The sequence below is a fragment of the Sphingomonas jejuensis genome (assembly GCF_011927695.1).
Classification (GTDB): Bacteria; Pseudomonadota; Alphaproteobacteria; order Sphingomonadales; family Sphingomonadaceae; genus Sphingomonas_K; species Sphingomonas_K jejuensis.
Genome location: NZ_JAATJE010000002.1, coordinates 604208 through 830364 on the forward strand (window position 1 = coordinate 604208; position 226157 = coordinate 830364).

210 protein-coding genes, 1 tRNA gene, 2 pseudogenes and 1 riboswitch (2 of these 214 running past the window's edge) are annotated in these 226157 nt (G+C 69.5%); of the genes and pseudogenes, 98 read left to right on the forward strand and 115 right to left on the reverse strand.

Annotation, left to right across the window (positions count from 1 at the left end; genetic code table 11):
* A protein-coding gene (gene mutS, locus GGR88_RS12585; RefSeq protein ID WP_245196915.1) for a DNA mismatch repair protein MutS crosses the window boundary here: on the reverse strand, positions 1-1402 show its 5' portion. It extends 1190 nt beyond the left edge of the window; only the first 1402 of its 2592 coding nucleotides appear in the window; the start codon lies at positions 1400-1402; its stop codon lies off the left edge, out of view.
* Between the two features lie 102 nt (positions 1403-1504).
* Between mutS and GGR88_RS12590 the strand changes: the two genes are divergently transcribed.
* From GGR88_RS12590 to ribA, 4 genes are all read left to right on the forward strand, one after another.
* Complete coding sequence (locus GGR88_RS12590) at positions 1505-3769, forward strand: phosphate acyltransferase (protein WP_167955525.1); 2265 nt, start codon at positions 1505-1507, stop codon at positions 3767-3769.
* Between the two features lie 115 nt (positions 3770-3884).
* Entirely contained in the window at positions 3885-4469 is a 585-nt protein-coding gene (locus GGR88_RS12595) for a LolA family protein (RefSeq protein WP_167956226.1), read from the forward strand.
* Positions 4470-4668: 199 nt separating this feature from the next.
* Entirely contained in the window at positions 4669-5457 is a 789-nt protein-coding gene (locus GGR88_RS12600) for an exodeoxyribonuclease III (protein WP_209023392.1), read from the forward strand.
* Positions 5454-6503, forward strand: coding sequence for a GTP cyclohydrolase II (gene ribA / locus GGR88_RS12605; protein WP_167955527.1), 1050 nt, complete (start codon positions 5454-5456; stop codon positions 6501-6503). The genes GGR88_RS12600 and ribA overlap by 4 nt, the downstream gene beginning before the upstream one ends.
* Here ribA and GGR88_RS12610 read toward each other — a convergent pair.
* Together GGR88_RS12610 and GGR88_RS12615 are read right to left on the reverse strand one after the other, a co-directional pair.
* Positions 6500-7192 (reverse strand): HAD family hydrolase, encoded by a 693-nt coding sequence (locus GGR88_RS12610; RefSeq protein ID WP_167955529.1) that lies wholly within the window; start codon positions 7190-7192, stop codon positions 6500-6502. The genes ribA and GGR88_RS12610 overlap by 4 nt on opposite strands.
* A complete protein-coding gene (locus tag GGR88_RS12615) occupies positions 7189-7857 on the reverse strand; it encodes a YggS family pyridoxal phosphate-dependent enzyme (RefSeq protein ID WP_167955531.1) in 669 nt (222 codons plus the stop codon). Before GGR88_RS12615 ends, GGR88_RS12610 begins: the two co-directional genes overlap by 4 nt.
* A 24-nt stretch (positions 7858-7881) precedes the next feature.
* On the opposite strand from GGR88_RS12615, the gene GGR88_RS12620 reads away from it, so the two are divergent.
* Positions 7882-8454, forward strand: coding sequence for a thiamine phosphate synthase (locus GGR88_RS12620; protein ID WP_167955533.1), 573 nt, complete (start codon positions 7882-7884; stop codon positions 8452-8454).
* Here GGR88_RS12620 and GGR88_RS12625 read toward each other — a convergent pair.
* The 3 genes and pseudogenes from GGR88_RS12625 to GGR88_RS15535 form a co-directional block, all read right to left on the reverse strand.
* Positions 8427-9143 (reverse strand): porin, encoded by a 717-nt coding sequence (locus GGR88_RS12625; RefSeq protein WP_167955535.1) that lies wholly within the window; start codon positions 9141-9143, stop codon positions 8427-8429. The two genes, GGR88_RS12620 and GGR88_RS12625, sit on opposite strands and share 28 nt — an antisense overlap.
* A 135-nt stretch (positions 9144-9278) precedes the next feature.
* Entirely contained in the window at positions 9279-9710 is a 432-nt protein-coding gene (locus GGR88_RS12630) for a TetR/AcrR family transcriptional regulator C-terminal domain-containing protein (protein WP_342449819.1), read from the reverse strand.
* Positions 9711-9722: 12 nt separating this feature from the next.
* Positions 9723-9806, reverse strand: a pseudogene (locus GGR88_RS15535) (TetR family transcriptional regulator); the annotation flags it as partial.
* A gap of 198 nt (positions 9807-10004) precedes the next feature.
* Between GGR88_RS15535 and GGR88_RS12635 the strand changes: the two are divergent.
* The 8 genes from GGR88_RS12635 (at position 10005) to GGR88_RS12670 (ending at position 21428) form a co-directional block, all read left to right on the forward strand.
* The gene (locus tag GGR88_RS12635; RefSeq protein ID WP_167955539.1) at positions 10005-11264 is read left to right on the forward strand and encodes an efflux RND transporter periplasmic adaptor subunit; all 1260 of its coding nucleotides are present in this window, start codon (positions 10005-10007) and stop codon (positions 11262-11264) included.
* Between the two features lie 6 nt (positions 11265-11270).
* On the forward strand, positions 11271-14459 hold the full coding sequence (locus GGR88_RS12640; protein WP_167955541.1) for an efflux RND transporter permease subunit: 3189 nt from the start codon (positions 11271-11273) through the stop codon (positions 14457-14459).
* On the forward strand, positions 14452-15933 hold the full coding sequence (locus tag GGR88_RS12645) for an efflux transporter outer membrane subunit (protein WP_167955543.1): 1482 nt from the start codon (positions 14452-14454) through the stop codon (positions 15931-15933). The genes GGR88_RS12640 and GGR88_RS12645 overlap by 8 nt, the downstream gene beginning before the upstream one ends.
* A 116-nt stretch (positions 15934-16049) precedes the next feature.
* Positions 16050-17102 (forward strand): type III polyketide synthase, encoded by a 1053-nt coding sequence (locus GGR88_RS12650; protein WP_167955545.1) that lies wholly within the window; start codon positions 16050-16052, stop codon positions 17100-17102.
* Complete coding sequence (locus GGR88_RS12655; RefSeq protein ID WP_167955547.1) at positions 17099-17782, forward strand: methyltransferase domain-containing protein; 684 nt, start codon at positions 17099-17101, stop codon at positions 17780-17782. The genes GGR88_RS12650 and GGR88_RS12655 overlap by 4 nt, the downstream gene beginning before the upstream one ends.
* On the forward strand, positions 17761-18825 hold the full coding sequence (locus GGR88_RS12660; RefSeq protein ID WP_167955549.1) for an NAD(P)/FAD-dependent oxidoreductase: 1065 nt from the start codon (positions 17761-17763) through the stop codon (positions 18823-18825). The genes GGR88_RS12655 and GGR88_RS12660 overlap by 22 nt, the downstream gene beginning before the upstream one ends.
* Before the next feature lie 31 nt (positions 18826-18856).
* Positions 18857-19252, forward strand: a complete 396-nt coding sequence (gene msrB / locus GGR88_RS12665; RefSeq protein ID WP_167955551.1) for a peptide-methionine (R)-S-oxide reductase MsrB — start codon at positions 18857-18859, stop codon at positions 19250-19252.
* Between the two features lie 49 nt (positions 19253-19301).
* A complete protein-coding gene (locus GGR88_RS12670) occupies positions 19302-21428 on the forward strand; it encodes a transglycosylase domain-containing protein (protein WP_167955553.1) in 2127 nt (708 codons plus the stop codon).
* Here the strand turns inward: GGR88_RS12670 and GGR88_RS12675 are convergent.
* The 3 genes from GGR88_RS12675 to GGR88_RS12685 are packed head-to-tail and all read right to left on the reverse strand — an operon-like array spanning position 21425 to position 23149.
* Entirely contained in the window at positions 21425-22144 is a 720-nt protein-coding gene (locus GGR88_RS12675) for a M48 family metallopeptidase (RefSeq protein WP_342449801.1), read from the reverse strand. The two genes, GGR88_RS12670 and GGR88_RS12675, sit on opposite strands and share 4 nt — an antisense overlap.
* Positions 22116-22535 (reverse strand): YcgN family cysteine cluster protein, encoded by a 420-nt coding sequence (locus tag GGR88_RS12680; RefSeq protein WP_167955555.1) that lies wholly within the window; start codon positions 22533-22535, stop codon positions 22116-22118. Before GGR88_RS12680 ends, GGR88_RS12675 begins: the two co-directional genes overlap by 29 nt.
* The gene (locus tag GGR88_RS12685; protein ID WP_245196916.1) at positions 22532-23149 is read right to left on the reverse strand and encodes an SCO family protein; all 618 of its coding nucleotides are present in this window, start codon (positions 23147-23149) and stop codon (positions 22532-22534) included. Before GGR88_RS12685 ends, GGR88_RS12680 begins: the two co-directional genes overlap by 4 nt.
* A gap of 104 nt (positions 23150-23253) precedes the next feature.
* On the opposite strand from GGR88_RS12685, the gene GGR88_RS12690 reads away from it, so the two are divergent.
* On the forward strand, positions 23254-23844 hold the full coding sequence (locus tag GGR88_RS12690) for an ankyrin repeat domain-containing protein (protein WP_342449802.1): 591 nt from the start codon (positions 23254-23256) through the stop codon (positions 23842-23844).
* Positions 23845-23846: 2 nt separating this feature from the next.
* Here the strand turns inward: GGR88_RS12690 and GGR88_RS12695 are convergent, their stop codons facing one another.
* From GGR88_RS12695 to GGR88_RS12735, 9 genes are all read right to left on the reverse strand, one after another.
* A complete protein-coding gene (locus GGR88_RS12695) occupies positions 23847-24218 on the reverse strand; it encodes a HesB/IscA family protein (protein WP_167955559.1) in 372 nt (123 codons plus the stop codon).
* Entirely contained in the window at positions 24218-24694 is a 477-nt protein-coding gene (locus GGR88_RS12700) for an SUF system Fe-S cluster assembly protein (protein WP_167955561.1), read from the reverse strand. The genes GGR88_RS12695 and GGR88_RS12700 overlap by 1 nt, the downstream gene beginning before the upstream one ends.
* Positions 24691-25905 carry a cysteine desulfurase gene (locus tag GGR88_RS12705; RefSeq protein ID WP_425338487.1) on the reverse strand — a complete coding sequence of 405 codons (1215 nt, stop codon included), beginning with the start codon at positions 25903-25905 and terminating at the stop codon, positions 24691-24693. Before GGR88_RS12705 ends, GGR88_RS12700 begins: the two co-directional genes overlap by 4 nt.
* A gap of 163 nt (positions 25906-26068) precedes the next feature.
* The gene (locus GGR88_RS12710; RefSeq protein ID WP_167955563.1) at positions 26069-27154 is read right to left on the reverse strand and encodes a SufD family Fe-S cluster assembly protein; all 1086 of its coding nucleotides are present in this window, start codon (positions 27152-27154) and stop codon (positions 26069-26071) included.
* Positions 27151-27909 (reverse strand): Fe-S cluster assembly ATPase SufC, encoded by a 759-nt coding sequence (gene sufC / locus GGR88_RS12715; RefSeq protein ID WP_167955565.1) that lies wholly within the window; start codon positions 27907-27909, stop codon positions 27151-27153. Before sufC ends, GGR88_RS12710 begins: the two co-directional genes overlap by 4 nt.
* Positions 27902-28084: a hypothetical protein gene (locus GGR88_RS12720; protein WP_167955567.1), complete on the reverse strand. Its 183-nt coding sequence runs from the start codon at positions 28082-28084 to the stop codon at positions 27902-27904. Before GGR88_RS12720 ends, sufC begins: the two co-directional genes overlap by 8 nt.
* Complete coding sequence (sufB, locus tag GGR88_RS12725; RefSeq protein ID WP_167955569.1) at positions 28081-29544, reverse strand: Fe-S cluster assembly protein SufB; 1464 nt, start codon at positions 29542-29544, stop codon at positions 28081-28083. Before sufB ends, GGR88_RS12720 begins: the two co-directional genes overlap by 4 nt.
* A complete protein-coding gene (locus GGR88_RS12730; protein WP_167955571.1) occupies positions 29544-29957 on the reverse strand; it encodes an RrF2 family transcriptional regulator in 414 nt (137 codons plus the stop codon). Before GGR88_RS12730 ends, sufB begins: the two co-directional genes overlap by 1 nt.
* Before the next feature lie 86 nt (positions 29958-30043).
* On the reverse strand, positions 30044-30850 hold the full coding sequence (locus GGR88_RS12735; RefSeq protein WP_167955573.1) for a helix-turn-helix domain-containing protein: 807 nt from the start codon (positions 30848-30850) through the stop codon (positions 30044-30046).
* 296 nt (positions 30851-31146) lie between these two features.
* Here GGR88_RS12735 and GGR88_RS12740 point away from each other — a divergent pair, with 296 nt between their 5' ends.
* Positions 31147-32205 carry a quinone-dependent dihydroorotate dehydrogenase gene (locus tag GGR88_RS12740; protein WP_167955575.1) on the forward strand — a complete coding sequence of 353 codons (1059 nt, stop codon included), beginning with the start codon at positions 31147-31149 and terminating at the stop codon, positions 32203-32205.
* Between the two features lie 38 nt (positions 32206-32243).
* Here the strand turns inward: GGR88_RS12740 and ggt are convergent.
* A pseudogene (ggt, locus tag GGR88_RS12745) lies at positions 32244-33845 on the reverse strand (gamma-glutamyltransferase); the annotation flags it as partial.
* A gap of 150 nt (positions 33846-33995) precedes the next feature.
* Here ggt and GGR88_RS12750 point away from each other — a divergent pair.
* On the forward strand, positions 33996-35774 hold the full coding sequence (locus GGR88_RS12750; RefSeq protein ID WP_167955577.1) for an AMP-dependent synthetase/ligase: 1779 nt from the start codon (positions 33996-33998) through the stop codon (positions 35772-35774).
* Here the strand turns inward: GGR88_RS12750 and GGR88_RS12755 are convergent.
* From GGR88_RS12755 to GGR88_RS12780, 6 genes are read right to left on the reverse strand one after another with little or no spacing between them, the layout of a single operon-like run.
* Positions 35771-36199 (reverse strand): hypothetical protein, encoded by a 429-nt coding sequence (locus GGR88_RS12755; RefSeq protein ID WP_167955579.1) that lies wholly within the window; start codon positions 36197-36199, stop codon positions 35771-35773. The genes GGR88_RS12750 and GGR88_RS12755 overlap by 4 nt on opposite strands.
* A 42-nt stretch (positions 36200-36241) precedes the next feature.
* A complete protein-coding gene (gene gloB / locus GGR88_RS12760; protein WP_167955581.1) occupies positions 36242-36973 on the reverse strand; it encodes a hydroxyacylglutathione hydrolase in 732 nt (243 codons plus the stop codon).
* 9 nt (positions 36974-36982) lie between these two features.
* A complete protein-coding gene (locus GGR88_RS12765) occupies positions 36983-37432 on the reverse strand; it encodes a VOC family protein (RefSeq protein ID WP_167955584.1) in 450 nt (149 codons plus the stop codon).
* Between the two features lie 42 nt (positions 37433-37474).
* The gene (locus tag GGR88_RS12770; protein WP_167955587.1) at positions 37475-38251 is read right to left on the reverse strand and encodes a tetratricopeptide repeat protein; all 777 of its coding nucleotides are present in this window, start codon (positions 38249-38251) and stop codon (positions 37475-37477) included.
* Positions 38248-38985 carry an alpha/beta hydrolase gene (locus tag GGR88_RS12775; protein ID WP_167955589.1) on the reverse strand — a complete coding sequence of 246 codons (738 nt, stop codon included), beginning with the start codon at positions 38983-38985 and terminating at the stop codon, positions 38248-38250. The genes GGR88_RS12770 and GGR88_RS12775 overlap by 4 nt, the downstream gene beginning before the upstream one ends.
* Positions 38973-39227 carry a DUF6356 family protein gene (locus GGR88_RS12780; RefSeq protein WP_167955591.1) on the reverse strand — a complete coding sequence of 85 codons (255 nt, stop codon included), beginning with the start codon at positions 39225-39227 and terminating at the stop codon, positions 38973-38975. Before GGR88_RS12780 ends, GGR88_RS12775 begins: the two co-directional genes overlap by 13 nt.
* A 124-nt stretch (positions 39228-39351) precedes the next feature.
* Between GGR88_RS12780 and thrS the strand changes: the two genes are divergently transcribed.
* The 5 genes from thrS (at position 39352) to GGR88_RS12805 (ending at position 46253) form a co-directional block, all read left to right on the forward strand.
* On the forward strand, positions 39352-41358 hold the full coding sequence (thrS, locus tag GGR88_RS12785; RefSeq protein ID WP_167955593.1) for a threonine--tRNA ligase: 2007 nt from the start codon (positions 39352-39354) through the stop codon (positions 41356-41358).
* Positions 41355-41681 (forward strand): YnfA family protein, encoded by a 327-nt coding sequence (locus GGR88_RS12790; protein ID WP_167955596.1) that lies wholly within the window; start codon positions 41355-41357, stop codon positions 41679-41681. Before thrS ends, GGR88_RS12790 begins: the two co-directional genes overlap by 4 nt.
* An 82-nt stretch (positions 41682-41763) precedes the next feature.
* Complete coding sequence (gene infC, locus GGR88_RS12795) at positions 41764-42303, forward strand: translation initiation factor IF-3 (protein ID WP_167955598.1); 540 nt, start codon at positions 41764-41766, stop codon at positions 42301-42303.
* A gap of 358 nt (positions 42304-42661) precedes the next feature.
* On the forward strand, positions 42662-45541 hold the full coding sequence (locus tag GGR88_RS12800; RefSeq protein ID WP_167955600.1) for a TonB-dependent receptor: 2880 nt from the start codon (positions 42662-42664) through the stop codon (positions 45539-45541).
* A gap of 7 nt (positions 45542-45548) precedes the next feature.
* Complete coding sequence (locus tag GGR88_RS12805; RefSeq protein ID WP_167955602.1) at positions 45549-46253, forward strand: hypothetical protein; 705 nt, start codon at positions 45549-45551, stop codon at positions 46251-46253.
* An 18-nt stretch (positions 46254-46271) separates the two neighbouring features.
* Here GGR88_RS12805 and GGR88_RS12810 read toward each other — a convergent pair whose 3' ends face one another.
* The 5 genes from GGR88_RS12810 to GGR88_RS12830 all read right to left on the reverse strand — a co-directional run bounded on the left by GGR88_RS12810 (position 46272) and on the right by GGR88_RS12830 (position 51742).
* The gene (locus tag GGR88_RS12810) at positions 46272-49025 is read right to left on the reverse strand and encodes a [protein-PII] uridylyltransferase (protein ID WP_167955604.1); all 2754 of its coding nucleotides are present in this window, start codon (positions 49023-49025) and stop codon (positions 46272-46274) included.
* A gap of 13 nt (positions 49026-49038) precedes the next feature.
* Positions 49039-49614: an LptA/OstA family protein gene (locus tag GGR88_RS12815; protein ID WP_425338488.1), complete on the reverse strand. Its 576-nt coding sequence runs from the start codon at positions 49612-49614 to the stop codon at positions 49039-49041.
* A complete protein-coding gene (gene lptC / locus GGR88_RS12820; RefSeq protein ID WP_167955606.1) occupies positions 49611-50249 on the reverse strand; it encodes an LPS export ABC transporter periplasmic protein LptC in 639 nt (212 codons plus the stop codon). Before lptC ends, GGR88_RS12815 begins: the two co-directional genes overlap by 4 nt.
* Complete coding sequence (locus GGR88_RS12825; protein WP_167955608.1) at positions 50242-50859, reverse strand: ribonuclease D; 618 nt, start codon at positions 50857-50859, stop codon at positions 50242-50244. The genes lptC and GGR88_RS12825 overlap by 8 nt, the downstream gene beginning before the upstream one ends.
* A gap of 61 nt (positions 50860-50920) precedes the next feature.
* Positions 50921-51742, reverse strand: a complete 822-nt coding sequence (locus tag GGR88_RS12830; protein WP_167955611.1) for a TerC family protein — start codon at positions 51740-51742, stop codon at positions 50921-50923.
* Between the two features lie 216 nt (positions 51743-51958).
* Here GGR88_RS12830 and GGR88_RS15540 point away from each other — a divergent pair, with 216 nt between their 5' ends.
* Both GGR88_RS15540 and GGR88_RS12840 read left to right on the forward strand, forming a co-directional pair.
* On the forward strand, positions 51959-52780 hold the full coding sequence (locus GGR88_RS15540; protein WP_167955622.1) for a cold-shock protein: 822 nt from the start codon (positions 51959-51961) through the stop codon (positions 52778-52780).
* Positions 52781-52796: 16 nt separating this feature from the next.
* The gene (locus GGR88_RS12840) at positions 52797-53726 is read left to right on the forward strand and encodes a glutaminyl-peptide cyclotransferase (protein ID WP_167955624.1); all 930 of its coding nucleotides are present in this window, start codon (positions 52797-52799) and stop codon (positions 53724-53726) included.
* A gap of 93 nt (positions 53727-53819) precedes the next feature.
* On the opposite strand, the gene GGR88_RS15420 is transcribed toward GGR88_RS12840, so the two are convergent.
* From GGR88_RS15420 to GGR88_RS12850, 3 genes are all read right to left on the reverse strand, one after another.
* Entirely contained in the window at positions 53820-54185 is a 366-nt protein-coding gene (locus GGR88_RS15420) for a hypothetical protein (RefSeq protein WP_245196931.1), read from the reverse strand.
* A 2-nt stretch (positions 54186-54187) separates the two neighbouring features.
* The gene (locus GGR88_RS15425; protein WP_245196933.1) at positions 54188-54571 is read right to left on the reverse strand and encodes a hypothetical protein; all 384 of its coding nucleotides are present in this window, start codon (positions 54569-54571) and stop codon (positions 54188-54190) included.
* 110 nt (positions 54572-54681) lie between these two features.
* Positions 54682-54870 carry a hypothetical protein gene (locus tag GGR88_RS12850; protein WP_167955626.1) on the reverse strand — a complete coding sequence of 63 codons (189 nt, stop codon included), beginning with the start codon at positions 54868-54870 and terminating at the stop codon, positions 54682-54684.
* A gap of 79 nt (positions 54871-54949) precedes the next feature.
* Between GGR88_RS12850 and GGR88_RS12855 the strand changes: the two genes are divergently transcribed.
* A complete protein-coding gene (locus GGR88_RS12855; RefSeq protein WP_167955628.1) occupies positions 54950-55189 on the forward strand; it encodes a hypothetical protein in 240 nt (79 codons plus the stop codon).
* Here GGR88_RS12855 and GGR88_RS12860 read toward each other — a convergent pair.
* On the reverse strand, positions 55158-55592 hold the full coding sequence (locus tag GGR88_RS12860) for a VOC family protein (protein WP_167955630.1): 435 nt from the start codon (positions 55590-55592) through the stop codon (positions 55158-55160). The genes GGR88_RS12855 and GGR88_RS12860 overlap by 32 nt on opposite strands.
* Before the next feature lie 73 nt (positions 55593-55665).
* Here GGR88_RS12860 and GGR88_RS12865 point away from each other — a divergent pair, with 73 nt between their 5' ends.
* Positions 55666-56103 (forward strand): hypothetical protein, encoded by a 438-nt coding sequence (locus GGR88_RS12865; protein ID WP_167955632.1) that lies wholly within the window; start codon positions 55666-55668, stop codon positions 56101-56103.
* Positions 56104-56274: 171 nt separating this feature from the next.
* A complete protein-coding gene (locus GGR88_RS12870; RefSeq protein ID WP_167955634.1) occupies positions 56275-56784 on the forward strand; it encodes a hypothetical protein in 510 nt (169 codons plus the stop codon).
* 25 nt (positions 56785-56809) lie between these two features.
* Here the strand turns inward: GGR88_RS12870 and thiC are convergent, their stop codons facing one another.
* On the reverse strand, positions 56810-58729 hold the full coding sequence (thiC, locus tag GGR88_RS12875) for a phosphomethylpyrimidine synthase ThiC (RefSeq protein ID WP_167955636.1): 1920 nt from the start codon (positions 58727-58729) through the stop codon (positions 56810-56812).
* A gap of 26 nt (positions 58730-58755) precedes the next feature.
* Positions 58756-58865, reverse strand: a riboswitch (TPP riboswitch).
* A gap of 49 nt (positions 58866-58914) precedes the next feature.
* On the opposite strand from thiC, the gene GGR88_RS12880 reads away from it, so the two are divergent.
* The gene (locus GGR88_RS12880; protein WP_245196942.1) at positions 58915-59787 is read left to right on the forward strand and encodes a PEP-CTERM sorting domain-containing protein; all 873 of its coding nucleotides are present in this window, start codon (positions 58915-58917) and stop codon (positions 59785-59787) included.
* On the opposite strand, the gene GGR88_RS12885 is transcribed toward GGR88_RS12880, so the two are convergent.
* From GGR88_RS12885 to GGR88_RS12925, 9 genes are all read right to left on the reverse strand, one after another.
* Positions 59784-60515 carry a methyl-accepting chemotaxis protein gene (locus GGR88_RS12885; protein WP_167955638.1) on the reverse strand — a complete coding sequence of 244 codons (732 nt, stop codon included), beginning with the start codon at positions 60513-60515 and terminating at the stop codon, positions 59784-59786. The genes GGR88_RS12880 and GGR88_RS12885 overlap by 4 nt on opposite strands.
* Complete coding sequence (locus GGR88_RS12890; RefSeq protein ID WP_209023393.1) at positions 60512-60934, reverse strand: globin family protein; 423 nt, start codon at positions 60932-60934, stop codon at positions 60512-60514. Before GGR88_RS12890 ends, GGR88_RS12885 begins: the two co-directional genes overlap by 4 nt.
* 44 nt (positions 60935-60978) lie before the next feature.
* Positions 60979-62088, reverse strand: coding sequence for a DNA polymerase IV (gene dinB, locus GGR88_RS12895; RefSeq protein WP_167955648.1), 1110 nt, complete (start codon positions 62086-62088; stop codon positions 60979-60981).
* Between the two features lie 46 nt (positions 62089-62134).
* Positions 62135-62398, reverse strand: coding sequence for a DksA/TraR family C4-type zinc finger protein (locus GGR88_RS12900; protein ID WP_167955650.1), 264 nt, complete (start codon positions 62396-62398; stop codon positions 62135-62137).
* Between the two features lie 43 nt (positions 62399-62441).
* Entirely contained in the window at positions 62442-63323 is an 882-nt protein-coding gene (locus GGR88_RS12905) for a MipA/OmpV family protein (RefSeq protein WP_245196943.1), read from the reverse strand.
* A 147-nt stretch (positions 63324-63470) separates the two neighbouring features.
* Entirely contained in the window at positions 63471-63869 is a 399-nt protein-coding gene (locus GGR88_RS12910) for a DUF2141 domain-containing protein (protein WP_342449804.1), read from the reverse strand.
* Entirely contained in the window at positions 63826-64620 is a 795-nt protein-coding gene (locus tag GGR88_RS12915; protein ID WP_167955652.1) for a sterol desaturase family protein, read from the reverse strand. Before GGR88_RS12915 ends, GGR88_RS12910 begins: the two co-directional genes overlap by 44 nt.
* A gap of 49 nt (positions 64621-64669) precedes the next feature.
* A complete protein-coding gene (locus GGR88_RS12920; RefSeq protein ID WP_167955654.1) occupies positions 64670-66199 on the reverse strand; it encodes a methyl-accepting chemotaxis protein in 1530 nt (509 codons plus the stop codon).
* Positions 66196-66492, reverse strand: a complete 297-nt coding sequence (locus GGR88_RS12925) for a hypothetical protein (protein ID WP_167955656.1) — start codon at positions 66490-66492, stop codon at positions 66196-66198. Before GGR88_RS12925 ends, GGR88_RS12920 begins: the two co-directional genes overlap by 4 nt.
* Positions 66493-66597: 105 nt before the next feature.
* On the opposite strand from GGR88_RS12925, the gene crtY reads away from it, so the two are divergent.
* The 10 genes from crtY (at position 66598) to GGR88_RS12975 (ending at position 76641) form a co-directional block, all read left to right on the forward strand.
* Positions 66598-67740 carry a lycopene beta-cyclase CrtY gene (crtY, locus tag GGR88_RS12930; protein ID WP_167955658.1) on the forward strand — a complete coding sequence of 381 codons (1143 nt, stop codon included), beginning with the start codon at positions 66598-66600 and terminating at the stop codon, positions 67738-67740.
* On the forward strand, positions 67737-69251 hold the full coding sequence (locus GGR88_RS12935; RefSeq protein ID WP_167955660.1) for a phytoene desaturase: 1515 nt from the start codon (positions 67737-67739) through the stop codon (positions 69249-69251). Before crtY ends, GGR88_RS12935 begins: the two co-directional genes overlap by 4 nt.
* Positions 69252-69279: 28 nt before the next feature.
* Entirely contained in the window at positions 69280-69861 is a 582-nt protein-coding gene (locus GGR88_RS12940) for a TIGR00730 family Rossman fold protein (protein WP_167955662.1), read from the forward strand.
* Positions 69858-70802 carry a squalene/phytoene synthase family protein gene (locus GGR88_RS12945; protein ID WP_167955664.1) on the forward strand — a complete coding sequence of 315 codons (945 nt, stop codon included), beginning with the start codon at positions 69858-69860 and terminating at the stop codon, positions 70800-70802. Before GGR88_RS12940 ends, GGR88_RS12945 begins: the two co-directional genes overlap by 4 nt.
* 75 nt (positions 70803-70877) lie before the next feature.
* A complete protein-coding gene (gene sucC, locus GGR88_RS12950) occupies positions 70878-72077 on the forward strand; it encodes an ADP-forming succinate--CoA ligase subunit beta (RefSeq protein ID WP_167955666.1) in 1200 nt (399 codons plus the stop codon).
* Between the two features lie 118 nt (positions 72078-72195).
* Positions 72196-72945: an electron transfer flavoprotein subunit beta/FixA family protein gene (locus tag GGR88_RS12955; RefSeq protein WP_167955668.1), complete on the forward strand. Its 750-nt coding sequence runs from the start codon at positions 72196-72198 to the stop codon at positions 72943-72945.
* Positions 72942-73874, forward strand: coding sequence for an electron transfer flavoprotein subunit alpha/FixB family protein (locus GGR88_RS12960; RefSeq protein WP_167955670.1), 933 nt, complete (start codon positions 72942-72944; stop codon positions 73872-73874). The genes GGR88_RS12955 and GGR88_RS12960 overlap by 4 nt, the downstream gene beginning before the upstream one ends.
* Positions 73871-74158, forward strand: coding sequence for an acylphosphatase (locus GGR88_RS12965; RefSeq protein WP_167955672.1), 288 nt, complete (start codon positions 73871-73873; stop codon positions 74156-74158). The genes GGR88_RS12960 and GGR88_RS12965 overlap by 4 nt, the downstream gene beginning before the upstream one ends.
* A 45-nt stretch (positions 74159-74203) precedes the next feature.
* Complete coding sequence (locus GGR88_RS12970) at positions 74204-75331, forward strand: hypothetical protein (protein ID WP_167955674.1); 1128 nt, start codon at positions 74204-74206, stop codon at positions 75329-75331.
* 149 nt (positions 75332-75480) lie between these two features.
* Positions 75481-76641 (forward strand): hypothetical protein, encoded by a 1161-nt coding sequence (locus GGR88_RS12975; RefSeq protein ID WP_167955676.1) that lies wholly within the window; start codon positions 75481-75483, stop codon positions 76639-76641.
* A 4-nt stretch (positions 76642-76645) separates the two neighbouring features.
* Here GGR88_RS12975 and GGR88_RS12980 read toward each other — a convergent pair whose 3' ends face one another.
* Positions 76646-77653 (reverse strand): arginase family protein, encoded by a 1008-nt coding sequence (locus GGR88_RS12980; RefSeq protein WP_167955678.1) that lies wholly within the window; start codon positions 77651-77653, stop codon positions 76646-76648.
* Entirely contained in the window at positions 77650-78846 is a 1197-nt protein-coding gene (gene nhaA, locus GGR88_RS12985) for a Na+/H+ antiporter NhaA (RefSeq protein WP_209023394.1), read from the reverse strand. The genes GGR88_RS12980 and nhaA overlap by 4 nt, the downstream gene beginning before the upstream one ends.
* A gap of 112 nt (positions 78847-78958) precedes the next feature.
* Between nhaA and GGR88_RS12990 the strand changes: the two genes are divergently transcribed.
* The 3 genes from GGR88_RS12990 (at position 78959) to GGR88_RS13000 (ending at position 81858) form a co-directional block, all read left to right on the forward strand.
* Positions 78959-80362, forward strand: a complete 1404-nt coding sequence (locus GGR88_RS12990; RefSeq protein WP_167955680.1) for a glycosyl transferase family protein — start codon at positions 78959-78961, stop codon at positions 80360-80362.
* Positions 80359-81390, forward strand: coding sequence for a hypothetical protein (locus GGR88_RS12995; protein WP_167955682.1), 1032 nt, complete (start codon positions 80359-80361; stop codon positions 81388-81390). The genes GGR88_RS12990 and GGR88_RS12995 overlap by 4 nt, the downstream gene beginning before the upstream one ends.
* Positions 81391-81456: 66 nt before the next feature.
* Complete coding sequence (locus tag GGR88_RS13000) at positions 81457-81858, forward strand: RidA family protein (RefSeq protein ID WP_209023395.1); 402 nt, start codon at positions 81457-81459, stop codon at positions 81856-81858.
* A gap of 9 nt (positions 81859-81867) precedes the next feature.
* Here GGR88_RS13000 and GGR88_RS13005 read toward each other — a convergent pair whose 3' ends face one another.
* The 3 genes from GGR88_RS13005 to GGR88_RS13015 form a co-directional block, all read right to left on the reverse strand.
* Complete coding sequence (locus tag GGR88_RS13005; protein WP_245196952.1) at positions 81868-83130, reverse strand: DUF445 domain-containing protein; 1263 nt, start codon at positions 83128-83130, stop codon at positions 81868-81870.
* A 76-nt stretch (positions 83131-83206) separates the two neighbouring features.
* Positions 83207-86368, reverse strand: coding sequence for an efflux RND transporter permease subunit (locus GGR88_RS13010; RefSeq protein ID WP_167955684.1), 3162 nt, complete (start codon positions 86366-86368; stop codon positions 83207-83209).
* Positions 86369-86384: 16 nt separating this feature from the next.
* Positions 86385-87584, reverse strand: a complete 1200-nt coding sequence (locus GGR88_RS13015; protein ID WP_167955686.1) for an efflux RND transporter periplasmic adaptor subunit — start codon at positions 87582-87584, stop codon at positions 86385-86387.
* A 141-nt stretch (positions 87585-87725) separates the two neighbouring features.
* Between GGR88_RS13015 and GGR88_RS13020 the strand changes: the two genes are divergently transcribed.
* A complete protein-coding gene (locus GGR88_RS13020) occupies positions 87726-88460 on the forward strand; it encodes an SIMPL domain-containing protein (RefSeq protein ID WP_167955688.1) in 735 nt (244 codons plus the stop codon).
* A 67-nt stretch (positions 88461-88527) separates the two neighbouring features.
* On the opposite strand, the gene GGR88_RS13025 is transcribed toward GGR88_RS13020, so the two are convergent.
* The 3 genes from GGR88_RS13025 to GGR88_RS13035 all read right to left on the reverse strand — a co-directional run bounded on the left by GGR88_RS13025 (position 88528) and on the right by GGR88_RS13035 (position 89622).
* The gene (locus tag GGR88_RS13025) at positions 88528-88785 is read right to left on the reverse strand and encodes a GlsB/YeaQ/YmgE family stress response membrane protein (RefSeq protein ID WP_167955690.1); all 258 of its coding nucleotides are present in this window, start codon (positions 88783-88785) and stop codon (positions 88528-88530) included.
* A gap of 166 nt (positions 88786-88951) precedes the next feature.
* Entirely contained in the window at positions 88952-89251 is a 300-nt protein-coding gene (gene sciP, locus GGR88_RS13030) for a CtrA inhibitor SciP (RefSeq protein WP_167955692.1), read from the reverse strand.
* Positions 89252-89364: 113 nt separating this feature from the next.
* On the reverse strand, positions 89365-89622 hold the full coding sequence (locus GGR88_RS13035) for a hypothetical protein (protein ID WP_167955695.1): 258 nt from the start codon (positions 89620-89622) through the stop codon (positions 89365-89367).
* Between the two features lie 104 nt (positions 89623-89726).
* On the opposite strand from GGR88_RS13035, the gene mnmA reads away from it, so the two are divergent.
* On the forward strand, positions 89727-90836 hold the full coding sequence (gene mnmA / locus GGR88_RS13040; protein ID WP_167955697.1) for a tRNA 2-thiouridine(34) synthase MnmA: 1110 nt from the start codon (positions 89727-89729) through the stop codon (positions 90834-90836).
* Positions 90837-90929: 93 nt separating this feature from the next.
* Positions 90930-91367: a hypothetical protein gene (locus tag GGR88_RS13045; protein ID WP_167955699.1), complete on the forward strand. Its 438-nt coding sequence runs from the start codon at positions 90930-90932 to the stop codon at positions 91365-91367.
* A gap of 6 nt (positions 91368-91373) precedes the next feature.
* On the opposite strand, the gene GGR88_RS13050 is transcribed toward GGR88_RS13045, so the two are convergent.
* From GGR88_RS13050 to pdxH, 3 genes are read right to left on the reverse strand one after another with little or no spacing between them, the layout of a single operon-like run.
* Positions 91374-92165: a PhzF family phenazine biosynthesis isomerase gene (locus GGR88_RS13050; RefSeq protein WP_167955701.1), complete on the reverse strand. Its 792-nt coding sequence runs from the start codon at positions 92163-92165 to the stop codon at positions 91374-91376.
* Complete coding sequence (locus GGR88_RS13055; protein ID WP_167955703.1) at positions 92162-93115, reverse strand: cation diffusion facilitator family transporter; 954 nt, start codon at positions 93113-93115, stop codon at positions 92162-92164. Before GGR88_RS13055 ends, GGR88_RS13050 begins: the two co-directional genes overlap by 4 nt.
* The gene (gene pdxH / locus GGR88_RS13060) at positions 93112-93693 is read right to left on the reverse strand and encodes a pyridoxamine 5'-phosphate oxidase (protein WP_167955705.1); all 582 of its coding nucleotides are present in this window, start codon (positions 93691-93693) and stop codon (positions 93112-93114) included. The genes GGR88_RS13055 and pdxH overlap by 4 nt, the downstream gene beginning before the upstream one ends.
* Before the next feature lie 104 nt (positions 93694-93797).
* Between pdxH and ku the strand changes: the two genes are divergently transcribed.
* From ku to GGR88_RS13100, 8 genes are all read left to right on the forward strand, one after another.
* Positions 93798-94727 carry a non-homologous end joining protein Ku gene (gene ku / locus GGR88_RS13065; RefSeq protein ID WP_167955707.1) on the forward strand — a complete coding sequence of 310 codons (930 nt, stop codon included), beginning with the start codon at positions 93798-93800 and terminating at the stop codon, positions 94725-94727.
* A 103-nt stretch (positions 94728-94830) separates the two neighbouring features.
* On the forward strand, positions 94831-97383 hold the full coding sequence (gene ligD, locus GGR88_RS13070) for a DNA ligase D (RefSeq protein ID WP_167955709.1): 2553 nt from the start codon (positions 94831-94833) through the stop codon (positions 97381-97383).
* 84 nt (positions 97384-97467) lie between these two features.
* Positions 97468-98403, forward strand: coding sequence for a DnaJ C-terminal domain-containing protein (locus tag GGR88_RS13075; RefSeq protein ID WP_167955711.1), 936 nt, complete (start codon positions 97468-97470; stop codon positions 98401-98403).
* Positions 98404-98435: 32 nt separating this feature from the next.
* On the forward strand, positions 98436-99431 hold the full coding sequence (locus GGR88_RS13080; RefSeq protein ID WP_167955713.1) for a YihY/virulence factor BrkB family protein: 996 nt from the start codon (positions 98436-98438) through the stop codon (positions 99429-99431).
* Positions 99428-100231 (forward strand): enoyl-ACP reductase FabI, encoded by an 804-nt coding sequence (gene fabI, locus GGR88_RS13085; protein ID WP_167955715.1) that lies wholly within the window; start codon positions 99428-99430, stop codon positions 100229-100231. The genes GGR88_RS13080 and fabI overlap by 4 nt, the downstream gene beginning before the upstream one ends.
* Positions 100228-100524, forward strand: coding sequence for a hypothetical protein (locus GGR88_RS13090; RefSeq protein WP_167955717.1), 297 nt, complete (start codon positions 100228-100230; stop codon positions 100522-100524). Before fabI ends, GGR88_RS13090 begins: the two co-directional genes overlap by 4 nt.
* On the forward strand, positions 100521-101585 hold the full coding sequence (aroC, locus tag GGR88_RS13095; RefSeq protein ID WP_167955726.1) for a chorismate synthase: 1065 nt from the start codon (positions 100521-100523) through the stop codon (positions 101583-101585). Before GGR88_RS13090 ends, aroC begins: the two co-directional genes overlap by 4 nt.
* A gap of 80 nt (positions 101586-101665) precedes the next feature.
* Positions 101666-102019: a hypothetical protein gene (locus tag GGR88_RS13100; protein WP_167955728.1), complete on the forward strand. Its 354-nt coding sequence runs from the start codon at positions 101666-101668 to the stop codon at positions 102017-102019.
* 62 nt (positions 102020-102081) lie between these two features.
* Here GGR88_RS13100 and GGR88_RS13105 read toward each other — a convergent pair whose 3' ends face one another.
* From GGR88_RS13105 to GGR88_RS13115, 3 genes are all read right to left on the reverse strand, one after another.
* A complete protein-coding gene (locus tag GGR88_RS13105; RefSeq protein ID WP_167955730.1) occupies positions 102082-102819 on the reverse strand; it encodes a class I SAM-dependent methyltransferase in 738 nt (245 codons plus the stop codon).
* Positions 102820-102893: 74 nt separating this feature from the next.
* A complete protein-coding gene (locus tag GGR88_RS13110) occupies positions 102894-103472 on the reverse strand; it encodes a carbohydrate binding domain-containing protein (protein WP_167955732.1) in 579 nt (192 codons plus the stop codon).
* A 66-nt stretch (positions 103473-103538) separates the two neighbouring features.
* Positions 103539-104828, reverse strand: coding sequence for an adenylosuccinate synthase (locus GGR88_RS13115; protein ID WP_167955735.1), 1290 nt, complete (start codon positions 104826-104828; stop codon positions 103539-103541).
* Between the two features lie 71 nt (positions 104829-104899).
* Here GGR88_RS13115 and GGR88_RS13120 point away from each other — a divergent pair, with 71 nt between their 5' ends.
* Positions 104900-105775: an alpha/beta hydrolase gene (locus tag GGR88_RS13120; RefSeq protein ID WP_167955737.1), complete on the forward strand. Its 876-nt coding sequence runs from the start codon at positions 104900-104902 to the stop codon at positions 105773-105775.
* Between the two features lie 86 nt (positions 105776-105861).
* On the opposite strand, the gene GGR88_RS13125 is transcribed toward GGR88_RS13120, so the two are convergent.
* From GGR88_RS13125 to GGR88_RS13135, 3 genes are all read right to left on the reverse strand, one after another.
* On the reverse strand, positions 105862-106971 hold the full coding sequence (locus GGR88_RS13125; RefSeq protein ID WP_167955739.1) for an ATP phosphoribosyltransferase regulatory subunit: 1110 nt from the start codon (positions 106969-106971) through the stop codon (positions 105862-105864).
* Positions 106972-107048: 77 nt separating this feature from the next.
* Positions 107049-108626: a phosphoglycerate dehydrogenase gene (gene serA / locus GGR88_RS13130; RefSeq protein WP_167955741.1), complete on the reverse strand. Its 1578-nt coding sequence runs from the start codon at positions 108624-108626 to the stop codon at positions 107049-107051.
* Between the two features lie 114 nt (positions 108627-108740).
* Positions 108741-109916, reverse strand: a complete 1176-nt coding sequence (locus tag GGR88_RS13135) for a phosphoserine transaminase (RefSeq protein ID WP_167955743.1) — start codon at positions 109914-109916, stop codon at positions 108741-108743.
* Positions 109917-110105: 189 nt separating this feature from the next.
* Here GGR88_RS13135 and GGR88_RS13140 point away from each other — a divergent pair, with 189 nt between their 5' ends.
* The 5 genes from GGR88_RS13140 (at position 110106) to GGR88_RS13160 (ending at position 113192) form a co-directional block, all read left to right on the forward strand.
* On the forward strand, positions 110106-110627 hold the full coding sequence (locus tag GGR88_RS13140; protein WP_167955745.1) for a DUF2975 domain-containing protein: 522 nt from the start codon (positions 110106-110108) through the stop codon (positions 110625-110627).
* Positions 110627-110833: a helix-turn-helix domain-containing protein gene (locus GGR88_RS13145; protein ID WP_167955747.1), complete on the forward strand. Its 207-nt coding sequence runs from the start codon at positions 110627-110629 to the stop codon at positions 110831-110833. The genes GGR88_RS13140 and GGR88_RS13145 overlap by 1 nt, the downstream gene beginning before the upstream one ends.
* Positions 110834-110967: 134 nt before the next feature.
* On the forward strand, positions 110968-111534 hold the full coding sequence (locus GGR88_RS15430) for a PEPxxWA-CTERM sorting domain-containing protein (protein WP_167955749.1): 567 nt from the start codon (positions 110968-110970) through the stop codon (positions 111532-111534).
* A gap of 134 nt (positions 111535-111668) precedes the next feature.
* Positions 111669-112292, forward strand: a complete 624-nt coding sequence (locus tag GGR88_RS13155; RefSeq protein WP_245196955.1) for an extensin family protein — start codon at positions 111669-111671, stop codon at positions 112290-112292.
* Positions 112293-112328: 36 nt separating this feature from the next.
* Positions 112329-113192 (forward strand): LOG family protein, encoded by an 864-nt coding sequence (locus GGR88_RS13160; RefSeq protein WP_167955753.1) that lies wholly within the window; start codon positions 112329-112331, stop codon positions 113190-113192.
* 21 nt (positions 113193-113213) lie between these two features.
* On the opposite strand, the gene kynU is transcribed toward GGR88_RS13160, so the two are convergent.
* The 3 genes from kynU to GGR88_RS13175 form a co-directional block, all read right to left on the reverse strand.
* Entirely contained in the window at positions 113214-114428 is a 1215-nt protein-coding gene (gene kynU / locus GGR88_RS13165) for a kynureninase (protein WP_167955755.1), read from the reverse strand.
* Positions 114425-115318: an alpha/beta hydrolase family protein gene (locus tag GGR88_RS13170; RefSeq protein ID WP_245196956.1), complete on the reverse strand. Its 894-nt coding sequence runs from the start codon at positions 115316-115318 to the stop codon at positions 114425-114427. Before GGR88_RS13170 ends, kynU begins: the two co-directional genes overlap by 4 nt.
* 155 nt (positions 115319-115473) lie before the next feature.
* Entirely contained in the window at positions 115474-116160 is a 687-nt protein-coding gene (locus GGR88_RS13175; RefSeq protein ID WP_167955757.1) for a c-type cytochrome, read from the reverse strand.
* 134 nt (positions 116161-116294) lie between these two features.
* On the opposite strand from GGR88_RS13175, the gene GGR88_RS13180 reads away from it, so the two are divergent.
* Positions 116295-117182, forward strand: coding sequence for a prephenate dehydratase (locus GGR88_RS13180; protein WP_167955759.1), 888 nt, complete (start codon positions 116295-116297; stop codon positions 117180-117182).
* Here GGR88_RS13180 and nudC read toward each other — a convergent pair.
* Positions 117176-118027, reverse strand: a complete 852-nt coding sequence (nudC, locus tag GGR88_RS13185) for an NAD(+) diphosphatase (RefSeq protein WP_167955761.1) — start codon at positions 118025-118027, stop codon at positions 117176-117178. The two genes, GGR88_RS13180 and nudC, sit on opposite strands and share 7 nt — an antisense overlap.
* Positions 118024-119049, reverse strand: coding sequence for an A/G-specific adenine glycosylase (locus GGR88_RS13190; protein ID WP_167955763.1), 1026 nt, complete (start codon positions 119047-119049; stop codon positions 118024-118026). The genes nudC and GGR88_RS13190 overlap by 4 nt, the downstream gene beginning before the upstream one ends.
* Positions 119050-119075: 26 nt before the next feature.
* On the opposite strand from GGR88_RS13190, the gene GGR88_RS13195 reads away from it, so the two are divergent.
* Genes GGR88_RS13195 through GGR88_RS13220 form a run of 6 tightly spaced genes read left to right on the forward strand, consistent with a single transcriptional unit; the run spans position 119076 to position 126404 of the window.
* Positions 119076-119594 (forward strand): DUF721 domain-containing protein, encoded by a 519-nt coding sequence (locus tag GGR88_RS13195; RefSeq protein WP_245196958.1) that lies wholly within the window; start codon positions 119076-119078, stop codon positions 119592-119594.
* Positions 119591-120268 (forward strand): thioredoxin domain-containing protein, encoded by a 678-nt coding sequence (locus GGR88_RS13200; RefSeq protein ID WP_167955768.1) that lies wholly within the window; start codon positions 119591-119593, stop codon positions 120266-120268. The genes GGR88_RS13195 and GGR88_RS13200 overlap by 4 nt, the downstream gene beginning before the upstream one ends.
* A 23-nt stretch (positions 120269-120291) precedes the next feature.
* Entirely contained in the window at positions 120292-121023 is a 732-nt protein-coding gene (locus GGR88_RS13205) for a thioredoxin domain-containing protein (protein WP_167955771.1), read from the forward strand.
* Between the two features lie 22 nt (positions 121024-121045).
* Positions 121046-124429: a chromosome segregation SMC family protein gene (locus tag GGR88_RS13210; RefSeq protein WP_167956253.1), complete on the forward strand. Its 3384-nt coding sequence runs from the start codon at positions 121046-121048 to the stop codon at positions 124427-124429.
* Positions 124426-124920: a PH domain-containing protein gene (locus GGR88_RS13215; protein ID WP_167955773.1), complete on the forward strand. Its 495-nt coding sequence runs from the start codon at positions 124426-124428 to the stop codon at positions 124918-124920. The genes GGR88_RS13210 and GGR88_RS13215 overlap by 4 nt, the downstream gene beginning before the upstream one ends.
* Complete coding sequence (locus GGR88_RS13220; protein WP_167955784.1) at positions 124917-126404, forward strand: PH domain-containing protein; 1488 nt, start codon at positions 124917-124919, stop codon at positions 126402-126404. The genes GGR88_RS13215 and GGR88_RS13220 overlap by 4 nt, the downstream gene beginning before the upstream one ends.
* Before the next feature lie 4 nt (positions 126405-126408).
* On the opposite strand, the gene GGR88_RS13225 is transcribed toward GGR88_RS13220, so the two are convergent.
* The 3 genes from GGR88_RS13225 to GGR88_RS13235 all read right to left on the reverse strand — a co-directional run bounded on the left by GGR88_RS13225 (position 126409) and on the right by GGR88_RS13235 (position 129616).
* Entirely contained in the window at positions 126409-127803 is a 1395-nt protein-coding gene (locus tag GGR88_RS13225; protein WP_167955795.1) for a UdgX family uracil-DNA binding protein, read from the reverse strand.
* 15 nt (positions 127804-127818) lie between these two features.
* Entirely contained in the window at positions 127819-128301 is a 483-nt protein-coding gene (locus GGR88_RS13230) for a hemerythrin domain-containing protein (RefSeq protein ID WP_167955797.1), read from the reverse strand.
* 64 nt (positions 128302-128365) lie between these two features.
* Complete coding sequence (locus GGR88_RS13235; RefSeq protein WP_167955799.1) at positions 128366-129616, reverse strand: putative DNA modification/repair radical SAM protein; 1251 nt, start codon at positions 129614-129616, stop codon at positions 128366-128368.
* Positions 129617-129761: 145 nt separating this feature from the next.
* Between GGR88_RS13235 and GGR88_RS13240 the strand changes: the two genes are divergently transcribed.
* The 3 genes from GGR88_RS13240 to GGR88_RS13250 all read left to right on the forward strand — a co-directional run bounded on the left by GGR88_RS13240 (position 129762) and on the right by GGR88_RS13250 (position 132355).
* Positions 129762-131522 (forward strand): DUF885 domain-containing protein, encoded by a 1761-nt coding sequence (locus tag GGR88_RS13240; RefSeq protein ID WP_167955801.1) that lies wholly within the window; start codon positions 129762-129764, stop codon positions 131520-131522.
* Positions 131523-131609: 87 nt separating this feature from the next.
* A complete protein-coding gene (locus GGR88_RS13245; protein ID WP_167955803.1) occupies positions 131610-132050 on the forward strand; it encodes a hypothetical protein in 441 nt (146 codons plus the stop codon).
* Positions 132047-132355, forward strand: coding sequence for a transcriptional regulator (locus GGR88_RS13250; protein ID WP_342449805.1), 309 nt, complete (start codon positions 132047-132049; stop codon positions 132353-132355). The genes GGR88_RS13245 and GGR88_RS13250 overlap by 4 nt, the downstream gene beginning before the upstream one ends.
* A gap of 1099 nt (positions 132356-133454) precedes the next feature.
* On the opposite strand, the gene GGR88_RS13255 is transcribed toward GGR88_RS13250, so the two are convergent.
* The 8 genes from GGR88_RS13255 to GGR88_RS13290 all read right to left on the reverse strand — a co-directional run bounded on the left by GGR88_RS13255 (position 133455) and on the right by GGR88_RS13290 (position 138946).
* Complete coding sequence (locus GGR88_RS13255) at positions 133455-133853, reverse strand: hypothetical protein (protein ID WP_245196960.1); 399 nt, start codon at positions 133851-133853, stop codon at positions 133455-133457.
* Positions 133854-133898: 45 nt separating this feature from the next.
* Positions 133899-134423 carry a demethoxyubiquinone hydroxylase family protein gene (locus GGR88_RS13260; RefSeq protein WP_167955805.1) on the reverse strand — a complete coding sequence of 175 codons (525 nt, stop codon included), beginning with the start codon at positions 134421-134423 and terminating at the stop codon, positions 133899-133901.
* The gene (locus GGR88_RS13265) at positions 134420-134917 is read right to left on the reverse strand and encodes a disulfide bond formation protein B (RefSeq protein ID WP_167955807.1); all 498 of its coding nucleotides are present in this window, start codon (positions 134915-134917) and stop codon (positions 134420-134422) included. Before GGR88_RS13265 ends, GGR88_RS13260 begins: the two co-directional genes overlap by 4 nt.
* 2 nt (positions 134918-134919) lie before the next feature.
* Entirely contained in the window at positions 134920-136272 is a 1353-nt protein-coding gene (locus GGR88_RS13270) for a S41 family peptidase (protein WP_167955809.1), read from the reverse strand.
* 90 nt (positions 136273-136362) lie between these two features.
* Positions 136363-137592: a murein hydrolase activator EnvC family protein gene (locus GGR88_RS13275; protein ID WP_167955811.1), complete on the reverse strand. Its 1230-nt coding sequence runs from the start codon at positions 137590-137592 to the stop codon at positions 136363-136365.
* The gene (locus GGR88_RS13280; protein ID WP_167955813.1) at positions 137486-137905 is read right to left on the reverse strand and encodes a 23S rRNA (pseudouridine(1915)-N(3))-methyltransferase RlmH; all 420 of its coding nucleotides are present in this window, start codon (positions 137903-137905) and stop codon (positions 137486-137488) included. Before GGR88_RS13280 ends, GGR88_RS13275 begins: the two co-directional genes overlap by 107 nt.
* A gap of 1 nt (position 137906) precedes the next feature.
* A complete protein-coding gene (rsfS, locus tag GGR88_RS13285) occupies positions 137907-138320 on the reverse strand; it encodes a ribosome silencing factor (RefSeq protein WP_167955822.1) in 414 nt (137 codons plus the stop codon).
* A 17-nt stretch (positions 138321-138337) separates the two neighbouring features.
* Positions 138338-138946, reverse strand: a complete 609-nt coding sequence (locus GGR88_RS13290) for a nicotinate-nucleotide adenylyltransferase (RefSeq protein WP_167955824.1) — start codon at positions 138944-138946, stop codon at positions 138338-138340.
* Between the two features lie 74 nt (positions 138947-139020).
* Here GGR88_RS13290 and GGR88_RS13295 point away from each other — a divergent pair, with 74 nt between their 5' ends.
* Positions 139021-140118 (forward strand): DUF3667 domain-containing protein, encoded by a 1098-nt coding sequence (locus GGR88_RS13295; protein ID WP_167955826.1) that lies wholly within the window; start codon positions 139021-139023, stop codon positions 140116-140118.
* A gap of 4 nt (positions 140119-140122) precedes the next feature.
* Here the strand turns inward: GGR88_RS13295 and yghU are convergent, their stop codons facing one another.
* The 12 genes from yghU to GGR88_RS13355 all read right to left on the reverse strand — a co-directional run bounded on the left by yghU (position 140123) and on the right by GGR88_RS13355 (position 157117).
* The gene (gene yghU / locus GGR88_RS13300; protein WP_167955828.1) at positions 140123-140965 is read right to left on the reverse strand and encodes a glutathione-dependent disulfide-bond oxidoreductase; all 843 of its coding nucleotides are present in this window, start codon (positions 140963-140965) and stop codon (positions 140123-140125) included.
* Positions 140966-141084: 119 nt separating this feature from the next.
* Positions 141085-143031: an ATP-dependent zinc metalloprotease FtsH gene (gene ftsH / locus GGR88_RS13305; protein WP_167955830.1), complete on the reverse strand. Its 1947-nt coding sequence runs from the start codon at positions 143029-143031 to the stop codon at positions 141085-141087.
* A gap of 42 nt (positions 143032-143073) precedes the next feature.
* Positions 143074-144036: a tRNA lysidine(34) synthetase TilS gene (tilS, locus tag GGR88_RS13310; RefSeq protein WP_167955839.1), complete on the reverse strand. Its 963-nt coding sequence runs from the start codon at positions 144034-144036 to the stop codon at positions 143074-143076.
* 89 nt (positions 144037-144125) lie between these two features.
* Positions 144126-145040, reverse strand: coding sequence for a tetratricopeptide repeat protein (locus tag GGR88_RS13315; RefSeq protein WP_167955841.1), 915 nt, complete (start codon positions 145038-145040; stop codon positions 144126-144128).
* A gap of 68 nt (positions 145041-145108) precedes the next feature.
* Complete coding sequence (locus GGR88_RS13320; RefSeq protein WP_167955843.1) at positions 145109-145900, reverse strand: helix-turn-helix domain-containing protein; 792 nt, start codon at positions 145898-145900, stop codon at positions 145109-145111.
* A 61-nt stretch (positions 145901-145961) separates the two neighbouring features.
* The gene (gene ptsP / locus GGR88_RS13325; protein ID WP_167955845.1) at positions 145962-148235 is read right to left on the reverse strand and encodes a phosphoenolpyruvate--protein phosphotransferase; all 2274 of its coding nucleotides are present in this window, start codon (positions 148233-148235) and stop codon (positions 145962-145964) included.
* A 101-nt stretch (positions 148236-148336) separates the two neighbouring features.
* The gene (locus GGR88_RS13330; protein WP_167955847.1) at positions 148337-148747 is read right to left on the reverse strand and encodes a response regulator; all 411 of its coding nucleotides are present in this window, start codon (positions 148745-148747) and stop codon (positions 148337-148339) included.
* Positions 148738-149118 (reverse strand): response regulator, encoded by a 381-nt coding sequence (locus GGR88_RS13335; protein WP_167955849.1) that lies wholly within the window; start codon positions 149116-149118, stop codon positions 148738-148740. The genes GGR88_RS13330 and GGR88_RS13335 overlap by 10 nt, the downstream gene beginning before the upstream one ends.
* Before the next feature lie 82 nt (positions 149119-149200).
* Complete coding sequence (locus GGR88_RS13340; RefSeq protein WP_167955851.1) at positions 149201-153115, reverse strand: PAS domain S-box protein; 3915 nt, start codon at positions 153113-153115, stop codon at positions 149201-149203.
* Positions 153116-153170: 55 nt separating this feature from the next.
* The gene (locus tag GGR88_RS13345) at positions 153171-155318 is read right to left on the reverse strand and encodes a malate synthase G (RefSeq protein ID WP_167955853.1); all 2148 of its coding nucleotides are present in this window, start codon (positions 155316-155318) and stop codon (positions 153171-153173) included.
* 11 nt (positions 155319-155329) lie between these two features.
* Positions 155330-155512 carry a hypothetical protein gene (locus GGR88_RS13350; protein WP_167955855.1) on the reverse strand — a complete coding sequence of 61 codons (183 nt, stop codon included), beginning with the start codon at positions 155510-155512 and terminating at the stop codon, positions 155330-155332.
* Positions 155513-155524: 12 nt separating this feature from the next.
* Entirely contained in the window at positions 155525-157117 is a 1593-nt protein-coding gene (locus GGR88_RS13355; protein ID WP_167955857.1) for an isocitrate lyase, read from the reverse strand.
* 125 nt (positions 157118-157242) lie between these two features.
* On the opposite strand from GGR88_RS13355, the gene GGR88_RS13360 reads away from it, so the two are divergent.
* The 9 genes from GGR88_RS13360 to GGR88_RS13400 all read left to right on the forward strand — a co-directional run bounded on the left by GGR88_RS13360 (position 157243) and on the right by GGR88_RS13400 (position 168606).
* A complete protein-coding gene (locus GGR88_RS13360; RefSeq protein WP_167955859.1) occupies positions 157243-158643 on the forward strand; it encodes a helix-turn-helix domain-containing protein in 1401 nt (466 codons plus the stop codon).
* Positions 158644-158806: 163 nt separating this feature from the next.
* On the forward strand, positions 158807-159661 hold the full coding sequence (locus GGR88_RS13365; RefSeq protein WP_167955862.1) for a TorF family putative porin: 855 nt from the start codon (positions 158807-158809) through the stop codon (positions 159659-159661).
* Between the two features lie 114 nt (positions 159662-159775).
* Positions 159776-159865, forward strand: coding sequence for a K(+)-transporting ATPase subunit F (gene kdpF, locus GGR88_RS13370; protein ID WP_037531783.1), 90 nt, complete (start codon positions 159776-159778; stop codon positions 159863-159865).
* Positions 159866-159878: 13 nt separating this feature from the next.
* Positions 159879-161582 (forward strand): potassium-transporting ATPase subunit KdpA, encoded by a 1704-nt coding sequence (gene kdpA / locus GGR88_RS13375; RefSeq protein WP_167955864.1) that lies wholly within the window; start codon positions 159879-159881, stop codon positions 161580-161582.
* Between the two features lie 14 nt (positions 161583-161596).
* The gene (kdpB, locus tag GGR88_RS13380) at positions 161597-163630 is read left to right on the forward strand and encodes a potassium-transporting ATPase subunit KdpB (RefSeq protein ID WP_167955866.1); all 2034 of its coding nucleotides are present in this window, start codon (positions 161597-161599) and stop codon (positions 163628-163630) included.
* 12 nt (positions 163631-163642) lie between these two features.
* Entirely contained in the window at positions 163643-164227 is a 585-nt protein-coding gene (gene kdpC / locus GGR88_RS13385) for a potassium-transporting ATPase subunit KdpC (protein ID WP_167955868.1), read from the forward strand.
* Positions 164227-166911: a sensor histidine kinase gene (locus GGR88_RS13390; RefSeq protein ID WP_167955870.1), complete on the forward strand. Its 2685-nt coding sequence runs from the start codon at positions 164227-164229 to the stop codon at positions 166909-166911. The genes kdpC and GGR88_RS13390 overlap by 1 nt, the downstream gene beginning before the upstream one ends.
* Before the next feature lies 1 nt (position 166912).
* On the forward strand, positions 166913-167596 hold the full coding sequence (locus GGR88_RS13395; RefSeq protein WP_167955872.1) for a response regulator transcription factor: 684 nt from the start codon (positions 166913-166915) through the stop codon (positions 167594-167596).
* 125 nt (positions 167597-167721) lie between these two features.
* The gene (locus tag GGR88_RS13400) at positions 167722-168606 is read left to right on the forward strand and encodes an ATP-binding protein (protein WP_167955874.1); all 885 of its coding nucleotides are present in this window, start codon (positions 167722-167724) and stop codon (positions 168604-168606) included.
* Between the two features lie 356 nt (positions 168607-168962).
* On the opposite strand, the gene GGR88_RS13405 is transcribed toward GGR88_RS13400, so the two are convergent.
* Positions 168963-169049: transfer RNA gene (locus tag GGR88_RS13405), tRNA-Leu, on the reverse strand.
* Between the two features lie 114 nt (positions 169050-169163).
* On the opposite strand from GGR88_RS13405, the gene GGR88_RS13410 reads away from it, so the two are divergent.
* The 6 genes from GGR88_RS13410 (at position 169164) to gltB (ending at position 178596) form a co-directional block, all read left to right on the forward strand.
* On the forward strand, positions 169164-170099 hold the full coding sequence (locus GGR88_RS13410; protein WP_167955877.1) for a complex I NDUFA9 subunit family protein: 936 nt from the start codon (positions 169164-169166) through the stop codon (positions 170097-170099).
* Positions 170100-170114: 15 nt separating this feature from the next.
* Positions 170115-170912 (forward strand): undecaprenyl-diphosphate phosphatase, encoded by a 798-nt coding sequence (locus tag GGR88_RS13415; protein WP_167955879.1) that lies wholly within the window; start codon positions 170115-170117, stop codon positions 170910-170912.
* A gap of 143 nt (positions 170913-171055) precedes the next feature.
* On the forward strand, positions 171056-172483 hold the full coding sequence (locus GGR88_RS13420; RefSeq protein ID WP_167955881.1) for an NAD(P)-dependent oxidoreductase: 1428 nt from the start codon (positions 171056-171058) through the stop codon (positions 172481-172483).
* Positions 172480-173292: a hypothetical protein gene (locus tag GGR88_RS13425; RefSeq protein ID WP_167955883.1), complete on the forward strand. Its 813-nt coding sequence runs from the start codon at positions 172480-172482 to the stop codon at positions 173290-173292. Before GGR88_RS13420 ends, GGR88_RS13425 begins: the two co-directional genes overlap by 4 nt.
* A 43-nt stretch (positions 173293-173335) precedes the next feature.
* Complete coding sequence (locus GGR88_RS13430) at positions 173336-174073, forward strand: DUF2059 domain-containing protein (protein WP_167955885.1); 738 nt, start codon at positions 173336-173338, stop codon at positions 174071-174073.
* Complete coding sequence (gene gltB / locus GGR88_RS13435) at positions 174070-178596, forward strand: glutamate synthase large subunit (protein WP_209023397.1); 4527 nt, start codon at positions 174070-174072, stop codon at positions 178594-178596. The genes GGR88_RS13430 and gltB overlap by 4 nt, the downstream gene beginning before the upstream one ends.
* Before the next feature lie 6 nt (positions 178597-178602).
* On the opposite strand, the gene GGR88_RS13440 is transcribed toward gltB, so the two are convergent.
* Complete coding sequence (locus tag GGR88_RS13440) at positions 178603-179127, reverse strand: hypothetical protein (protein ID WP_167955887.1); 525 nt, start codon at positions 179125-179127, stop codon at positions 178603-178605.
* A gap of 57 nt (positions 179128-179184) precedes the next feature.
* Between GGR88_RS13440 and GGR88_RS13445 the strand changes: the two genes are divergently transcribed.
* Positions 179185-179856 carry a glutathione S-transferase family protein gene (locus tag GGR88_RS13445; protein ID WP_167955889.1) on the forward strand — a complete coding sequence of 224 codons (672 nt, stop codon included), beginning with the start codon at positions 179185-179187 and terminating at the stop codon, positions 179854-179856.
* A gap of 34 nt (positions 179857-179890) precedes the next feature.
* Here GGR88_RS13445 and GGR88_RS13450 read toward each other — a convergent pair whose 3' ends face one another.
* Both GGR88_RS13450 and ubiG read right to left on the reverse strand, forming a co-directional pair.
* Positions 179891-180202: a hypothetical protein gene (locus GGR88_RS13450; protein ID WP_167955891.1), complete on the reverse strand. Its 312-nt coding sequence runs from the start codon at positions 180200-180202 to the stop codon at positions 179891-179893.
* The gene (gene ubiG, locus GGR88_RS13455; RefSeq protein ID WP_167956262.1) at positions 180199-180966 is read right to left on the reverse strand and encodes a bifunctional 2-polyprenyl-6-hydroxyphenol methylase/3-demethylubiquinol 3-O-methyltransferase UbiG; all 768 of its coding nucleotides are present in this window, start codon (positions 180964-180966) and stop codon (positions 180199-180201) included. The genes GGR88_RS13450 and ubiG overlap by 4 nt, the downstream gene beginning before the upstream one ends.
* Positions 180967-181047: 81 nt before the next feature.
* On the opposite strand from ubiG, the gene GGR88_RS13460 reads away from it, so the two are divergent.
* The 6 genes from GGR88_RS13460 (at position 181048) to GGR88_RS13485 (ending at position 190188) form a co-directional block, all read left to right on the forward strand.
* Positions 181048-182298 (forward strand): aspartate kinase, encoded by a 1251-nt coding sequence (locus tag GGR88_RS13460; protein ID WP_167955893.1) that lies wholly within the window; start codon positions 181048-181050, stop codon positions 182296-182298.
* 90 nt (positions 182299-182388) lie between these two features.
* On the forward strand, positions 182389-184089 hold the full coding sequence (locus GGR88_RS13465; protein WP_342449806.1) for a DUF1800 domain-containing protein: 1701 nt from the start codon (positions 182389-182391) through the stop codon (positions 184087-184089).
* Positions 184090-184091: 2 nt separating this feature from the next.
* On the forward strand, positions 184092-185480 hold the full coding sequence (locus GGR88_RS13470; protein ID WP_167955895.1) for a DUF1501 domain-containing protein: 1389 nt from the start codon (positions 184092-184094) through the stop codon (positions 185478-185480).
* Between the two features lie 123 nt (positions 185481-185603).
* Complete coding sequence (locus GGR88_RS13475; protein ID WP_245197166.1) at positions 185604-186605, forward strand: NAD(P)H-dependent flavin oxidoreductase; 1002 nt, start codon at positions 185604-185606, stop codon at positions 186603-186605.
* A gap of 128 nt (positions 186606-186733) precedes the next feature.
* Entirely contained in the window at positions 186734-187468 is a 735-nt protein-coding gene (locus tag GGR88_RS13480) for a PEPxxWA-CTERM sorting domain-containing protein (protein ID WP_245196971.1), read from the forward strand.
* 227 nt (positions 187469-187695) lie between these two features.
* On the forward strand, positions 187696-190188 hold the full coding sequence (locus tag GGR88_RS13485) for a PhoX family protein (protein ID WP_167955899.1): 2493 nt from the start codon (positions 187696-187698) through the stop codon (positions 190186-190188).
* Positions 190189-190227: 39 nt separating this feature from the next.
* On the opposite strand, the gene GGR88_RS13490 is transcribed toward GGR88_RS13485, so the two are convergent.
* The 5 genes from GGR88_RS13490 to GGR88_RS13510 form a co-directional block, all read right to left on the reverse strand.
* Positions 190228-191100, reverse strand: a complete 873-nt coding sequence (locus tag GGR88_RS13490) for a LysR family transcriptional regulator (RefSeq protein WP_167955901.1) — start codon at positions 191098-191100, stop codon at positions 190228-190230.
* A 30-nt stretch (positions 191101-191130) separates the two neighbouring features.
* Positions 191131-193698, reverse strand: coding sequence for a TonB-dependent receptor (locus GGR88_RS13495; protein ID WP_167955903.1), 2568 nt, complete (start codon positions 193696-193698; stop codon positions 191131-191133).
* A 198-nt stretch (positions 193699-193896) separates the two neighbouring features.
* Positions 193897-194952, reverse strand: a complete 1056-nt coding sequence (locus GGR88_RS13500) for a ribonucleotide-diphosphate reductase subunit beta (protein ID WP_167955905.1) — start codon at positions 194950-194952, stop codon at positions 193897-193899.
* A 5-nt stretch (positions 194953-194957) separates the two neighbouring features.
* Positions 194958-195224, reverse strand: a complete 267-nt coding sequence (locus GGR88_RS13505; RefSeq protein WP_167955907.1) for a hypothetical protein — start codon at positions 195222-195224, stop codon at positions 194958-194960.
* A gap of 13 nt (positions 195225-195237) precedes the next feature.
* Positions 195238-195417: a hypothetical protein gene (locus GGR88_RS13510; RefSeq protein ID WP_167955909.1), complete on the reverse strand. Its 180-nt coding sequence runs from the start codon at positions 195415-195417 to the stop codon at positions 195238-195240.
* 55 nt (positions 195418-195472) lie between these two features.
* Here GGR88_RS13510 and GGR88_RS13515 point away from each other — a divergent pair, with 55 nt between their 5' ends.
* Positions 195473-195721: a DUF2171 domain-containing protein gene (locus GGR88_RS13515; protein WP_167955912.1), complete on the forward strand. Its 249-nt coding sequence runs from the start codon at positions 195473-195475 to the stop codon at positions 195719-195721.
* Positions 195722-195803: 82 nt separating this feature from the next.
* Here GGR88_RS13515 and GGR88_RS13520 read toward each other — a convergent pair whose 3' ends face one another.
* Entirely contained in the window at positions 195804-197699 is a 1896-nt protein-coding gene (locus tag GGR88_RS13520; protein WP_167955914.1) for a ribonucleoside-diphosphate reductase subunit alpha, read from the reverse strand.
* Between the two features lie 346 nt (positions 197700-198045).
* On the opposite strand from GGR88_RS13520, the gene GGR88_RS13525 reads away from it, so the two are divergent.
* Positions 198046-198423, forward strand: a complete 378-nt coding sequence (locus GGR88_RS13525) for a hypothetical protein (protein WP_167955916.1) — start codon at positions 198046-198048, stop codon at positions 198421-198423.
* A gap of 92 nt (positions 198424-198515) precedes the next feature.
* A complete protein-coding gene (locus GGR88_RS13530; RefSeq protein ID WP_209023398.1) occupies positions 198516-199706 on the forward strand; it encodes an MBL fold metallo-hydrolase in 1191 nt (396 codons plus the stop codon).
* A gap of 4 nt (positions 199707-199710) precedes the next feature.
* Here GGR88_RS13530 and GGR88_RS13535 read toward each other — a convergent pair whose 3' ends face one another.
* Complete coding sequence (locus GGR88_RS13535; protein ID WP_167955918.1) at positions 199711-200526, reverse strand: ferredoxin--NADP reductase; 816 nt, start codon at positions 200524-200526, stop codon at positions 199711-199713.
* 179 nt (positions 200527-200705) lie between these two features.
* Between GGR88_RS13535 and uvrB the strand changes: the two genes are divergently transcribed.
* On the forward strand, positions 200706-202898 hold the full coding sequence (uvrB, locus tag GGR88_RS13540) for an excinuclease ABC subunit UvrB (protein ID WP_167955920.1): 2193 nt from the start codon (positions 200706-200708) through the stop codon (positions 202896-202898).
* Between the two features lie 33 nt (positions 202899-202931).
* Here uvrB and GGR88_RS13545 read toward each other — a convergent pair whose 3' ends face one another.
* Positions 202932-203309 (reverse strand): PRC-barrel domain-containing protein, encoded by a 378-nt coding sequence (locus GGR88_RS13545; RefSeq protein WP_167955922.1) that lies wholly within the window; start codon positions 203307-203309, stop codon positions 202932-202934.
* A gap of 53 nt (positions 203310-203362) precedes the next feature.
* Positions 203363-204025, reverse strand: a complete 663-nt coding sequence (locus tag GGR88_RS15435; RefSeq protein WP_167955924.1) for a PEPxxWA-CTERM sorting domain-containing protein — start codon at positions 204023-204025, stop codon at positions 203363-203365.
* A gap of 233 nt (positions 204026-204258) precedes the next feature.
* On the opposite strand from GGR88_RS15435, the gene GGR88_RS13555 reads away from it, so the two are divergent.
* Entirely contained in the window at positions 204259-204732 is a 474-nt protein-coding gene (locus tag GGR88_RS13555) for a hypothetical protein (protein ID WP_167955926.1), read from the forward strand.
* A 21-nt stretch (positions 204733-204753) separates the two neighbouring features.
* On the opposite strand, the gene GGR88_RS13560 is transcribed toward GGR88_RS13555, so the two are convergent.
* The 8 genes from GGR88_RS13560 to GGR88_RS13595 form a co-directional block, all read right to left on the reverse strand.
* Positions 204754-206925, reverse strand: a complete 2172-nt coding sequence (locus GGR88_RS13560; protein ID WP_167955928.1) for a sodium-translocating pyrophosphatase — start codon at positions 206923-206925, stop codon at positions 204754-204756.
* A gap of 235 nt (positions 206926-207160) precedes the next feature.
* Complete coding sequence (gene thiL, locus GGR88_RS13565) at positions 207161-208042, reverse strand: thiamine-phosphate kinase (RefSeq protein ID WP_167955930.1); 882 nt, start codon at positions 208040-208042, stop codon at positions 207161-207163.
* A gap of 51 nt (positions 208043-208093) precedes the next feature.
* Entirely contained in the window at positions 208094-210385 is a 2292-nt protein-coding gene (locus tag GGR88_RS13570) for a DUF305 domain-containing protein (protein WP_167955932.1), read from the reverse strand.
* 81 nt (positions 210386-210466) lie between these two features.
* A complete protein-coding gene (locus GGR88_RS13575) occupies positions 210467-212983 on the reverse strand; it encodes an ABC transporter permease (RefSeq protein WP_167955934.1) in 2517 nt (838 codons plus the stop codon).
* A gap of 9 nt (positions 212984-212992) precedes the next feature.
* Positions 212993-215470 (reverse strand): ABC transporter permease, encoded by a 2478-nt coding sequence (locus GGR88_RS13580; RefSeq protein WP_167955936.1) that lies wholly within the window; start codon positions 215468-215470, stop codon positions 212993-212995.
* Positions 215471-215487: 17 nt separating this feature from the next.
* Positions 215488-216168, reverse strand: a complete 681-nt coding sequence (locus tag GGR88_RS13585; RefSeq protein WP_167955938.1) for an ABC transporter ATP-binding protein — start codon at positions 216166-216168, stop codon at positions 215488-215490.
* 11 nt (positions 216169-216179) lie between these two features.
* Entirely contained in the window at positions 216180-217490 is a 1311-nt protein-coding gene (locus GGR88_RS13590; RefSeq protein WP_342449807.1) for an efflux RND transporter periplasmic adaptor subunit, read from the reverse strand.
* An 8-nt stretch (positions 217491-217498) separates the two neighbouring features.
* A complete protein-coding gene (locus GGR88_RS13595) occupies positions 217499-217648 on the reverse strand; it encodes a hypothetical protein (protein WP_167955940.1) in 150 nt (49 codons plus the stop codon).
* Between the two features lie 169 nt (positions 217649-217817).
* Here GGR88_RS13595 and GGR88_RS13600 point away from each other — a divergent pair, with 169 nt between their 5' ends.
* Positions 217818-219206 (forward strand): sigma-54-dependent transcriptional regulator, encoded by a 1389-nt coding sequence (locus GGR88_RS13600; RefSeq protein ID WP_167955942.1) that lies wholly within the window; start codon positions 217818-217820, stop codon positions 219204-219206.
* Positions 219196-220524: a sensor histidine kinase gene (locus GGR88_RS13605; protein ID WP_167955944.1), complete on the forward strand. Its 1329-nt coding sequence runs from the start codon at positions 219196-219198 to the stop codon at positions 220522-220524. Before GGR88_RS13600 ends, GGR88_RS13605 begins: the two co-directional genes overlap by 11 nt.
* Before the next feature lie 21 nt (positions 220525-220545).
* Here GGR88_RS13605 and GGR88_RS13610 read toward each other — a convergent pair whose 3' ends face one another.
* The 5 genes from GGR88_RS13610 to paoA all read right to left on the reverse strand — a co-directional run bounded on the left by GGR88_RS13610 (position 220546) and on the right by paoA (position 225441).
* Positions 220546-221217 (reverse strand): spermine/spermidine synthase domain-containing protein, encoded by a 672-nt coding sequence (locus GGR88_RS13610; RefSeq protein WP_167955946.1) that lies wholly within the window; start codon positions 221215-221217, stop codon positions 220546-220548.
* Positions 221214-221549, reverse strand: coding sequence for a DUF6481 family protein (locus tag GGR88_RS13615; RefSeq protein ID WP_167955948.1), 336 nt, complete (start codon positions 221547-221549; stop codon positions 221214-221216). Before GGR88_RS13615 ends, GGR88_RS13610 begins: the two co-directional genes overlap by 4 nt.
* Positions 221550-221631: 82 nt before the next feature.
* Positions 221632-223854 (reverse strand): aldehyde oxidoreductase molybdenum-binding subunit PaoC, encoded by a 2223-nt coding sequence (gene paoC / locus GGR88_RS13620; RefSeq protein ID WP_167955950.1) that lies wholly within the window; start codon positions 223852-223854, stop codon positions 221632-221634.
* 1 nt (position 223855) lies between these two features.
* Positions 223856-224806 carry an FAD binding domain-containing protein gene (locus tag GGR88_RS13625; protein WP_167955952.1) on the reverse strand — a complete coding sequence of 317 codons (951 nt, stop codon included), beginning with the start codon at positions 224804-224806 and terminating at the stop codon, positions 223856-223858.
* Positions 224803-225441 carry an aldehyde dehydrogenase iron-sulfur subunit PaoA gene (gene paoA, locus GGR88_RS13630; protein WP_167955954.1) on the reverse strand — a complete coding sequence of 213 codons (639 nt, stop codon included), beginning with the start codon at positions 225439-225441 and terminating at the stop codon, positions 224803-224805. The genes GGR88_RS13625 and paoA overlap by 4 nt, the downstream gene beginning before the upstream one ends.
* Before the next feature lie 154 nt (positions 225442-225595).
* On the opposite strand from paoA, the gene GGR88_RS13635 reads away from it, so the two are divergent.
* On the forward strand, positions 225596-226157 hold the 5' portion of the coding sequence (locus tag GGR88_RS13635; RefSeq protein ID WP_167955956.1) for an 8-amino-7-oxononanoate synthase. 593 nt of this gene lie beyond the right edge of the window; 562 of the gene's 1155 nt are visible here — the first part of the coding sequence; it begins with the start codon at positions 225596-225598; its stop codon lies off the right edge, out of view.

Genomic DNA, 226157 nt, shown 5'->3' on the forward strand with positions numbered 1-226157 from the left:
CGAGCACATTGTTGTGACGGATCTTGAGCGCGGCGACCCCCGTGTCCGCACGGTACCTCGCTTCGAGAGCGGCGATCGCGCGCCGCCCCTCGCCACCGCTCGCCCGCAGCGCATCCAGCGCGGCGTCGTAGCCTTGCGCGATGAAGCCGCCCGCCGCAGCGTCGCCGGGCGGCTCCGGGACCAGCGCGCGCGACAGGTGATCGGTCAGGGCGGCATGTCCGTCCAGCCGCGGCAGCAGCTCGACCAGGAGCGGCGGGGTGCCGTCGGCCGGCAACAGCGCCGCGAGCCGCCGCGCGCCGATCAGCCCGTCGCGAAGATGTCCAAGGTCGCGCGGACTGCCGCGACCGGCAGCGACGCGGCCGAGCGCGCGGCCGATGTCGGGAAGCGCGCGCAGCGCCGTCCGCACGCTCTGCCGGTCCGGGCCATCGGCCGCAAAGCGCGCCACGAGCGCCAGTCGCGCCTCGGCATCCGCCCGGACGGTCAGCGGCGCCGCCAGGTCCGCCGCCAGCAGCCGGGCGCCCGCGCCCGTGACCGTGCGGTCAACGGCATCCAGCAGGCTTCCGGACCGCGACCCTTGCGCGCTGCGGCAGATCTCCAGGCTGTCCCGCGTCGCCGGGTCGATCGTCATCCGCTCCGTGCCGACCGGCACCGGCGGCTGCAGGAAGGGCAGGCGCCCGCGCCCGACATGGTCGAGATAGTCGACCAGCCCCGCCAGCGCCGCCAGGCCGGCATCTCCAGAGTTCGCGATCCCGTCGAGCGGCCCTTCACCAAACAGGGCGCCGAGGCGCGGGCGTGCGGCCTTTGCCGCGAAGGTCGCGCGGGGCCGCAGGACCGCATCGGCCGGCGCCCCTGCCATCCCGTCCGGCACGATCAGCTCGGCCGCGCCATAACGCGCCACCAGCCCGTCCAAGGTGTCGCCCGCGCCCACCTCCAGCCGGCCGGTTGAGATGTCCACCGCGGCCACGGCGACGCCGCCGCGTGGGCCCGATGCCGCCGCAAGCAGCCAGTTGGCGCTGCGCGAATCGAGCAGCGCATCCTCCGTCAGGGTGCCGGCCGTCACCACGCGGACGATGGCGCGTCCGACCAGCGTCTTGCCGCCGCGCTTCTTGGCCTCTGCAGGGCTTTCCGTCTGTTCTGCCACCGCCACGCGGAAGCCGGCGCGGATCAGCCGCGCCAGATAGCTGTCGGCGGAATGCACCGGCACCCCGCACATCGGCACCGGTGCGCCGCCATGTTCCCCCCGGTGCGTGAGCGCGATGTCGAGAGCGGCGGCGGCGGCACGCGCATCATCGAAGAACAACTCGAAGAAGTCGCCCATGCGGAAGAACAGCAGGGCGTCCGCGGCTTCGGCCTTGAGCGCCAGATACTGCGCCATCATGGGCGTGGGGGCGGGATCGGCCATGCCGCCGCTTAGCCGACCGGCGCGGCCGCATGGAAGCGTCGCGCGCCTTGCCGCCGACGCATCCGGTGGTCAAAGAGGGAGGCGGCATCGGGAGAGTGGCAAGTGAGCGAGGGATCGAACGTCCAGTTCTCCGAACGGGAGGCCCTGAACTTCCATGCCGAGGGACGCCCCGGCAAGATCGAGATCATCGCATCGAAGCCGATGGCGACACAGCGCGACCTGTCGCTGGCCTATTCGCCGGGCGTCGCCGTGCCGGTGCGCGCGATCGCTGCAAACCCGGCATGTGCCTATGATTACACGGCAAAGGGGAACCTTGTTGCCGTAATCTCGAATGGTACCGCTATCTTGGGACTCGGGAACCTCGGCGCGCTGGCATCCAAGCCGGTGATGGAAGGCAAGGCGGTGCTGTTCAAGCGCTTCGCCGACGTCGACTCGATCGATCTGGAGCTGGCGACAGAGGACGTCGATCGCTTCATCGATGCCGTGGCGCTGCTGGAGCCGAGCTTTGGCGGCATCAACCTTGAGGACATCAAGGCGCCCGAATGCTTCATCATCGAGCAGACCCTGCGCGAACGGATGAACATCCCGGTCTTCCATGACGACCAGCACGGCACCGCCATCATCACGGCAGCCGGCCTGATCAACGCCTGCCTGCTCACCGGACGCGATCTCGGCGACATCAACGTGGTGGTGAACGGCGCCGGCGCAGCCGCGCTCGCCTGCACCGACCTCATCAAGGCGATGGGCGTGCCATCCGACCGGGTGCTGATCTGCGACCGGCAGGGCGTCATCTATCGCGGCCGCACCGACCAGATGGATCAGTTCAAGTCGGCGCATGCGGTGGAGACGGACCGCCGCACGTTGACGGAGGCGCTGGAGGGCGCCGATGTCTTCCTGGGCCTGTCGGCGGCCGGCGCGCTGAAGCCCGAGATGGTCCGCCACATGGCGCCGCGCCCGATCATCTTCGCGATGGCGAACCCCGATCCGGAGATCACGCCGCCGGAGGCCAAGGCCGCGCGCCCGGACGCGATCATCGCCACCGGCCGTTCCGATTATCCCAACCAGGTCAACAACGTCCTTGGCTTTCCCTTTATCTTTCGCGGCGCGCTCGACGTGCGCGCGACCGGCATCAACGACGAGATGAAGATCGCCGCCGCCAACGCCATCGCGGCGCTTGCGCGGCAGCGCGTGCCGGAGGAGGTCGCCGCCGCCTATGGCGGTCGTGTTCACAGCTTCGGCCCCGAATACATCATCCCCGCGCCGTTCGATCCGCGGTTGATGGAGGTGGTGCCAGCCGCCGTCGCGCAGGCGGCGATGGATTCGGGCGTCGCCACCCGCGCGATCGAGGACATGGCGGCCTATCGCCTGCAGCTGCGGTCGCGCCTCAACCCCACGACCGCCGTGCTGACCCTCGCCTATGAGGCGGCGCGCGCCGCGCCCAAGCGGGTGGTGTTCGCCGAGGGCGAGGAAGAGGTGGTGCTGCGTGCCGCCATTCAGTTCAAGGACGGTGGCCTCGGCACGCCCGTTCTGGTCGGGCGCGACGACGTCCATGACCGGCTGCGCAAGCTCGGCGTCGACCGGCCGGAGGACTATGAGGTCCACAACAGCCGCGTCTCGCCGCTCGTCCCGCAGATGGTCGATCGCCTCTACGCGCGGCTGCAGCGAAAGGGCTATCTGCGGCGCGAGTGCGAGCGGATGGTCAACCGGGATCGCAACATCTTCGCCGCGCTGATGCTGGAGCTCGGCGAGGCCGATGCGATGATCACGGGCACCACGCGCACCTTTGCGCAGTCGCTTCGCGAGGTCAGCCGGGTGATCGGGCACAAGCCCGGGCGGATCGCGTTCGGCATCCACATGGTGGTGCGCCAGTCGCAAACCGTGTTCATCGCCGACACCACCGTCAACGAGCGGCCGAGCGCGGCCGAACTGGCCGACATCGCGGAGGAGACCGCCGCCGTCGCGCGCCGCATGGGGCAGGAGCCCCGCGTTGCCTTCATGAGCTATTCCAACTTCGGCAATCCACCGGGGCGCTGGCTCGACAACATCCGCGAGGCCGTGTCGCTTCTCGATACGCGCGACACCGGGTTCGAATATGAAGGCGAAATGGCGCCCGACGCCGCGCTCAACCCGGAGGTGATGAAGAACTATCCCTTCAGCCGGCTGTCGGGCCCGGCCAACATTCTGGTCATGCCCGGACTCCAGTCGGCCAACATCTCGGCCAAGCTGCTGCGCGAGCTTGGCGGCGGCACGATGATCGGCCCCATGCTCGTCGGCATGGACAAGCCCGTGCAGATCGCGACCATGTCGTCGACGGCATCCGACCTGCTGACGCTTGCCGTGCTGGCCGCCGCCGGGATCGCGCGGTGAGCAGGCGGTGAACCAAGGGGTTCAGTGCGGGTTCAAGGCGCCGGTGCCAGTGCCGCACCGATCTTACCGGAGCCTGCCCTTGAACATCCGCATCCTGTCCGCCCTTGCCGCCCCCATGGCGATCGTCGCCGCTCAGCCGGCGACCGCCCAGACCACGGACATCGCCCGCGTTCAGCAGCACCTTCGTGCGCTCGATTCGATGGTGGCGGATTTCAGCCAGACCGACCGGCAGGGCCGCGTGCTGACCGGCACCATGACGCTGAAGCGGCCGGGCCGCATCCGCTTTCAATATGAAGAAGGCGTGCCGCTGCTGATCGTCAGCGACGGGCGTGCGCTCACCCTGATCGACTATCAGGTCAAGCAGGTGCAGCGCTGGCCGATCGGCAATTCGCCCCTGTCCGTGCTCCTCGACCCATCGCGCGACATCACGCGCTATGCCCGGCTGCGCCCGACCGGCGACCCGCGCATCCTGTCGGTGGAAGCGCGCGATCCGCGCCGGCCGGAATATGGCGTGATCACGCTTGCCTTCCTGCGTGATGCCTCGGCGCCCGCCGGTCTGCGGCTGCAGGGATGGGTGGCGCTCGATTCGCAGGGCAACCGCACCACCATCCGGCTCAGCAACCAGCGCTTCAACGTTCCCGTCGCCGACAGTGCGTTTCGCTGGACCGATCCGCGGCGGACCGGCGCCAATCAGCGCTGAAGCACGATTTCCGGGGCATTGTTCAGCAAGTCGAAAGGCGTCGTCGGCTAAACGCAGGGTATCGGTTGCCGATCAGGTTTCCCTGTTTCCCTGGGTCGGAGTCGATCAAGACGGATGCCCATTCCATCCGCCGGGCCCTCGTCCCCCGTTCGGGACGGGGGCCTTTTCTTTTCCCCGGCCAAGGCGCTAGGCGCTCGGCATGCCGATCAGCATCGCTTCCTGGAACATCAATTCGGTGCGCGCACGCATCGGGATCGTTGAGGATTTCCTCGACCACGCAAAGCCCGATATCCTGTGCCTGCAGGAGACCAAGGCGCGCGACGACGTGTTCCCTTTCGACGCCTTCCGGTCGCGCGGGTACGACCACATCGTGGTGCACGGCCAACCGATGCATCACGGCGTCGCGATCGTCAGCCGGGTGCCCCTGAAAGAGGACGACCGGCTCGACTGGCAGGCGAACGGCGAGGCGCGCCATGTCGGCGTGCGGCTGGAAAACGGCTTGCGGCTGGAGAATGTCTATGTGCCCGCCGGCGGCGACGTTCCGGATCGGACCGTAAACCCGAAGTTCGGGCAGAAGCTCGATTTCCTCGAGCGCATGATCGCCTGGTCCGCCGCGCTCGATGTGCCGACGCTGCTGGTAGGCGACTTCAACGTGGCGCCCCTCGAAAGCGACGTCTGGAGCCACAAGCAGCTGCTCGACGTCGTCAGCCACACGCCGATCGAGGTCGAGACGCTTGCCCGCTTGCAGGCCGCACATGACTGGGTTGATCTCGGCCGGCGCTTCGTGCCCCCGCCGGAGCGGCTCTACACCTGGTGGAGCTACCGCGCGAAGGACTGGGCGGCGTCCGACCGCGGCCGACGGCTGGACCATATGTGGGCGAGCGCGGCGGTGGCCGCGGCGGCCACCGCGCACCGGGTGCACGAGGAGTGCCGCGCCTGGCTGAAGCCATCCGACCACGTCCCCATCGTCACCGAGTTCGATCTTTGAGCGACGCGCGTGCCGCTGCCCGCGCCGTGGATGCGCTTCGCCGCGGCTGGCCGATCCGGGTCGGCGACGGCGGCGCGGGGCTGACGGTGCTGGCGGTCGAAAGCGCCGATGACGTGCGGCTCGCGTCTTTCGCCCCCCACTCGCTGCTGCTGTCCGGCGGGCGGGCCGCGACGCTGAAGCTCGCCAACCAGCGCGACGCAGGCCATGGCGACGCGCCGGTCCTGATCGCCCGCGCACCATGGATCGACCTGGCCGGTGCGGTCGCGATTTCCGACCCCACGCTTGATCTCGCCACGCCGTTGAAGGGACCGTTCGAGGCACTGCCGCTCGTCAACCGGGAGGCCGCCACGGCGGCGCTGGAGCTTGCCCGCATCGCCGGGCTGCTACCGGCCTTCTTCGTCGGCGAGGCGGAGCCCGCGGCCATCGTCACGCCCGCCGATGTGTCGGCGCACGAGGCGGTGGAAAGCCTGGCGATCGTCACCCGCGCGCGCCTGCCGGTCGCGGCTGCCGAGATCTCGGAGATCGTCGCCTTCCGCCGGCCGCACGATGCGGCAGAGCATGTCGCGCTGATCGTCGGTCGGCCGGACGGCACGCCGCCGCTCGTCCGCCTGCACAGCGAATGCCTCACCGGGGACGTGCTCGGCTCGCTTCGTTGCGACTGCGGTCCGCAATTGTCCGGTGCGCTTCGCGCGATCGGCGGGGCGGGGTGGGGAATCCTCCTCTACCTGCGGCAGGAAGGGCGCGGGATCGGGCTGGTGAACAAGCTCAGAGCCTATCGGCTGCAGGACCAGGGCTTCGACACCTATGATGCCAACGTGCGACTGGGCTTTGCCATGGACGCGCGCGACTTCCGCGTTGCGGCACGGATGCTGACGCTGTTGGGGCAGAGCCGCATCCGCTTGCTCACCAACAACCCGGCGAAGGTCGATGCGCTTCGTGCCGCCGGCATTGCCGTGCAGGAGCGGGTGCCGCTCGCCATCCCCGCCAATCCGCACAACCACGCTTATCTTGACGCAAAGCGTGACCGCACCGGGCACCAGCTCTAGCGGGCTGCGACCCCCTCCCCCACGTCGATCTGCAGCAGCGTGGCCACCTCGACGAAGCTGGCGGCAACGACGTCCGCGCCCTCGTCCCGCAGCCGCTGCGCATGCCCGACGGCGCAGTGCCGCCCTGCGCACAGGCCGACAACAAAGCCGCCCGACTTGGCCGCCCCGCGAACCCCGATCGGAGAATCCTCGATGATCGCGCAATCCTCGATCCGCACGCCCAGTTGGCGCGCGGCATGGAGGTAGAGGTCTGGCGCAGGCTTGCCATGCTCCACATGCTCCTGCCCGCTGTAGAGGTGCGGACCGAACCGGCCGGCGAGCCCGATATGCTCCAGGTGCCGCTCAAGCCAGCGCGTCCGGCTGGACGAGGCGACGGCGACCGGAAGCGCCGGGGGCAGCGCGCGCACGAACGCGATGGCGCCGTCCACCGGGTCAAGCCCGGCGGCCAGCACCCGCTCGTTCTCCGCGCGCCGCACCTCGAAGAAGTCTTCGGGCAGCGCGCGGCCGATCCGGGCCTCCACCGCGTCGGTGAACCAGTGACCCGACAGCCCCATGAAGTGCCGCATCGTCTCCTCGACGTCGATCGGATGACCGATGCCGGTCAGATAGTCTGCAAGGTGGCGGTTTCCTTCATATTCGCTTTCGATCAGCACGCCGTCGAAATCGAACAGGATGGCCTTGGGCGTCATGCCCGCTCTCCGAACAGGGCGGTGCCGATGCGCACATGCGTGGCGCCGATGGTCACCGCGGTTTCAAAGTCGCCCGACATGCCCATGCTGAGCCGTGGCAGGCCGGCATCGTGGCCGAGCTTGGCGAGCAGCGCGAAATAGGGTGCCGGCTCGACATCGGCGGGGGGCAGGCACATTAATCCGCCGATCGTCAGTCCGCGATCGCTGGCACGGTCCAGAAGGCTCGGCAGGTCACGCGGGGCGACACCGCCCTTCTGCGGCTCCTCGCCGACATTGACCTGCACGAACAGCTCGGGCGCGGTGCCGGCATCGGCCACCGCCTTGCCAAGCGCATCCACAAGGCTTGGACGATCGACCGAGTGGATGGCGTCAAACAGCCGCACAGCATCGGCCGCCTTGTTGGATTGCAGCGATCCGATCAGGTGGAGACGGATGTCAGGGGCGGCGGCACGCAGCGCCGGCCATTTGCCCTCCGCCTCCTGCACACGATTTTCACCGAACGCGCGGTGGCCCGCGTCGATCAGCGGCCGGATCTCGTCGGCCGTGCGCGTTTTCGATACGGCGATCAGCGTCACGGATGCGGGGTCGCGGCGCGCTGTCCGCGCGGCACGGCTGATCGCGTGCTGGATCTCGGCCAGGCGGCGGGCGGGCTCTTCATGCTGCATTGCGGGGCGCTATAGGACGATGAGATGCCCGCCCGCCACCCCATGCCGCTCCCCCGGCTCTGGCTGTTCACGGATGAGCGGCAGGGCGATGCGTTGTTCCCGGCGGTCGAGCGCCTGCCGCGGGGCGCGGGGATGATCTTTCGTCATTATTCGCTCGGCGAAGCAGATCGCGCGGCGCTGTTCGCGCGGCTGCGGAGGCTGACCCGTCTGCGGGGCGTGGTGATCCTTTGGGCGGGCCGCGTTGAGGATGCTCTCCGCCACGGGGCCGACGGGGTTCATGGCTGGAGCAGGTCGCGCACGCATCGACCACTGCTGCGCACCGCGCCGGTGCACGACCGGCGGCAACTGATCCGCGCGCAGCGGATGGGGGTGGACGCCGTCTTCCTGTCGCCAGTCTTCGCCACCAGGTCGCACCCCGGGGCGCGGCCGCTCGGCCGCAGCCGCTTCGGCCTTGTGGCAGAAGGGGCAACGATACCGGTGGTCGCCTTAGGCGGCGTCAGGCGCGACCCGCATTTGCCTGGATCATGGGGCTATGCGGCAATCGACGGGCTGACACCCGGCGTTGGAGGTCAGAAGCGGAACGCGGTACCGAGATAGACGGCCTGGCTGTCCGGTCGCTCATCGGCGCGGGCCTGCAGCCGGTCACGTTCTGCGCTGTAGCGGACGCCCGCCGTCAGATCGATGTTGCGGGTGAGCCTGTAGGATCCGCCCACGTCCACCGAATAGCTGCCGCCTTCAGACACCAGCCGCGACGTGCCGCGCGGCTCGTCGCGCTGTGCCTGGATGCGGGCGGTCCACCGCGGCGCATTGTAGCTGACGCCAACGTCCACCCGCTCCCGGCTGCCCGGAAGCGGCCCGGTGTCGACATGCCGCACGTCGCCGTCCAGCGAGAAGCGGCGCCAGCCGACAGAGGCGCCGAGATTGTAGGCGACAGGCGCGATCCCGACGCCGGCGGCTTCCTGGCTCTGGGCAGCGACTCGCTCGGCGACGCTTGCCGGTCGGTTGCTCGACGACCGCACCGCGACGGTCATGGCCCGCGCGGTGCCGCGCACGGCCGATGATGGCGTGAAGCGAAGATTGCCCCCCAAAGCACCGGCACGCAGCAGGCTGGCGGCGAGTCGCGGATCGGCGGCTGCGGGGGTGAAGGTGCCGATCGAGCGAGTCGGCGCCGGACGCGCAACCCGCCGATCAACCGTGCTCGGCGCGCCAACCGCAGGCACGACAGCGAGGGCGGACGCAATCAACGCGCCTCCCGCAACCGCCAGCCAAGCGCGCCCGACCTTCATCACGTCCCCTGATACGACTTCGGCATTCCGCTTACAGGAATTACGATCGAACCGACAATCACGCTCCCGCGCCGCCGGTCGAATCCTCCACCCTGTTGCAAATGGCCCACAACAGGACCTCTACGCGCGACATGGTTAACGGATGCCGAACCCCTTACAAAAATGCTCAACCCGCCAGATCAGGCGAGCATGCTCGGCTTCGCGGCACGGCCTGCCTTCGGCGGGCACCATCGCGTTGATCTGCGTGTCGCTGAGCGTGGTCGCCATGAACAGGGCCGCCGCCTCCCCCGCATCGTCGATCGCTGCGCGCCCGGAGTACGCCCAGCGTTGGAACAGCGCGGCCACCTCCGCCGTCACCTCGTCGCGCCCACGGCAATAGAACTGGCGCGCGAACACCGGGTCGCGAAGGCTTTCCGCGATCATGATCCGCATCATCGCGACGGCGCTGGGTGCGTTCAGGAAGTCGTGGAAGCGCAGAGCCAGCGTCTTCAGCGCCTCGCAGCAGGTGTCCGCGCCGTCCACCGCCTCCATCAGCCCGGCAAGCTTCATCTCGCGGCTGCGCTCCATCACCGCCTTCAGAAGGCCCTGCTTGTTCTCGAAATGGCTGTAGAGCGTCGCCAGCGATCCGCCCGACCGCTCCACAACAGCCGCCAGGCTTGTGCGCTCGAACCCGCGCTACATGAACAAGGCCTCCGCCGCGTCCAGCATCGCCTGCCGGCGGTCGTCACGGCGCGTGGCGCCGGCGGGCTGGCACGGAGGGATCAACAGCGGCTCCTTTTTCCATTTGACGTGTAATCATCATTACAATATTGCGCCGCACAATCAACTGTTCAGATCCTGCCCTCAACGGAGAAACGGTCCATGCGACCCCTTCGGCCCATCCTTTCGGCAAGCCTTCTTCTGGTTCTTGCCGGCTGCGGCGGCGGTGCCGATCAGCAGCAGGGCGGTGCCCCGCCGCCGCCGGAGGTGAGCGTGATGACGGTCAGGTCGCAGCCCGTCACCAACGTCGTCGAGCTGCCAGGACGCGTGCAGGCGTTCCGGATCGCCGAGGTTCGCAGCCGGGTCGACGGCATCGTCCAGGCGCGCGTGTTCGACGAAGGCAGTGATGTGCGGGCCGGTGCCGTGCTGTTCCGCATCGATCCGCGTGAGTTCCGGGCGACGCTGAGCGGCGCGCGCGCATCGCTGGCCCGCGCCCGCGCCACGCTCGCCAACGCACAGGCGGTCGTGCGCCGGTATCAGCCGTTGCTGGCTGACGGCGCGGTCAGCCGCCAGGAATATGACGCGGCGGTGGCCGCTGTCCGGACGGCGGAAGCGGACGTGCAGCAGAACGCCGCGCAGGTGGAAACCGCGCAGCTCGGCCTCGGCTATTCAACCGTGACGGCGCCGATTTCCGGCCGCGTCGGGCGGGCGGCGGTGACCGAGGGCGCCTATGTCACCGCGAACCAGGCCGAGCCGCTCACCCGGATCGAACAGATCGACCGTGTCTATGTGAATTTCGGCCAGTCGAGTTCCGACCTCCTCAATCTGCGGCAGGAGATCAGCTCGGGCCGACTCAACCTCGGCAACGTCAATCGTATCCCGGTCAACCTGATCCTTGAGGACGGCACCGTCTACGGCAACGCCGGCTTCATCGACTTCTTCGACCTGTCGATCGACGAGGCGACGGGCACCGCGGCGCTGCGCGCCGAGTTCACCAACCCGGGTCGCATGCTGATCCCCGGACAGTTCGTGCGGGCGCGCATCCAGGCCGGAACGCGACCCGGAGGCATCGTCGTGCCGCAGCGTGCGGTGCAGATGTCGACGCAGGGCGGATCCGTGATGGTGGTCGGCCGCAACAACGTGGCCGAGGCTCGTCCCGTGCGGGTCGGCGACCTGCAGGGTGGCTCCTGGGTCGTCCTGTCCGGGTTGCGCGAGGGCGACCGGGTGATCGTCGATGGCGCGCAGAAGGTTCAGCCGGGTCAACCCGTCCGCATCGCCGCGCCCGGCGGACCGCCGCCGTCGGCCGGTGGGCGTGCACCCACCCGTCCGGCCGGGCAGGCCGCGCCCGGGACCCAGGCGCCCGGTGCGAACGCACCGGGCGGCACAGCACCGCAGGGCACGTCCTCCGCGCAAGGGAACTGATCGCCCATGTCGCCCCGTTTCTTCATCGACCGCCCGATCTTCGCCTGGGTGATCGCGCTCGGCATCCTCCTGTCGGGCTTCATCGCGCTGCGCGCGCTGCCGATCGAGCAATACCCAAGCGTCGCGCCGCCCTCGCTCACCATCACCTTCACCTATCCGGGCGCCGACGCCCAGGTGCTGGAGACCAACGTCACCCAGGTGATCGAGCAGGAGCTGAACGGGGTCGAGGGCTTCCTCTACATGGCCTCGTCCAGCCAGTCGAACGGCACGGCGACGGTCACCATCACGTTCGAGGCGGGCACCGACATCGACACCGCGCAGGTCGATGTGCAGAACCGCCTGCGCCGCGTGGAGCAGCGCCTGCCGGAAGAAGTCCGGCGCCAGGGCGTCCAGGTGGAGGAGGCCAATACCGGCTTCCTGATGATCATCGCGATCACCTCCAAGTCGGGCAACACGCCGACCCTGGAGCTTGGCAATTATGCCTCCAGCCGCATCGTCGACGAGCTCCGCCGCATCGAAGGCGTGGGCAACATCCAGTCCTTCTCGCCGCCCTACGCCATGCGCATCTGGCTCGATCCGGAAAAGGTCGCGAGCTACGGCCTGTCCTCGGCCGACGTGCTGGCTGCCGTGCGCGAACAGAACAGCCAGACCCCGGGCGGGCAGATCGGCGACCAGCCGACGGCCGAAGGGGCCGAGATCAATGCCACGGTGGTGACGCAGGGGCGCCTCCAGACGCCCGAAGAGTTCCAGCAGATCATCCTGCGCGCCAACCCCGACGGGTCTGCGGTTCGCCTAGCCGATGTGGGGCGGGTGGAGCTTGGCGCGGAATCCTATCTCTTTTCCACGGAGCTGAACGGGCGCACGATGGCGGGCATCGCCGTGCAGCAGACGCCGGGCGCGAACGCGCTTGCAACCGCAGAGGCGGTGAAGGTGCGGCTGGAGGAGCTGTCCGCAGGCTTCCCGCAGGATATAGGCTACGCCATCCCGTTCGATACCACGCCCTTCATCGAGGTGTCGGTGGAAGAGGTGGTCAAGACGCTGGTCGAGGCGATGGTGCTTGTCTTCCTCGTCATGTTCCTGTTCCTGCAGAACTGGCGCGCGACCCTGATCCCCACCATCGTCGTTCCGATCGCGCTGGCCGGTGCGGCCTTGGGGCTGTGGCTGTTCGGCTTTTCGATCAACGTCCTGACGCTGTTCGGCATGGTGCTGGCCATCGGCATTCTCGTCGATGACGCCATCGTCGTGATCGAGAATGTGGAGCGCATCATGCGCGACGAGGGCCTGTCGCCGTACAAGGCGACGGTGAAGGCGATGGGGCAGATCACCACCGCCATCATCGGCATCACGCTGGTGCTCATCTCTGTGTTCATTCCGATGGCGTTCTTCCCCGGATCGACGGGCGGCATCTACCGCCAGTTCTCCGTGACGCTCGCCATCTCGATCGGCTTCTCGGCACTGCTCGCGCTGACGCTTACCCCGGCGCTTTGCGCCACCTTCCTGAAGCCGCATGCCGAGGAATCGGCGCCGCGCCAGGGCCGCATCGGCCAGGCCACCGACCGCTTCTTCAACGGCTTCAACAACTGGTTCGGGCGGACCACCGACCGGTATCAGCACGGTGTCGGCCGAATCCTGAGCGCGCCACTGCGCTTCCTGGCCGTGTTCGTTCTGCTCGTCGGGCTCGCCGCCTTCCTGTTCTTCCGACTGCCGGGCGCGTTCCTGCCGCAGGAGGATCAGGGCTATCTGATCACGGTCATCCAGGCGCCGCCGGGAGCCACCACGCAGCGCACGGACATCGCCGGCAACGTGGTGAAGGCCTTCTATCAGCAGCAGCCGCAGGTCGCGAACACGGTTTATGTGCGCGGCTTCTCCTTCTTCGGGCAGGGTCAGGCGAATGCCATCGCCTTCACCTCGCTTCATCCCTGGGAGGAACGCGAAGGCGTCGAGAACAGCGCGTCCACGCTTGCCGGCAAGGCCATGGGCGCCTTCATGAGCATCAAGGAAGCGATGGTCTTTTCGCTGTCGCCGCCGTCGATCCAGGAACTCGGCACCGCAAGCGGCTTCACCTTCAAGCTCGAGGACCGCGCCAACGCCGGCTATCCCGCGCTGCTCGCCGCGCGAAACCAGCTGCTCGGCCTCGCCATGCAGAGCCCCGTGCTGGTCGGCGTCCGGCCGGAAGGGCAGGAGGACGCGCCTCAGCTGCGCGTGAACATCGATCGTGTGCAGGCGCGCGCGCTCGGGCTGTCGATCGGCGAGGTCAATGCCGCGCTCGGCCTCGCCTTCGGCTCCGCCTACGCCAACGACTTCACCCGCGACGGCCGCATCCTGCGCGTGCTGCTGCAGGCCGACGCGCCGCAGCGGATGACGCCTGACGACCTGCTGAACCTTCCCGTGCGCAACGCGGCGGGCGGCATCGTGCCGTTCGGGTCCTTCGCCGATGTCGAATGGACTGCGGGCCCCCCGCAGCTGCAGCGCTACAACGGCTATGCAGCGATGACGATTTCCGGACAGGCCGCGCCCGGCCGCTCGACCGGCGAGGCGATGGCCGAGATGGCGCGCCTGGCCGAGCAGCTGCCCGACGGATTCGACTTCGAATGGACCGGCATCTCCTATGAGGAACAGCAGTCGGCGGGTCAGATCGGCCTTCTGCTGGCATTGTCGATGGTGGTCGTGTTCCTGGTGCTGGCGGCACTTTACGAAAGCTGGGTGGTACCGATCGCGGTGCTTCTGGTGGTGCCGCTCGGCGTGCTCGGATCGGTGATCTTCTCGATGCTCCGCGGTCTGTCGGCGGACGTGTACTTCAACGTCGGCCTCATCACGATCATCGGCCTGTCCGCCAAGAACGCCATCCTGATCGTGGAGTTCGCGATCGAGGCGGAGGCGGAGGGCAAGAACGCCTTCGATGCCACGATGGAGGCGGTGAAGCTGCGCCTGCGCCCGATCATCATGACCTCGCTCGCCTTCATCCTCGGCATGGTGCCGCTGGTGATCGCCAGCGGTGCCGGCGCCGCCAGCCGCATCGCGGTCGGCACGGGCGTGATGGGCGGGATGATCGCAGCGACCCTGCTCGGCATCTTCTTCATCCCGCTCTTCTACCTTGCGGTCCGCAAATACCTGTCCAAGCGCCGCCCACCCGCGCCGGGTGAGAAGCGCGGCCCGGATGGCGAGATCCTGGAGGCCCGGCCCCACCATGCGTAAGCCGTTCGTCGTCACTGCCGCGCTGCTGCTCGCCGGCTGCAACCTCGCGCCGCCGCACACGCTGCCGACCGCACCCACGCCGGCCGACTATGTCGATCCGTCGGGCGTGGTGCCGGGTGTGCGAGCGACCGAGATCGGCTGGCGCGACTTCTTCGCCGATCCGCGGCTGGAGGCGCTGGTGGCAGAGGCGTTGCGCCGCAATCGCGACCTCGCGGTCGCCGTCGGCCGCATCGAGGAGGCGCGCGCCACCTACCGCATCCAGGATGCCGATCGCTTACCCACCATCGGCGGCAATCTTGGCGCGTCGCGGACGCGCACCGGCACGGCGGGACTGGGGCAGTTCGGCGGGCTTGCGGGCGGCGCCGTCATTCCGCCGGTCGATGGCGAGGACGGCGAGGGCGACGGGACTGCCGACACGCCCAGCGGGTTCACCTTCAACCAGTTCACGGCCAACGTCGGCGTGTCCGCGTTCGAGCTCGATTTCTGGGGCCGGGTCCGCAACCTGTCGCAGGCCGCGCGCGACCAGTATCTGGCGACGGTGGAGGCGGAGCGTGCCTTCCGCCTGACCCTGATCCGCGACGTCGCCTCCGCCTATCTGTCCGCGCGAGAGGCGGACGAGCGCATCGTGCTGGCGCAGCGGACAGTGGAGAGCCGCCAGCGTGGCCTGGCGCTCGCCCGGCGCCGCTTCGAGGCGGGCGTCACGTCCTCGCTCGACTTCCGCCAGGCCGAGGCGCTGCTGACCCAGGCGGAGACGGAGCTGGGAGCCGTGCGGCTGCAGCGCGCGCAGGCCGACAATCTGCTGATGGTTCTGGTCGGCGGGCCGACCACCGCTTCGCTGCCCACGCCGCTCACATTGGCGCAGCAGGTCACCCCCACCGTTGCGGCGGGACTGCCGTCCGAGCTGCTGGTTGCACGTCCCGACGTGCTGCAGGCGGAGCTTCAGCTGCGAGCCTCGCGTGCGAACATCGGCGCGGCGCGAGCTGCCTTCTTCCCGTCGATCTCGCTCACCGGTACCCTCGGCTTTGCATCCAACGAGCTTGGCGATCTCTTCACCGATCGCGGCTTCACCTATTCGGTCGGGCCCGCGCTTTCGCTGCCGATCTTCGACTGGGGCCGGCGCGAGGCACAGCTGGATGTCGCCCGTGCGCGGGAGAACATCGCGGTCGCCACCTATGAACGCACCGTCCAAGGCGCGTTCCAGGAGGTGTCGGATGCTCTCGCCGGCCGCCGCTACCTGTCGGATCAGGTCGCCGCGGCCACCCGCGCGGTCGAGGCGCAGGAGCGGATCGTCGGCGTCGCGCGCGCGCGCTACCGCGAAGGCGTCTCCACCTTCCTCGAGGTGCTGGATGCGGAGCGCGAGCTTTTCACCGCGCAGTCCGCGCTCCTCCAGCTGCGCCGACAGGAAGCACTCAACCGCGTCTCGCTCTATGTCGCGCTGGGCGGTGGACTGGTGGAAGGCGCGCCCGCCAGCTGACGCGACCATCGATGGACGAAGGTGGCGCGGGCGCCGCAAAGGGCTAAACCGTCGGGGCGTTTCCGGGTCCGATCCTGCGGGCGCTGCGTTACCCGTTCGTCCCTTGAAAGCACCGCGTGTCCCTGCCTGTCTTCATCAACCGCATCGCAACCGCGGTTCCCTCCCACGACATCCACCACGCCTTTGTGGATTGGGCGACCGGTCGTCTTGCCGATGCGCGGGAGCGCAAGCTGTTTGCGCGCATGGCGGCCCGAGCCGCCATCGGCGCACGCTGGTCCGTCCTTCCGCCGACCGATACCGGCGGCTCGCCGGTCGCGGCCGACGGCTTCTATGCCGCAGGCGACATGCCGCCGACGTCCCGGCGCATGGCCATCTACGCGGCAGAGGCGCCGGCATTGGCGGAGCGGGCAGTCCGCGCGCTTGACGTGTCACTCGGTCCGGTCACGCACCTGGTGGTGGCCAGTTGCACCGGCTTCGTCGCGCCCGGCATCGATCAGATCCTGGCCGAACGGCTCGGCCTGCCGGCGAGCACCGAGCGCCTGCTGGTGGGCTTCATGGGATGCTATGCGGCGGTCGCGGCGCTTCGCTCGGCTCGTCACATCGTCCGGTCCGATCCGGCGGCCCGCGTGCTCGTCGTCACGGTGGAGCTGTCGACGCTTCACCTTCAGCCCGCCGTCGCGCTCGAGCCGTTGCTCGCCATGCTTCAGTTCGGCGATGGTGCTGCCGCCGCGATCCTGTCCGCGGACCCGGCCGGGCTGGAGATCACCGATCCGTTCGCGGCCGCACTTCCCGACAGTGCCGACCTGATCCGCTGGGACATCGGCGACACGGGCTTTGCCATGCATCTGTCGGGTGAGGTCCCGGGCCGGATCGCCACCGCCCTTGCTGCCGGCCCCGTGCGCGATCTCCTTGTCGACGGCAGCGAGCCGGATGCCTGGGCGGTGCATGCGGGCGGTCGCTCGATCCTCGATGCCGTGGCGGGCGCGCTAAACCTGCCGCCGGCCGCGCTCGACGACTCGCGTGCGGTGCTGTCCGCCAACGGCAACATGTCGTCGGCGACGCTGATGTTCGTGCTCGCGCGCATGATGGATCGCCCTGTGTCGCGCGGGATCGCGCTCGCCTTCGGTCCCGGCCTTGCCGCCGAAGGCTTCCGGTTCCACAGCGCATGAGCCTCAGCCAGCGCGCAATCGCCGAAGAGGCGATGGATGCAGCCGACCTCGATCCACGCGTCTACGCAGCCGTTCTGCACGATCTTGCGCGGGTCAACGCGGTCACGCTCGCCGCCCGTCCGACCCTGGCGTTTCTCGATCGCGCGGCACGGGCATCGCGTCAGCTCCGCATTCTGGACGTTGGTTTCGGCGCCGGCGACATGCTCCGCACAATCGCGCGGTGGGCTGATCGTCGCGACGTGACGGTCGACCTGGTCGGGATCGACCTCAATCCCAACAGTGCGGCGGTTGCCGCCGGATATGGTCCTGCAGGAGCCATCCGCTACCTGACAGGCGACTACCGCGACCTTGCCGGGCAGGGCTGGGACGTCGTTCTCAGCAGCCTCGTCGCGCACCACATGACGCCGGGCGAGCTCACCGGATTCCTACGCTTCATGGACCGGGAGGCGCGCGTCGGCTGGTTCGTCAACGACCTTCATCGCCACCGCGCCGCGCATCTCGGTTACCCGGTGCTCGCCCGGCTGATGCGCGCGCACCCGATCGTCCGGTCCGACGGTCAGCTGTCGATCGCGCGGGCGTTCCGCTCGTCCGACTGGCACGCGATCCTGGCGGAAGCCGGCGTGTCCGCGCAGGTCCGCCGCCGCTTCCCCTTCCGGCTATGCGTCGAACGGCTGCGCTGATCGTCGGCGGCGGACCGGCCGGCAGCGCGGCCGCCATCACGCTCGCCCGCGCCGGTCATCGGCCGCTGCTGGTGGAACGGAGCCGGGAGCCTGCCGATGCGCTGTGTGGCGGCTTCCTGTCTTGGCGCAGCGTGGAGCGGCTGGCGACGCTCGGCATCGATCCGCCCGGCCACCGCGTTACCCGACTGCGGATTGTCGCGGGACGCCATCGCGCCGAGGCAGACCTGCCCGCGCCCGCGATCGGCATTTCACGTCGTTGGCTCGACGCTGCGCTCCTCGACCGGGCCGCGGTCAGCGGGGCAGGCGTCGAGCGCGGCATCCATGTTCGCGAAGTTGCCGACGGCGCGGTTCGGCTCGGGAACGGGGCAACTCTGTCGGCTGAGGCGCTGTTCCTTGCGGTCGGCAAGCATGACGTTCGCGGCGCGCCGCGGGGGCGGACTGGCGCCGATCCGACGCTCGGCCTGCGCGTGCGGGCCGAGGCCACCCCCGGCCTCAGCGGCGTGATCGAACTTCACCTGTTTCGCGGCGGCTATGCCGGTATCGTGCTGCAGGAGGACGGCCGCGCCAACATCTGCCTGGCAATCGCCAAGTCCCGCCTGACGGAGGCGAGCGGTGATCCCAGGCGGCTGCTGATGCGACTGGCAGCGGAATCACCCGCCTTTGCCGATCGGCTGCAGGGTTCCGAAGGCGTTCCGATCGATGCGATCGCTGGCGTCCCTTATGGCTGGCGCGCAAACGCGGCGCTGCCGGGCTGCTTCCGGATCGGCGATCAGGCCGCCGTCATCCCGTCGCTTGCGGGAGAGGGCATGGGCATCGCGCTCATGTCCGGGATGTCCGCGGCGCGCGCATTCGATCGGGACGGGGTCGCGGCCGCGCCTCCCTGGCAACGGGCAACCGCGCGTCGGGTGCGTGCGCCGATGGCGGTCGCAGGCGTCATCCGCCACCTGGGCGAGGGTCGGCTGCGCACATTGGCTCCGGCGCTCGCCGCGGGAGTGCCCGGCCTCGTGAGCCTCGTTGCTCGCACGACCCGGGTGCCCGATTGAACAACGCCAGCGCGGTGCCCACATCCATCGCATGGACAAGCTGACCCTCACCGACGCCGAGTGGCGCGACCGCCTGACGCCTGAGCAGTATCACATCCTGCGCCAGGCCGGCACGGAGCGGGCCTTCACCGGCGCGCTCAATGCCAACAAGGACACCGGTCTTTATCATTGCGCGGCGTGCAACGCGCCCTTGTTCCGGTCCGACGAGAAATATGACAGCGGCTCCGGCTGGCCCAGCTTCACCGCTCCCGTATCTGCCGATGCGGTCGAGCTGCTCGAGGATGTCAGCCACGGCATGCGCCGGATCGAGGTTCGTTGCGCCCGCTGCGAAAGTCACCTCGGCCATGTGTTTCCTGATGGCCCTGGGCCCGAAGGGCTGCGCTACTGCATGAACAGCGCCGCGCTCGACTTCGAGAAGCAGCCGTAGGCCTACTTGTGAGTGCGACCGCCTGTCGATAGACAGGCGGCCAAGATCAATGGCAACGACGCCCCCTCGCACTCGCAAGCGCCGCCCGGGCGTCATTCGAAGGCTGATCCAGATCGGGTTGGTCATCGGTGCCGTGCTGCTCATCGGCCTGCTGACCGCCGTCGGCCTCCAGGCTGCGTCGCTTCCGAGCTTCGATGCGCTGCGGTCGAGCCCCAATGGGCAGATGATCCGCGTTCGCGCGGCCGACGGCAGCGTGCTGATCTCGCTGGGGCCAAGCTATGGCGAGTGGCTGGCCTATCGCGACATTCCCCCTGTCATGGCGGGGGCGATCGTCGCCGTTGAGGATCGGCGCTTCCGCAGCCATCCGGGCGTCGATCCGATCGGCATCGCCCGGGGCATCAAGGTCAGCTTCGAGAGCGACAACCGCGTGCGCGGCGTGTCCACGATCAGCCAGCAGCTTGCCCGCAATATCTTCCTGACGAACGACCGCAGCTATGGCCGCAAGATCAAGGAAGGCATCCTTGCGCTCGCCCTCGAATGGAAATTCTCCAAGAACGAGATCCTCGAGCTTTACCTGAACAAGGTCTATTTTGGCGGCGGCGCCTATGGCATCGACGCCGCATCCCGGCGCTTCTTCGGCCATCCCGCGACCGAGCTGAGCACCGGCGAAGCCGCGATCATCGCAGGCTTGGTGAAGGCACCGTCCAATTACTCGCCGACCGCCGATGCCGATGCGGCGGTCGCACGCGCGCAGGTGGTGCTGCGTCTGATGCGGCGCGAAGGCGTGGTGTCCGCGGCCGAAGCAAGCAACGTCGACTTCGGCGAGGTTCGGCCGGCCCCGGAGGAGAACCAGACCAGCGTCCGGTACTTCACGGACTGGGCACTGCCGCAGCTCGACACGCTGATCGACGAGACCAGCGAACCGATCGACGTGTGGACCACCATCGATCCGCGCATGCAGGCCGCGGCGGAGCGTTCGATCCGCGCCAACACGCCGTCCGGGGTTCAGGGCGCGCTGGTGTCGCTTGATCGGGATGGCGCCGTGCGCGCGATGATCGGCGGCAAGGATTACGTATCGTCCAACTACAACCGCGCGACCCAGGCGACGCGCCAGCCGGGATCGGCGTTCAAGCTGTTCGTCTACCTGGCGGCGCTGGAAGCCGGGTATACGCCCGAAGACACAGTCGTCGACGAGCCGATCAACATCAACGGCTGGAGTCCGCGCAACAGCAGCCGGCGCTTTTCCGGCGCGATGACGCTGCGGTCCGCCTTTGCCTACTCGATCAACACGATCGCGGCCAAGCTTGGCCAGGATGTCGGCTTCGGCACGGTGGCGGACATGGCACGCCGGTTCGGCATCACGTCGCCGTTGAGCGTCGACCCGTCGATCACGCTCGGCACGTCCGATGTGCGGCTGATCGACATGACGCGTGCCTACGCCTCGGTAGGGCAGCGCGGCGTGGCAGTCACGCCCTACGGCATCACCCGTGTCGCAACGGCAGACGGGCGCCTCCTCTACGAGCACGAGGTGGACACCTCGCGCGTGCTGGTGACCCCTTGGGTTGCAGCCGAGATGGTTGACCTGATGCAGTCTGCCGTCACCACCGGCAGCGCACGTGCCGCCGATATCGGACGCCCGGTAGCGGGCAAGACCGGCACCACCAGCAGCAACAAGGACGGATGGTTCCTGGGCTTTTCCAGCGGGCTGACCACAGGCGTTTGGATGGGCCGCGACGACGCGCGGGCGGTGGGCGGGCTGCAGGGCGGCACGGCGCCTGCCCGCGCCTTTGCCGACTTCATGCGCACGGCGGTAGCCAGACGGCCGGTGGAAGCCTTCGCAACCGAGGTGACGCTGCCCGAGTGGCAGATGGAGCCCGACGAGGAAGCCTATTTCGGCGATCCCGACAATGGGATCGATCCTTCGGCGGCAGCGCCGGGTGACCAGCGCTTCGTGGACGAGAACGGCAATCCGGTCGGCGGGCGCGACCCGCGCTTCGATGGACCCGCCGCCGCGCCCGAGCAGGAGCAGGAGCCCGATCAGGACTGGATCGACGAGGTGCTCGGCCGCGGCACCCGATCGCGAGAGGATCAGCCACGCGAGCCCGCCGAACCGCGCTCCACCCCGCCGGCCCGCCCCGTTCAACCGCAACGAGGCGAGCCGGACGGCATCTACTAGGCGGTTCGTCCGAACCAGTGCAGGGCCGCACCGTGGGCCGCCAGCCAATCACGCGCCGGCACATGGCTTCCACCCAGCAACCGATCCGCGAATGCGTGGAACGACGGGCCATGGTGATGTTCGCGCAGATGGGCGACCTCGTGCGCGACGACGCTGTGCCGAACGAAGGCGGGCGCCATGATCAGGCGCCAGCTGTAGCGAATGTGCCCGTCCGCCGCGCAGCTGCCCCAGCGGCGACGCGGATCGCCAACGGACACCTGCGTCAGATCGAGACCATTGGCGTCCGCAAGCGCCCGGCTCTCCCGGGTCAAGGTCGCAAGTGCCTCGACGCGGAGGTGGCGGAGCACGCGGGCCGGCAGCAGCTCACGCGGCCCACCCACCACCAGCCGGTCGCCCCGGCGCGCCGGGGTGCGGGGATGCTCGATCGACCAGTCGAGGACAAGCGGATCCCCGCCGATGCAGAGCGTCATGCCAGGGGCGATGGGCCGCGCCACGGGCAGCGATGCAAGCTGCGCCTCCACCCATCCACGCCGGGTTTCGACCCAGGCGAGGGCGGGGGCGAGCGGCTGGCGCCAGGGCAGGCCGAGCCGCACCGTGCCGCTCGCGGGATCCACGCTCAGCTTCAGCGATCGGGCGCGGCGATTGCGCGCCACCACGATCGTGCGGTCGCCGAACCGCGGCAGCCGGTCAGTCGAGGATGTGGTTTTCCAGATCACCCACGTCGTCCTCCGACACGGTCCAGCCACGCACCGAAATGCCTGCGCGATGCACCGACTCCGGGTCGCCGCTGACCAGCGGATGCCAGCCGGGCAGGGGCTTTCCTTCCTCCAGCAGCCGATAGGCGCAGGTGGCGGGCAACCAGTCGAGCGTGCGCAGCTTTGCCGGTGTCAGCCGGACGCATTCGGGCACATGGGCGCGGCGGTTCCGGTAGTCGGAGCAGCGCCCGCTGTGGCGATCGAGCAGCCGGCACGCGACGTTCGTGGGCAGGATCTCGCCCGTCTCGTCGTCTTCCAGCTTGTGCACGCAGCACCGGCCGCAGCCGTCGCACAGCGCTTCCCATTCGCCCCGGTCCATCGCGGCGAGCGGCTTTGTTTCCCAATAGGTCATCGCATCCAGCGCTGCAGCTCGGCGACGATCTCGTCCGGTGTGCCGTCCTGCGGGATCAGCGCGACGGGCGATCCGTCCGGTGCCATCAGATAGGCCTGCCGGCCATGGTCAACCAGGTAGCTTCCCGGGGTCGCGCCCTCCCGCTTGGCGTAGGGGATCAGATAGGCATCGGCGACACGCGCGATTGCTTCCGGGCTGCCGGTCAGACCGACGAAGCGCGGATCGAAAGCTGCGGTAAACTGCTTCACCACGGCGGGCGTGTCGCGTTGGGGATCGACAGTCACGAAGATTGGCTGCAGCCGCGCGGCGCGCGCCGGATCCTCCTTCGCGAGCTTGCGATACCCCGCGGCCAGGCGCTGCATGTCGACGGGGCAGACGTCGGGGCAGAAGGTGTAGCCGAAGTACATCAGCCGGTATTTGCCGGCGAAGTCGCGATCGGTCACCGTCTGCCCGTCCCCGTTGACGAGGGTGAAGGGTCCGCCGATCTTCGTGCCGGCGAGCGGCGCGACCTCGGGCGCGGCATCGGCGCCGCCGGCGGTGCAGGCGGGAAGCCCGGCGCCGATGAGGGCGCTTGCGACAAGGATGCGGAGGGCGTTCATTCTGGGCACAGCCATGCGGGTCCAGATGGGGACTTGCAAGCCGGGTCGGAAGGCGGCCACAGAGCGCGCAGGCAAATTCGAGAGACGTTTCAATGGCTCACTCCTCCTTTCGCAGCGCCGTGGCGGCGGTCCTGATCGGCGCGGCGGCGATGCCGGCCGCGGCGCAGACCTTCTCCGACAGCTACACCTTCCTGAAGGCGGTGCGGGAGAATGACGGCAACAAGGTCAACGACCTTCTGGACGGCGCCAGCGGACCGACGCTGGTCGACACGCGGGACCGTTCGACCGGTGACACCGCGCTCCACATCGTTGCCCGCCAGCGCAACAGCACCTGGCTGAACTTCCTGCTCGGCAAGGGCGCCAATGCGAACGCGCGCAATGAAGCGGGCGACACGCCGCTGATCGTTGCCGCGCGCATCGGCTTCACCGAGGGCGTGCAGGCGCTGATCGCGCGTCGCGCCACCGTGGACCTTGCCAACCAGTCGGGCGAGACGCCGCTGATCCTGGCGACGCAGAACCGCGACGCATCCACCGCCCGGCTGCTGCTGGCGGCGGGGGCCGATCCCGACCGGACCGATTCCACCGCCGGCATGTCGGCCCGCGATTATGCCCGCCGCGATGGTCGATCGGCCGTGATCCTGCGGCTGATGGACACCGCGCGCGAGACGGCCACGCCGCGCGACAACCGACCGGTGGCCGGCCCCAACTGATCCTAGACGGTGAAGCTTTCGCCGCAGCCGCACGCGCCCTTGGCGTTGGGGTTCTGGAACACGAAGCCGGCGGTGAAGTCGTCCTCCACCCAGTCCATGGTCGACCCGATCAAGTAAAGCAGCGAGCCGCCGTCGACGAAGAAGGTGCCGCCGGGCGTGTCGATGCGCTCGTCCATCGGGTTGGCGGCGGTGACATAGTCGACCGAATAGGCGAGGCCGGAACATCCGCGCCGCGGCGTCGACAGCTTCACGCCCACCGCACCCTCCGGCGCGCGTGCCATCAGGTCGGCGATCCGCCGCTCGGCAGAGGGCGTGAGGATGAGCGCGGCGGGGCGCGCACGGGTCCGTGCGGGAGCGGTGGCGGCGTCGGCCATCAGAGCATCCCCAGTTCGAGGCGCGCTTCGTCCGACATCTTGGCGGGATCCCAGGGCGGATCCCAGACCAGCTCCACATCGGCATCGCGGATGCCCGGCACGGCCGACACGCGCATCTCCACCTCGCCCGGCATCGATTCCGCGACAGGGCAGTGCGGCGTGGTGAGCGTCATCTTTACCTTGGCCGAGCCGTTGCCGTCGATCTCGACGCCGTAGATCAGCCCCAGGTCGTAGATGTTGACCGGGATTTCGGGATCAAAGATGTCCTTCAGCGCGTGGACGACGGCTTCGTAGAGGTCGCCCCCCGGCTCCCCGGCCGGCAGTTCCGCCGGGGTCTGCGCAAGGAAGCCGGCCAGATAGTCGCGCTTGCGCTCCGCCGGAGCGGCGGGGGCGGCAGCAGCATCGTCGACCCGCGCACGCGGCGGCGGCGCGACGGCGTCCACTTCCTCCACCTCGATCTGGCGATGCTCGTTCATCCGAAAATCCTCGTTACCCGTTCAATGCCCGCCACCAGCGCGTCGACATCGGCGGCGCTGTTGTAGACGCCGAAGCTGGCCCTGGCGGTCGCCGGAACGCCCAGCGCCTCCATCAGCGGCTGCGCGCAGTGATGGCCCGCCCGGATCGCCACCTTCGCTTCGTCCAATATGGTGCCGACATCGTGCGGATGCACCCCGTCGACGGCAAAGGAGACGATGCCGGCGGAGTCGGCCGGCCCGAACAGCCGCACGCTGTTGATCGCGCCGAGACGATCCCGCGCAGCCGCGACCAGCGCGGCTTCATGCGCGTGGATGGCGTCCAGGCCGATCCCGTCAACATAGTCGATCGCGGCATGCAGCCCGAGCGCACCGACGATGTGCGGCGTCCCGGCCTCGAACCGCGCGGGCGGCGGAGCATAGGTGGAGCCGGCAAAAGACACGCGGTCGATCATCGCGCCGCCGCCCTGCCAGGGCGGCATGGCCGACAGCAGGTCGCCGCGCGCCCAGAGCACGCCGATCCCGGTAGGGCCATAAAGCTTGTGCGCCGAAAACACATAGAAGTCGCAGTCGAGCGCCGTCACGTCGACCGCGATCCGTGGCACGGACTGGCACCCGTCCAGCAGCAGCTTGGCGCCCACCGCATGCGCCAGGTCGGCGGCGCGGCGCGCGTCGAGGATCGACCCCAGCACGTTTGACACATGCGCGAACGCCACCAGCTTGTGCGCCGGCGTCAGCATCCGTTCGGCCGCGTCCAGGTCGATGCGGCCGTCTTCCGTCAGCGGGCAGACATCGATCAAAGCGCCCGCGCGCTCGGCCGCCATCTGCCACGGGACGATGTTGGAGTGATGCTCAAGCATCGACAGCAGGATGCGGTCGCCCGGGCGCAGGGTGGTGGCTGCCCAGGTCTGCGCGACCAGGTTGATGCCTTCGGTCGCGCCGCGAACGAAGACGATCTCCTCCGGCGCGGCTGCCCCGATGAAACCGGCCACGCGCGTGCGGGCGGCCTCATAGGCGACGGTCATGTCGGCCGATCGCGCATAAACGCCGCGGTGCACGGTGGCGTAGGTCTCGCCATAGGCGCGCGCGATGGCGTCGATCACCGGCTGGGGCTTCTGCGCGGTGGCGGCGGTGTCGAGATAGGCCCAGCCGTCCGGGATCGCCGGAAAGTCGGACACCCGATCGAGCGGGCGGGAGGCGCGGTCGAGCATCATGGCCGGAAGTTGACGAAATTGACGACACGTCGGCGTAAACTTCGCCCCTCCGCCGCTTCCCGCACGATCCCGGGAAGGCAAGCGAACAAGTTGAGGCCGCGCATCGCCGACCGTCCTGCCACGGATGGGGGGCTGTAGGACAGCGCCGGATGTGCGTGCGCCGTCATGCGTCCAGCCAGCGGTCTGCATCGGCCACGAACGCATCGCGCACCGCCTCCTCGCCGATCCGGTCGAGCGCGTCGGCCACGAACGCGCGGGTGAGGATCGCGCGGGCACGCGCCGGGTCGACGCCGCGGCTGGCGAGATAGAAGAGCGATTGCCGGTCGAGCTCCCCCACCGTGGCGCCGTGCGCGCATTTCACGTCGTCGGCGAAGATCTCCAGCTCCGGCTTGATGTTCACCGTCGCCGTGCGCTTGAGCAGCAGGCCCTTCAGCGACTGGATGCCGTCGGTCTTCTGCGCATGGCGCGCCACCTCGACACGCGCCGCCAGGCTGGCGACCGCACGATCGTCGGCGACCGCGCGCCAGCTCTGGTGCGACTGGCCGTGGGGTGCGGCGTGGCGGACGACGGCGGCGGCCTCGTGGCGCTGCTCGCCGCGCGCCAGCATCGCGCCGCCATATTCGGCAAAGGCCTGCTCGCCCGCGATGGTGACGAGCGCATCGACCCGGCTGGAGCCTTCGCCGGCGCCGAGAACGGTGGCGACAAGGCTGGCGCCTTCCCCCAGCAGCGCTTCGTCGCGGAGCGACTGGAAGCCCGAGGCATGGAGCAGCCGGACCGCGCGCATCAGCCGGGCGCCCTTGCCAAGCTCCGCGCGGAAGAAGCGATTGGTCCACCCGTCGCCCACGAAGGTCTCGGTGACGCTGGCCACCGCATCGGGCGCCAGGATGACATGGGCGGGTACATGGGATGCGGCGCCGGTCGCGACATGCACGACCTCGACATTGGCGATCTGGCCGGGCGCCAGGTCCAGCGTCCAGCCGTCGGCGGTGGCGTGCCGGCCGAGCGCATGATCGGTGCGCGCATCAACCGCCGACAGGCGGACGCGACCGGGCGTGCTGGACGAGTGCAGCACGCCGTCAACGAACAACAGGCGCGTGTCCGTCCGCTCCGACGCGATCGCCGCCGGCATCGCCGCCAGCGCCAGCGCGTCGCGCCCGGCATCAGGCACAGCGGCGACGATGGCGGGCAGGCCGGACAGGTCGGTCCAGCGCCATGCTTCCTCGCGCGCGGAGGGGAGCGTCAGGGTCAAGACCGGGCATCCTCCAGGCCGAGCGCGGCATAGCCCTCACGCTCCAGCGCGTGGGCAAGCTCCGGCCCGCCCGAGCGGACGATGCGGCCGGCCGACAGGATGTGCACCTGATCGGGCCGGACATGGTCCAGCAGCCGCTGATAATGGGTGATGAGGATGACGGCGCGGTCGGGCTTGCGCATGATCCGCTCGATCCCGTCGCCGACGATGCGCAGCGCGTCGATGTCGAGGCCGGAGTCCGTTTCGTCGAGGATCGCGAGCTTCGGGTCGAGGATGCCCATCTGCACCATCTCGGCGCGCTTCTTCTCGCCGCCCGAAAAGCCGACGTTCACCGGCCGCTTCATCATGTCCATCGACATGGACAGGCCCTCGGCCTGCGCCTTGGCGAGGCGGAGGAAGTCCGCGCCCGACAGCGCCGGCTCCCCGCGCGCGGCGCGCTGTGCATTGGCCGCCTCACGCAGGAACTGCACGTTGGACACGCCGGGGATCTCGACGGGATATTGGAAGCCGAGGAACAGGCCGGCGGCGGCCCGCTCGTGCGGCTCCATCTCCAGGAGGTCGGCTCCGTCCAGCGTCACCGAGCCGCCGGTCACGTCGTAGCCGGGCCGCCCGCCCAGCACATAGGCGAGCGTCGACTTGCCCGCGCCGTTCGGCCCCATGATCGCATGCACCTCGCCCGCGTTCACGGACAGGGAGAGGCCGTTCAGGATCGGCTTGCCGTCGACTTCGGCGTGGAGGTTGTTGATTTCAAGCATAATGCGCGCGGCATCCTTCTGGTCGCCCAACAGCTAAAATCATCACGTCTTCTTTGACGCCGCTAAAAGCTACCCGACCAAAGCCAGCGTCATCGTCAAAGCTTAGGTTCAACTGACAACTAGAGGCCAAAGCCTGAAGCTGGCTGGCGAATGCCTCTTCCACAAAGATTGTCACCCGACACTCCCCTCAAGGCTGATCCCCAACAGCTTCTGCGCCTCCACCGCGAACTCCATCGGGAGCTGCTGCAGCACCTCGCGCGCGAAGCCGTTGACGATCAGCGCCACCGCCGCCTCCTGGTCGAGGCCGCGCTGCGTGGCGTAGAACATCTGGTCGTCCGAAATCTTCGACGTCGTCGCCTCATGCTCGATCGTCGCGGTCGGGTTCCTGACCTCAATATAGGGCACGGTGTGCGCGCCGCACTGGTCGCCCAGCAGCAGCGAATCGCACTGGGTGAAGTTGCGGACGCTCTCTGCCGTAGGCGCGACGCGGACCAGGCCGCGATAGGTGTTGTCGCTGCGCCCCGCGCTGATCCCCTTCGACACGATGGTCGACCGGGTGTTCTTGCCAAGATGGATCATCTTGGTGCCGGTGTCGGCCTGCTGCAGGTTGTTGGTGACGGCGACCGAGTAGAACTCGCCCACCGACCCGTCGCCCGCCAGCACGCAGGACGGATATTTCCAGGTGACGGCGCTGCCGGTCTCGACCTGCGTCCAGCTGACCTTAGAATTCCGCCCCTGGCACAGCGCACGCTTCGTGACGAAGTTGTAGATGCCGCCAAGGCCGTTCTCGTCGCCCGGGTACCAGTTCTGGACGGTCGAATATTTGATCTCGGCATCGTCCAGCGCGACCAGCTCGACCACGGCGGCGTGCAGCTGGTTCTCGTCGCGCATCGGCGCGGTGCAGCCCTCCAGGTAGCTGACATAGCTGCCCTTGTCGGCGACGATCAGCGTGCGTTCGAACTGGCCCGTGTTCTCCGCATTGATGCGGAAATAGGTCGACAGCTCCATCGGGCAGCGGACGCCCTCGGGAATGTAGACGAAGGTGCCGTCGGAGAAGACCGCGCTGTTGAGCGTGGCGAAATAATTGTCGCGCTGCGGCACGACCTTGCCCAGCCAGCGGCGGACAAGATCGGGATATTCGCGGATCGCCTCCGAGATCGAGCGGAAGATGACGCCGGCGGCCTCCAGCTCCTTCCTGAAGGTGGTGGCGACGGAGACGCTGTCGAAGACGGCATCCACCGCCACCTTGCGAGCGCCCTCGACACCGGCGAGCACCTTCTGCTCCTCGATCGGGATGCCCAGCTTCTCGTAGGTGCGGCGGATCTCGGGATCGAGCTCGTCCAGGGAGGCGAGCGTCGGCTTCACCTTGGGCTCGGCGTAGTAGTAGGCGTCCTGATAATCGATCGGCGGCACGTTGAGCTTGGCCCAGTCCGGCGCCTCCAGCTCAAGCCACATGCGGTAGGCCTTCAGCCGCCAGTCGAGCATCCATTCGGGCTCGCCCTTCTTGGCGGAGATATAACGGACGGTGTCCTCGCTCAGCCCCTTGGGCGCGAAGTCCTGTTCGATGTCGGTGGCGAAACCCCACTCGTACTTCTTGTTGGCCGCGGCGATCGCCTCGGCATTCTTCGTGGCCATCAGTGAACTCCGGACAGGCTGGCGAGCGTCACGCCGGACAGCGCGCCGCGAACGGCCCCATTGACCGCGTCCATCTGCGGACGGACGCGGCAGTCGTCGTGGATCTGGCAGGGGCCCTTGCCGCCGCCCTCCACGCAGGATGTCAGTGCGATCGGGCCCTCCACCGCCTCGACGATGTCGGCCAGGCTGATCTCGGCCGCGGTGCGCGCGAGGGTGAAGCCGCCGCCGGTGCCCCGCCCGGAGCGGAACAGCCCGGCTGCGGCCAGCCGGCCCATCAGCTTCTGCGCGGTTGGCAGCGGCACGCCCGTTTCCTCCGCCAGCAGCGTCGCGGTCAGCCGCCCGCCGCCGACATCCAGCCGGACGGCCGCGGACATCAGCACCACGGCATAGTCGCTGAGGGAAGACAGGCGCATGAGGGTTGAAGCAATCCGATCAATTTCGTCGGATTGCATGTGGCGACGGGTCCGGGCCGCGTCAACCCGACTGCGCGGTCAAAGCGTCAGAAGCGCGTGCCCAGGAACTGGCCGCGCGACACGCTTCCGAGCCGGCGGGGCGTGAGGCCGGTGAAGTGCTTCAGCTCCCGGATCAGGTGGGACTGATCGTAGAAGCCCTGGCCGATCACCTCGTCGACATTGGTTTCGCGCAGCAGCAGCTCGGCCGCGCGCAGTGCGCGGTGGCGGCGCGCGAGCATGCGCGGCGGCACGCCGTAGAGCAGCTTGCACAGCCGCTCCACCTGCCGGCGGGACAGGTGCGACATGCCGACCAGCGTCTCGATGCGGGGCCGCTCGCTGGAGGCGAGCCACTGATCCACCACCGTCGCGAAGCTGGCGTTGAACGCGTTCATGGGCGCGGCATCGCGCAGCCCGCGCGCATAAGCGCTGGCGATGGCGACGCGGGTCTCGAAGTCCGGCGCATCGCTCAGCACCGGCGCCAGCGCGTTGACGCCGTGGCCGAGCAGCGCGCTGGCCGGAAAGGCGCGATCGATCAGCCGGGCACATCCGCCGTTGCACAGGTCGCCCCATGCCGGCGGTTTCAGCACCACGCCGAAGATATGCACGGGCCCGTCCATCCGGACCAGCGACACGCGTGTCGACGGCCCGATGATGGTGGGGCTGCACATCCGCTGGCGGCGGCCATCGGGAAAGGAGAATTCGACGTTACCCGACAAGGCCAGGCCAATGCGCGCGTGATCGGCGCAATGGCTCAGCTCCACCGCCCCGGCCTCGAAGCGGCGCTCGAAGAATTCTTCTATGTCTCCCGCGAGCGATGGCTCCGGCGGAATTGCGTTATAGACGTCGCGACCCATCCAAAGGGTTGTTCCCCACTTTATACAGGGCCTCCCCAAGCCCCGCCGCGTTTCCCGAAAAATGACCCGGCCGCCGAGGCGGCCGGGTCAAGGTGAAAGATCCTGGAGACAGGTCTCCGAGATCTTCGGGTCGCGCCGCCGCTCTAGTGTGAGCGAATGTTTCTGTATTGGATGGACCCGACACCCCATTCCGGTTGCAGCATTGTTACAACGGAAGACTAACCCAAGGCAAGATCCTGTCGGAGGCAGGGACGGCGTTTTGACGTCAAACCAACATGTTGCCATAGCCGCGCGCCATGTACCGGACGCTCCAGCCGCTTCTCTTCTCGCTTGATCCCGAACGCGCGCACCAGCTCGCCATCCGCGGCCTGCGGCTCGCGCCCGCCCAACCCAAGCCGGCCGACCCGCGACTCGGCTCGACCGTCGCCGGACTCGCCTTTCCCAACCCGGTCGGGCTGGCCGCCGGGTTCGACAAGGACGCGCTGGTGCCGGACGCGCTGCTCGCCCGCGGCTTTGGCTTCGTGGAGGTCGGCACGCTCACGCCGCTGCCGCAGGCCGGCAACCCACGGCCGCGCCTCTTCCGCCTGGTCGAGGACGGGGCGGTGATCAACCGGATGGGCTTCAACAATGGCGGCCAGGCCGCGGCCCACGTCCGGCTGTCCCGCCGCCGGCGCGGCACCGACATCGTGGGCGTCAACATCGGCGCCAACAAGGACAGCGCGGACCGGATCGGGGACTATGCCGCCGGGATCGCCCGCATGGCGGACGTGGCGGATTACCTGACGGTCAACATCAGCTCCCCGAACACGCCCGGCCTGCGCGCGTTGCAGGACCCGGCCGCGCTGGCCGAGCTGCTGTCCGCGGTCGCCGGCGCGCGGCGCGCGGGCGGGCCGCCCGTTTTCCTGAAGGTGGCGCCCGACCTCGACCCCAGCGACGTCGAGGTGATCGTCGAAGCCGCGATCACCGGCGGCATGGACGCGCTGATCGTCGCCAACACCACTGTGTCGCGCCCGCCGCTCCGCTCCGCGCAGGCGGGGGAGACCGGCGGTCTGTCCGGCCGGCCGCTGGCGCCACTGGCGCTGGCGATGCTGCGCCGCTTCGCCGCGGCCGCCGCCGGACGCATCCCGCTGATCTCGGCAGGCGGGATCGCCACGGCCGACGACGCGTGGGACCGGCTGGCGGCCGGTGCCAGCCTCGTCCAGCTTTATTCCGCGCTGGTGTACGAAGGTCCCGGGCTCGCCCGCCGCATCGCCGCCGGGCTTGCCGCGCGGATGGAGCGGGAGGGCGTGGCGCGGATCGCGGACCTGGTCGGCGCCGGCGCGACCAGCACCCGGCCTTCCCGCCTGGGATCGTAGCCGCCGTCGATCCGTCCGTCCCGGACGATCACGCCGTGGACGCCGCTGTCTTCCCCCTGCCCGGGCCGGAGCATGATCCCCCGCTGGGCGAGCGCCGCGACCACCGCCGGTGGAAAGCGGTCAACCTCGCCCTGGAAGGCGGCGCCGCGCGCCACGAGGTTCGGCAGTGCGAGCGCCTGCTGCATGGGCAGGTCCCAGTCGACCGCCGCGACAAGGCTTTTCGCGACATAGGCCAGAATCGCGTTTCCGCCCGCCGAGCCGATCGCGCCGGCAAAGCGGCGATCGCCGTCGAGCATCACGAGCGGCGTCATCGATGAGCGCGGCCGCTTGCCGGCGGCCACGGCGTTCGGCCCGCCGGGGGTGAACGAGAAATCGGTCATCTGGTTGTTCAGGAAGAAGCCGTCGACCATCCGGCCGCTGCCGAAGATCGATTCAACGGTTGTCGTCATCGACACGACGTTGCCGGCCGCATCGCCCACGATGAAGTGGGTGGTGCCGGCGGGCTCCAGCGTCCGGTCGGCGGCCGGGGTCGGCGCGCCCGGGGGAGTGCCGGCGGTCGGTGGCGGGCCGGCGCGGCTGCCGATCAGCCGCGCACGGCCGGCGACATAGGCCGGGTCGATCAGCCCGGCGACCGGCACCGTCACAAAGGCGGGATCGCCGACATAGCGGTCGCGATCGGCGTACATCAGCCGGCTGGCTTCGGCGAACAGGAACCAGGCCTGCGGGTCGGCCGGGCCGCGATCGGCGATGTCGGTGCGTTCCAGCAGCATGAGCAGCTGGATGAGCGCAACGCCGCTCGACGGCGGCGGCGGCGCGCAGACGAGAAAGGCCCGGTACGGCCCGCACACGGGTTCGCGTTCGATCGGCCGGTATCCGGCGAGATCGGCCAGCGTCATCGCGCTTCCGCCCGGCCCGGCACGCACCCGGTCCACGATGCGGCGCGCGGTCTCGCCGCGGTAGAGCGCATCCGGCCCCTGGCTCGCCAGCCGGCGCAGGAAGCCGGCATAGGCGGGGTTGGCCAAGCGGTCGCCCGCGCGCAGCAGCCCGCCGCCCGGCCGTGCGAAATATTCGCGCACATCGGGCGCCTGCAGCTGGGGAAAGTCGCCGGACAGGAAGCGGGCGAGGCGAGGCGTCACGACGAAGCCGTCCCGGGCAACCCGCTCCGCATCGTCGAACAGCGACGACCAGGGAAGCGCGCCGCGCCGGGCATGGACGTGCGCCAGCATGGCCACCGCGCCCGGCACGCCCGTTGCCCGTCCGCTCAGCACCGCCTGGCCGAACGGCAGCGGGCGGCCGCCGTCATCCAGGAACATGTCGGGCGTGGCCCCGGCGGGGGCGGTTTCGCGGCCGTCATAGACGGTGACCTGCCGGGTCGCACCGTCATACCAGGTGAGAAAGGCGCCACCGCCGACGCCGGAGCTTTGCGGCTCCACCAGCGACAGCATGGCCTGCACCGCGACGGCGGCATCGGCCGCGCTGCCGCCGCGCCGCAGCACCGCCATGCCGGCTTCGGCCGCGAGCGGGTTTGCGGCGACCACGAAGACCTCGCGCGCCGGCGCCTCCGGGCGGGTCGCCACGGTGGCGCATGATCCGGTCGCGAATGCGAAAAGCAGCATCAGGACGACGCGAAGATGGTGCATGGTCTGCTTCTTTCGGTGGCGACGCGAAGGCCTGTCGTTAGTCGGCTCGGCCAGCCCCGTCCACGGCCGGGCGCATGCTGGCGATTTGTCGACAGCGCCCTTATGGCTGACGCAACGTCAATCGGCAGCAAGCCGGAAGCGGGGATGTGGATGAGGCAGCCGGTTGAGGATTTCCAGAACCTGGTGGCGCTGTTCTTCGCGCGCGCGGTGGAGGGTGGCGACAAGCCGTTCCTGTGGCGCAAGCGCGACGGCGCGTGGACGCCGATCAGCTGGCGCGAGGCCGCCGAACAGGTGGCCAGCCTGGCGCGCGGGCTGCAGCGGATCGGGCTTTCCCCGGGCGACCGGGTGATGCTGGTCAGCGAGAACCGGCCGGAGTGGTGCATCGCTGACCTGGCGATCATGGCCGCCGGCTGCGTCACCGTCCCGACCTACACCACCAACACGGAGCGCGACCACCTGCACATCCTGGAGAACAGCGATGCGCGCGCGGTGATCGTGTCGACCGACAAGCTTGCCCGCACGCTGATGCCGGCGGTGATGCGGTCGTCCACGGCCGACCTGCTGATCGGCATCGACCCGCTTCGCTTCGGCCAGAGCGGCGCGGTCGGCTTCCATCAATATGCCGATCTGGTCGCCGACGGGGCGGATGTTGCCGCGCTGGCCGCAGAGGCGACCGCGGACCGCGATGCGCTGGCCTGCATCATCTACACCAGCGGCACCGGCGGGTCGCCGCGGGGCGTGATGCAGCACCACGGCGCGATCCTTCACAATGTGGAGGGATGCCGCGACGTCATCCGCGAGGATTTCGGCGAGGGCGACGAGGTGTTCCTGTCGTTCCTGCCGCTCAGCCACGCCTATGAGCACAGCGGCGGCCAGTTCTTCCCGATCGGCGTCGGCGGGCAGATCTACTATGCGGAGGGGCTGGAAAAGCTCGCCTCCAACATCGAGGAGGTCCGGCCGACCATCATGGTCGTGGTGCCGCGGTTGTTCGAGGTGCTGCGCCAGCGGATCAGCAAGGCCATCGAGAAGCAGGGCGGACTGGCGCCCAAGCTGATGGCCCGCGCCGTGGCGCTGGGCGCGCGCGAGCTGGACGGCGGGCTGCGGCTGGTGGACCGCCCGCTCGACTGGCTGCTGGACGCGACCGTCCGGCGCAAGGTGCAGGCCAAGTTCGGCGGGCGCATCAAGGCGCTGGTGTCGGGCGGTGCGCCGTTGAACCCGGAAGTGGGCGCGTTCTTCCACGGCCTCGGCCTCACGCTTCTCCAGGGCTACGGCCAGACGGAGGCGGCGCCGGTCATCTCGTGCAATCGGCCGAAAGCCGGCATCAAGATGGACACGGTCGGCCCGCCGCTGAAGAACACCACCGTCCGCATCGCCGACGATGGCGAGATCCTGGTGCAGGGCCCGCTGGTGATGAAGGGATATTGGCGCAACGACGCGGAAACCGCGCGCGTGCTGAAGGACGGATGGCTGCACACCGGCGACATCGGCCATATCGACGGTTCAGGACGCATCGTCATCACCGATCGCAAGAAGGACCTGATCGTCAACGACAAGGGCGAGAATGTCGCCCCGCAACGGATCGAGGGCATGCTGACGCTGCAGCCGGAGATCTTCCAGGCGATGGTGTCCGGCGACAAGCGGCCCTACCTGGTCGGGCTGGTCGTGCCCGACCCAGAATGGGCGACGGAGTGGGCGCGGCAGACCGGCGGGCGCGCCGACGCCGACGATCCGGCGTTCCGCGCGGCCGTCTCCGCAGCGGTCGACCGGGTGAATCGCGACCTGTCCGTCACCGAAAAGGTGCGGCGCGTGACGATCACCGACCAGCCCTTCACCATCGACAACGAGATGCTGACCCCGTCGATGAAGATCAGGCGCCACGTGATTCGCGCCGCCTTCGGCGACCGGCTGGAGGCGCTCTACCGGAGCTAGTCGGCGGCGTCGCGGCGGTAGGGGACGAAATCGCCGAGCCCGCACCCGCCCGCCTTGATGCCCGCGACCAGGTCCGCCACACGGACGATGTCGCCGCGGCACAGCTGCGTGCCGGGCGTCCGGGTGATGATGGTCATGCCGCGCCGCAGCCCCGGACAGCCGTTGGGCGGATCGTTGCGGTAGATGAGGTTCTGATTGACCCGGTAGAGGATCGTGCGATCGCCGATGAAGGTGGTGCTGCGGCTCTGGTTAATGGGGATGCAGGCCTGCGGCTGGCCGGGGGTGAGGCCCGCCAGCGCGTCGCGCTCATCCTCGTCCAGCCGCGCATCGCGTTCGGCACGGGCGGCTTGCTGGGCATCGGTGAGCGGCTGTTTGGCGCAACCGCTCGCCAAGGCCAGAGCAGCAATCGCGATCAACGGGCGCATGACGGTTTCTCCTTTGATCGTAACAACTTCCCGACCGGCGATTCAGTTTCTGAAGTCATCCTTCGCGGCGCGGTGCCGGGCGAGCGTTTCGGCGTCCGGTGCGCGCATGAAGGGGTTCGTCGCCCGCTCCAAGCCGATCGTGGTGGGGAGCGTCGGCACACCGGCCTCGCGAAGCGCCTCGACCTCCTCCATCCGGTTGCGGATGGCGGCATTGTCCGGCTCCGCCACGCGGGCGTAGCGGCCGTTGGAGGCCGTGTATTCATGCCCGGCATAGACGCAGGTTCGGTCGCCAAGCGCCTCCAGCGTGCGCATCGCCGCGAACATGTCGGCGGCGGTGCCTTCGAACAGGCGGCCGCAGCCCATCGCGAACAGCGTGTCGCCCACAAAGACGAGATCGTCGTCGGGAAAGTGGAAGGAGACATGACCGGCGGTATGCGCCGGGGTTGCGAGCACGACGGCCTCGTGTGCCCCCAGGCGAAGGCGGTCCCCCGGCGCGACCTGCCGATCGAGTGTCGGGATCCGCGCCGCCTCCGCCGCCGGGCCGGTCACGACCGCGCCGGTGACGGACCGCACCTCCGCATTCCCGCCGACATGGTCGGGATGCCAGTGCGTGTTCCATATCTGCCCGATCGTCCAGCCGCGCGCGTCGGCGGCGGCCAGCACCGGCGCCGCTTCACCAGGATCGACCGCCAGCGTCTCGCCGCTGTCAGTGTCGTGCACCAGCCAGACATAGTTGTCCGACAGAACGGGCACAGGGATGACCTCGAGCGGCACGGGCGCTTCCTACCAGCTGCCGGTGTTGGGCATCGATGCCCATGGCTCCTGCGGCGGCAGCGTGCCTTCCTGCAGCAGTTCGATGGAGATGCCGTCCGGCGTCTTCACGAACGCCATGTGGCCATCGCGCGGCGGGCGGTGGACGATGTGGCCGGCATCCATGATCCGCTGGCAAGTGTCGTAGATATTCTCCACCCGGTACGCCAGGTGGCCGAAATTGCGGCCGCCGGTGTAGCTTTCGGGCGCCTCGCCGTCCTTCGGCCAGTTGTAGGTCAGCTCCACCTCCGCATTGGCGCGCTCGCCGGGCGCGTTCATGTCGTCCGGCGTTGCCAGGAAGATGAGGGTGAAGCGGCCTTGCTCGTTTTCGAGCCGGCGGACCTCCTTCAGCCCCAGAAGCTCGAAGAAGGCGATCGTCTTGTCCGGGTCGGCGACGCGGATCATGGTGTGGAGGTAGCGCATGGCGTTTTATCTAGGAGCCGCCGCCGCCGCCGCAACCCGGCGTCAGCGACCCGGTTCAATCGCGGGCGCGGCCGGCACCGCCGTCCCGTCAAGCTGCGCCAGCAGGCTGCGGGCCTGTGCGGCGGCGGGGCTGCCCGGCTGAACGGCGATCGCGCCGTTCCAGGCCGCGCGCGCGGCGGCGTCGTTGCCCTGGTTGGCCGCAATCAATCCGGCCTCCAGCGCGACGGACGCATCGTCGGGCGCGCGCGTCGCAGCCTCACCGATGTCGGCCTGTGCGCGCGCAAGATCGCCCTGTCGCCGGGCAAGCGTGGCCGAGAGCAGCCAAGCGAGCGGATCGCGTGGTGCAAGGCGCGTCGCCGCATCCAGATCGACGCGCGCATCGCTCAACCGATCGAGCGCCACCAGCGCGCGGGCGCGGTCCAGATGCACCTCGCCCAGCAGTTCACCTTCGGTGGCACCCTGCGCCAAGGCGGCGTCCAGCGCCGTCACCGCCTGCGCCGGCGCGCCGCCCGCCAGCCAGGCGTTGCCGGCCTGCGCCCACAACCGGGCGGCGCGGCCGTCGCGCGCGACCTCCGCCGCGCGTGCCGCGCCTTCAAAGCTGGTGGCGGCGGCGGGCCACCGTGTGGCCGCCGCATGGGCGAGCCCCAGGCATTGCCGCGCGAGCACGCCGCCACCGGCTGCCTGCCAGCGTTCCGCCTCCGCCACGCCCTCGTCCGGCGCGCGCGCGACGGCCGCGATGCAGGCATCGAAGCGGGCTTCGTCGGGCAGCGTCGGGCCGGTGGCGGCGGCCTGCACCAGCAGGAAGAAGGGCAGGATCATGCGGACTCCAGCATCGCCTCGATCGTGCCGAGGAGGAGACCAATGTCCTCCGGCCGCGACAGGCGATGGTCACCGTCCTTGATCAGGATCGTCTGGACGTCGGCTGAACGGAGCGCGTCGGACAGCCGGGGGCTCAGCTGCCACGGCACGTCCGGGTCGGCGGTGCCGTGCAGCAGGCGCACCGGACAGTCGATCGCGACCTGCCCATGGAGGAGCCGGTTGGCCTCACCCGACTCCCAGAAGGCGCGGGTGGTCACCGTCGGCTCCGGTCCATAGGGGTTGGGCTCCTCAACGAAGCCACGGGCGCGGATCTCGTCCTTTTGCGCGGGCGTGAAGCCCCAGTCGGTGAAATCCGGTGCCGCGGCGATGCCGATCAGCCCACAGACCCGGTCCGGCCGGGCCAGCGCCGCCAGCAGCATGATCCAGCCGCCCATCGACGATCCGACAATGAGCACCGGCCCGTCGATCCAGTCGATCAGCGCCAAAACCTCGTCGCGCCAGTGGGCGAGGGTCGCGCGCGACACGTCGCCGCCGCTTTCCCCGCAGCCGGAATAGTCGAAGCGAACACAGGCGCGGCCGCGCTCTGCGCACCAGCGGTCCACCGCCACCGCCTTTGATCCGGCCATGTCCGACAGGTAACCGGGCAAGAAGAGCAGCGTGGGGCCGATACCGGCACGGTGCCTGACCGCGATCGACGTGCCTGGCCGGACGTCCAGCCGGATCAGATCACCCATTCGACCGACTTCATCTCCACATTGGCGTCGCGCGTGCGCCCGCGGGCGCCGTTCATTTCGGCATGGAGGCGCTTGACCGTGCGGCTCCCGGTCGTCTGGAACAGTGCCGGCACGATGCCATGCACGATCGCGCCGAGCCCACCGGCAATCATGAGAAGGCCGAAGCGCGTCGCGGTGCGGAAATGCGCCGCATAGCTTTCGTTCACGTCGGCCGGATGGTCGAGGAACAGGCGGCGGAACATGGCGAACCTCCCTTGGTGGAGCCGCGAAGGGTAGCAGGACGGCCGGTCCTGCGCCACATGCCTTGCCCTCCACGAAGCCGCGCGGGCATAAGCGCCGCCGACGACCCTGCCCAGAAAGCCACCCATGTCCGAGATGCTGACGATCACGCTGCCCGACGGTTCCGCACGCCACGTCGCGCGCGGCACCACCCCGGCCGAGATCGCCGCCGCGATCGGGCCCGGCCTCGCCAAGGCGGCGATCGCGGCGAAGGTGGACGGCGAGGTGCGCGACCTGTCACGCCCGCTGGAGGCCGACGCGCAGCTGTCGCTCGTCACCATGCGCGACGAGGCGGACGCGCTGGAGCTTGCGCGCCACGACTTCGCGCATGTCATGGCGGAGGCGGTGCAGCACCTGTTTCCGGGCACGCAGATCACCTTCGGACCGGCGACGGCCGACGGCTTCTATTATGACTTCGCTCCGTCGGCGGCACGTGGCCCCTTCACGGAGGAAGACCTGCCCGCGATCGAGGCAGAGATGCGCGCGATCATCGCGCGCAACGAGCCCTTCACGCGGGAAGTCTGGAGCCGCGAGCAGCTGATCGAGACCTGGAACAAGCAGGGCGAGACCTTCAAGGCCGAGTGGGCGGCCGAGCTTCCCGACGGCGAGGAGCTGACCATCTATCGTCAGGGCCAGTGGCTCGACATGTGCCGCGGCCCGCACATGCCCTCCACCGGGCGCCTCGATCCGCAGGCCTTCAAGCTCACGCGCGTGTCCGGCGCCTATTGGCGCGGCGACCAGAACAACGCGATGCTGTCGCGCATCTACGGCACCGGCTGGCTCAACAAGAAGCAGCTCGACGCGCACCTCACCATGCTGGAGGAAGCCGCCAAGCGCGACCATCGCCGGATCGGGCAGGACATGGACCTGTTCCACCTGCAGTCGGAGGCTCAAGGGTCCGTCTTCTGGCATCCCAAGGGGTTCATCCTGTGGCGCCAGCTGGAGGCCTATATGCGCCGCCGGCTCGACGCGGCCGACTATGCGGAGGTGAAGACGCCGCAGCTGATGGACGCCCGCCAGTGGGAACAGTCCGGCCACTGGGGCAAGTACCGCGAGAACATGTTCGTGGTGCCCGACGAGGTGCCGAACACGGAGGACGAGGGCGCCGTGCTGTCGGGCGAGGGCGACCTGATGGCGCTGAAGCCCATGAACTGCCCGGCGCACGTCCTGATCTTCAAGCAGGGGATCAAGTCCTATCGCGACCTGCCGATCCGCATGGCGGAGTTCGGCTGCTGCCACCGGAACGAGCCGCACGGCGCGCTCCACGGCATCATGCGGGTCCGCCAGTTCACGCAGGACGACGCACATATCTTCGTGGGCGAGGACCGGCTGGTCGATGAGGTCAAGGCATTCTGCGAGCTGCTCGATTCGGTCTACAAGGACCTGGGCTTCGACAGCTATGCGGTGAAGCTGGCGCTGCGGCCGGAAAAGCGGTTTGGCGACGATGCCATGTGGGACAAGGCGGAAGACGAGCTGCGCCGCGCCGTGCTCGCCGCCGACATCGCGCCGGAGATCCGCGACGGGTTCGAGGAGCTGGAGGGCGAGGGCGCCTTTTACGCGCCGAAGCTCGAATTCCACCTGACGGACGCGATCGGGCGGACATGGCAGGTCGGCACCATCCAGTCGGACCGCGTGCTGCCGGAGCGGCTGGATGCCAGCTATGTCGGCGAGGATGGCGAGCGGCACCGCCCGGTGATGCTGCACCGCGCGATCCTGGGTACGTTTGAACGCTTCATCGGCATCCTGATCGAACATCATGCCGGCCGCTTCCCGCTGTGGCTCGCGCCCGTGCAGGCGGTGGTGGCGACGATCGTGTCGGATGCGGACGGCTATGCCGCGGAGGTGCAGGCGGCGCTGGCCCGGGCCGGGCTGCGCGCGGAAACCGACGCCCGCAACGAAAAGATCAACTACAAGGTGCGCGAGCACTCCCTGGCAAAGGTGCCGGTGATGCTGGTGGTGGGCAAGCGGGAGGCCGACGAGCGCACCGTGGCCGTTCGCCGGCTGGGCAGCCAGGCGCAGGAGGTCGTCCCCCTCGACGAGATCGTCGCCCGGCTTGCCATGGAGGCGATGGCGCCGGACCTGGCGCGGCGATGACGCCGGGCGCCGCCGCGATCCTCGTCGCCGCTGCGCTTGCCGAGATCGGTGGCTGTTACGCCTTCTGGGCCTGGGCGCGGGACGGCCGGTCGCCCTTGTGGCTGGTTCCGGGCATCGCGGCATTGCTGTTGTTTGCCTGGCTGCTGACCTTGAGCCCCGCCGATGCCGCGGGGCGCGCCTTTGCGGCCTATGGAGGCATCTACATCACGGCCGCGCTCGCCTGGCTGCTGGTGGTGGAAGGCGGCACGTTGCGCGCGACCGATCTGGCCGGTGGCGGGCTGGCGCTGGCGGGATGTGCGGTGATCCTGTGGGGCGCGCGCTGACGGCGTCTTTTCATTCCGGCCCGGAATCACTATTTTAGCGGTTCACCGAACAGGCAACAGGAGAAGCCCTATACGTCCGCCCATGATGCGCCGTCCGCTCGGCCAGCCGCCGATGCCGTTGAACGGCCCCCGTTACAACGAGTTCATCCAAAGTCCCAAGGTCCGGGTGATCGACGACGAGGGAGAGAATCTGGGCGTGATGTTCACGCGCGAGGCGATGGAGCAGGCCGCCGCCGTCGGGCTCGACCTGGTGGAGGTTTCGCCCAACGCCGACCCGCCCGTTGCCAAGTTCCTGGATATCGGCAAGTTCAAGTACGAGAACCAGAAGAAGGCCAATCTCGCCCGCAAGTCGCAGAAGACGCAGGAGATCAAGGAGATCAAGATGCGTCCGAACATCGACGATCATGATTATGAGACGAAGATGAAGAAGATCGCCGAGTTTATCGGCGAAGGCGACAAGGTGAAGGTCACGCTGCGGTTCCGCGGGCGCGAGCTGTCCCATGGCCAGCTCGGCATGCAGCTGCTCCAGCGCGTCCAGGCCGATACGGCCGAGGCCGCCAAGGTGGAGATGCACCCGCGCATGGAAGGCCGGCAGATGCTGATGGTGCTCTCGCCGCGCTGATCCGATGAACGGTTGTGGTCGCCATGGGGGCGGCGCCACCGCGTTCTCCGGGCCGATCGAAGCCTCGAACAGACGGCACGCTCATGTCGGGCGTGCCGTTTTTTCTTGCTTGGCCAACCTCCGAAATCTGTCCGATTCCGCTTCGGATGAGGTGCCGGAAGTATCGGTGGGCTGGAAAATCCGCTCGGAGAGCAAGCTTGACGTAGCGTCATTCCCGCATGTTGCAGTCGGGTGACGCTTGTCCCGGAATCGCCCGGAAATCCGCCGAATTTTGATTGAGACGGCGAAAGGATCGCCGCTATGCTCAGCCCCAAGTCGTACCGCACAAGCGGGCGACACCCGGAGGGGAGAGAAGAGCATGCCGAAGACCAGGTGGCTTGCGTCCGCAGCCTTGTTCGCATTCGCGGTTCCCGCCCAGGCGCAGGTGGCGCCATCGACGCCGGCGACCAACGCGCCCAGCAGCGACGAGGCCGGCGCCCAGACCGACACGGCGGCCGAGATCGGCGGCGACATCATCATCACGGCGACCCGGCGCGCGCAGGCGCTGTCGGACGTTCCGATCGCGGTGTCGGCGGTGACCGCGGAGTCGCTGCAGAACTCCGGCGCCAGCGACATCCGCCAACTCAACCAGCTCGCGCCGTCGCTGCTCGTGTCGTCGACCGGATCGGAGGCGAACGCCTCCGCCCGAATCCGCGGCATCGGCACGGTCGGCGACAATCCCGGCCTGGAAAGCTCGGTCGCAGTGTTCATCGACGGCGTGTATCGGTCGCGCACCGGCTCCGGCCTCAACGAGCTGGGCGAGATCGACCGGGTCGAGGTGCTGCGCGGCCCGCAGGGCACGCTGTTCGGCCGCAACGCGTCGGCCGGCCTCATCAACATCATCTCGCGCGCGCCGTCGTTCGACTTCGGCGGCACGGTGGAAGCGACCTACGGCAATTACGACAACATCCGGCTGGGCGGCAGCCTGACCGGACCGATCACCGATACGGTCGCGTTCCGCGTCGACGGCATCTACAACACCCGCGACGGCTTCTACCGCGACGTCATCGACGGCGGCCGAGTCAACGACCGCAACCGCTATTTCGTGCGTGGGCAGCTGCTGTTCGAGCCGAGCGATGCGCTCACCGTCCGTCTGATCGGCGACTATACCCGCCGCGACGAGGCGTGCTGCGCGGCCGTGTTCAAGTCGACGGCCGAGACCTTCGACCCGACCGCGAACACAACCACGCCGGGCTTCAACACCGACGGCGCCGTGTCGCTGTCGCCCACGAACCGCTTCGTGGACGTGCTGCGCAGCCTGGGCGGCGTGTTCCCGGGCGATGCGTTCCCGAACCGCATGGACCCGTACAACCGCCGCGTCGCGGTGACGTCGGGCCGGACGTTCCGCAACGAGACCAAGGATTACGGCATTTCCGGGCAGGTCGACTATGACTTCGGCCCGGCGACGCTGACGTCGATCACCGCCTATCGCGAATACAAGGCGGGCGGCGCCGGCGACTATGACTACGGCAATGTCGACCTTCTGTATCGCGCGGACGACGGCAACAGCTTCCGCGAGTTCCACACCTTCAGCCAGGAACTGCGGCTGAACGGATCGGCGTTCGACGGCGTACTCGACTGGCTGGTCGGCGGCTACTACGCCAAGGAAGACCTTGTCGTCGTCGACAACCTGAAGTTCGGCAGCCAGTACGGCGCCTTCGCAGCCTGCCGCCTGGTCGCGACCGCCAACCCGCTGTCGCTGCTGCGCAATCCCAACGCATCCGGCTGCCTTGGCACCACGCCGTCGGCGGCGTTCGGCGGTGCGACAGCGCGGCAGGCGTTCGGCGCCAGCTTCGGTGCGCTCGCCACCCCGATCCTCGCCGGCCTCGATCGGCTTTCCGGAACGGTGGTGAACGGGGTGCGGACGGGCGGCGTCAACAATGTCGGCGACAACCGCGCCGACTATCGCCAGGACAGCGAGAATTTCGCGGCCTTCACGCACAACATCATCAACATCACCGACCAGCTCAGCCTGACGCTCGGACTGCGCTACACCAACGAGCGCAAGGATTTCTCCGCGACGTTCGACAACAACAACACCGTGTGCGGCACGCAGCGCGCCAACCTGCTGCCGGTGCTGCAGGCGATCGCCAATCCGGCGACGCCCGGCCTGACTGCGGCACAGCGCCAGCAGCTCTCGACCTTTGTGGGCGGCATCATCACGCTCACCTGCCAGGGCAACAGTTCGTCCTTGCTGAACGGCTTCGCGCTGGAGGACGAGCGGCGCGAGGACGAGTTCACCGGTACCGGCGTGCTGTCCTACAAGCCGACCGACGACCTGCTGCTCTATGCAAGCTACTCCCGCGGCTACAAGGCGGGTGGCTTCAACCTCGACCGGTCCGCACTGGGCTCGCGCCCGGTCGCAACCCCGGCGCTTGCCGGCGGCATCACGCCGGCCGACGTGTCCGACCTGCAGTTCGCGGCAGAGAAGGTGAACGCCTACGAAGTCGGCCTGAAGTTCACCAGCCGCCAGTTCAACGTCAACGTTGCCGCCTTCCGGCAGGACTTCAGCAACTTCCAGCTCAACACCTTCAACGGCAGCGTCTTCATCGTCCAGAACATCGGATCGTGCGATGACGATCTGGGCGGCGCGGACCAGGATTCGAGCGGTGCGACCGGACTGTGCACCGGTGACGAGCAGGCCGGCGTCCGCTCGCAGGGCGTGGAAATCGAGGCATCGATGTTCCCGTCGTCGGACACCGCCTTCACGCTCGGCTACACCTATGCCGACACGCGGTACCGCGACAACCTGATCGGTGCCGGCGAGCAGCTCGACCCCGCGCTGTTCCTGCTTCCGGGGTCGCGCGTCTCCAACGCGCCGGAGCATGTCGTGACCTCGTCCTTCGCCTGGACGCCGGACATCGGAACGACGGGGCTGAGCGGGCTGTTCTACGTCGATGGACGTCTGTCGAGCGACTACAACACCGGTTCCGACCTGTTCCCGGAGAAGGAGCAGGACGGGTTCTTCGTGATGAACGCGCGCGTCGGCCTGCGTGGTCCCGACCAGCACTGGGCGCTCGAGCTCTGGGCGCAGAACCTGCTCGACACCGACTATCAGCAGGTCGCCTTCAACGCCCCGTTCCAGGGCGCCGGCAGCCGCGCACAGACCGCCGCGTTTGGCACCACCGCCAACCAGATCTTCTCGAGCTATCTGGCGGAGCCGCGCACATACGGCGTGACGCTGCGCGGGCGGTTCTGACCGCGCAATGACAAGGGGGCGAGAGGATCCGTCGCGACGGCGGCGGATCTTCGACCTTCTGACCGGTGGCCGCTGGGGCCGGCGATTGCTGCCGGCCCTTCTGCTGTTCGCCGTCGTCGTGCTGCATGGGCCGGCCGCGCTCGCCTTCCCCTATCGACAGGATTTCGGCAGCACGTCGGTGCTGTCGATGGAGCCGCTGACACCCGCCATCGCACCGGTGCTCGCCCGGGCCGATGCGCTGCTTGCGACCAGCCCCATCAATCGCCCGGGGATCAGGCGTCAGATCGTCCTGACCGACGGCGGCTGGCGATGGCGCCTCTTGGCCCTGCACATGCATGGGACAATCGCCTTCCGGCGTCCCTTCTCGAACGTGCTCGTTTTCAACCAAAGCGACATCGCCGCCGACCGTGTCACCAGCGCTGCTGCGGCCGGCAGGACACGCACATTGTCCGGAACGATCGCGCACGAAACCGTGCACCTGCTCGTCGCCCAACACATTGGTGAGATCCGCTCGATCCGCCTGCCCGCTTGGAAGCGGGAGGGCTATGCGGATCATGTGGCCGGCGAGACGAGCATCGATCCGGCAGACGAGGCGCGCATTCGTGCAGCAAACCCCACCTCACCTGTCCTCGTCTATTATGACGGGCGTCGCCGGGTGGAGAGAATCCTGCGCGAGAATGGCGGCGACGTCGACGCCTTGCTGGCACCCTGATCACAGCGATCGGCCCTCTCAGGCCGCTTCGCGCCTGTCGACCTTGCCGCTCGCCGCCTCCAGCAGCCGCTTTTCCAGCGCCTTCATCCTGGCGGGTGCGGTGATCTTCTGCCCGATGAGGTCGGTAACGTAGAAGGTGTCGACGGCCCGCTCGCCATAGGTCGCGACATGGGCGCTGTGGAGCGTCACGCGCGACTGGAACAGCCCGTGCGCGAGGCCGGACAGCAGCGCCGCCCGGTCGCGCGCGTTCACCTCCACCACGGTATAGCGGTTCGACGCCTTGTTATCGATCAGCACCGCCGGCTGGACCTGGAAGGCATCGGCACGGACACGCGGCGCCGGGCGGGTCACCAGCCGCTCGTCCGGTCGGGCCCGGCTGGCGAGCGTTTCCTTGATCGTCCGGCACAACCGGTCGAGCTGCGCGGCGTCGGCAAAGGTGCCGCCGACCGGGTCCTGCACCAGGAAATTGTCGAGCGCCATGCCGTCGCGGGTCGTGTGGATGCGCGCGTCGATGACATTGGCGCCGGCCAGGTGGATCGCCCCCGCGATGCGGTAGAAGAGCCCGGGATGATCGGCGGCGTAGACCGTGACGAGGGTCGCGCCGCGCTCGCTGTCGGCATGCGCCTCCGTCACCACGGGGGCGTCGCTCGCACCGTCGACCAGCCGGGCATTGCGCTCCAGCACGTCGGCGGGCTCGGCGATCCAGTAGCTTTCGGGCAGTCGCGCGCGGTGCCGCTCGAACCGGTCCGGCGCCCAGCCGAGCGCGGTGGCCAGCGCCGCCTGCTTGGCGGCGACCCGCTCCTCCCGCCCGACATGCTTGTGCCCGAGCCTCAGCCGTTCCTCGGCGGACAGGTAGAGCTCGGTCAGCAGCTGCCGCTTCCAGCCGTTCCAGACGCCCGGGCCGACGGCCCGGATGTCGACCACCGTCAGCAGCAGCAGCATGCGGAGCCGCTCCGCGCTCTGCACCCGGTCGGCGAAGTCGAGGATCGTCTTGTAGTCGGACAGGTCCCGCTTGAACGCGGTGGCCGACATCAGCAGGTGCCAGCGCACCAGCCAGGCGACCGTCTCCGTCTCGGCCGCGGTCAGCCCCAGTCGCGGACAGAGGCGTTTGGCCACTTCCTCGCCAAGCACGCTGTGATCGCCAGCCCGCCCCTTGGCGATGTCGTGAAGGAGGACCGCCACGGGCAGGATGCGGCGGGATACGAGACCATGGCCGATCTCGGTCGCAAGCGGATGATCCCCGGCCAGATCGCCCTTCAGGATGCGAGCGAGCAGCCCGACCGCGCGGATGGTGTGCTCGTCGACGGTGTAATGATGGTACATGTCGAACTGCATCTTCGCGACGACCCGACCGAAGTCGGGCACGAAGCGGCCGAACACGCCGGCCTCGTTCATCCACCGCAGCACCGTTTCCGGGTCGCGCGGCGAGGTCAGCACGTCCATGAACAGCGCATTGGCGCGCGGATCCCGCCGGATCGTTCCGGTGATCAGCACCGCGTCGCGCCCGGCGGCGCGCATGGTGAGCGGATGAATCTCTAGCCCGTGCCGGTCGGCGAGCGCGAACAGCTGCAGCAGGCGTACGGGATCGGCGCGGAAGAAGTCGTCCTCCGGGATCGCCAGCCGCCCGCGCACGATCGTGAAACCGTCCAGCCGCCGCGGGCGCCGCCCGAGCTGCGGCAGCACGAACCGGCGCCCGCGCGCCGCCATCGCCTCGTCCAGATGCGCCAGGAAAAGGCCCGTCAGGTCGCCCACCGTCCGCGCGTTCAGGAAATAATGCTGCATGAAGCGCTCGACGGGCGCCCGGCCTGGACGCTCGGCATAGCGCATGCGGCGCGCGATCTCGGCCTGCATGTCGAAGGTCAGCCGCTCCTCGTGCCGCCCTGCGGCAAGATGCAGGTGACATCGCACGGCCCACAGGAAATCCTCGGCCTTCTGGAAACGGCGAAGCTCGACGGGGGTCAGCAGCCCCGCCTCCACCAGATCGGTCACCCGGCCGACCTGGTGGACGTACTTCCCGATCCAGAACAGCGTGTGAAGGTCGCGCAGTCCGCCCTTGCCTTCCTTCACATTGGGCTCGACGACATAGCGGCTGTCGCCCATCCGGACATGCCGGCGGTCGCGCTCCTCCAGCTTGTCGGCAACGAAGGCGCGGGCATTGCCCGACATGACCTCACGCGCCAGGCGGCCGGAGACCTCTTCCCAGAGCGGCGCGTCGCCCCAGACGAACCGGCTTTCCAAGAGCGCGGTGCGGATGGTCCCGTCCTGCCGCGCGAGCCGCAGCGTGTCGTCGACCGAGCGGCTGGAATAACCGATCCGCAGCTGCAGGTCCCAGAGCGTGTAAAGGATGGTCTCGATGACCTGTTCGGCCCACCCGCTTCGCTTCCAGGGCGTCACGAAGCCGATGTCGACATCGCTGTGAGGGGCGAGTTCGCCGCGGCCGTAGCCGCCGACCGCAACCAGGACGAGGCGCTCCGCCGCCGTCGGATTGGCGAGGGGGTAGAGCCGCGTGGTCGTGAAGTCGAACAATAGCCGCAATAACTGATCAACCAGGAAGGCGCCGGCGTTGGCGGCCGGAAGGCCGCGGGCTGGGGCTTCGTCCAGGCGCCGGGCGATCTCGGCGCGGCCGTCGTCCAGCGCGCGCCGGATGATCGCGACCATGGCCGTGCGCATGGCGCCCGACGTACCATCGGGAATCGCGGCCAGCGCGTCGGCAACAGCCTTCCGGTCGATGATGGCCCGCCGGTTCGGCAGGCTTTCGAAGCGGCTCAGCACCGGGCTGAGCCCGTCAGTTCCCGCCGCGCTGCGGCACCTGGAACCGGCCGGTCACGCGGCCGCCCGACGACCCGATCGATCCCGGCGCGGTGCTGCCGCTCGTGCCGCCGACCGCGCTGCCGTCGATCACCGACCGTCCCGTGGTGAGGTCGATGACGAGCCGACCGCCGTTCAGCCGGTTGGGACCCTGCTGCAGCGTGACGCCGCCAACCATGGTGATCTGCCGGCGGTTGAGATCGTACACGGCGAAGTTGCCGCGCGCCGTTTCCGTCGCGCTGCGGACGGTGACACCGCCAGAGGCGTCCAGCCGCTGGATCGTCACCCCGGACGACGGTCCGCCCTGGTAGGCGATGGTCAGGCGCTGCGCATCAAGGTTGAGCCCGCCCTGGCGCACGCGGACGTTGCCCGAGAATACCGCGCGGTCCTGCCGGTCCTGAACCTCGAACCGGTCAGCATCGACATCCACCGGCGCATTGCTGTTGTGGTTGGCGAGCGCCTGTGCCGGCGCCGGCGTCGCCGGGCCGAGCAGCAGCAGGCCCGGCAGCATCAGCGCGGGCGCGAGGAGAACACGTGCGGTCACGACGCTCATCTGATGGCTCCCTGCACGACGCGCAAGCGGGCACGACCTTCCAATGTCACGGTTCGCGCGCCCAGGTCGGCACGCATGCGGTCGCCGCTGAACGTGCCGAGCGGCATGCGCCCCTGCACCCTTCCCTGGCTTTCCAGCGTACGGGCCGGCAGGTCGACACGGACGTCACTCGTCTGCAGCTGGTAACCATCGGCGGCCTGGAACAATATGGGGCCATCCACCGCCACCTGTTCGGACTGTATATCGTACCGGCCGCGCCCGGCGCGCAGCGTCGCCGGGCCTTCAGGCAGCGCGATGCGCGCGGACAGGTCTTGCAGCCGGACGATCGGATCGGCGGTAGACACCTGCACGGCGGATCCGGCGGACAGCGCAAAGGCCTGCCCCTTGTTGTCCGCGCCGCGATAGACCGCCTCGCTCACCCGCATGCGGTCACGCGTGATCGCGACCTTGTCCTTGGCAAGCACGAAGCTGATCTCGTTGTCACCCAGGATCGGCGCCAAGGCCAGGATGGCGGTCAACGCACCCACCGCCGCCGGAAGGATCAGCCGTGCCCCGCGCACCACACGGTCGTGGCTGCTGCCGGGTCGCGCCCAGCGGCGCCGCGACTGACGCGACCGGTCGGCGATCTCAGACATGCGCGAAGATGTCGATTTCCGGCCAGCCCGCCAGGTCCAGCTCGGCGCGGTGCGGCAGGAAGTCGAAACAGGCCTGCGCAAGCCCGGTGCGGCCTTCGCGTGCCAGCCGCACGTCCAGCGCTTCCTTCATGCGGTGGAGGAAGCGCACGTCGGACGCGGCATAATCCTTCTGAGCGTCCGACAGTTCGGGCGCGCCCCAGTCGGAGGACTGCTGCTGCTTCGACACCTCCTGCCCGCACAGTTCGCGCACCAGCTCCTTCAGCCCGTGACGGTCGGTGTAGGTGCGCACCAGCCGGGAGGCGGTCTTTGTGCAATAGACGGGGGCCGCCATCACGCCGATGTAGGCGCGGATCGCGGCGAGATCGAAGCGCGCGAAGTGGTAGAGCTTCAGCCGGTCGGGATCGGACAGCACCGCCCGCAGCTCGGGCGCGGCATAGTCGCTGCCGGGCGAGAAGCGGACGAGGTGCTCGTCACCGCCACCGTCGCTGATCTGCACCAGGCACAGCCGGTCGCGGCCGGGCATCAGCCCCATTGTCTCGGTATCAACGGCGACCGGCCCTGGGCCGAGCGCGCCCGCCGGAAGGTCTTCTTCGTGGAAATAAACGGCCATAGGCCCGCATAGGCGGGCGCGCCCCGCCGCTCAATGGCGAAGGCGCACGCCGTCGCCTGTGCTATTCGGCCAGGGGCGCCTCTCCGCCGGCGGCGGCCGCGGCCGCCTCCTTCCGCGCCTTGGACCGGCGCGACACGATGTTCAGGATCTCCACGCCCGCGGAGAACGCCATGGCCGTGTAGATATAGCCCTTGGGCACATGCGCGCCGAAGCCTTCTGCGATCAGCACCATGCCGATCATCAGGAGAAAGCCCAGCGCGAGCATAACCACCGTCGGGTTCTTGTTGATGAAGTTGGCAAGCGGATCCGCCGCCACCAGCATCACCGTCACCGCGACGATCACGGCGACGTACATGACCTCGACATATTCGGTCATGCCGACCGCCGTCAGGATCGAATCGATCGAGAACACGATGTCGAGCAGCAGGATCTGCACGATGGCCGAGCCGAAGCTGATCGCTGCCGCGCTCTTCTTGTCGAGGACCTCGCCCGTCGGCGTGCTGTCGACACTGTGATGGATTTCCTTGGTCGCCTTCCACACCAGGAACAGGCCACCGGCGATCAGGATCAGGTCGCGCCAGGAAAAGGCGGTCTCGAACGTCGGCGCGCCATAACGGTCCAGCGGGCCGCGGATGCCGAGGTCGAACACCGGCGCGGTCAGCGCAACGATCCAGGCGATCGCCGTCAACAGCAGCAGCCGCATGACGAGCGCCAGCGAGATGCCGATCCGCCGCGCTTTCTGCCGCTGCGCCTCGGGCAGCTTGTTCGACAGGATCGAGATGAAGATGAGGTTGTCGATGCCAAGCACCACCTCCATCACGATCAGGGTGACAAGCGCCGCCCAAACGGCGGGATCGGCGGCGAGCGCGGCGATGTTTTCCATGCCGCTTCATTGCCGCCACGCCCGCGTTGCCGCAAGCGCGGACACGGCTGAACGCAGCCGGCCGTTCAGCTTGGCGAAATTGTTCGCGGCGACCGCGCATTTGGTCTATGGCGATTCACTCGCGCGGGGCAGGTGGCCGCGCGACCAGGCATCCATGCGTCGGCCGGCGCTGTTGCCCGGCGAATTTTTGGACGGCGACAGAGAGATACGGACGGCATGGGTTTCGACAGAGGGCGTCGCGGCGGACGGGGCCGGGACAAGCGTGACAGCTTCGGCGACGACAATTACGGCGGCTACAACGAGAGCTCCGGCGGCGGCTTTGGTGGCGGCGGTTACGGCGGCGGTTACGGCGGCGGTGGTGGCGGTCGCGGCGGCTTCGGCGGCGGCGGCGGTTATGGCGGCGGTGGTGGCGGCGGCTTCGGCGGCGGTGGCGGCGGCCGTGGCTTCGGCGGCGGTGGCGGCGGCTTCGGCGGCGGCGGCGGCGGTCGCGGCGGCATGCCCGCCCAGGTCATCGGCGAGGGCAAGGGCGTCGTTAAGTTCTTCAACGGGCAGAAGGGCTTCGGCTTCATCGTCCGTGACGACGGCGGCGAGGACGTGTTTGTCCACATCTCGGCTGTGGAGCAAGCGGGCCTGACCGGCCTGGCCGAGGGCCAGCCGCTGGAGTTCACGCTCGTCGATCGTGGCGGTCGCGTGTCGGCCACCGATCTGAAGATCGAGGGCGAGCCGCTTCCGGTGACCGGATCCAGCGCCGCGCAGCCGCGCGACGCCGCCGGTGGCATGGGCGGCGGCCCGCGCGCCGGTGGCCCGCAGCGCCAGCTGACGGGTGAAAAGGCGAGCGGAACGGTGAAGTTCTTCAACGCGATGAAGGGCTTCGGCTTCATCCAGCGCGACGACGGGCAGCCGGACGCATTCGTCCACATCTCCGCCGTTGAGCGTGCGGGCATGACCAACCTGAACGAAGGCGACCGGCTCGAGTTCGAGCTGGAGGTCGACCGTCGCGGCAAGTACGCCGCGGTGAACCTTTCGCCCGTCCAGTAAGCAGGACGCGAACGGCATGACGGGGCGGCGCGACCGGACAACGGGTCGCGCCGCCCTGTTGCTTTTTGCGGTGGGTGCGGGCGTCGGCGGAACCGTGCTCGCCCGCCAGCCGGCGGCACCGGCGCCTGCCGTTAGCGCAACGCCTGCCGTCGGCGCGGCGCCTGCCGTTGGCGCGGCGCCTGCCGTCACAAGGCCGTCCGTCGGGGCGCCCGTGGCCGCGCCGACGCCTGCGCCTGCACCGCGCCGGGCGTTCGGGTTGCCGGTTGCCGAGGCGGTGGTGGTCCGGCGCTTTCCGCACGATCCGCGCGCCTTCACCCAGGGGCTGCTGTGGCACCGCGGGCGGCTGTACGAGAGCCTGGGCCAGCCCGGCGAATCGGAAGTGCGGCGCGTTCGGCTGGAGACCGGGGCGGTCGAGGCGCGCAGCGCGATCCCGGCTGATCAGTTCGGCGAGGGGCTGGCCCGCGTCGGCCAGCAGCTGATCAGCCTGACGTGGCAGGACGGCATCGCCTATCGCTGGGACCTGCGGACGCTGCGCCAGCGGGGGGAGGCACGCTACCCGGGCGAAGGGTGGGGCCTCACCGAGCATGACGGCCGGCTGATCCTGTCGGACGGCACGGCCACGCTGCGCATCATCGACCCGACGAGCTTTGCGGAGTCGGCGCGCGTGCCGGTCACGGCGGGCGGCCGGCCGCTCAGCCAGCTCAACGAGCTCGAGATGGTCGAGGGCGAGCTGTGGGCGAACATCTGGCGAACCGACTATATCGCGCGGATCGACCCGGCGACCGGGCAGGTGCGCGGCTTCGTCGACCTGCGCCCGCTGGCGGCGGAGATCACCTCCGCCGATCCCGACGCCGTGCTGAACGGCATCGCGTACGACCCGGCCAGCCGGCGGCTGTTCGTGACCGGAAAGCGCTGGCCCACGCTGTTCGAGATCCGGCTGCGCTGAGCGCCGGGCGGCGGGCCGGCGCGCGGCGGCCGGCCTGTCTGCCACCCGCGGCATGACGGCGCGGAAGTTGACGAAGTTGACGACACGTCCCCGTCAACTTCCGCCCCACGCATCGTCGTCGAACCCCGGACCGTCATCCAGGCTGCGCGCGGCCTCGCCCGCGATCCGGTCGCGCCAGAAGCGGTCGGCATAGTCGCGCTCCCGCGCCTCGGCCGCCATCCATTCGCCGACCGCCAGCGCGGGATCGAGCGGCGTGGCGATGTCCTCAAGCAGCGAGGTGGTGAGCGGCGGGCGATCGCGCGGGGGGCGGCCGGCCTGCGCGTCCACCCCGTCCTCCGCCACGCGCCGGATCGCCTCGTGCAGGCGGAGCGCCGGGGCATCGGGATGCGGTTCGCGCGCGATGAGGTTGTCGAGCGCGGCGCCATAGCGCTGCGGCTGACGCGTGCGCAGCAGGAACATGGTCAACCGTTCGTTGTAGGTGCGGCGCTCGCCGACCTGTTCGCCCTGGAAGAAGACGGGGTGGCGACGCCGTGGATGGCGCGCGACAGCGCGTTTTCGGCCAGCCGGCTGACGCCGAAATCGAGTGCCACGTCCCATGCGGCGCGAAAGCTTTCCGCGTCGGCGCGGTGGCGCAGCACATAGGCGGATTGCGGGGTCATCCCGACATGGCGGCAGGCATCGGCGACGCAGGCGGTTTCCGCCAGCGCGTGGAGAAAGGCGACCTGGCGCGCATGCGTCCACCCGTCGCGCCGGGCGCGGAGCGAGACGGGCACGAAATCGTCGGTGACGGGAGCCGGATCGGCGGCCTTGGCGGCGGCGGCGGTGGTGCGGGTGCGCTTGGTCATTGCACGACCAGAACAGAAAAGGAACGAGTAGGACAGCGGCGGGGCGGGCTGTTGGATGTTTTGCCGGCGCGGTGTGGCGGGGGTGCATCCGTCAGGATGGCGCGGGAGGCCTAGTCCGCGGTTCTCCGCGCGTCGCCGGCGGCGCGGATGATCGGCGGCACCGACAAGAGGATCGCGGCGACCAGTCCGCCGATGGCGACGAGGCCGACCGGCGTGACAGACACCCGCGCGCGGAAGCGGACCCGACCGGCGCGCAGGGTGGTGGTGGCGGTTTGCGGAGTGGTGAGGGGGTTCGGCATGGAGGATTAACACGCCAGTTCGGACGGGGATCAGTCGAAGGGCAAGCGTTGGTGGTGAAAACTGTGCTACTATTTCGCGATGAGCCGCAGCCGGAAATCGACACCAGTGATCGGCTGGACAACCGCACCCACTGATAAGCCGTGGAAGCAGCAGCATGCGCGCCGCCTGCGTCGCGCCGTGCATCAACTGCTGGATCAGACGGCGGAGGCCGATGCGGTTCCGGCAAGCCGCTATGCCAAAGGCCATTGCGGTTGGGAGGGCATGAAGGACGGCAAGCAGTGGCTGGCTACGCCGACGTCGAAGGACCTGCGCAAGTAGGTCCAATCAGGTCCCAAAGATTGCCGTAGAGATCGCGGAACACAGCAGCGCGGCCATAAGGCTGGTCGGTGGTCGGGCGGACCCACTCGACGCCGACGGCGGTGTAGCGGGCATGGTCGCGCACGAAGTCGTCTGTGTGGAGGAAGAAGGCGACGCGGCCGCCGGTCTGGTCGCCGATGCGGGTTTGCTGGTCGTCTGTCGCGGCGCGGGCGAGGAGGATGGTGGTGGCGTGCGGGCCGGCGCCGGGCGGGCGGATGATAACCCAGCGCTTGTCCTGCTCGGGCTGGTAGCTGTCCTCGACCAGGTCGAAGCCGAGCTTGCCGACGTAGAAGGCGAGTGCCTCGTCATAGTCGTGGACGACGAGGGTGATGCGGGCGAGGTGGGGCACGGAACCTTTCTCCATACGTCATGAACATACGCGATCTGTAATTCATGAAAGGTTGATCGCGTATGGCGTATGCTGTAATGCTTTCACCATGTCTGATGTCATGGCACTACTAAAAGACCGTCTAGCGAAAGCTGAAGCCAAGCTGACGCGTGCTATTAAAGCACTGGAATCGGCCAAAAAAGAGCTCGCGGATCTTCAGGCTGCAGAACGTGTCATGGCTGAAATCACCGGCGAATCAGCTGAAGACAAAGGCGTCCCGACCTCTATCTCTGACCGTGACAAAGATATGGCGAAGTTGCTGGAGACAGGCTCTGACGCGGCGATCAGCCCGATTGATCTCTACCCTCGCTATCTCGAGGCGACAGGAGATACGATCAATTTGGATGCTTTTCGTACAGCGCTTTGGAGACTTCAAAAAAAGGTCATACAAGGCGAAGAGCGGACCTGGATCGTCCGGTCAGATAACGGTAAATATTGGCGGGAGCCAGCGTCTCCTGCTGACGATTTTGACGAGCTGTTGGGATGACAAGCTCGAGACGTCACATACGAATTAGGGCCGCTGTTGGCGCAGCAGCCCTAACCGGAGGTAGGCATACCACCTCGTGCTCTCAGCAAGCGCGCGAGAACCTAGTGGGCCTCCGTCCTATCGTCAACCGACCCCACTCGGGTGCCTTGGTCGGCTCACAGGATGTGAACAATGGGTGCTGGCCATAATTTTCAGAAATTTGTCACAGCAATTTTAGACCTCAGCAATTCCAAAGAGTGGCTCGAAGCAAAGCCAGAGTGGGAATTACACGCAGTTTACCATGATGCTTCGCTGAGAGCTTGTGAATGTGGGCATGAGCCCATCAACCAAATTTGCATCATTAAGAATCGAGACAACGGCAATGAAGCCGAGGTGGGTAATGTTTGCGTACACAACTTTATGCAGCTTGCCTCCAGAAGGATATTTGCTGTTCTCAAGCGAGTCAGGGCAGAGATTACAAAGTCACTCAATCCCCGATCTTTGGAATTATTTGCACGCCGAGGCGCGATTAGCGAGTCGGAGATGGCTGAATATCTCGCTTACTGGCAAAAGAGGTCAAACATGACTGACGAGCAACGATCTCAAAAGCTCGAAATCAATCGACGTGTTTTAGAATTCTGGGACCAAGAAAGCGCACGGCTAGCTGCCGCTTTCAGGACCAACGGCTTGAAACCGCGTTAGCGCGAGTGCGGGCGGACAGGAGTAACTAATCGTGCTCCCGCCCGCCCGCGCCCATGTACAGCTCACGCCCGCTCTCATTGTAGAGCTTGCTCATCCCGGCCATCCCCGCCTCGGCCTCTTCCGCCGCGACGAACGTCTCCACCGGCGCATTCTGCTTAGCCGCGAAATCCCGCACTTCCTGCGTGATCTTCATCGAGCAGAACTTCGGCCCACACATCGAGCAGAAGTGCGCGGTCTTGGCGCCTTCCGCCGGCAGCGTCTGATCGTGATACTGCTCGGCCGTGTCGGGATCGAGCGACAGGTTGAACTGGTCGCGCCAGCGGAACTCGAACCGGGCGCGGCTGAGCGCGTCGTCGCGCAGCTTTGCGGCCGGGTGGCCCTTGGCGAGATCGGCGGCGTGGGCGGCGAGCTTGTAGGTGACGACGCCCGTCTTCACGTCGTCGCGGTCGGGCAGGCCCAGATGCTCCTTGGGCGTGACGTAGCAGAGCATGGCCGTGCCGAACCAGCCGATCATCGCCGCGCCGATGCCCGAGGTGATATGGTCGTATCCTGGCGCGATGTCGGTGGTGAGCGGCCCGAGCGTGTAGAAGGGCGCCTCCCCACAGACCTGGAGCTGCTTGTCCATGTTCTCCTTGATCTTGTGCATCGGCACATGGCCGGGCCCTTCGATCATCACCTGCACGTCTTCCTTCCACGCGCGGTGGGTGAGTTCGCCCAGCGTATAGAGCTCGGCAAACTGCGCCTCGTCATTGGCGTCGGCGATCGAGCCGGGGCGCAGGCCATCGCCCAGCGAATAGGCGATGTCATAGGCCTTCATGATCTCGGTGATCTCGTCGAAGCGCTCGTACAGGAAGCTCTCCTTGTGGTGCGCCAGGCACCATTTCGCCATGATCGATCCGCCGCGCGACACGATGCCGGTGACGCGCTTCGCCGTCATCGGGATGTAGGGCAGGCGCACGCCCGCATGGATGGTGAAATAGTCGACGCCCTGTTCCGCCTGCTCGATCAACGTGTCGCGGAAGATGTCCCAGGTGAGGTCCTCGGCAATGCCGCCGACCTTTTCCAGCGCCTGGTAGATGGGCACGGTGCCGATCGGCACGGGGCTGTTGCGGATGATCCATTCGCGCGTGTCGTGGATGTTGCGGCCGGTGGACAGGTCCATCACCGTGTCCGCGCCCCAGCGGATCGCCCAGACGAGCTTGTCCACTTCGCTCGCGACGTTGGAGGCGACGGCGGAATTGCCGATGTTGGCGTTGATCTTCACCAGGAAATTGCGGCCGATCGCCATCGGCTCGGATTCCGGGTGGTTGACGTTGTTGGGGATGATCGCGCGGCCGCGGGCGACCTCGTCCCGCACGAATTCGGGCGTGACATAGTCGGGGATGGCGGCGCCGAAGCTTTCGCCGTCGCGGGTGTATTCACGGAGCATCTCGCGGCCGAGATTCTCGCGCGTGGCGACATATTCCATCTCGGGCGTGATGATGCCGCGGCGGGCATAGTGCATCTGGCTGACGTTCGCGCCGGCGCGGGCGCGCAGCACGGTGCGGCGGACGTTGGGGAAGGGCTGCACGCCGCCGTTCCTGTTGCCGCTCCGCGCTGCCGCGCTCGCGGAGCGGTCGGGGCCGAGCTGGCCGTTGTCCTCCGGCCGGACCTCGCGCTGGGCGACCTCCTCCACGTCACCGCGGGCACGGATCCAGTCCCGCCGCAGCTCGGGCAGGCCGGACATGATGTCGATGCGCGCGGTGGGATCGGTGTAGGGGCCGGACGTGTCGTAGACGTTCAAGGGCGGCTCGCCCGACGACGGCTCCAGGTCGATCGCGCGCATGGCGACCTTCAGCGGGCCGACATGGATCTTGCGACTGCCGCGGATGGGGCCGGTGGTGACGCCGGGCGTGCTGCCCGACGCAGGGGTGCCACGGGCGATCTGGGGGTCGATGTCGGCCATGCTTGTCCTCTCCATGGTGGAGGGGGAGCGGTGGCGCCCTCCCTCCCTACGCCGGTGTCAGCCGGATCAGGTTCGACGGGTCGGGGGCTTCGGCGCCCCCCTCTCAACCGCATCAGCGGTCCCCCGGGGATGGGAAGGACTGTAGCAGCTTGAGCGGGGAGGGGAAGCGCGACATGCTGGCCGGCATGATCCGTCTGATCGCGCTGCTCCTCGCCCTCGTCGCCCAGCCGCTGTCTGCGCGCACAATCCTGTTCGTCGGCAACAGCTTCACGCAAGGGGTGGGGTCGGCGGTGCTGCGATACCGGGCAGACAGCGTGGAGGACCTGAACGGCGACCGGCTGGGCGGGGTGCCGGCGCTGTTCAAGCGCTTTGCCGACCAGCGCGGACTCGACTGGCAGGTGGCGCTGGAGACGGCGGGCGGGCGGTCGCTCGGCTGGCACTTGGGCGAGCGGCGGGCGCTGATCGACCGGCCGTGGGACGCGGTGGTGCTGCAGGAATACAGCACGCTGAATGCCGAGGCGCATGGCGACCCGGCGGCGACGATCGCGGGCGCGCGCGGGCTGGCGGCACTGTTCCGCGCGCGCAACGACCGGGTGGCCGTGTGGATGAACGCGACTTGGGCACGGCCGGACATCGCGCTGCGCCCAGGCGGCAGCCGCTGGTCGGCGCGGGGACTGCGGCCGATGACCGCCGACGTGCGCGCGGGCCATGACGCCGCGGCGGCGGCGGCGGGCGCGGCGGGCGTGGTGCCGACGGGGCAGGCGTTCCTGTGCGCGATCGCGGCCGGGGTGGCGGATGCCGACCCCTATGACGGCATCGCGTTCGGGCGCGTGCCGCTGTGGACGCACGACCAGTATCACGGGTCGGCGGAGGGCTATTACCTGGAAGCGCTGGTGGTGTTCGCGAGCGTCACCGGCGAGGACCCCCGCAGCCTCGGCCGCGACGAGGCGGCGGCCGGCGACCTCGGCCTGTCGCCGGACCAGGCGGCGGCGTTGCAGGCGGTGGCGTGGGATGCGGTGCGCACGCGCGGGGGATGCGCAGAGGCGGTCGCGCGCTAGCGCGCGAGGCGGCCGATCTGCCGGGCCAGCAGGCGCACGGCGACGGCATTGGCGCCGACGCGCCCCACCGCGGCTGCCGCGCGATCGATCGTGGCGGCGGTGTCGGCGGTGATCGAGGCGAGCGTGGCGGCCGCCTCCCGCTGCCGTGCGGCGCTTTCGAGCGCGCTTTCGACGATGTCGTTCTGGCTGCTGACGATCGCGTCGTGCGACGACATGATGGCGCTGGCGGCATCCACGTTGCGCGCGATCACCGATGCGCGCTCCGCGATGTCGTCGGTGGCGAGCCGCGTGCGGTCGGACATCGTCGACATCTCCATCGCCACGGCCGAAAAGCCGCGTCCGGCATCGCCGCCGCGGCTCGCCTCGATGCGGGCATTGAGGCTGAGGATACGGCTTTCCCGCGCGATCCGGCCGATGGCGGCGGCGATGGCCGACACGTTTTCGACTGATCCGGCCAGGGCATCAAGCGCGGGGCGATTGGTGGAGAGCGCCGTTGCCGCCGCCCCCAGCGCCTCGCCCTGCTGGCGGACGTTGGACTCGATCTCGTCGGCGGCGGTGACGAGCCCGGCGCTGAGCTCGGCCACGTCATGAGCCTGCGTAGTCATCATCCGCACCAGCTGAACCGCGGCTTCCGCTTCGGTGGCGACGGCATCGGCCACGTCCGTCAGGCGCGCGGCGATCTCTGCCAGCTGGTCGGGGAGGCTTGCCGCCTCTCCGGCCGCCTTCATGCGGCTCGTCGCGCGCGCGCCGCTTCCACCATGGTGTCGGCGAGGATCGTATAAGCCGCGCCCCAGGCCGCCTCGGTTTCCGCATCGAAACGCGGTCCCAGGCCCATGCGCAGCGTCTCGATCAGCGCTGCGCCGACCACGTCATAGTGCCGGTCGGCGACGCCGTAGCCGACGTGGCGGATTGCCAGTTCGCGCGCGACGGGAACCACCTCGTCAAGCCGGTCAAGCGCATCGACCACAGTGGCGAGCGTCAGGAACAGCTTGCGCCCCTGTTCGGCCATGTCGTTCTTGAACAATGGGCGGGTGTCTGGCGCGGACTCGAACAGCCGGCGGTAGAACTCGGCCGCGGCATCCGCCGACACGGGGATGACGAGCGCGAAGCTGTCCTGGACGAGGTCGATCTGGCGAGCGGTGATCATGGGCGCCACCATAAGACGGCAATTGCCTCCGAACGGTTAAGGGTTCATCGATCATCCTCCAGCGGCAGGGGCAGCTCCAGTGCCGCCGGTGCCTTGTCGGTGCACCGCCCAAGCCCCGACAGCGTCAGGCCGAGCAGCCGCACCGGCTTTTCGACCGGCAGCACGCCGGCCAGCAGTGCACGGCCGACGGCGACGAACTCCGCCTCGCCGGAGACCGCGTGGTCGAGCGAGCGGGCGCGGGTGATCTGGCGGAAGTCGCGATACTTGACCTTCAGCGTCACCGTCCGGCCCTCGACGCCGCCCTTCGCCTCGATGCGGCGCCAGACGGTGGCGCCGATGCGGGCGAGCTCGGCCGCCAGCGCGTCGGGATCGGACAGGTCCTCCATGAAGGTGTCCTCCGCGCCGATCGACTTGCGTTCGCGGTTGGCGCGGACCTGGCGGTGGCAGATGCCGCGCGCGAGATCGTGATAGTAGCCCGCGCTCGACCCGAAATTGCGCCCGAGCAGCTCCAGCGACTGGGCGCGCAGGTCGGCGCCGGTGTGGATGCCCAACCGCGCCATGCGCTCGGCCGTCTTGGGACCGACGCCGTGGAAGCGTTTGACCGGCAAGGAGGCGACGAAGTCGAGCGCGCGGTCGGGCGTGATGACGCACAGGCCGTCGGGCTTGTTCTGGTCGGAGGCGAGCTTTGCCAGGAACTTGTTGAACGACACGCCGGCCGAGGCGGTGAGGCCCGTTTCCGCCCTGATGCGCGCGCGGATCTCCTTCGCGATCGGCGTGGCGAGGCCGATGCCCTTCAGATCCTCCGTCACGTCCAGATAGGCCTCGTCGAGGCTGAGCGGCTCCACATGCGGGGTGTAGTCGAGGAAGATCGCGCGGATCTGATCGCTGACGGCGCGGTAGGCATCGAAACGCGGCTTCACGAACAGCAGCTCCGGACATAATCGCCGCGCGGTGACGGACGGCATGGCGGAGCGCACGCCGAACACCCGCGCCTCGTAGCTGGCCGCAGCCACCACGCCGCGCGTGCCGCCGCCGACGGCGAGCGGACGTCCACGAAGCGCGGGATCGTCGCGCTGTTCGACCGACGCGAAGAACGCGTCCATGTCGACATGGATGATCTTGCGGACGGCCGTGTCGTTCACGCCCTGTTCCATAGCAGCGCCGGCTGCGGCGATCCACCGCTGCTGTACCTGGACGGCGTCAGCGCAGCTGGCTGTCCTTGCTGCCGCGGCGGTTGATGCCGGTCGCGCGCCGCGCCGCATCGCGCGTGCCCTGGCAGGCGACGCAGGTCCGCGCGGAGGGCAGCGCCCGGCGACGCGCCTCGGCGATCGGCTCGCCGCAGTCCTCGCACTCCTCCAGCCCGGCGGGGCCGGCGAGGCCCAGGCGCGCCGCCTTCACCGCATCGGCGACAGTGTCGTCGATCTGATCCTGCACCGCGCCGTCGCGCGTCCAACCGCCGGCCATGTCCTTGCCTCCTATCCGAAAAGATAGGGACGGGCAGGGTCGATCAGAAGGTGTAGCCGATGCCGATCGCGCCGACCCACTGGTTGGGGCTGCCGTCCACGGTGACGATCGGCGAATCGGCAAAGTCGCCGAGCAGCCGCGTGTAGCTGACCGCGCCGAACAGCGCGAAGCCGGAGCGGATGTCGCCTTCGAGAGACTGCGCGCCCAGGATCGACAGCGAGTAGCTCTTCAACCCGCCATCGAGATCGTAGGGGGCGAGGCCGCTCGCCGTGCTCGCGCCGGGGGTGATGCCGAAATATTGCTGTGCCCAGCCGTCGCCAACGAACTGCATGGAGGCCGAGATGCCGACCAAGTTGCGCGTCGACAGGGGCGTCAGATAGTCGATCGACGGCGTGATCACATAGCTGTCGTGGCTGCCGGCGACATCGCGCTGATAGGCAACGCGGGCAGACAGCACGTCATAGGCCGAGGTGACGACGCCGGTCTTCGAGATGCCGGCAAAGCCGCCGACCTCAATCGCGGTGTCGAGCTGCGGGAGCGCGCGGATGGCGGGATCGTCGATCACGCGGCGGTTGGTGCGCGACAGGTTGGCGGCGACGAGCGGGCCGAGCGCGAAATCGACCGTCTCGCCCTGCGCCTGCGGGATGAGATCGACGTAAAGAGACGCGCCGCGCGTAAAGAAGCTGATGCCCGACACCTGTCCGCGGCCCTGCACGGCCGGGATGAAACGATAATCGTCGGAGCCTTCATAATCGGGCAGAACGGCGACGCCGGCGCCGACCGTGAAGCTGTCGCGCTGCGTGTCGAACGCGGGATCGGGCGTGGCCGGAACCGGGGCGGCGGGTTCCGCGGGATTGGACTGCGCCGATGCGGGCACGGCGGCCATGATGCCTGCCAGGGCGAAAACGAGACGCAAGCCGTTCATGTGGAGAAACCCCTTAACCGTCGGCGCGGATCTGCGTCATCGGTGCCGCGCGTGAACGGCCGGTCTGCAAGAAGGTTGCAGGAGCGTGACGATCCTGCCGCGGTGCGTCCCCGCTGCAACGGCGCCGGGGCACAACACGCTCAGCCGTCAGAGGAAATAGCGCAGGCGGATGTCCTGGGCGGTGGGCGATCCCGACACGGTGAATTCCGCCGACCGGAAGCGCGGCGGGCCGAAGCTGATCCGGGGGTTGCGGGAAAAGCCGACGCCTTCGCGCGGGATGCCGGCAAAGGTATCCAGCCGGCCGTTGCCGTTTTCGTCGTGGATCACCGCCAGCGCCCAGTTGCCGGCCGGGATGGCGGCAAGCACCAGATCGGGCCGGTTGGCGGGGACGTTGCGCGTGATGGCGGCGCGATCGTCGGTGCAGTTGGGATAGTTGGCCGGGTCGCGCGTCAGGCAGATCCGCAGCATGCCGCGTTCGGAGCGCAGCTGCTGGAACGAGACGTCAACGCCCCCCGTCGGCACCGCCCCCGGCAGCGAGGCCAGCACCAGCGCCGCTGCGCCCAGCCGCCCGGCGATGCGCCCGCGCGAAATCGCCGATCCCTTCGTCCGTGCCGCAGAGCCGGTCCCAGAAGCGGAAATAAAGTCCATAGTTGCAGCCGTATCTCTCATGATGACGCTGGTGATGACTGGCGGTGATCAGCCACCGCCCCAATGGACCCTCGACGATGAACCGGGGAAAAACCTCCCACCCCATGTGGTTGGTTACCCCCATAACCGTCATGGTGAGGAGAACAAAGCCGAGCGCGCCGACGTGGATCGGAATCAGGAACACCAGTGTCGGAATGACCACAGCGCCGGACAGCGCCTCCCACGGGTGAAAGCTCATCGCCGCCCAGGCCGTCGGCGGCCGGCTGGCATGGTGCACGGCATGGACGACACGAAAGGGCTTTGGCCGGTGCATCCAGCGATGCGTCCAGTAGAACCAGGCGTCGTGCGCGACCAGGAAGGACAGCACGGACACGGGCAGCATCCACAAGGGCCAGTCCGACACGTCCGTGTAGATCCGCGTCCAGCCGAGATTCTGCCACAGCCAGGCGACCACGCCGGCGGGAATGCCGTAGATCGCCGCCGACGCCAGCGACCAGGCGATCTCGCGCCGGATCTGCGGGTTGAGCCCGGCATAAAGGCCGGGGTGGCGCGCGCGCGTGGCGAGCGCGAAGCCACCGGAGGTGAGAAGATAGCGCACGCCCACGATCAGCGTCATGGCAAGCGCAGACAGGAGGATGGGCACCAGCATCGTCAGTGCCTTACCCCGTCCGTCGCGCCCGCAACAGCGCGGAGTTGGCTCACGCGGCCTTCAGCTGGCCGACGAACAGCCGGGCGGCGGCCTGCAGGTTGCGCGCGCTGTCGCTGAGGCCGGTGGCCGCGCTCGCGACGCGGCCGGACAGATGCTCCGTGCCGTGCGCCACGTCGCGCACCTCCGACATGTCGCCGACCACCTTGGTGGCGCTGGCGGCGGTGGCCTCTGCCGTGCGGGCGATGGCGGCGGCGGCGTCGCGCTGGCGGCCAAGCTCCGCGCGGATCTCGGCGGCGGCGGCGGCCAGATCGGCGGTGGCGCCGGCGATCTCGTCCAGCATGGTGCGGGCAGACGCGGCGCCGTGCTCCACCGATCCGGCAAGCGTGCGGATCTCGTCGGTGGCGTGGGCGGCCTGCCCGGCGAGCGACTTCACCTCGCCCGCCACCACGGCAAAGCCGCGGCCGGCATCGCCCGCGCGTGCCGCCTCGATCCCGGCGTTCAATGCCAGGAGGTTGGTGCGCTGCGCGATCTGGTGGATCGACCCGGCGAAGTGACCGATGGAGGCGGCGCGTTCGGCCAGCGAGCGGACGGCCAGGTTGCTGCCGTCGGAGGCCGCGGCCGCGTCGCCGGTCAGCGCCGCCTGACGCTCCACGGCATCGGCGATGGCGGTGACGGAGCGGCTGAGCTCCCCGATCTGTTCGGCCAGGCGCAGCGCATCATGGGAGGATTGCTGCGCCAGCAGGGTGGTGGCGCCGGTTTCGGCCGCGGTGCGCCGCGCCAGCCCGTCGAGCGCGGCGGAGGACTGTTCGAGCTCGGCCGCGGCTGCGCCCACGGTGGCAACCACGTCGGCGACCGAAGCCTGGAAGCCTTCGGCGAGCAGCAGCATTTCCTGCCGCCGCCGGGCCGCCGCCGCTTCCTCCAGCGCCAGCCGGTGCGCGCGCTCGGCCGCGGCATCGGCCTCGGCCTGCAGCTGCGCCGCCATGGCGACCTCCGCCGCGCGGCGACCTTCTTCGGCCTGGGCGGTCAGCCGCTCGCTTTCGATGCGCGCCGCCTCGATCCGACGGAGCAGCCCGCTCATGGAGGTGGTCAGGAGCACGAGCACCCCGCACTGCAGGATGACGGCGCCGGCGTGGAACAGCACCCGGCCGAAGCTGTCGTCGAGATTGGAAAAGACCTCCACCGGCAGCAGCAGCTGAAAGGCCAGGTGGTGCACCGCGATCAGGCCGGACGCGAGCACGATCGGCCGCCAGTCGCACATCGGGGCGAGCATCGCGAGCGCGACAAAGAAATACATGTGCGCATCCATCTGCCACGGATGGCCGGAGAGGAGCGACACCAGCAGCGCCGGCTGCACGGCGGCAAGCGTGCCGACCACCATGCGCGCGGTGCCGTCATGGCGGCCGCGGAGCGCCATTGCCGTCGGCACGGCATTGGTGATGCCGGCGAGCGTCAGGATGAGCGCAAGCTTGTCGCTGCCCATCCACAGCCCCACGACCAGCAGCACCGCGGTCGACAGCCAGGCGGCGATCACGGCGGCGGCAAGCCCGCGCCGTTGCAGCATGGCGAGATCGGCGATCATCGGGCGGTCTCCGCCGCGCAGCCGCGCCGCGTCGTCGCCACCGCCACGATGCCGGCACGCAGCGCGGGCGCGGCGAGGTCGGCGCGCGACCCTTCCACGACGAGCGATCCTGTGATCGGCCCGGCGGCGACGATGCTGCCGCGATGTTCCACCAGCAGGGGGACGAGCCGCCGCGCCGCCGCATCGGTCACCGGCACCAGCAGCATGCGCCCGCGCGCCGGCGGGGACGCCACGACCGCGGCCAGCGCGATCCCGACGGCGGCCAGCTGGGCAAGGATCGAACCGCCCTTCATGCTCGTGCCCCATGTCTCATCACTGTCGGACTAATGCAGGATGGTTGCCGATCCCTTAAGGCTGGGGCGTAGCCAAGGGCCCGGTCCTTGCTGTACCGCGCGGCCATGGCGACGGCCCTTTCATGCGACCTGGCGATCGTGGGTGGCGGCCTTGCCGGCGGCCTGGCGGCGCTTGCGCTCCGGGCGCGGCGGCCCGACCTGGACGTGCGGCTGGTGGAGCCGGGCACGATCGGCGGCAATCACGTCTGGTCCTTTTTCGATGCCGACCTGAGCGCGGCGGGCCGCGCGCTGATCGAAGGCGCGGTGACGTGGCGCTGGCCGGGATACGACATCGCCTTTCCCGATCTGCGGCGGCGCCTGGACCAAGGCTATAACAGCGTGTCGTCCGACCGCTTCGCCGCACTGGTGGACCGCACCCTGCCGCGCGGCGCGGTGGTGCACGCCGCGGCCACCCGGCTGAGCGCGACCGGCGTCGACCTGGCGGACGGCGGCCGGATCGAGGCGGCGGGGGTGGTGGATGCGCGCGGCGCGGGCGACCTGTCGATGCTGAAGTGCGGCTGGCAGAAGTTCGTCGGCCGCGAATTGCGGCTGCGCCATCCGCACGGGCTCGACCGGCCGGTGGTGATGGACGCCACCGTGCCGCAGATCGACGGCTTCCGCTTCGTCTATCTGCTGCCGTTCGCGGCCGACCGCATCTTCGTGGAGGACACCTATTACAGCCGCTCCCCCGCGCTCGACCCGCAGGCGCTGAGCGCGCGGATCGACGACTATGCCGCCGCCCGCGGGTGGGAGGTGGTGGAAAGCACCCGGTATGAATCCGGGGTGCTGGCCGTGGTTTCCGGCGGATCCTTCGATGCGCTGTGGGGATCCGACGGCGTCGCCAAGATCGGCGTGCGGGCCGGGTCCTTCCACCCGACCACCGGTTATTCGCTGCCCGACGCGGTGCGCACGGCGTGCTGGCTGGCCGCGCAGCCCGATCTGCGCGGCGCGGCGCTGCACGATGCCGCGCGGGCACGGGCGCGCGCATCCTGGAAGGCGGCCGCGCGTTACCGTCTGCTCGACCGCATGTTGTTTGATGCCGCGCCCGACCTGCAGCGCTATCGCGTGCTGCAGCACTTTTATGGCAAGGACCCGTCCGTGATCTCCCGATTCTACGCCGGCCAGTCGACGGCCTTTGATTTCGCCCGCATCCTCACCGGGCGCCCGCCCGTGCCCGTCGGCGCGGCCATCCGGGCGCTGGTGCGATGAAGAGCGCGATCGTCGTCGGGGCTGGCTTTGGCGGCCTGGCCCTCGCCATCCGGCTGCAGTCCGCCGGCATCGCCACCACCGTTCTTGAAGCGCGCGACCGTCCTGGCGGGCGCGCCTATGTCTGGGAACGCGACGGCTTCACCTTCGATGCCGGGCCGACCGTCATCACCGATCCCGACTGCCTGAAGGAGCTGTGGGCGCTGAGCGGGCACCGCATCGAGGAGGATGTCGACCTCGTTCCCGTGCAGCCCTTCTACCGCCTCAACTGGCCGGACGGCGTCAACTTCGACTACACCAACGACGACGCCGTGCTGCGCGCGGAGATCGCCAAGCTCGATCCGGAAGACATCAAGGGGTACGAGCGGTTCCTCGATTATTCGGCCGGCGTCTTCCGCGAAGGCTATGAGAAGCTGGGCCATGTGCCCTTTCTCGACTTCAAGTCGATGCTGTCGGCAGCGCCCGCGCTCGCCAAGTACCAGGCCTGGCGCTCGGTCTACTCCATCGTTTCCAGCTACATCCGCAACGAGAAGCTGCGCGAAGCGCTGTCGTTCCACACGCTGCTGGTCGGCGGCAATCCGATGACCACCAGCAGCATCTATGCGCTGATCCACAAGCTGGAGCGCGACGGCGGCGTCTGGTTCGCCAAGGGCGGCACCAACCGGCTGGTCGCGGGCATGGTGCGGCACCTGGAGCGGATCGGCGGCACTGTGCGGCTGAACGACCCGGTGACCGCGATCGAGACGCGCGGCGACCGGGTGACGGGCGTGACGACCAAGAGCGGCTGGCAGGCGCAGGCCGACGCGGTCGCATCGAACGCGGACATCGTCCACAGCTACAAGCAGCTGCTCGCCGACAGCCGCCATGCGCGGCGGGTGGTCCCGAAGCTGGAGCGCAAGCGGTTCAGCCCGTCCTTGTTCGTGCTGCATTTCGGCCTGCGCGGCACGTTCCCCCACATCCCGCACCACATGATCCTGTTCGGCCCGCGCTATGACGGGCTGCTGAAGGACATCTACAACAACGGCGTGCTGGCGAAGGACTTCTCGCTCTACCTCCACCATCCGACCGCGACCGACCCGTCGATGTCGCCGGAGGGCTGTTCGACCTTCTATGTGCTGGCCCCGGTGCCGCACCTGGGCAAGCTGCCCGTCGACTGGGAGAGCGTGGGGGCGGAGCTGGAGCGCCGGATCCTGGACGAGCTCGCCCGGCGGCTGGACATCCCGGACATCCACGAGCGGATCGTGACCAGCTTCCGCTACACGCCGACCGATTTCGCGCACGACCTGAACGCGCACCAGGGCAGCGCCTTCAGCCTGGAGCCCGTGCTGTGGCAATCCGCCTGGTTCCGCGTCCACAACCGCGACGATGCGATCCCCAACATGTATTTCGTCGGGGCGGGCACGCATCCGGGCGCCGGCATCCCCGGCGTGGTCGGATCGGCCAAGGCAACGGCGGGCCTGATGATCGACGATCTCGCCAAGGGCTGGACTTCGCCGGCGCCGGGCCGGTTCTGATGCTGGCTGTCGGGCGGGAGCGGGCGGCGTGAAGCGTCTTGCGGTTTATTGCGGGTCGGCGACGCCCGAGGATCCGGTCTACATCGCGTGCGCCCGCACCGTCGGCCGGACGCTGGCCGAACGCGGCATCGGCGTCGTTTATGGCGGCGGGCGGCTGGGACTGATGGGTGCGGTCGCCGACAGCGCGCTGGCGGCGGGCGGCGAGGTGATCGGCGTCATCCCGGAGGCGCTGTGCGGGCCGGAAGTGGCGCATCAGGGCCTGAGCGAACTCCACACGGTCGCCGGCATGCATCAACGCAAGCAGATGTTCACCGACCTGTCGGACGGGTTCCTGACCATCCCCGGCGGCACCGGCACAATGGACGAGCTGTGGGAGGCGATGAGCTGGGCGCAGCTCGGCTACCATGCCAAGCCCGTGGGGCTCTGGAACGTCGCCGGCTTCTACGACGGGCTGATCGACTTCGTCGGCACGATGGGCGCGGTCGGGTTCCTGCGGCCGGTGCACCAGGGCATCCTGCTCCATGACGACGATCTCGATCGGCTGCTCGGCCGGATGGAGGCCTATCGCCCGCACAAGCCGATCTTCCAGATGAGCCGCGAGGAGCTGTGACGCGGGCGGAGCTGGTCGCCCAGGCCGGCGCCACCATCTCGCGGGGGTCGAAGTCGTTCCGCTTCGCCAGCCGCCTGTTCGACCGCACCACGCGGGAGCGCGCCTGGCTGCTTTATGCCTGGTGCCGTACCTGCGACGACATCGCGGACGCGCAGGAACTTGGCGGCATGCTCGGCCAGCGCAGCGATCCCAAGGAGGCGCAGGCGCGGCTGGAGGCGCTCACCGCGCGCGCGCTCGCCGGCGAGACCACGGGCGAGCCGGCGTTCGACGGGCTGGGGCAGCTGTCGCGCGAGATCGACCTGCCGCGCCGCTTCGTCGACGATCATCTCGCCGGCTTCGCGCTGGATGCGGAGGACTGGCGGCCGCGCACGGAGGCGGACATGATCCGCTACTGCTACCATGTCGCGGGCGCCGTCGGCGGGCTGATGGCGGCGGTGATGGGCGTGCCCGCCGACGACGAAAACACGCTGGCGCGCGCGGTCGACCTGGGCCTTGCCTTTCAGCTGTCCAACATCGCGCGCGACCTGATGGAGGATGCGGCGGCCGACCGCATCTACCTGCCGGTCGACTGGCTGGTGGAAATGGACATGCCGCCGGGCGAGCTGGCCAAGCCGTTCGTGCGGCCGCGGCTGGCGGCGCTGGCGCGGCGGCTGAACGACCTGTCGGAAGGCTATACGGCCAGCGCCAAGCAGGGCGCGACGCGGCTGCCGTTCCGCGCGCGCTGGGCGGTGCTGGCGGCGGCCGGCATCTATGGCGAGATCGGGCGCGAGGTGGTCAGGCGCGGCGACCATGCCTGGGACAGCCGCGTGGTGGTGCCGCGCGGGCGAAAGCTGGTGCTGGTGTGGCAGGCGCTGATGGAGGCGCGCGCGATGGGATCCGGCAGCATCCGGCCCTGGGCGCTTGCCGCGCGCCGCGCGCGCCGCTGGCTGCCCGAGCGGTAGCGGCGGGGTGGATTCACCTCGGTTGATATGCTTTAGCCGACGGCAAAGACCGTCTCAGCCAAGGACCCCGCGCGCATGAACATCCACGAATATCAGGCCAAGGAACTGCTGGCCAAGTTCGGCGTCGCCGTGCCCGCCGGCGTCGCCGCGATGAGCGTGGACGAAGCGGTCGCCGCGACCGAGACGCTTCCCGGACCGCTGTACGTCGTCAAGGCGCAGATCCATGCCGGCGGCCGCGGCAAGGGCAAGTTCAAGGAGCTCGCCCCCGACGCCAAGGGCGGCGTCCGGCTTGCCAAGTCCGCCGAGGAGGTGCGCGCGGCCGCGACCGACATGCTCGGCAACACGCTGGTGACGATCCAGACGGGCGAGGCCGGCAAGCAGGTCAACCGCCTTTACGTCACCGACGGCGTGGACATCGACCGCGAGTTCTACCTGGCGCTGCTCGTCAACCGTGCGACCGGCCGCATCTCCATGGTCGCCTCGACCGAGGGCGGCATGGACATCGAGGAGGTCGCCCATTCGACGCCGGAGAAGATCCACACGATCGACATCGATCCGGCGACCGGGTTCCAGCCGCATCACGGCCGCGCCGTCGCCGCCGCGCTGGGCCTGACCGGCGACCTGTCGAAGCAGGCGGCCAAGATCGCCTCGCAGCTCTATGACGCCTTTCTGGGCACGGACGCCGCGCAGATCGAGATCAATCCGCTTGCCGTTACCGGCGACGGCAAGCTGATGGTGCTGGACGCCAAGGTCGGCTTCGATTCGAATGCCATGTTCCGCCACAAGGATCTGGCCGCGCTGCGCGACGAGACGGAGGAGGATCCGGCCGAGATCGAGGCGTCCAAGTACGACCTCGCCTATATCAAGCTGGACGGCGACATCGGTTGCATGGTGAACGGCGCGGGCCTGGCCATGGCGACCATGGACATCATCAAGCTGAACGGCATGTTCCCGGCCAACTTCCTCGACGTCGGCGGCGGCGCATCGAAGGAGAAGGTGACCGCGGCGTTCAAGATCATCCTGTCCGATCCGGCGGTGAAGGGCATCCTGGTCAACATCTTCGGCGGCATCATGAAGTGCGACATCATCGCCGACGGCATCGTCGCGGCGGCCAAGGAAGTCGACCTGAAGGTGCCGTTGGTCGTCCGGCTGGAGGGCACCAACGTCGACCAGGGCAAGGCCATCCTGAACGGATCGGGCCTCGCCATCGTGGCGGCCGACGATCTGGGCGATGCGGCCAAGAAGATCGTCGCCGAGGTGAAGCAGGCCGCGTGACGCAAAAACGGGCGGGCGCCGAAACGCCCGCCCTCGCCCCGGCGTTGATGCCGGGAGGCGAGACGATGATCGTGAGCCGGCCGTCAGGTGCCGGCCGCGGCGGAGATGGAGGACGCGAATGAAGCTCTTGGTGCCGGTCAAGCGGGTGCTCGACTACAACGTCAAGCCGCGCGTGAAGGCAGACGGAACCGGGGTCGACCTGGCCAACGTCAAGATGTCGATGAACCCGTTCGACGAGATCGCCGTCGAGGAAGCCATCCGCCTGAAGGAAAAGGGCGCGGCGACCGAGATCGTGGTCGTGTCCGTCGGCCCTGCGAAGGCGCAGGAGACGCTGCGCACCGCGCTCGCCATGGGTGCGGACCGCGCGATCCTGGTCCAGACCGACGACGAGGTGGAGCCGCTGGGCGTCGCCAAGATCCTGAAGGCGATCGCGGACGAGGAGCAGCCGGGGCTGGTGATCCTGGGCAAGCAGGCGATCGACGATGATTCGAACCAGACCGGCCAGATGCTGGCCGCACTGACCGGCTGGGGTCAGGGCACGTTTGCGTCCAAGGTGGAGATCGACGGCGACACGGCGACCGTGACGCGCGAGGTCGATGGCGGCGCGGAGACGGTGGCGCTGACGCTGCCCGCGATCGTCACCACCGACCTGCGCCTCAACGAGCCGCGCTATGCCAGCCTGCCCAACATCATGAAGGCCAAGTCCAAGCCGCTGGCCAACAAGACGCCGGGAGACCTGGGCGTGGACGTGACGCCGCGGCTGAAGACGCTGAAGGTCGTGGAGCCGTCCAAGCGGCAGGCGGGCGTGAAGGTGGCCGATGTCGACGAACTGGTCGGCAAGCTCAAGACACTGGGAGTGGTGGCATGACGGCACTGGTACTGGTCGAGCATGACGGCGGCGCGCTGAAGGATGCGACGCTGCCGGCGGTGACCGCGGCGACGAAGCTGGGCGGCGACGTCCACCTGCTGGTCGCGGGCGAGGGCGTCGGGGCCGTCGCCGAGGCGGCGGCGAAGATCGCGGGCGTGGCCAAGGTCCTTGTCGCCGATGGCGCGCCCTATGTGCACCAGCTGCCCGAGGCGGTTGCGCCGCTGGTGGTGGGGCTGATGGGCGATTTCGACGCGTTCGTCGCACCGGCGACCTCGCGCGGCAAGAACGTCGCGCCGCGGGTCGCCGCGTTGCTCGACGTGATGCAGCTGTCGGAGATCCTGTCGGTCGAAGGGCCGGACAGCTTCACGCGCCCGATCTACGCCGGCAACGCGATCGCGACTGTGCAGTCCACGGACGCCAAGAAGGTGATCACCGTGCGTGGCACCGCGTTCGAGAAGGCCGCGACCGAGGGCGGCTCCGCCGAGATCGCCGCCGTCGCGGCGGGCGAAGAAGCCGCCACCGCGCGCTTCGTGTCGGCAGAGGTGTCGAAGTCGGAACGGCCGGAGCTGACCGGCGCCAAGATCGTGGTGTCGGGCGGCCGCGCGCTCCAGAACGGCGAGAATTTCTCGTCGCTGATCGAGCCGCTCGCCGACAAGCTGGGCGCCGCGGTCGGCGCCAGCCGCGCGGCGGTGGACGCCGGTTATGTCCCCAACGACTATCAGGTCGGCCAGACCGGCAAGATCGTCGCGCCGGAAGTCTATATCGCGATCGGCATTTCCGGCGCGATCCAGCATCTGGCGGGCATGAAGGACTCCAAGGTCATCGTCGCCATCAACAAGGACGAGGACGCGCCGATCTTCCAGGTGGCCGACGTCGGCCTGGTGGGCGACCTGTTCAAGGTGGTGCCGGAGCTGACCGAAAAGCTGTGATCCGCCGCCGGCTCCGCATCACGGGGCGGGTGCAGGGCGTCTTCTATCGCGCCTGGATTGTGGAGCAGGCGACCGCGCTCGGCCTAGCCGGCTGGGTCCGCAACCGCGCCGACGGCAGCGTCGAGGCGGTTGCGGAAGGCCCGGCGGCGGCGGTCGAGGCGCTCATCGCCCGCGCGCGCACCGGGCCGCCGGCGGCGCGGGTCGACGCCGTAGAGGTTGAGGAAGTCGAGGAGCTTTCGGAGGCCAAGCCGCTGATCGGGTTCGCCAAACGTCCGACCCGGTGAGGCTTTGCCCTTGCCAAGCGGCCGGAATCAGCGTTCCTTGGGCCCATGGCAATCGCGCTCTCCGTGCTGCTGCTGCTCCAGGCCGCCCCGGCAACCGACCGGGAGCCGCCGACCATCGTCATCCAGGCCCGCCGCGCTGAAGAGGATCTCGCCGCCTGCCTGGCGCGCAACTGCCCGCCGGACGAGGAGATCGAGGCGGCGCTGGATGCGGCCGTGCAGCAATTTGCCGACGGCCGTTACGTTGATGCGAAGCGTGTTCTGGGGCGTACCGTTGCGCGACATCGCGGTCATGCCACCGAGAACCCGCGGCTATTTGCAAGCCTGCTTGCCACCTCGGCCACCGTCGCAGAGCATGAGGGCGACGACGACCTGTTCCGTCAGCGTGTCTACGAGCGAACCAACTTGCTGAGGACGGAACTCGGTCCCGAAAGTCTCGAAGCGATCATGGCCGATCTCGATACGGGCAATATGCTGATGAAGCTCGGCAGCCCGATCACGGCCGAAGCGTCCTACAGGCGGGCTGAGGAAGCGGCGCTTGCTGCAGGCCGCCCGAGGCTCGCTGCTGCCGCCATGTTCCGACAGGCTTGGCTGGAGCTTTCACGAGGGCGCTATAACCGAGCAGAGAGCCTCGCTAGCCGGGCCGGGGAGGTCGCAGGCGCCGACAATGTGCTAGTTGCCGAGCTCGGCCGTATTCTTGCTGTTCGCATCGCCTACGCCAAAGGCGATGAAGCGGAATCCTCTCGCTTGCTCGCTGCTCTGCCGGGAAGGACGCGGCCGGCACCTCTCCTGATCACCGCGCCTCCCATTCCGCCGCTGAACTCGCCTTCCCAGTGGGTCCGTCCTGCAGAAGGAATGAATGCTTTCGTCGATGTGGGCTTTTGGGTCCGACCCGACGGGCGCGTCGAGGAGGTGGAGGTTCTTCGCGATAATGGTCGGCGCGCATGGTTCAATCCCGTAGTTAATCGGGTCGCGGACCGCCGCTATGCTCCCTTCCCCTCGGGCGAGGGCGATCCGGGCATCTACCAGATCGAACGCTATACACTGCGGCCGTCCTACGAGGTTCCGTACTTCAGCCGCATTTCCCGACGGATCGGAAGTTATCATCTCAAGGTCGCCAGCCTGACCCATATGGCCGAAGAAACGGGTGAAAGCGTGGACAGCGCGCTTCAATAGGCCTTTCCGGCCGCCGGATTTGCAAGCTGCTGATCTCATTGGACCGCGTCACATGTCTTTTGTGCCGCCCTGATTACTTTCCCAGCCGTAATCCTCCTGACTGAGTTTGCAGTCTTGTCGGACACATCGGTTTGTGTTCTTCTTCTTCCATGTCGATGATAATCGCCTTGCTGTTGCTTCAAACCGAAGCAACGATTCCGCAGGACAACCAAACCATCATCGTGACGGCACGGCGATCGCAGGAAATCCTCGCCGAGTGCCTTGCGCGAGCATGCCCGCCCGCTGAGGAAATCGAGGCGGCGCTTGATGCGGGCGTGGACCATTTCCGAGCAGGAAATTACCGGCAGGCGAAGGCCGTGCTTGCGCGCGCGGTGACACGCAACCGACGTCATGCGGCGAGCTTGCCGGAGCCGGTCTCGACCCTGCTGGCGACCTATGCCGATGTCGCGCGTCAGGATGGCGACGTGCGGATCTTCCGACACGCAACCCGGGAAAGCGTGACGATCCTGCGCGAGCATCGAGGTGAGAACAGCCTGACTGCACTGCACGCAGGCCGCCGTATCGGCGACTCTCTCGTCGTCCTCGGCCAGCTGCGCTCGGCCGACGACGCGTACACTTCACTTCAGGCCCGCGCGCTCGCGGCCGGCTACCCCATGATCGCAGCCGACATTGCGTTCCAGCGCGCGCAGCTTGCAATAAACATGAACCGCTTCGATCAGGCCTTGCGGCTGACGAATGAGGGGCAGGCCCTTGCGGGTGTCGAGAATCGCTCCGCCCGCGCCCGAGCAGATGTTCTGAGAACTCGAGTCGCAACCGGGCGCGGAGATACCGCCGCCGTCGACCGCTTGCTTGCCACGTTGCGTGCCGCGCCCGGCACCCGCCCGATCCTCGTCTTCGCCCCGCCATTCCCGGATCTTGGCGAAGGGGGTCCCGAGACCCGGCCACAGGGAGTCGACAGCAGCACCTTGCTCAGCCTGACCGGCCCGCTGAACAATCCGCTTTCCCTCAACAATTCAGTCGACTGGGTCGATATCGGCTTCTGGATCCGCCCGGACGGGAGCGCGGCCGATGCCGCGATCCTCCGCGGCAGCACACGCGGAGAGTGGGCCAGACCCCTGCTTCGTCAGATCGCCCAGCGCCGCTACAGCCGCACCGAAGATCAGGCCGATGGTTCCGGCTTCTACCGGGTAGAACGCTATAGTCTGCGGGCGCCCATCACCTTGGATCGATCGGGCTCTCGCATCGCCGGCAGGGCAGGGCCGCGGACACTTGAGGTCGTGGACCTCTCCTCGTTCGAGGATGGAAGCTAGCGCTTCAGCCGCCCATCCCCTCCAGGAACGCCGCGACATTGGCGCCGAGCGCGTCGACGGCGTAGCCGCCTTCCATCACCACCAGCATCGGCATCCCGGCCGCTGCGATCTGCCGGGCCATCGCTCTGTAGTCCGCCGTTTCGATGCGGAACTGGCTGATCGGATCGCCGGCGAAGGTGTCCGCGCCGAAGCTCACCACCATCAGGTCCGCGCCAAAAGCGCGGATGGCGGAGAGCGCCCGGTCGAGCGCGGGACGGTACTGCGTCCAGTCGGTTCCCTGCGGCAGCGGCAGGTTGAGGGTCGCGCCGGCGCCCGCCCGCTCGCCGACCTCGTCCGCATGGCCCCAGAAGAAGGGATAGTCGGTCCGCGGGTCGGCGTGGATGGAGGCGAAGAACACGTCGCCCCGATCCCAGAAAATGTCCTGCGTTCCGTTGCCGTGGTGGTAGTCCACGTCCAGGATCGCGACCCGCCGCCCTGCCGCCGTCGCCGCTTCCGCCGCGATCGCGGCGTTGTTGAGGAAGCAGTAGCCGCCGAGATAGTCGCGGCCCGCATGGTGCCCGGGCGGCCGGCACAGCGCGAAGGCGGCCGGATCGCCGCCCAGCACTGCGCCCAGCGCGCCCAGTGCGGACTGCGCCCCCCAATAGGCGCTGGTCCAGCTGCCGGGTGCGATCGGCGTGGACGCATCCATCGAAAAGCGCCCCAGCCGCGCATCGATCCGGTCGAGCGACAGCGCGCGCCGGCGCACCACCGGCCAGGCATAGCCGTGCGCGTCGCCGTGGCGCCCCGCCGCCAGCCAGTCCCGATGCGCGACCTGCAGAAAGGCGAGATAGTCGCCGTCATGCACCGCCGCGATCGGCGCCATCCCGGCGTCGCGCGGCAGCACCGGATCGCCGACCGCCGCCAGGATCGCCGCGGCGCGCGCGGGCACCTCGGCGAAGGGCACGAAGCCGCCGTTGTGCAGTTCCTGGACCGGAGCATGCAGCAGCTGATCGGGATGAAAGAAGGTCTTCACGTGCGCCGCTCCTCCCCCCGGGCGACGCGCAGCAGCAGCCACCCGACCAGCCCCGACAGGATCGATCCCGCCAGCACGCCGATCTTGACCTCGTCCGCCAGCAGCGGATCGTCGAAGGCAAGCCCGCCGATGAACAGGCTCATGGTGAAGCCGATGCCGCACAGCACGGACACGCCCCAGATCTGGAACCAGGTGGCGCCCGCGGGCTTGTTGCCCAGCCGCATGGCAACGGCGATGCGGACCGACAGGAACACGCCGATCTGCTTGCCGAGGAACAGCCCCGCCCCGATGGCGAGCGGCAGCGGCGCCACCAGCACGTCCGGCCCGGGGCCGGTGAGCGCGACGCCCGCATTCGCCAGGCCGAACAGGGGCACGATCACGAAGGCGACGGCGGGCTGCAGGGCGTGCTCCAGCCGGGCGAGCGGGGAGCCTTCGCGCGGGTGCGCGCGCGGATTCTGCCCGGGTGCGGGGCGGAGCGGGATGGTCAGCGCGGCCAGCACGCCCGCCACCGTGGCGTGCACGCCCGACAGCAGCACCGCCAGCCACAGCAGGGCGGCGAGCACCAGATAGGTCGGGAGGCGCCGGTGCCCGTGCAGGTTGAGCGCCACCATCAGCACGAGGATGCCGGCCGCGAGCGCCAGCGCGGCGACATCCAGCCCCGTCGAGTAGAACAGCGCGATGATGATCACCGCGCCCATGTCGTCGACGATGGCGATGGTCACGAGCAGGAGCTTCAGCGAATCGGGTGCCCGCCGCCCGAGCAGGGCCAGCACACCGACGGCAAAGGCGATGTCGGTCGCCGCCGGGATCGCCCAGCCGCGATGGAGCTGAGGATCGCCGCCGGCGACCCAGAGATAGACAAGGGCGGGCAGGGCCATGCCGCCCGTCGCCGCGATCGCCGGCAGCCAGCGGGCGCGGGCGGAGGCGAGGTGCCCGTCGATCAGCGCGCGCTTGATCTCCAGCCCGACGAGCAGGAAAAACAGCGCCATCAGCCCGTCGTTGATCGATTGGTGGACCGTCAGCGGGCCGAGATAGCTGTGCAGCACCGCCTCGTAGGCATGGGCGGTCGGCAGGTTGGCGAGCAGCATCGCCACTGCGGCCGCGGCCATGAGGACGATGCCGCCCGCGGCCTCGCTGTCCAGAAAGGCGCGCATGGCACGCGGCATGCGGGTCGGGGTCGCCGGATCGGCCATCGGGGCCGGATGGCGGGTTTCGGCCCGTGCATCAACCGTGCACCGTCGTCATTTCCCTTGATCGCGCCGCCGAAGGCTATTTGATCCGTTCTGGACCGAATCGAGGGGGGCGATGGTCGCAGGGGAGCTGATCTGGCGGGGGCTGGACCTCGTCGCGCGGGAACTGGCGCTGTTCGCGGCCGCCGGCATCCTCGTCGGCGGGATCGGTGACCTGTGCGTCGACCTCCTGTGGATCGCGCGGGCCGGCTGGAAAAGGCTGTTCATCTATTCGCGGCACCGGCGAGCGACCGCCGCCGGCTTTCCCGCGGCCGACCGGCCCGGCCGCATCGCCGTGTTCGTGCCTGCCTGGCACGAAAGCGAGGTGATCGGCGCCATGCTGCGCACCGCCTGCGACCACTGGGCGGGCGCGGACATCCGGCTGTATGTCGGGCTCTACCCGAACGATCCGGACACGATCGCGGCGGTGGCGGCGGTGGGTGATCCGCGGGTGCGTGCGGCGATCAACCCGCGCCCCGGCCCAACAACAAAGGGCGACAACCTCAACGCCATGTGGGCGGCGCTGCTGGCGGACGAGGCGGCGCAGGGCTGGCAGGCCAAGGCCATCGTGCTGCACGACGCCGAGGATGTGGTGCACCCGGCCGAGATCCGCATCTACGACCGGCTGATCGAACGCTTCGACCTGGTGCAGCTGCCGGTGGTGGCGCTGGTGGACCCGGCGACGCCGCTGTTCGGCCGCATGATCGGCGCGCATTATGCCGACGAGTTCGCCGAGGCGCATGGCCGCACGCTGGTGGTGCGCGAGGCGATCGGCGCGGCCGTGCCGTCCGCCGGGGTCGGCTGCGCCTTTTCGCGCGCGCGACTGGCGGCGGTCGCGGACGTGCGGGGCGGACAGCCGTTCGACGCCGACAGCCTGACGGAGGATTACGAGCTTGGCCTGCGCATCGGCGAGGCGGGTGGGCGCGGCGTGTTCGTGCGGGTGGATGACGGGGTGGGCGGCATTGTGTCCGTCCGCGCGCATTTCCCGGTGTCGCTGTCGGCGGCGGTGCGGCAGAAGGCGCGCTGGATGACGGGGATCGCGCTCAACGGGTGGGACCGGCTCGGCTGGCGGGGATCGCCGGCCGAACGCTGGATGCGCTTTCGTGACCGGCAGGCGGTGCTCGCCGCGGTGGTGCTGGTGGCTGCCTATGGCGCGCTTGCCTGCTGGGGGGTGCTCGCGCTGGCTGAGCTTGCCGGCGGTTACCGCCCCCTGGTGCTGGAGCCGTGGGAGCGCGCGCTCCTGATCGTCAATGTCGGCCTGCTCGCCTGGCGGCTGGCGATGCGCGCGCTGTTCGTCGGGCGGACACATGGCTGGCGACAGGGCCTTGCGTCCGTGCCGCGCGTGATCGTGGCCAACATCGTCGCCATGATGGCGGCGCGCCGCGCGCTTGCCCATTACCTCCACATCCTGCGCGGCGGGCGCGCGATCTGGGAGAAGACGACGCACATCTTCCCCGCCGACGTGAAGGCTGCGCGGTGAAGGGCGGGCCGATCCGCTTCCTGGGTGCGGTGACGCTGCTGTGGATGGGCGCGCGCGCGATCGCGCTGTGGCCGGACGCGCTGCGGCTGCCGGACCTCAGCTTCGCGACCCCGCTGCCGGAAGCGCGCGCGGCCGCGATCCCGCTGCGCCCGGTGTTCCGTGTCGCGTTGCCGCCGGTCGTGCGGTCGCAGCTGCTGGTCGCGCTGCCGCCGCCGCAGCCGGTCCACGCCAGCGTCGGGCGCCCGCCCAGCCGCACGGCCGCGGCGCTGATGACGGCCGCCGGCTATGGCGGGGCGCCCGCGCTCGCCAACCTGCGCTACCCGCGCATCACGCCGGGCGGGGCGGGGCCGGTGTGGCGCGGAACGCCCGCCATGCGTCCGCAGACGTTCAGCCGGCTGACGGTGACCGGGTGGATGATCGCCCGGCCCGGTGGCGGATCCGGATCGCTCGTCGGCGGGGGCCAGCTGGGCGGCAGCCAGGCGGGCGTCCGCGCCAGCTATGCCATCAACGCCAGCCGCACCCTGTCGATCGCGGGCCGGCTGTCGTCGCCGCTCGGCACCGCCGGCGGGCGGGAGGCGGCGTTCGGCATCGACTGGCAGCCGTCCATCGCCGTTCCAATCAAGCTGATGCTGGAACAGCGGGTCGCGCTGGATCGGGGGGCGCGCACGGCACCAGCCCTGGGCCTGGCCGGCGGGCTTGGCGGGGTGCCGTTGCCGGCGGACTTCCGGCTGGATGCCTACGCGCAGGCGGGCGTCGTCGGCCTAAGCCGGCGGCAGGGTTATGTCGACGGGGCGGTGCGCATGGAGCGGCCGGTGTGGCGGTCGGGCGGCTTGGGGCTCAGCCTGGGCCTTGGCGCGTGGGGCGCCGCGCAACCGGGCGTGTCGCGCCTCGACGTGGGGCCGCAGGCGGTGGTGCGGCTGCCGACGGGTGGCTCCACGCTGCGCCTGGGCGTGGAATGGCGGCAGCGGATCGCGGGCAACGCCCGGCCGGGATCCGGCCCCGCGCTGTCGCTGGGCGCCGACTTCTAGGACGACCCGCCCTGGCGCGGCGCCGCCGCCAGCCCCACCTGACGCTCACATCAAGGTAGGAGCAGCATGGTGGCGACACGGGACGCGATCTTTCCGGCCGGGCGGCAGGCGCTTTACGACATCAACCGCTATTCGGCGGCGATCCGGTCGGGCGATCTGCTGTTCGTCTCCGGCCAGGTGGGCAGCCGGGAGGACGGCTCTCCCGAGCCCGACTTCGCGGCGCAGGTCGACCGGGCGTTCGCCAACCTGGCGGCCGTGCTGGCGGCGGCGGGGTGCGGCCTTGACGATGTGATCGACGTGACGACCTTCCACACCGATCCGGAGGCGCAGTTCGAGACGATCATGGCGGCAAAGGACCGGGTGTTCGCGTCTGTGCCCTACCCCAACTGGACGGCCGTCGGCGTCACCTGGCTGGCCGGGTTCGACTTCGAGATCAAGGTCATCGCCCGCATCCCGGCAGGGAACTGATCCCGCCTGTCAGTTCGGAAAGACGGTGACCGACAGCAGGTGGAGCGTCACGCCGACGAGCCCGCCGACCAGCGTGCCGTTCACGCGGATATACTGGAGGTCGCGGCCGACCGCGCCTTCCAGCCGGCGGGTGATCGTTCCGGCATCCCACCCGCGCACCGTATCGGACACCAGCCGCACGATGGCGGTGCCGTATCGCGCAGACACGCCCACCGCCGCCCGGCGCGCGGCGCGGTTGAAGGTCGCGCGGGCGCGGGGATCCTCCTCCAGCATGCGGCCGAGCTGGCGCACGGCCTCCCCCATCTGCCCGGTCATGGCCGATCCGGGATCGCGCGCGGCCCGGAGCATGCCGGCGCGGGCCCGTTCCCACATGCCGTCCAGCCAGCGGCGGAGCGCCGGGTTGCCGATCAGCTCGTCACGGATGCGCGCGACCTGCGCCGCCATTGCGGGATCCGTCTGCAGCCGGTGGGCAAGGTCGTGCAGCGCGTGCTCCGCCTTCAGCCGCAGCGGATGCTCCTGATCGTCGGCAAGCTCGTCGGCCATCCGCAGCAGCCCGTCCATGATGCGGTTGGCGAGCGCGGCGTCCAGTCCGGTCCAGCGCAACACCGATCCCGACCGTTCCTCCACCATGCGGCGGATCAGCAGCTCGTTGGCGACCAGCGTGCGCCCGGCCCAGTCGATGGCGGCGTCCATCACCGGCCGGTGGCGGCCACGGTCCAGCGCGGCGGAGAGCGCGGCGCCGAGCGGCGGGGCGAAATCCACCGCGCCCAGCCGCTTCAGCAGCGCCGCCTTGACGAGCCCGCCCAGCCGTTCGGGATCGAGCGCCTCCATCGTCTCGGCCAGCGCGCGGGTCGCGCCGCCGCGCCCGGCGCCGGCCGGGGCCGACAGGAAGCGGCCGATGGCGCCTGCCACGTCCACCCGCTGCATGCGCCGGGCAACCACCGACGGCACCAGGAAATTGTCCTTCAGGAACGCGGCCAGCGTGGTGCCGATGCGGTCCTTGTTGCGCGGGATGATCGCCGTGTGCGGGATCGGAAGGCCGAGCGGGTGGCGGAACAGCGCGGTGACCGCGAACCAGTCAGCCAGCCCGCCCACCATCGCGGCCTCGGCAAACGCCCGGACGAAGCCGATGGCCGGATGCGCCGCCTCGTGCATGCGGGCGGCGACATAGACCGCCGCCATCAGCACCAGCAGCCCCGTGGCGACGCGCCGCATCCGGCGATATCCGGGGTTCAATCCCTGGTTTGCCCCGTCCGTCGTGATCCCGCCCATCCGGCGACAATGAACCGCGCGGCGCTTGGTTCAAAGCGACATCAGGCGGGCGACGCGCTGCCGCCGACGAAGCGCCTTATTCGGCCGGCTGCGGCACGCCCGCGGGCGCCCCCGCGCCCCCGGTCGTGAGCCGGCGGGCAAGCTTCGGCCCCAGCCGCCGCTCGACACCGACCGCAAGGCTGAAGCTGGCAGGGACGATCAGAAGCGTGAGGATGGTGGACAGCAGCAGCCCGCCGATCACCACCGTGCCCATCGGCGCGCGCCAGGCACCGTCGCCCGACAGCGAGAGGGCGGTCGGGATCATGCCGGCGATCATGGCGACGGTGGTCATCACGATCGGCTGCGCGCGCTTGTGCCCGGCATCCAGCACCGCGTCGTAGACGGGCACGCCCTTGCCGATCTCCTCCAGCGCGAAATCCACGAGGAGGATGGAGTTCTTGGCGACGATCCCCAGGAGCATCAGATAGCCGATGTAGACCGGCAGCGAGATCGGGATGCCGGCGATCATGCACGCCACGGTGCCGCCCAGCGGCGCCAGCAGCAGCGATCCCATGTTCACGAACGGCGGCATTACGCGCTTGTAGAGCAGCACCAGGACGGCGAAGACCATCAGGATGCCGCTGACCACGGCGATGATGAAGTTCTGGATGAGCTCGGCCTGCCACTTGTTCATGCCCAGCGTGATCTTGTTCACGCCCAGCGGCAGGTTCTGCATCGTCGGCAGCGCGTCGATCTGCTTCTGGATCTCGCCCGAGACATAGGGCTTGCCCGTCGCCGGGTTGACGCCCAGGTCCGCGCCCACGGTGGCGCGGCGCTGCTGGTTGCTGCGCTCGATGCGGGTCGGGCCGGCGCCGAAGCCGATGTCGGCGACCACCGACAGCGGCACCGATCCGCCGGTCGCGGTCGGCACGGGCAGGTTCTGGATGGTCGACAGCCGCTGGCGCGCATCCTCGGCAAGGGCGACGCGGATCGGCACCTGCCGGTCGTTGAGCGAGAAGCGTGCGCTTGCCTGGTCGATCTCGCCGATCGTCGCGACGCGGATGGCGTTGGACAGCGCCGTGGTGGTCACGCCCAGATCTGCGGCGAGGTCGAAGCGCGGACGGATGGTGATTTCCGGCCGCTGCAGGTCGCCGTTGACGCGCGGGGCGACGAGGCCGGGGATCGTCGCCATTTCGGCGGCGAGCCTGTTGGCGGTTTCCTGAAGCTTCACCGGATCCTCGGACCCCAGCGTCACCACCATGTCGCGACCGCCGCCGTTGAACTGCGACCGGAACGTCACGCGCGCGTCGGGGATCGCGGCGAGCCGCGGCGCCATCTCACGCTCGAACTCGATGGAGCTGCGCTCGCGGTCTTCCTTGTCGGCGAGCCTGGCGACCAGCGTCGCGCCGCCCACCCTGACGCGGGTGAACACGGACGTGACGATGGGATCGCGCTTCAGGATCTCCTCCGTCTGACGCGCGACCCGCCCGGTTTCCGCCAGCGTGGTGCCCGGCACCATTTCGATGTTGACGATGCTGTCATCGGAATCGGTGGTCGGCTGGAAGGTCTGCGGCACCATGGTGAAGGTCACCACTGTCAGCACCAGCGACAGGGCGCCAAGCCCCATGATCCAGGTGCGATGGTCGGCAAACCGCGCCAGCCAGCGCCGCACGCCGCCGGCCGCGCGCATCCGGTCGGCCTTGCGCGTGTCGAGCGACCAGCGCAGCACCGCCATGTAGGCGTCCATGAAGCGGCCTTCGCCGTGGCTGGCATGCCCCTTCGCCTTCAGGAAATAGGCCGCGATCATCGGCGTGATCAGGCGCGCGACGGCCAGCGACATCAGCACCGCAACCACCACGGTGAAGCCGAAATTCTTGAAGAACTGGCCGGAGATGCCGGGCATCAGGCCGACGGGCAGGAACACCGCCACGATCGACATGGTGGTGGCGAGCACGGCCAGCCCGATCTCGTCGGCGGCGTCGATGGATGCCTGCCAGGCCGATTTGCCCATGCGCATGTGGCGCACGATGTTCTCGATCTCCACGATGGCGTCGTCGACCAGCACGCCGGCGACCAGCGACAGCGCGAGCAGCGTCAGCCCGTTCAGCGTGAAGCCCATCAGCTCCATGAACCAGAAGGTGGGGATCGCCGACAGCGGAATGGCGAGCGCGGAGATGAGCGTCGCGCGCCAGTCGCGCAGGAAGAAGAACACCACGATCACGGCGAGCAGCGCGCCCTCCCACAGCATGTGCATGGAGGAGGAGAACTGTTCCTTGGCGTAGCGGGCCTGGTTGAAGCGCTCGACGAACTTCACGCCGGGCGTGCGGGCTTCCAGCTCCTTCAGCTTTTCAACCGCGCCGTCATAGACGGTGACGTCCGATTCGCCGCGCGCGCGCTGGAATGAGAAGCTGAGCACCTGCTGCCCGTCGCTGGTCGCGTAGCTACGCTGTTCGGCATAAAGGTCGCGCACGTCGGCGATGTCGGCCAGCTTCACCGTGCGCCCGCCGCCCACCGCGATCTGCGTCTGGCCGAGCGTGTAGGCGGAATCGGCATTGCCGATCACGCGGACCGACTGTTCGGCGCCGGCGATCTCGGCGCGGCCACCGGCGGCGTTGATGTTGACGGCGCGCAGCTGCTGGTTGACCTGGCTTGCGGTCAGCCCCTGCGCCTGCAGCTTGACGGGATCGAGCAGCACGCGGATCTCGCGGCTCACGCCGCCCGACCGCTCCACCGTCGCCATGCCGGGCACGGACAACAGCGCATTGGCGACCGTGTTGTCGACATACCAGCTGAGCTGTTCCAGCGTCATGTCGGTCGACAAGACGGCAAAGCTGCCGAGGTCGTTGCCCGTGTTGCTGACCCGCCCGATCTGCGGCTCCAGGATGCCGTCGGGCAGTTCGCCGCGGATCTGGCTGATGGCGTCGCGCATGTCGTTGACCGCGCGGTCGATGTCGGCGCCGATCGCCAGCTGCACCATCGTCTGGCTGCTGCCCTCCTGGATGGTGGAGTTGATCTCGTCGACGCCCTCAATGGAGCGCAGCGCGGCTTCCACGCGCTGCGTCACCTGCGTTTCCAGCTCGCTGGGCGCGGCGCCCGGCTGGCTGATCGCGACCCACGCGATCGGCAGGTCGACGTCCGGATCGTTCTGCACCTCCATCCGGTTGAAGCTGACGATGCCCGCCAGCGTCAAAGCCACGAACAGCACGATCGACGGAACCGGGTTCCGGATCGACCAGGCGGAGATGTTGCGGAAGCTCATGGCTGGATCCTTGGGCTCAGCGGGCGGCGGCGCGGACCGGGTTCACGGTCTGCCCGGGCGTCAGGAAGGGGCCGGCCGACTGCACGACCCGCTCCTGCCCGTTCAGGCCGGAGGTGATGGTGATGCCGCGGTCGCTGACCCCGCCGATGGTGACGGCGCGGCGCTGCGCCTTGTTGTCGCCGTCGATGATGTAGACATAGTTGCCCTCCGTATCGCTCAGCACCGCCGATTCCGGCAGGAGCGGAGCGGTCACGCCGCCACCCTGGATGATCGCGGAAGCAAAGCCGCCGGGACGGAGCGCCGGATCGTAGGACAAGGCGATCCGCGCGATGCCCTGGCGCGACGTCGGATCGATCACCGGCGCCAGCTGCCAGATCTGCCCTTCGAACGACTCGGACCGGCCGACCGGCGTCACCGTCGCGCTCTGCCCGACGGACAGGCCGGCTAGGTCGCCTTCGGCAAGCTGCGCGCGCAGCTCCATCTCGCCGCCCCGCGCGATGCGGAACAGCACGCCCGACCCCGCGCCGATCACCTGGCCCGGCTCCACGCCGCGGGTCAGCACGAGGCCCGCGGCGGGCGCGCGGATGTCGAGGCGGCCGATGCGCGCCCGGTTCTCGCGCGCCTGCGCCTCCGCCACGCGGACGCGGGCATTGGCGGCATCGCGCGTGGCGGTGCGCCGGTCCACGTCGGCCTGCGAAATGAACCCGCGCCCGACCAGCTGCTGGGACCGGTCGAGCTCCTGCTGCGCCAGCCGCGCGTCGGCCCGCGCCACGCCCACCTGCGCGTCGAGCGCGTCGGACTGCTGCGCCTGCACCTGGCGGTCGACCGATGCCAGCACCTGGCCCTGGCGCACCCAGTCGCCGGCTTCCACAAACACGCGGGTCACGACACCGCCTTCGCCGACCACGCCGACCGGCAGTTCGCGCCGCGCCGCCAATGTGCCGGTGGAGGAAATCTGCCGCGCGACGGACTGGCGGCCCGGCACGATCACGGTGACGCGGGGCTGCGCGCCCGGCCGCCCGCCCTCCTTGGGCGCCGCGCCCGGCGCGGTCGCGGTGGCGGGCGTCGCTTCCTCGCCACCGCCGCGGCCGAAGAGAACAAACGCCAGCAGGGCCAGCGCCGCGACCACGGCGGCGATGATGAACGCACGGCGGCGCGACGGACGCTCCACCGTCAGCACATCATCGTTTCGCGTTACCGTCGTCTCGTAGTTCATTGTGGCCGTCCACCCCCGCCCGGAAATAACGCGCTGTATTACCTTGCTACGTCACCCACCAGCAACCCCCGCGTTCGTTCAGCGACTGTTACGGTCGACGAGCGTCATGAAGGCCGCTGATCACAGGGAGGATTGACCCAGATGAGACGTTTGATGCCGTTGTTCGTCGCCGGCGGCGCGATGATCGCCAGCATGCCGGCGGCCGCGCAGCTTGCCCCGGTCGCGCCCGCGCCGCAGCCGGTGGCGGGCACCGTCCTGGATGTGAGCGCGGAGGGCGCGGTGACGCGCGTGCCCGACATCGCCATTGTGCGGGCGGGCGTGGTCAGCCAGGCCGCGACGGCCGCGGCGGCGGCCGAGGACAATGCCGGGCGGATGGCGGCGGTGGTCGCGGCGCTGCGCCGGGCCGGTATTGCCGCCCGCGACATCCAGACCGCGCAGCTGTCGCTGGAGCCGCGCTACCAATATGGCGAGAACCAGCCGCCGGTGATCACCGGGTACCAGGCGTCGAACAGCGTGCAGATCCGCTTTCGCCACATCGCGCGCGCCGGCACGGTTGTGGACACGCTGGTGCGCGAAGGCGCAAACCAGATCGACGGCCCCACGCTGACGCTCGATGCGCCGGAGACGGCGCTGGACGAGGCGCGGACGGATGCCATCCGCGTCGCGCGGGCACGGGCGGAGCTCTACGCGCGCGCGGCCGGGCTGCGGGTGGCGCGCATCGTGGCGATCGCGGAAAGCGGGTCGGGCCTGCCGCCGATGCCGGTGCCCGAGATGCGGATGATGGCGCGCAGCGAGGCGGCGTCGGCGGACACGCCGATCGTGCCGGGCGAACAGCGCCTGACCGTGACCGTGCAGGTCCGCTTCGAACTGCAGTGACGCGGACGTGAAAAGGGCCGGGCATTGCTGCCCGGCCCCATCAATCGTCCGTGTGTGACGCGGCGCGTTAGCGCACGCGGCCGCGGCGAACGAGGTTCACGATCGCAAGCAGGATCACGGCGCCCAGCAGCGACACCAGGAACGAGGTGAGCGTCAGCGGAGCGTTGTTGATCGAGCCGCCCGAGATGACCAGGCCGCCGATGAAGGCGCCCACGATGCCGACGACGATGTTCAGCAGGATGCCCTGCTGCGCGTCGGTGCGCATGATGATGCTGGCCAGCCAGCCGATGACACCGCCGACGATCAACCAGAGAATGATACCCATAACTTCCCTCCTGTAACACGCCGTCAGCCACGGCACGCTCCAGTCAAGACGCATGGAAGCGCTTGGCTGTTCCGTTGAAGAGCCAAGATTGTTTCGGGTGCGTGAGATTCCTGTCCGGCGGCAGGACGGTCCGGATCGTCGACGAACCGTTCTGCCGCGGGCTCGGTCAGTAGCGCTGCTGCCGCTCGTACAGCGACTTGTAGTGCTGGATGCGGGTGACGCGCAGGCCGGGCATGCCCACGCGATCCACCGCGCGCTGCCAGCCGGCGAACTCCTCCACGCTCAGGCGGTACCGGGCGCAGACCTCGTCCACAGACAAGAGCCCGCCGTTGACCGCGGCGACCACCTCCGCCTTGCGGCGCACCACCCAGCGGGTGGTGTCCGGCGGCGGCAGTGACTCCAGGGTCAGCGGCTCGCCAAGCGGCCCGATGACCTGAGCGGGGCGGATCTTCTGGTTCTCGATCATTCCTTGCCTCGATACTGCGATGGCCTGCCCGCGGGCCGGCCATCCCTTTTCACGCACCCGGATCTAAACGACCGGTTTGAAAATCCCTTGAAGCGCTTCGGTAAACGTCGCGCTCATGCTCCTTCGTCGTTGATCAGCCCTGCGGCTTCCGGGGCGAAGCTGCCCCGCACGCCGCCGCGCGCCGATGCCGAGAACAGCGCCACGCGCGACGGCGTGGCCGCCGGCCGCGGCGCTGCCGTTGCGCCCAGCCGCGCCTGCGCCATCGACGTCGCGCTCGACGCCTGCTTCGCCGCGGCCAGCGCGAGCAGCATGGCGGTGGTGGTGGGCAGGTCCGCGGGACAGCGCGGCAGCCCCTTCCGATCCATGTCCATGCCCCCGCAACGCCCCCCTTACTCGACGGCACCGGCTGTAGCGCGGGAAGGCTGAAGGCCGAGTAAAGGGTGCGGCCGGATCGGCGATCGATTATGGAGGCGCGATGAGTCCGGACTTTCAGCTTGCCGCGCCGCTTGCCGCCCGCCGCATCGTCGTCGCCATGTCGGGCGGCGTCGACAGCTCGGTGGTGGCCGCGCTCGCCGTGGAGACGGGGGCCGAGGTGATCGGCGTCACGCTCCAACTCTACGATCATGGCGAGGCGACCGGCCGCAAGGGCGCCTGCTGCGCGGGCCGCGACATCCGCGACGCGCGCGCCGTGTGCGACCGGCTGGGCATCGCGCATTATGTGTTCGACCACGCCAGCCGCTTTTCGACCGGCGTGATCGACCAGTTCGCCGACGATTATGTCGCGGGGCGCACGCCCATCCCCTGCGTCCGGTGCAACATGGGGGTGAAGTTCACCGACCTGTTCGGCCTCGCCAAGGGGCTGGGCGCCGATTGCCTGGCGACCGGCCATTATGTCCGCCGTGTCGACGGCGCCGCCGGGCCAGAGCTTCACCGCGGCGCCGATCCGGCCCGCGACCAGAGCTATTTCCTGTTCGCGACAACCGCGGCGCAGCTCGATTACCTGCGGTTTCCGCTGGGCGGCATGGCCAAGGGCCGGGTGCGCGAGATCGCGGCCGAACTCGGCCTGGGCGTCGCCGCCAAGCCGGACAGCCAGGACATCTGCTTCGTGCCCGACGGTGACCATGCTTCCCTGGTGAAGCGGCTGCGGCCGGAGGCGGGCACGCCGGGCGACATCGTCGACGAGGCCGGGCGCGTGCTCGGCCGGCATCGCGGGCTGGTCCACTTCACCGTCGGCCAGCGCCGCGGGCTGGAGATCGGCGGGACGCCCGATCCGCTCTACGTGCTGCGGCTGGATGCGGGGCGGGGCGCGGTGGTGGTCGGTCCGCGGTCCGCGCTGGCGGTGGACGGCGCCCGGCTGTCGGGCATCAACCGGCTGGGTCCGCTGGACGCACCGCTCACCGCCAAGGTGCGGTCGATGGCCAAGCCCGTTCCCGCGCGCCTTGATGGCGACTGGCTGCGCTTCGACGCGCCCGAATATGGCGTGGCGCCGGGGCAGGCGGCGGTACTGTATGCAGGCGACCGCGTGTTGGGTGGTGGCTGGATCGAGGAAACGGTGCGCGCCTTTTCGCTCTCGAACGCAGCCTGAGCCGGAACCACATGTCCTCGCCTTTTTGACGATGGTTATCGCAGGTTACGGAACCCCTCATCGGGCCATGCTACGCCTCGATCAGGAGGACAGATGGGCGATGAGTTTACGGCCGGTATCGGCGGGCAGGCGCATGGTCATTCGCACGCTGCGGGGCAGATGCGCGCGGCGGCGGTCGCCTCCTTGCTTGCCAAGCTGAAGCACGACCGTCGCTTCTATCTCGACCACTTCATGGACGGAGACGGTCCTTACGCGATGACGGTTGGCCTGTTCAGCGACGAGGCCAGCGGCATCAGGACCAGCTTTGAAGGGCTCGTGGAGTGGAGCGACGAGTCTGTGGAAGCGACATGGCTGTTCGTCCGCGAACTCATGGAACGCGACGTGATCCAGGTTTGGAACGATGCCGGCGGCGGCACCGTCTACCGGCTCACTCCGGTGTTCAGCCTTCGGTTCTCAAGCTATCTGCAGGATCAGTTCCGGCATGTGCGGGATGCCTGTGCCGATGTGTTCGGGCGCGACATTCCGGAATAGATCGGCTCAGAGTCGCATCTGGCCCTCGATCACCGTCACGCAGCCGCCCGTCAGCACCACACGGTCGCCGCGGACCTCGCACCGCATTCGGCCTTCGCGCCGGCTCGCCTGCACCGCCGTCATGTCGAGCCGGGCGAGCCGCTGCGCCCAGAACGGCGCCAGCGCGGCATGGGCGGACCCGGTCACCGGATCCTCGTCGACGCCCCAGGCGGGCACGAAAACGCGGCTTGCCATGTCGGCATCGTCGCCGGGCGCGGTGACGATCGCCATCACCGGAATGTCGCGCAAGCGCGCCATGTCGGGCGCGCAGGCGCGCACCGCCGCCTCGTCCGCGACCAGGATCACGGCGACGTCCTCCGCCCCGCCGGTCGAGCGGAAGCTCTGGCCGTCCACGCCGAGCGCCGCGAGCAGGGCAGGGTCCTCGCGCGGGGCGGTCGGTGTCGCCGGCAGGTCGAGCGTGTAACCGCCGTCCCGCCCGCGCCCGACCGTCAGCACGCCCGACCGGCGCGTGCGGAAGCGGACGGCCTCCCGCGCGCCGATCAGGACATGGCCGGACGCCAGCGTGGCATGGCCGCACAGCGCCACCTCCGTCGTCGGCGTGAACCAGCGCAGTTCATAGTCGGCATCGCCGTCGGTCGGCACGGTGAAGGCGGTTTCGCTGAGGTTGTTCTCCTCCGCGATCCGCTGGAGCACGTCGTCGGGCAGCCAGGCGTCCAGCGGCACCACCGCCGCCGGATTGCCGCCGAACGGCCGGTCGGCGAAGGCGTCGACCTGGGTGAAGGGCAGGCGGGCGGTCACAGATAGGTCCGCTTGCCGAACCAGTGCGGCGTCACATCGGCCTCCACCAGCGGGTTGTCGGTGTCGACATGGCCTTCGGGATCGAGGTGGATCAGCACCTCCACGCGCGGAAAGGCGGCGCGCAGCTTGTCCTCCACCGCCTCCACCACGTCGTGCGCTTCGGCCACCGTCATGTCGCGCGCGACGTTCATGTGGAACTGCGCGAACCGCAGCGATCCCGACCGGCGGGTGCGGAAGTCGTGGATGCCGCGGATGTCCGGGTTGCGCGCCGCCACGTCCAAGAAGCGGGTGCGCTCCTCCTCCGGCCATTCCTTGTCCATCAGCTGGTCGATGGCATGGCTCGACGCGCGAAACGCGCCCCAGGCCAGCCACAGCGCGATGGCGACGCCGAAGAAGGCGTCCGCGCCTTCCAGGCCCACCATCTGGTCGAGCACGAGCGCGACGATGACGGCGACGTTCAGCAACAGGTCGGACTGGTAATGGACGCTGTCGGCCATCACCGCGACAGAGCCCGTGCGGCGGATGATCGTGCGCTGATAGGCGAGCAGGCCGAAGGTGACGAGGATCGCGACCACCGACACGCCGATGCCGAATTCGGCGGCATCCACGCTCGACGGCTGACCGAAGCTCACCACCGCGCGCCAGCCGATGCCGATCGCCGATGCGGTGATCAGCGCGACCTGGAACAGCGCCGCCAGTGCTTCCGCCTTGCCATGGCCGAAGCGGTGGTCATGGTCGGCGGGCGTGGCCGCCAGCCGGACGCCGTAAAGCGTGACGAGCGAGGCGAGCAGATCCAGCCCCGTGTCGGCAACCGACCCCAGCATCGCCACCGATCCCGTGGACCAGGCGGCATAGCTTTTCAGCGCAAGCAGGAAGCCGGCAACGGCGACCGATGCGACGGCGGCCCGCGCGGCATCGGGCAGCAGGCGGCGGCGTTCCTCGTTCGTCATGGGTAAAGCAACGTCTCTGACCAGCCGTCCGCGCCATCCCGCACGAACAGCCGGCGCTCGTGCAGCCGGTATTCGCGGTCCTGCCACAGCTCGATCCGCTCCGGCGCGACGCGCCAGCCGCCCCAGTGCGCCGGCCGCGGCACGTCCGCCCCGGCAAAGCGCGCCTCCGCGTCGGCCACCCGCCGCTCGAACGTCTCGCGGCTGTCGAGCGGGCGCGACTGGTCGGACGCCCAGGCGCCCAGCTGCGATGGGCGGCTGCGCGTCGCCCAATAGGCATCGGCGAGGTCGGCCGACACCTCCTCCACCCTGCCCTCGATCCGCACCTGCCGCCTGAGCGTCTTCCAGTGGAACAGCAGCGCCGCCCGCCCTGTCGCCCGCAGCGCGTCGGCCTTCCGGCTTTCGCCATTGGTGTAGAACACGAAGCCTTCGGGCCCATGCCCCTTCAGCAGCACCATGCGGACGGACGGATTGCCGTCCGCGTCGACGGTGGCGAGCGCCACCGCATTGGGGTCGTTGGGCTCGCTCGCTTCTGCTTCGGACAGCCAGGCGGTGAACAGGGACACGGGATTGTCGACCATGGCCGCGCCCTACGCCTGTCGTTCGGTCAAGTCGAGTTGCCGCGCGGGGAACGACTCCCCCGCTGGCGGATTGAATCGCTTCCGCAACGAGGGAGCACGTCGTCATGGCCGCACGCGCCTACTGGCAGGGGCAGATCCGCCTCGCCCTCGTGTCGATCCCCGTCGAGATCTACTCGGCGACCAAGAGCGGCGCGGCGATCAGCTTTCGCCAGATCCACGAGCCGTCGGGCAAGCCGATCAAATATGAAAAGGTCGTGCCCGGCATCGGCCCGGTCGATGCCGACGAGATCCTGAAGGGATATGAGATCGAGAAGGGCAATTACGTCCTCCTGGAGCCCGACGAGATCGACGCGGTGAAGCTCGAATCGAAGAAGACGCTGGAGCTCACCCAGTTTGTCGACGCGCACGAGATCGACGTGCTGTATTACGAGAAGCCCTATTTCGTGGTGCCCGCGGACGACCTGGCGGAAGAAGCCTTCGTGGTGCTGCGCGAAGCGCTGAAGCGGACAAAGAAGGTCGGGCTGGGCCAGCTGGCGCTCCGCGGCCGCGAATATGTGGTGAGCCTGAAGCCGTGCGGGCGCGGCATGGTGCTGGAGACGCTCCGCTACGCCGACGAGGTGCACAAGGCGCAGGGTTATTTCCGGGAGATCGGCGAGACCGAGCCGGACGAGGACCTGCTGGATCTCGCCGAATCGCTCATCACCAAGAAGAGCGCGCCGTTCCGCCCGCAGGAATTCCACGATCGTTATGTCGATGCGCTGAAGGACCTGGTGGAGCGCAAGCGCAAGGCCAAGGGCGGCAAGGTGGTCGACACCGATGACGACGATGCGGCGCCCGCGCGCAAGGGATCGAACGTGGTCGACCTGATGGCCGCGCTCAAGAAGTCGCTGGAAAAGCCGGGCGCGCAGACGGCCAAGCCGGCGGCGGCGGCCAAGAAGCCGGCACCCAAGCGCGCGCCGGCGAAGAAGCCGGAGGAGGCGGAGGACAAGCCCGCCGCCAAGAAGCGCGCGCCGGCCCGGCGCAAGGCGGCGTGAAGAGGTGCCCCGATGCGCTCCGGCGAAGGCCGGAGCCTGAGGGACGTCGAGCGCCATATGCGGCCACCCTGGCCTCCGGCCCCCGCCGGAGCACTGAGGCACCATGACCAAGGCCGCCGCCGATCCGCTCGCCGCCTACAACGCCAAGCGCGATTTCGGAAAGACGCGCGAGCCGAAGGGTGAGCTGGCGGCCGAACCCGGCCACCTGTTCATGGTGCAGAAGCACGATGCCACCCGCCTCCACTGGGACCTGCGGCTGGAAAAGGACGGCGTCCTGAAAAGCTGGGCAGTGACGCGCGGCCCCTCGCTCGATCCCGCCGACAAGCGGCTTGCGGTCCGGACGGAGGATCACCCGCTGTCCTATGCGACCTTTGAGGGCACCATCCCGAAGAAGGAATATGGCGGCGGCACCGTGATGCTGTGGGATCGCGGCACTTGGGCGCCGATCGCCGGCAAGACCGCGGACACGCTGGAGGATGGGCACCTCCATTTCACGCTCGAGGGCGAGCGGATGAAGGGCGAGTGGCTGCTTGTGCGCATCAAGGGCAAGCCCGGCGAGAAGCGCGAGAACTGGCTGCTGAGGAAGATCGACGACGATCATGCCGGCGGCAGCGACGATCTGGTCGCCCACGCGCTGACCAGCGTCGCGACGGGCCGGACCATGGACGAGATCGCGCGCGGCGTGGCGGTGAAGGGCGCGAGGCCGGGAGGCAAGACGCCTTCTGCCGGCCCGGTTGGGTCGAGCGACGTCGAGCGTGACTCCCCGGCCGGTGCGGGCGTTTCCCGGCCTCGCTCGAAACCGACCGGGAAGGGGCAAGGGAAAGCGAAGAAGGCCTCGCTCAAGGCCCCTGCCTTTCAGCCGCCGCAGCTCGCCACGCTGGTGGACGCGGTGCCCGCGGGCAGCGGCTGGATGCACGAGGTGAAATATGACGGCTACCGCGCGCTGACCGCCGTCGGCGGCGGCACCGCCACCGTGTACACGCGCAGCGGGCTCGACTGGACGGACAGGTTCACCGGCATCGCCGACGCCGCCGCGGCGCTGCCCGGGGCCGCGCTGATCGATGGGGAGATCGTGAAGCTCGATGCCGACGGCCGGCCGAGCTTTTCCGCGCTGCAGTCGGTGCTGAAGGATGGCGGCGACGGCCTGATCCTGTTCGCGTTCGACCTCCTGGAGCAGGACGGCGAGGATCTCCGCCGCCTGCCCAATGTCGCGCGCAAGGAGCGGCTGCGCGCGCTCATCGCAGACCTCGATCCCGACGGGCCGGTGCAGCTTGCCGAGCATGTGCTGGGCGAGGGCGAGGCGCTGTTCGAGACGATGTGCCGCGAAGGATATGAGGGCATCGTCGCCAAGCGCGCAGACGCCCCCTACGCCAACCGCCGCAGCCAGGCCTGGCTGAAGGTGAAATGCACGCGCCGGCAGGAGTTCCTGATCGTCGGCTGGACCAAGAGCAGCGCGCGGGGGCGGCCCTTCTCCTCGCTGCTGCTGGGCCTCAGGGACGATGACGGCGCGCTGCGATACGCGGGAAAGGTCGGCACCGGCTTCGACACGGCGCTGCTGGCCGACCTGGCGCGGCGCATGAAGCCGCTTGCGCGCAAGACGCCGCCTGTCGAGGTGCCGCGCGCGGCCGCCCGCGGCGCCAGCTGGATCCGGCCGGAGCTTGTGGCGGAAGTCGCCTATGCCGAGTTCACGGCGGAGAACGTGGTCCGCCACGCCAGCTTCGTGGGGCTGCGCGAGGACAAGCCCGCGCGTGAGGTCCGCGCCGAGAAGGCCGCGCCGGCGCCCAAGCCCAAGGCCCCTGCGATCAAGGTCAGCAATCCCGACCGCGTGATCTTTCCCGACAGCGGCATCACCAAGGGGGAGCTCGCCGCCTATTATGCGGAGATCGCGCCGGCCATGCTCCCCGACAGCGCGGACCGGCCAATCAGCCTGGTGCGCTGCCCGCAGGGGCGGGCCAAGCACTGCTTCTTCCAGAAGCATGACGCCGGCAGCTTCGGCGACAAGGTGGGCCAGGTCGACATCCGCGAGAAGGACGGCAGCACGGAGGCCTATCTGTTCGTCGACGGGACGGACGGGCTCGTCGCCTGCGTGCAGATGGGGACCATCGAATTCCATGGCTGGGGATCGCGTGTCGCCGATGTGGAAAAACCCGACCGCATGGTCTTCGACCTCGACCCGGACGAGGGGCTGGGTTTCGACGAGGTGAAGCGCGCGGCCGCCGACCTGCGCGATCATCTCGCCGACATCGGCCTCTCCAGCTTTCCGCTGCTGTCGGGGGGCAAGGGCGTGCATGTGGTGGTGCCGCTGAGCCCGGCGGCGGAATGGCCGGCGGTGAAGGATTTCGCCCAGCGCTTCTCCATCGCGCTCGCGACCGCGGAGCCCGACCGTTTCGTCGCCACCATGTCCAAGGCCAAGCGCAAGGGCCGCATCTTCATCGACTGGCTGCGCAACCAGCGCGGCGCCACCGCGATCATGCCTTTTTCCGCCCGCGCGCGGCCCGGCGCACCGGTCGCCGCGCCGGTCACCTGGGACGAGCTGAAGGGGCTGGAGGGCGCCAACCGCTGGAGCGTGCGCGACGCCGCCGAGCTGCTGGAGCGTGCCGCCGCGCCCGCGCTTCGCGGCTGGGGGCGGGCGGATCAGGTGCTGCCGGACCTGTAGCGTTTCGCGCGCGCGCGCTCTGCCCTTGAACGATGCGCCCAAAAGCGCGATTTCGCAGGCGGCACGATCGGAAGCGGGAGCGACATGGCAGATCCTTATGCAACGCTGGGCGTCGCGCGCGGCGCGAGCGAGGCGGACATCAAGAAGGCCTATCGCAAGCTCGCCAAGGAGCTTCATCCGGATCGCAACAAGGACAATCCCGCCGCCGCCGAGCGCTTCTCGCAGACCACGGCGGCCTATGACCTCCTGTCTGACGCCGACAAGCGCGCGCGCTATGATCGCGGAGAGATAGACGGCGACGGCAATCCGACATCGCCGTTCGGCTATGGCGCGGGCGGCGGGGCGCGGCCGGGCGGCGGCGGCGGCTTTGCCCGCGGCGGTCCCGGCGGGTTTGAGTTCGGCGGCGGCGACGGCGCGGATTTCGGCGACATCTTCGAAGGGCTGTTCGGGCGCGGCGGCGGCGGCTTTCGCGGCGCGCGCCAGGCACCGCTGCCCAGGGGCGCCAACATCGGCTATCGCCTGGCCGTGCCGTTCGAGGCGGCGGCCGCGCTCAGCCCGCAGCGGGTGACGCTCGGCGACGGCTCCACCGTCGACCTGAAGCTTCCAGCCGGCGTCGAGACCGGCACCCAGATGCGCCTTGCGGGCAAGGGCCAGCCGGGCCCCGGCGGCGCGGGCGACGCCATCGTCACGATCGAAGTCGAGCCGCACCGCTTCTTCCGGCAGAGCGGCGACGACGTCCTCCTGGACCTGCCGGTCGCGCTGCACGAGGCGGTGCTGGGCGCGCGGGTGCGGGTGCCGACGGTCGAGGGCGCGGTGATGCTGAGCATCCCGCCCGGCTCCTCGTCCGGGCGGGTGCTGCGCCTGAAGGATCGCGGCTTTCACAAGAAGGGCGGCGGGCGCGGCGCGCAGCTCGTCACCCTGATGATCGAGATCCCCGCCAACGATCCCGAGCTCGTCGTCGCGGCTGAGGCGCTGCGCGACCGCGACCGGTCGGACCCTCGCGCGGCACTGGGCGTTTGAACCCGGACACGGCGCAATCCGGGAAGGGGCAGATGGCGGCGAACGAGACGAAATCGCTCACGCCCGAGGCGCGCCGGCACCGGCTGGAGCATGCGCGCGGGCGGATCGGTGACCAGCTTGACCGGGTGAAGCCGGGGACGCGCCCGTTTGAGGTCGCCAAGCGCGTCTTCAACGGGACGTTCGAGGAAGGCTTCATGCATGCCGGCAACCTCGCCTTCCTGTCGCTCCTGACGATCTTTCCGTCGGTGATCCTGCTTGCGTCCATTGCCGGCTTCTTCGGGCGCACGGCCGATGGCCAGCACGCGATCGCCATCTTCCTTGACACGGTGCCGCGCGGCGTCTCCGAACTGCTCGAAAAGCCGATCTACGACGTCATCACGTCGCGCGCGGGCCCGCTGCTGTGGCTGGCCGGGTTGTTCGCGTTGTGGTCGGTGTCCGGGTTCGTGGAGACGATCCGGGAAATCCTGCGCCGCGCCTATGGCACCACCCACAGCCACCCTTTCTACACCTACCGGCTTTATTCGGTTGGCATCATCCTGGGGTCGGTCGCCTTGGCGCTGGTCGCGTTCGCGCTGCAGATCGTGCTGACGGGCGCACAGTCGGTCCTGGAGACGCTGTTCCCCGGCTGGGACGTCAACCAGCTCGTCGCGCTCGGGCGGCTGGTGCCGGTCGCGGGACTGTTCGCGGCGATGTACATCATGTTCTACACGCTCACGCCCGCGCGGTACCGCGCGCGCCGCTATCCCAAATGGCCGGGCGCGCTGCTGACCACGCTGTGGTGGATGTCCACCACCGCGCTGACGCCGCTGATCTTCTATCAACTGTCCAACTACGACCTGACCTATGGCAGCCTGGCGAGCGTCATGATCGCCCTGATGTTCTTCTTCATCATCGGTCTTGGGGTGGTCGTGGGAGCGCAGCTCAACGCGGCACTGGCGGAACTGCCCAAGTCGGCGGTAGAGCGGGAGGAGGACGCCGCGCGCGACGCGGAGGAAAAGAAGCTGGCAGAGGCTGGGGACAGCGCGTGACGGAATTGATGACGGGGAAACGCGGGCTCATCATGGGGCTCGCCAATGATCGCTCCCTTGCCTGGGGAATCGCCAAGAAGCTGCACGAGGCCGGGGCCGAGCTCGCCTTCTCCTACCAGGGCGAGGCGCTGGCCAAGCGCGTGCGCCCGCTGGCGGCGGAGGTCGGGTCCGACCTGCTGATCGATTGCGACGTGGCCGACATGGGCAAGCTCGACGAGGCGTTCGATGCGCTCGCCGCGACCTGGCCGACCATCGATTTCGTGGTCCACGCGATCGGCTATTCGGACAAGAACGAGCTGCGCGGCAAATATGTCGACACCAGCCTCGACAACTTCCTGATGACGATGAACATCTCGGCCTATTCGATGGTGGCGGTGGCCAAGCGCGCCCGCGCGATGATGCCGGAGGGCGGCAGCCTGCTGACGCTCAGCTACTACGGCGCCGAAAAGGTCGTGCCGCATTACAACGTCATGGGCGTCGCCAAGGCGGCGCTGGAGACCAGCGTGCGCTATCTGGCGAACGACCTGGGGCCGGAGGGCATCCGCGTGAACGCGATCTCCGCCGGGCCGATCAAGACGCTGGCGGCATCGGGCATCGGCGACTTCCGCTACATCATGAAATGGAACGAGCTGAACTCCCCGCTTCGCCGCAACGTGACGATCGAGGATGTCGGCGGCGCCGGGCTCTACCTCCTGTCCGACCTGTCGTCGGGCGTGACCGGCGAGGTCCACCATGTCGACGCGGGCTACCACACCGTCGGCATGAAGCAGGAAGACGCCCCCGACATCGCGTTGAGTTGATGCCGGGCGAGAACCACAATCTGCCGGAAGACGAGGAGGAGCGTCAGGCGCTCAAGGATCCCGTCCGCAATCTTCGGGTGGTCGCCGCCTCGATCGTCAATGGCTGGGCGGTAGGCGTCGCGGCGGTACTTGTATTGACTGTTGTGACGGTCGGAGCCGGCCTTGGTGATTACCTGCTCCTCGTCTGGTTGGGCTGCATCGGCATGGTGGCTGTGTGGGAACGTGCCCATGTCGCCCGTCGCCGACGCGTGAGACGTGCGACCAACCGGCTGCTGGGCCTTGACCGTCAGTGAGCCACAACAGCTTCGGCCATCTGTTCCGCGTCACCACCTGGGGTGAGAGCCACGGCCCCGCGATCGGCTGTGTCGTGGACGGCTGCCCGCCGGGGCTGGCCTTGTCGGAAGCCGACATCCAGCCCTGGCTCGACCGGCGGCGCCCGGGCCAGTCCCGCTTCACCACGCAGCGGCAGGAGCCCGATGCCGTGCGCATCCTGTCCGGCGTGTTCGAGGGGCAGACGACGGGCACGCCGATCAGCCTGCTGATCGACAATGTCGACCAGCGGTCGAAGGATTACACGGAGGTCGCGCGCGCCTACCGGCCTGGCCATGCCGACTATGCCTATGACGCCAAATACGGGCTGCGCGACCCGCGCGGGGGCGGACGATCATCCGCGCGCGAGACGGCGATGCGGGTTGCGGCAGGCGCGGTGGCGCGCGCGGTGCTGCCGGAGGTGCGCATCCGCGCCTGGGTGGAGGCGATCGGCGGCGACGTCGCCACCGGGTTCGATCCCGACGAGATCGACCGCAATCCGTTCTGGGCGGCGGACGCGGCGGCGGCGGCCCGGTGGGAGGATCTGCTCGACAGTGCGCGCAAGGCAGGATCGTCGCTCGGCGCCGTGGTCGCGGCGGAGGCGACGGGCGTGCCCGCCGGCTGGGGCGCGCCGCTTTATGCCAAGCTCGACGCCGATCTTGCCCATGCGATGATGGGCATCAATGCGGTAAAGGGCGTGGAGATCGGCGACGGTTTTGCCGCCGCGGCGCTTCGCGGCGAGGAGAACGCCGATCCGATGCGCCCGGGCGCGGACGGTGCGCCCACGTTTCTGGCCAACCATGCCGGCGGCATCGCGGGGGGCATTTCGACGGGTCAGCCGATCCGGCTGCGCGTCGCCTTCAAGCCGACCAGCTCCATCCTGACGCCCGTCGCGACGGTGGCGCGGGACGGCACCGCGACCGACATCGCCACGCGCGGCCGCCACGATCCATGCGTCGGGATCCGCGGCGTGCCGGTGGTGGAAGCAATGCTCGCCCTGGTCCTTGCCGACCATAAGTTGCGCCACCGCGGCCAGCGCGGCTGACGGAGCCGCCCGTGCGGCGGACGGAGCGACCTTTTGCCTGCCAAGCCGTTGATAGCGGGCAAGAAACAAGGAGAGTTCCGATGCGCAGCGTGATCATCGCCGCCGCACTTCTGACCGGCGCCACCGGCGTCGCCACCGCCCAGACGACCAGCCCGGGCGTCGGCACCCAGCCGGGAACAACCACGGCGCCACCGCCGGCCACCACGCCGGAGACGACGCCGCCGCCCGACGGTGTTGAGCCGCCGGTTGACGCGGCACCGGGCACGACGACGGAGGATACGACGACCCTGCCGGATACCTCCACCAGCCCGGATGGGACGACGCCGGTGCCGGACGCGACGGATACCGATCCGGCCGCGCCCACCACACCGCTTCCGGGCGATCCGGGTGCGTCCACGACGACCGGTGACGGCAGCACGCCTCCGGGCGCCTGAGCAAAAGCGGCCTCAAGCCGATCGACGCCGCCTCCGCTCTCAGCGGGGGCGGCGTTCGCGTGTCAGGAGCGGCGCGTGCCGACCAGCGTGCCCTTGGTCCCGTCGGGCATCAGCGTGAATTCGAAGTTCGGCCAGGCCTGACGCCACCGTGCGGCGATCATCCGTTCGCCGGGCCGCGCGGCATCGTCCAGCAGCACGGTGCCGCCGACCCGGATGCGCGAAAACAGCGTTTCCGCCGCACCGCGCACCATCGGGTGCAGCGTCCAGGGCGGCCCGTCGATCACCAGCAGGTCAATCACGTCGGGCAGCGCGCGCGGCGCATACCACTGCGCGAACCAGCCGGCCGGGGCGGGCGCCAGCGGCGCATGGCTCATGTCGGCCGACAGCCCGTAATCGGCAAGCCAGTCGCGCGTCGCATCGACGAAGTCGGCATGCTGGTCGACGCTCACCAGACGGCCGCCGCCGTTGCGGCGCAGCGCAGCCGCCGCCACCAGGCTGGTCGCGCCGGCGCCGAGTTCCATCACCACGGCCGGGCGGTCCCGCTCGATCACGTCGACGATCCGGTGGAGCAGGGCGGTGTCGGCCTTCCAGCTGCCGAGCGAGGGCAGCGCATCAGCCGGCAGGTCGAGCCGCTCCATCAAGGCGCGCTTCGATGCCTTGCTGCCGCCGCGCAGGCTGCGCAGCAGCCAGGGCCACTGGATCAGCGCAAACGCCATCACCGTCATGCGGTCGCTCAGCCGCGCCGCCAGCGCTTCGGCGGAGCTGCGCGGCAGGAAGCCTGTGGCGTGGCGCGTGGTCATGATCGCGCGATGCCGTGCAAGCCCCGGGAATGCAAGCAAGCCCGGCGCGATCCTGCCACGCACTCCCGCAGCGGTCAGGCCGGCGGCGCGGGCGGCTGACCGCAGGGCAGGGTGGACGGCGCGTTGGCATCCGCCGCCGCGGCACGGGTGATCAGGAACGGCCCCAGGTCGATCACGTGCCGCTCGCCAGCCAGGTTCAGCACCGCCTGCGCGTTGCCGGCGGCAAGCGCGGTGCTCGCCGGGCCGGTGACGCAGTGGAAGGTCCAGTCGCCGGTCAGCGTGGCCGTGCCGTCAAGCGCACCGGCAAAGGGTGCCGTCCGCTGCTGCACGCGCACCGGCAGCGTGATCGTGGAGCCGCCCGGATCGGGCGACTGCGCGCGGGCGTAGAAGCCGACGGTGATCCGGTCGCCCGGCTCGATCGCGCCCAGGATGTCGCCGATCGCCTGGATGTCCCACGGGTTGGCGCCCTTGCGCCGCACGTCCAGCCGGATCGCCTGCCCGCCCGGCAGCGTCGCCGCCTCCACCGCGCGCGGCCGGATCTCGCCATTGAAGGCCCAGCTTGCGCTGGCGGGGTCGCTCACCACCGCCTCTCGCGCGATCGCCGCCGTTGTCCCCGCGACCGCCAGCCCGAACAGGATCACCGCCCTTTTCATGCCATCCCCTCCTCGTTTTGACGGGAGGATAGCCGGACGGAACGGCGGTGCAAGCCGGTGCGCGCGTCAGTCTGCGAAGGGATCCTTGACCAGGATGGTGCTTTCCCGCTCCGGCGCGGTCGACACCAGCGCGACCGGGCAGCCGATCAGCTCCTCGATCCGGCGGACATATTTGATCGCCTGCGCGGGCAGCTGCGCCCAGCTCTGCGCGCCCGCCGTGCTCTCGCTCCACCCGGCGAAGTCTTCCCAGACCGGCTCCACCCGGGCCTGATCGGCGGCGTGGGCGGGGAAGTGGTTCAGCATGCGGTCGCCCAGCCGGTAGCCGGTGCAGATGCGGATCGTCTCGAACCCGTCCAGCACGTCAAGCTTGGTGAGCGCGATGCCGGTGATGCCGCCGACCGCGACGGCCTGCTTCACCAGCACGGCGTCGAACCAGCCGCAGCGCCGCTTGCGCCCGGTGACGGTGCCGAATTCATGCCCGCGCTGGCCCAGCCGCTCGCCCGTCTCGTCGTCGAGCTCGGTCGGGAAGGGGCCGGACCCGACGCGCGTGGTGTAGGCCTTGGCGATGCCCAGCACATAGCCGACCGCCGACGGGCCGAGGCCGGAGCCCGACGCCGCCGACCCCGACACGGTGTTGGACGAGGTGACGAAGGGATAGGTGCCGTGGTCGACGTCCAGCAGCACGCCCTGCGCGCCTTCGAACAGGATGCGGCGGCCTTCGCTGCGCGCCTGATTGAGGTCCAGCCAGACGGGCTTGGCGAACGGCAGCGCGAACTCCGCGATCTCGGCAAGCTCGCGCACCAGCGCATCCCGGTCGATCGACGGCTTGCCGAACCCTGCGCGCAGCGCATCGTGATGCGCCAGCAGCCGGTCGAGCTGCGGCCCGAGCGTGTCGAGATGCGCCAGGTCGCACAGCCGGATCGCGCGGCGCCCGGCCTTGTCCTCATAGGCCGGGCCGATCCCGCGGCGGGTGGTGCCGATCTTGCCGGCGCCGCTCGCATCCTCGCGCAGCGCATCGAGGTCGCGGTGAAAGGGCAGGATCAGCGCGCAGGTCTCCGCGATCGACAAGGTGCCCGGCGTGATCGACAGGCCCTGGCGCCGCAGCGTCTCGATCTCCGACGCCAGGTGCCATGGGTCCAGCACCACGCCGTTGCCGATCACCGACGGCGTGCCGCGCACGATGCCCGACGGCAGCAACGACAGCTTGTAGGTCTGGCCATCCACCACCAGCGTGTGGCCGGCATTGTGCCCGCCCTGGAAGCGGACAACCATGTCCGCCTTTTCCGCCAGCCAGTCGACGATCTTGCCCTTGCCTTCGTCGCCCCACTGGGCGCCGATCACCGCCACGTTCGCCACCGGTCGTCCTTTTGCTGATCCCGCACGGTCCACTATTGAAGGGGGAGGGCGTCGTCGATCACATATTGGCCATGCGCCGCTGGTCCCTCCTTCTTCTCGCCGCCGTCGCGCTGGTGGTGGCGGCCGGCATCCTGCTGCGGCGCTCCTGGCAGGGCCCGAGCCCGGCCGTCTCCGTCGCCTACGGACTCGACCCGCGCCAGCAGGTCGATGGATTTGTCGCGGCCCAGCCCGGCGAGCGCCGGCCCGCCATCCTCTATGTCCATGGCGGCGGCTGGGACGCCGGCGACCGGGTGAGCGGCGGGGGCGACAAGCCTCCTCGGTTCGAGGCGGCGGGCTGGCGCTGGCTGTCGGCGGGCTACCGGCTGGTGCCGGGCGCCACGCTCCCCGATCAGCTCCGCGACCTTGTGGGGGCGATCGCCGCCGTCCGGCGCGATGCCGGACCGCTCGGCGTCGATCCCGACCGGATCGTGCTGGCCGGCCATTCGTCGGGCGCGCATCTGGTCGCCATGCTGGGGGCGCAGCCGCGCTGGCTGGCGGAGGCGGGCATCCCCGCCCGCGCCATCGCGGGGGTCGTCATGCTCGATTCCGCCGTGCTCGACGTGCCGCCGCTGATGCGCAGCGCTCTTCCCGGCATGATGCCGCACCATGACAGCGCGTTCGGCGAAGACCCGGCCTTTCAGCGCGCGATGTCGCCGATGACGCACGCCGGCGACGGCGACGATGTCGGGCGCTGGCTGCTGGTCGTCGACGCAGGCACCCCGTCCGGCGTGGCGCAGGCCGAACGCTTCGCCGCTCTCCTGCGCCGCGGCGGGGCGGATGTGACGATCGACCGGGTCGCGAACTCCAGCCACGGCCGCATCGAGGCGGAGTTCGGCCTGCCCGCCGATCCCCTCGCGACCGACACGCTGCGCTGGCTCGGCCCCGCGCGGCGCGAGCCTGTGCGTTAACGACGGCCGAACTGCGTCAGCGGCGAAGCGCGGCCGCCAAACATCCGAAAGCCTGAAAGGTCATGCCGGCGGCGGGTGCGGCGCGATCAGCCGAGCAGTTGCGGCCCGTCCTCGGCGAGGCGGTGGGTGCAGTCCAGCAGCGCGGGGTCGCAGTCGTCGTCGATCGCCGCAACCGTGATCCAGCCGTCGGCCCGCGCCGCCGCCGCCGCCGCCGGCCGGTGGCCGATCGGCAGGAACAGGCGCCCGCGCGTTCCCGTCGCCGGGGCCGCGAACAGCGGATCGGGGTAGAGCGACACGCCCACCGCCGGCTCCTCGCGCCCGTCGCCGTGCAGCACGGTGTAGCTGCCGCCCCGGCCAAGCTCCGCCCCATGCCCGTCGGCGAACAGCGAGAAGCCGAACCAGCTCTGATACTCAAAGCCATGCCGCTCGGTCGGGTCCAGCGTCAGGCGCACCTCGTCGCCCAACGGTGCCACGATCGCCTCCAGCCCCGCAAGCCGCGTTTCGAACAGCGTGCCGAAGTTCAGCGACCGCAGCCGCGCGACGGCGTCGGCGAACGGCCCCGTCGCCTCCAGAAGCGGCAGGTACCCGCCCGCGCCGGCCGCCACCAGCGCGCCGGCATCCTTTGCGTCCAGGATGGCGCGCACCCGTTCGCGTTTTTCGGGGCCGAGCGGCAGCGGCCCGGCCGCCAGCAGGTCGACCAGGTCCGGCAGCGTCAGGTCGATCGACAGCCCGGTGGCGCCGGCCGCCTGCAGCGCGTCCACTGCCACGGCCACGATCTCGGCGGCGGCCGCCACCGTGTCGCGCCCGATCAGCTCGGCGCCCAGCTGGGTCAGCTCGCGCGCGGGGTTGAGCTGCCCGCCCGCCAGCCGCACCACGGTGCCGGCATAGCAGAGGCGCAGCGGCCGGGGCGCGCCGGCCAGCCGCGTGCCGGCAATCCGCCCGACCTGCGGCGTGATGTCGGGCCGCAGCGCCAGCATCCGGCGCGACGCCGGATCCAGCACGCGCAACAGGTCGCGCGCGCCGGCCGATTTCAGCCGCCCGACCAGCGCTTCCTCATATTCGGCGAGCGGCGGGGCCACCCGGCGGTAGCCGCGCGCGCCGATCGCGGACAGCGCCGCCGTCATCGCCTGTGCCGCCGCTTCCGCCTCCGGCGGCATGCGGTCGCGAAATCCTTGGGGCAGCAGGCTCGATGTCATGCGCGCTCCATACAGGCTGGACGCGCCGCATCCAGCCTGCACGTCGCCTTGGCCGCCCCCAACGGCCGCCGCCGGCGTCAGAACCTGAGTGCGCGCGCGGTCTTCACGCCCGGCAGCGCGCGGACCCGCGCCAGCAGCGTCTCGTCCACCGGATCGTCGACCGACAGCAGCAGCACCGCCTCGCCGCCCGCCTCGCGCCGGCCCAGGTGGAAGGTGCCGATGTTGACGCCCGCCTCGCCAAGCGTGGAGCCTAGCCGCCCGATGAAGCCCGGCGCATCGACGTTGACGACGTAGAGCATGTGGCCGTCCAGATCGGCCTCCACCTTCACGCCGAAGATCTCGGTCAGCCGCGGCGCGGCGGACCCGAACAGCGTGCCCGCGACCGACCGTTCGCCTGCGCGGGTCGTCACCGACACGCGGATCAGCGTGTGGTAATTGCCTTCGCGGTCATGGCGCACCTCGCGCACGTCCAGCCCGCGTTCCTTCGCCAGATAGGGCGCGTTGACCATGTTCACCGTTGCCGAATGGACGCGCATCATGCCCGCCAGCACCGCGCCGGAGATCGGCTTGGGGTTGAGGTCGGCGGCGGCGCCTTCCAGCTCGATCGACACGGCGGTCGGCGCGTCCTCCGACAGCTGGCCGACCAGCGTCCCCAGCTTTTCGGCCAGCGCCATGTAGGGCTTCACCTTGGGCGCTTCCTCGGCGGTCAGGGATGGCACGTTGAGCGCGTTGGACACCGCGCCCGTCGTCAGGAAATCGGCCATCTGCTCGGCGACCTGGATGGCGACGTTGACCTGCGCTTCCGTCGTCGCCGCGCCCAGGTGCGGCGTCGCGATGAAGTTCTCGGTCCCGAACAGCACCGACTCCTTGGCCGGCTCCGTCTCGAACACGTCGAGGGCGGCGCCCGCGACCTGGCCGCTGTCGAGCGCGGCCTTCAGCGCCGCCTCGTCGATCAGGCCGCCGCGCGCGCAGTTGATGATGCGGACGCCCTTCTTGGTCTTGGCGATCGCCTCCGCCGACAGGATGCCGCGCGTCTGCTCGGTCAGCGGCGTGTGCAGCGTGATGAAGTCGGCGCGGGCGAGCAGCTCGTCCAGCGTCACCTTCTCCACGCCGATCTCCAGCGCGCGTTCCGGCGTCAGGAAGGGATCAAACGCGATCACCTTCATCTTCAGGCCGTGCGCGCGGTCGGCGACGATCGACCCGATGTTGCCGGCGCCGATCAGGCCCAGCACCTTGGACGTCAGCTCCACGCCCATGAAGCGGTTCTTCTCCCACTTGCCGGCCTGGGTGGAGGTGTCGGCGGCGGGCAGCTGGCGCGCGAGCGCGAACATCATGGCGATGGCATGCTCGGCCGTGGTGATCGAGTTGCCGAACGGCGTGTTCATCACGACGACGCCGCGCGCGGAGGCGGCCGGCACGTCGATGTTGTCGACGCCGATGCCGGCGCGGCCGACAACCTTCAGGTTGGGCGCGGCATCCAGGATGTCGGTCGTGATCCGGCTCGACGACCGGATTGCGATGCCGTCATAGTCGCCGGCGATCGCGCGCAGGTCGTCCTGGCTGAGGCCGGTCCGCTCGTCCACCTCGACACCCGCCGCCCGGAAGATCTCGGCGGCCTTGGGGTTCATCTTGTCGGCAATGAGGACCTTGGGCATCTTCATGTCCTTTGAACAGATCTGAATGTGCTCCGGCGAAGGCCGGAGTCTCAAGGGATCGGGCACCGCAATCGGTCACCCTGCGCTCCGGCCTGCGCTGGAGCCGACGCTGCGCTATCCCGCCCGTGCGTGCGCCCAGGCCCAGTCGAGCCAGGGACCCAGCGCCTCGATGTCGGACGGCTCCACCGTCGCCCCGCACCAGATGCGGATGCCCGGCGGCGCGTCGCGATATCCGGCCAGGTCGAATGCGGCCTCCTCCTTTTCCAGGAGCGCGGCCATGCGCTTGACGATGGCGGCCGCCTCGTCGCGGTCGATGCTGCTGTCGGCGAAACGCAGGCAGACGCTGGTGGTCGACCGGATCGCCGGATCGGTCACCAGATGGTCCAGCCAGTCACGCTCTGCCACGACCCGGTCGAGCGCGGCGGCATTGGCGTCGACCCTGGCGATCAGCGCCGGCAGGCCGCCGATCGACTTCGCCCATTCGAGCGAGAAGATGTAATCCTCCAGCGCCAGCATGGACGGGGTGTTGATCGTCTCGCCGCGGAAGATGCCTTCGATCAGCTTGCCGCCCTTGGTCATGCGGAAGATCTTCGGCAGCGGACGGTCGGGGGTGTAGCTTTCCAGCCGCTCCACCGCGCGCGGCCCCAGGATCAGCATGCCGTGGCCGCCTTCGGATCCCAGCACCTTCTGCCAGCTGTAGGTGCCGACATCGATCTTGTCCCACGGCAGCGGCATGGCGAACGCCGCGCTGGTCGAATCGGCAAAGGTCAGGCCCTGCCGATCGTCGCGGATCCAGTCGCCGTTCGGCACGCGCGCGCCCGACGTTGTGCCGTTCCAGGTGAAGATGACGTCGCCGTCCTGATCGATCGCCGACAGGTCGACGATCTCGCCATAATCGGCGCGCATCACGGTCGGATCGATCTTCAGCTGCTTCACCGCGTCGGTGACCCAACCCTCGCCGAAGCTTTCCCAGGCGGCGACGGTGACGGGGCGGGCGCCCAGCATCGACCACATCGCCATCTCCACCGCGCCCGTGTCGGACGCGGGCACGATGCCGATGCGGTGGGTGTCGGGCAGCTCCAGCACCTCGCGGCTGAGCTCGATGGCATATTCGAGCCGGCTCTTGCCGATCTTGGAGCGGTGCGAGCGGCCGAGCGATCCGGTGGCGAGCCGGTCGAGCGACCAGCCCGGCGGCTTCGGGCACGGCCCGGACGAGAAGGACGGATTGCGGGGCTTGATCGCGGGGCGATCGGGCAGGGCTGCGCCGGGGGCGCGAAGGGTGTCGGTCAACTCAGTCTCTCCTTGCAGAGAGCACGCGCCGCGTTGGGACGGCGTGGCCCGTCGACCGCGTTACTGCCTGCCGCCGATCCTGGCAAGCGCCGCGCATCGGCACCGACACATCGAGAAACGATAAAGTTGTTGACGGCCATGGCAGCCTAGAACATATCGATAAACAGAAACAACGTAGCGAGGATCGATATGTCACGGTTCGGAACGGGATTGAGCAGGGCCCTCTACGTGGCCATGCTGGCGATCATGGGGCTGATGCTGCTTGCGGCGCTGTTCGGGGCCATCATCACGGTGGTCGCGCTGGTGGATCCGTCCGCGATCGAGGGGCTGCGCGCCCGCATCAACGGGCAGGACGTCTACATGCGCCAGCCCGAACTCGCGCTCACCGTCGGCCTCATCATGGCGATCGCATGTACCTTCTTCGTCGCGGTGCTGTGGCAGCTCGTCGGCCTCCTCAAGAGCGCGGCCTCCGGCCAGCCATTCACGGCGGACAATGTGCGCCGCCTCAGGATCCTCGCCGCCCTGTTCGTGACCATGATGCTGGTGCAGTTGGCGACGCTCATCATGCCCGTGATCGCGCAGGATCTGCTCAACGCGCGCGCGCTCCGGCTGGACCTCGGCACGCTGTTCGCGGCCCTCCTGTCGCTGGTGCTGGCGGAGGTGTTCCGCGCGGGCGTTGCGCTGCGCGAGGATGTCGAGGGGACGATCTGATGCCGATCCGCGTCAATCTCGACCGCATGCTGCTCGACCGCCGCATGTCGTTGACCGAGCTCGCCGGCCGGATCGACCTGACCCTTGCCAACCTGTCCATCCTGAAGACCGGCAAGGCGCGCGCGATCCGCTTTTCCACGCTGGAGGCGATCTGCCAGGCCCTCCAGTGCCAGCCGGGCGACATCCTGGAGCATGTCGAGGATTAGCCCCGGTTGACGATTGCCTTGGTTGAATTCGGGACAGGTGTTTTTGCGAAAGTTGCGGACTCCGGCACGCAAAAAGCGTATGACCTTCTCGTGCTGCATTGGGGAATGCAGAAGCATTCGGGGGGAATGTTCACATGAAATCAGCGATCCTGTTCGCTGGGCTGGGCCTTTCGACCGGCCTGCTGTCGACGCCGGCCGTGGCCGCACCCGTGCTGTGCAGCACGGGATCGGGCATCAACCTTGTATCGACGGGCTGCTACGCCAGCGGGAACGACAGCGAATCCGCGGTCGAGGCCGCGATCCGCGCCGCCACCGGCATCACCACCGACATCACGCTCTACGGAAAGAGCGACGACAATGCGGGGCTGTTCGCGTTCAATCCCGTCAACCCAGCAAACACCCAGTCGGGCACGTGGGACGTGCTCAACAACAGCGTTCTGATCAGCTTCGTATCCGTCAAGGCGGCCAACAATTTTGCGGTGTACCAGCTCGGCGGGTCGGGTGCGAATTCGGGCAGCTACAGCTCCAGCGGCCTCCTGACCAACAACGGCCGCAACCAGGCGGACGTGTCGCACCTGAGCTTCTGGACCGCGCGCGTGGCGGCCGTGCCGGAGCCTGCAACCTGGGCCATGATGATCGCTGGCTTCGGGCTGGTCGGCGGCGCGATGCGTCGGCGCATCGGAGCGGCCGTCACCGCCTGATCGCGGTTCGGACCGGGCGAACGGAACGGGTACTGCGACAAGCCGCGGTGGCAAGCGGGGCGGACCAGGCTATGGTCCGGCCCGTCCTCCTGTCCGGCTGACCTCGCCCGTTGCGTCTTCTCTCCCTTCTCCTCTTGATCCTGCTGGCCGCGTGCAGCGGCGGTGAGCGCAGCGCACCGCGGCCGCGGCGCGACGGGCTGCCGCCCGCGTCGCGCCCCGCGCCGCCGCCGGCGGAGACCGCCGCCTGCCTTGCCGACCTGCAGGGCCTCGGCGTCCGCTTCAATCCGCTGCCCGACCGCCGCTTCGCCGGGCAATGCACCGCGCTGGGCGCCGTGCAGCTGCTCGACATCGGGCTGCCCGTCACCAACCTGGGCGCGATGACCTGCCCGGTCGCCCGCACCTTCACCCAGTGGGTCAAGAACGGCATCCAGCCCGCCGCGCGCGAGATCCTGGGCACGGAGATCGTCCGGCTGGAAAGCATGGGCACCTACAGCTGCCGCACCATCGCCGGCTCGGCTCGCCTGTCGGAACATGCGCTGGCCAACGCGGTCGACATCGCGGTGTTCGTGATGGCGGACGGCCGGCGGGTGAGCGTGCTGAACGGCTGGGCCGGCGCGTCGGCGGAGGAGCGCGAGTTCTTGGCGGTCGTCCACCGCTCCGCCTGCCGCCGGTTCCGGACCGTGCTCGGCCCCGACTACAACGCCGCGCACCGCGACCACCTGCACATGGACATGGGGCGCGGTCCCTTCTGCCGGTAACTGGACCGTCGCATCAAAGCCGCTAGAAGCGCGGCCATGACCAGAACCAGAGTTCCCGCGCGGGTCTACCCCAGCGCCGCCGAAGCCGCAGGCGAAGCCAAGCAGCAGATCACCCACACGCCGCAGACCGAGCATCCGGCCTACAAGCTCGCCTTCCAGGACAACGACTTCCTGCTGCGCGACGACCTTCGCCCCGTCCGCTTCCAGCTCGAGCTGCTGAAGCCCGAACTGCTGCTCGACGAGGCGCAGATCGGCTCCACCTTCGTGTTCTACGGCTCCGCGCGCATTCCGGAGCCGGACAAGGCGCAGGCGCTGCTCGACCTCGCCACCGACGACGATGGCCGCCGCATCGCCGAAAGCCTTGTCGCCAAGTCGCGCTATTACGACGTCGCCCGCCGGCTGGCGCAGATGGCGTCGGGCATGGAGCGCGATACGGAGGGCAAGCGCCACTTCGTCGTATGCTCGGGCGGCGGCCCGTCGATCATGGAGGCGGCCAACCGCGGCGCGCAGGACGTCGGCGCCGAGTCGATCGGCCTCAACATCCTGCTGCCGCACGAACAGGCGCCCAACCTCTACGTCACGCCGTCGCTCTCCTTCCAGTTCCACTATTTCGCGCTTCGCAAGATGCACTTCCTGCTGCGCGCCCGCGCCGTGGCGGTGTTCCCGGGCGGGTTCGGCACGTTCGACGAAATGTTCGAGCTCCTGACGCTTATCCAGACGGGCAAGGTCGCGCCCATCCCGATCCTGCTGTTCGGGCGGGAGTTCTGGGAGCGGGTCGTCAATTTCGATGCGCTCGCCGACGAAGGCGTGGTGTCGCGCCGCGACCTCGGCCTGTTCCGCTATGTGGACACGCCGGAGGAAGCCTGGGCGCATGTGCAGGACTGGTACGCAGAGGATTGAGGGCGGCGGCGGGCGCCGCCGTCAGGTCACGCGCGCCTTTTCGGCATAGCGGGCCGCACGCCAGCGCCCGTCGGCCATGATCGCGCCCAGCGTCTCGGTCGCCCGCCACACATCCTCGAAGCCGGTGTAGAGCGGCGTCAGGCCGAACCGCAGCACGTCCGGCGTCCGGAAGTCGCCGATCACCCCGGCCTCGATCAGCGCGCTGTTGATCGGCCAGGCCTCGGGGTGGCGAAAGCTGATGTGCGATCCGCGCCCGGCGGGATCGACGGGCGTGATGCAGTGGAGCCCCGCCGCCTCGCCGCGGGCGCGGAACAGATCGAACAGCGCGGCCGATTTCGCCTCCAGCGCCGCCATCGTCACGCCGTCAAAGGTCGCGATGCCGGCCTCCAGCGCCATCAGGCCCAGCACCGGCGGGGTTCCGCACAGCCAGCGGTCGATGCCGTCGGCCGGGCGGTAATCGTCGGTGAAGGCGAACGGCTCGGCATGGCCGAACCAGCCTGACAGGGGATTGGCGAGCCGCGCCTGGTGCCGCTCTGCCACGAACAGGAAGGCCGGCGCGCCCGGCCCGCCGTTCAGATATTTGTACCCGCAGCCGACGGCCAGGTCCGCGCCCGCGCCGTTAAGGTCCACCGCCACCGCCCCCACCGAATGGCTGAGGTCCCACAGCACGGTTGCGCCCATGTCGTGCGCGGCCGCCGTCACCGCCGCCATGTCGAACCGCCGGCCGGAGGTATAATGCACGTGCGTAAGGAGAAGGAGCGCGGTGTCCGCGTCCAGCGCGTCCGCGATGTCGTCGCGCGCCACCACCCGCAGCCGCGCGCCCGGCACGGCGGCGACCGCGCCCTCCGCGACATGCAGGTCGGTCGGGAAATTGCCCGCCTCGCTCAGCACGGTGGTGCGCCCGCCCGCCGCCCGCAGCGCGGCCACGATCAGCTTGTAAAGGTTGGCGCTGGTCGAATCGCATGCGATCACCTCGCCCGGCGCGGCGCCGATCAACGGCGCGATGCGATCACCGATGCGGCGCGGCGCCTCGACCCAGCCCTCGTTCCAGCTGCGGATCAGTCGATTTCCCCAGGCGGTCTCCACCCCCGCCGCCATCGCGCCCGGCGTGGTCGCGGGCAGCGCGCCCAGCGAATTGCCGTCCAGGTAGATGACGTCCGGTGGCAGCCGGAACCGCGCGCGGACGCCGCCCAGCGGATCGCGCGCATCCGCGGCCCGGGCCTCGTCGCGGGTCATGGCCGCGCCGTCCGCCCGGTCGCCCGCTCGATCGCCGCCACCGTGCGCGCCCAGGCGGCCGTGGTCGGCGCGACCAGCTCGACATGACCTGTGCCAGGCACGATCTCCACCGCCACCCGGTCGCCCGCCGCGCGCATGTCGCGCTGGTATCCGGTTGCGAAATCGGTCGGGATGATGCGGTCGGCATCGCCGTTGACCAGCGTCTGCGGCACGCCCAGCGGCGCCAGCCGCGGGATGGAGATGTCGGCGAGCGGATCGGCCCGACCCGTGCTGATCAGGGCTCGGACCGGCTCGGGGCCGCAGCCCTGCGTCTCCGCTGTGGCCCGCGCCAGATCGGGCAGACCGCCCAGGCTGACGACATGCGCGATCGGCAGCGGGTCGGCGGTCCTCAGCGCGCTTCCAGCCGGCAGGCGAGGTCGTCCGGCCAGCCACAGCGCCAGGTGCCCGCCCGCGCTGTGCCCCACCGCCACGATCCGGCCCGTGTCGAGCCCCAGCCGCGGCCCGTCCGTTCTGAGGCGGTCCGCCGCGGCGGCCACGTCCTGGAAGGTGCCGGGATAGCCGCCGCCCGGCCGATCGACGCCGCGATAATCGATGTTCCACACGGCAAAGCCGCGGGCACGCAGGTCGGCGGCGATCGGGTTCATGATGCTGCGGTCGGCGATCGCGGTGGTCCAGCATCCGCCGTGCACCATCAGGACGGTCGGGTGCGGACCGGGCCCGGCGGGACGCCAGAGGTCGATCCGCTGCATCTCGTCGGTGCCATAGGAGATCGTCTGGTCGGGCGCACCCTGCGGCATCGCGGCCAGATCGTCCCAGGTCATCGGCGTCGGCGCCGCCGTCATCGCGGCGCAGCCGGGCAGCAGCAGGATGGGGAGGAGAGTGAGGCGCATCGTCCCGACTGTCCGCACGAAGGCATGCGGGTCAAGGCCGATGGGCCGATCGATGGCCGATCAGCTCCACCACGCGACCCGGACGGACCCGGCGACGGGCAGGGCCGCGCCAGCCATGCGGGCCGAGACGACCCGATGCCGGCGCGCGGCGGTCGTTACTTGGTCAGGCCCTGGTCGGCCGCGCGCTCCTGCGCGGCGTCGTCCTGGCTGGGGGCGCCGGGGGCGGGTGTCGCCTCAGACGAGTTGACGTCCGCCGCCTTCTGGCCGCCGGTCGGCGCTGCCTCGGCGCCTTCGGCCGCGGAGTCGGCCGCCGGCACCGCCGCCGGCAGCGGCGCGGGCGCGTCGCTCTGCTGGTTCAGATAGGCGATGATGTTGGCGCGGTCCTGCGGATCGCTGAGGCCGGCGAAGGTCATCTTGGTGCCTTCGGCGTAACGGCGCGGCGAGGTCAGCCACTCGTCCATCGCTTCCCAGGTCCAGGTGCCCGGAACCGCCTTCAGCGCTTCGGAATAGGCAAAGCCGGGAACATGGCCGTGCGGCTTGAACATCGCGCCCCACAGGTTGGGCCCGATGCCGTTCGGCCCGCCCTTGGTGGCGTTGTGGCAGGCGGCGCACTTGGCGAACACCTGCTCGCCCTTGGCGACGTCCGCATTGGCCAGGCGATTGGCGATCGGCTCAACCGCGGCGGCACCGCCCGCGCCCTCTTCGACCACGCCCTCGATCGGGTAGCCCATCGTCTCCGGACGTTCGGAATGGAACGCTTCGGAGGCCACGATGCCGGATCCGAGCGCGACGATCCCGGCGGCAAGAACCCATCCCGCGATCGTGTTGGTGCGATTGTCCATGACGCGCTTTGAAACCCTTGCCGCGAGAAGAGGATGTAATGCCTGAGAGGGAGGCGCGGTTTCCATAGAAGCGGCGCTTTCGCTCCGCAAGCCGGGCTTGCGCGCGGCGGCACCCGCTGCCTTAAGGCGGGTCGATGGAGAGCTACGCCCCGCCTGCCCGCATCCTGGTCGACGCGCTGACGGCGGCGGCGGCCGCCGATCCCGCCCGCGCCATTGCCTTTCAGGGCGCGCCGGGCGCCAATTCGCACCTTGCCGTGCGCGAACACGATGCCGCGGCGCTGCCGCTTCCCTGCTTCTCGTTCGAGGATGCGGTCGATGCGGTGCGCGACGGGCGGGCGGAGCGCGCCATGCTGCCCATCGAGAATTCGCTGCACGGCCGGGTCGCCGACCTCCACTTCCTGCTGCCCGAATCGGGGCTGTCGATCGTGGCCGAACATTTCCTGCGCATCCGCCACTGCCTGATCGGCCATGCCGGGGGCGACGTGCGCGAGGTTTTGAGCCACCCGCAGGCGCTCGGCCAGTGCCGGCACTGGCTGCGCGCGCGGGGCATCCGGCCGGTGCCGCATGCCGACACCGCCGGCGCCGCGGCGGCGGTGGCGGCGTCGGGCGACCGACATGTCGCCGCCATCGCCCCTGCGCTCGCGGCCGAGCTCTACGGGCTCGATCTGCTGGCCGAGGGGATCGAGGATGCCGCGCACAACACCACGCGCTTCCTGGTGCTCGCCCGCGACGCGGCGGCGGCCGTCGACGGTCCCGCGATGACCAGCCTGATGTTCGCCGTGCGCAACGTGCCCGCCGCGCTGTTCAAGGCGCTGGGCGGCTTTGCCACCAACGGCGTCAACATGACCAAGCTGGAAAGCTACCAGCGCGAAGGCAGCTTCGCGCCGTCCGAATTCTACGCCGACATCGAAGGTCGCCCGGGCGACCCCGGCGTCGACCGCGCGCTGGAGGAGCTGGCCTTCCACAGCAAGTGGGTGCGCCTGCTCGGCAGCTATCCGCAGGCGCGCGCCCGCACCTACTGACCGGCCAGCCAGGCCGCCATCAGGCTGTGCGCGATCGCATAAGGCGGCGGCACGCCGAACGCGGCGTCGGGCGCGCCCGCCATCGCGGCGGCCAGCGCCGCGCGGCTGAACCAGCGCGCATCCTCCAGCTCCGTCCGGTCCACGGTGATGTGCCGGTCGGCGACGGTCGCGATGCAGCCGATCATCAGCGATGACGGAAAGGGCCAGGGCTGGCTGGCGACATAGCGCACATGGGTGGCGACCACGCCCGCTTCCTCCTTCAGCTCGCGCGCGACCGCTTCCTCGATCGCTTCGCCCGGCTCCAGGAACCCGGCGAGCGCGGAATAGCGGCCGGGAGGGAAGGCCGGCTGCCTGCCCAGCAGCACGTCGCCGCCATGCTCCGCCAGCATGATCACGACCGAATCGGTGCGCGGGAAATGCTCGGCCCCGCATGCGGCGCAGGCCCGCGCCCAGCCGGCGCGGATCGGGTGCGTTTTGCCGCCGCAGGTGGCGCAAAAGCCGTGCCGCGCGTGCCAGTCCACCAGGCTGCGGGCGAGCGCATAGGTCGCCGCCTCGTCAGGCGGCATGCGATCGAGGAGCGCCGACAGCCCCGACGTACGCCGCGCCGCGCCGCGCTCCCCGGACAGCAGGGCGAAGCGGGCTATGCCGTTGATAAAGCCCAGAAACGCCAGCGGCTCGCCCTCCGGCTCGACCCAGGCAAGGCGCCCGTCCTCGTCCAGAACGGGGTCCAGCAGCGTCAACTTGGCCATCAACGACCCCGGCGCGCGCGCCAGCGCCGCCACTCGCTCGGGATCTGCCCGGAGGTGATCCGCCCGGTCGAGCGGCGACCCGGTGAAGCCGATCATGCCGCCACCGCCTTTCTGAACAATGTCGGCAACCCCGCCTCCGCGATCCGGTCGATCGGCCACCAGGTGCCTCCCTCGAATGCCGGCGGCGGCGCCGCCTCCATGACCTGCAACGACAACTCGAAATGCGTGAACACGTGCCGCACCGCTGCACCGCGGCCCTGCCAGTCTGCCGCGAAGGGCGCGCCCGCGTCGCCGGGCGGCGCGTCGGCGAAGGGGCCGGTAGGCAGCGCCATCATTCCGGCGAGCAACCCGCGATCGGGACGGCGCACCAGCAGGATCGATCCCGCGCGCTCGACCCGGAAGGCGCTGGCGAAGCGCCTCGGCTTAGCGATCTTCGCCGCCTTCACCGGAAAGCGTTCCGGCGCGCCGCTCGCCCGTCCCGCGCAGAGCAGGTGCAGCGGGCAGATCATGCATTTGGGGGAGCGCGGCGTGCAGATGGTCGCGCCGAGGTCCATCATTGCCTGCGCGTAATCGCCGGGCCGGCGGTCCGGCGTCAGCGTCGCGGCGAGCGTGCGGAGCCGCGCCTTTGCACCCGGCAGCGGATCGGCGACGGCGAACAGCCGCGACACGACCCGTTCGATGTTGCCGTCGACCACGGTCGCCGGCCGGTCAAAGGCGATCGCCGCGACGGCGGCCGCGGTGTAGTCACCGATCCCGGGGAGGTCGCGCAGCGCCGCCTCCGTGTCCGGGAAGCCGGCACCGCCTTGCGTCACGGCGCGCGCGCAGGCCAGGAGGTTGCGGGCGCGGGCATAGTAGCCGAGGCCCGCCCAGGCGGCCATGACGTCGTCGTCGCGCGCGGCGGCCAGCGCCTCCACCGTCGGCCAGCGTTCCAGGAAGCGCCTGAAAAATGGCGCCGCGGCGACGGTGGTGGTCTGCTGCAGCATCACCTCCGACAGCCACACGGCATAAGGGTCCGGCGGCGGGGCGCCCGGCGGGCTGCGCCAGGCAAGGGCGCGCGCGTGACGATCATACCAGGCAAGCAGCTGCGGGGCGACCGCGTCGGGCGTGTCGACGAGCATGGGTCGGCTATGGCATGGAGCAGGAAATGACGAAACGCTCCCCGACACGACCGACCGAGCCCGAGCGCCGCAACCATGCCGTTCGCGTCGCCGACATCGTGCCGGCCGTCGGCGACAAGGCGTTTCGGCGGTTCGGCTTCATCCAGTCGTCGGTGGTGAGCCGCTGGGCGGAGATCGTCGGCGCCCGCTATGCCGCGGTGTCGGCACCCGAATCGATCCGGTTTCCGGCCGGCAAGCGCGCCGACGGCGTGCTCAGGCTGACGGTCGAAGGCGCGCATGGACCGATGATGCAGCATGTCGCGCCGACCATTGTGGAGCGGGTGAACCGCTTTTTCGGATACACGGCCGTGTCGCGCGTCTCGATCCGGACTGGCTCGCCGCTGCGCCGTCCAGCTGTCGCAAGGCCCACGGCACCGGACCAGGCGCAGGTGCCCGTCGAGATGGGTGACAGCCTGCGTGCCGTTTCCGATCCGGAGCTGCGCGCCGTGCTCGAATCGCTTGCGGCCGGCGTGGCGCGCTCCAGCGGCCTGCCGAGGGTCGGATGAAGCGGCGCGAGTTCATCGCCGGCGCTGCGGTGGCCCTAGCGTCGCCCGCCTTTGCGCAGCGCCGTGGCGCCGGACCGGCCGTGTCGGTCACCCCGGCGGGAACGGCGCTGCTCGGCAATCCGGCGGCGCCGCGCCGGCTGACCGAATATCTCAGCTACACTTGCCCGCACTGCGCGCATTTCTCCGGCGAGGCGTCCGGGCCGCTCGCGACCGAGTTCGTCTCCCGCGGATCGCTGGCGGTGGAGCTGTTCCCGGCCGTGCGCGATGCGCTGGACCTTGCCGCCGCGCTGCTGGCGCGGACGGGCGGTCCGTCGCGCGTGTTCGCGAACAGCGCCGTGCTGTTCGCCGCGCAGCCGCAATGGCTGGAGACAGGCGGCGCGTTCCTGCAGGCCGAGTCGGCCCGTCTCGCGACGCTTCCGCCGCCGCTGGCGCTGGTCGAGGTGGCGCGCGGTGCAGGCCTGATCGCGCTGATGGAGCGCAATCGTCACAGCGCCAGCCAGATCGACGCGGCGCTCGCCGACGTCGGCTACCGGTCGACGCTCACCCGCCTGTCGCAGCAGGCGTGGCGTACGGAAGCCATTCCGGGCACCCCTTATTTCAAGCTCAACGGCCGCCCGCTGGCGACCGCCCACGACTGGCCGAGCCTGCGGGCGCAGCTGCTCGCCACCCGCTGACCCCCTTTGAAACGGAGCCGATGATGCCGCGCTTTCTCCTTCTTTCCGTCGCTGTTCTGGCGCTTGGCGCCTGCGGCGGCACGTCGACCGAAAACGGCACCGCCGCCAACACGGCGGCCCCGACCAACGCGTCGGCATCCGCCGGCAACTGGGCCGAAACCGTCACCAAGACCGCCGATGGCGGCTTTCTGGTCGGCAATCCGAATGCGCCGGTGAAGCTGGTCGAATATGCCTCGCTGACTTGCCATGTCTGCAAGGATTTCGCGGAAGCCGGGTACCGCCCGCTGATCGACAACTACGTCTCCAAGGGCACGGTGAGCCTGGAGCTGCGCAACTATGTCCGCGATCCGATCGACCTGGCGGCGTCGCTGCTGACCCGGTGCCAGGGTGCCGGACCCTATCTGCAGCTGACCGAGCAGACCTATGACAACCAGCCTGCGTTGCTGGAGCAGGCGCAGAACCTGAGCACCGAGACGCTGACGCGGATCGGCAACCTTCCCCAGGCGCAGCAATATGCCGCCATCGCCAATGAGCTGGGCCTGAAGGACTTCTATGCGCAGCGCGGACTTGGCAGCCAGCGCGCCGACGCCTGCCTGGCCGACGAGCAGGCGGTGAGCGAGCTGGTCGCCATGCAGCGCCGGGCAAACGAGGAGTATCAGATCCCCGGCACGCCGGCATTCCTGATCAACGGCGAGCTCCAGCAGGTCACCAACTGGCAGGCGCTCGAGCCGCTGATCCGCGCCGCCGGCGGCTGATTTCGACGGTCGCATGGGGGGCATGCGGTTCGAACGGCTGAGGCTTCAAGGCTTCAAGAGCTTCGTCGATCCGACGGAGCTTCTGATCGGTCCCGGGCTGACCGGGATCGTCGGGCCGAATGGCTGCGGCAAGTCGAACCTGCTGGAAGCCCTCCGCTGGGTGATGGGTGAAGGGTCGGCCCGATCGCTTCGCGGCACCGGAATGGACGACGTGATCTTCGCCGGCACCGCCACCCGCCCGCAGCGCGGTGCGGCGGAGGTGGGGCTGCACGGCTGGCGTGCGGACGGCGAGGAGATGGAGGTCGTCCGGCGGATCGAGCGGGGAGCCGGCTCGGCCTATCGGATCGACGGCCGGGACGCGCGTGCCCGCGACGTCGCCCTGCTGTTCGCCGACGCGTCGACGGGCGCGCACTCCCCCGCGCTCGTCAGCCAGGGGCGGATCAGCGCGATCATCGCGGCGCGCCCGGCAGAGCGGCGCGCCATGCTGGAGGAGGCCGCGGGGATCGTCGGCCTGCACGTGCGGCGGCGCGATGCCGAGGCCCGGCTGCGCGCGACGGAGGCCAATCTGGACCAGGTGGGGGAGGCCGTGGTCCAGATGGAAGCGCGCGCGCAGGTGCTGGTGCGACAGGCGCGGGCGGCGGAGCGCTATCGCGCGATCGGGCAGCGGATCCGGATCGCGGAGGCGCGGCTCCTGCATTCGCGCTGGCGGGATGCGAGCGCCGTGGAGGCGGCTGCCCGCGCCGAGGCCCAATCCGCCGAGCACGAGGTGCAACGGCTTGGTACCGCGCATGCGGCTGCAACTATCCGTCTCAGGGAGGCGGTTGCCGCGCTGACGGCGGCGCGATCGGCGGCAGAAGCCGCACGCGGAGAGGCGACGGCCTTGTCGCATCAGGCGGCCGCCGTCGCCGCGCGTCGTGGCGAGGCGGAGCGCCGACTGAGCGAACTCGGCCGCGCCCGCTCCGCGCTCGACCATGATCGCACGCGCGAGGAGCGGCTCGCGGCGGATGCCGTCGATGCCATGTCGCGGCTGGCGATGGAGGCGGCCGACCTGAAGGCGCAGCTGGCCGCGACCGAAGAACGGCGCGCTGAAGCGGCGCGCAGCCAGGATGAGGCGGACCGAGCCGCGGCCGCCGCGGATGCTGCGCTGGCCGCGGCGCAGGCCGCAAAGGCCGCGCAGGACGCCGACGTCCGCATCGCCGAGGGCATCCTGCTCACCGCCAGGCGCCGCGCCGATGCCGCGCGCATCGAACTGGACCGGGTCGAGTCCGCTTCCGCCTCGCTGGTGAATCCCGACCTGCTGGGCGACGCGCTGGCCGTTTCGCAGGCGCAGGAGAGCAGCGCGGCGGCCGCCGTCGAGATGGCGCAGCGGGAGATCGTCGCGATCGAGGAGGAGCATGCGCGGCTCGTCGCCGCGCGTGCGCAAGCCGATGCCCTGTTGTCGTCAACCCTTGCCGAGGTGAAGGCGATGCGGACCGAAGCCGCGGCGCTGGAGACGGCGAGGCGATCCGCGCTGACGCAGGATCGGCTTGCGAACGAGATCGATGCGCCCGCGGGGCTCGAACTGGCGGTTGCCGCCGCGCTTGGTGCCGACGTCGATTTTCCGGTGGCCGCATGGAGCGGAACGCCGCCGACCGCCCTCGAGACGGATGGGGAGGACACCCTGGACGCGGTGGTGACGGCGCCGCCCGCGCTCCGGCCGCGATTGCGGTCGATCCGCCTGGTGTCGGAAGATGACGGGGCGCCGCTGGCCATCGGCCGGAGCGTGGTCACGCCGGCGGGACGCGTTCGGCGGTGGGACGGGTTGGTGACGGAGGGCACCAATGCCGACACGGCAGCGGTCCTGCTGCGCGAGAACCGCCGTCGAGAGCTGGAGCAAAGCCTGCCGGCGCGGGAACGACAGGCTCTTGTTGCGCGAACCGAGGCGGAGGCGGTGGCCGCAGCGCTCACCGACGCTGGCCGGCGCGCGGCATCAACCCGCGCGGCGATGCTGGAGGCGGAAGATCGGGGGAGAGCCGCGCGGCGCGAGGCCGATCGCCTGGCAGGCCTGATCGAGCGCGCCGTGGCGCAGGCCGCCGACATGGAGGCGCGTCGTCGGCGCGCCCAAGCGGAGCGGGACAGCGCGGGGACGGACGTTGCCGCGGCGGAGCAAGCGCTGGCGGCGCTGGCCACGCAGGGCGACAGCCATGCCGCACTCGCTCCGCTGGCGGCGGTCGCACACCGGACGCGGAGCGAGGCCGCCCGCCTGCGTGCGGAGGACGGCGCATCCCGGCAGGCGCTGGCCGCGATCGAACACCGGCAGGCCGCCGTCAAACGCGACCTGCATGGCTGGACGGATCGCTCCGCCGAGGCGGCGCGCCGCCTGAACGAGATCTCGACGCGAGGCGCGGCGATCGGGGAGGAAACGGCGGCGCTGAGCGACGTGCCGGCCCGCCTCGACGCGGAAGCCTCGCTGATCGCGGAGCGGCATCGCCAGGCCGCCGAGATGGCGTCCGAAGCGGCGGAACGGCTGCATGTTGCGGAAGCGGACCGGGCCCGGCTCGATGGAGAGGCGGCTGCGATCAGCGAGGCGCTGGCCAGCGCGCGCGAAGCCAGGGCAGGTGCCTCTGCCCGCGAGGAAGGGGCAATCGCGCGGCGTGTGGAGACGGGTCGCATCTCGGGCGAGCGGTTCTCGTGTCCCGCGGCTGCCCTGCCCGCCGTCGCAGGGTTCGATCCTGCCGATGTCGGGACCCCGGCGGCCGAATCCGACGGGCATGACCGGTTGCTTGCCGAGCGAGAGCGGATGGGGCCGGTCAATCTGGTCGCCGAGGCGGAGCTGGCGGAGCTGCGCGAGGCGGTGAGCGCCCGGTCGGCGGAGCGGGACGATCTGGTTGCCGCCATCGCCGCGCTGCGCGCGTCCATCGGCGCCCTGAACCGCGAGGGGCGTCAACGGCTGCTTGCCGCCTTCGAGACGGTCGATGGTCATTTCCGCCGCTTGTTCTCGACCCTGTTCCAGGGCGGCGAGGCTCACCTGGCGCTGATCGACGCCGACGATCCCCTGGAGGCGGGGCTGGAGATCATGGCGCAGCCGCCCGGCAAGCGGCTGCAATCGCTGTCGCTGCTTTCAGGCGGCGAGCAGGCGCTGACCGCCGTCGCGCTGATCTTTGCGCTGTTCCTGACCGCTCCCGCCCCCGTCTGCGTGCTCGACGAGGTGGATGCGCCCCTGGACGACGCCAATATCGAGCGCTTCTGCGATCTTCTCGACCTTATGGCGCTGGACACGGAGACACGATACCTCGTGGTCACGCACAACGCGGTGACGATGTCGCGGATGCACAGGTTGTTCGGGGTGACGATGGTGGAACGGGGGGTCAGCCGCTTGGTCTCAGTCGATCTTGGCGGCGCCGAGGCGCTGATGGCAGCCGAATGAGCGCCGCGGAGACGCTGGCGGGAGAGGCGCTGGACCCGCTCGACCCGCGCTATCGCACGGTGCTGCGGCTTGGCTCGCTCGTCGCGGCGCTGCCGCTGCTGGTCGCGGCCGTCGTTGCCGACGCGGTGCTCAGCAGCAGGTTCGATTTCGCGTTCGGCGCGATCGCGAGCGGCATAGCGCTGCTGCTGATCAGCTGGGTCCTGGTGAGCCCGGCGCGCCGCTTCAACGCATGGGGATATCGGCTGGACGGCGACGAGCTGAACGTCGCGCGGGGCGTGCTGACGCGCACCCACAGCATTGTTCCGCTTCAGCGCGTGCAGCATATCGACGTCGGCCAGGGCGCGATCGCCCGGCGCTTCGGCCTGGCCGAGCTGGTCGTCCACACGGCCGGCACACATGGTGCCGCCGTGACCATCCCGGGCCTCGCGCTGCCCGAGGCGGAGCGGCTGCGCGACGAAATCCGGCTCCACATCCGCCGGGAGGCGGAGTGAGCGCGGAGGGCGGGCGGCGGCTTCATCCCGCCTCGCTCATCACCGGCATCCTGGACAGCATCCGGAGCTCCATCCTGGCGCTGCTGCCCATTTTCGGCAGCATCGCCTTTGCGGAGCGGCCGTTCGTGTCCGTGCCGATCGCCTTCCTGATCCTTGCCGGGCTGATCCTGGTTCCCACGATCAAGTGGATGCGGTTCCGCTACACGATTGGCGACGACGCGCTGGTGATCGAACAGGGCGTGATCAGCCGCCAGCGCCGGGTCATTCCGTTCGAGCGCGTGCAGGACATCGATGTCGAGCGCGGGCCGATCGCTCGCGCGACGGGCACGGCGCTGGTCAAGGTGGAGACCGGCGGCGGCGGCAAGGACGAGGGCACGCTGGATGTCGTGACGCTTGCCGAGGTGGAGCGTCTGCGCGCGGCGATCCGCGGCTGGCGCGGCGCGGCGCCCGCGACCGATGCCGCCGCCACGGAGGTGGCGGCGTCGCCGCCCGATCAGCTGATCTACGCGATGCCGATCAGCCGCGTGGTGCTGTCGGGCGTGCTGGGCTTTTCACTGGTGTCGATCGCGGTGATCTTCGGCGCGCTGCAATATGTGGAGCCGCTGGTCGAAGGGACGCGGTACGACGTCTACGACTTCATCCGCGAGCAGGTGGGCAGCCGGCGCATCGATCCGCGCGAAGCCGCAACCGGCGCCCGCATGCTGGCGACGGCAGCCTTTGTGGCGAGCCTGGTGGGCGCGGCCCTGGTGCTGGGGTTCGTCACGGGCATCGTGCTGGCGCTGTTGCGCGATTTCGGGTTCCGGCTGAGCTGGTCCGGCGCGGCGTTCCGCGTGCGCCGCGGGCTGCTCACCATCCGCGAGGTGCAGGTGCCGCGCGGCCGGGTGCAGCGCGTGATCCTGAAGGCGCCGCTCCTGCTGCGGCTGATGAAATACCGGCGGGTGGAACTGGGGACGATCGGCGGGGCGAGCGAGATGGGCGGGAGCCATGTCGTCGCGCCGCTTGCCCGGAGTGAGGAGATCAACCGCATCACCGACCTCCTTCACCTCGACGCCGCGCCGGCGGGGTGGCGACGGGGGCACGGGCTGATGGTGCTGCAGCGGTCTGGACGGCTGTTGACGGCCATGTTGACGCCGATGGTGGTGCTCGGCGTGCTTGTGCCCTGGACGTTGCCGCTGGTGCCGGTGGTGCTGATTCCTATTCTGGCGGTCGGCTGGCTCGCGTGGCGGGGGGAGCGTCATGCGATCGAGCAGGGCGCACTGCACGTCAGGAACGGCATCCTGGGCATCCGCCACGTCATTGTGCCGATGCGGCGCATCCAGTCGGTGACGATCCGGCGCGGCTGGATCGAACGGGCGATCGGCCTGTCGAGCGTGATCGTCGACGTGGCGGGCGCATCGACCTACACGGTGCCGGTGGTGTCGGGGCTGGTGCCGGACGACGCGCGCCGGCTGGCGGCGGCGCTCCTGATCGGGCGGCGCGGCTGACCGGTCAGCCGGCGGCGGCCATCGCCGCCTGCGCCGCGCGCAGTTCCTCCACGAAGCGGGCATATTCGTCGTCGGCCGCCGCCTTGTCCTGCAGGCGCAGCAGATAGCTGGGATGGATGGTGACATAGCCGGCGCTGCCGCCCGGAAGCTCGATCACCCGGCCGCGTTCCCGCCCGATGGTGACGACCCGGCCGAGCAGCGAGCGCGCGGCGGTCGCGCCGAGCGCCACCGTCATCTTCGGGCGGATCAGGTCGCGTTCCTGATCGATCCACCAGCGGCAGGCGTCGATCTCCCCGGCGCCGGGCTTTGAATGGATGCGCCGCTTGCCGCGCGTCTCGAACTTAAAATGCTTCACCGCATTGGTGACGTAGGTGGTGCCACGGTCGATGCCGGCTTCGGCCAGCGCACGGTCGAGCACCTGGCCGGCCGGACCCACGAAGGGGCGACCGGCAAGATCCTCCTGGTCCCCCGGCTGTTCGCCGACGAGCATCATCTGCGCGGTGGCCGCGCCCTCTCCGAACACGGTCTGGGTCGCCGGCTTCCACAAGGGGCAGCGGGTGCAGCCGGCCGCTTCCTCGCGCAGCGCATCGAGCGCAACCGTGCTGTTGCCGCCCACCGCCGCGCGCGCTGTGTCGATCATCGCTGCCTCCCGTGCCTGGGCGCCGGCGATGAGCTGGGGCACCAGTGCCGTTTCCGGCATGTTCTTCCAGTATTTCTTCGGCATTTCGCGCAGCATCGCGCCCGTCTTCAGCCGAGCCGGATTGAAGATGCTGGAGTAATAAGCCTTCCAGACATCCTCGATCGGGTCGCCCTCCGGCGCGTCGGCCTTGCTGGCGGCGGGCCCCTCCTTCAGCACCTCGCCGTCCCAGTGCAGCGACAGCTCCGGCGTCAGGATCGACCAGCGCATGGAGGCGAACCGGCGCACGAAGAAGCCGGCGTTGGTGCGGACGATATGATGGTCGGGCTCCCACCAGGCGACGAAGCGCGTGCCGCCCTCCTCCTCCACCTCGCGGAAGCGGAGAAAGGCGCGCATCTTGTGCATGTCGCGCCTGACCGCGCGGGCCATGCCGTCGAGCCGGCGGAACAGCGGATCGGCCCGGTCCTCCATCGCGCCGGGCTGCTGCCGGACCCTGACCAGCGCCTGGTAGAGGAGCGCAAAGCGTTCGGGATCGGCATGGTCGATGACCGATTTCGCGAGGTCGACGAAGGGGCGGGGGACGTTGAAGGCGCCGGCGGACACGGGCTCCGGCGGAACCTCGTCCGCGAACAGGTCGCCCGCGCCGCCCGCCCCGACAGTCCAGACAACCTCGTCGGGCGGCACGCTTGCCAGCGCGAGCGCGCGGGCGGCATCACGCCATCCGTCGAAAACATCCTCGCTGTCGAGGCTGACCGCCCTCATCGCGCCGAACGAGCCTCAGTCGCGCTCGTCACCCTGGTCGACGCCCTTTTCGGCACGATCGAGTTCGGCAGGCTTGCGCTCCTCGAAGCGGGCGCCGAGCTCGGCAAGCTTGGCGTCCGGAAGCTCCTTGTCGGCCTCCGGGAACATGTCTTCCTCTTCCTCGTCAATGTGGTGCGTGTAGCGGTGCTTCATCTTGCCGAACGTCTCCCGCCAGGCATCCGACGCGGGATCGAGGTCGGCCATCTCCTCGAGGAAATCGTCGATCTCCTTGTGCTCGGACACGCTGTGCTGCGCGTCGTGGCGCAGGTCGGGTTCGGACAACATGGTGGCGTAGAGCGTCTCCTCCTCCGCCGCGGCATGCGCCGTCACCTCGACGCGGAACTTGTCGAGAAGCGACTTGCGCTCCTCCGCGGCCTCGGCGGCGCTGATCTGGTCGAGCAGCCGGCGGTGAAGATCGTGGTCCTGCTTCAGGCGGTCGAACAATGCGGCATCGGACATGGTCGGGGCTCCTTCAGCCGACACAACCCGGACAGGGGCCGGCTGTTTCACCCGCGATCCATTCTCAGGCGGCGAACAGCTCCATCTGGTCCGGCTTTGCGACCGGCGCGACCAGTGGCTTCAGCTCGGCCCGGTCGGACAGGAGCAGCGGGCGCCAGTCCTCCGCAACGATGAACGGGCGGATCTTGCTCAGCGACACGGTGAGCCGCTTCAGATCGTCGAGCCGAAGGCGCCGCCATTTGCGCGAGACAAGGATGTTGTTGACCGCGCGCACGCCGAGCCCCGGCACGCGCAGCAACGCCTCCCGCGGGGCGCGGTTGACGTCCACGGGGAAGCGATCGCGGTGCTTGAGCGCCCAGGCGAGCTTCGGGTCGATGTCAAGCGGCAACATGCCTGTGTCGTCGGCCGCCGCGGCGACCTCGTCCGCGCGGTAATCGTAGAAGCGCATCAGCCAGTCGGACTGGTAGAGGCGGTGCTCGCGCATCAACGGCGGGCGCTTCAGCGGCAGCACCGCGCTGGCGTCCGGGATCGGGCTGAACGCCGAATAATAGACGCGCCGCAGCGTGAAGCGGTCGTAGAGGCCGCTTGCCCGGTGGATGATGTCGCCGTCCGTCGCGGCATCAGCGCCGACGATCATCTGCGTGGACTGGCCGGCGGGCGCAAAGCGCGGAGCGGACTTGTAGCGCCTGGCCGCGTCCTTGCCGTCGAGGATCGCGCCCTTGATGCCGGTCATCGCGCCTTCAATGCGCGCTTCCGACTTTTCGGGCGCAAGCCGCTTCAGCCCCGACGCGGTCGGCAGCTCCACATTGATGGAGATGCGGTCGGCATGGCGTCCGGCCGCCTCGATCAACGCGGGGTCGGCATCGGGAATCGTCTTCAGGTGGATGTAGCCGCGAAAATCGTGATCCTCACGCAGCGAGCGCGCGACTTCCACCATCTGCTCCATCGTGTAGTCGGACGAGCGGATGATGCCCGAGGACAGGAACAGCCCTTCGATATAGTTGCGCTTGTAGAAGCTGATGGTGAGGTCGACGACCTCCTTGGCGGTGAAGCGCGCGCGGCGGACGTTCGAGCTCTTTCGGTTTATGCAGTAATGGCAGTCGAAGATGCAGCTGTTGGTCAGCAGGATCTTCAGCAGGCTGATGCAACGGCCATCGGGCGCATAGGCGTGGCAAATGCCCATGCCCTCGGTCGAGCCGAGCCCCTTGCCATCCGACGAGTTGCGCTTGGCCGTGCCCGACGACGCGCAGGACGCGTCGTATTTCGCCGCGTCCGCGAGGATCTCAAGCTTCTGGCGGACGTCCAACTGGGCCATGTGTTCCTTTTACGTTCGCGTGCCGGCCAAGTCCAGCAAGGCACTGGAGAATAACGCACAAGCGCGCGGAAGGCCGCCGATCAGGTGCGGCTGGCGCGCGCGGAGATGCGGCGATAGGCTGCGGCCAAAGGATCAGGGGGCATTGATGGCGAAGTTTTTGAGTGCGCTGATGGCGGGCGTCCTGCTGGCGACGCCGGTGGGCGCGGCGGCGGCACCGCAGGACGATCTTGCCCGCGTGATCGCCGACCACTGGGCCTGGTACCTGCGCAACAGCCCGGTGTTCGCGACCTCGATCGGCGTGCGCGATTATGATGCGGAGATCGGCGACTACAGCCTGGCGCAGGCGGACCGGCAGGCGGCCGAGGCGGCGGCGTTCCTCCAGCGGCTGGACGCCATTCCCGATGCGAGGCTGGACGCGGCCGGGCGGACCAACAAGGCCGTGCTGTCGCGGATGCTGCGCGAGACGGTGGACGGCAACCGATTTCCCCAGCGGCAGGTGCTGTTCACCAGCTACTACAACCCCGTGCAGTCGGTTGCGGGCATGGCCGACAACCTGCCGTTCCAGTCGGCGCGCGATTACGAAAGCTATCTGACGCGGCTGGCCAAGTTCCCGGCGCAGATGGCGGAGGTGATCGCGATCAGCCGGGCAGCGGCGACCGGCGGTCTGGCGCAACCCTGCGTGACGCTCGGCGGGTTCGAGCAGAGCGTGAGCGGCGTGATCGTCGACGATCCCGCGCAGTCACGCATCTACGAGCCGTTCACGCGGACGCGGCCGGCCGATGTCAGCGAGGCGGCCTGGCGCAACCTGCAGGGACGCGCGCGGGCGCTGATCACCGAACAGCTGCAGCCGTCCTTTGCCGGCTTCGCCAGCTTCTTCCGCGACGAGTATCTGCCGCGCTGCCGCCAGAATGTCGGCGTGTCGTCGACGCCCGAGGGTGCGGCCTATTACGCGTTCCGGGTGGCGGCGGAGACCACCACCGACATGTCGCCGCAGGCGATCCACGAGCTGGGCCTGTCGGAGGTCGCGCGGATCCGCGCGCAGATGGAGACGGTCGCGCGCGAGGCGGGCTTTGCCGGGCGCGCGGCGTTCGTGGAGCAGCTGCGCACCGACGCCCGCTACTACGCGACCACGCCCGAGCAGCTGCTGGCGGCGGCGGCCTGGCAGGCGAAGCGGATCGACGGGCTGATGCCGCGCTTCTTCGGGCGGCTGCCGCGGCTGCCCTATGGCGTGCGCGCGATCCCTGCCGAGACGGCGGAGGGCACCACCACCGCCTATTACGGGCCGGGCAGCCCGCCGAGCGGCATTGCCGGCACCTATTATGTCAACACGTCGAAGCTGCCGCAGCGGCCGCTCTACGAGCTGCCCGCGCTGACCGCGCACGAAGCGGTGCCGGGGCACCACCACCAGATCGCGCTGCAGCAGGAGCTCGACCTGCCCGACTTCCGCCGCTACGCCGCCGGCTTCACTGCCTTTGTCGAAGGCTGGGGCCTGTATGCGGAGCGGGTGGGCGAGGACATGGGCCTCTACACCACGCCGGCCGAGAAGATGGGGCGGCTGTCCTACGAGATGTGGCGGGCATGCCGGCTGGTGGTGGACACCGGCATCCATGCCTTTGGCTGGGACAAGGACCGCGCCGTCGCCTTCATGGCGGACAACACCGCGCTGAGCGCCGCCAACATCGATGCGGAGGTCAACCGCTACATCAGCTGGCCGGGACAGGCGCTGGGCTACAAGGTGGGGGAGATCCGCATCCGGGAGCTGCGCGCGCGGGCGGAGCAGGCGCTGGGGCCGCGGTTCGACATCCGCGGGTTCCATGATGCCGTGCTGGAGCAGGGCGCGGTGCCGCTGGACGTGCTTGAGGGCCAGGTTGACGCCTGGATCACCTCGCGGCGGGCCGCGGAGTAACTTTCCGAGACGGAAAGTTACCGTTTGCCAATCCGGAAAGTCAGGGCTAGTTCGCTTTCCATAACGGAAAGCGAAGGAGGACCGGCGATGACGGGGATCGACGAGGCACGCGACGCGCTGGCGGGTGCGCGCGGGGCGCAGCGGCGGCTGGCGACACGGACGCGCTGGTCGATCGGCCGGCACCTGGCGGCGGCGGCGCTGATGGCGGTGGCGGCCGCAAACCTCGCCCTGCCGCCCCTGTGGCAGATCGGCACGGCCGTGCTGGTCCTCCTGGGTGTCGCCCTGGTCATCCGGCGCGACCGGGCGCGCGACGGCATGTTCGTCAACGGCTACCGCGCGGGACGCACCTTGTGGGTGATCGTGCCGACCGTGGTGCTGGTGCTGGCGATCGGATTTGCCGGACGATATCTGCGCGTCGAGCATGACATGGTTTGGGCGCCGCTGCTGGCGGCGGCGGTGACGCTGCCGGTCGCACTCGGCGGCAGCATCCTGTGGGAATATGTCTACCGCGAGGAGCTGGGCGCGTGAGCCGGGACGGGATCGATCCCGTCATCCACGCGCCGGCGCGGCTGCAGATCATGGCGGTGATGGCAAATGTCAGCGAGGCGGAGTTCGCGCTGCTGCGGGAAACGACCGGCGTCAGCGATTCCGTGCTGTCCAAGCATCTCTCCGCGCTGGGAGAGGCGGGCTATGTGACGCTGAGGAAGGCCGCGCAGGACGGCCGGCAGCGGACATGGGCGTCGGCGACACGCGCGGGACGCGCCGCCTTCCGGCGCCACATGGCTGCCCTGGAGGCGCTGGTCGCGGCCGCAGGGCAGATGGCGGCGGAGTAAGCGGGACAGATCACGCACGAGCCAGCCAAGGTGGTGAGCCGGAGCACCGAGTAGCACGTTCAAAGCGCTTCGATGATCAATCAGAGCTCGCCAGCTTCGTAGTCAGATCATTCAGTATAAAGCTGATTAAGTCTGTAATGTAGTTGACAATAGAACCATGTGTCCGATGCTCGACATGAAGCCATGAATGGAGCCTGAAACATTGTTTAGAGCGGTCATCTTAACAGTTTCGTCTGGTATCGTCGCGCTCTCGGCAGCAGCAGCCACACCGAACCACGAGAATGCTGTCAGACTACGTGATACGGCTCTCCGAAGAGCCGTAGTCGGCTACGTTTTCACGGCAGCAAATCCTGAAATCGCACGGTACTATCTGGAGTCATTTCGAGCGGGGGGCCGATATCATGCCAACGCTCACGTCGATTTCCAAGCTAACTTCGTCATAGATGGGGCTAACCTCTGCGCCGTGGTTTCTGGGAGGCGCACCTCTTGTCGATTTGTTGAAGTTCAGGGCGAACGTATCTTCTTTGTGTTTCCCTCACCAAGAGGGCTACAGCGTGTTGAGATGATCAGAAGGCCAGTTGGCGGCTCACGGTAAGCAAGTCGCGGCTGGCGGATTATAGGTCCTCCAGCTTGGCGTCGCGCATCAGTCAAGAAGGTCGTCAGCCCGGATCACCGTGGAGCGCGTTGAGAGCGCCTTCACCAACATCGCCGTTCCCGCACCCTAAGCCTGCCTCTTGGGCCTTCCGGGGGATCGCCGCTCCACCAGAGCCGTTCCCTCTGACCAGCGCGCCAGCGCTTGACCGGCTGCGGCGCCGAGACACCGCACAGAGCCGCCAGCTCCTTGGCGGTCATGCTCTTACCCTCGTGCTCGAGCAGGTTTTTGGGACAACCCCGCCGCCCCTTGCTGCGCCGCCGGATGATCGTGGGCGCGTGGGGCAGGATCGCGCAAGTCGTGGAGCCCTTGATCTGCTGGACGAGGTTGGCCGCGATGTCGCGCGCCTCTTCCCCCACATTGCTGCCCAGTTGCTCTGCTCCAGCAGCGCCTGCGCGGCCACGTAGCGGATGGCCTGAAGGGCGGAGGTGAGCCGCCGCCAGCGTCCTAGGGAACGGGATCGGGGTTGCCGGTCGCCTGGCGGCGCTCCTCACGCGCCTGGCGGACCATCTGCTGATAGCAGCCGGTCCAGCCGCCCGCGCCGGTGGGCGAGCAGCTGTTGGTGCCGCTGGCGCCGACATATTCATAGGCCTGCGCGCGCGACGCCCAGCTTTCGTTTTCCGGGCTGTTGATCGGTTCGCGCAGTTCCTGCGGGATGCGGTAGCGCTCGTTCTCGTCGCGGCGGACGCAGATGGTGATGTCGTCGCCGCTGGAGTTGGTGGGGCAGGGATCGTTGCCGAACACGACCACCACCCGCTCGTTGCCGGCCTGGGCGGCGACGGGGGCAGGCACCGAGAGCGCCGCGACCAGCGCCGCGCCTGCCAGGCCGAGAGACTTCACCATCATGATCCTACCTTCCTTCATACGCCAACGCAGCAGCCGGGGCGGGGTTCAAATACGCTTGCTGACCGCGATCGCCGCGCGGCAGCCGAGCCGGATCACCGCGCTCATCAGCGGATAGCCGGGCGCACGCTCGGCCCCCGCCGCCAGGGCGTGGTCGCGGTGCTCCGCCTCCTCGGCCTGGAAGTCGGCGATCGCGGCGGACAGCTCGGGATCGCTGTCGCCAAGCTCGCGCAGCTGTTCGCCATAATGCTTGTCGATCTCCGTCTCGACCGCGGCGGTGCAGGCCATCGCCGCCTCCGGGCCGATCGCGGCGGTGACGGCGCCGAGCGCAAAGCCGGCCACATCCCAGAAGGGGGTGAGCAGCGTGGGGCGCACGCCGCGTTCCACGATCAGCTGGTCGAAATGCTTGCGGTGGCGTTCCTCGGCGGCGGCCATGCCCGCGATCTCGCGCGCGATCGGGTGGCGATCGCCCAGCACCGCGAGCTGACCCGCATAGATGCGCGTCGCGCCGAACTCGCCTGCCTGGTCGACACGGATCATCGACCGCGAGTCCACAGATCCAAGCCTTGTCATCGCACGCTCCTTGTCGCCTTGCCGACCATCAGCAGCACCACCGCACCGGACAAACCGGACAGGATCGCGTTGTATCCGGCAAGCGAGATCCCGAAGAGGCTCCACGGCGCGACATCGCAGCGGATGATGGGCGCGGCCATGATGTCCGCTAGGATATCCGCGTCCGACCGGCCGGCGCCGCCGCCCATGGTCGCGCAGCCGGTGATTCCTTCCCACCAGCCATATTCGACGCCGGCATGGAACAGCGCAACGCCCGCCGAGACCAGGATCGCCACCCCGGCGGAGAAGACCAGCACCCGCATGAGCGCGCCCCGCGTGGCGAACGCGGCCAGCGCCAGCCCAATGGCGGCGACATGCGGCCAGCGCTGCCACACGCACATCTCGCACGGGTAGAGGCCGCCGGCGAACTGGAACAACAGCGCACCCGCCAGCAACAGCGCGGGCGCCGCCAGCGCGAGGAGGCGCGCGCGCCGGATCACCGGGCCGGCGTCCACCGTCAGCGCCGGCGCGCGGCCGGACGTCCGCCGGCAGGCGCGGCGGCGAGCCGGCGCAGCGTCTGCATGGCATAATGGAGCTGGAAGTCGTCGATGCCGGCGCGTTCGAGCTGTTCGGCCGTCTGGGCGAAGCGCGGATCCGCCTTCTCGTCCTCCTCCAGCACGCCGTCTTCCACCTTCGCCTCGTTGACGAGGTGACGCCGCAGATCCGCCTCGCGGAAGCGCGGGCGGGTCTTGTAGTCAGCATCGGACAGCTGCGGCACGGCGATGTCCGGCTCGATGCCGCCTTCCTGCACCGAGCGGCCCGACGGCAGATAGTAGCGGGCGGTGGTGAGCCGGAGCGCCGAATTCTGCGACAAGGGCAGGACGGTCTGCACCGATCCCTTGCCGAAGCTGCGTTCCCCCATCACCAGCGCGCGGCCATGATCCTGAAGCGCGCCTGCCACGATCTCGGCAGCGGAGGCGGAGCCGGCATCGATCAGCACGATGATGGGCAGGCCGTGGGTCGCATCGCCGGAGCGGGCATAATAGCGTTCGATGTTGCCGCGCCCGCGCCCGCGCCCGCGCTGCGACACGACCTCGCCGCCTTCCAGGAAGGCGTCGGACACCTTGATCGCTTCCGGAAGCAGTCCGCCGGGATTGGACCGGAGGTCGACGATGTAGCCGAGCGGCCGATGTCCGAGCTGCCGGTCGATGGCCTCCACCGCGGCGACCACGGCCTCTCCCGTGTCGTTGGAGAAGGCGTTGATGTTGATCAGGCCGACATTGTCGCGCACTTCCCACTTCACCGGACGCAGCTGGATGACCTCGCGCGTCAGGGTGACGTCGAACGGCTCATCACGGCCCGGGCGGACGATGGTGAGGCGCACGGTGGTGCCGGGGTCGCCGCGCATCTGGCGCACGGCCTCGTCCAGCGTGCCGCCGAACACGAGTTCCCCGTTCAGGTGGGTGATGTAGTCGCCCGCCTTCAGCCCGGCGCGGAAGGCCGGCGTGTCCTCCGTCGGCGTCACGATCTTGACCGCGCCGTCCTCCATCTGGACTGTGAGGCCGAGGCCACCATAATTGCCGTCGGTCTGCGCGGTGAGGTTGTCGAAGTCGGACGCGTCGAGGAAGCCGCTGTGCGGGTCCAGCGACGACAGCATGCCGTCGATCGCGCCGCGGATCAGCGTCTCGTCATCGACCTGGTCGACATATTCGGAGCGGACCCGCTCGAACACGTTCATGAACTGGTCGAGCTCGCGATAGGTCGCGCTGTCCACGGCGGCGAGGCCGGCGGTGGTGGCGGGAACAAGGGCGATGCCGCCAAGCAGCAGGGCAGCGGTCAGGAGGGGAGCGCGAACGGGACGCTTGGTCATCGGGATCCTCGAGGCGGGCGGCAAGGGGCCGGCGCTTTCCCTGAACGGATACAGGCTTTTGCGCGGGCGTGGAAGAAGCAGGAGCCAGCGTTAACCCCGGCTGACCAGCGGCGCCGGCGGCACCGGGCGGCCACCCCGCCGCAGCTCCAGCCGGAGCGGACGATCATCGCCGATGGCACCGCCCAGGGCCATGCCGGCGGCGACCGGATCACCGGCGCGGCGCCCGATCCGCGCCAGGCCCGTCAGGGTGCTGGTCCAGCCGCCGCCATGGTCGATGACAACGACGCCGCCATAGCTGCGAAAGGGTGCGGCATAGCGGACGATGCCGGCCGCGGGCGCGACCACGAGCGCGCCGGGGCGAACGCGGAAGGCAAGGCCGTTTTCCGCGCCGCCGGCAAGCCACTCCCCGAAGCCCGCGACCAGCGTGCCGATGACGGGCTGGCGGTAAGCATCGGCCGGCGGCAGGCGGCGGGGCGGCGCGCCCGGCGGCGGCGCGGGCGGGGGCAGAGCGGCGAGCGCCGCAAGCGTGGCCGTGCCCTGTGCCTCCCGATCGGCCGAGATGCCGAGCGTGCGGGCACGCTCGCCAAGTCCCAGGGCGCGTTCGGCGGCGCGGGCGGCGGCCGTGTCCGCCACGCGCGCGTCGCCGACGGCGCGCCGTTCCGCGGCCGACAGCGCTGCGATGGCGGTGCGAAGCGCGGCGTGTGCGGCGGTGGCGGATCCGGCTGCGCGGTCGGCCTCCGCCCGCGCGCGGCGCGCACCGGCCACATGGTTGCGGAGCACGGCGGTACGCGCCTCCACCGCCGGGACCACCGTGGCCAGCACCGCGCGCAGGTGGACCTGGTCCGCGATCGATCCGGGCTGCAGCACCGCCAGCATTGCCGGCCGGCGCGCGGCCGACTGGATCCCGCCGACCAGCGCCGCGACCGGCGCGCGGTCGCGGGCGAGCCGGGCGCCCAGTTGCGCCGCACGCTCGCGGGCGGCGGCGGCATCGCGGTCCGCCGCCGCGACCGCGCGCTCGGCATCCTGGACGGTGGCGGCGAGCCTGACGCGCTCGGCCCGCGCGGCCGCGGCACGGGAGCGGGCGGCGACGGCCTCGGCAGCTTGGGACCGGCTGCGCGCCGCCTCGTGCCGGGCCGCGTCCGCCGCCTGGTCGCGCCGGTCGGCGGCGGCGCCGATCAGCAGGAGGAGCGACAGGGCGGCAAGCGCGCGCAGATCACCCCTCCCGATGATAGGGATGGCCGGCGAGGATGCTGGTCGCGCGCCACAGCTGTTCGGCCAGCATGGCGCGGGCGAGCAGATGCGGCCATGTCGCTCGGCCAAAGGCGATGCTCCAGTCCGCGTCGGCACGCGTGGCCGCGCCATGCCCGTCGGCGGCACCCAGCAGGAAGCGCGTTTCCCGCCGGCCGTCGTCGCGCCAGCGTTCCAGCCGGGCGGCGATCTGCCGCGAGGACGCCTGTTCGCCGGTTTCATCCAGCAGCACGGTGACCGCGCCCGGAGCCGGGGGCGGCGTCGCCGCGCTGTCCGACAGTTCGGTGACCTTCACCGGCCACGACACGCGCTTCAGATACCGGTCGACGAGCTCCGCCTCCGCGCCGCGGCCGATGCGTCCGCGCGCGACGATGTGGAGCAGCACCTCAGTGCGGGGCGGGGCCGGGCGGCGGCGCGGGCTCCGGCGCTTCGCCGAACGCCCACATGCGTTCCAGATTGTAGAAGGAGCGCACCTCCGGCCGGAACAGGTGGACGATGACGTCGCCGGCGTCGATCAGCACCCAGTCCGCCGTCGGCAGGCCTTCGATCCGGGTGGTGCGGCCAAGCTCCGCCTTGATGCGCTCGGCCAGCTTGTTGGCCATGGAGGCGACCTGCCGCGTCGACCGGCCGCTGGCGATCACCATGTGGTCGGCGATGCTGCTCTTGCCTTCCAGCGGGATCGAGACGGTGTCCACCGCCTGGTCGTCGTCCAGCGAGGACAGGATCAGCCGGTGCAGCGCAGCCGCGTCGTCGGCGTCGTTGGCAGGGGCGGGACGGGTGACAGCGGAGGGTGCGGGCAAGCAGGGGTCCTTGGATGCTAGGGTCGCACAATAGCGGGAGCGGGCGGTCTGTGCCAGTGGGGCCTGGCCGCGCGCAGGCGGGTGGAGGAGGTGCGGTCCGGGCGGAAAGCCAGAAACATGATCGCCGGCAGGCTCCACGTCGTCCAGTCGCTCGCCCGGCCACGGGGCCGGACATAGCGCCTCAGCCAGCCCATCGCGGGTGCCGCGCGGGCATCTCCATCATAGCCGGGACGGGCCACCACCGCAATCACGACCGTGCGCGCGATCCGCCGCCAGTCGCGCCAGCGGTGGAACTCGGCGAGATTGTCGGCGCCCATGATCCACAGGAACTGCCGCCGCGGGTAGCGCCGGGTGAGCCGCCGCAGCGTGTCGGCGGTGTAAACGGTGCCCAGCTCCGCCTCGATCGCGGTCGGACGGATCGGGGTGCCGCGCGCCATCCGCCGGGCGGAGGCGAGGCGGGCGGCGAGCGGCGCCATGTCCGGCCGGTCCGCCTTCAGCGGATTGCCCGGCGACACCAGCCACCACAGTTCATCCAGCGCCGCGGCGCGCACGCATGCCATGCTGATGCGGCGGTGGCCGCGATGCGCGGGATTGAAGGAGCCGCCGAGCAGCCCGGTGCGTGTCATGCCCCGGCTATAGCGGGTCGGCGGGCGCGCCAAAGCCCCTTCGCGCGGGCAAAAGCCTGCGTTAGGATCGCGCCATGGTGGGGGAAGCGGCCGCAATCGGCGACGTGATGACGGGTGCGCTCGGCGCGCGCGCGGTGGAGCCGCGGGCGGGCGAGGCGTATGATGCGACGCATGCCCATCCGGCCGATTGCCTCAACTGCGGCACCGCGCTGCAGGGCGATTATTGCCACAGTTGTGGCCAGCACGCGCACCTGCACCGATCGGTCGGCGCGATCTGGCACGACATCGCGCACGGCGTCCTCCATTTCGAGGGCAAGACGTTTCGCACGCTGCCGCTGCTCGCCTGGCGGCCGGGCGAGTTGACGCGCCGCTACATCGACGGGGAGCGGGCGCGCTTCGTGTCGCCGATGGCGCTGTTCCTGTTCGGCATCTTCACCATGTTCGCGGTGATCCAGGCGCTGGGCGGCAGCCTGCACACGCCCACGCTGTCGGCCGAGGCGCAGGCGGAAACGCGCACGGAGATGACGCGGTCGATCGCGGCGAACGACGAGAGCATCCGGCTGATGACCGTGGAAAAGGCGGCGCTGGCGGAACGCGGCGCCTCCACCGCCGCCATCGACCGGCGGATCGCGTCGGTGGAGGAGGAGAACCGCCGCACCCGCATCATCATGAACGAGATCCTGGGCACCGGGACGACCAATGCCGATCCGTTCGGGCAGGCGCCGCCGACCGAGACGGGCTGGAAGCGGCTGGACAAGGGCATCGCCAAGTTCCGCGCGAACCCCAACCTCGCGCTCTACAAGATGCAGACCAACGCCTATAAGTTCAGCTGGGCGCTGATCCCCATCTCCGTGCCGTTCGTGTGGCTGATGTTCGCCTGGCGGCGGCGCTTCCACGTCTACGATCATGCCGTGTTCGTGACCTACTCGCTCGGCTTCATGACGCTGATGGGCGTGGTGCTGACAATCGCCTGGGCGGTCGGCCTGTCGTCGGAGGTCGCATGGTCGATCGCGCTGCTGCTGCCGCCGGTGCACATGTACCGCCAGCTGCGCGGCACATACGGCCTCCGGCGGTTCAATGCCTTCATGCGCACGATCGCGCTGGCGACCTTCGCCGTGGTGGCGATGGTGATCTTCTTCCTGCTGCTGCTGGCGATGGGCGCGCTGGGCTAGACGGTCAGGCCGTCTGGTCGAAGTCGGCGGCGTGGTGGCGTTCGCGCAGCTGCATCGTCGGGTCGCCGAAGGTGCGGTTTACGCGGCGGCCGCGCTGAACCGCGGGGCGTTCGGCGATCCGCTCCGCCCAGCGCAGCAGATGGGGATAGTCGGAGACCGACAGGAAGGTGGCGGCGTCGTAGAGGTCGCCGAGCACCACCTGACCATACCAGGGCCAGATCGCCATGTCGGCGATCGTGTAGTCGTCGCCCGCGACATGGGCGCTGTCCGCCAACCGGCGGTTGAGCACGTCGAGCTGGCGCTTGGCCTCCATCGCGTAGCGGTTGATGGCATATTCGATCTTCACGGGCGCATAGGCGTAGAAGTGGCCGAAGCCGCCGCCGAGGAAGGGTGCGCTTCCCATCTGCCAGAACAGCCAGGACAGGCATTCCGTCCGTGCCGGCCCCGCGGCGGGCAGGAAGGCGCCGAACCGTTCGGCCAGATGGACGAGGATCGCGCCCGATTCGAACACGCGGAGGGGCTCGGCGCCGCTGCGGTCGACAAGCGCCGGGATCTTCGAGTTCGGATTGATGTCGACAAAGCCGCTGCCGAACTGTTCGCCTTCGGAGATGTCGATCAGCCAGGCGTCATACTCCGCCCCCGCATGTCCGGCGGCGAGCAGCTCTTCCAAGAGGATCGTCACCTTCACGCCGTTGGGGCTGCCCAGCGAGTAAAGCTGAAAGGGATGGCGGCCGACCGGCAGCGCCTTGTCGTGCGTGGCGCCGGCGACCGGACGGTTGATCTTGGCAAAGCGGCCGCCGTTCTCGGCATCCCAGGTCCAGACCTCGGGCGGGACATAATCGGTCATGGAGTGGCTCCTTCCAAGCGCGGGGCACCGCTGATCGATCGGGCGCCGGGCGCGAACGGACGGTTGAACGAAAAAGGGCCCGGATGCGTGTCGCGCCCGGGCCCTTCGAATGGATCGTGTCAGGCGCCGGCCGGAGCCGGATCGCCAAAGGGGCCCTTGGGCCGCCGGGTCTTCGGAATGGAGCTGCCGCCGCTCGACATCGGTGCCGGGCGGTGCTTGTCGCCATCGCTGCGGCCGATGTCCTCGCCCGCGATCGCGCGCTTGGATTCGTCGCCGGTCAGCGTCTCATACTCCAGGAGCGCCTCGGCCAGCCGGTGCAGCTCATGCAGGTTGTCGGTGAGGACGCCGCGGGCGGTCGCCTCCGCTTCCTCGATGAGGGCACGCACCTCCGAGTCGATCAGCTGCGCGGTCGCCTCCGACGTGGTCTGCGAGCGCGCCACCGAATGACCCAGGAACACCTCGTCCTGGTTGTCGCGGTAGCGGAGCCAGCCGAGCTTCTCGCTCATCCCATATTCCATCACCATCGAGCGGGCCATGTCGGTCGCCTGCTGGATGTCGTTGGACGCGCCGGTGTTGAGGCTGTCCTTGCCATAGATCAGCTGCTCCGCGATGCGGCCGCCGAAGCAGAGCGCGAGCCGCGCCTTCATCTGCTTCATCGACATCGAGTAGCGGTCCCGCTCCGGCAGGTTCCACGTCACGCCCAGCGCACGACCGCGCGGGATGATCGTCACCTTGTGGAGCGGGTCGCAGCCCGGCACGTGCAGGGAGACGAGCGCATGGCCGGCCTCGTGATAGGCGGTCGCCTTCTTCTCGTCCTCGGTCATGACCATGGACTTCCTTTCGGCGCCCATCATGACCTTGTCCTTGGCTTCCTCGAACTCGCGCATCGCGACCAGGCGCTTGCCCTTGCGCGCCGCCATCAGCGCCGCCTCGTTGCAGAGATTGGCGAGGTCCGCGCCGGAGAAGCCCGGCGTGCCGCGCGCAACGGTGCGGATGTCGACGTCGGGCGCCAGCGGAAGCTTCTTCGAGTGGACGGCGAGGATCTTCTCGCGACCCTCGATGTCGGGGCGCGGGACGACGACCTGGCGGTCGAAACGGCCGGGACGCAGCAGCGCGGGATCGAGCACGTCGGGGCGGTTGGTCGCCGCGATGATGATGATGCCCTCGTTCGCCTCGAAGCCGTCCATCTCGACCAGCAACTGGTTGAGCGTCTGCTCGCGCTCGTCATTGCCGTTGCCGAGGCCCGCGCCGCGATGACGGCCGACCGCGTCGATCTCGTCGATGAAGACGATGCACGGCGCGTTCTTCTTCGCCTGCTCGAACATGTCGCGCACACGGCTGGCGCCGACGCCCACGAACATCTCAACAAAGTCGGAGCCGGAAATGGTGAAGAACGGCACGCCCGCCTCACCCGCGACGGCGCGGGCGAGCAGCGTCTTGCCGGTGCCGGGGCTGCCGACGAGCAGCGCGCCCTTCGGGATCTTGCCGCCGAGGCGCGCGAACTTGGACGGATCCTTCAGGAAATCGACGATCTCCTGCAGCTCCTCACGCGATTCGTCGATGCCGGCGACGTCGTCGAAGGTGACGCGACCGTGCTTCTCGGTCAGCATCTTTGCCTTGGACTTGCCGAAGCCCATCGCGCCCGAGCCCGAGTTCTTCTGCATCTGGCGAAGCACGAAGAAGGCGAGGCCGACCAGCAGAAGGAACGGCAGCGACTGGTAGAGCAGGATCATCCAGAAGCTCGGCTCGTCACGCGGACGCGCCGAGAACTTCACGTTCTTTTCCGTCAGGCGGTCGATCAGCCGCGGATCGTTGGGCGCGGCCGTGCGGAACGCGGTGTCGTCCGTCAGCGTGCCGCTGACCACATCGTCGCCGATGGCGACATCGCGCACCTGGCCGTTGTCGACGCGGGACAGGAAGTCGGAATAGGCGATGCTGTCGCCCGTCACCCGCTGTTTGCTGCCGTCGAACACCGAAACGAACAGGATGATGGCGGCGAAGATGCCGAACCAGACCAGCGCGGTCTTCATCCAGGGGTTGGTCTCGGGATCCTTCTTGGGGGTCATCGTCGTTCCTTGGGGTTCAGGCCGAAGATAGGCACAGGACCCTTAATGGACAATGGCGCTTGCCACCGGGTCCGGGTCGTCCGTCGATCGCACGCGGCGGGCAGGCGCCTTCTCGAACCGCCAGCGCGCGCCGGGGCGGGCGAGGAGCGGGCCGAGCGTTCCGGACTGGTCGGCGCGGAGCCGCTGCAGCAACCGGTCGAGCCCCGGCCCGTCGGGATGGTGGCCCGCTTCCGAAAAGATTGAAAGGACAAGGCGCCGGACGATCTCCGCAGGGAGGCCGACCGGATCGAGCCACCAGCCGGAGCCATCACGCGCCAAGGCCGTGATCGCCGCTTCCGTCGCGGCCCAGGCGAGCGCGGCTTCGGCCTGGCCAAGATGATCGGCCGCGCGCGCAAAAGGCCGTGGATCGCTGGTGCCGATGAGCGCGCGGGCGCGGGTGCGGTCGAAGCGGGGATCGGCGTTGGCAGGGTCGACGATCGCCTCCAGCCCGGCGGAGGCCACCACCGACTGCAGATCGGCACGCCGCCAGCCAAGCAGTGGGCGCACCAGCCGCACGCCAACGTCCAGCGCGCGCTCCGCCCGGATCGCGGACAGGCCGGCCAGCCCGCTGCCGCGCAGCAGCCGCATCAGCAGCGTTTCCGCCTGATCGTTGGCGTGGTGGGCGGTGATCACGGTGTCGCGCCCGCGTCGGACGGCGGCGGCCGCCAGCGCATCGTAGCGCGCGCGGCGGGCCGCGGCCTGCAGCCCCTCCCCATCGATCTCGACGTCGAGCGTCAGCACGTCGTGCGCGATGCCGAGCCGCGCGCACAGCGCCGCGACATCGGCCGCCCAGCGCGCGCCATCCGGGTTGAGGCCGTGATCGACGGTGGCGGCGGCGACCGCATCGCCCAGCGCCGCACGCGCCAGGAGCAGCATGGCGAGGCTGTCGGCGCCGCCGGACACCGCGACCAGCAGCCGATCCGCGACGATCCGGTGACGGTCGGCATCGGCGGCGAACCGTGCCACCGTGCGAAGGTCAAAGCCGGCCGCGTGATCCGGCATCGGCGATCAGCGCTTCGCCAGCCGGCCGTCCGTCGCGCCGGCGGCCGCGTGGATCAGCTTCGGCACCGGGCCTCCGTCCGGCCGGCGGCGACCTGGGCGATCAGCTCGGGGCGGGCGGTGGTGCCGTAGACGTCGGTGAACTCACCAAAAACGCGGCACGCATCGGCGCGCTTGTTCTGCGCGATCAGGCTCATGCCCAGATAATAGAGGCTGTCGGCGGCGCGTTCGCCGTCGCGCTTTTTCTCGTAATTGTCGAGAAAGGCGATGGCGGCGAGCGCGGGCTTGCCGTCGTCCAGATAGGCGCGGCCGAGGAGGTTCTGCGCCCAGCTGTAGCGGCGATGATTGGGGTTTGCGTCGGCGACCGCCTTCAGCGCGGCCTGCGCTTCGGGATACAGCTGCGCCTGCCACAGGCGGAAGCCGTAGACATAGCCGTCCTCCGCGGCATCGCCGGTGCTGGGGCGCTGAACCGCGGCAACGCGCTCGGCCCGCGCCGGATCGGCCGCGGCGGCCGGAGCGGCGGGACGCGCGCCGCCACCGGCGGCGGGCGCGGGCGTGCCGAGCACGGGCGGGGTGACGGGGGCGGGCTCCGGCCGGCGGGCAAGGTCCTGCGCCATCTGTTCGACGCGCTGTTCGAGCTGGCGGAGGCGGTACTGCGCCTGCTCGCCCTGGCCCGTCAGCTCGGCCAGCTGCGCTTCAAGCGCGGCAACGCGGCTGGTGAGGTTGGCGAGCGCAGTGTTGGCCTGGTTGCCGGGCGCGGTTGTGCCGGGCGCCTGCGGCACGATTTCGGGCTGGAGCACCTGCGGCGCGTCGCCGCGGCCGGCGTTGGGGAAGACCTGGCGCTGGACGGCGCGAAGCTCCCGCTCCAGCCGGGCGACACGCGCATCAACGTCGCTTTGCGCGGCGGCGGGTGCCGCGCCGGTCAGAAGGGCGCTGGCGAGAAGGGCGGGGGCGAGCAGGGGGCGGATCATCGGGGCTCCGTCGTGTTGGTGGCGGCGGGTAGCATGGCGGCCGGAGCCTGTCTCCCCGCTGAAGCGGGTCAGCTGCCCGGCGCCGCCGTGGCCCGCGCGGTGAGCGATGCGGCGTCGATCGGCAGGTTGCTGACGGTGCGGTCGGCAGGGCCGAGCGGCGCGACCTCCCGCCCGCCGACGGTGACGGTCAGGGCCTGCGGGCGCCCCGTCAGGATGCGGGGTCCATTGGCATCGGCGGGCACCTCGTACCGCTCCCCGGCGGACAGCTCCCGCTCGAACAGGCGGCCGCCGGCGGCGTCCGACACGCGCAGCCAGACGCTGTCGTTGGCGGTCAGCACCACCTGCCCGCCGGCGGGTGGCTGGGGCTGCGGCGCGGGTGCCGGCGCCGGCGCGACGTCGGCCGCGGGATCGGCGGCGGCGACCTCGGCCGCGGGCGGCGCGTCGGTCGGCAGGCTCAGGTTGCGCCACACGCCATAGCCGACCAGCAGCAGCACGGCGATGATCGCGGCCGTCCAGGCAAGCAGGCGCGGCGGGGTGCGCGCGGGATCGGCGGGTTCGAACGCGACATATTCATGCCGTTCCCGCCCGCCGAGCGAGATGGCGCGGCGCACGTCGGCGGCGATCGCCACTTCGTCCACGCCGACCGCGCGGGCATAGGCCTTGGCAAAGCCGGTCGAATAGGTGGGCGAGGGGAGCGCGCCGTAGTCGTCGCTTTCCAGCGCCTCCAGGTGGCGGAGCGGGATGCGCGTGCGGGTGGCGACGTCGGAAAGCTCGAGCCCGGCGGCGAGCCGGCCCTGGCGCAGCCGCTCGCCGGCGGTGGCGCCACCGCCTGCGTCAACTGCGTTCAACTCGTCGCTCATGCCCTCACCCCGCCCGTTGCCGCCGCGCCCATGTCGCAAGGCGTGCGGCGGTTCGTCAACATCAGGACAGCTCGACGCCGTTGTCCTGCGCCCAGGCGGTCAGCGCCTGGCGCATCGCACCGGGCGGCGCATCCAGAAGCGGCCCCATCATCGCGCGGGCCGCCCCCAGATCCAGCGAGCGCACCATCGCCTTGACCGGTCCCACCGCCGCCGGGGTGATCGACAGCCGTTCGATGCCGATCGCCAGGAGCGCCATCGCCTCGATCGTCCGGCCGCCCATCTCTCCGCACACCGCCACCGGCACGTCCGCCGCGTCGCAGGCGACCACCACCCGGCGGATGAAGCGGAGAATGGCCGGGCTCAGCCAGTCGTAGCGCTCCGCAAGCTTCGGGTTGGCGCGGTCCGCGGCGAACAGGAACTGGGTGAGATCGTTGGTGCCGATCGACAGGAAGTCGACGCGCGGCAGCAGCGTGTCCAGGCACTCGGCCAAGGCCGGCACCTCCAGCATGGTGCCGTAGCGCACCTCCCGCGGGAGCGGCTTGCCCCGCGCCTCGATCCAGGCGCGCTGCGCCTCGAACAGCGCCTTGGCCTGATCGAACTCCCACGGCTCGGAGATCATCGGGAACATGACGGAGAGCGTCCGCCCGGCCGCCGCGCCCAGGAGCGCGCGGGCCTGTGCCTTCATCAGGCCGTCCCGCTCCAGCGCGAGGCGGATCGCGCGCCAGCCCATCGCCGGGTTCTCGTCCTCCATCTGCTCGTCACGCATGTAGGGGAGCGCCTTGTCGCCCCCGATGTCCACGGTGCGGAAGATGACGGGCCGGTCGCCGGCGGCGTCCAGCACCTCGCGGTACAGGCGCTGCTGGCGCTCGCGCTGGGGCAGGGTGGCGGAGACGAGGAACTGGAACTCGGTGCGGAACAGGCCGATGCCGTCGGCGCCGGTCACGTCGAGCGCGGACACGTCGTCGCGCAAACCCGCGTTCACCATCAGCGCGATGCGGGTGCCGTCGCGCGTCACGGGCGCGGCGCCGCGCTGCGCCTGGAAGGCGGCGCGCCGCTTCTGCCCGGCGGCGAGCTGGGCGTCGAACGCTTCCTCGATCGCGACCGTGGGCCGGACGAAGGCGGCACCGGTGCTGCCGTCCAGCAGGATCAGGTCGCCCTCGCCGACCTGGCGGCGGACGTCGCGCACGCGGCCGAGCACGGGCACCCCCATGGCGCGCGCCACAATGGTGACATGCGCGGTGAGCGAGCCTTCCTCCAGCAGAACGCCCTTCAGCCGGCGGCGGTCATATTCGAGGAGTTCGGCAGGCCCCAGGTTGCGCGCGATCAGGATCGTGTCCTGGCGCAGGCCGTGCTGCGCGGCCGTGCCGATCTGCCCCGACACGATCCGCAGCAGGCGGTTCGCCAGGTCCTCCAGATCGTGCATCCGGTCGGCAAGCAGCGGATCGTCGATCTGGCGCATCCGCATGCGGGTGCGCTGCTGCACGCGCTCGATCGCCGCCTCGGCGGTGAGGCCGCTGTCGATCGCCTCGTTGATGCGCCGGCTCCAGCCTTCGTCATAGGCGAACATCTTGTAGGTCTGGAGGACCTCCTCATGTTCGCCGCCGACACCGAATTCGGCCTGCGCGGCCATGCGGTCGATCTGCTCGCGCATCTTGTCGAACGCGGAATAGACGCGGTGGCGCTCCGCCTCCGTGTCCTCGGCGACCGTGTGCTCGATGGTGACGCGCGGCTGGTGGAAGACGGCGTGACCGGCGGCCATGCCCTCCACCAGCTTCTGCCCGACGAGCCGCACGGGCGCGGTGCCGCGGCTGGTGCCGGGCCCGGCGCTCGTTTCGTCAACCAGGCCGGCCCCCGCGATCAGTTCGGCCAGCACCATGGCGACGGTCTGGAGCGTCTCGATCTCCAGCTCCTCGTAGCGGCGGGGATCGGCATGCTGGACGCAGAGCACGCCCACCGACCGTTCGCGACGGACGATCGGCACGCCGGCAAAGCTGTGGAACAGCTCCTCGCCGGTTTCGGGCCGATAGGCGAAATCGGGGTGGGTCGCCGCCTCGGCCAGGTTGAGCGTCGCCACGTCGGCGGCGATCGTGCCGACAAGCCCTTCGCCCGGCGCAAGCTTGGTGACGTGCACCGCCTCCTGCTTCAGCCCGCGCGTGGCGAACAGTTCCAGCGCGCCATCGCGCAGCAGGTAGATGGAGCAGACCTCGCTATCGAGCGCCTCGCCGATGATGCCGACGACCTGGTCGAGCTTCTTCTGCGCGCCCGCGCGCGACGCCATCACGTCGTGCAGGCGCGTCAGGATCTCGCGGGCGGAAGCAACGGCATTCAACGGCATGGACGCACGACTAGCAGAGGCATCCCCGCCAGTCTCCCCCGGCCGCGAGAGGGGAGGCGGCAAGAAAAACTTTGGCCGCTACGGCGTGGCCGGCGCCCGCCCTAGGCCGCCTGCGGCAGGTCGCGCGTCAGCTTGGCGACGGCGATCAGCAGCTCGGTCCGCTCGAACGGCTTGCGGATATAGCCGTTGGCGCCCTGGTCGCGCGCCGACTTTTCCGACCACAGGCTGCGCCTGGCGGTGACCATCACGATCGGCGTCGCCTCGAACCGCGCCGACGCCCGCAATTCGCCGAGCAGCGCCAGCCCGGGCTTTCCCGGCAGGCTGCAGTCGAGGAGAACGAGGTCCGGCCCCTCGTCCCAGGCGGCCTCCATGACATCGTCGCCATTGTCGACCGTGACGACGCCGTAACCGGCCTCCGACAGCATCCGCGCCGCGACGTCGCAGATCGCGGGATCGTCGTCGACGATCATGATCTTCTTGCGAGGGGATCCGCCGGCAGGGTTCAGTTCCACGGTGTCACTCCGCTCATCAACGATTCGGCGCGGCCCACCAGCCGCGTCGCGTCGAACGGTTTGGACATGTAGTCGTTAGCGCCTTCATAACGGATGATGCGTTCATCATTCTCGCTCTGCCGCGCGGTCAGCATCAGCACGGGCAGTTCGTGGAGCCCGGGCGTTTCCCGAATGACGCGAAGCAGCTGGATGCCCGACAGGCCCGGCATGTTGCAGTCGAGGATGAGGAGGTCGGGCGGGCGCCGCTTGATGACCTGGAGCGCCGCCTGCCCATCGCTCAACCATCCGATCGCGTGGCCGGCGGCGAAGAAGGCGTCCTGGACGAGACCGGCGACGATCTCGTCGTCATCAACCAAAATGATCCTGCCCACGCGCTGTCCCTAAGTTCGCCAAATCGGCGGAACGCTTCACCCGACGATCGGCTGCATGGCAAGCCGGAGGGGCGGGCGGGGATCAGGCCGCCCTGGACAGTCTCTCCCACCCGTCTGCCAGAACATCGAAGGCGGCGTCGGGCGCGGCATGGATCAGCCGCTCCTCAAGCTCTCCCGCGGCCGTTCCCAGCGCACCTTCGCCGAAGAAGCCCGCGGTGCCCGCAAGCTTGTGCAGCAGGTCCATGATCTGGGTCAGGTCGTGCCCGTCGAGCCGGCCGGCGCGCACGGCGGCCGCAACCGCCGCCAGCGTTGCGTCCCGCCGGTCGCCATAAAGATCCCCGGTGGACCGGGCGGGGGCCGGGCGATCGGCGACGTCGGCCGCGGCGGGGGCCAGCCGCGTCACGTAACGGGCGATCACGTCCTTCACCTCGCGCACGCGCACGGGCTTGCTGAGATGGGCCTGCATGCCGGCCTTTCGACAGGCGGTGACGTCATCCTGATAGGCGTTGGCGGTCAGCGCCACGATCGGCAGCTGATCGGCCGAGAAGCCGAGGCCGCGGAGCCGGCGGGTCGCCTCCAGCCCGTCCACCACCGGCATCTGCATGTCCATGAAGACGAGGTCATAGGGCGCGCCTTCGTTCTGCGCTTCCTGCACCATCATCACGGCTTCGGCCCCGTCGCACGCGATCGCCGCGTCGAAGCCGGCCGAGCCCGCCAGCGACAGCATGAGCATCTGGTTGATGTCGTGATCTTCCGCGATCAGGACACGCGCGCGCTTTGCCGCGGGCGGTGCCGGCTCCTCCACCGGCGCCGCGCCGGCGTCGTTGACCGGGCTGCCCGCGGTGACGACCAGCGGCAAGCGGACAACGAAGGTCGATCCGCGGCCGAGCTCGCTCGTCACGCTGATCGATCCGCCCATCAGGCGCGCAAGCTCGCTGCTGATCGACAGGCCGAGGCCGGTGCCGCCGAAGCGCCGCGCGATGGAGGTGTCGGCCTGCGCGAACTGATTGAAGATCGTCGACAGGCGGTCGGCGGGGATGCCGACGCCCGTGTCGATCACGGCGATCGACACCGTGCCGTCGCCGGGGGCGGCGGTGACCTTCACCGTCACGCTGCCATGTTCGGTGAACTTGATGGCGTTGCCGATGAGGTTGAGCAGCACCTGGCGAATGCGCAGCGGATCGCCCAGGATGGTCGCCGGCAGGCGCGGATCGACGTCGATCGCCAGGTGGATGCCCTTGGACACCGCCACCGGCTCCATCAGGCGCGCGCAGCTGCGCAGCTTGTGGCGCAGGTCGATGGGTTCGTTCGCCACCTGCATCTGCCCCGACTCGATCTTCGAGATGTCGAGGATGTCGTTCAGCAAGCGCATCATCGCGCGCCCGGATTCGGTGATCAGCTGCACCTGATGGCGCTGTTCCTCGTTGAGGTCGCTGCTCGCCAGCAGTTCGGTGAAGCCGAGCACACCGTTCATGGGGGTGCGGATCTCGTGGCTCATGTTGGCGAGGAACGCGGCCTTGGCGGTTGCCGCGTTCTCGGCCGTCGCGCGGGCCTGGCGCAGGTCTTCCTCCAGCGCCTTCTTGTGCGTGACGTCGCGGATCGAGGCGATGATTTCGGCCGGGCGGCCATCCGCATCGCGCACCAGCCCGCAGTTCGCCTCCAGCCACTGGTAGCGCCCGGGATCGCCCGCGACCTCCGACCGGTAGGCGACGATGCGGTTGGAGACCGCGCCGCTCGCCAGGCTGAGGAAGGTGTCGGTGGCGTTTGCGCAGTCCTCCGGGTGGAACCGGGCGAGCATCTGCCGGCCGACGATCTCCTCGGGATTGAAGCCGGTCACGCGGCGGACCGACGGCGATGCATAAAGGCAGCGGCCATCCAGCCCGATGCGGAACACGGCGTCCGTGGCGTTGGTGGCGAGCAGTTCCAGCTGCGCGTCACGCTCCGCCAGCTTGGCCTCCGCCATGCGCCGTTCGGTGATGTCCATGATCACGCCGACGAAGCCCGCAATCGTGCCGCTCTCGTCGACCTCCGGCCGGCCGACGCCGTCCACCCAGGCGACGGACCCGTCGCTGCGCTGCCAGCGCCATTCCTCGCGATAGGCGCTGCGCGTGGCCACCGCGTTCGCCCAGGCGTCGTAGATGCGCTGGCGGTCGTCCGGATGCACGGCGACGGCCCAGCCATCGCCCTTCCAGCTGTCGTCGTCGAAGCCGGTGATCCGCATCCAGGCGTCGTTGACATAGGCGCAGTTGCCAAGGACGTCCGTGCGGAAGATGCCGGCGGGCGCGAGGTTGGCGAGCGTCTGGAAGCGCCGCTCACTTTCCGACAAGGCGTCGAGCGCGGCGCGCTGGTCGGTCACGTCGACGAGCACGCCGACAAAGCCGGTCAGCGTCCCCGCCTCGTCGAACTCGGCCGCGTTGACCGTTTCCATCCACAGGTCCTGCCCACCCGCGCCGCGCAGCTTCAGCGTGCGGCGCCGCACGTCGCCGGGCGTCTTGAACCCGGCAAAGGTTGGGTCGCCGTCGAAGATGGTCGGGTCAACGAGCGCCCGGCGCCAGCCGCTGCCCAGCGACTCCTCGAGCGGCATCCCGGTCTTCTCGCTCCACAGGCGGTTCAGATAGGTGATCTGTCCGTCGGCATCGGCGCGGAAGATGCCGACGGGCGCGGCTTCCGCCATGCAGCGGAAGCGCGCCTCGCTGTCGGCGAGCGCCGCCTCGCGCTGCACGGCTTCGCTCACGTCGCGGATGTTGCCGGTGGTGCCGATGAAGGTGCCGGTTGCGTCGACCAGACGGCGGACCCGCACCTCGATGTGGCGGCATTCCCCGTCCGCGCGGTAGAAGCGCTGGCGCAGCGTCGTTTCCGCCACCTCGCCGCTCGTGATCATCGGATAGGTCTCGAGCGCGACTTGCCGATCGTCCGGGTGGAGGAGCCGGGTGGTGGACCAGCCCAGGCTTTCCTCGATGGCATAGCCGGTCAGCGTCTCCCAGGCGGGGTTGAGGAAGATCCAGCGGCCGGCGGCGTCGGTGCGGAAGATGATCTCCTGCACATTGTCGAGCATGGTGGTGGTGAAGGTCTGCGCGTCCCACAGCTGGCGGCGCAGCGCCTCCCGCCCGGCGAGCGCAGCGGCGACCGGCAGACCCATCGCGAAGGCGGTGGCCAGGAACATCTGGAAGACCATGATCTTGGCCGACACGTCGCCTTCCACCAGCATGATCGGGCCGTGGCCGAGCATGGTGGCCGTGGACGCGACCACCGCCACAATCGCGGTGGCCGCCGCCGTGCCGGCGATGCCGCCGCGGAACGCCGCGACGATCACGACCGGGCAGGTGAGGAACAGGAGCGAGAAGCGCTCCTGCGCGAAGATCATGGTCGATCCGACCAGCGCCAGCGCGGTCAGCAGCACCCAGTCGAGCAGCTGCGCGCGGGTCGGGCGGCGGCGCATGCGCCAGGCGTCCACCGCCACCAGGATGAGCGGGGTCAGCATGACGAGGCTCAGCCCGTCCGAGATCACCCAGGAAGCATAGGTGCCGGGGGTCAGGCGACCGTGCGCGGCGAGGGCCGCCGCCGCGATGATGCCGGAGATGACCGGCGCAAGGATGAAGACGGCAAGGAAGCCGCCCAGCGTGCGGAGGTCCGCCACCTCCGGATTGCGGCCAAAGGTCATCCGCATGGCGGCCACGGCGACCATCACCTCGACCGCGTTGGCAAGCGCGAGCGCGGCCGCCGCGGTCAGCGGATCGCCGCCCGCGATGTTCGCGGCGACGTTGGCAAGGAAGCAGGCGGCGACGAACCACGGGCAGCTGTTGGTGCGGGTGCGCAGCAGGATGCCGACCAGCACCGCGTTGGGCAGCCACAACGCAGCGATCCGGCTGCCCGACCGCGTCAGTTCAAGCCCGGCATAGGCGAGCGAACCGAACACGGCGGCGGTCGCCAGCACGCCAAGCGCAAGCGCAAGAGGTTCGGGTTTGCGGCCGGCCGCCGTCGCGACAGAGTTCGTCATGCGCGGAAGCGTAGCGGGTGCAGGTTAAGAATGCGGAAGCGTCGGGACGGTCCGATCAGCCCAGCGCCAGCGCCTCCACCGGCCGATCGGCCTCAGCCGGCTCCTGTCCCGCAAGCGCCTTTGCCGCCAGCCGGAAGCGGTGCAGCGCGGGTTCTGTGTAGCCGCCCGGCGCCGCAACCCCGCCGTGGATCAGCGCCTCCGCCGCGGCGAGCGCCAGGCTGTCGCGGGCAAGCGGGCGGTAGGCGGGATCGCCGGCATTCTGTTCGTCCACGCGGGCGGCCATGCGGCGCAGGCTTGCCGCCACCTCGTCGCGCGACACGATGCCGTGGAGCAGCCAGTTGGCGATGTGCTGGGACGAGATGCGCAGCGTCGCCCGGTCCTCCATCAGGCCGACATCGTGGATGTCTGGCACCTTGGAGCAGCCGACCCCCGCATCGATCCAGCGAACAACATAGCCGAGCAGACCCTGCACATTGTTGTCGAGTTCTTCGCGCACATCGGCGTCCGACCAGTTGCGGCCGGCGGAGAGCGGGGGCGTGAGCAGGTCGGCGAGCGGCGCCACCGGCTCCTGTCCACGGGCGGCCTGACGCGCGGCCACGTCGACCGCATGGTAATGGAGTGCGTGCAGCGTCGCGGCGGTGGGCGAGGGGACCCACGCGGTGGTCGCGCCGCTTTGCGGATGCGCGACCTTCTGCCCAATCATGTCGGCCATGCGATCGGGCATCGCCCACATGCCCTTGCCGATCTGCGCGCGCCCGGCGAGCCCGCATGCGAGGCCGATCTGGACGTTGCGATCCTCGTACGCCTTGATCCAGGCCGCGTCCTTCATCGCGCCCTTCCGGAGCACCGGCCCGGCGCGCATCGCGGTGTGGATCTCGTCGCCGGTGCGGTCGAGGAAGCCGGTGTTGATGAACATGATGCGGTGGCGCACCGCGTGGATGCAGGCGGCAAGGTTCGCGCTGGTGCGGCGCTCCTCGTCCATCACGCCGACCTTGATGCTGTGGCGCGGCAGATCCAGCAGGTCCTCCACCGCATCGAACAGCCGGTCGGTGAACGCCGCTTCCGCCGGCCCGTGGAGCTTGGGCTTGACGATGTAGATCGATCCGTCGCGGCTGTTGCGGTGCTGGCCGAGGCCGCGCAGATCGTGAAGGCCGATCAGCGCGGTGACGAGCGCGTCGAGGATGCCTTCCGGCGCCTCGCCGCCGCCCGGCAGCAGCACGGCCGGCGTGGTCATCAACAGGCCGACGTTCCGCACCAGAAGGAGGCTGCGTCCCGGCAGCACCAGCTCCTTTCCCTCTGCCGTGCGGTAGCGGCGATCGCCGGACAGGCGGCGCGTCACGTCCCGGCCGCCCTTGGCGAAGCGCTCGACCAGGTCGCCCCGCATCAGCCCCAGCCAGTTGGCATAGCCCGCGACCTTGTCCGCCGCGTCGACCGCGGCAACCGAATCCTCCAGGTCGCAGATCGTGCTGAGCGCGGCTTCCAGGACGACATCGGCGATGCCGGACGGATCGTCGCGCCCGACCGGATGCGTGTCGTCGAACCGCACCTCGATGTGGAGGCCGTGATGGCGCAGCAGCACCGTCCGGCCGTCGGCACCGTGCCCGACGAGCTGCGACGGATCGCGCAGCACCGGCGCCGCCCGGCCGAGATCGGCCCAGCGCCCGTCGGCGAGCGGCACCGCATCGTCCAGGAATGCCTTGGCGCGCGCGATCACCAGCGCGCCGCGGGTGGGGTCGTACCCCGCACCCTGCTTACCCGGGATGACGTCCGACCCGTAGAGCGCGTCATACAGACTGCCCCAGCGCGCGTTGGCGGCGTTGAGAAGGAAGCGCGCGTTCAGCATCGGCACCACCAGCTGCGGCCCGGCGCGCCGCGCGATCTCGTCATCGACGCCTGCCGTGTCGATCGCGAACGGTGCGGGTTCGGGCACCAGGTAGCCGATGTCGCGCAGCATGGCCGTGTGCGCGGCGCTGTCGAACGGCTGCCCGCGCCGTGTGTCGAACCAGGCGTCGATCGCGGTCTGCATGTCGGCCCTGGTGGCGAGCAGCGCGGCGTTCTCCGGCGCAAACCGGGCGAAGATCCCGGCCGCGCCCGACCAGAAGGTGTCGGCGTCCATGCCGAGCGGCGGCAGCACCGCGTCCTCCACGAACGCAGCCAATTCCGCCGCCACCAACAGGCCGGCGCGTTCGCGGTAATCCTGCACCAGAGCCTCCGTCAGCCGAGCCGGCCCAGCCGGTGATAGAGGTTCGAGAACTTCACCGAAACCGGCGAATCCTGGATGTCGTCGCGCTTCAGGTGGCTCAGCACCGCGTCGCGCAGCAGCTTGAAATCCTCGCTGGAGAAGACCGCGCGGGCGCGGCTCGGTCCGGTCGGCTGGTCTGTCGTCTGGGTGTCCATGGCGTCCTCTCCTCAGGCAAACTGGTTCATGGTGTTGTGCACGCCGCCCGCCTTCAGCGCGGCGTCGCCGGCGAACAGCTCCTTGTGATCGTCGCCGATGTCGCTGCCCGACATGTTCTGGTGGCGCACGCAGGCGATGCCGTCGCGGATCTCCCGCCGCTGCACGCCGGCGACATAGCCGAGCATCCCCAGTTCCCCGAAGTAATCGCGGGCGAGAAGATCGGTCGACAGCGCCGCGGTGTGGTAGGTCGGCAGCGTGATCAGGTGATGGAAGATGCCGGCCCTGGCACTTGCATCCTTCTGGAAGGTGCGGATGCGCTCATCGGCTTCGGCCGCCAGCTCCGTGGTGTCGTAGATCACGCTCATCAGCGCGCCGCGTTCGTAGGCCGACACATCGCGCCCCGCCGCCGCCCAGGCATCATAGGCCTGCTGACGGAAGTTCAGCGTCCAGTTGAACGACGGCGAATTGTTGTAGACGAGCTTGGCGTCCGGCACCTCCGCGCGGATGCGGTCGACCATGCCGGCGATCTGTTCGATGTGCGGCTTTTCCGTCTCGATCCAGAGGAGATCGGCACCGCTCCGCAGCGCGGTGACGCAGTCGAGCACGCAGCGATCCTCGCCCGTGCCGGGCCGGAACTGGAACAGGTTGGATGCCAGCCGCTTCGGCCGCATCAGCCGCCCGTCGCGCTCGATCACCACGTCGCCGCGAAGCGCGCCGAGGTCGGTCACCTCGTCGCAATCCAGAAAGGCATTGTACTGGTCGCCGAGGTCGCCGGCCGCGCGGCTGTAGGCGATCTGCTTGGTGAGGCCGGCGCCCAGCGAGTCGGTGCGGGCGACGATGATGCCGTCATCCACGCCCAGCTCCAGAAAGGCGTACCGGCAGGCGTTGATCTTGGCCAGGAAGTCCTCGTGCGGGACCGTGACCTTGCCGTCCTGGTGGCCGCACTGCTTTTCGTCCGACACCTGGTTCTCGATCTGCAGCGCGCAGGCGCCCGCCTCGATCATCTTCTTGGCGAGCAGGTAGGTCGCCTCCGCATTGCCGAAACCGGCATCGATGTCGGCGATGATCGGCACGACATGGCTTTCATGCCCGTCGATGGCGGCGATCAGCGCGGTCTCGCGCTCCCGGTCGCCGGCGGCGCGGGCGGCGTCCAGATCGCGGAACAGCCCGCCCAGTTCGCGCGCGTCCGCCTGCTTCAGGAAGGTGTAGAGTTCCGCGATCAGCGCCGGCACGCTCGTCTTCTCGTGCATCGACTGGTCGGGCAGCGGCCCGAACTCGGACCGCAGCGCCGCGACCATCCAGCCGGACAGGTAGAGGTAGCGGCCCTTGAGGCTGCCGAAATGCTTCTTGATGCTGATCGCCTTCTGCTGCCCGATGAAGCCGTGCCAGCAGCCGAGCGACTGGGTGTAGCGCGACGGGTCGGCATCATAGGCCGCCATGTCGGCGCGCATGGTCGCGGCCGTCGCCCGCGCGATGTCGAGGCCGCAGCCGAAGCGGTTCTGCAGCCGCATGCGCGCGACGCCCTCGGCGGTGATCGCGCTCCAGGCGTCGCCGCGTTCGCTGATCAGATCGCGCGCTTCGGCAACGGCGTTTTCGTACGACATGATGGCATCCCCTGACGGTCTTGTTGCCTAGGGGATGGGCCCGCCGGCGCGACGCGAACAGGGCGATTATTGACGCATTCTTCGGTTCCGACTTAGTATCATTGTCACATTGTGACAGGGCGACCATGGCTGCCACGCGCGATCGCAAGCTCTACCTGGGTCCGCGTCTGCGGATGCTGCGGCGCGAACTGGGCCTCACCCAGACGCGCATGGCGGACGAGCTTGGCGTGTCGCCGAGCTACCTCAATCACCTGGAACGCAACCAGCGCCCGCTGACCGCGCCCATGCTGCTGCGGCTGGCAGACACCTATGACCTGGACGTGCGCGGATTTGTCGCGGGCGCGGGCGAGGCGGCGGCGAGCGACCTGGGCGAGATCCTGGCCGACGACCTCGTTCGCGAATTGGCGATCGGCCGGCAGGAGGTGTTGGAGGTCGCCGAGAACTATCCCAACGTCGCCGAGGCGGTGAAGCGGCTGTACCGCGCGCTGGTCGACCTGCGCCAGCTGCCCGGCCGCATCGAATCGGCGGCGGGCGGGGCCGATGCGCCTGCGGCGTCGCCGATCGGATGGCTGCGCGACTGGATCGAGGGCGAGCAGAGCCACTTTCCCGGCATCGACACGGCAGCAGAGGCGCTGTCCGCCGCACTCGGCGAGGGGCCGGAGGCGCTGCGCGCGGCCATGGTCGCACGGTTGGGCGAAACGCCGGGCATCGCCGTTCGCGTCGTCGGGCAGGACGTGCTGGGCGACGCGCTCCACCATTATGACCTCCATCGCCGCCGGCTGATGCTGTCGGAGCGGCTGAGCGCATCGGGGCGGCTGTTCGCCATCGCCGCGCAGCTGGCGCGTACGGCGCTGTCCGATCCGATCGCGGAGGTGCTGGCCACCGCCGCCCCGCCCGATGCGGAAACGCGCGCGCTGACCGCGCAGACGCTGGTCAATTATGCCGCGGCCGCCCTCGTCATGCCCTATGGCCGCGTCCATGCTGCCGCCGAGGCCAGCGGCTATGACCTCGACCTCATCGCGGCGCGGTTCGGCGTGTCGGTCGCGCAGGCCGCACAGCGGCTGACGACGCTGGGGCGGAGCTCGGCGCCCGGCCTGACGCTGTTCTTCCTGAACCTCGACGTGGCGGGCAACGTCGCCAAGCGGCTGGCGCTGGCAAGCGCGCCGTTCGCACGCTTCGGCGGCGGGTGCCCGCGATGGCGCGCACACCTGGCCATGCAGCGGTCGGGCGAGACCATCGTCGACCTGGTGGAGCTGCCCGACGGGCAACGATACCTGACCTGGGCGCGTGCGATCACCGGATCGCGCACAAGGCGACCGAGCCTGCTGGTGATGGGATGCGACGCGGCGGAGGGCGGGCGCACCGTCTATGGCCGGCAGCCGCTCGAGCCGACGCCGATCGGCCCGGCCTGCCACCTGTGCGAACGGCCGGACTGCCGGGAGCGGTCGTTGCCGCCGATCACCCGCGCGCTCGACATCAATCCCAATCGCCGGCCGCTCGCGCCCTATCCGTTCCGCGCGATCTGAGGCGGTCGCGGCGCACCGACCGCACCGGCGGCCGGGTTCCGCGCACTATGCCAGCGCTATGCGAAAGGCCGGAACCGCTCTCGAAACGCTACGCGGCTGAGGCCTAGTTGCCCTCCCTGGACGTGGCCCGGCGACCGGGTGCGCGCGTCCTTTGGGGACGATCATGACCTGCACCAAACTGTTTCCTGCCGCCTTCCTCCTTGGCCTGTCGGCGCCCGCGCTGGCGCAGGACACAGGCGGCGACACCGCGCCGCCGCCGACGATCACCGTGTCCGGATCAGCGACGATCGCGTCCGACTACCGGTTCCGCGGCGTGTCGCAGACCGACCAGGAGATGGCGGTGCAGGGCGGCATCACGGTCGCCCATGACAGCGGCGTCTATGCCGGCGTCTGGGGGTCGAACCTGGCGGGCTGGGGCACGTTCGGCGGCGCGAACATGGAGCTCGACCTGATCGCCGGATACCGGCTGCCGGTCGGCGGCGGCACGCTGGACGTGGGGCTGACCTGGTACATGTACCCGGGCGGCGCCGACCTGACCGACTTTGCCGAGCCCTATGCCAAGCTCAGCGGCACGGCGGGCCCGGCCACGCTGACCGCGGGCGTCGCCTATGCGCCCGAACAGGAAGCGATCGGCAAGTGGTACGCCACGGGCGCGGACGCCGCCGCCGGCGTCTTTACCGACCCCGGCGCCAAGGACGACAATCTTTACCTATGGGGCGATGCCGCCGTGGCCGTTCCGGGCACGCCGATCACCGCCAAGGCGCATGTCGGCCACAGCTGGGGGCAGGACGGACTGGGCCCGAACGCGACCGCGGTGGCGCCGACCGGGCGATATTGGGACTGGTCGCTGGGCGCGGACGCGACGTGGCGGAACCTGACGTTCAACCTCAGCTACGTCGACACCGACATCTCCGACCGCGAAGCGGCCTATCTGCGGCCCAGCTTCAGCAAGGGCCAGGACGGCACCGGCAACATCGCCGGCGGCACGGTTGTCGCCTCGCTCACCGCAGCCTTCTGAGTTGAGGGAGGACTTCCATGCAGGACCTGCTCTGGATCGCGATCATCGGCGGGCTGTTCGCGCTGACGCTCGCTTTTGCCCGCCTGTGCGACAACGCCTGAGGGAGCCGCGGCGATGACACTCGATCTGTGGCTGGCGGCGCTGACCGCGCTTGGCCTGCTCGTCTATCTCGTGGCGGTGCTGATCCGCCCCGAACGCTTCTGAAAGGGGCGGTGGCATGACATTCCAGGGCTGGTTCCTGATCCTTCTGTTCGTCGGCATCCTGCTGGCGTTGACCAAGCCGATGGGGCTGTGGCTCCACGCGCTGCTGGACGGGCGCCGCACGCCGCTGCACGTCGTGCTCGGCCCGGTCGAGCGGGGGTTCTACAAGGCGGCGGGCATCGACCCGACCGCCGAGCAGGGCTGGCGCCGCTACGCCGTCAGCATGCTGATCTTCAACACGGTGCTGCTTGGCCTCACCTATGCCGTGCTGCGGCTACAGGGCGTGCTCCCCGGCAATCCGCAGGGGCTGCCGGGCCTGTCGCCCGACCTCGCCTTCAACACCGCCGTCAGCTTCACCACCAACACCAACTGGCAAAGCTATGGCGGCGAGAGCACCATGTCGAACCTCAGCCAGATGCTGGGGCTGACGATCCACAACTTCCTGTCGGCGGCGACCGGCATCGCGCTCGCCTTTGCGCTGTTCCGCGGCTTTGCCCGGCGCGAGGCGGCCGCGATCGGCAACTTCTGGGCCGATGTCACGCGGGTGACGCTCTACCTGCTGCTGCCGCTGTGCATCGTCTACGCGCTGTTCCTGATCGGCAGCGGCGTGCCGCAGACGCTGGCGGGCGCGGTCGACGTCCAGACGCTGGAAGGCGCGCGCCAGACGATCCTGCTCGGCCCGGTGGCCAGCCAGGAAGCGATCAAGATGCTCGGCACCAACGGCGGCGGATTCTTCAACGCCAACTCGGCGCATCCGTTCGAGAACCCGACCGCGCTCACCAACTTCGTGCAGATGCTGTCGATCTTCCTGATCGGCTTCGGCCTCACCTGGACCTTCGGCAAGGCCGTCGGCAATCCGCGTCAGGGCTGGGCGATCCTGGCGGCGATGCTGGTGCTGTTCCTGGCCGGTGTCGCCATCACCTATTCGCAGGAAGCGGCGGGCAACCCGATCCTGAACCAGCTGGGCATCACCGGCGGCAACATGGAGGGCAAGGAAGTCCGCTTCGGCATCGCCGCAAGCGCGCTGTTCTCGATCGTCACCACCGCCGCATCCTGTGGCGCGGTCAATTCGATGCACGACAGCTTCACCGCGCTGGGCGGCATGATCCCGCTGTTCAACATCCAGCTGGGCGAGGTGGTCGTCGGCGGCGTGGGCGCGGGCATCTACGGCTTCCTTCTGTTCGCCATCCTGGCGGTGTTCGTCGCCGGGCTGATGGTCGGCCGCACGCCCGAATATGTCGGCAAGAAGATCGAAAGCCGCGAGGTGAAGCTTGCCGTCCTGGCAATCGCGGTGCTGCCGCTTGCGATCCTGGGGATGACCGCGCTGTCGAGCGTGCTGGAGGCCGGTCTTGCCGGGCCGCTCAACGCCGGGCCCCACGGCTTTTCGGAAATCCTCTACGCATACACCAGCGCTGCGGGGAACAACGGTTCCGCCTTTGCCGGGCTGACCGCCAACACGCCCTTCTACAACGGGCTGCTGGGCGTCGCGATGTGGCTGGGGCGGTTCTTCGTGATCGTACCGATGCTGGCGATCGCCGGCTCGCTCGCGGCGAAGAAATATGTGCCCGAAGGCCCGGGCTCCTTCCCGACCACCGGCGGCCTGTGGGTCGGCCTGCTCGTCGGGATCATCCTGGTCCTGGGTGGCCTCACCTTCCTGCCGAGCCTCGCGCTCGGTCCCATCGCCGATCATCTCAGCATGATCCGCGGCCAGCTGTTCTGACGAGGCAAGCCACCATGGCGAACATCCAGACAAAGAGCCTGTTCACGGCCGACTTGGTCGGGCCGGCGATCAAGGCATCCTTCCTGAAGCTCAACCCGCGCGAGCTGGTCCGCAATCCGGTCATGTTCGTGACCGCGGTGGTGGCGGCGCTGATGACGCTGCTGCTGGTCGTCGGGCAGGACGACCTCAGCGTGCTGTTCAAGGCGCAGCTGGCAGCGTGGCTGTGGCTGACGGTGCTGTTCGGCACCTTCGCCGAGGCGCTGGCCGAAGGCCGCGGCAAGGCGCAGGCGGCGAGCCTGCGCGCCACCAAGGCGGAACTCGTCGCCAAGCGCCTGTCGGGAGACGGGCGCCAGTTCGACAGCGTGCCCGCCAGCCAGCTGAAGGTCGGCGACGTGGTGCTGGTCGAGACGAACGACCTGATCCCGTCGGACGGCGAGGTCGTGTCGGGCGTGGCGTCGGTCAACGAAGCCGCCATCACCGGCGAGAGCGCACCCGTGATCCGCGAGGCGGGCGGCGACCGGTCTGCCGTGACGGCGGGCACCCGCGTCATCTCCGACGAGATCCGCGTCCGCGTGACCGTGGAGCCGGGCAAGGGCTTCCTCGACCGCATGATCGCGCTGGTCGAGGGAGCCGAGCGGCAGAAGACGCCGAACGAGGTCGCGCTGACCATCCTGCTCGTCGGCCTGACGATCATCTTCCTGATCGCGGTCGGCACGATCCCGGGCTTTGCGTCCTATGCCGGCGGCAGCATTCCGGTCGCGATCCTGGCGGCGCTACTCGTCACCCTGATCCCCACGACGATCGCCGCGCTCCTTTCCGCGATCGGCATCGCGGGCATGGACCGGCTGGTCCGGTTCAATGTCCTCGCCAAGTCCGGCCGCGCGGTGGAGGCGGCAGGCGACGTGGATGTGCTGCTGCTCGACAAGACCGGCACGATCACGATCGGCGACCGTCAGGCGAGCGAGTTCCGCCCCGTCGGCGGCACCAGCGAGGCCGAGCTTGCGGAAGCCGCGCTGCTCGCCAGCCTTGCCGACGAGACGCCGGAAGGCCGGTCGATCGTCGTCCTGGCGCGCGACCGGTTCGACCTCAACCGATCGATGCCGGCGGACGCGGAGGTGATCGCGTTCACGGCGCAGACCCGGGTATCGGGCGTCCGCCTTGGCGACACGCTGATCCAGAAAGGGGCGGTGGATTCGATCTTCCGCGCCAATCCAGGGTCGGGCGAGACGGCGGCGGCGACCGAGCTGCGCCGCATCACCGACGAGATCGCGCGCGCCGGCGGCACCCCGCTCGCCGTGTCGCGCGACGGCCGGCTCTTGGGCGCGATCTTCCTGAAGGATGTCGTGAAGGCGGGCATCCGCGAGCGGTTCGGCGCGCTGCGCACCATGGGCATCCGCACGGTGATGATCACCGGCGACAATCCGCTGACCGCCGCCGCGATCGCGGCCGAGGCGGGCGTGGACGACTTCCTCGCGCAGGCGACGCCCGAGGACAAGCTGGAGCTGATCCGCCGCGAGCAGACCGGCGGCAAGCTGGTCGCGATGTGCGGGGACGGCACCAACGACGCCCCGGCGCTGGCGCAGGCGGATGTCGGCGTGGCGATGAACACCGGCACGCAGGCGGCGCGCGAGGCCGGCAACATGGTCGACCTCGACAGCGATCCCACCAAGCTGATCGAGGTGGTCGGCCTGGGCAAGCAGCTGCTGATGACGCGCGGCAGCCTGACCACCTTTTCGGTCGCGAACGACGTCGCCAAATATTTCGCGATCATCCCGGCGATGTTCGTGGCGCTCTATCCGGGGCTGGGCGTGCTGAACGTCATGGGGCTGGCGACGCCGGAAAGCGCGATCCTGTCGGCGATCATCTTCAACGCGTTGATCATCCCCATGCTGGTTCCGCTCGCGCTGAAGGGTGTCGCCTACAAGCCGATGGGGGCGGGGCCGCTGCTGGCGCGCAACCTCGCCATCTACGGGCTCGGCGGGCTCGTCGCGCCGTTCGTCGGCATCAAGATCATCGACCTCGTGGTCGGCGGCCTCGGCCTCGCGTAAAGGACAAGGAACATGGGCAAGGATTTCACATCGGCTCTGCGGCCCGCGATCGTGCTCACGATCCTGTTCGCCGCGCTGCTCGGCATCGCCTATCCGCTGGCGATGACCGGCATCGGCCAGGCGATCTTCCCGGCGCAGGCGAACGGCAGTCTGGTGCGGGACGCGGACGGACAGGTGATCGGTTCCACCGTGGTCGGGCAGGCGTTCACCGGCGACCGTTATTTCCAGACGCGGCCGTCGGCGGCGGGTGACGGCTACAACGGGCTGTCATCGTCCGGGTCGAACCTGGGGCCGACGTCGCGGGACCTGGTCGATCGCGTGCGCGGCGACATCGATGCTCGCCGCGCGCAGGGCGTGACGGGGGCGATCCCGGCGGATCTGGTCACCGCCAGCGGCTCCGGCCTCGACCCCGACCTGTCGCCGGCGGCGGCGCTGGCGCAGGCGACGCGCATCGCTGCGGTGCGCGGGCTGCCCGTCGGCGAGGTGCGTGCGCTCGTCACCGCGCTGACCGAGACGTCGGTGCTGGGCGATCCCCATGTCAACGTGCTGGCGCTCAACCGGGCGCTCGACGCCGCGGCGGCCGCACGCGGGCGTTGATGGCGACAGCCGGATCCGGCCCCGATCCGGGACGACCCGATCCCGATGCCCTCCTGCGCGCCGCCGCGCAGGAGGGTCGGGGCCGGCTGAAGATCTTCCTCGGCGCCGCGCCGGGCGTCGGCAAGACGTACGAGATGCTGTCGGAGGGCGCCGCGCGGAAACGCGACGGCGTCGACGTCGTGATCGGCGTGGTGGAAACCCATGGGCGGGCCGAGACGGAGGCGCTGACCCGCGGCCACGAGGTGATCGCGCGCAGGGCCGTCCCCTATGAGGGGCGCATGCTTGACGAGATGGACCTGGACGCCGTCCTGGCCCGCGCGCCGCGCCTGGTGCTGGTCGACGAGCTTGCCCACACCAACGCGCCGGGCAGCCGCCACCCCAAGCGCTTCCAGGACGTGGAGGAGCTGCTCGCGGCCGGGATCGACGTCTATTCCACCGTCAACATCCAACATGTGGAAAGCCTGAACGACGTCGTGGCGAGCTTCACCCGAGTGCGGGTGCGCGAAACGGTGCCCGACAGCGTGCTGGAGCAGGCCGAGATCGAGGTCGTCGACATTCCGCCCGACGAGCTGATCGAGCGGCTGAAGGCGGGCAAGGTCTACCTGCCGGCGGAGGCGACCCGCGCGCTTGGCCACTTCTTCTCGAAATCGAACCTGTCGGCGCTTCGCGAGCTTGCGCTGCGGCGCGCGGCGCAGGCGGTGGACGCGCGCATGCTGGACGATGTGCGCGCGCTCGGCCTTGGCGGCACATGGGCGGGGACCGATCGCATCGTCGTGGCGATCAACGAGCTGCCGGGCTGCGACGGGCTGGTGCGCGCGGCCAAGCGCGTCGCCGACGGGCTGCGGGGGCCGTGGACCGCGCTGTTCGTCGAAACGCCGCGCGTGCAGGGCTTCACGGCCGCGCAGCATGCCCGGGTCGCCGCCGTGATGACGCTTGCCGCGCAGCTGGGCGGTGCGGTTGCGACCGTGCCCGCCCCCAATGTGGTCGACGGCATCAAGGCGTTCCTGGCGGATGCGCGCGCGACGCAACTGGTGGTCGGCAAGTCGCAGCGATCCCGCTGGTTCGAGCTGCGGCACGGATCGGTGGTCGACCGGCTGGTGCGCGACACGCCCGACGTCACGGTGCACGTGCTGCCGATGCCGCCGGCCGGCCCGCCGGAGCGATCGGCGCGCGTCGCCGGCGCCTGGGGGTCGCCTGCCGGCTATGCCGTGACGACCGGGCTGGTGGCGGCGGTGACGGCGCTGGCGAGCACGCTGTTCCAGGTGCTCAACCTGGGCAATGTCGCGCTGCTGTACCTGCTGCCGGTGATGGCGGCGGCCAGCCTTTATGGCCTTCGCACCGGCCTTTACGCGGGCCTCGCCTCCACCCTCGCCTACAACTTCTTCTTTCTGCCGCCGACGGGCACGCTGACGGTGAGCGACCCCGAGAATGTCGTGTCGATCGTCGTCCTGCTGAGCATCGCGGTGGCGACCAGCCAGCTGACGGCGCGGGTGCGCGCGCAGGCCGACCTCGCCTCCCGCAGCGCACGCACCAATGCCACGCTGGCGGGATTCCTGCGCCAGATCGCGACCGTCAACGATGCCGATGCCGCCGCGCAGCGGATCTGCGACGACGTGCGCCAGCTGCTGGACGTGCGCGCGGTGCTGCTCGGCCCGGGCGAGGGCATCGCGCTCGACATCCTCGCGGCGAGCGATCCGGATTACCGGCTGGAGACGGTCGACAGCGCCGCGGCGCGCTGGGCGCTCGACACCGGCGTCGCCGCCGGGAAGGGATCGGGCACGCTGGCGGCGTCCGAATGGCTGTTCCAGCCGCTGCACGCGGGTGACCGGGTGCTGGCCGTGCTCGGCATCGCCAGCGAGCGTGCCGGCAATCCGGTGCGCGCCGACCAGCTGCCGCTGCTTAGCAGCCTGGTCGACCAAGCCGCGCTCGTGCTGGAGCGGCTGCGCCTCCAGACGGAGATGCGCGATGTCGACGCGGTGCGGATGCGCGACCGCCTGCGCAGCGCGCTGCTGTCGTCGGTCAGCCACGACCTGCGGACACCGCTGACCGCGGTTCTGGCGGCCGCGCACCAGCTGCGCCACGACCGCTCCCCCGACCTGATCACCACCATCGAGACGGAAGCGCAGCGGCTCGACCGCTTCGTCGCCAACCTGCTCGACATGGCGCGGGTGGAGGCGGGCGCCCTGACGCTGGCGGTTGAACCGATCGATCTGGGGGATGCGGTGGCGGGAGCGGCCAACGACGCGCGCCGCGCGCTCGGCGACCGGGCGGTCCGGCTCGACGTGCCGCCCGACCTGCCGCTGGTGCGTGCGGATCCGACGCTTCTCCACCACATCCTGCTCAACCTGCTGGAAAATGCCGGGCGCTATGCCGACCCGGGTACCACCGTGCTGGTGGAAGGGCGCAACCGGCAGGGCGAGTTGCGGCTGTCGGTGGTGGACCACGGCCCGGGCCTGCCGCCCGGGCGCGAGGCCGAGCTGTTCGAAACCTTCCGCCGGGTCGAGGGATCGGATCGTGCAGTCGGCGGCACCGGGCTCGGCCTTGCCATTGTCAAGGCGTTCAGCGAAGCCATGGGCATGTCGGTGGAGGCCGCCAATCGCACGGACGCGGCCGGCGCGCGCTTCACGCTCGTGTTTCCCGCCGCACTGGTCGTGCGCGACGTCGCCGTGGACCGGGTGATCTGACATGGCGACGGTGCTGGTGGTCGACGACGATGCCGCGATCCGGCGGCTGCTCCGCAACACGCTGGTGCATGCAGGCTATGCGGTGGCGGAAGCGGCGACCGGGCGCGACGCGCTGGCGCTCGCCGGGACGGCGCACCCCGACGCGGTGCTGCTCGACCTCGGCCTTCCCGATCGCGACGGCCTCGGCCTCGTGCCCTTGCTCGCGGCGCGCGAGCGGGCGGTGCTGGTGGTGTCGGCGCGCGATGCGACGGAGGAGAAGGTCGCCGCGCTCGATCTCGGCGCCGACGATTATGTGTCCAAGCCGTTCGACACGGACGAGCTGCTCGCCCGCCTGCGCGTGGCGCTCCGCCACCGCCGTGACGCGGGGCAGCAGCCGGAGCGCATCACCACCGGCGACCTCGCGATTGACCTCGACCGCCGCATCGTGACCCGCGGCGGCGCGGAGCTGCACCTGACGCGCAAGGAATATGACGTGCTCGCGCTGCTCGCCCGGCAGGTCGGCCGCGTGGTGATGCACAAGCAGCTGATCGAGACCGCCTGGAGCGGGGACGAGGATCCGCGCATCGAATATCTGCGCATCGTCATCCGCAACCTCCGGCAGAAGATCGAGGCGCCCGACCCGGTCGGCAGCGTGATCGCGAACGAACTCGGCGTCGGCTATCGCCTCCTCGCGCGGGGCGCCTAGGCGCGGCCGAGGCCATGCGGCGAGCCTGTTGCCGGTTGGTGGAGGACGCGGTGTCCGCAACATGTGCTGGTGCTGCGCGACTTCCAGGGCATCCTGACCGGCGTTCCGGTCGCCGCGACAGAGAGGTGACCCGCCAGGGCGGATCAACTGTGGTGGCGATCGTCGCCCCAGGCGGCCGCGACGCCGCCGTGATCGACGGGATCCTCCGTTCGGCCGGCATCGAGCGATCGGTGGAGACGATGGCCTCGTTGCTGAACGGCGTCGTTCCCGCACGATTCGCCGCCGCGCTGGTCGCCGAGGAAGCGTTGAGCGACGTCCCGCCCGCGGCGATCGCGCAGGCCGTCGAGGCGCAGCCGCCATGGTCTGACTTTCCGTTCGTGGTGCTCAGCCGACGGGGCCGCTCTCATCCGACCAATCCCGCCCTGCAAATGATGCGCAACGTGACCGAGGTGGAGCGCCCGGTTCACCCTGCCACCCTGCTGGGAACGGTGCGCAGCGCGCTGCGCGCCCGGGCACGTCAGGAGGAGACTGCGGCGCACCTCGCCGCGCGGCAGGCGGCGGAGGCCGAACTGCGCGCGCTGACGCAAAGCCTTGAAGCGCGTGTTGCCGAACGCACGGCGGAACTCTCCATCATCAACGCGCAGCTGCACGGCATCCGACCCGGCGTCGATCAGGTCCTCGTGGAGCGCGTGCAGATCCAGCAGGTCCTGATTAACCTCATCCGCAACGCCGTGGACGCCTTGGAGGGATGTGCCACGCGCACGATCATCCTGGCCGCCGCGCCGTGCGCGGACGGACGCGTCGAACTCAGCGTTTCCGACACCGGCCCAGGCTTCGCGCCAACGGCGATGGCGGGAGAGACCGTGTCGGTGAAGACAAGCAAGCCGGATGGCCTGGGCATCGGCCTGTCGATCTGCCGCACCATCCTGGAGGAGCATGGCAGCAGCCTTGTCGCGGTGAACAACCCGACCGGCGGGGCCACGATCCGTTTTCACCTTCCCGGCGTGTGACGGCGTTCGACCATCACCGACTTTATCGATGTCCGTGTTGCGGTGAGGCTGGTCCAGATGACCCAGGACGGTGCGGCACGCGCCTGCCGCTACTTATGCGGGCTACAAAGCGGGGGGAGTGGTCAAGTGATCGCTGTTCAGCAGCGACTCCACGAGCCGTCGGGAACAACCTTCTTGCCAGCGCAGGGTCCGTCGTCTGGGCTGGTTGTGCTGCCTGACTGAAGCCGCGGGAGGAACGCTGCGTGCAACGGATAGCGTCAGGCCGGGGAAATCTACGGACCGCCCGTGCGCTGCAACGGGCGACTCTATCGCCAGAGAGCGCCCCGGAGCTCGCAACTAGCGGTTTCTGACAAAAATGGTGCCCAGAAGAGGACTCGAACCTCCACGGCCTTGCGACCGCCAGCACCTGAAGCTGGTGCGTCTACCAATTCCGCCATCTGGGCACGGGGTAGGCGGCGGGCTTTAGGGGCGAGGCTCGCGGCTTGTCAACGGGGCGTTGCGCGGGCAAGGCGACCGCGTGGTGCGGCATCGGGCTGCGGAAGGGAGCGAGACGGGGCATGAGGGATCGGCTGGTCACGCTGTTCGGCGGTGGCGGCTTTGTCGGACGCTATGTCGCGCAGGCGCTGATCAAGCGCGGCGCGCGCGTCCGGGTGGCGCAGCGCAATCCGAAGGCGGCGTACTTCCTGCGGCCGCAGGGCGGCCTGGGGCAGACGCAGTTCGTCGCGGCCGACGTCCGCCGGCCGGACAGCATCGCACGCGCCGTGAGCGGCGCCGACGCGGTCGTGAACCTTGTCGGCACCTTTGGCGCCAACATCGAGGCGGTCCAGGCGGACGGCCCCGGGCTGATCGCGCGGGCCGCCGCCGCCGCGGGTGTCCAATCGATGGTGCATGTCTCCGCGATCGGCGCCGATGAAGGCTCCGACATCACCTATTTCCGCACCAAGGGCGCGGGCGAGGCCGCGGCGCGGGCCGCCCTGCCGGGCACGGTGATCCTGCGGCCGTCCATGATCTTCGGGCGGGAGGACCAGTTCACCAACCGGTTCGCCGGGCTGATCCGCGCGCTTCCCGTGGTGCCGGTGATCCGCGGCAACGCCCGGTTCCAGCCCGTCTATGTGGCCGATGTCGCAGCCGCGGTGGCCGCCGCGCTCGCCGATGGCGGCCATGATGGTCGCACCTATGAACTCGGCGGGCCGGAGGTCATGTCGATGCTGCAGTTCAACCAGGCGATCGCCGCGATTACCGGCCGCAGCCCGAGCTTTGTCGAGCTGCCGGATGCCGTGTCGCGGCTGATCGCCCGCGCCGGCTTCCTGCCGGGCGCTCCGATCACCTATGACCAGTGGCGGATGCTGGGCATCCCCAACGTTGTGGGTGGTGGGGCGGCGGGGCTGGAGGCGCTGGGCGTCGCGGCCACGCCGCTGGCGGCGGTCGCCCCGGACTGGCTGGTGATCTACCGCCGGCACGGGCGCTTCGCCACCGACGCCGCCGCGCGCTGACGCCAGCGCCGACGCATGCTCGATTCCATCCTGATCCCGGCGCTGCTTGGCATCATCGAGGGGCTGACCGAATTCCTGCCGGTCTCGTCGACCGGCCACCTGATCCTGGCCGGCGCGCTGCTCGGCTTCACGGGCGAGGGGTCGGTCGCGTTCAACATCGCGATCCAGCTGGGCGCGATCCTGGCCGTGCTGATCGCCTATCGGCAGCGCTTCCTGGGCGTGGCGGGCGGGCTGTTGCGGCGAGACCGCGACGCGATCCTGTTCACCCGCAACATCCTGATCGGCTTCCTGCCCGCCATGCTGGTGGGCGCGATCTTCTATTCGGCAATCCGTGAGGCGATCCAGACGCCCGTGGTGGTGGCGGTGGCGCTGGTTGTCGGCGGTGTGCTCATCCTCGTCATCGAACGGCTGATCCAGATCCCGCGGATCGACAGCGTGGAACGGATGCCGCTGCGCACCGCGGTGGCGATCGGCGCGGTGCAGTGCATCGCCATGATCCCGGGGGTCAGCCGATCGGGCGCGACCATCATGGGGGCGCTGCTGATGAAGGTGGAGCGCAAAACGGCGGCCGAGTTCAGCTTCTTCCTGGCGGTGCCGACGATGCTGGGCGCGACAGTCTTTGCGCTGTGGAAGGATCGCGACCTCCTGACCTTCGACGACATGCAGGCGATCGGCATCGGCTTCGCCGCCGCGTTCATCGTGGCGCTGGTGATCGTGCGCGCCTTTGTCGCAGTCGTCAGCAGATACGGGTTCGCTCCCTTCGCGTGGTACCGAATCATCCTTGGGTCGGCCGCGCTGATCTGGCTGCTATAAGGACCGAATCGGACCTACTACTCACTTGCTCGGCAACGCTGGGCGCGCCGGGGCAAAAATCCGCCAGCGCAAAGCGGCAGCTGTACTGACCTACTGTCATTTTCTTGCGTGACTTGGGGCTGTGGCTGTGCATTCGTAATCCGATGCAAAGCTTCGTCGTCCAGCCCCAAGCCTATCCGGACAAGCGCGCGCCCGCGGACCGGGCCGCCGACTTTCGGGAGATTGCGGATCGCTACGCGGTTCCGCCCGCCGAGGCGCAATCGTCGCGCTGTGCCCAATGCGGGGTGCCCTACTGCACGGTGCACTGCCCGCTCCACAACCACATCCCCGACTGGCTGCGCCTGACCGCGGAGGGGCGGTTGCGCGAGGCGTACGAGCTGTCCAACGCGACCTCGTCGATGCCGGAGATCTGCGGACGCATCTGCCCGCAGGATCGCCTGTGCGAGGGCAATTGCGTGATCGAGGGATCCGGGCACGGCGCCGTGACGATCGGGTCGGTTGAACGCTTCATCACCGACACCGCATGGGAACAGGGCTGGGTCGAGCCGCTCGAACCCGGCCGCCCGACCGGGCGTTCGGTCGGGATCATCGGGGCTGGACCCGCGGGGCTGAGCGCGGCGGAGCAGCTGCGGATCGCCGGGCACGACGTCCATGTCTATGACCGCCATGATCGCAGCGGCGGGCTGCTGACCTACGGCATTCCGGGCTTCAAGCTGGAAAAGCCGGTGGTGATGCGCCGGGTGGAACGGCTCGCCGCGGGCGGGATCCACTTCCACAACGGGTTCGAGGTGGGCCGCGACGCGACGCTGGAGGAGCTGCGGCAGCGTCACGACGCCGTGCTGATCGCCACCGGCGTCTACAAGGCGCGTGCGCTGAAGGCGGCGGGCAATCCGCAGAGCGGGATCGTCGAGGCGCTCGACTATCTCACCGCATCGAACCGGAAGGGCTTCGGTGATGCGGTGCCACGCTTCGATGATGGCACGCTGGATGCGGCCGGGCGCCATGTGGTGGTGGTGGGCGGCGGCGATACCGCCATGGACTGCGTGCGCACCGCCATCCGCCAGAAGGCGGCGTCGGTCCGGTGCCTTTACCGGCGCGATCGGGACAACATGCCCGGGTCCCTGCGAGAGGTGGCGCATGCCGAGGAGGAGGGGGCGGAGTTCGTGTGGCTGTCCGCGCCCGACGCTTTTTCAGGGTCGGATCGGGTGACCGGCGTCCGGGCAACCGCGATGCGGCTCGGCCCGGCGGACGCCGGCGGCCGGCGCGCGCCGGAACCGCGCCCGGACGGCGGCTTCGATCTTCCGGCGGACCTCGTGATCAAGGCGCTGGGCTTCGACGCGGAAGACCTGCCGACGCTGTGGGGATCGCCCGACCTGGGCGTCACGCGCTGGGGCACGGTCCGCGTCGACCACCGCACGATGATGACCGCGCTGGACGGCGTGTTCGCCGCCGGCGACATCGTGCGCGGCGCCAGCCTGGTGGTCTGGGCGATCCGCGACGGACGCGAGGCGGCCGACAACATCCACGCCTGGCTGCGCGCCAAGGCAGCGAGCGAGAGGGTGGCGGCATGACGACCATCGGGCCTGGCAGGGCGGCTCCCGCTCTTGCGGTCGCAGCGCTGCTGGCTTTGGCGGGCTGCGACGGCGGCGGCGGCGCTGCTGATGACGTGAATGGCGGGGATGCCGCGAACGCGGCTGGAACGGCGACCGCGCCGGGTGCCGCCACCGCGACCGCCGCTGGCGGGGAGACCGCCGCCATCCCGGAAACGGACGATCCGGCGCTCGATTATGCGCGCCTGTTCATGCCGGCATCGCAGGTGACGGATCAGGGCGTCGCCCTGTTCCGCCAGACGTTCGACGCGAGCTTTGCGTCCGTGCCGGAAAATGTCGCGCTGGAACGCGCACGGCCCGGCACGCAGCAGGCCGCGCGCGAAGCCGGCGCCGCTGCGATGGAAGCCGTGTTCCGGCGCGAGCTGCCGGGCATCCAGGGGCGCATCGCGGATGCCGTGCGGGGCCGGGCGACGGCGGACCAGTTCCGCGAGATCGGCCGCTTCATGCGCACCGACACGGCCCGTGCGATGCAGCGCGGCGCCAGCCAGAGCATCGCGGGCCCCGCCATGGACCGTGCCGGCGACGGTGGCCCTGCGCTGCGTGCCGGCGATCTGGCGCGGGCAGGCGCGGCATCGGTCGGCGCGCTGACGACCGAACAGGCAACCGAGCTCCAACGTTTCGCCGCCACGCCGGCCGGTCAGGCGCTGAACGAGATCGGCCCCGTCGCCGCATCGCTGGTGATGCGCGAGACGAACGCGCTGGCCCAGCGTGCCGAGCCCGAGGTGCGCGCCGCCATCGCCAAGGTCGTGCAGGAGCGCACCCGGCCATGACCGGCGGCCACCGACACCCTCTCCTCTCCATCCGGACGTCCCGATGATGCTGCTTTTGATCCTTCTCGCCGCAACCCAGCCGGCGGCGCCGCCGCCTCCGGTCGCATCGCGCGCGGAGACGGCGCGCCCGGTCAGTGCAGAGGCGCTGGCGCTCGCGGAGCTGCTTGCCGGACCCGACCTCGTGTTCGGCCCCGGCAGCCAGCAGCAGGCGCGCGCGATGATGATCGACCTGTACGGGCGCGATCCGGGAATGCAGGAGATCGAGGCGCGATCGCCCGGCACCGCCGCGGCCGTCGTCGATGCCATCCTGCCGATCGTGACGCGGTCGGCGGAGCGGCGGCTGCCCGGCCTCCATCAGCGGCTCGGCGCGCTTTACCAGCAGCGGTTCACGCCGGGCGAGATCGGACGGCTGCGCGCCTTCTACGGGTCGCCGACGGGGATCCGCTTCATTCGCGGGATGCAGCAGCGCGTCAACGGCGACGCGACGGTCGAGTCCGCGGCTGCGCGCCGCGACCGTGTTCCCGACAGCAGCGCCGTGCTCGAGGACCTCGGCCGCGCTGGCCAGGCCACCGCGATGGCCTTGTCGCCCGCCGACCAGGAGGTGCTGATGCGGCTTCGTGACGGCGGTCTGCTGCAGAAGGTGGAGCGGATGAACCCGGAGGCGGCTCGCACGCTGGTGGCCTGGAGCCAGGAGCTGAGCGCCGAGGACCAGACCGAGATCATGACGGCCAGCCAGGAAATCGTGCGCAAGCGTCTGGCCGGCGCGGAGAAGCAGCGATGAGCCCGATCGATCCCGTGGAGGCAGAACGCGCCCGGCTGGCGCGCGACGGCATGTACCGCCCCGACATGGAGGGCGATGCCTGCGGCGTCGGTCTGGTCGCGGCAGTCGACGGCCGCCCGTCGCGGCGGATCGTCGCGGCCGCCATCGAGGCGCTTAAGGCGGTGTGGCACCGCGGCGCCGTCGATGCCGACGGCAAGACCGGCGACGGCGCCGGGCTGCTGGTCGACCTGCCGGTGCGCTTCTTCGACGATGCCATCGCCGCCGCGGGCCACCGGGTGCTGCCCAACCGCCTGGCCGTCGGCATGGTGTTCCTGCCCCGCACGGACCTTGCCGCGCAGGAGACCTGCCGCGCGATCGTCGAAAGCGAGCTGATCGAGGCGGGCTGGACGATCTACGGCTGGCGCCAGGTGCCGGTCGATACCTCCGTGATCGGCCCGAAGGCGGCGGCGACGCGGCCGGAGATCGAACAGATCATGGTCGCAGGCCCCCTGCCGGGCGACATGGCGGCCGCCGAATATGAGAAGCGGCTGTACCTGGTGCGTCGCCGCATCGAGAAGCGGGTGGTGGAGGCGCAGGTCGCCGACTTCTACATCTGCTCGCTGTCCGGCCGGTCGATCATCTACAAGGGGCTGTTCCTCGCGGAATCACTGTCGGCCTTCTATCCGGACCTGGGCGACCAGCGCTTCGAAAGCCGCGTCGCGATCTTCCACCAGCGTTATTCCACCAACACCTTTCCGCGCTGGTGGCTGGCGCAGCCGTTTCGCTGCCTGGCCCATAATGGCGAGATCAACACGATCCGCGGCAACAAGAACTGGATGAAGAGCCACGAAATCCGGATGGCGTCCATCGCCTTCGGAGAGGAGTCCGAAGACATCAAGCCGCTGATCCCGGCCGGCGCGTCGGATACCGCCGCGCTGGACGCCGTGTTCGAGGCGATCTGCCGGTCGGGCCGCGACGCGCCGACCGCAAAGACGATGCTGGTGCCCGAAGCCTGGCAGCACAATCCGGAACTGCCGGACAGCCACCGCGCGATGTACAGCTATCTTGCAAGCGTGATGGAGCCGTGGGACGGCCCGGCCGCGCTTGCCATGACGGATGGGCGCTATGCCGTCGCCGGCACCGATCGCGCAGCGCTGCGCCCGCTGCGCACCACCCTGACCGCCGACGGGCTGCTGATCGTTGGATCGGAAAGCGGCATGGTGGTCGTGCCCGAAGCGAACATCCTGGCAAAGGGACGGCTCGGCCCGGGACAGATGATCGCCGTCGACCTGGACGAAGGCGTGCTCCTGGACGACCGCGCGCTGAAGGACCGGATCGCGGGCGAGCAACCCTATGCCGCACTGACGGAGGGGCAGCTCGGCCTCGACGACCTGCCGCCGCCAGCGTCCGACGCGCTGCCCGCCTGGACGCGCGCGGAGCTCGGGCGCCGGCAGGTGGCGGCCGGGCAGACCATGGAGGACATGGAGCTGATCCTGGCGCCCGCGGTGGACGACGCCAAGGAAGCGATCGGATCGATGGGCGACGATACGCCGCTCGCCGTCATCTCGGACAAGCCGCGGCTGATCCACGGCTTCTTCCGGCAGAATTTCAGCCAGGTCACCAACCCGCCGATCGATCCCCTGCGCGAAGGCGCGGTGATGAGCCTGAAGACCAGGTTCGGCAATCTCGCCAACATCCTCGACACCGCGCGCAGCAGCGACGGCGTGGTGGTGCTGGACAGCCCGGTGGTGGACTCCGCCGGATGGAGCCGCCTCCAGGCGCACTTCGCCGATCGTGCGGCGACCATCGACTGCACCTTCCCGGCGAGGGGCGGCGCATCGCGCCTGAAGGATGCCATCGCCCGTGTCCGCGCCGCCGCCGAACAGGCGGTGCGCGAAGGCCGGACCGAGCTGTTCCTGACCGACGAGCATGTCGCCGAGGACAAGGTCGCCATCCCGATGGTGCTGGCGGCCGCTGCCGTCCACACGCATCTCGTCCGCCGGGGCCTGCGGTCCTACGCATCCGTGAACGTGCGTGCGGCCGAGTGTCTGGACACCCATTATGTTGCGGTGCTGGTCGGCGTGGGCGCGACCACCGTGAACCCGTATCTGGCCGAAGCCGCCATCGCCGATCGGCAGGCGCGCGGCCTGTTCGGCGACCGCAGCCTTGCCGAATGCATCAGGCGCTATCGCAAGGCGCTGGACGACGGGCTTTTGAAGATCATGTCGAAGATGGGGATCAGCGTGATCTCCTCCTATCGCGGCGGCTATAATTTCGAGGCGGTGGGCCTCAGCCGCGCGCTGATCGCCGACCTGTTCCCGGGCATGCCGTCCAAGATCTCGGGCGAAGGCTATGCCTCGCTGCAGCTCAACGCCTGCATGCGGCACGAGGCGGCCTTCGACCGGGCGGTGGCGACGTTGCCCGTCGGCGGATTCTACCGCCAGCGGCCGGGTGGGGAGTCGCACGGCTGGACCGCGCCCCTGATGCACCTGCTGCAGACGGCGGTTTCGACCGACAGCTATTCGACCTATCTGCGTTTTTCGCGCGGGGTGGCGGAGCTTCCGCCGGCGACGATCCGCGACCTCCTTGAGCTGAACGAGGCGCCAACCCCGCTGCCGATCGAGGCGGTGGAGCCGGTGACGGCGATCCGCAAGCGCTTCGTGACGCCGGGCATGAGCCTGGGCGCGCTGTCGCCCGAGGCGCACGAGACGCTCGCCATCGCCATGAACCGGATGGGCGCCAAGGCGGTGTCCGGCGAAGGCGGCGAGGATCCCGAACGCTTCCGCCCGAAGCCCGGAGGCGACAACGCCAATTCCGGCATCAAGCAGATCGCGTCCGGCCGCTTCGGCGTCACGGCGGAGTATCTGGGCGCGGCCGAGGAGCTGGAGATCAAGGTCGCGCAGGGCGCAAAGCCGGGCGAGGGCGGTCAGCTGCCCGGCTTCAAGGTGACGGAGATGATCGCAAAGCTGCGCCACGCGACGCCGGGCGTCACGCTGATCTCCCCACCGCCGCACCACGACATCTATTCGATCGAGGATCTGGCGCAGCTCATCTACGATCTGAAGCAGATCAACCCGCGCGCCAGGGTGTGCGTGAAGCTGGTGTCGTCGGCCGGCATCGGCACGGTCGCGGCGGGCGTCGCCAAGGCGCATGCCGACGCGATCCTGGTGTCCGGCCATGTCGGCGGCACCGGTGCAAGCCCGCAGACCAGCATCAAATATGCCGGCACGCCGTGGGAAATGGGCCTGAGCGAAGTCAATCAGGTGCTGACGCTCAACGGCCTGCGCCACAAGGTGCGGCTGCGCACCGACGGCGGGCTGCGGACCGGGCGCGATGTCGTGATCGCGGCCATCCTGGGCGCCGAGGAATATGGCATCGGCACGCTGAGCCTGGTGGCCATGGGCTGCATCATGGTGCGGCAGTGCCATTCCAACACCTGCCCGGTCGGCGTCTGCACGCAGGACGAGCGGCTGCGCGAGAAGTTCGGCGGATCGCCGGAGAAGGTGATCAACCTGATGAGCTTCATCGCCGAGGAAGTGCGCGAGCTGCTGGCGAAGCTGGGCGTGCGGTCGATCGACGAGCTGATCGGGCGGACCGACCTGCTCCGCCAGGTCAGCCGCGGTGCGGAACATCTCGACGACCTCGACCTCAACCCCATCCTGGCCAAGGTCAGCACGGAGGTGGGAGGGCCGCGCTTTGCCCCCGCCACCTTCCGGAACGAAGTGCCCGACAGCCTGGATGCCACCATGCTGGGCGACGCCGCCCCCGTGTTCGAGCGGGGCGAGCGCATGCAGCTCAGCTACAATGTCAGGAACACGCACCGCGCGATCGGCACGCGGCTGTCGGCGGAGGTGGTAGCGCGCTACGGCATGTCGGCGCTGGCCGACGGGCATGTGCAGCTGCGGCTGCGCGGCTCGGCCGGTCAGTCGCTGGGTGCGTTCCTGGCCAAGGGCATCCGGATCCAGCTGTTCGGCGACGCCAACGATTATGTCGGCAAGGGCCTGTCGGGCGGCGAGATCATCGTGCGCCCGCCGCCATCCGCCCAGCGCGAAAGCCAGCTGAACACCATCATCGGCAACACCGCGCTCTACGGCGCCACGGCCGGACGCGTGTTCGCGGCGGGGCAGGCGGGTGAACGCTTCGCCGTCCGCAATTCGGGCGCCACGGTCGTGGTCGAAGGCTGCGGCGCGAACGGGTGCGAATATATGACGGGCGGCACCGCCGTGATTCTGGGGGCGGTCGGCCCCAATTTCGGCGCGGGCATGACGGGCGGCATGGCCTTTGTGCTGGATGCCGACGACGGCTTTGCCCGCCGCGCCAACCCGGACAGCATCCTGTGGCAGCGCATCGCTCATCCGGAGTGGGAGCGCCGCTGCCGCGACCTGATCGAGGCGCATGCCGCCGCGACCGAAAGCCGCTGGGCGCGCGGGCTGCTGGATGATTGGGCGGGAACGCGCGCGCGGCTGTGGCAGGTCTGCCCCAAGGAGATGATCGGCCGTCTGGACGTGCCGCTCGCCGAGCCGGAGCCGATCGCGGCCGAATAGCGCCGGTCAGCGCCGGAGCATCAGCCATCCCGCCAGCGCGCCCAGCGCCAGCACCGGCCAGCCGCCGTCGGTGCGCAGCAGATAGCCTGCGCCGATGACCGTCAGCGTGGCGAGGAGGACGAGGGCGGCCGTTCGCCCGAACAGCGCGAGGATGCGGCTGACGCCGACCGCCGTGGCGGCAACGGCGTTGAGGCCGAGCCAGAGATAAGAGCCGGCCGCGCCGATGCCGCCCGCCAGCGGCAGCTTCACCGTGGCGTAGCCGGTCATCGCATTGGGAAAGCTGTCCGCCGCCAGATGCATGCCGAGCCCGATCGCCAGCCCCGCCGCGACCGGGTGCCAGCGGCGGCGGAGCAGCGCCGGCATCGCTGGCAGCAGGCTGTGGGTCAGGCCGCTGCGGTGGGGCAGTCCGACCGCCGCGTCGATGTCCGGCAGGTCCAGCCCGGCGACGGTGGCCAGGATCACGGCCGCCATCGCCGCCGGCGGCCAGTGCCGCGCCGCCACCGCGGCAAGGCACGCCACGGCGAGCCACAACAAAGCCTCCATTCACACCCTTTCGCACAGGCCCGCCCACGCCTAACAGCGAAGCCCATGTGGCAACTCTATCAGTTCCCGCTCTGCCCCTTCTCGCGCAAGGTGCGGCTGCTGCTCGGTGAAAAGGGCATCGGCTATGAGCTGGTGCGCGAATCGCCGTGGGAGAAGCGCGACGAGTTCATCGACCTCAACCCGGCCGGGCGCACGCCGGTGCTGGTCGATGCCGAGCGCGGCACGGTTCTGATCGAATCGGCGGCGATCTGCGAATATCTGGAAGAGACGGTCAACCAGGCGCCGATGATCTCCGGCACTGCGGTCAACCGGGCGGAGATCCGTCGCCTCACCATCTGGTGCGACGAGATCTTCCATGCCGAAGTCGGCGAGCCGATGATGCGCGAGCGCATGGTGAAGCGGCTGGTGCATCGGCAATCCCCCGATGCGGGCGCTCTGCGCCAGGCGATGAAGGCGGGCAACGTGCTGCTCGACTATCTCGACTATCTGCTCGATCACCGCACATGGCTGGCGGGCGCGACCTTCAGCCTGGCCGATCTGGCGGCGGCCGCGCACATCTCCGTCGCCGACTATCTCGGCGGCATCGACTGGCGCGGGCATGAACAGACCAAGCGCTGGTATTCCGGGCTGAAGAGCCGCCCCAGCTTCCGGCCGCTGCTGTCGGAGCGGATGGAGGTGATCAGCCCGCCCGCGCACTACGACAAGCCGGACTTCTAGGCGGCGGGCGGGTGGCCGGCCCGGGCCGCCGGCCTCAGCGCAGCTGCGACAGCAGGATCACGCCCAGCACCGCCATCAGACCAATCAGCACCTTCAGCGCGATGCAGCGTTCCTTGTGGCTGTGTTCGGACAGGGCGTGATCGTCGAGCCAGGTGCGCCCCTCCTCCTGGCGAAGCACGCCCTGCCGCACCAGCCGATGCGCGTAGCGTTTGTGAATGCGGGTCGGCGGGTCGTAGTGGATGGCGCGGCGGGGGGAGACGGCGCCTGCCCGGCGGTGGGCGTCGATCACGTCGTTGCGGCGCTGCGCGACCGCCAGGGCGATGGTCGCGGTCGCGCCCGTCGTCACGCCCAGGTCGCCGTCAGGAGGTAGTCGAGCGACAGGTCCTCGCTCAGCCTGAACCCGCGCGTCGGGGAAGCGGCAATCCCGCAGATATCCACCACGCGAAGTCCGGCACCGTTGACCATCGCTGCCAGATCGTCCGGCGTGAGGAATCGGTTCCAATCATGGGTCCCGCGGGGGATGGCGCCGGTGCTCTCGGCCAGCGTGACGATGGCGAGCCGCGACAGCGCGGTGCGGTTCGGCGTCGACAGGATCATCAGCCCGCCGGGCGCGAGCGTGGCGGCCAGCCCGCGGACAAAGCCGGGCTGGTCGGCGGCATGCTCGATCACCTCCAGCGAGCAGACGAGGTCGAACGTCTCGCCGGCCAGCTGCTCGACGCCGCCCGCGCGATAGTCGATCTGAAGGCCCTGCGCGGCGGCATGGTCCCGCGCCACGGCGACGGCCTCGGCCGCCGCATCGACGGCGGTGACGGCGGCGCCCAGCCGCGCGAGCGGTTCGGCCAAGAGGCCGCCGCCGCAGCCGAGATCCAGCGCGCGGCGCCCGTCGAGCGGCCGTCGGACGCGCGGATCGAGCTGCCAGTGGCGATCCACCTGGTCGCGAATGTAGCGCAGGCGCGGCGGGTTGAGGCGATGGAGCATCGCCGACCGGCCGGCCGGATCCCACCAGTCCGACGCCATTGCCCCGAAATGCGCCGCCTCGCGCGGGTCGATCGTGGTGCCCGAAAGCGTCGGGAGCGACTGGTCGAGCGCACCGGGCGCCGTGCTTGCCATCATGATTCGCCGATCCTATCAGGACAGGGCGCAGCGGGCGACCATGCGCTTTTCCAGACGTGGGACGGGGGGCAGGCCGGCATGGCGCGCATCGTCATGAAGTTCGGCGGCACGTCGATGGCCGGGATCGAGCGGATCCGGACGGTCGCCGCCCGCGTGAAGACCGAAGTCGACGCCGGCCATCAGGTGGCGGTGGTGGTGAGCGCCATGGCGGGCGAAACCGACCGGCTGGTGGGTTTCTGCCGGGAGGCCGCGCCGCTCTACGACCCGCGCGAATATGACGTGGTGGTGGCGTCCGGTGAGCAGGTGACCAGCGGGCTTCTGGCCATCGTGCTGCAGGCCGCGGGCGTGCCGGCGCGCAGCTTCCTCGGCTGGCAGCTGCCGATCGCGACCAGCGACGCGCATGCGTCCGCCCGCATCCTGTCGATCGACACGGGGTCGCTCGATGCGGTGCTCGCCTCCGGCGCGGTGGCGGTGATCCCGGGCTTTCAGGGCATGGCGGCGGACGGGCGCGTGTCGACGCTGGGGCGCGGCGGATCGGACACCAGCGCGGTTGCGGTGGCGGCCGCGATGAAGGCCGACCGCTGCGACATCTACACCGATGTCGACGGCGTCTACACGACAGACCCCCGCATCGTGCCGCGCGCCCGCAAGCTGAAGCGCGTCACCTATGAGGAGATGCTGGAGCTCGCATCGGTCGGCGCCAAGGTGCTGCAGACACGGTCGGTGGGGCTGGCGATGAAGGAAGGCGTGCGCGTGCGCGTGCTGTCGTCCTTCACCGGCGACGGCGGCGCCGATCAGGGCACGCTGATCGTCGGGGATGCGGAGATCGAGGAGACCGAGATGGAAGAACAGCTCATCACCGGCATCGCGCATGACCGGAACGAGGCCAAGGTGACGCTGGCCGACGTGCCGGACCGGCCGGGCGCGGTGGCGCACATCTTCGGTCCGCTGGCGGCGGCGAGCATCAATGTCGACATGATCGTGCAGAACGTGGCGCACACCGGCGGGTCGACCGACGTGACCTTCACCGTTCCCGCCGCCGAGCTCGCCCGCGCGCTGGACGTGCTTGAAGGCGAGCGGGAGCGCATCGGCTTTTCGCGGATGCTGCACGACACCAAAGTGGTGAAGATCAGCGTGGTCGGAGTCGGAATGCGCAGCCATGCGGGCGTCGCGTCGACCATGTTCAAGGCACTGGCCGACCGCGGCATCAACATCCAGGCGATCACCACGTCGGAGATCAAGGTCTCCGTGCTGATCGAGGAAGACTATACCGAGCTGGCGGTGCGCGTGCTCCACACCGCCTATGGTCTCGACGCGCCGGTCGCCTGACCTTCCGGCGCGGGCGCGCCGCGCCTTAACCTTTCGCTAAGCCGCATCGGCGACAAGTCCCTATCCCATTGATGGGCGGGGGAAAGCGCCGTGGCGGACGCGGTCGGGGACGAGATCGGATCGGCGGCGGAAACGGCGGCGGCACCCGCTGCGGCCGGTTCCTGGGGCATGCTTCCGGCAACGCTGGCGCTCGCCGCCTGCGGCGGTGGCGGCGGCGGGGCCGCACCGGCGCCGTCTGCAGGCAGCGGCGGATCGACGCCCGTGGTGGTGGTGCCGGCCGTGCCGACCCAGCAGCAGGCCAGCCGCTTCCTTGGGCAGGCGACGATGGGCGCCACCCGCGCAGAGATCGACGCGGTCGTCGCCAAGGGCTTCGAGGGTTGGTTGAACGAACAGTTCGCCCTGCCGCGCGAGGTGAAGCACTGGGATTGGCTGGTGAACGCCGGCTTCAACGTCGCGACCAACAAGGACAACACCGCCGGCTTCGACGCCGTCATGTGGCGGCAGATGATCGCGGCGCCGGACCAGCTGCGCCAGCGCGTCGGCATGGCGCTGCTCGACATCCTGGTGGTCGGCATCGACGGCATCAACCTGAACTGGAAGCAGTTCGCGATGGCCGCCTATGTCGACGTGCTGCTGGACGGCGCCTTCGGCAACTACCGCGACCTGATGGAGGCGGTCACCACCAACGCCGCGATGGCGTCGTTCCTGACCTACCTCAACAACCGCAAGGCGGACACGCGCACCGGCGCGCTGCCGGACGAGAATTATGCGCGCGAGCTGATGCAGCTGTTCACGCTGGGCGTGCACCAGCTGAACATGGACGGCACGGTGAAGGGCGGCGGCAGCCCGATCGACACCTACAGCCAGGCCGACGTGTCGCAGCTGGCGCGGGTTTTCACCGGCCTGACGCTTGCCTCGGCCGACAGCTCCACGCCGGACCGCTACCGCCTGCCGCTGGTCGTCAATGCCGGCCAGAACGAGGCGGGGGGGTCGACGGTGCTGGGCGTGGGTGTCGGCGGCGGCGGCATGGTGGCGGTCAAGAGCGCGCTGGACGTCATCTTCCAGCACCCGAACCTTCCGCCCTTCGTGTCCAAGCAGCTGATCCAGCGGCTGGTCACTTCCAACCCGTCGCCTGCCTATGTCGGCCGGGTCGCGCAGCGCTTCGTCGACAACGGATCGGGCGTCCGCGGCGACCTGAAGGCCGTCGTCCGCGCGATCCTGACCGACCAGGAGGCGCTGGGATCGGCCAGCCTGACCGCCCAGTCGTCCGGCAAGCTGCGTGAACCCGTGCTGCGCCTGACCGGATGGGCCCGCGCCTTCGGCGTTTCCTCGCCGTCTGGCGCGTGGAGCTTCGGCGACACCAGCAATCCGTCCAACCGGCTGGGCCAGGCCAAGGGCCGCAGCCAGAGCGTGTTCAACTTCTACCGTCCCGGCTACGCGCCGCCTGCAACGGCGATCTCCGCCTCCGGCCTGGTCGCGCCCGAATTCCAGATCACCAACGAACAAAGCGTCGTCGGCTACGTCAACTACATGCACGGGCTGGTCGCGAACGGCGCGGGCGATGCCAAGGCGGACTACACCGCGATGGTCGCCAAGGCCGACAATTCGGAAAGCCTGGTCGGCGAGGTGAACCTGCTGCTTGCCGCCGGCCAGCTGAGCGCGGCCACCGTGGGATCGATCCGCGCGGCGGTGGACAGCGTGGCGCTGACCGCCACCAACGGCGCGATCAACCGCGTCGGCATCGCCATTCTGCTGACGCTCGCCAGCCCCGACTATCTGCTGCAGAGGTGATCATGAGCCGGTTCGACCATGACCAGTCGCGACGCGCCTTTCTGAAGCGTTCGGCCGCGCTCGGCGTCGCGGGTGTCGCCACCCCCTTCGTCACCAGCCTGGCCGCGATCGGCGAGGCGGCGGCGGCGACCTCCACCGACTACAAGGCGCTGGTCTGCATCTTTCTCTACGGCGGCAACGATTATGCCAACACGCTGGTCCCCTATGACACCGCCAGCCACGCCGCCTATGCGACCCTGCGCGGCGCGCTGACGCTTCAGCGCGATGCGCTGGCGGCGACCGCGCTGGTGCCGGACGTGGCGCTGCCCGGTGCGCGCGCTTATGCGCTTGCCCCCACCATGGCGCCGCTCCTCCCGCTGTTCGATGCCGGGCGCCTGGCGGTCGCGATGAACCTCGGCACGCTCGTGGAGCCGACCACCAAGGCGCAATATAATGCGCGCTCCGTCCGGCTGCCGCCCAAGCTGTTCAGCCACAATGACCAGCAGAGCTTCTTCCAGGCCTCCAACCCGGAAGGCGCGACCTCCGGCTGGGGCGGGCGCATCGGCGACCTGTTCATGTCAGGCAACGGCGCCTCGACGCTCACCTGCATCAACGCCAGCGGCAATGCCGTCTACCTGACGGGCAAGTCGGCGATCCAATATTCGATCGGGACCGGCGGCCCGGTGCCGCTGATCGGCAACAGCCAGACGGTCTACGGCTCCGCCACCGCCGCGGGCACGCTGCGCCAGCTGATGACGGGGCAGTCCGCGCCGATGATGGCCGCCGAACATGCGCGCATCTCCAAACGGGCGCTCGACACCTATCAGCAGGTGACGACCGCCCTGGCCGGTGCTCCCAACAGCAACTTCCCGCTGTTCCCCAGCGGCAACGGTCTGGCCGACCAGCTGCGGATGGTGGCGCGGCTCATCTCCGTCTCGGCCACGCTCGGCGCCAGGCGCCAGGTGTTCTTCGTGTCGATGGGCGGCTTCGACCTTCACGACAACCTGGCCGTGCAGCAGCCGGTGCTGATGGGGCGCGTGGCCGCCGCCATGCGCGCGTTCCACGACACCACCGTGCAGCTGGGCGTGGACGACCGCGTGACCAGCTTCACCGCGTCCGATTTCGGTCGCACGCTCTCGATCAACGGCGATGGATCGGATCATGGCTGGGGCAGCCACCATCTCGTGATGGGCGGCGCGGTGAAGGGCCGGAAGCTTTATGGCACGGCGCCGATCGTCGGCGCCGGCACGCCGGACGATGTCGGGCAGGGCCGGCTCATCCCCACCATGTCGGTGGATCAATATGCCGCCACGCTCGCCGGCTGGTTCGGCGTGTCCGGGGGCGAGATGGGAACGGTGCTTCCCAACATCGGCAACTACAACCCGTCGAGCACCAACATCGGCTTCCTTTGAGGAACGCTTGCCGGGGCGCGGGCGGCGCTCTAGCCAGCGGCGATGACCGACACCATCGACGCGCCTGCCGCCGCTATCCCCACGCCCGCCGATGCCGGGGGCGAACGCCGCCTGCGCGCGCTGATGAAGCGCGGCACCGATTTCCTCGGGTCCGACTGGGCGATCCTGGGCGGCGCGATGTCGTGGGTGTCGGAACGCAATCTGGTGTCGGCGATCAGCAACGCCGGCGGCTTCGGCGTGATCGCGTGCGGCGCGATGACGCCGGATCTGCTCGACCGGGAGATTGCGGCGACGCGCGCGCTCACCGACCGGCCGTTCGGCGTCAACCTGATCACCATGCACCCCGCGCTTTCGGACCTGATCGACGTATGCGCGCGCCACGGCGTCGGCCATGTCGTGCTGGCGGGCGGACTTCCGCCGGCCGGCAGCCTCGACCGGATCAAGGCGTCGGGCGCCAAGGTGATCTGCTTCGCCCCCGCGCTCGCGCTCGCCAAGAAGCTGGTGCGCTCGGGCGTTGACGCGCTGGTGATCGAGGGGATGGAGGCGGGCGGCCATATCGGCCCGGTTTCCACCAGCGTGCTGGCGCAGGAAATGCTGCCCGACGTGGCCGACCTGCTGCCCGTGTTCGTCGCGGGCGGCATCGGCCGCGGCGAGGCGATTGCGGGTTACCTCGAAATGGGTGCAGCCGGCGTGCAGCTGGGCACCCGCTTCGTCTGTGCGACCGAAAGCATCGCGCATCCGGCATTCAAGAAGGCGTTCATCCGCGCGTCCGCACGCGATGCGGTGGCAAGCGTGCAGGTCGACGATCGACTGCCGGTGATCCCCGTGCGCGCGCTGAAGAACGCCGGCACCGAAGCCTTCACCGCCAAGCAGCGCGAGGTCGCGGGCCTGATCGACTCCAAGGCCGTGGAGATGGCCGAGGCCCAGCTGCAGATCGAACATTACTGGGCAGGCGCGCTTCGCCGCGCGGTGATCGACGGCGACGTGGAGCATGGATCGCTGATGGCGGGACAGTCCGTCGGGATGGTCAAGCGGGAGGAGCCGGTCACCGCGATCATGTCCGAATTGATAGGGGAGGCGGCCGCCGCGCTGTCTCGCCGTGGGACTGGTGCCACTGTCGGTTAAATTGACATTTACGACAGTCCGAGGCATTTCAGCGACCGGCAATTGCGCAGTTTTCGGAACTTTTGTAACGTTGGCCCGCAAATTGCTCAGGGGATGTTCGATCGGCAACGATTGAGCTTAGGGGCAAGATGATGACCAAGATGATTTTGGCGGCGGCCGCCGCTGCCACCCTTCTGACTGCCGCGCCGGCTTCGGCTGCGCAGTTCGTGTTCAACTTCGGCACCGGCGGCACGGCCGCGACGACCAGCGGCAACAGCTACGGCAACTCCCAGACGTTCACGCTGGTGAGCGGTGGTGAGACGCTGCAGCTGCGCGTCAGCGCCTTCTCGGTCGTCAACAACCAGATCGTCCAGGCGTTCGTCGGCCGCTACGACAACGGCCTCGGCGTGATCAACCCGAACGACGGTGGCAGCAACTACCACGCGGTCGACAACATCGGCTCGACCGACTTCCTCGTGTTCCAGCTGAGCAAGGTCGCGTCGGTGACCTCGGCGACGACGGTCGCTTATGCCGACGACTCGGACTTCCTGGCCCGTCTCGGATCGACGCAGCAGGCCTGGAACCAGGCGCTGACGTCCACCAACATCAACTTCACCTCCGACAAGCAGGTGACCGGCAACGGCGGCACGCTGACGCGCAGCCTGTTCGCGACCAGCAGCACCGGCAATCTCCTGCTCGTGCAGGCGGGCGGCACGGACAACCTGGCCGATGCCTTCAAGCTGCGGTCGCTGACCTTCGTGACGCCGGCCGCCGCCCCGGTGCCGGAGCCGGCGACCTGGGCGATGATGATCGCCGGTTTCGGCCTGGTTGGAACGGGCTTGCGCCGCCGCCGCTCCAAGAACGCACCGCACGTTCTCGCCTGAGCGCAGCCGCAAGAGGAAGGGCGGGACGCGGGGGGTCGCGTTCCGCCCTTTTTCGTGTCTGCAGTCCGTCGTGGCGCGGCCGAGCCGCGGAACGGCCATGTCTATACGCGCCGCTTCAACCGCTTAGCGCAGATCAGCGGCTGTCATCAGACTGTCCCCAAAACGTCATCGCTCCGTCTTGCCAGCCCGTCAGAGCACCCCGGAACCATTTGTTAAGGGGCGGGACCATGACGATCGAGATCGGTTACGACGACGGTGACATCGATACCAACCGCAGCAGCGCTTCGCCGCATCTGAACGATCTGATCGCCGCGCGTTATTCGCGCCGTCAGACGATGCGGGGCGGCATCGGCGCCATGACCACCGCGCTGTTCGGCTTCAGCCTGCTCGCCGGCTGTGACGATGATGGCGAAGATGCGCCGCTCGCGGTGTCCGGCGGGCTGGCGCTGTCCGCCACCTCCGGATCGCCGGTCACGCTTTCCGGCACGCTGCCGGGCGGCACCACCGGCACCTGGGTGCAGACCTCCGGCCCGGCGGTGACGCTGACCAGCAACAGCAACGGCATCGCCACCTTCACCGCGCCCACCGTGGCCGCGGACACGCAGCTCGGCTTCCGCCTCGATGCGCAGGCGGGCGATCGCACCGGATCCGCGACCACCACCGTCACCGTCCGCCCGATCGCGCTCGGCTTCAACGCGGTGCCGAAGAGCCTGGCCGATCAGCTGAGCGTGCCCGCCGGCTACACCGCGACCGTGCTCTATCGCCTGGGCGATCCGATCGCGAACAATGTCGCGGCCTATGCCAACAACGGGTCGGACACGAACTTCGCCCAGCGTGCGGGCGACCATCATGACGGCATGACCTATTTCGGCCTCGCCGATAACGGCATCCCGGATTACCAGACCGGCAACACGCGCGGCCTGCTGGTCATGAACCACGAGAACATCACCCAGCAATATCTCCACGCCGGCCTGCCGACGCCCGCGCCGCGTCCGGAATCCGAGGCGATCAAGGAGATCGAGGCGCACGGCGTGTCGGTGATCGAGGTTCGCCGCGGCACCACCTGGAGCTACGTCCAGGGATCGTCCTTCAACCGTCGCATCACGCCCAACACGCCGATGAGCTTCAGCGGTCCCGTGCGCGGCAATGCGCTGCTCCGCACGCGTTATTCCACCGATGGCACGCAGGGCCGCGGCACCATCAACAACTGCGCCAACGGCACCATGCCGTGGGGCACCTACCTGACCAACGAAGAGAATTGGGCAGGCTATTTCCGCCGCAACGCGGGCGACGCCGCCGTTCGCACTGCCGCCGGCCGGGCCAAGGAGAACACCAGCCTCACCCGCTACGGCATCCCCGAGGGGCGCACCGGCAACTATGGCTGGACCACCGTCACCCCGGCCGACAGCAGCAGCACGATCTTCTCGCGCTGGAACGCGACCGCGCAGGCCGGCGCGCCCGCCGACGGCAGCGGCGATTTCCGGCACGAGCCGTTCCAGTTCGGCTGGGTGGTCGAGATCGATCCGTTCGATCCCAACTCCACCCCGCGCAAGCGCACCGCGCTCGGCCGGATGAACCACGAAGGCTGCGAGATCGGCCGCACGGTCGCCGGTGTCCGTCCCGCCTTCTACATGGGCGACGACGCGCAGAACGAGTATATCTACAAGTTCGTGTCCAACACCGCCTGGTCGGATGCCGATGCGGGCGGGCAGGGCAACCGCCTGGCGCTTGGCGACAAGTATCTCGATGCCGGCACGCTCTACGTCGCTCGCTTCGATGCGAACGGCAACGGCACCTGGCTTCCGATCGTGTTCGGCCAGGGTCCGCTGACCGCGTCCAACGCGACCTATCCGTTCGAGGATCAGGCCGACGTGCTCGCCAACGTCCGCATCGCGGGCGACCTGCTCGGCGCGACGCGGATGGACCGGCCGGAATGGACGGCGGTCAATCCGCAGACCGGCGAGATGTACTGCACGCTGACCAACAACTCGTCGCGGACGCCCGCCAACACCGATGCGGCCAACCCGCGCGCCTACACCGATCCGAAGCTGCCGCAGGGCGACGTCGTCAACGCCGATCCGCCCACCAACGCGCAGGCGACGCGCGGCAACGCCAACGGCCACATCATCCGCCTGCGCGAGGCGGGTGACCGGTCGGACGCGACGACCTTCACCTGGGACATCTACGCCTTCGGATCGGGTGCCGACCTCAACGCGCAGAACATCAACTTGTCCGGTCTCGACGCCACCAACGACTTCTCGTCGCCGGATGGCCTGTGGTTCGGTCTGCGCTCCAACATCACCGGTCAGGCGACGCCGGTCATGTGGATCGAAACGGACGACGGCGCCTACACCGACGTCACCAACTGCATGCTGCTGGCGGCGATCCCGGGCACGGTCGGCGACGGCGCGACGCGCACGGTCAGCAACACGCTGACCACCGCCGCCAACGTCACCACCACCAGCCAGACGGCGACGCGCATCGGCAAGGCACCGGGCGCCAGCCTGAAGCGCTTTCTGGTGGGGCCGAAGGAGTGCGAGATCACCGGCATCTACTCGACTCCGGACGGCCGCTCGCTGTTCATCAACGTCCAGCATCCGGGCGAGAACGGCAGCCCGACCGCACCGTCCAGCAACTGGCCGTCGCAGACGCCTGGCGCCCGCCCGCGTTCGGCAACGGTGGTGATCACCAAGGACGACGGCGGCGTCGTCGGCCTCTGATCGGCCGGCCGGCCGGGTTCGCGCCCGGCCGGCCCGCCATCATGCGGGCGCCGAGAACAGGCGCGTCACCCGTGCGGTGAAGTCCGCGACCAGCGGCGACGAACCGTCGCGCACGACCAGCCCCACGCCGATCGCGGGCGATTGCGCCAGCGCCCGGATCGTCACGCCCGGCCAGGCGAAGGGCGCCAGTCGCTCCGGCACCAGCGCCACCCCGATCTCGCCCGACACCAGGCTGAAGATCGTCTCGATCTGCGCGGCCGTCTGCACTACGCGCGGCAGGAACCCGGCTTCCTGGCAGGCATTGAGCGTCGCCATGTGGAGCGCGCTCCATTCCGGGTAGAGGATGAAGGGCCGCTCCGCCGCCGCGGCCAGGCCGTCCTCCGTCCCCGTCCAGCCGGCCGGCATCGCCAGGCATAGCCGGTCTTCCTCCAGCCGGTGGAGCCGGACCGTGCGTGCGTGCGGCAGGGGCGTGCGGACGAGGCCGGCGTCCAGCCCGCCGCCCTCCACCGCATCCAGGATCGCCTGCGTGGTCGATTCCTCCAGCTTCAGTTCGACGCCGGGCCGCTCCGCACGATAATCGCCGATGATGCGCGGCAGCAGGTCGCGCACCGCCGACCCGATGAAGCCCAGCCGGATCAGCCCCGCCGATCCCGCCGCCATCTGCCCGGCCGCCGCCTTCAGCGACGCCGCCTGCTCCACGATGGCGCGCGCCGTCGGCAGCAGCGCCTGCCCGGCATCGGTCAGCGCCACTGCGCGCGTGTTCCGATCGAACAGCCGCACGCCCAGCTCCTCCTCCAGCTTGCGCACGGACACGGACAGGGGCGGTTGCGCCATGTTGAGCATGGCGGCGGCCTTGCGGAAGCTCATGGCATCCGCGACCGCGACGAATTGGCGCAGTTGGCGAAGCTCCATGGCGGAAAGCTTACACTTTCTGGGCGGTTCTTAGAAGAACAGCTTGCGCAGCTCCAGCCGCACCGACCGGCCCAGCGGATCAAGCAGGTCCGCCTGGTAGCCGAGCGGGACGAACCCTGCCGCGTCGCGCGCCTGCAGCCGTTCGTTGAACAGATTGTCCACCGCCAGCGTCAGCCGCGCGCCGCGCAGGAACGGGCTGTCGGAAATCCACCGCTGCTGCCCCAGGTCGGCGAAGAAGCGCAGGTTCACCGTCGACAGCGCGCTGAAGGTCAGGTCGTTCGGCGATGCCGCGCCGCCCGGATCCGCCAGCAGCCGGCTGCCGCTCTGCCAGTCGGCGTTGACGCGCACGCCAAGGCCCGACTGCGTGTAGCCCGCGCGCAGCTCCACCGTGTGGCGGGGCTGTCCGCCGCGCCCGCCCGTCGCCGAGCCGTCGAGCAGGTCGAGTTCCGCCACGCCGTCGCGGATGCGCACGCTGTCTTCCAGCCGCCAGGTGTGGAACAGCGCCACGTTGACGCGCCCCTGCCGCCCGCCGCCAAAGCCGCCGCCAAAGCCGCCACCACCGCCGAAGCCCCCGCGCCCGCCGCCGCCAAAGCCGCGTCCGCCACCGCCGAAGCCGCCGCCGCCACGTCCGCCACGGCCCGCGCCCTCGCCGCCGCCCGGCGGTCCGCCGGGAAGCACTCCTGCCCCGGGCGCCCCGGGCGCTGCGCCACCGGCGGCCTCTCGCGCGGCCTGGGCGGCGGCGCGCTGCTCCTCCAGCTCCGCCTGGGTCAGCAGCTGGCCGTCGGCGCCGCGCGGGCGTCCGGCCACCACTTCCGACCAGTTGAAGCCCCAGCGGAACGAGCGCTGCGTGCTCGATTGCAGGTTCACCGGGCGGCTGTCGATGCGGAACAGCCGGCCATCGGCATCGCGGCTGAACCGATCGGGGAAGGCCGCCTCGATCTCGGGCGTCGCCGCGGGGAAGCTCGCGATCGGGTTGTCGGTGCGCGCGTCGGTGTAATCGGCGCGCAGCGTCAGGTCCGTCTCGCCGAACGGGCGCAGCGTCAGGCCCAGCTTGATCACGCGGCGATCATCGGCGCTCAACAGCGCGTTGCCGCCTTCCACCAGCGTTACGTCAACCGTTTCGCCGCGCGTCACGTCGATCACGCGCACATTGGGCGTCTCGATCACCGGATTGCCCAACTGCTGCAGCGTCGGCGCGCCTTCCTCGTGCGTCACCGATGCGATCAGGCGCACGGCCGTGATCGGCTCCCAGTTGAGGCCGTAGCCGAAGGTCCTGAGCGTGCCGAAGTCCGACAGCTCCTCCAGCCCGCCGTTGACGTTCAGCGACAGGTCGCCGATCGCCCCCAGCACGTCGCGCCGCCGGCTGGCGATCGGCAGGTCGACGTTCAGCTGGCCGTTCACCGCATCGCGCGACAGGTCGACGCTGTTCAGCGCACCGGCGCGCTCCGTGCTGCTGGCGATGTCACGCGCGGACCCGCCGAGCCGGAAGGTCGCGGACAGGTCGCCCGCCGGCAGCGACAGGATGTCGCCGTTCGCCACCGCCTCGGCGTTCAGCAGTTCGGTGACGGAGCGCGCGCGATCGCGCCCGACGACGCCGGCCAGGTCACGGTCGGTCTGCGTGCGGGTCAGCCCGCGGGTGTAGCCGGTGTTCAACGACCAGCGCAGGTCGCCCGCGTCGCCGGTGAAGGCCAGGCCCAGTTCCTGGTTGCGGGTCTGCCGATCGCGTTCCAGCCGGGTGGTGCCGTTGGCGCTGCGGCCGAGCGCCGCCAGGCTGTTCTCCCCCGTCACCTCGGCCGTGGCGGTGGCCGACACATTGCCCAGGATCGTGCGGTTGTAGCTGGCGTTCAGCTGCGCCGCATCGGTTTCGGCAAGCAGCGTGCGGTCCGGATCGGCGCCGTCGATGCGGCGGTCGCTCTCGAACAAGGGCTCGGCATGGCTGATCTCGCCGTCGATCGAGAAGCGGCTGCCTTCCGCGATGCGCAGGTAGTTGAGGTCGGCCTCGCCGCTTTCGCGCCCGCCATCGGTGGCGAGCGAGCCTTCAAGCTCCGCCGTCACCGCGTTGAAGCGGCCGCGCAGCACGATGTTGATGACCTTGCTGTCGGGCCGGTAGCCATATTTCAGCGCGACTTCCTCCGGCAGGATGTCGACGCGCGCGATCGCCTCGGGCGGCAGGTCGCGGATCTCGGCAAAGCTGCTGATGCGCCGGCCGGACAAGAGGATGATCGGCCGCGCGCTCGCGTCCCGCCCCTGGATGGAGCCGGTCAGCGGCGCGATCTCGGTCAGCAGGTCGCCGATCGACGCGGCGCCGTAGCCGCGGATCGTGCGCGCATCGAGCACCACTTCCGGCGCGATGTCGCCGATGACGGAGCCGCGCGGCTGCCCCGACGCAGTGATGACGATTTCTTCCCCGCCGTCGAGGTCGGACTCGTCCTCTCCTGTTTCGACCGGCGTCGGCTCGGGCTCGGGCGCTTCCGGGGCTGCCTCGCCCGTGGCGGGCTGCGGGGCGGACACCGCCGGCACGGCGGTGGCCGGGGGCGGGGTTTCCTGCGCCATCACGGGGGCGGCGGACGCGAGCAACAGGACGGAGAGACGACGCATGACGATCCGATACAGCTAGGGCTGCGCCCCCTAACGCACGAACCGGATGAACGTTGGCGGAATCATGTCGGGCGAGGGGGTGCAATCTCCCTCGCCCGGTGCGCCGGATCTTTGTGTCTCCGGAACAGGGCATCCTGGCCCGTCCGGCTTGGGGGACCTCGCGACGGTCGGCTGACCTGGTCGCGAGGTCCGTCACCACTACTCCGCAGCCACGCCCGCCTGCGCGAACATGTCGGCCTCGGTGCCGGCATCGTTGACGGCGGGCGCTTCGATCTTCGCCTTCTGGCGCTTGTCGAAGCCGTCCCACACCTCGTTCCAGTTGCCGCGGGTCGCCGCCTTCGAATATTCGGTGGCGCGCTGTTCGAAGAAATTGGCGTGCTCCACGCCGTTCAGCAGCGGGGCGAGCCAGGGCAGGGGATGCTCGTCGATCATGTAGATCGGTTTCAGGCCCAGCTGGCCCAGCCGCCAGTCGGCGATGTAGCGGATATACTTCTTGATCTCCTTCGGGCTCATGCCCGGCACCGGCCCCATCTCGAACGCCAGGTCGATGAACGCATCCTCCAGCCGGACGGTCGTCTGGCACTGATCCATGATGTCCTCGCGCACCGCCTTGGTCAGGCAGTCCCGCTCCTTCGTAAAGGCGTGGAACAGCTTGATGATGCCTTCGCAGTGCAAGGACTCGTCGCGCACCGACCAGCTGACGATCTGCCCCATGCCCTTCATCTTGTTGAAGCGCGGGAAGTTCATCAGCATCGCGAACGACGCGAACAGCTGCAGCCCCTCGGTGAAGCCGCCGAACATCGCCAAGGTCTTCGCGATATCCTCGTCCGAATCCACGCCGAACTTCTGCAGATAGTCGTGCTTGTCCTTCATCTCGGCATAATCGAGGAAGGCACCATATTCGCTCTCGGGCATGCCGATCGTGTCGAGCAGGTGCGAGTAGGCGGCGATGTGCACCGTCTCCATGTTGGAGAAGGCCGTCAGCATCATCTTGATCTCGGTCGGCTTGAACACGCTGCCGTACTTGTCGTGGTAGCAGTCCTGCACCTCGACATCGGCCTGCGTGAAGAAGCGGAAGATTTGCGTCAGCAGATTGCGCTCGTGCAGCGTCAGCTTCTGCGCCCAGTCACGGCAATCCTCGCCCAGCGGCACTTCCTCCGGCATCCAGTGGATCTGCTGCTGACGCTTCCAGAAGTCGAACGCCCAGGGGTATTCGAAGGGCTTGTAGGTCTTGCGGGCTTCGAGAAGGGACATGGGGGTTACTCCGAAACCAGGGATATAAGGGTGACCGCGAGCAGGATTGAGAAGATCGTGCCGAAAATGGTGAACATCGCTACGTTAAACATTGAGAACCGCTGATCCCAGGCTGTGCGGCTTGGCGGTTCGGATCCAAAGATGCGGTGGGCGAGAAGCTCGCCCGCCGGCACGCCGTCGCGCCAGAGTTTCCGCCGAAGCGAGACGAGGCCCATGATGAGAAACCCGGGTCCTGCGAGAAGCAGGAACAGGATGGCAACGACGCTCTTCACGCCGCCGCGCCGATCAGCCGAGCGCCGTCGAATAGATGGCGAGCACCAGCGCGAGCGCGGCGGCCATCGTGCCGGCCATCAGGTGCGCCGTGCGGGCGGGCGGGGAGAGCGGTCCGCGCAGGCGCAGGAGCAGCACGGCCCCGCCGATCCCCGCGATCACCGCCACCAGCAGCATCAGTCCGCCTGCACTCATGCCACCATCCTCCACGCCGCGCGTTCAGTCGCCGGACCCTTAAAGGAGAACGGACATGGCCGACACCAGCCAGATCAAGGAGCATATGGAAGTCATCGGCGCCGACGGCGTGCATGTCGGCACCGTCGACAAGGTCGAGGGCGACCGCATCAAGCTGACCAAGAAGGACTCGGGCGAGGGAAGCCACCAGGGTCACCACCACTTCATCTCCACCGGCCTCGTCGCGACCGTCGAGAACGACCAGGTCCGCCTCAGCGCCAACGGCGACGTCGCCGCGCAGCTGTTCGAGGAAGAAGAGAAGTAAACAGGGCCCGGGCGCCCGCGGTGCGATGCACCGCGGGCGTGCCCCGCCGCCGCGGCGGCGGGCACGGCCGACCGGCCGGATGCTACTGGCAGGCCAGGCATTCGTCATAGTCGGTGGACTCGAGCTTGATCTCCTTGAGATCAGGCGTGTTGTCCGCCTCCACGCCGCCGGCGAAGCCCGCGCGCTGCACGCTCTTCGACCGCAGATAGTAGAGCGATTTGCAGCCCAGCTCCCACGCGCGGTAGTGGAGCATCAGCAAGTCCCACTTCTCCACGTCGGCCGGGATGAACAGGTTCAGCGACTGGGCCTGGTCGATATAGGGCGTGCGGTCCGCCGCCAGCTCGATCAGCCAGCGCTGGTCGATCTCGAAGCTGGTCTTGAACACATCCTTTTCGTCCTGCGACAGGAAGTCGAGGTGCTGGACGGATCCGCCCTGCTCCAGGATCGAATTCCACACCGCGTCCGAGTTCTTCGACTTCGCCTTCAGCAGCGTCTCGAGATAGGGGTTGCGGATAGACCAGCTGCCCGACAGCGTCTTGTGCGTGTAGATGTTGGCCGGGATCGGCTCGATGCAGGCGGACGTGCCGCCGCAGATAATCGAGATCGACGCGGTCGGCGCGATCGCCATCTTGCACGAGAACCGCTCCATTACCCCCATTTCGGCGGCGTCGGGGCAAGGCCCGCGCTCATGCGCGAGCAGCATGGACGCTTCGTTCGCCTGGGCGTTGATGTGGCGGAACATCTTCATGTTCCAGCTCTTGGCGAGCGCGCTTTCGAACGGAACGCCCCGCGCCTGCAGGAAGCTGTGATAGCCCATCACGCCCAGGCCCACGGAGCGCTCGCGCTCCGCCGAATAACGGGCCTTCTCCATGCCCGGCTCGGCACGGTCGATATAATCCTGCAGGACATTGTCGAGGAACCGCATCACGTCCTCGATGAAGCCCTTTTCCCCGTTCCACTGGTCCCAGGTCTCGAGGTTGAGCGACGACAGGCAGCACACGGCCGTGCGCTCGTTGCCGAGGTGGTCGCGGCCGGTCGGCAGCGTGATCTCGCTGCACAGGTTGGACGTCGACACCTTCAGGCCCAGGTCGCGGTGATGCTTCGGCATGGTCGCGTTCACCTTGTCGATGAACACGATATAAGGCTCGCCCGTCGCCAGCCGCGTTTCCACAAGCTTCTGGAACAGCGCGCGTGCGTCCACCGTCTGCCGGACGGACCCGTCCTTGGGGCTCAGCAGGTTCCATTCCGCGCCGTCGCGCACAGCCTCCATGAACGCGTCAGTGATCAGCACGCCGTGATGGAGGTTGAGCGCCTTGCGGTTGAAGTCACCCGAGGGCTTCCGGATCTCCAGGAACTCCTCGATCTCCGGATGGGTGATGTCGAGGTAGCAGGCCGCCGATCCGCGCCGGAGCGACCCCTGGCTGATCGCCAGCGTCAGCGAATCCATGACGCGCACGAACGGGATGATGCCGCTGGTCTTGCCGTTGAGGCCGACCGGCTCGCCGATGCCGCGGACATTGCCCCAATAGGTGCCGATGCCGCCGCCGCGCGACGCCAGCCACACATTCTCGTTCCAGGTGTCGACGATGCCGTTCAGGCTGTCGGGCACCGAATTCAGAAAGCAGCTGATCGGCAGCCCGCGTCCGGTGCCGCCGTTGGACAGCACGGGCGTCGCCGGCATGAACCACAGCCGGCTGATATAGTCGTACAGCCGCTGCGCATGCGCCTGGTCGTCGGCATAGGCCGCGGCGACGCGCGCGAACAGATCCTGATAGCTTTCGCCCGGCAGCAGGTACCGGTCCTTCAGCGTGTCCTTACCGAAATCGGTCAGCAGCGCGTCGCGCTCGCCGACCCGCGCGATGGCGGCGGGATCGGCCTTGCCGGCGCGGGCGGGCGTCGTCGTCGCAGCGGCGACGGTCGCCTCGTCCGGGCGGTCCAGTTCGGCGGTGTGGCTGTTCGTCATGTCTCTGAAATCCATTTCCGCCCCCGGTCTTCCGGCAGGACGCCGAGTCGCGTCCGAACCGTTCGGTTACCATGACTGCGCCAGGAACGGATAGGGAACAAGAGACTTGTCCCCAGGTTCCACAGATCGGCACAACGCGTCCAGCGCCTCAGCGCTCCCCGACACATGACCACAATCCGTAGAGCCGTTTCCCCGTTCCGGCGCTACAGGTTGTGGCATTGCCTGGGGGGAGGGCGCAAGCCCGAACGCGCCTCGGCTCGTCGCATCGACAGTCTGCCGTCACGCGTGCCAAGCTGTTGATGGCGCCCGGACAAGCGCGTCAAAGGGGGGCATGACCATGAAAAAAGCGGCAATCCTGATCATGACGACGCTGGCGGTGGCTGGTTGCTCAACGGCCGACAGACGCCCCGTGCAAACAGTCGGAGCCGCGCCGGTGGTGACCGTCGCCTCCCCCCTCGGCACCGACCTGGCGCCCGTGAAGGCGGAAATGCCGCAGGGTCAGCACGCCTATCTGAACCGGCTGCGCTGCGCCGACGGCCGTGCGCCGCGTTGGAACCGGCGTCACAACATCGGGCCCGGTCGCGACGGGCACATCATCGACCTCTACGACGTCGATTGCGGCGGCGCCGCGCCCGGCCAGGTCGAGATCCGCATGGACATGTATCACCCCGGCCATATCGAAACGCGCGCCGTCGCCGGCTTCACCCTGACCGCGGGAGCCGCCGTCCCGACGACCTGATCCGAGACAGGTGGCGTTTGGCCGTTGCAGAAACGGCGCATCCTTTCCGCCGTCCGCGCGCTTGTCCCCGTCCACATGGTGCGGCGGAGACAATGGTGCGACGGCTGCTGCGATGGATCGGAACGGGGCTGCTCTTCCTGGTGGTCGCCCTGTGCCTGTCGGCCGTCCTGGTCCCGCCCTTTCTCGATCGGATCTATTATCGCGGGCGCGCCACCGGTCATTTCGACGGCGACCGCTTCTTCAATCCCGACGGCGTCGATGATGCGGGTCCACCCGGCGGCGGCAGCCGCGCCGGCTTTCTGCTCAGCCGCCTGACCGGGGACGACAGCCGCGCCACCTGGCCCGACCGGGTGCCGGTCGTGCGGGCACGCCCGCCCGAGCGCGTAACGGGCGACCGCATGCTCGCCACCTGGGTCGGCCACGCAACCGTGCTGGTGCAGACCGCTGGCCTCAACATCCTGACCGACCCGGTGTGGAGCGATCGCGCCGGCCCGTTCGGCGTCGGACCCCGCCGGGTGGCGGTGCCGGGCATCCGCTTCGAGGATCTGCCGCCGATCGATGTCGTGCTCGTCAGCCACAATCACTACGACCATCTCGACCTGGACACGCTGAAGCGACTGTGGGCGCGCGACCGGCCGCGCATCGTCACCAGCCTGGGCAATGACGCGGTGATCTCGAAGGCGGGCGTGCCCGCGGTTGCGCTGGACTGGAACGGGCGCGTGCCGCTGCCGGGCGGCGGGGAGATCGTCGTGACCCGGAACCATCATTGGGGCAGCCGCTGGTTCGCGGACCGCAACCGCGCGCTCTGGTCGTCCTTCGTGGTGCGGCTGCCGGCCGGCAACATCTTCTTCGCCGGCGACACCGGCCCCGGCGATCTGCGCTGGCCAGCCGAGGCCGCGGCGCTGGGGCCGGTCCGCCTCGCGCTGATCCCGGTCGGCGCGTTCCGCTTCGCGCCGGGGCAGATGTCGACGTCGAGCCACATCGGGCCGGGCGATGCCGCCCTGGTGTTCGACCGGCTGCGCGCCGGCACCGGGCTCCCCATCCATTGGGGCACGTTCCAGCTGTCGGACGAGGGATGGGACACGCCGCCCCGCCTTCTGGCGGAGGTGATCGGCTGCCTTCGCCGCGACGGCATCGCGGTCGGCCGATTTGGCGCCGTCGCGATCGGCCGGTCGGTCGACATTCCCGCCGTCCCGGTGCAGCCGGCGGCAGCGGGGCGGCGCCCCCAGGTCGCCGATGTGGAGCGCTGCCTCGCCACCCCGGTGGCGCAGGCGCTCCGCTGAGCCCTCAGTCGACGAAGGCGCGCTCGATCACATAGTCGCCGGGCTTGCTGTTCGACCCTTCGGTGAAGCCGCGCGCGTCAAGCAGCGCCGCCAGCTCCTTGATCATCTCCATCGACCCGCACAGCATGATGCGGTCGGTGGCCGGGTCGAACGCCTTCGGTCCGGACATATCGAAGTCGAACAGCCGGCCATCGTCGATCAGCGCGGTGATGCGACCCGTCCGCTCAAAATCCTCGCGCGTGACGGTGGGCACATAATGGAACTTGGTGGCCGCTTCCTCCGCGATCAGCGGATCGTCGCTCAACCGCGCGCCGAGCAGCTCGCGCCAGGCAAGCTCGCTCACCTTCCTGACGCCGTGCGCCAGGATGACGTCGTCGAAGCACTGGTACACGTCCGGGTCGCGCGCCACCGACAGGAAGGGCGCCAGACCCGTCCCCGTGCCCAGCAGGAACAGCCGCTTGCCCGGCGTCAGCGCATCCAGCACCAGCGTGCCGACCGGCTTCTTGCCCATGTAGATGCGGTGCCCCGCCTCCAGCTTCTGCAGGCTGTCGGTCAGCGGGCCACCCTCGACCTTGATCGACAGGAACTCGAGCTCGTCGGACCAGGCGGGCGAGGCGATGGAATAGGCGCGCATCACCGGCTTTCCGTCGCCGGGCAGGCCAATCATCACGAATTCGCCCGAGCGGAAGCGGAACGACGCGGGCCGCTCCACCGAGAAGGAGAACAGCCGGTCGTCCCAGTGCTTCACCCATTTCACCGCGACCGTCGAAAAGGCGGCGCTCTCCGGAATGTCGGTCGATGGGGCGAGCGCGACGCTCATGCGGGGTCCTCCGGTTGTCCTGCGGGGCGGTCCGGATGGCGCGGGCGGGTGGAGCGCCGGGCGGACCGTTCTTGCGAGCCGGTCGCATGATGGCAGGCGCCGGGCCTGTCAACCACATCGTGCCGCCGGTGGGTTCCGCAACCCTCGCCATGCGTCCGCCGACGCCCCATATTCGCGCCATGGCCATCGAGATCCGCACCAACCTTGCCGAACCCGAAACCGATGCAGCCTTCGTGCCGCACCGGCCCAACCGCCCGGAAAAGTCGGAGGGCGGACGTCCGTTCAAGCTGGTGTCCGACTATCAGCCGGCCGGCGACCAGCCCACCGCGATCGCCGAGCTGGTGGAACAGGCGCGCGGCGGCGAGCGCGACCAGGTGCTTCTCGGCGTCACCGGATCGGGCAAGACCTTCACCATGGCCAAGGTCGTGGAGCAGCTGCAGCGCCCCGCGCTCGTGCTTGCACCCAACAAGATCCTCGCCGCCCAGCTCTACGGCGAGTTCAAGAACTTCTTCCCCGAGAATGCGGTCGAATATTTCGTCAGCTACTACGATTATTACCAGCCGGAGGCCTACGTCCCGCGCTCCGACACGTACATCGAGAAGGAATCGTCGATCAACGAGGCGATCGACCGGATGCGCCACTCGGCCACCCGCGCGCTTCTGGAGCGCGACGACGTGCTGATCGTCGCGTCGGTTTCCTGCCTCTACGGCATCGGGTCGGTCGAAACCTATTCGGCAATGATCTTCGACCTGAAGAAGGGGCAGAGCGCCGACAGCCAGGAGATCGTGCGGAAGCTCGTCGCGCTGCAGTACAAGCGCAACGACCAGGCGTTCGCGCGCGGCAATTTCCGCGTCCGCGGCGACAATCTGGAGGTGTTCCCGTCACACTATGAGGATACCGCCTGGCGCGTCAGCTTCTTCGGAGACGAGATCGAGGAGATTGTCGAGTTCGACCCGCTGACCGGCAAGAAGATCGCATCGCTGAACAGCGTGCGGATCTACGCCAACTCGCACTATGTGACGCCCGGCCCGACGCTGAAACAGGCGACCGAGGCGATCAAGCATGAGCTGTCGGAGCGGCTGAAGGAGCTGGTCGCTGAAGGCAAGCTGCTGGAGGCACAGCGGCTGGAGCAGCGCACCAATTTCGACCTGGAGATGATCCAGGCGACGGGCAGCTGCGCCGGCATCGAGAATTACAGCCGCTTCCTGACCGGCCGCCTGCCTGGCGAGCCGCCGCCCACGTTGTTCGAATATCTGCCGGAAAACGCGCTGCTGTTCGTGGACGAAAGCCATGTCACCATCGGCCAGGTCAACGGCATGTCGCGCGGCGACCACCGGCGAAAGCTGACGCTGGCCGAATATGGCTTTCGCCTGCCATCGGCGATCGACAACCGGCCGCTGCGCTTCAACGAATGGGACGCAATGCGCCCGCAATCCGTCTATGTTTCGGCCACGCCGGGGCCATGGGAGATGGAGCGCACCGGCGGCGTCTTTTCCGAACAGGTGATCCGCCCGACCGGCCTGATCGATCCGCCGGTCGAGATCCGCCCGATCGAGGACCAGGTCGACGACCTGATCGTCGAGTGCAAGGCGACCGCGGCGAAGGGCTATCGCAGCCTGGTGACGACGCTCACCAAGCGCATGGCGGAGGATCTGACCGAATATCTGCACGAGGCGGGGTTGAAGGTCCGCTACATGCACTCCGACGTCGAGACGCTGGAGCGCATCGAGCTGATCCGGGACCTGAGGCTCGGCGTCTATGACGTGCTGGTCGGCATCAACCTGCTGCGCGAAGGGCTCGACATTCCCGAATGCGGGCTGGTCGCGATCCTGGACGCGGACAAGGAAGGCTTCCTGCGGTCGGAAACGTCGCTGATCCAGACGATCGGCCGTGCGGCCCGCAACGTCGACGGACGCGTGATCCTCTACGCCGACCGCGTGACCGGATCGATGGAGCGCGCGATGAACGAGACCGCGCGCCGGCGCGAGAAGCAGGAGGCGTACAACGCCGAACATGGCATCACGCCGGTCACCGTGCGCAAGAACATCGGCGACATCATCGCCCATGTCGCCAGCCAGGATCAGGTCACGGTCGAGATCGACGAGGACCGCCCGCACATGGTCGGCCACAATCTGCGCGCCTATATCGAGGATCTCGAAAAGGCGATGCGCAAGGCCGCGGCTGACCTGGAGTTCGAGGAAGCCGGCCGCCTGCGCGATGAGATCCGCGCGCTGGAGCAGGAAGAACTCGGGCTGCCCGTGCCCGATCGTAAGGCGGTGCCGATGGGCCGCTCCAACGAGGGCAAGGCCGGCACGCGCAAGACCCGCTACGGCAAGGTCCAGAAGAAGCGCATGGCCGGCGGCCGACGGTAACGCTCGTCGGCCGCCGCCAGCGACCGGCGGGCGTCAGATGACGCGCACGTCCTCGTGGCGGGTGCCGTAGTAGCTCGCCACCCGGTCGGCATAGGCCTGGTCGAAATTGGGGGCATTGTTGGACCAGCTCGGACCGCCTTCCAGCAGCCGGCGGTCCGCCGTCACGATGTACACGTCGTCGACCGCGTCATAGGCGAGCAGCTCGAACGGCAGCGGATAGTAGCTCTTGCCCATGCCGAGAAAGCCGCCCAGGCTCAGCACGGCGTGCGTCACGCTGCCCGTGCGCTTGTTCACCATGTAGCTGTAGACATGACCCAGCTTGTCGCCGTCGCGGCTGCGGACGCTCATTTCGTCCACCTTGTTGGATGCAATCAGCAGCGTCTTGTCGGGGGTGGCAGCGGTATCAGTCATGATGATGAGGCTCCTTCGCCTCGCCAACCCGCCGCCACCCCTCAGGTTCCTTGTCAGGCCGCGACAAGCGTCCGGCGCCGGCGCATCGCGCCGCCGACCAGGCCGAAGCCGCCGATCATCATCGCCCAGGTCGCGGGCTCGGGCACCGCGGCGGCCGCGACGTCGCTGAGCCGGATGTTGTCGAACTGCGCAAAGCCGCTCGACCCCGCCCGCGGCGTGAAGCTGAACGACGACAGCGGCGCCAGGTCGAAGGTCAGGCTGTTGACCGTCAGGCGCTGCCCGGCGGTGTTCGCCAGCACATAGGTGCGCGCCAGGCTGGAGCCGTCGGCGAAGTTGAACGTGAAGTCGACGTCCATTGTCGCCGGGCCATAGCCGGAGAAGTTGCCGTAGTTGTTGGCGATGTCCAGGCTGTCGAGCGCGAAGGCGCCACCGCCGACCCGTGCGATCGTGGTCACGGCATTGCCCTGGAAGTTCGTCAGCGCCGCGCCCGTGCGGTCGAGGCTCGACAGGGTGGTGCCCGTGGTCACGAAGCACGTGTTGCTGGTCGAGCAGCGATTGGCGCTGACCTGGAAGCCGTCTTCGATCCACGGACCGTAGACATAGCCGGTGCGGCCGTTGGTGCCGCGAGCGGCGTCGAAGTCGAGCACGACGGTGGCGGCGGCGGCAGGCGTGGCGACGGCGGCAAGCAAAAGCGCCGCGATGGAACGCGTGAACATGAAACAACCCCTTGGTGTTCTTGAAAAAAGTGACGTCATGGCGTCACCGGCGGCGGTAGGGCGCCCGTAAGTCTGTTTCATGACGCATCCATCCAGAAAGTCCTTCGCGGCGACGGCTGTCCCGGTTCGGGAACGGGGCCGTTGCCGCCGGGCTTCGATTGCGCGGTCGGTTGCGGCATTGCCTCGCCCCGCGCGGCGCGGCAGGCTTTCCGCTTCCCCGCGTGGAGGTGGCGATGCGACGCGTGCGTGCGATGGTGGCGATGGTGTTGGGCGGCATGGCGGTTACCGGCTGCGCGGTGATCCCGGTGGGACCGGTGCGCGTGGCGGAGCCGGCCGGCTTCCGCTGGATCGCGCGGCCCGCACAGGCGGGGGAGCCGGCGGCCGCGCTCTGGGGACCCGCCAACAGCGAAGCACTTTATGCGCTCAGCTGCACCCGTGCAGGGCTGGAGGTCATGGAGGTGACGCCCGGTGGCGACGACGCAGGCGACCGCTGGCGGCTTGCCGTGGGCAGTGCCGAAGCGGTGGTCCCCGCCCGCCACGATGCCGAAGGTCCGGGCGTCGAGACTGCGGTGGTGCCGCGCGGCCATCCGCTCGTCCGCGCGCTGGTGCGCGGCGGCGGGCCGCTGACGCTGCGCACCGGGCGGGGGGACGCGACGCTCCCCGCCAGCCCGATCGTCGCCGAGGCCGCCCGCGCCTGCGTCGGTTGAGGCGCGGGCGGGCCTTGGCGGCTAGCCGGCCAGCGCGGCCAGCAGCAGCAGAGCGACGATGTTGGTGATCTTGATCATCGGATTGACCGCAGGACCGGCCGTGTCCTTGTAGGGATCACCCACCGTGTCGCCGGTCACGGCCGCCTTATGCGCTTCCGATCCCTTGCCGCCGTGGTTGCCGTCCTCGATGTACTTCTTGGCATTGTCCCACGCGCCGCCGCCGCTCGTCATCGACAGGGCGACGAACAGACCGGACACGATCACGCCCAGCAGCAGCGCGCCAAGCGCCGCAAAGCCGTTCTCCTGCCCGGCCACCAGCGTGATCGCGAAATAGACCACGATCGGCGCCAGCACGGGGAGGAGCGAGGGCACGATCATCTCGCGGATGGCCGCACGGGTGACGAGGTCGACCGTCCGGGCATAGTTCGGGCGGCTCGTGCCCTCCATGATGCCGGGATTGTCGCGGAACTGGCCGCGCACTTCCTCGACCACGGCGCCCGCGGCGCGGCCGACCGCCGTCATCCCCATCGCGCCGAACAGATAGGGGAGGAGCGCACCCAGCAGCAGCCCGACGATGACATACGGGTTGGACAGGCTGAAATCGACGTTCAGGTCGGGGAAGAACTCGGTCAGGTCGGTGGTGTAGGCGCCGAACAGCACCAGCGCGGCAAGGCCGGCTGATCCGATCGCATAGCCCTTGGTCACCGCCTTGGTGGTGTTGCCGACGGCATCCAGCGCGTCCGTGCGGACGCGGACCTCGTCTTCCAGGCCGGCCATCTCGGCGATGCCGCCGGCATTGTCGGTGACGGGGCCATAAGCGTCCAACGCCACCACCATGCCGGCCAGCGCCAGCATCGACGTGGCGGCAAAGGCGATGCCGATGACGCCGGCCAGCTGATAGGCGCCGATCACCGCCACCACGATCACCAGCGTCGGCAGCGCGGTCGCCTCCAGGCTGACGGCCAGGCCCTGGATCACGTTGGTGCCGTGCCCGGTCTCCGACGCGCGCGCGATCGACTTCACCGGGCGATAGGCGGTTCCCGTGTAATATTCGGTGATCCACACGAGCAGCCCGGTCACCGCCAGGCCGATCATCATCGACAGCACCAGGTCCCACCCGGTAAAGCCCGCGCCCGCGACGGTCGGTGCGGCGAAGGCCTCGGCCGATGCCGCAAACGGATCGTTGGCCGGCACCTCGATCAGCGGCGTCTGCCCGCCGCCGATCACCGCGCCCAGGTCGCCCAGCGTCAGCGTCGACACCAGCCAGATCGCCGGCACGGACAGCAGCGTGGTCGTCCAGAACCCCTTGTAGAGCGCGCCCATGATCGATCCGCCCCGGCCCAGCCGGACGAAGTAGGTGCCGATGATCGACGTCAGGATGCACACCGCGCCCACCACCAGCGGCAGCGACATCAGCCGCATCAGCTCGGCCGCGTTCGCGTCCACCAGCAGCGCGATCGACACCATCGTCACGCCCAGGGTCACGACATAGGTTTCGAACAGATCGGCGGCCATGCCTGCGCAATCGCCGACATTGTCGCCGACATTGTCAGCGATCACGGCCGGGTTGCGGGGGTCGTCCTCCGGGATGCCGGCCTCGACCTTGCCGACCAGGTCGGCGCCGACGTCGGCTGCCTTGGTGAAGATGCCGCCGCCCAGCCGCGCGAAGATGGAGATGAGCGACGCACCGAACGCGAGCGCGACCAGCGCGTCGATGACGGCACGGCTGTCCGGCGCCTCGCCTGCCGGCCCGGTCAGGTACCAGAAGAACAGCGTGATGGAGAGCAGGCCGAGCCCCGCCACCAGCATGCCGGTGATCGCGCCCGACTGGAAGGCGACGGTCAGGCCGCGCTGCAGCGACGTGCGCGCCGCCTCCGCGGTCCGGACGTTGGCCTTGACCGAGATGTTCATGCCGATGAAGCCCGCCGCGCCCGACAGGAGCGCGCCAACGACGAAGCCCAGCGCCGACGTCCAGGTCAGGAAGACGCCGACGAGGACGGCGATGACCACGCCGACGATCGCGATGGTGCGGTATTGCCGGCCCAGATAGGCGCGGGCGCCCTCCTGGATGGCGCCGGCGATCTCCTGCATCCGGGGATTGCCCGGCGCGCTCGCCAGCACCTGCCGGCTGGTGACAAACCCGTAGAGGAGCGCGATCACGCCCCCCGCGATCGCAAGCCAGATCAGGCCCATGCTCCTACTCCCTGTTGTTTTATGGCCTAGGGCTATGCCGCCGCTGCGGGGTTGGCAAGCCGCCTAGTAGAGCGCGTCCTCGTCTCCGGCAGGGGGCATCGGCGTTGCCACTTCGATCGGGGCGAACTTCGCCACCATCGGCGTGACAGGCCGCGATCTTTGCGAGGGGAGCGCAACGCGATCGACCATGGACCGACATGCCTCGGGCCACCGTGTTGGCCGGGCGGCCTGTTGTTCAGCCGTGAAGCCAGCCGAGCCGCTGCGGAAGCGCGAGGGGGGCGCCGTGTCGTGTGAGGCGGAGGCCGGTGCCCGCCCGCACGGAGCCGATCCGCACGGCGCCCGCCACGGCGCCCGGCGCGGTCAGCAGCAGCGCGTAATCGTCGCCCGCGGTTGCGGCGCCGACCACGTCATCTCCCCAGAAGGCGGACCCGGCCGGCGACAGCGGCACCATGTCCAGGTCAATGTCGATCGCGACCCCGCTCGCCTCGGCGATGCGCGCGGCATCGATCAGCAGGCCGTCAGACACGTCCATCATCGCCGTCGCCGTCGCCGCCAGCCGCTGACCGTCGGCCATCAGCGGGGTTGGCCGGCGATAGGCCGCCACCAGCGGCCCGGTCGCGGCGGGATCGCGCTCCAGCATCCTCAGGCCCGCGCCGGCATCGCCGATCGTCCCGCACAGCCACACGCCGTCGCCGGCGACGGCGCCGGCGCGGTCCGGCGCGTGTGCCGACCGGCCGATCGCGGTCAGGCTCAGCACGCGCGCCTGCCGCGCCGGTGCGGCCACCGTGTCCCCGCCCAGCAGCGGGACGTCCATGCGGGTGAGGGCCGCGCCCAGCCCCTCGACAAAGGCGCGGTCCCACGCCGCGTCGCCCAGGGTGATGCCGCTCAGGACGCCGACCGGCACCGCCCCCTTGGCGGCAAGGTCGGACAGGTTCACCGCCACCAGCTTCCACGCCACGTCGCCCGGCGGATCGTCGGCGCGGTAGTGCACGCCTTCGACCAGCATATCCTTCGTGACCACGAGGTCGCCGATCACCGCCGCGTCGTCCGCCAGCCCGCGCGCCCCGGGGTGGAGCGGCAGGCGGCGGAGCATGGCCAGCAGCGACGTCTCGGTCATGACAAGTCGCTCATGACAGGGCAGTCGCAGCCACCGCGACCGGGCGCATCCTCAGCGGCTGGCCGAGCGCCCGCGCGATGCCTCCGCCCGGGCCGCCACGCCGGCCGGCCAGGTCACCGGCTGCTGCGTCTGCGGGTTGAAGACGTTGCCGGGGTAGCGCGCAGCCGCCGCCGCCGCGAGCTCGGCCTCCGTCAGCCATTCGCTCGGCGTCAGCGCCAGCACGTCCAGCCCGCGGGTGATCTCCGTGCCGTAGATGTGCCCGTCATACCAGTAAGCGGACCAGAAGCCGCCCAGCACCAGCTGCTCGGCATCGATCGGCCCGCGATCGAAATAGGCGATCTCGCGGGGCGCGTTGCTGTCGGTGAAATCGATCACCGAGATGCCGCCCTGGTACCAGGCCTGGACGAAGATATCGCGCCCCGGCACCGGCACGATCGATCCGTTGTGCGCGACGCAATTCTCCTTGTCGCCCTGCGGGGCAGGCAGCTTGAACGTGCCGCGCCGCACCAGCCGGTTCTCGACGATGTCGTAGATCGCGTCCGCGCCATAGTTGGCGGGGTCATAGGTCCGGCAGCGTGGCCGCGCGCCGCCGCCCCATTCGTCGGTGAAGATCACCTTGGTGCCGTCGTTGTTGAACGTCGCCGAATGCCAATAGGCAAAACCCGGGTCGCTGACCGCGTCGATGCGCTTCGGCCGCAGCGGATCGGAGATGTCGAGCAGGATGCCGTTGCCCGAGCATGCCCCCGCCGCGATGTTCCGCGACGGGAACACGGTGATGTCGTGGCACTGGTCGGTGCGGTTGGTGTTCTGCGTGCCCTCACCATGGTCGCCGCCGCGCCACAGGCCGGCGATCTGCCCGGTGCCCTGGTCCGCGAAGACGCGCGGCCGGTCGACGATCCGCGCGGCGGCCGGGTTGGCGACCGGGATCTCGATCACGTCGATGGAGAACAGCGCGGTGCGGCTGTCGCCCGGCACGTCGCCGATGCAGCCGGCCAGCTCGGCCTCGTCGCGCACCTCCGCCGTGCCCGAATTGTAGACGACGATGCGACGCGCGTCCGACGATACGATCGAATGCGTGTGGCTGCCGCGGCAGGTCTGCACCTGCCCGACCTGGCGCGGTTCGGCCGGGTTGGAGATGTCGAAGATGCGCAGGCCGCGGAAACGATCGGCGCTGGCCTCGCCCTCGACGCCCTGCAGCCCGCAATCGACACGCCCGCGCGTCTGTTCGACCGACATGATGAGGATGTTGCCGGCGATGGAGATGTCGCCCTGGCCGCCCGGGCACACCACGGAGCTGATCAGCGCCGGCCGCCCCTCGGCGCCCAGCCGGTAGACGTTGAAGCCGTGGTAATTGCCCGTGACCATCAGGTCGTTCGAAAAGGCGATGTCGGTGTTCCAGAAGCTCAGCAGCGACGATCGCTCGCCGAACTGGGTGCCCTGCTGCCCGTCGTTCTCGCCGCGCCGCGACGCGTCTTCGGTGGTTGGCTCCGCCGGGATCGGCGGGGCGAGCCCGCCCGGGTTCTCGGGGTCGAAGAAGCCCGCCGGCTTCGGCAGCGACGCGACCAGCCGCATGTTCTTCGCCGCCACGCCCGGGTTGGTGAGCCCGGCCGCCAGCTGCGCGCGCGGATCGGGCGACAGGCCGGCCAGGATGACGTTCATCCGGTCGATCTCGGACTGCTGCTCGTTCTTCACGTCGCTCGTGAACTCGAACAGCGCGGGATCATAGGCCGATCCGGGCGATGCCAGCAGCTCGCGCACCATGGCGAGCGCGCCTTCGTGGTGCGCGATCATGCGCTGCAGGAACAGCCGGTCGAACTCGGTGCCGCGCGCGGCGGCAAGCGCGGCCATCTGCTCGGGCGTGGCCATGCCCTGCATGGTGGAATGATCCATGCCGGCCATGTCATGCCCCGCATGTGCGCCGTGACCGGCCTGCGCGCCGTGCCCGGCATGGCCAGCTGCCGCCGGCACGGTGCCGACCGCCGGCGCCATCTCGCCGCGCGCGCGCAGCCAGCTCTGCATGAACTGGATCTCGTCGCCCTGCGATGCGCGGATGCGGTCGGCCATGGCGACGATGTCGGGCGTGTTGGTCCGCTCCGGCACCAGCACGACCATTTCCATCGCCTGCTGGTGGTGGTGGATCATGCCCTGCATGAAGGCGACGTCGGCGGGTGAATGGCGGGTGCCCGCGATCCGGCTGGCCTCCGTCGCGCTCAGGCCGCGGCTGCTCTGCCCGGGTGCGCCCGGCTGGACGATCGGCGGCTGCGCTGCCGCCGCCGTCGCCCCGCCGATCGCCACCGCACCCGCCAACAGCGCCGCCAGCTTCAGCCGCATGCGATGTGCCATGTCCCGTTCTCCCGCCTTTTATCGATCCGTTGCCGGACGATAGCGCATCGGCCTGCCTTGGAAAGCCGCAAAGCGCCTGATCTATTCGTAGCGGAGCGCGCCCACCGGGTTCGCCCGCGCCACCCGGATCGCGTGGGTGGCCACCGTCGCCACCGCGATCGCCGCGGCGCCCCCGCTGGCGAGCAGGAACGGCGTCGGCCCAAGCGCCACGCGCGCGTCGAACCCGTTCAGCCAGTCGCGCATCGCCCACCACGCGATCGGCCAGGCGATCAGGTTGGCAAGCAGCACGGGGCGCGAGAACTGCCACACCAGCAGCCGCACGATGTCGCGCGTGCGTGCGCCCAGCACCTTGCGGATGCCGATCTCCTTGGTGCGGCGCTCGGTGGTGAAGGCGGCCAGTCCGAACAGCCCCAGGCAGCCGACGATCACCGCCAGGATCGCAAAGCCGGCGAACATCTGCCCGACCGCCTCGTCGCGGGCGTAGAGCCCGGCCGCGCGCTCGTCGGCGAATTCGGCATCGAATGGCACGTCGGGGGCAAGCCGCTTCCACACGGCCTCCACCCGCTCGCGCACGGCGGCGGGATCGCCGTCGAAGCGCACCTCGAGATAAGGCAGCCAGCCGCCGTTCCGGAACAGGATCATGTCCTCCACCTCGCGGTGTGCCGAGCGGAACCGCGTGTCACCCAGCACGCCGACGATGGTCGCGGGCACGCCATGTCCGTCGCGCGACAGCATGGACATGCTGATCTGCTTGCCGATGGCCTCGGCGGGCGACCGGAAGCCCATCTGCCGGGCACTGCTCTCGTTCACCATCACGTTGATCCCGCGGCGCTGCAGCGCCTCCTCGGCGGCGCGCTGCTGCTCCGACGTGAAGTTGTCGGGCGGCAGGCCGAGCGAGGCATCGTCAAGCGCATGGTCGCGCGACAGCGTTCGCCCGGCCAGCAGCCGCATGCCCATCGTCTCGGCGAAACCATGATCCACGCTGTAGGCGCCCAGCACCAGTTCGCGCGCGTGGCCCGGCAAGGTCACGCCCAGGTTGCTGGTGTTGGAGGTGGAGATGCCGATGGATGTCAGCGCGCTCGATCGGACGCCGGGTACCCGCGCGATCTCCCGCTGCAGCGTTTCGGCCAGCGGCTTCACCTGGCCGCGCTCCAGATTGTCGATCTGCAGCACGCCTTCACGGTCAAAGCCGGGGTCCATCGTGCGGACATGGGTCAGCTGCGCATAGACCACGACCGTGCAGATGATCAGACCGATTGAGATGGCGAACTGCACCACAACCAGCGTGTTGCGCAGCCGGCCGCTGCCGCCGGGCTCCGCCGAGGACTTGTTCGCCTTCAGCACCTCCGCCGGGCGGAAACGGGTCAGGTAAAAGGCGGGGTAGAGACCCGCCAGCACGCCGACCAGCAGTGTCAGTCCGACCGTCGGCAGCAGCAGGCCGTCCGTGCCCAGGTATCGAAAGGCGATGTCCGCCCCCAGCCATGACCGCAACCAGGGCAGCGACAACTCCACCACGGCAAGCGCCAGCATCGTCGCGATCGCCGTCACGATCAGCGACTCGGTCAGGAACTGGCCGATCAGCTGCGATCGATCGGCGCCCAGCACCTTCCTCAGCGACACCTCCCGCGCCCGGGCGGAGGCCCGCGCCGTCGCCAGGTTCGTGAAGTTCACGCAGGCCATGGCCAGGATCAGCACGGCCAGGCCGGCGAAGACCGCGATTGTGGTGGCGTTGCCGCGTCGCCCGGACGGCGATCCGTCAGCGCCCGACAGGTAGACGTCGGCGAGCGGAACCAGCTTGAAGGTCGATTGCGCCGCCTCGCTGACACTCTTGCCCGCCGCCTCGTAGCGGGGCGCGACCCGCTCTTTCCAGGCATCCAGCTGCGCGTTGATCGGATCGACCGATTGGCCGGGCTTCAGCTTCACATAGCTGGTGCCGCTGAACCAGCCCCAGGCGTTCACCTGGTCGGGATGAATGTCGGTTCCCTCCACAAGCCGCCGCACGATGCCGAACGCCTGGTGCGATGATCGCGGCAGATCGGCGTACACGGCGCTGACGCGATAATCGCTGGGCCCTTCGCTCGACAGCTGCGTGATCGTCCGGCCCACGGCAGCGTCCGTCCCGAACATCGCGCGCGCGGTGCTTTCGTCGATGGCGACGCTGTTCGGGTCCTTGAGCGCGGTGCGCGGATCGCCGTGGATGAACGGGATCTTGAAGATCCAGAAGAACGCCGGCTCGACCTCCATGATGGTTTCCTGCACGGGCGCACCCGTCCGGTCGCGGATCACCGGCTGGTCGTTGTGCGTGTAGGCGAAACTCTCGATCGCATCGAAGTCCTTCGCCAGGGCATGCACCACCGCATAGGGCGTGTTCTGGATCGTCTCGGACGACCCCGTCTCCGTGTCCGTGTTGGTCGCCTGCAGCTGGAACACGCGCTCATGCTCACCCACGAACCGGTCGAAGCTCGTCTGGTCGCGGACGTAGAGCAGGATCAAGAGGCACGCGGCGATGCCGATCGCCAGTCCCACGATGTTGATGACGGCATAGGTCCGGTTCTTGGCCAGCGACCGGAAAGCAACGGTTGCGTAGTTGCGCCACATGGAACTGTCCTACTCGTAACGGAGGGCGTGGATGGGGTTTGCGCGGGCGACGCGCAGCGCATGGCCGGCGACCGTCGCCACCGCGATGGCGAGCGCGAGCAGCCCGGCCACCGCGAACGGCGTGATCGTCAGCGGCACGCGGATGTCGAAGCCGTTCAGCCATTCGCGCATCGCCCACCATGTCGCCGGCCAGGCGACGAGGTTGGCGAGCACCACCGGCCGCGTGAACTGCCAGGCGAGCAGCCGGACGATGTCGGCGACGGTCGCGCCCAGCACCTTGCGGATGCCGATCTCCTTTGTGCGCCGCTCGGCCGCGAAGGCGGCAAGGCCGTAGAGCCCGAGGCAGGCGATCAGCACGGCGAGCGCGGAAAAGCCCGCGAACAGCACCGCGCGCGCCCGGTCGGCCGCCAGGAAGTCGGCCGCGATGTCGTCGGCAAAGCGCGCCTCGAACGGGATCTCCGGCTCCAAGCGGCGCCACACGCGCTCCAGTCCGGCCATCACTTCGGCGGGCCGTGCCCCGGCATAGCGGACCAGCACGGTCGATGTCTGCTGGGGCTCATAGGCGTAGACGAGCGGCTCCAGCGGCTCGCGCGCGGTGCGCAACCGCGTGTTCTCGACCACGCCGACGATCGTCGCCGGCACCATCTGCATGCCATCGCCGTCCCAGCCCGGAAAGGCGACGCGCACCACCTGGCCGAGCGCCGCGCCCGGCGACGCGAGGCCGAACATGCGCGCGCCGGCGCGGTTGATGACGACGTTGATGCCGCGTTCGCCAAGCGCGGCGGGCGACAGTCCGTCGAAGCGGTCGCCCTGCCGCGCCACATCGAAGCGCCTGCCGGCGAGCAGCGGCACGTCCATCGTCTGCAGAAAGGCATCGTCGACGCCGTAGAAGCCCATGGTGACATGGTCGGTCGCGCCGTCGCGCTGCATCAGCCGCATCGGCTGTTCGCCCGGATTGAGCGTCAGCGAGGTGCGCGCGACACCCGTGACGCCGGGGATCGCCTGCATCTGCGGCCGCGCGGCGTCATATTCGGAGCCCTGCGTGAAGCGCCAGGCATTGTCGATCTGGATGAGCCCGTCGCGGCGGTAGCCGGGATCGACGCGCGCGATGAAGCGCGTCTGGCTGTAGATCACCGCGGTGGACGCGATCAGCCCGATCGCGATCGCGAACTGGACGACAACCAAGGCGGTTCGCGCCCGCGCGCTGCCCGGCGTCTCCGCCGATCCGCGGTTGGCGCCGAGGGCATGCGCCGGCCGCCCCTTTGCGGCGTAGAGCGCCGGAGCAAGCCCGCCGAGCAGGCCCACCGCGACCAGCAGACCGGTCGCCGGCAAGAGCAAGCCGTTTTCGCCCAGGTAGCCGCGTGGCAGCCGCGTCTCGAGCAGCGCCTCGAGCCAGGGCGTCGCGATCTCGACCAGCGCGAGTGCGAGCAGCATCGCGATAGCCGCCGCGATCAGCGCCTCGACGGTGAACTGCGCCACGATCTGTCGCCGCGACGCGCCGAACAGCCGGCGGAGCGACACGTCGCGGGCCCGGGCGATCGCGCGCGCCGTGCCGTAGTTGAGGAAGTTGATGATCGCCATGGCGAGCGTCAGCAGCGCAACCACGGTCAGCGTCGTCAGCGCGCGCGCGTCGCCGCCCGGCACGATCGCGCCTTCCTGCGCTTGCCCCAGATGGATGGCGGTGATGGGGACGAGGTGAAAGTCGAACACGCTGGCCATGCCCACCATCGCGCCGCCTTCCAGCCTGCTCGGCACCACGCGCCACTCCCATGCGGGAAGCGCCGCGTTGATCGTGGCGGGATCGGCGCCGGCCTTCAGCCGGACGAAGTGCTGCTGATCGAAATTGCCCCAGCCGCGCATCGGGGGCGGCACGCCGTTCGGGTCGCGGAGCGAGATGACGCCCAGCTTCAGGTTGGTGTTGGGCGGCAGATCCGCCAGCACGCCTGCGATGCGGCGGGGCACCTTGCCGTCGCCGGCACCGGTCGTCAGGCTGCGGCCAAGCACATCGGCCGTGCCGAACAGCTGCCGGGCAACACTTTCACCCAGCACGATCGCGGCAGGATCGGACAGCGCCGTTTCGGCCGAGCCGTGCAGGAAGGTGAGCGGAAACACCCGGAAGAAGCCGGGATCGACGCTGACCGCGTCCAGGAAGACCGGTGCCCCGTCATGCTCGGCGACGGTCTTTCCGACCTGGATCGACGTGATCGCTTCGACCTGCGGAAAGTCCGCGCCCATCCGTTCGAACACGGGAAAGGAGCTGCCCTGGTGATGGACGACATCGGTGCCGGGCGGGCGGATGACGGTCTGGACCTGGAAGACCCGGTCATGCCCGGGCAGCCAGGCGTCGTAGCTGCGCTCCGCCCGGACATAGCCCAGGATCATCAGGCACCCCGCGAAGCCGAGCATCAGCCCGCCGATCGTCACCGCGGACGCACCCGGCTGGGCGATCAGGCGGCGCAGCGCGACGATCAGGTGGTTCTTCAGCATGGTTCCGTCTCCCCTGCTCAGGCCGCGCGCCGCCGCTCCTGGAGGATGCGCCCATCCAGCATGTTGACCACGCGCTGCGCATAGTCGGCGTGGGCGGGCGAGTGCGTCACCATCACCACCGTGGTGCCTTCGGCGTTCAGCAGCTGGAGCATGCGCATCACCTCCTCGCCGTGCACCGTGTCGAGGTTGCCGGTCGGCTCGTCGGCCAGGATCAGCTTGGGCGCCGCCACCACCGCGCGGGCGACGGCCACGCGCTGCTGCTGACCGCCGGACAGCTGGCTGGGGCGGTGGCGCGCGCGGTGGGCGATGCCGACCTTGTCCATCACCGCGTCCACGCGGCGCGCGCGCTCGCCCGCGCCGATGCCGTGGTAGAGGAGCGCAAGCTCGACATTCTCGCGCACCGTCAGCTCGTCGACCAGGTTGAAGCTCTGGAAGATGAAGCCGATCGATCGCTTGCGGATTCCGGCCAGCTTCGCCTCGGGCAGGCCCGCCACCTCTTCGCCGTCGAACCGGTATGATCCCGATGTCGGGCTGTCGAGCAGCCCGATCATGTTGAGCAGCGTCGACTTGCCGCACCCGGACGGCCCCATGATGGCGATGAACTCCCCGCTCGCGATCTCCAGGTCGATCTGGTCGAGGGCGGAGGTTTCCACCGTGTCCGTCCGGTAGACCCGCGACAGGTTGCGCATGCTCAGCATCGTTGGTCCTTTCATCGACCGGTCAGGTCCAGCCGATCCTTGTCGGCGAACCCTGTGTAGGGGGAGGTCAGCACGCGCTCGCCGGGCTCCAGCCCGTCGAGCACCTCGATCGCATCCGTGTTGCGACGGCCCAGCCGCACGGTGCGGCGCACCGCCTCCTCGCCGTCCGGCGACACCACGAACACCCAGGCGCCACCCGTTTCGTTGTAGAAGGCGCCGTTCGGGATCAGGATGGCGGGCGCGGGATCGTCGAGGACGAGGCGCACCTGCAGCGTCTGCCCGCGCTGGATGCGCGGCGGCTCGTCGCCGGTGAACTGCAGGTCGATCTCGAACTGTCCGTTCCTCACCTGCGGATAGATCTTGGTGACGCGGGCGCGGAACTGGCGCCCGTCGCTCTCGATCGATGCCTGCTGGCCCAGCTGCACGCGACCGAGGTAGAATTCGTCGACGCCCGCGATCAGCTTGTTGCGGCCGGGGCTGTCGATCTGGCCGATGCGCTCGCCGCGCCCCATCGACTGGCCGACCTGGATCGAAAATCCGGACAGCTGGCCCGACACCGGCGCACGCAGGTTCAGCCCGTCCAGGTTGCGGCGCGCCAGCTCCAGCCCCGCGCCCATCGACTGCGATGCGGCGCGCAGCTGCGCCAGCTGCCCGGTCTGCAGCCGCTCGTCCGTCGCCATTGTCCGGCGCATCACCTGCAGCCGCTCGCGCTGATAGGCGGCATCGTCTGCGGTGTCGCGAAAGGTGCGCTGCGCCACGAAGCCGCGCTCGGCCAGCGGCGCCTGCTGCTCGGCCAGCCGCATCGCCTTGCGGGCGGCAAGGTCCGCTTCCAGCAGGTTGCGCTCGTTGGCGAGGCGGTTCTGCGCCAGCGCCAGTTCCTGGCTGCGCATCGAATTGAGTTGCTGCGTCACTTCCGTCTGGCGCGCCAGCACCGACAGTTGCAGCTCGGCATTGGACAGCTCGGCCAGCAGCTGGCCCTTCTGGACGGTTGCGCCGTCCTCCACCAGCACGCGCTCCACCCGGCCGCCCTCGATCGAATCGAGGAACACGGTGACCAGCGGCGTGACGCGGGCGCGCAGCGGCAGGAAATCCTCGAACGTGCCGCGCTCAACGATGGAGATGGTTAGCCGCTCCGCCGCGATCGTCTGGCTGTTGGCACCCGGCGCGACGCTCCACAATCCGGCGGCGGCGATGGCGACCAGCGCGGCGGCGATGCCGGCCTTGGCGCGCGTCGACAGGCCGCGGGGCGCGACCACCCGGTCCATCGCGCCGCCATGCGCGGGCGTGGACACGGGCTCGGTCGGCATGTGGATGACGCTCACCGATGCGCTCAGGCGAGCGGGCAGCGGGCGGCCTGCGCCGTCGTGCGGGTGGAGGCGGCCGCGGCCGGCTCGGGCGCCAGGGTGATCGTCAGCAGCGTGGTCGCCATCATCAGGGCGGCGGACAGGCAGGCAAGGTTGCGGTTGGTCGCGCGGTACATGGTGCTTCTCCTTCGGCAGCGGCCAGGATCGGCCGACACATGACATCCTCAGCATGCGGCGTGCCAAACCGCTAAATGTCTGAATTTGCTCGGTGGACGGCGGCGATCGCGCGTCGTTGGTCGAAACCCACTGTCCGGATCCGGACACAGGCTGTACGCTTCCGGACAGATGGATGCGGGGGCACGCTTCGATCTTTGCGTGATCATCGACGACGACGAGGACATCCTCTTCGCCGCCCGCCTGCTGCTGCGCGACCTGTTCGGCCGCGTCGTCACGGCCACCACCCCGGCCGACGCGTTCGCGCAGACCGCCGGCGCGGCACCCGACGTGATCCTGCTCGACGCCAATTTCGAACGGGGCGCCACCGACGCGGCAGAAGGCTTCGACTGGCTGGCGCGATTTCTCGCCCGCGATCCGGACGCCGCCATCGTCATGATCACCGCGCATGCCGGCATCGGCATCGCGGTCGAGGCGATGAAGCGCGGCGCCACCGATTTCGTGTCAAAGCCCTGGTCCAACGACCGGCTGCTCGCCACCGTGCGGACGGCTGCGGCGCTGGGCCGCTCGCGCCGCGGCGCTGCGGCGGCGCCCGCTGCGGACGACGCGGCGTCCATCCCGGCCGGCGAAACCCCGATGATCGGCTCCGCGCCCGCGATGGCGCGGGTCGCCTCGCTGGTGGAGCGGGCCGGTCCTACCGATGCGAACGTCCTGGTGCTGGGCGAAAACGGCACGGGCAAGGAACTCGTCGCGCGCGCGCTCCATCACCGGTCGCGCCGGGCCGATCGTCCGCTCGTCACCGTGGATCTCGGCGCGGTCGCCGAAACGCTCTTCGACAGCGAGCTGTTCGGCCACGTGAAGGGCGCCTTCACCGATGCGCGCAGCGACCGGATCGGACGGCTGCAGGCGGCGGAGGGCGGCACGCTGTTCCTTGACGAGATCGGCAACCTTCCGCTCCACCTCCAGCCAAAGCTGCTGACCGCGCTTGAACAGCGGCGGGTGACGCCCGTCGGCGCCAACAAGGCCGTGCCGATCGACGTCCGCGTGATCGCCGCCACCAACCTGTCGCCCGCACAGCTGGCCGACGAATGCCGCTTCCGCCAGGACCTGCTGTTCCGCCTCAACACGGTGGAGATCGAGCTCCCGCCGCTCCGCGACCGGCGGGAGGACGTGCCCGCGCTGCTCACCCACTATCTCGGCTTCTACGCCCGCAAATATGGCGCCCGCCCCAAACCGGTCGCGCCCGACCTGATGGCGATGCTTCAGCGCAACGACTGGCCGGGCAACGTCCGCGCGCTCCGCCACGCGGCCGAGCGGGCCGTGATCCTGTCCGGCACGGAGCCCTTCACCATCGACGACTTTCCCGTCGGTCGGCTGGACGCGCCGCGCATCACGCTCGCCGCGCCGGCCGAGCCCGACGACATGAACCTCGAACGGGCCGAGCGCCGCATGATCGAAGGCGCGCTCAGGAAGCACGGCTACAACATCTCGCTCGCCGCGCAGGATCTGGGGCTCACCCGCGGGTCGCTCTACCGCCGGATGGAAAAGCATGGGCTCTAGCGGGCGGCCGCCCGTCGGCCTTGCCGTGCGCACGGTGCTGCTGGGCGCCGCCATGCTGCTGGCGGTGGCCGCCACCCAGGCGGAGGGCCTGGTCGTCTCCCGGATCGTCGCATGGGGCCTCGTCGCCATCGCCGCCGGCGCCCTGTGGCACCATGTCACCCGCACCAACCGGGAGCTTGCCCGCTTCGTGGAGGCGGTGACGCACGGCGACCTGTCAGCCGGCTTCGGTGGAGAGGATCGCGGCGGCAGCATGGGGCGCCTCCGCCATGCGCTGGGCGGGGCGATGCGCCGCCTTCGCGAGGAGCGCGCGCAGTCGGAGGAAAGCAGCCGCTTCTACGCCGGGCTGGTGGAGGACGCGCCGACCGCGCTGCTGACGGTTGACCGCGACGGGCGGGTGGAGACGGCCAACACCGCCGCCCGCCGCCTGTTCGCGCGGCACGACGGCGTGCGTGTCGACGATTTCGCCGTCTACGGCCCGTCGCTGGTCGCCGCGCTGAAGGAGGAGAACAGCAGCGGCCGGCTCGTCACGCTCGCCACCGACATCGGCCCGCAACAGGCGATGCTGCGCTCGGCCGCGATGAACCGGCTTGGCCGCTCTATGCGGGTGGTGGCGGTGCAGCCGATCCAGGCGGCGCTGAACGCGGTCGAGCTCGCCGCGCAGAGCGACCTCATCCGTGTCCTGACGCACGAGATCATGAACTCCATGACGCCCGTGACGTCGCTTGCGCGCACCGCGGCCGGGCTGATCGCCACCGTGGACGATGGCCGCGACCCGGCGCTCAGCGATGCGCGCATGGCGGTGGACACGCTGGCGCGCCGCGCCGACGGCGTGCTCCAGTTCGTCGGGACCTATCGTCAGATCAGCCGGCCCGTGCGGGTCGATCGACGCCGCTTCGCCGCCGCGCCCTTCGCGCAGGAGCTGCGCCGCCTGTTCGAGGCCGACGGTGGCGGCACCGCCCGGCTCGACGTCAGCGTCACGCCCGCCGATCTGGCGCTCGACGCCGATCCGGACCTGCTCGCCCAGGTGCTGATCAACCTGCTGCGGAACGCCGCGGAAGCCTGCCCGCGCGATGACGGCGTGATCGGGCTGGAGCTTGCCGCCGGTCCCGCCGGCTCCGGGCGCGTAATCGTCACCGACAACGGGCCCGGCGTGCCAGAGGCGAAGCGGCCGGACGTGTTCCTGCCCTTCTACACCACCAAGCCGAGCGGCACGGGCGTCGGCCTCAGCTTCGCGCGCCAGGTGATGCTGGCGCACGATGGAACCATCGCGCTCGACGATGCGCCCGGCGGCGGCGCGCGATTCACCTTGCTGCTGTAGCGTCGGTGACGGCGCCCCGGCTCAGCCCGCGCGCCTGGCGAACCAGATGGTGTGGATCGGCCCCTTGCCGTTCTCGCGCGCACGGACCTTGGCTTCCTCCACCTGGAAACCGGTCGCCTTCAGCCGCCGGGTAAAGGCGGCGTCCGATCCCGCGGACCACACCGCCAGCACGCCGCCCGGCGCCAGCGCGCGCCGCGCCCGGTCCAGCCCGGATGCGCTGTAGAGCCCGTTGTTGGCGTCGCGCACCACGCCGTCCGGCCCGTTGTCCACGTCCAGCATGATCGCGTCCCAGCTCGCGCCGGGCGCCCCGATCCATTGCGCCACGTCCCCGATCCGCACCGTCACGCGCGGATCGTCCAGGCAGTCGCCCGTCATCGTCGCCATCGGGCCGCGCGCCCAGTCGATGATCTCCGGCACCAGTTCGGCGACGGTCACCCGCGCCGCCGCGCCGACCCGCCCCAGCACCGCACGCAGCGTAAACCCCATGCCATATCCGCCGATCAGCACGCGCGGCGCATCGCTCCGCAGCCGGTCGATCGTCATGGTGCCGAGCAGGGCTTCCGACCCGCTCATCCGGCTGCTCATCAGCTCGTTGCGGTCGAGCAGGATCATGTGGTCGCCGCCGCGGCGGACGAGGCGGAGCGGCTGGCCGCCCGGCACCTCGGCCACGGCGACCAGCTCGCGCGGTGTCACCGCTTGCGGGCCTTTCGCGCCGCATATTTGGCGTCGCGTGCGGCCTTCTTCTCGGCCTCCGTCTGCTTGGCGCGCTCAGCCGCTTCCGCTTCCGCGGCCGCGGCGGCTTCGGCCGCGGCGATCTTGGCGAGCTTGGCTTCCTCCATCTCGCGCTGGCGCTGCGCGCGGCGCTCGGCCGCGGCTTCTTCCTTTGCGGCACGCGCCGCGATCCGCTCCGCCACCACGGCGGGGTCGGGGGCGGGCTTTGCCGCCAGCTTCTTCAGGGCCTTTTCCTTTGCGGCCTTTGCAGCCGCCATGCGCTCGTTGAAATCAGGTGCCTTGAAACCAGCCATTATCCATTCCGTAAGAGGGCGTCCGAAGCGATCGCCGGCGACGCCCATAGCAGCATCGCCGCCGGACTGAACGCCCCCAACCTCATGCAACGGCGGGCAGGCGCTCCAGATATTTGTCCAGCGTGACAGGATAGTCGCGCACCCGCGTGCCCGTCGCGTTGTAGACCGCGTTGGCGACGGCCGCACCGATCCCGCAGATGCCCAGCTCGCCCACGCCCTTCGCCTTCATGGGGGAGCTTTGCGGGTCGGCTTCGTCCAGGAAGATCACCTCCTGGTGCGGGATGTCGGCATGCACCGGCACCTCGTAGGTCGCGAGGTCGTGGTTCACGAAGAAGCCGAAACGCTTGTCCACCGCCAGCTCCTCCATCAGCGCGGCACCCGCCCCCATGGTCATCGCGCCGATCACCTGGCTGCGCGCCGACTTCGGGTTCAGGATGCGCCCGGCCGCGCAAACCGCCAGCATGCGGCGGATGCGGATCTCGCCGGTCATCCGGTGCACCGCCGCTTCCACAAAATGCGCGCCGAAGGTCGACTGCTGCGCCTTTTCGCCCAGGTCGCCGAACTCGATCTTGTCCTCGACCGTGATCGCGCCGTCGCGGGCCGCGTCGGTCAGCTGACCGCTTCGCCCGCCGGCCGACACCTGGCCGCCGGTGAAGTCCAGATCGTCCGTGCTGTTGAAGCCCAGCCGCTGGGCCACTGCCTCGCGCAGCTTCACGCAGGCGGCATAGACGCCCGCGGTGGAGCTGTTGGCGCCCCACTGGCCGCCCGATCCGGCGGATACGGGAAAGCTCGAGTCGCCCAGCCGCACCTCGACCTGCTCGAGCGGGACGCCCATCATCTCGGCCGCCGTCTGCCCGATAATGGTGTAGCTGCCCGTGCCGATGTCGGTCATGTCGGTTTCGACGATCACGCGCCCGCCCGGCTCAAGCGTCACACGCGCACCCGACGTCATCGTCATGTTGTTGCGGAATGCGGATGCCACGCCCATTCCGACCAGCCAGTCGCCGTCACGCACCTGCGCGGGCTTGGCGTTGCGCCGGTCCCAGCCGAAGCGCTCGGCACCTGTCCTCAGGCAGCCGATCAGGTTGCGCTGCGAAAAGGGCCGCTCGGGCTTTTCGGGGTCGACCTGCGTGTCGTTGATCACCCGGAACTCGACCGGATCCATCTCCAGCCGCTCCGCCATTTCGTCCATCGCCATCTCGAGCGCCATCAGCCCGGGCGCTTCGCCCGGCGCGCGCATGGCGTTGCCTTCAGGCAGGTCGAGCACCGCCAGCCGCATGGAGGTCAGCCGGTTGGCCCCGGCATAAAGCAGCTTGGTCTGCGCCACGGCCGTTTCCGGCTGGCCGCCTTCCAGGTCGCCCGATCCGCTTTCATGGCCGATCGCCGTCAGCCGCCCGTCGCGCCCGGCACCCAGCCGGATGCGCTGCACAGTGGCCGGCCGGTGCGTGGTGTTGTTGGCCATCATCGGCCGGGTCAGCGCGACCTTCACCGGCCGTCCCGCCGCCTTGGCGCCAAGCGCGGCCAGCACCGCGTCGGCGCGCACGAACAGCTTTCCGCCGAACCCGCCGCCGATGAAGGGGGAGATCAGCCGCACCTTGTCTTTGGGGATCTGCAGCGTGCGCGCGACATCGCCCACGCCCCAGTTGATCATCTGGTTGGACGTCCACAGCGTCAGCTGGTCGCCGTCCCATGCCGCGATGGAGGCATGCGGCTCCATCATCGCGTGGCTCTGGTCCGGGGTCGTGTACCGCTCGTCCAGCGTCACGTCGGCCGCGGCGAAGGCGCCCTCGAAGTCGCCGACCTCGTCCACCGGCGGCGCCGCGCTGCCCTCGTTGCTGTCACCGCCGACCAGCGGCGCCCGCTCCAGCTCGGCGTCCAGGTCGAACCGGCCCGGCACGCGCTGATAATCGACACGAACCAGGTTGGCGGCGGCGCGCGCCTGCTCAAACGTCTCGGCGACGACCAGTGCGACCGCCTGGTGGTAATGCTGCACGTCCGGACCGGCGATCAGCTTGGCCGTGTTCATGCGACCCTTGCCGAGCCGGCCGGCATTCTCCGCCGTCACGATCGCGATCACGCCGGGCGCGGCCTCGGCATCGGCCAGGTCGATCGACCGGATCGTGCCGCGCGCGACACCCGCGCCCACCACGAAGCCATAGGCCTGATTGGGCGCCACGTCGTGCCGTTCATAGGCATAGGGCGCCGTGCCGGTCACCTTGGCCGGGCCGTCGATGCGATCGGTCGGACGACCGATCACCGTCATCTTGTCGATCGGGTTCGCACCCGCGGGCGTGTCGAACTTCATGTCAGCTCCTCGCCTCCGCCAGCACCGCGGCAAGCGTACGCTCCACCAGCGGAACCTTGAAGCGGTTGTCCTCGGTCGGGCGTGCGCCCGCCATGATCTGCGGTGCCACCGCGGCCGCGCCCTCGGGCAACGCCGCCTCGGCCGCCTCGACGCGCCACGGCTTGTGGGCGACGCCGCCGACGCCCACCCGGCCGCTGCCGTCCCGCTGCACCACCGCCGCGATCGACACCAGCGCATAGGCGTAGGACCGGCGGTCGCGCACCTTGTGGTAGAAATGCTTGCCGCCGAGCGGACGGGGCAGGGTGACCGCGGTGATCAGCTCGCCGGGCTCCAGCACATTGTCGATGTGCGGCGCATCGCCGGGAAGGCGGTGGAAGTCCGCGATCGGGATCGCGCGGGCTTCCCCGTCGGCCTTCACCGTCTCCACCGTCGCGTCCAGCACGCGCATGGCGATCGCCATGTCGCCCGGATAGGTCGCGATGCACGCGTCCGACACGCCGATCACGCCCAGCTGGCGGGAATAGCCGCCGATCGCCGCGCACCCGCTGCCGGGCTTGCGCTTGTTGCACGCCTGGTTGGTGTCGTAGAAATACGGGCACCGCGTCCGCTGCAGCAGGTTGCCCGCGGTGGTCGCCTTGTTGCGAAGCTGGCCCGATGCGCCCGCCATGATCGCGCGGGACAGCACGGCATAATCGCGCCGCACCCGCCGGTCCGCTGCCAAGTCCGTGTTGGTGACAAAAGCGCCGATCCTCAGCCCGCCCTCGTCGGTGTCCTCGATCTTGTCGAGCCCGAGCGGCCGGATGTCGATCAGGTGCGTCGGCGTCTCGATCTCCAGCTTCATCAGGTCGAGCAGGTTGGTCCCGCCCGCGATGAACTTGGCGCCCTGCGTACGCCCGGCGGCGGCGGCAGCCGCCTCAGGGCTCGTCGCCCGCTCATAGGTAAACGGCCTCATGCCCGGGTCCCCGCCACGTCGCTCATCGCCTCGATGATGTTGGAATAAGCGCCGCAGCGGCAGATGTTGCCGCTCATCCGCTCGCGCATTTCGTCCGCCGTCGCGCGTGGCCGGTCGGTCACGTCGGCGGTGGCATGAGACGGGATGCCGTCCTTGATCTCGTCGAGCACCGCGACCGCCGAGCAGATCTGCCCCGGCGTGCAGTAGCCGCACTGGTACCCGTCATGCACCACGAAGGCGCGCTGCATGGGGTGGAGGTTGTCGGGCGTGCCCAGCCCTTCTATGGTGGTGATCTGGTCGCCCTCGTGCATCACGGCCAGCGACAGGCAGCTGTTGATGCGCCGGCCGTTCACGATCACCGTGCACGCGCCGCACTGGCCGTGGTCGCAGCCCTTCTTGCTGCCGGTCAGCTGCAGATGTTCGCGCAGCGCATCGAGCAGCGTGACGCGCGGATCGAGGTCGAGCCGCCGATCCTCGCCATTGACCTTGAACTGGACGGGGAGGGTGGGGCCGGGAGGCGTTGTCATGCGAGGACCCTGTGCGTTGAGGGGGGCTGTGCCGCCCGCCGCCACGGTCGCGGCGGAGCCGACGATCACGCCGCGACGCGACACATCTGGATTGAGGGGGCTGGCCATAAGGGCGGGCTGCGGTTCCGGACAAGAGGATGATGGGGACGCGGGGGACAGGCAGGGCACATGCCCTGCACCACCGTAACGCAGCAGGCGCCGTTCGGGTTCGATCCGCCGGACGACTTGCTCCCGCCTCGCCGCCGCGTCAGGAGGCGACGGCATGGCAACCCGGCTCCACCCCGCCGCCACAGGCGACGTCTACGCCGCGCAAGCCGCCGATCTCGCGGGTTTGGCGGCGGCCGATCGGCTGCGTCGTCTGGTGCCGCGCCGGCCGGTCGACCTGTCGTCCAACGATTATCTGGGTCTCGCCCGATCGCCGCGCCTCGCCGCGGCCGTGCGGGACGCGCTTGACCGCGGCGTCGCGGTTGGCGCCGGCGGTTCGCGCCTGCTCGGCGGCAACGATCCGGAGCATGAGGCGCTGGAGGCCGATGCTGCGGCCTTCTTCGGGACAGAGGCCGCGCTGTTCTTCTCGTCCGGCTACGCCGCCAACGTCGCGCTGCTCGCCACCCTGCCGCAGCGCGGCGACCTCATCGTCCATGATGCGCTGGTCCATGCCAGCGCGCACGAGGGGATGCGCCTGTCGCGGGCGGAGGCCGTGTCGGCCGAACACAACGACCCCGGCGCGGTGGCGGACCGGATCGCCGGCTGGCGGGCGCGGGGCGGCACCGGGCGAGTCTGGCTCGCGGTGGAAAGCCTCTACAGCATGGACGGCGACCGCGCGC

Bases quoted from the DNA above. Each gene is read 5' to 3' on its own strand.
- GGR88_RS13200 (WP_167955768.1), top strand. From the start codon at position 119,591: ATGAAGCGGCGCGAGTTCATCGCCGGCGCTGCGGTGGCCCTAGCGTCG.
- GGR88_RS12880 (WP_245196942.1), top strand. From the start codon at position 58,915: ATGATCCGTCTGATCGCGCTGCTCCTCGCCCTCGTCGCCCAGCCGCTG.
- GGR88_RS13055 (WP_167955703.1), bottom strand. From the start codon at position 93,115: ATGACGAACGAGGAACGCCGCCGCCTGCTGCCCGATGCCGCGCGGGCC.
- GGR88_RS13470 (WP_167955895.1), top strand. From the start codon at position 184,092: ATGAGCCGGTTCGACCATGACCAGTCGCGACGCGCCTTTCTGAAGCGT.
- GGR88_RS12680 (WP_167955555.1), bottom strand. From the start codon at position 22,535: ATGACCTATTGGGAAACAAAGCCGCTCGCCGCGATGGACCGGGGCGAA.
- dinB (WP_167955648.1), bottom strand. From the start codon at position 62,088: ATGGAACAGGGCGTGAACGACACGGCCGTCCGCAAGATCATCCATGTC.
- GGR88_RS13510 (WP_167955909.1), bottom strand. From the start codon at position 195,417: ATGAGTGCAGGCGGACTGATGCTGCTGGTGGCGGTGATCGCGGGGATC.
- GGR88_RS13170 (WP_245196956.1), bottom strand. From the start codon at position 115,318: ATGCGCCTCACTCTCCTCCCCATCCTGCTGCTGCCCGGCTGCGCCGCG.
- GGR88_RS12595 (WP_167956226.1), top strand. From the start codon at position 3,885: ATGGCGATCGTCGCCGCTCAGCCGGCGACCGCCCAGACCACGGACATC.
- GGR88_RS12600 (WP_209023392.1), top strand. From the start codon at position 4,669: ATGCCGATCAGCATCGCTTCCTGGAACATCAATTCGGTGCGCGCACGC.
- kdpB (WP_167955866.1), top strand. From the start codon at position 161,597: ATGGCGAACATCCAGACAAAGAGCCTGTTCACGGCCGACTTGGTCGGG.
- GGR88_RS13490 (WP_167955901.1), bottom strand. From the start codon at position 191,100: ATGGAGCTTCGCCAACTGCGCCAATTCGTCGCGGTCGCGGATGCCATG.
- sucC (WP_167955666.1), top strand. From the start codon at position 70,878: ATGAACATCCACGAATATCAGGCCAAGGAACTGCTGGCCAAGTTCGGC.
- GGR88_RS13110 (WP_167955732.1), bottom strand. From the start codon at position 103,472: ATGAAAAGGGCGGTGATCCTGTTCGGGCTGGCGGTCGCGGGGACAACG.
- yghU (WP_167955828.1), bottom strand. From the start codon at position 140,965: ATGACCGATTATGTCCCGCCCGAGGTCTGGACCTGGGATGCCGAGAAC.
- GGR88_RS12935 (WP_167955660.1), top strand. From the start codon at position 67,737: ATGAAGAGCGCGATCGTCGTCGGGGCTGGCTTTGGCGGCCTGGCCCTC.
- kdpC (WP_167955868.1), top strand. From the start codon at position 163,643: ATGGGCAAGGATTTCACATCGGCTCTGCGGCCCGCGATCGTGCTCACG.
- GGR88_RS13035 (WP_167955695.1), bottom strand. From the start codon at position 89,622: ATGGACATGGATCGGAAGGGGCTGCCGCGCTGTCCCGCGGACCTGCCC.
- GGR88_RS13560 (WP_167955928.1), bottom strand. From the start codon at position 206,925: ATGGGCCTGATCTGGCTTGCGATCGCGGGGGGCGTGATCGCGCTCCTC.
- nudC (WP_167955761.1), bottom strand. From the start codon at position 118,027: ATGATCGGCTTCACCGGGTCGCCGCTCGACCGGGCGGATCACCTCCGG.
- ligD (WP_167955709.1), top strand. From the start codon at position 94,831: ATGACCAAGGCCGCCGCCGATCCGCTCGCCGCCTACAACGCCAAGCGC.
- GGR88_RS12805 (WP_167955602.1), top strand. From the start codon at position 45,549: ATGACAAGGGGGCGAGAGGATCCGTCGCGACGGCGGCGGATCTTCGAC.
- GGR88_RS13415 (WP_167955879.1), top strand. From the start codon at position 170,115: ATGCTCGATTCCATCCTGATCCCGGCGCTGCTTGGCATCATCGAGGGG.
- GGR88_RS13105 (WP_167955730.1), bottom strand. From the start codon at position 102,819: ATGACCACGCGCCACGCCACAGGCTTCCTGCCGCGCAGCTCCGCCGAA.
- GGR88_RS12830 (WP_167955611.1), bottom strand. From the start codon at position 51,742: ATGGAAAACATCGCCGCGCTCGCCGCCGATCCCGCCGTTTGGGCGGCG.
- GGR88_RS13005 (WP_245196952.1), bottom strand. From the start codon at position 83,130: ATGGGCGGGATCACGACGGACGGGGCAAACCAGGGATTGAACCCCGGA.
- lptC (WP_167955606.1), bottom strand. From the start codon at position 50,249: ATGTCTGAGATCGCCGACCGGTCGCGTCAGTCGCGGCGCCGCTGGGCG.
- GGR88_RS12740 (WP_167955575.1), top strand. From the start codon at position 31,147: ATGTACCGGACGCTCCAGCCGCTTCTCTTCTCGCTTGATCCCGAACGC.
- GGR88_RS13100 (WP_167955728.1), top strand. From the start codon at position 101,666: ATGCGCAGCGTGATCATCGCCGCCGCACTTCTGACCGGCGCCACCGGC.
- GGR88_RS13075 (WP_167955711.1), top strand. From the start codon at position 97,468: ATGGCAGATCCTTATGCAACGCTGGGCGTCGCGCGCGGCGCGAGCGAG.
- kdpA (WP_167955864.1), top strand. From the start codon at position 159,879: ATGACATTCCAGGGCTGGTTCCTGATCCTTCTGTTCGTCGGCATCCTG.
- GGR88_RS12780 (WP_167955591.1), bottom strand. From the start codon at position 39,227: ATGTTCCGCCGCCTGTTCCTCGACCATCCGGCCGACGTGAACGAAAGC.
- GGR88_RS12850 (WP_167955626.1), bottom strand. From the start codon at position 54,870: ATGCCGAACCCCCTCACCACTCCGCAAACCGCCACCACCACCCTGCGC.
- GGR88_RS13425 (WP_167955883.1), top strand. From the start codon at position 172,480: ATGACGACCATCGGGCCTGGCAGGGCGGCTCCCGCTCTTGCGGTCGCA.
- GGR88_RS13520 (WP_167955914.1), bottom strand. From the start codon at position 197,699: ATGGATTTCAGAGACATGACGAACAGCCACACCGCCGAACTGGACCGC.
- GGR88_RS13475 (WP_245197166.1), top strand. From the start codon at position 185,604: ATGAAGCGCGGCACCGATTTCCTCGGGTCCGACTGGGCGATCCTGGGC.
- GGR88_RS12800 (WP_167955600.1), top strand. From the start codon at position 42,662: ATGCCGAAGACCAGGTGGCTTGCGTCCGCAGCCTTGTTCGCATTCGCG.
- GGR88_RS13010 (WP_167955684.1), bottom strand. From the start codon at position 86,368: ATGAGCTTCCGCAACATCTCCGCCTGGTCGATCCGGAACCCGGTTCCG.
- GGR88_RS13025 (WP_167955690.1), bottom strand. From the start codon at position 88,785: ATGGGTATCATTCTCTGGTTGATCGTCGGCGGTGTCATCGGCTGGCTG.
- pdxH (WP_167955705.1), bottom strand. From the start codon at position 93,693: ATGGTCGACAATCCCGTGTCCCTGTTCACCGCCTGGCTGTCCGAAGCA.
- GGR88_RS13420 (WP_167955881.1), top strand. From the start codon at position 171,056: ATGCAAAGCTTCGTCGTCCAGCCCCAAGCCTATCCGGACAAGCGCGCG.
- ptsP (WP_167955845.1), bottom strand. From the start codon at position 148,235: ATGCCGTTGAATGCCGTTGCTTCCGCCCGCGAGATCCTGACGCGCCTG.
- GGR88_RS13175 (WP_167955757.1), bottom strand. From the start codon at position 116,160: ATGGACAATCGCACCAACACGATCGCGGGATGGGTTCTTGCCGCCGGG.
- GGR88_RS12900 (WP_167955650.1), bottom strand. From the start codon at position 62,398: ATGGCCGGCGGTTGGACGCGCGACGGCGCGGTGCAGGATCAGATCGAC.
- GGR88_RS12645 (WP_167955543.1), top strand. From the start codon at position 14,452: ATGCGTAAGCCGTTCGTCGTCACTGCCGCGCTGCTGCTCGCCGGCTGC.
- GGR88_RS12825 (WP_167955608.1), bottom strand. From the start codon at position 50,859: ATGGCCGTTTATTTCCACGAAGAAGACCTTCCGGCGGGCGCGCTCGGC.
- GGR88_RS13500 (WP_167955905.1), bottom strand. From the start codon at position 194,952: ATGTCCCTTCTCGAAGCCCGCAAGACCTACAAGCCCTTCGAATACCCC.
- GGR88_RS12655 (WP_167955547.1), top strand. From the start codon at position 17,099: ATGAGCCTCAGCCAGCGCGCAATCGCCGAAGAGGCGATGGATGCAGCC.
- GGR88_RS15435 (WP_167955924.1), bottom strand. From the start codon at position 204,025: ATGTTCACGCGTTCCATCGCGGCGCTTTTGCTTGCCGCCGTCGCCACG.
- GGR88_RS13295 (WP_167955826.1), top strand. From the start codon at position 139,021: ATGGTGGGGGAAGCGGCCGCAATCGGCGACGTGATGACGGGTGCGCTC.
- GGR88_RS12975 (WP_167955676.1), top strand. From the start codon at position 75,481: ATGTCGATGATAATCGCCTTGCTGTTGCTTCAAACCGAAGCAACGATT.
- GGR88_RS15425 (WP_245196933.1), bottom strand. From the start codon at position 54,571: ATGACCAAGCGCACCCGCACCACCGCCGCCGCCGCCAAGGCCGCCGAT.
- GGR88_RS12885 (WP_167955638.1), bottom strand. From the start codon at position 60,515: ATGAAGGCGGCCGGAGAGGCGGCAAGCCTCCCCGACCAGCTGGCAGAG.
- GGR88_RS13245 (WP_167955803.1), top strand. From the start codon at position 131,610: ATGACGGGGATCGACGAGGCACGCGACGCGCTGGCGGGTGCGCGCGGG.
- mnmA (WP_167955697.1), top strand. From the start codon at position 89,727: ATGAGTCCGGACTTTCAGCTTGCCGCGCCGCTTGCCGCCCGCCGCATC.
- GGR88_RS13460 (WP_167955893.1), top strand. From the start codon at position 181,048: ATGGCGCGCATCGTCATGAAGTTCGGCGGCACGTCGATGGCCGGGATC.
- GGR88_RS13570 (WP_167955932.1), bottom strand. From the start codon at position 210,385: ATGGCACATCGCATGCGGCTGAAGCTGGCGGCGCTGTTGGCGGGTGCG.
- kynU (WP_167955755.1), bottom strand. From the start codon at position 114,428: ATGACCCGCGACGAGGCCCGGGCCGCGGATGCGCGCGATCCGCTGGGC.
- GGR88_RS13290 (WP_167955824.1), bottom strand. From the start codon at position 138,946: ATGACACGCACCGGGCTGCTCGGCGGCTCCTTCAATCCCGCGCATCGC.
- GGR88_RS13140 (WP_167955745.1), top strand. From the start codon at position 110,106: ATGTCACGGTTCGGAACGGGATTGAGCAGGGCCCTCTACGTGGCCATG.
- GGR88_RS13575 (WP_167955934.1), bottom strand. From the start codon at position 212,983: ATGTGGCGCAACTACGCAACCGTTGCTTTCCGGTCGCTGGCCAAGAAC.
- GGR88_RS13125 (WP_167955739.1), bottom strand. From the start codon at position 106,971: ATGACATCGAGCCTGCTGCCCCAAGGATTTCGCGACCGCATGCCGCCG.
- GGR88_RS13360 (WP_167955859.1), top strand. From the start codon at position 157,243: ATGGCTGCCACGCGCGATCGCAAGCTCTACCTGGGTCCGCGTCTGCGG.
- ku (WP_167955707.1), top strand. From the start codon at position 93,798: ATGGCCGCACGCGCCTACTGGCAGGGGCAGATCCGCCTCGCCCTCGTG.
- GGR88_RS13600 (WP_167955942.1), top strand. From the start codon at position 217,818: ATGGATGCGGGGGCACGCTTCGATCTTTGCGTGATCATCGACGACGAC.
- GGR88_RS13390 (WP_167955870.1), top strand. From the start codon at position 164,227: ATGGCGACAGCCGGATCCGGCCCCGATCCGGGACGACCCGATCCCGAT.
- GGR88_RS13260 (WP_167955805.1), bottom strand. From the start codon at position 134,423: ATGACAAGGCTTGGATCTGTGGACTCGCGGTCGATGATCCGTGTCGAC.
- GGR88_RS13355 (WP_167955857.1), bottom strand. From the start codon at position 157,117: ATGTCGTACGAAAACGCCGTTGCCGAAGCGCGCGATCTGATCAGCGAA.
- GGR88_RS13445 (WP_167955889.1), top strand. From the start codon at position 179,185: ATGTGGCAACTCTATCAGTTCCCGCTCTGCCCCTTCTCGCGCAAGGTG.
- GGR88_RS13190 (WP_167955763.1), bottom strand. From the start codon at position 119,049: ATGCTCGTCGACACGCCCGACGCGGTCGCCCCGCAGCTGCTTGCCTGG.
- GGR88_RS13205 (WP_167955771.1), top strand. From the start codon at position 120,292: ATGCCGCGCTTTCTCCTTCTTTCCGTCGCTGTTCTGGCGCTTGGCGCC.
- GGR88_RS12730 (WP_167955571.1), bottom strand. From the start codon at position 29,957: ATGCGCCTGTCTTCCCTCAGCGACTATGCCGTGGTGCTGATGTCCGCG.
- thiL (WP_167955930.1), bottom strand. From the start codon at position 208,042: ATGACCGAGACGTCGCTGCTGGCCATGCTCCGCCGCCTGCCGCTCCAC.
- GGR88_RS12765 (WP_167955584.1), bottom strand. From the start codon at position 37,432: ATGCGCTACCTCCACACCATGATCCGCGTCGCCGACCCGGACAAGACG.
- ubiG (WP_167956262.1), bottom strand. From the start codon at position 180,966: ATGGCAAGCACGGCGCCCGGTGCGCTCGACCAGTCGCTCCCGACGCTT.
- sciP (WP_167955692.1), bottom strand. From the start codon at position 89,251: ATGATCGAGAACCAGAAGATCCGCCCCGCTCAGGTCATCGGGCCGCTT.
- GGR88_RS15420 (WP_245196931.1), bottom strand. From the start codon at position 54,185: ATGTTCCTGCTGCGCACGCGTCAGCCGCAGCGCTATGGCGCCGCGCTC.
- infC (WP_167955598.1), top strand. From the start codon at position 41,764: ATGATGCGCCGTCCGCTCGGCCAGCCGCCGATGCCGTTGAACGGCCCC.
- GGR88_RS12905 (WP_245196943.1), bottom strand. From the start codon at position 63,323: ATGAACGGCTTGCGTCTCGTTTTCGCCCTGGCAGGCATCATGGCCGCC.
- GGR88_RS12630 (WP_342449819.1), bottom strand. From the start codon at position 9,710: ATGGAGCGCAGCCGCGAGATGAAGCTTGCCGGGCTGATGGAGGCGGTG.
- GGR88_RS12625 (WP_167955535.1), bottom strand. From the start codon at position 9,143: ATGAAGGTCGGGCGCGCTTGGCTGGCGGTTGCGGGAGGCGCGTTGATT.
- gltB (WP_209023397.1), top strand. From the start codon at position 174,070: ATGAGCCCGATCGATCCCGTGGAGGCAGAACGCGCCCGGCTGGCGCGC.
- GGR88_RS12755 (WP_167955579.1), bottom strand. From the start codon at position 36,199: ATGCGCCCGTTGATCGCGATTGCTGCTCTGGCCTTGGCGAGCGGTTGC.
- sufB (WP_167955569.1), bottom strand. From the start codon at position 29,544: ATGGCCACGAAGAATGCCGAGGCGATCGCCGCGGCCAACAAGAAGTAC.
- GGR88_RS13365 (WP_167955862.1), top strand. From the start codon at position 158,807: ATGACCTGCACCAAACTGTTTCCTGCCGCCTTCCTCCTTGGCCTGTCG.
- GGR88_RS13315 (WP_167955841.1), bottom strand. From the start codon at position 145,040: ATGATCCGCCCCCTGCTCGCCCCCGCCCTTCTCGCCAGCGCCCTTCTG.
- GGR88_RS12640 (WP_167955541.1), top strand. From the start codon at position 11,271: ATGTCGCCCCGTTTCTTCATCGACCGCCCGATCTTCGCCTGGGTGATC.
- GGR88_RS15540 (WP_167955622.1), top strand. From the start codon at position 51,959: ATGGGTTTCGACAGAGGGCGTCGCGGCGGACGGGGCCGGGACAAGCGT.
- GGR88_RS13320 (WP_167955843.1), bottom strand. From the start codon at position 145,900: ATGAGCGACGAGTTGAACGCAGTTGACGCAGGCGGTGGCGCCACCGCC.
- crtY (WP_167955658.1), top strand. From the start codon at position 66,598: ATGGCGACGGCCCTTTCATGCGACCTGGCGATCGTGGGTGGCGGCCTT.
- GGR88_RS13525 (WP_167955916.1), top strand. From the start codon at position 198,046: ATGACGACGCTGGCGGTGGCTGGTTGCTCAACGGCCGACAGACGCCCC.
- GGR88_RS13480 (WP_245196971.1), top strand. From the start codon at position 186,734: ATGATGACCAAGATGATTTTGGCGGCGGCCGCCGCTGCCACCCTTCTG.
- GGR88_RS13395 (WP_167955872.1), top strand. From the start codon at position 166,913: ATGGCGACGGTGCTGGTGGTCGACGACGATGCCGCGATCCGGCGGCTG.
- paoC (WP_167955950.1), bottom strand. From the start codon at position 223,854: ATGAAGTTCGACACGCCCGCGGGTGCGAACCCGATCGACAAGATGACG.
- GGR88_RS12960 (WP_167955670.1), top strand. From the start codon at position 72,942: ATGACGGCACTGGTACTGGTCGAGCATGACGGCGGCGCGCTGAAGGAT.
- GGR88_RS12915 (WP_167955652.1), bottom strand. From the start codon at position 64,620: ATGCTGGTGCCCATCCTCCTGTCTGCGCTTGCCATGACGCTGATCGTG.
- GGR88_RS13350 (WP_167955855.1), bottom strand. From the start codon at position 155,512: ATGGACACCCAGACGACAGACCAGCCGACCGGACCGAGCCGCGCCCGC.
- GGR88_RS13530 (WP_209023398.1), top strand. From the start codon at position 198,516: ATGGTGCGACGGCTGCTGCGATGGATCGGAACGGGGCTGCTCTTCCTG.
- GGR88_RS13215 (WP_167955773.1), top strand. From the start codon at position 124,426: ATGAGCGCCGCGGAGACGCTGGCGGGAGAGGCGCTGGACCCGCTCGAC.
- GGR88_RS13210 (WP_167956253.1), top strand. From the start codon at position 121,046: ATGCGGTTCGAACGGCTGAGGCTTCAAGGCTTCAAGAGCTTCGTCGAT.
- GGR88_RS12610 (WP_167955529.1), bottom strand. From the start codon at position 7,192: ATGACGCCCAAGGCCATCCTGTTCGATTTCGACGGCGTGCTGATCGAA.
- GGR88_RS13555 (WP_167955926.1), top strand. From the start codon at position 204,259: ATGCGACGCGTGCGTGCGATGGTGGCGATGGTGTTGGGCGGCATGGCG.
- GGR88_RS13410 (WP_167955877.1), top strand. From the start codon at position 169,164: ATGAGGGATCGGCTGGTCACGCTGTTCGGCGGTGGCGGCTTTGTCGGA.
- uvrB (WP_167955920.1), top strand. From the start codon at position 200,706: ATGGCCATCGAGATCCGCACCAACCTTGCCGAACCCGAAACCGATGCA.
- kdpF (WP_037531783.1), top strand. From the start codon at position 159,776: ATGACACTCGATCTGTGGCTGGCGGCGCTGACCGCGCTTGGCCTGCTC.
- serA (WP_167955741.1), bottom strand. From the start codon at position 108,626: ATGCCCAAGGTCCTCATTGCCGACAAGATGAACCCCAAGGCCGCCGAG.
- msrB (WP_167955551.1), top strand. From the start codon at position 18,857: ATGGACAAGCTGACCCTCACCGACGCCGAGTGGCGCGACCGCCTGACG.
- ftsH (WP_167955830.1), bottom strand. From the start codon at position 143,031: ATGACCCCCAAGAAGGATCCCGAGACCAACCCCTGGATGAAGACCGCG.
- GGR88_RS13045 (WP_167955699.1), top strand. From the start codon at position 90,930: ATGGGCGATGAGTTTACGGCCGGTATCGGCGGGCAGGCGCATGGTCAT.
- GGR88_RS12990 (WP_167955680.1), top strand. From the start codon at position 78,959: ATGGTCGCAGGGGAGCTGATCTGGCGGGGGCTGGACCTCGTCGCGCGG.
- GGR88_RS12970 (WP_167955674.1), top strand. From the start codon at position 74,204: ATGGCAATCGCGCTCTCCGTGCTGCTGCTGCTCCAGGCCGCCCCGGCA.
- GGR88_RS13235 (WP_167955799.1), bottom strand. From the start codon at position 129,616: ATGGCCCAGTTGGACGTCCGCCAGAAGCTTGAGATCCTCGCGGACGCG.
- GGR88_RS13580 (WP_167955936.1), bottom strand. From the start codon at position 215,470: ATGCTGAAGAACCACCTGATCGTCGCGCTGCGCCGCCTGATCGCCCAG.
- GGR88_RS12670 (WP_167955553.1), top strand. From the start codon at position 19,302: ATGGCAACGACGCCCCCTCGCACTCGCAAGCGCCGCCCGGGCGTCATT.
- thiC (WP_167955636.1), bottom strand. From the start codon at position 58,729: ATGGCCGACATCGACCCCCAGATCGCCCGTGGCACCCCTGCGTCGGGC.
- GGR88_RS12685 (WP_245196916.1), bottom strand. From the start codon at position 23,149: ATGGCTGTGCCCAGAATGAACGCCCTCCGCATCCTTGTCGCAAGCGCC.
- GGR88_RS13240 (WP_167955801.1), top strand. From the start codon at position 129,762: ATGGCGAAGTTTTTGAGTGCGCTGATGGCGGGCGTCCTGCTGGCGACG.
- GGR88_RS13535 (WP_167955918.1), bottom strand. From the start codon at position 200,526: ATGAGCGTCGCGCTCGCCCCATCGACCGACATTCCGGAGAGCGCCGCC.
- GGR88_RS12855 (WP_167955628.1), top strand. From the start codon at position 54,950: ATGAGCCGCAGCCGGAAATCGACACCAGTGATCGGCTGGACAACCGCA.
- GGR88_RS13180 (WP_167955759.1), top strand. From the start codon at position 116,295: ATGGAGAGCTACGCCCCGCCTGCCCGCATCCTGGTCGACGCGCTGACG.
- GGR88_RS15430 (WP_167955749.1), top strand. From the start codon at position 110,968: ATGAAATCAGCGATCCTGTTCGCTGGGCTGGGCCTTTCGACCGGCCTG.
- sufC (WP_167955565.1), bottom strand. From the start codon at position 27,909: ATGCTTGAAATCAACAACCTCCACGCCGAAGTCGACGGCAAGCCGATC.
- GGR88_RS12635 (WP_167955539.1), top strand. From the start codon at position 10,005: ATGCGACCCCTTCGGCCCATCCTTTCGGCAAGCCTTCTTCTGGTTCTT.
- GGR88_RS13230 (WP_167955797.1), bottom strand. From the start codon at position 128,301: ATGTCCGATGCCGCATTGTTCGACCGCCTGAAGCAGGACCACGATCTT.
- GGR88_RS12955 (WP_167955668.1), top strand. From the start codon at position 72,196: ATGAAGCTCTTGGTGCCGGTCAAGCGGGTGCTCGACTACAACGTCAAG.
- GGR88_RS13625 (WP_167955952.1), bottom strand. From the start codon at position 224,806: ATGAGGCCGTTTACCTATGAGCGGGCGACGAGCCCTGAGGCGGCTGCC.
- thrS (WP_167955593.1), top strand. From the start codon at position 39,352: ATGTCCGAGATGCTGACGATCACGCTGCCCGACGGTTCCGCACGCCAC.
- GGR88_RS13430 (WP_167955885.1), top strand. From the start codon at position 173,336: ATGATGCTGCTTTTGATCCTTCTCGCCGCAACCCAGCCGGCGGCGCCG.
- GGR88_RS13585 (WP_167955938.1), bottom strand. From the start codon at position 216,168: ATGCTGAGCATGCGCAACCTGTCGCGGGTCTACCGGACGGACACGGTG.
- GGR88_RS12770 (WP_167955587.1), bottom strand. From the start codon at position 38,251: ATGATCCTGCCCTTCTTCCTGCTGGTGCAGGCCGCCGCCACCGGCCCG.
- GGR88_RS13020 (WP_167955688.1), top strand. From the start codon at position 87,726: ATGAGACGTTTGATGCCGTTGTTCGTCGCCGGCGGCGCGATGATCGCC.
- GGR88_RS12870 (WP_167955634.1), top strand. From the start codon at position 56,275: ATGGGTGCTGGCCATAATTTTCAGAAATTTGTCACAGCAATTTTAGAC.
- GGR88_RS13340 (WP_167955851.1), bottom strand. From the start codon at position 153,115: ATGACGAACTCTGTCGCGACGGCGGCCGGCCGCAAACCCGAACCTCTT.
- GGR88_RS12750 (WP_167955577.1), top strand. From the start codon at position 33,996: ATGAGGCAGCCGGTTGAGGATTTCCAGAACCTGGTGGCGCTGTTCTTC.
- GGR88_RS13195 (WP_245196958.1), top strand. From the start codon at position 119,076: ATGACGAAACGCTCCCCGACACGACCGACCGAGCCCGAGCGCCGCAAC.
- nhaA (WP_209023394.1), bottom strand. From the start codon at position 78,846: ATGGCCGATCCGGCGACCCCGACCCGCATGCCGCGTGCCATGCGCGCC.
- GGR88_RS12920 (WP_167955654.1), bottom strand. From the start codon at position 66,199: ATGATCGCCGATCTCGCCATGCTGCAACGGCGCGGGCTTGCCGCCGCC.
- GGR88_RS13000 (WP_209023395.1), top strand. From the start codon at position 81,457: ATGGTGGCGACACGGGACGCGATCTTTCCGGCCGGGCGGCAGGCGCTT.
- GGR88_RS13160 (WP_167955753.1), top strand. From the start codon at position 112,329: ATGACCAGAACCAGAGTTCCCGCGCGGGTCTACCCCAGCGCCGCCGAA.
- GGR88_RS12790 (WP_167955596.1), top strand. From the start codon at position 41,355: ATGACGCCGGGCGCCGCCGCGATCCTCGTCGCCGCTGCGCTTGCCGAG.
- GGR88_RS12925 (WP_167955656.1), bottom strand. From the start codon at position 66,492: ATGAAGGGCGGTTCGATCCTTGCCCAGCTGGCCGCCGTCGGGATCGCG.
- GGR88_RS13255 (WP_245196960.1), bottom strand. From the start codon at position 133,853: ATGATGGTGAAGTCTCTCGGCCTGGCAGGCGCGGCGCTGGTCGCGGCG.
- GGR88_RS13545 (WP_167955922.1), bottom strand. From the start codon at position 203,309: ATGACTGATACCGCTGCCACCCCCGACAAGACGCTGCTGATTGCATCC.
- GGR88_RS12620 (WP_167955533.1), top strand. From the start codon at position 7,882: ATGCCCGCCCGCCACCCCATGCCGCTCCCCCGGCTCTGGCTGTTCACG.
- GGR88_RS13515 (WP_167955912.1), top strand. From the start codon at position 195,473: ATGGCCGACACCAGCCAGATCAAGGAGCATATGGAAGTCATCGGCGCC.
- GGR88_RS13015 (WP_167955686.1), bottom strand. From the start codon at position 87,584: ATGAACTACGAGACGACGGTAACGCGAAACGATGATGTGCTGACGGTG.
- GGR88_RS13120 (WP_167955737.1), top strand. From the start codon at position 104,900: ATGCGCCGCTGGTCCCTCCTTCTTCTCGCCGCCGTCGCGCTGGTGGTG.
- GGR88_RS13595 (WP_167955940.1), bottom strand. From the start codon at position 217,648: ATGTACCGCGCGACCAACCGCAACCTTGCCTGCCTGTCCGCCGCCCTG.
- GGR88_RS13485 (WP_167955899.1), top strand. From the start codon at position 187,696: ATGACGATCGAGATCGGTTACGACGACGGTGACATCGATACCAACCGC.
- GGR88_RS12660 (WP_167955549.1), top strand. From the start codon at position 17,761: ATGCGTCGAACGGCTGCGCTGATCGTCGGCGGCGGACCGGCCGGCAGC.
- GGR88_RS12865 (WP_167955632.1), top strand. From the start codon at position 55,666: ATGTCTGATGTCATGGCACTACTAAAAGACCGTCTAGCGAAAGCTGAA.
- GGR88_RS12860 (WP_167955630.1), bottom strand. From the start codon at position 55,592: ATGGAGAAAGGTTCCGTGCCCCACCTCGCCCGCATCACCCTCGTCGTC.
- GGR88_RS12815 (WP_425338488.1), bottom strand. From the start codon at position 49,614: ATGAGCGTCGTGACCGCACGTGTTCTCCTCGCGCCCGCGCTGATGCTG.
- GGR88_RS12615 (WP_167955531.1), bottom strand. From the start codon at position 7,857: ATGCAGCATGAAGAGCCCGCCCGCCGCCTGGCCGAGATCCAGCACGCG.
- GGR88_RS13605 (WP_167955944.1), top strand. From the start codon at position 219,196: ATGGGCTCTAGCGGGCGGCCGCCCGTCGGCCTTGCCGTGCGCACGGTG.
- GGR88_RS12775 (WP_167955589.1), bottom strand. From the start codon at position 38,985: ATGGGTGATCTGATCCGGCTGGACGTCCGGCCAGGCACGTCGATCGCG.
- GGR88_RS12695 (WP_167955559.1), bottom strand. From the start codon at position 24,218: ATGGCCGACGCCGCCACCGCTCCCGCACGGACCCGTGCGCGCCCCGCC.
- GGR88_RS13615 (WP_167955948.1), bottom strand. From the start codon at position 221,549: ATGGCTGGTTTCAAGGCACCTGATTTCAACGAGCGCATGGCGGCTGCA.
- GGR88_RS13080 (WP_167955713.1), top strand. From the start codon at position 98,436: ATGGCGGCGAACGAGACGAAATCGCTCACGCCCGAGGCGCGCCGGCAC.
- GGR88_RS12735 (WP_167955573.1), bottom strand. From the start codon at position 30,850: ATGGGTCGCGACGTCTATAACGCAATTCCGCCGGAGCCATCGCTCGCG.
- GGR88_RS12705 (WP_425338487.1), bottom strand. From the start codon at position 25,905: ATGATGCTCGACCGCGCCTCCCGCCCGCTCGATCGGGTGTCCGACTTT.
- GGR88_RS13145 (WP_167955747.1), top strand. From the start codon at position 110,627: ATGCCGATCCGCGTCAATCTCGACCGCATGCTGCTCGACCGCCGCATG.
- paoA (WP_167955954.1), bottom strand. From the start codon at position 225,441: ATGGCCAGCCCCCTCAATCCAGATGTGTCGCGTCGCGGCGTGATCGTC.
- GGR88_RS13225 (WP_167955795.1), bottom strand. From the start codon at position 127,803: ATGAGGGCGGTCAGCCTCGACAGCGAGGATGTTTTCGACGGATGGCGT.
- GGR88_RS13270 (WP_167955809.1), bottom strand. From the start codon at position 136,272: ATGACCAAGCGTCCCGTTCGCGCTCCCCTCCTGACCGCTGCCCTGCTG.
- GGR88_RS13495 (WP_167955903.1), bottom strand. From the start codon at position 193,698: ATGCGTCGTCTCTCCGTCCTGTTGCTCGCGTCCGCCGCCCCCGTGATG.
- GGR88_RS12890 (WP_209023393.1), bottom strand. From the start codon at position 60,934: ATGATCACCGCTCGCCAGATCGACCTCGTCCAGGACAGCTTCGCGCTC.
- GGR88_RS12840 (WP_167955624.1), top strand. From the start codon at position 52,797: ATGACGGGGCGGCGCGACCGGACAACGGGTCGCGCCGCCCTGTTGCTT.
- GGR88_RS12700 (WP_167955561.1), bottom strand. From the start codon at position 24,694: ATGAACGAGCATCGCCAGATCGAGGTGGAGGAAGTGGACGCCGTCGCG.